This is a genomic window from Pseudomonas halotolerans, assembly GCF_039581215.1.
GTDB lineage: Bacteria > Pseudomonadota > Gammaproteobacteria > Pseudomonadales > Pseudomonadaceae > Aquipseudomonas > Aquipseudomonas tehranensis.
The window spans coordinates 1-226,702 of sequence record NZ_JBCNTJ010000001.1; the positions used below are offsets into that span (position 1 = coordinate 1).

Genomic DNA, 226,702 nt, shown 5'->3' on the forward strand with positions numbered 1-226,702 from the left:
GGTGGGTGATGACGGGATCGAACCGCCGACATTCTGCTTGTAAGGCAGACGCTCTCCCAGCTGAGCTAATCACCCTTCGCTTTCGGTGTGGCGCGCATTCTACGGAGCGTCCTCAAAGCTGGCAAGCACTTTTTACTTTAATTTTTTCAGGCCTTCCAAAGGCTTAGCGAAGGGTTGGCCTATGGCCCCGCGAAGAGAATAATGCCCCCCTTTGTATAAAGGAGAGACTCACCCCATGTGGTTCAAGAACCTGCTTATCTATCGCCTGACCCAAGATCTGCCTTTTGATGCCGAGGCGTTGGAAACTGCACTGGCCAGCAAACTGGCACGTCCATGTGCAAGCCAGGAGTTGACCACTTACGGTTTCGTCGCGCCGTTCGGTAAAGGTGAAGACGCGCCTTTGGTGCACATCAGCCAGGACTTCCTGCTGATCGCCGCACGCAAGGAAGAACGCATCCTGCCAGGCAGCGTCGTACGCGATGCCCTGAAGGAAAAAGTCGAAGAGATCGAAGCCGAGCAAATGCGCAAGGTCTATAAAAAGGAACGGGACCAGCTCAAGGATGAAATCATCCAGGCGTTCCTGCCTCGCGCGTTCATTCGTCGCTCGTCCACCTTCGCCGCTATCGCGCCGAAACAAGGTCTGATCCTGGTCAACTCCGCCAGCCCGAAACGCGCCGAAGACCTGCTCTCTACCCTGCGTGAAGTCCTCGGCTCGCTGCCGGTGCGGCCACTGACAGTGAAAACGGCCCCCACTGCCATCATGACCGACTGGGTCAAGACTCAGAAAGCTGCCGACGACTTCTTCGTGCTGGATGAATGCGAGCTGCGCGACACCCACGAAGATGGCGGCATTGTGCGCTGCAAGCGCCAGGACTTGACCAGCGACGAAATCCAGCTGCACTTGAACACTGGCAAGGTGGTGACCCAACTGTCCCTGGCCTGGCAAGACAAGTTGTCTTTCGTGCTCGACGACAAAATGGTGGTCAAGCGCCTGAAATTCGAAGACCTGCTGCAGGACCAGGCGGAACAGGACGGCGGCGACGAGGCCCTCGGCCAACTGGACGCCAGCTTCACGTTGATGATGTTGACGTTTGGTGAGTTCCTGCCGGCGCTGGTCGAGGCGCTGGGTGGTGAAGAGATGCCTCAGGGGATCTAACAAACCTTCCCACCTGTGGGAGCGGGCTTGCTCGCGAAGGCGGTGTATCAGATGGCCTATTTGTTAGCTGACACATCGCCTTCGCGAGCAAGCCCGCTCCCACAGGGGTTCTGTATGTTGCACTTAATAATAAGGATCAGGTCATGCGTGCACTGGCTGCATTGAGTCGTTTTGTCGGCAATACCTTCGCTTACTGGGTGCTGTTTTTTGCCGTGCTGGCATTCTTGCTGCCGCAGTGGTTCGTCGACCTGAAAGTCGCCATCGTCCCCTTGCTCGGGTTGGTGATGTTCGGCATGGGCCTGGCGCTCAAGCTGGAAGATTTTGCCGAAGTGGGCCGGCATCCAGGACGCGTGGTTCTGGGGGTGATTGCACAATTTGTAATCATGCCCGGTGTGGCGTGGTTACTTTGCCAAGTATTCAGCCTGCCACCGGAGATTGCCGTCGGGGTGATTCTGGTGGGTTGCTGCCCGAGCGGCACTTCCTCCAACGTCATGACCTGGTTGGCCCGTGGAGACCTGGCTTTGGCCGTGTCGCTTTCAGCCATCACCACCCTGCTCGCGCCTTTGCTGACGCCTGCGCTGATCTGGCTGCTGGCGTCGGCCTGGTTGCCGGTGTCGTTCTCGGCGCTTTTCTGGTCGATCCTGCAGATCGTACTGCTGCCTATCGTGCTGGGCATCGTTGCTCAGCGCCTGTTGGGTGATCGGGTTCGTCACGCGGTGGAAGTGCTGCCGCTGATCTCCGTCGTGAGCATCGTGATCATTGTTGCGGCGGTCGTGGCGGCCAGTCAGGCGAAAATCGCCGAGTCCGGCCTGCTGATCATGGCCATCGTGATGCTGCATAACAGCTTCGGTTACCTGCTGGGTTACTTCACCGGTCGCCTGTTCGGTTTGCCGCTGGCCCAGCGCAAGACTTTGTCGCTGGAGGTGGGCATGCAGAATTCCGGTCTGGGCGCGGCCTTGGCCAGTGCGCATTTCTCGCCGCTGGCGGCGGTGCCCAGCGCGCTGTTCAGCGTCTGGCACAATATTTCCGGGGCCCTGCTCTCGACATATTTCCGCCGTATGAGCGAAAAGCAGGACCGTGAACTGCTCGCCCGCCAAGCGGCGGACTGAAAGGCAGACTTGATCGAGTGGTCAATAATGGGCAATCTATAGGCCCATCGCGGGGACGACCCCGCCACTCGATCGACCTAAATCCGGGGACGACCCCATCCATCGATGGAGGTGTGTGATGTCCTGGATCATTCTGTTTTTTGCCGGCCTGTTCGAAGTCGGTTGGGCTGTCGGCCTGAAGTACACCGACGGCTTCAGCCGCCCGCTCCCTACCGCATTGACCGTTGCGGCCATGGCCATCAGCCTTGGCCTGCTGGGCCTTGCGATGAAGGAACTGCCCCTGGGCACGGCCTATGCCATCTGGACCGGTGTCGGGGCCGTGGGCACGGTGATTGCCGGGATCATTCTGTTTGGTGAATCCATGGCGCTGGTTCGGCTGGCCAGTGTGGCATTGATCGTTGCCGGGTTGATCGGACTTAAAGTCAGCACCTGAGTTCACCAGCAGGACTGGAATACCTGTGGGAGCTTTGCTCCCACAGGTGCTGCTCCCCACAAGGTTTTTGAGCCTACCTGACAGCCCCGCGCAACTCCCCCACCAACGCCTGCAACTTCGCCGGTTCCGCCACCTCAACGGCGACCGCCGGCCCCGCCACCAGCGTCACCCGCGACCACAACCGGCGAAAAAGTCCCTTGTTCGGGTCACGACTGAAGAAACTGCCCCACAATCCCTGCAACGCCAAGGGAATCACCGGCACCGGTGTTTCCTGAAGAATGCGCGTCAGTCCGCCCTTGAACTCATTGATCTCACCATCGGCCGTCAACTTTCCTTCGGGGAAGATGCACACCAACTCGCCGTTCTGCAGGTATTGAGCGATGCGTGTAAAGGCGCTTTCGTAGATATGGATATCTTCCTGGCGCCCGGCAATCGGAATCGTCCCGGCGGTGCGAAAGATGAAGTTGAGCACCGGCAGGTTGTAGATCTTGTAGTACATCACGAAGCGAATCGGCCGACGCACCGCGCCGCCGATCAGCAAGGCATCGACGAAGGACACGTGGTTGCAGACCAGCAACGCGGCGCCTTCATCGGGAATCGCATCCAGGTTGCGATGTTCCACGCGGTACATGGAATGGCTCAGCAGCCAGATCATGAAACGCATGCTGAATTCAGGGACGATTTTGAAGATGTAGGTGTTCACGCCAATGTTCAGCAGCGACACCACCAGGAACAGCTGGGGAATCGACAGCTCCAGCAGGCCCAGCAGGACAATGGAGACAATCGCCGAAACCACCATGAATAAGGCGTTGAGAATGTTGTTGGCAGCGATGACCCGCGCTCGCTCATTCTCGGCGGTGCGCGACTGAATCAGGGCATACAGCGGCACGATGTAGAAACCACCAAATACACCGAGCCCGAGGATGTCGATCAGCACCAGCCAGGCGTGGCCGAAACCGAGCACTTCAAGCCAGCCATAGCCGTCGACGCTGCCGGGAATTCCACCGGAATGCCACCACAACAGCAGCCCAAACACGGTCAGGCCGAACGAGCCGAACGGCACCAGGCCAATTTCGACTTTACGCCCGGATAACTTCTCGCACAGCATCGAACCCAGGGCGATCCCCACCGAGAACACCGTCAGGATCAAGGTCACCACGGTTTCATCACCGTGCATCCAGTCCTTGGCGTAGGCCGGGATCTGCGTCAGATAAATCGCTCCGACAAACCAGAACCACGAGTTGCCGACAATGGAGCGGGACACCGCCGGGGTTTGTCCCAGGCCCAGCTTGAGGGTGGCCCAGGACTGGCTGAAAATGTTCCAGTTCAGGCGCATCTGCGGCGAGGCCGCCGCCGCCCGCGGAATGCCGCGACTCGCCAGGTAACCAAGCACGGCGATAACGACAATCGAAGTCGCCACCACCGGCGCGTAATGCACCGAGGACATCATGATCCCGGCGCCGATGGTGCCGATGAGGATCGCCAGGAAGGTGCCCATCTCCACCAGGCCATTGCCGCCGACCAATTCGTCTTCGCGCAGGGCTTGCGGCAGGATCGAATATTTCACCGGCCCGAACAGCGCCGACTGAGTGCCCATGGCGAACAGCGCCGCCAGCATCAACCACAAGTGATCGAACAGAAACCCCACCGCGCCGATGGCCATGATGACGATTTCGCCAAGTTTGATCAGACGTATCAACGCATCCTTGGCGAATTTTTCCCCAAACTGCCCCGCCAGTGCCGAGAACAGGAAGAACGGCAAGATAAACAGCAGCGCACACAGATTGACCCAGATCGAACGGTCGCCCTCGATGGTCAGCCGATAGAGAATCGCCAGGATCAGCGATTGCTTGAACACGTTGTCGTTGAACGCGCCCAGGGACTGCGTGATGAAAAACGGCAGGAAACGCCGCGTGCGGAGCAAGGTGAACTGCGAGGGGTGACTCATCTTCCATGTTCCTGAGTGGCGTGGTCGCTTATTGGAATGAGGTTTTCCGATCCAGGCCACACATTACCTGTCTTTAACGATTATTTCGCCAGCCCGGCAATGCACGGCGACACGAACAGCTCACCGTGCCAGGCGCCGAGCACTGTGCGCCGGCCGACGATCAGCCACATCACTGCCAGCATCGCCACCAGCACACAACCGAACACGGTGAAAAAACCCAGGCTCAGCAAGCTCGCCAGCTTCAGGGTCGCCAGCGCATACACGCCCAAGGGGAAGGTAAAGCCCCACCACCCGAGGTTGAACGGGATGCCCGTGCGCAAATACCGTGCGGTGATCAACAGCGCCATCAGCATCCACCAGAACCCGAACCCCCACAGGGTGATACCGGCCACCACCCCCAAGGCGGCGGCGACTTCGCCCAGGCCCGGCAAGCCATTGGCGGCAAAAATCAGCGGCGCATCGCCTCCCAGCAACAACATGCCCAGGGCACCGGTCCCGATCGGGCCAAGGGCCAGCCAACTTGAGGCGGCCATGTTTTCGTGGGGCAGTTTGTGCAAGGCCATGCGCAGCAGCAGAATCGTCAGGATGCTGAACGCAACAGGTAGGGAAAATGCCCAGAGAATGTAGCTGGTGACCAGCATCACCAGTTGCGAATGGGCGTCTGCCAAGTGCGGTGCCAACAAGCCGCCACTGGCGGCAGCGACTTCGGCCGCCACCACCGGCAATAGCCACACGGCGGTCATCTGGTCGATCCGGTGTTCCTGACGGGTGAACATCAAAAACGGAATCAGCACGCCACAGGCCAGGGACATCGCCACGTCGATCCACCACAACGTTTCCGCCAACGGCACCACGCCCTCGCCCCAACGCGGCAGACCAAATACCAACAAGCCATTGATGAGGGTCGCCAGCCCCATGGGAATGGTGCCGAAAAACATCGATACCGTTGAATGACCGAAAATCCGCCGGGCCTCGTCGAAGAACAGCACCCAACGGGCGGTGTACAGCCCGGCAAACAACACGAACAACAGGATATTGAACAGCCACAACCCTTCAGCCAGGTTGCGCAGGCCCGGGACATCCCCCGGCCATTGCGCCAGGGCCAGGGCCAATACGCCGGTGCCCATGACGACAGCAAACCAGTTAGGCGTGAACTGGCGAATGACTTCCAATGGCCTGGGCAAATGACTGAGTGGACGCAAACGGTTTGGTGCAGCACAGCATGGCATGGCGAACTCCTGCTCTCGGATGAGATAGCGCCATGCTAGATTCAAATCGAATATCTATATAACGGGTAATATCTCTATACATTATCTATTCCACAAATATTTATCAGACGCTGCCCTCGGTCTCGATCACCAGAATTCTCGCCTCTCCCAATGGCTTGGCCACATGTTCGGTGCCCACCGAGGCATAGAAAATATCCCCCGCACTCAGCAACGTATCTTTTTCGACACCGTCTTGCCGATAGCACATCTGCACTTGCCCATCGAGCACCACGAACACTTCCTGCCCCTCGTTGATGTGCCATTTGTAGGGCTGATCGGTCCAGTGCAGGCGCGTGGTGATACCGTTCATGTTGGCGATATCCAGCGCCGCCCAGGCGCGGTCGCCGGTAAAGGATTTGCTGCGGATGATGTTCAACAGAGATCGCCCCAAAGAAAACGCAGAGGTGCCAAGACTAACTCAAACCAGGCGATGGCCGCGCCTGACGCGACAGACCCAGCAAGGCAACCGTCGCCAGCACAATCAACACCGCGCCAAAGCCATCGGTGGTCGGGATCAACCCGAACACCCGGGTCAGGCTCCCCGCCAGCAGCGACGGCAGGCTGAAAGCCAGGTAACTGAGGACATAAAACGCTGACATCAACCCAGCCCGCTCATGGGGCAAGGCCAACGGCATAATGCTGCGCAATGCCCCCAGAAAGCCTGCGCCAAACCCGCTGCCGGTGACCAGCGTACCGACGAAGAACAACGGCAAGCTGGCAGCGTGCACTGCGATCAATACCAGCGCCAGACCGACCAGCAACAGGCTGGCGGCCAGGCGCAGCATTTTGTCCGCCACCTGATTGCGCAGCGTGTAGATGCTCAACGCTCCGGTGAGCGTCAGCACCGCCACCAGCGCCCCGCCAATCAAGTTGGAGGTGGTTCCGGTTGCGGCCCGCACCAATGACGGCGCCAGTGACAAGTAGAAACCGCCCACTGCCCAGGCCACCAGGTTCAAGGGCAGTATCAGCCACAAGGCGCGCCGTGCCTGGATCGGCACATGCAAGGTAGGGCGCAAGGATTGCCAGGCACCTGGCTGCGGACTGACGCTCTCGGCCAAAAACCAGAGGTAAATGGCCTGGATCAGAAACAACCCCAGCAAAATCCAGTACGTCAGTTGCAGGGGCAACGGCGCGAACTCGGCCAACATGCCGCAGCCGAACGCTCCGCAAGCCATGCCCAGCAAGGGCGCGACGCTGGTGATCAGCGGGCCTTGCCGACGATCGAAGTCCAGCAAGGCCGCGCCAAGCACACTGGTGGCCATGCCGGTGGCGAAACCCTGAATCAACCGTGCACCGATCAACCAGGCAATACTGTTGGCGTTGATAAACAGCAGCATCGCCAGCATGTTGAGCAACAGCGCGACGAAAATCACTGGTTTGCGTCCCAGATAATCCGACAGCGAACCCACGGTCAGCAAAGCCGCTAACAGACTGAACGCGTACACGCCGAAAATCAGCGTCAGGACCCCAGAGGAGAACTGCAGTTGTTCCTGATAGAGGTGATACAGCGGGGTTGGCGCGCTGGACGCAGCGAGGAAACCGAGCAGGGTGATCGCCAGGAATATCAGACTGGCACGGGTCGAAGCTGAACGGGACATGGGCACACTCCACAGGGCGATCCACAAAAGCTAATTTTTTGCTTTTGCAGAGTGTGCTATCGACGCGCGCTTAAAGCAAATTCTTTGTGTTAAGGTCCGATCCATGGCTATTAAAGAAGGTTTACGCCCCGGCGGCAGAAGCGCCCGGGTACAAGAGTCGATTCATTCGGCGGTTCGCAGCCTGCTCCAGGAGCAAGACCGCGCCAGCCTGACCGTGCCGCAAATCGCGGCCCGCGCAGGCGTAACCCCGTCCACCATTTACCGGCGTTGGGGCGACCTGCCGGCATTGCTGGGCGACGTCGCGATTGCCCGTATGCGCCCGGACAGCGCACCGCTGGACACCGGCAGCCTGCGTGGGGATCTTCGCGCCTGGGCCGAACAGTACCTGGACGAAATGAGCTCCGAGCCCGGTCGCGACATGATGCGTGACATCCAGGCCTGCGCGACGCCGGGCTATTGCGTGGCAATCCTCAGTGGCCAGTTGCAGACCATCCTGGATCGCTATCCCGACGAGCCAAACCCAGGGGTCGAGCGACTGATCAATGTGGTGGTCGCGCCGACGGTGTTTCGCATCCTCTTTGCCACCGCGCCGTTGGCGGTTGAGGAGTTGTATCGGTTGGTGGATATCGCGTTGACCCAGTAATACCGCCATCGCGAGCAGGCTCGCTCCCACACTGGATTCTCGGTGAACACAAATGTTGGTTCACCACAGACCCAATGTGGGAGCGAGCCTGCTCGCGATGGCGGCCAGCCAGAACACTCCATGACCCAACGCTGGGCGCAAACCTCGACCCCTCGACACGCCTCGACCTTGGTCGACACTGACGAACCCGAGCGGGCATGCGAGACTGTTCTGCCGGGCCCTGCCCCCGGGGTCTTTCGTTCAGGAGCTTCCATGTCGTTGTCCAGCGGACTGATCGCCGTTGTTGCCCTGGCCTATATGGCCATCCTGTTCGCCATCGCCTTCTACGGCGACCGGCGCAGCACACCGTTGCCCCCTCGGGTGCGGGCGTGGGTCTACAGCCTGTCGCTGGCAGTGTACTGCACCAGCTGGACATTTTTTGGCGCGGTGGGCCAGGCTGCCGAACAACTCTGGTCATTCCTGCCGATTTACCTCGGGCCGATCCTGTTGCTGGTGCTGGCACCGTGGGTCCTGCAGAAGATGGTGATGATCAGCAAGCAGGAAAACATCACCTCCATCGCCGACTTCATCGCCGCACGCTATGGCAAATCCCAGTCCCTGGCGGTGGTGGTCGCCCTGATCTGCCTGGTGGGTGTGCTGCCGTACATTGCCTTGCAGCTCAAAGGCATCGTACTCGGGGTCAACCTGTTGATCGGCGCTGGTGCCGACGCCATGGGCACTCGCGCCCAGGACACTGCGTTGATCGTTTCGCTGATCCTGGCACTGTTCACCATCGTGTTTGGCACGCGCAACCTGGACGCCACCGAACACCACCGGGGCATGGTACTGGCCATTGCCTTTGAATCGCTGGTCAAGCTGTTCGCCTTCCTTGCCGTAGGCGCCTTTGTCACGTTCGGCCTTTACGACGGATTCGACGATCTGTTCAACCAGGCAATGCTCGCGCCGCGACTGGAACAATACTGGAAAGAAACCATCAACTGGCCGTCCATGGTGGTGCAGACTGGGGTAGCGATGATGGCGATCATCTGCTTGCCGCGGCAGTTCCACGTGACGGTGGTCGAGAACATCGAGCCCCAGGATCTGCGCCTGGCCAAATGGGTGTTCCCCGCCTACCTGGCCCTGGCTGCGTTGTTCGTGGTGCCTATCGCCCTGGCCGGGCAGATGCTGCTGCCCGACTCGGTGTTACCCGATTCGTTCGTCATCAGCCTGCCTTTGGCCCAGGCCCACCCGGCGCTAGCGGTGCTGGCGTTCATTGGCGGCGCTTCGGCGGCCACCGGCATGGTCATCGTGGCGAGTGTCGCGTTGTCCACCATGGTTTCCAACGACATGCTGCTGCCCTGGCTGTTGCGTCGCAACAACGCCGAGCGGCCCTTCGAAGTATTTCGTCAGTGGATGCTGTCGGTTCGCCGGGTGAGCATCGTGGTGATCCTGTTGCTGGCCTATGTCAGCTACCGCCTGCTGGGGTCGACGGCGAGCCTGGCAACCATCGGCCAGATCGCCTTCGCTGCCGTAACCCAACTGGCACCCGCCATGCTGGGCGCGCTGTACTGGAAACAGGCTAACCGCCGCGGGGTGTTCGCCGGCCTCGCCATGGGGATTTTCCTGTGGTTCTACACCTTGGTGTTGCCGATCGCGGCCCACAGCCTGGGCTGGTCGCTGAATAGTTTCCCGGGGCTTGCGTGGCTGCATGGCAACCCCTTGAACCTGCCGATTTCACCGCTGACCCAAGGGGTCGTGTTATCCCTGGCCGGTAACTTCACCCTGTTTGCCTGGATCTCCGTGCTGTCGCGCACCCGTGTGTCGGAACACTGGCAAGCCGGACGCTTCATCGGCCAGGAAATCAGCGCCCGCCCCAACCCGCGCTCGATGCTGGCGGTGCACATAGATGACCTGTTGCAACTGGCCGCGCGCTTCGTTGGCGAAGAGCGGGCGCGCCAGAGTTTCATTCGCTTCGCCTACCGCCAGGGCAAAGGCTTCAACCCAAACCAGAATGCCGACAGCGAATGGATCGCCCACACCGAACGGCTCCTGGCGGGTGTGCTGGGGGCTTCGTCGACGCGCGCGGTGGTAAAAGCCGCGATTGAAGGTCGGGAGATGCAGTTGGAGGATGTGGTCCGAATCGCGGATGAAGCCTCGGAAGTGCTGCAATTCAACCGCGCACTGCTGCAAGGTGCCATCGAAAACATCACCCAGGGCATCAGCGTGGTCGATCAGTCCCTCAGGCTGGTGGCCTGGAACCGCCGCTACCTAGAGCTGTTCAACTATCCGGACGGTTTGATCAGTGTTGGTCGACCGATCGCCGACATCATCCGCTACAACGCCGAGCGCGGCCTTTGTGGCCCAGGCGAAGCAGAGGTCCATGTCGCTCGACGCCTGCACTGGATGCGCCAGGGCCGTGCGCACACCTCTGAACGGCTGTTTCCCAATGGCCGGGTGATCGAGCTGATCGGCAACCCCATGCCCGGCGGCGGCTTTGTCATGAGTTTTACCGACATCACCGCGTTCCGCGAAGCCGAACAGGCCCTGACTGAAGCCAATGAAGGATTGGAACAACGGGTGGCAGAACGCACCCGGGAGCTGTCGCAACTGAACGTGGCCCTGACCGAAGCCAAGGGCACCGCCGAGTCGGCCTACCAATCCAAGACCCGATTCCTGGCGGCCGTCAGTCATGACCTGATGCAGCCGCTCAACGCCGCGCGCCTGTTCTCCGCCGCGCTGTCCCATCAGCACGACGGCTTGCCGGACGAAGCCCGGCAACTGGTACACCACTTGGACAGTTCGCTGCGCTCGGCCGAAGACCTGATCACCGACCTGCTGGACATTTCCCGCCTGGAAAACGGCAAGATCAACCCTGACCGCAATCCATTTGCCCTCAACGAACTGTTCGATACCCTGGGCGCCGAGTTCAAGGTACTGGCCCAGGAACAAGGCCTCAAATTCCGAGTGCGAGGCTCGCGACTGCGGGTCGACAGCGACATCAAGTTACTGCGACGCGTGCTGCAGAACTTCCTCACCAATGCCTTCCGTTACGCCAAGGGCCCCGTCCTGCTGGGCGTTCGCCGGCGCAATGGCGAATTGTGCCTGGAAGTGTGGGATCGCGGCCCAGGCATCGCCGAAGATAAACTGGAGATCATTTTCGAAGAGTTCAAACGTCTCGACAGCCATCAGACCCGTGCGGAAAAAGGCCTGGGCCTGGGCCTGGCGATCGCCGACGGACTGTGTCGCGTGCTGGGTCACACCTTGCGGGTGCGTTCCTGGCCGGGGCGCGGCAGTGTATTCAGCGTCAGCGTACCGCTGGCCCACGCGCAGACGGCCTTGCCCAAGCCCGCTGCCGAACCCAACGGTCATTTGCCAAAGGGCGCCCAGGTGCTCTGTATCGATAACGAAGACAGCATTCTGATCGGCATGAACAGCCTGCTCACTCGCTGGGGCTGCCAGGTGTGGACGGCGCGTAACCGCCAGGAGTGCGAACGTTTGCTCAACGAGGGTAGCCGACCGCAACTGGCCCTGGTGGATTTTCATCTGGATGATGGCGAGACTGGAACCGAGCTGATGGCCTGGTTACGCACCCGCATGGGTGAACCGATACCAGGCGTGGTGATCAGTGCCGATGGCCGCCCCGAGACGGTGGCGCAGGTGCATGCGGCGGGTCTGGATTATTTGGCCAAACCGGTGAAACCGGCCGCGTTGAGGGCATTGTTGAGTCGGCATTTACCGTTGTGATAAGCACGCGCCCTGCCATAGGCTTTGATCAAGCCAGGGCGGGCGTCACTCCTGGCTTTTTGCCGTCTCTTCTGGCAACTCTGGCAACCCATCGACATCCGTCATGGCCCGTTCGAGCAGTTCGGCTGGCAGACTTTTGCTGGCCCGGGCGCCAAGCAATTTGAGTTGTTCGCTGCGGCTGATCAGGTTGCCGCGCCCTTCTGTCAGTTTGTTGCGCGCAGCGCTGTAGGCTTTGTCCAGTTGCTGCAAACGGCTGCCAATTTCGTCCAGATCCTGGATGAACAGTACGAACTTGTCATACAGCCACCCTGCCCGCTCGGCGATTTCCCGGGCGTTCTGACTTTGACGTTCCTGTTTCCACAAACTGTCGATCACCCGCAACGTCGCCAATAGCGTCGTTGGGCTGACGATCACGATGTTGCGGTCGAAGGCTTCCTGGAACAGCGTCGGTTCGGCTTGCAGCGCGGCGGAAAATGCGGCCTCGATCGGTACGAACAACAACACGAAATCCAGGCTGTGCAAACCATCCAGGCGCTTGTAATCCTTGCCGGCCAGACCTTTGACGTGGGCCCGCAAGGACACCACGTGCTGCTTGAGAGCAAGTTGGCCGATGCTGTCGTCCTCGGCGGCCACGTATTGTTGATAGGCCGTGAGACTGACCTTGGAATCCACCACCACCTGCTTGTCGCCGGGCAGGTAAATCAGCACGTCTGGCTGGAACCGTTCGCCGTCGGGGCCCTTGAGGCTGACCTGGGTCTGATACTCGCGACCCTTCTCCAGGCCGGCGTGCTCGAGCACCCGCTCCAGAATCAGTTCGCCCCAGTTACCCTGGGTCTTCTGGCCTTTGAGGGCACGGGTCAGGTTGGTCGCTTCATCGCTCAGGCGCAGGTTCAGCTGTTGCAGCCGCTCCAACTCCTTGCCCAGGGAGAAGCGTTCCCGCGCCTCGGCTTGATAGCTTTCCTCGACACGTTTTTCAAAGGATTGGATGCGCTCCTTGAGCGGGTCGAGCAACTGTCCCAGCCGCTGCTGGCTGGTTTCCGCGAAGCGTTGCTCACGTTCATCGAAGATTTTTCCTGCAAGCTCGGCGAACTGTGCCCGCAACTCGTCTCGTGAGCCTTGCAGATCGTCCAGACGTTGCTGATGACTTTCCTGTTGCTCACGCAGTTCGGCATGCAACGAAGCCGCCTGGGCATCAAGACGCCGCAGTTCCGCTTCTTTTGCGGCGCGCTCCAGATTCCAGGCGTGGGCCGCGTCTCGAGCATTGTCGCGTTCGATCTGCAGCAATTCGACTTCGCGACAAGCGGCAGCAAGCTCGGCTTGCCGGGCGGCGTTGGCCTGACCCAGGTCGCTGATTTCATCGCGGCACGCATCGAGCTGGGCGTTCAAGCCGTCGTGGGCCATGTGGGCAGTGGCCAGACGCTCCTCCAGTAACGCGAGTTCGGTTTGCGCGGCGCTGGCCTGGCGTTGCAGATGCCAGGCCAGGGCGAGCAGCGGCACTGCAGCACCCGCCAGACCAAACAACAGGCTGGTCAAATCCATAGCCATGACAATTCCTGCCGATGAAATAAAGCCCGCAGGTTAACCAAGCGGCCAGGGGATGCCCAGCTCAGTCTTCGATTTCGCCCAGCGCCTGACGAGCACGATGATCCCCGGCCCTGGCAGCCTGGCGCAGCAAATCCTGGCCGATACGACGATCGCGCGCGTTTCCGCATTCACGGCACATCAGTTGACCGAGGCGACTTTGCGCAGCTACCACGCCTTCCCGGGCTGGCTGCTTGAGTAAACGGCCGGCCAAGTGTTTGACACTGGTGTTTTCCCCAAGGCGCGGGCTGTCGAGTAACCATTCGGCCACGCGCATGGAAATGCGTTTGGGTGGGGTAACACCGGAGGGCGTGGAGGTAACAGGATTTGATACTGAGCGAAACTTCATAAAGCACTGTGGGACAGATCAGGAAGGCGCGCCACTCTACTCCTTTTTTCGCACGGGTAAAGTCGAAAAAATCCGGCACGCCCGTGCTAGAGCAAGCGCTTGGGACAATCCACAGAAGCTGTGGATAACTCAGTGGACAACCCCCCCTGAAGTCGCCGTAAGCCCTGTGGAACGGGGCCTGCGCTTAAACTGACGATTTTTTCACCAGTAAAAAAAAGCGATGTTTTTCATTGACTTAAATTTTGGATACAGGCACCCACCCCAGATTGTTTCCACATGACAATACGGTGACAACCGCCGGATCGAGTGTGCACAAGTAACACGCCAACCGGTTATATCGCTGCGCCGTTTTGGCGCATTTTTGCGTTAAAACCTGAGGGCAACCTGACGACGTGCGGGCGGGTATTCGTCGGCTGAGCGCGCATCCGTTGATCGGTTCCTGTGCTATGGCCAACCACTTACCGGCAAATAAACAATCATGTCGCGACCCGGCAGGATCTTTTTTACCCAACGTCCTTCCCTTCGAAGACTCGATCCGTTACTATCTGCGGCGTTAGTACCAAGCTGAAAGTCAATTCCGGGTCGAACACCTCTCCACGGTCAGCCTTCTTCAAGAAGCCTCACCGACAAAAAGAGAGCGGCCCCCTCGATGGTTTCCAGGTAACTCTTGCGTCAGCACTGCCTTTGATCGATTGCAAAGGAAGTTGCCAGGCACGCTACTCTGACCGAACCACCCTGCAAAATTGATCAGGATCTTCACCCAGGGCCCAGAACCTTTGCCCTTGATGTGTTGCCTGCCCTCCTAAGTACCTACCTGCCAGCCCAAGCGCGCACTCTATATAGCGCTCAAACTGGCTGCTTTGTTCCAGTCGGGTTCTTCGTTCGACCAATGGTGGTCGACGTTACTGGAACGTTTTAACGTTGCACGGTTCTTAACCGTGTCATTTGTAGGAACACCCATAACATGTCTACTCAAATCCATACACAGGATGCCATCCGCACCCTAACCAACGCTTTTGCCCCAATGAACTGCCTGATCATGGCCGCTCGCAAAGGCTGCTTCAGCTTCACCCTGGTCAACGAACATGGCATCGCCCGTCACAGCGAACGCCTGTACCCCGATCAGTACTCCAGCGCCGAACCGCTGCAGGCCGTGATCGAGCGTACCCGTCAGGCACTGGTTGCCTGATACGCCGCAAAGGCTGAAACCCCAAGACCCCGCCCCAAAAGCGGGGTTTTTTATTGCCCAAAATTTCTCGATAAAGCACAACGGCTTAAGCACCGGGGGATATAACGGTTATAACCATTCGGCGAAGATGTTTTAAAAACAGTCCTTTACAGCGGGAATATGACACTACACTTCAAGTCAAGCGGCATGATCCGCTTCCGGCGGGGCCTGAACCGAACCACTGCTGCCAAGCCCACACCTATTCAGGCTCTGCCCACTTCACGTTTCGAGGGTTTTATGGGTATCGCTGCCAGCGAACTGTGTCGATATGTGATCCGCCCGACGCTGCTGTACCTGGAGTGCCACAGTGCAACGGCGGAATCCTTGTTGTTGGGGATTGCCGCCAGCCAGTCGGCCCTCGGGTCAGCCCTGCATGACCGGCGCGGGCACGGTCTGTACCGCATTCCCGAACCTCGCCACCGGGCGCTCTGGGACCATTACCTGGCGCTGGATCCGGAACGAGCCAGCCTGGTGCGAGGCCTGGCCAGCCAGCACGCCTTTCTCAGCGGCCCGCACCTGGAGTTGACCGTCAATCTGCGCTATGCCACCGCCATTGCCTGGCTTTTGGTGGAGGAACAGAACCTTGCGCTTCCCAAAGCCGATGACCTGTTAGGCATGGCCCGGATCTGGCGCCAGACATTTCACCCTCAAGGCCGCCTGCGAGATTTCACCTGCGCCTGGCAACGTTGTGTGTCGCCGCTGAATCAGGTCGCCTGCTAAGGTGATATCTGGAAAGTTCCTACAACAGTCGCGAATCTGGTCTGATTGTCCTACAAAACCGCTCTAAATCAAGCCTTACAGCCTATAGCGCTTACACGAAAATGTTGGTAATTTTCGCCCCGGTGATCACCTGGAGTTCTAACAATGAAAAAAATGATGCTCAAAACCACCCTTGGCCTTGCCGTTACCTTGGCATCCACGCAGATTTTCGCCAGTGGCTTTGCCTTGAACGAACAAAGCATCAGTGGCATGGGCACCGGTTTCGCTGGGCGTTCTTCCTCTGCCGATGATGCAAGCACTGTGTTCGGCAACCCCGCCGGCATGTCGCGCCTCAAGCGCCAGCAAGTGACTGGCGGTATGGCCGCTATCGACGCGTCAACCGACATCAACGACGCCAGCGGTAGCCAGTCCGGCACCAACAAGGGCGACATGGTGCCGTTCACTGCCGTTCCGATGGGCTACTACGTCAAGCCTATCGATGATCAGTGGGCTTTCGGCCTGGGTGTCTACGCACCGTTCGGCCTGATCACCGATTACGAAAGCAGCTTTCAGGGCCGTAACTTCGGCAGCAAGAGCGAAGTGAAAGTCGTCGCATTCCAGCCAACCGTCAGCTACGCCTTCAACGACAAGGTGTCGATCGGTTTCGGCCCGACCATCAACCATATTTCCGGCGCACTGGAATCGACTCTGACCACGCCGCTTTCACCGAACGATGGCGACGTGAAGATCAAGGGCGACGACATTGGCTATGGCTACAATATCGGCGTGCTGGTCCAGGCGACAGACACCACTCGTGTTGGCCTGACCTACCATTCCAAGGTCAAGTACAAGCTTGAAGGCCACACCAAGGTGAGCCCAGGGGCCGGTACTCCCGCCGGATTCCTGAATGGCGCGCGCTATGACGCTTCGCTGGACATCACGACACCAGAATCGGTGGACTTTTCGGTCACCCAGCAACTGAACGATGCCTGGACCCTTTATGCCGGCAGCACCTGGACTCGCTGGAGCCGCCTGAAAGAAATCACCGTGAACAACGAAGGCGTCACGCCTGCAACCGGTGGCGCGTTGGCCCCTGCGTTCCTTGGCACCATTACCGAGGAACAGAACTGGCACGACACCTGGGCCTACGCCATCGGTACGTCCTACCAGTTGAACAAGCAGTGGGTGCTGCGTACCGGCCTGACCTTCGACCAGTCGCCTACCAACAACATCGACCGCTCGCCACGCATTCCTACCGGCGACCGGACCATCTTCAGCCTGGGTGCCGGTTGGAGCCCGACCGAAGACCTGACCATCGACGTGGCGTATTCCTACCTCAAGGAAGAGAAAGTCAACGTCAATCACAGCAACGTTCTGGGCCAGTCCTACAACGCTGAATACGAAAATAGCGCAAACGGCTTCGGTGTTGGTGCAACCTACCGCTTCTGATGATTCACGGCGGGCCTGAACCCCTCGCCATCTGAAGCGAAAAAAGCCCCGCACTCTGCAAAAGAGGCGGGGCTTTTTTGTGACTGGCGATCAGGGTCGGGACGCAATGGCCGCTTCTACCGCCTTGATGAAATCAGGATCGTCCGGTTTGGTCCGACTGGAGAAACTGGCGACGACCTTGCCCTGGCGATCCACGACGTACTTATAGAAATTCCATTTCGGCGCACCGGACTGTTCGGCCAGATGCCTGAACAACGGGATGGCATCCGCACCGCGTACCGGCTGGGGCTCGGTCATGGTAAAGGTCACGCCGTAATTGACGTAGCAGACCTTGGCGGTCTCTTCGCCGTTCTTGGACTCCTGTTTGAAGTCATTGGACGGCACCCCCAGCACTTGCAGACCGTCGCCTTTGTAGCGCTGGTTAAGTGCCTCCAGACCTTTGAACTGCGGGGCGAAACCGCAAAAGCTGGCAGTGTTGACCACCACCAGCGGCTGGCCGGCGAAACGCTGGCACAGGTCGATGTTTTCCTTGGCGCGCAACTTGGGCAGCGAGCCCTCCAGCAGGGGCGGGCAGTCAGCGGCCCATGCGTGCCCGGTCAAAGCCAGCAGCAGTGCGGGTACAGCAAGCCTGCGCATCAGCATGTCGCAATCTCCTTGAAAGCACGTCAGACCACGACGTTACTCCCCCGTGCCCGGCGCCGTCCACCGCTCAGCAGGTGCCCATGCCCAGTTGCATCAACGCCAGCCCGCCCTGATGCCACCCCCACCAGGCGATCACCAGCAGCAGGCCGGCACCGGCGGCAATCAACCATGGGCCTACGCGGCTCATGCCACACCTGCCTGAACTTGCAGGCGTGCCACCGGACGCTCACGCACGGGCCAGTTCAACGCCGCCGCCAGCAGACTGAGCAGGATCGACACCTGCCAGATCAAGTCATAACTGCCGGTTCGGTCGTACACCACACCACCCAGCCAGCCCCCCAGGAACGAACCCAACTGGTGGAACAGGAACACGATCCCACCCAACATCGAGAGATTTCGTACACCAAACAAAGTCGCTACCGTGCCGTTGGTCAGAGGCACCGTCGACAACCACAAAAAGCCCATCGCCATCCCGAACAGGTAGGCCGTGGTTGTCGTCACCGGCAACCACAGGAACAAGCCGATCACCACCGCCCGCAACAGGTACAACCCGGTCAGCAAGCGCGGCTTGGACATCCGACCGCCCAACCAGCCTGCGGTGTAGGTGCCGAAGATATTGAACAGGCCAACCAAGGCCAGCACGGTCGTGCCGACGCTGGCCGCCAGGTGCTGGTCCACCAGATAGGCCGGCAAATGCACGCCAATGAATACCACTTGGAAGCCACAGACAAAAAAGCCCACCGCCAGCAACCAGAAACCGGAGTGGCTGCACGCCTCGCGCAATGCTTCGGACAAGGTTTGCTCATGACCGGTCAGCGGTGCAGGCGTGTCCTTGAGCATGCTCACCAGCGGCACGATCAGCGCCACCAACAGCCCCAGCGCCAACAGCGCGGCAGACCAGCCGAGCCAGCCAATGAGCCCCAGTGTGCCCGGCAACATGGCGAACTGACCGAACGAGCCGGCAGCACTGGCGATGCCCATGCCCATGCTGCGTTTTTCCGGCGGCACGGCACGCCCGACCACGCCGAGGATCACCGAAAACGATGTGCCGGACAGGCCGATACCAATCAACAGACCCGCGCTCAATGAGAGCGACCAGGGCGAGTCGGCCATGCCCATGAAGACCAGCCCGAGGGCGTACAGTACACCACCGATGAGGACGACTTTCGCGGCACCGAAGCGGTCGGCCAGCGCCCCGGTAAAAGGTTGCGCCAGGCCCCAGATCAAGTTCTGCAAGGCAATGGCGAAGGCAAACACCTCGCGGCCCCAACCAAACTCGGCGCTCATGGGCGCCAGAAACAGCCCGAAGCCGTGCCGCACACCCAGGGACAACGCCAGGATCAGCGCGCCGCCCACCAGAACCCAACCACAGGTACGCCACATCGATGTCATTTTATTCTCCGCTTGCGGGTATATACCCGCTTATCATCGAACGAACCGGCTTCACGCCAGTTCATCCAGCAAGGCCAGCAGTGTTGCGCGCTTTTCGGCGCCCAGCTTATCGATCAATCGTTGTTGCGCCGCTTCCCAGGCCGGCAACGCCGCCGCCAGCCGGGCATGCCCGGCTTCAGTGAGTTCGACGATGCGATTACGCAAGTCCTCACCCTCGGCCAGCGCCACCAGCCCCTCACCTTCCAGTACCCGCAGGTTACGCCCCAGGGTGCTGCGATCCAGGCCCATGGCCTCGGCCAGGGAAGAGATACTCGGTTGGTCCAGGCGCGCCAGGTTACTCAGCAAGGAATACTGGGCGACGTTGATCCCGAAGCCGTCGAGGGCGCCGTCGTAATACCTGCTGACGCCCCGAGCGGCACGACGCAGGTTGATGCACAAACATTGGGAGGCAAGCATAGTGCGTGTATATACCCGCGATTAAATGAATGCAAATTTTAATTCAGAAAATTTCAAGCTGAATTCCCAGCCAGACAGGTAGCGCTCAATTCCAGATCAGCACCAGCCCAACCAATACCCCCATTTCAAGCAGCTCCAGCAAGGCGCCTGCCGTATCCCCGGTGCAACCTCCCAGCCTGCGCAACATCATCTGGCGCACGCCGATAAAAACCGCCAGGGCGATCAGCAGCGACGCGACCCCGGTCCAGCCCGCCACCAGCACGCATCCCACCGCACAGGCCAGCAATACCTGCCAGCCCGCGTGGCGCGGCAGATGATCGGCGAGCGCCTGCCCCAACCCGCCGGCCCGCACATAAGGCGTGGTCAGGAACAACCCCAGCAATGCGCCACGGCCCAACACCGGCACAAGGATCAATGCCAGGGTTTGCCGTTGCTCGATCAGCGCCAGCAATGCGGCGAATTTGAGCAACAGCACCAACACCAGCGTAATCACCGCGATCGGCCCGCTGCGGGGGTCTTTCATGATCAGCAGCGTGCGCTCACGATCGCCAAAGCCGCCGAGCCAGGCATCGGCGCTGTCGGCCAGGCCATCCAGGTGCAGGCCGCCGCTAAGCAGCACCCACGCGCTCAGCAAGAGGGCGCCATGGAGCAGCAGCGGCGTGCCAAGCAACATGGCATCAAGCCCCCACAACAAGCCACCGAACAACAGCCCTACCAGCGGATAACACAGCAACGAACGTCCCAACTGCGCCGGCTCCGGCATACCGGGCAAGCGAACCGGCAGGCTGCTCAGGAACTGCAAGGCGATCCAGAACGGCAACATGGTCAGACCGCCTCTTTGAGCACTGGACCAGATTGGACGCGCAGTGAAAACAACGCACCATGGCCGACTTCGACATTGAGCAACTGTTCGCGCGGCAAACCCCGGGCCTGGGCCAGCAGCAAGCGCATAACGCCGCCATGACTGACCAGCAACACGCGCTGCCCAGCATACGCAACTGTCAGGCGTTCAACCGCCGCCAGGACCCGCTTCGAAAACGCCAGCACCGGCTCGCCGTCCGGTGGAGTGAATGCGTAGGGATCGGCCCAAAAGCGGCCCAGCGCCTCGGCGTCGGTGTCCATCAACGCCGCCGCGCTGCAGCCTTCCCAGGCGCCGAAATGCAGCTCCTGCAGATCCTTGTCCAGATGCACCGGCAAATCGAGCCGGACGCCGAGTTGCTCAGTGAAACGGGCGCAACGCTGCAACGGTGAACTCACCAGCCGATCCCAGGGCCCGCCCGCCGCCACAGCCGCGTGCATCTGTTCCCAGCCCCTGTCCGTCAAGGGATCGTCGAGGCTGCCACGCAGCCCGCCGCCCAGTTCGGTCTCGCCGTGGCGCAACAGGTCCAGGTGCAGCGTCATGCTGGGCGATCCGCCACAGCCGCTTCGGCAAAGGTCGCCATCTGCCCGTGAAGATCACACGCCAGGCGCAACAGCGGCACCGCCAACGCCGCACCACTGCCCTCACCCAGGCGCAGGCCCAAGTCGAGGAGCGGCTCAGCGCCGAGGGTTTCCAGAATGTGCCGATGCCCCGGCTCGGCACCGCGATGGCCGAACAACAGCCATTGCCTGCATTGAGGATTGAGACGCACCGCCACCAGTGCCGCGACGCTGCAGATGAAACCATCCACCAACACCGCAACGCCCTGCTGGGCGCAGGCCAGATACGCGCCAGCCAACGCTGCGATTTCAAACCCGCCCAGGTTGAACAGTGTTTGCAGTGGATCGTTGCGCTGTGCACCGTGCAACGCCAGGGCGCGCTCGATGACTTGAGCCTTGCGGCTGACACCCGCGGCGTCCAGCCCGGTGCCCGGCCCGACCAGGTGAGTCACCGGGCAGTCAAGCAAGGCACAGGCCAGGGCACTGGCCGCCGTGGTGTTGCCGATGCCCATTTCGCCGCCGATAAACAGCTGCGTGCCGACGGCGACAGCGCGCAGCACACTGTCACGTCCGGCCAGCAATGCCTGCTCGCCTTGGGTCACGGTCATCGCCGGCCCCTGCACGAAATTCGCGGTACCCGGCCCCACATTCAGATGCCGCACACCGGGTAGCGTCAGAGAAGGCGTCACCGTGCCCAGGTCAACCACTTCCAGGGAGGCGCCCAGTTGCCGCGCCAATACACTGATCGCCGCGCCGCCGCTGACGAAGTTGAGGAGCATCTGCCCGGTGACCTCCTGGGGATAGGCCGATACGCCTTCGGCCACCACACCATGATCACCGGCAAAGATCGCGATCCACAGGTGATCCAGCTCAGGTTTGGCCTGCCCTTGCAAACCCGCCAATTGCACCGCCACGGCTTCGAGCCGCCCCAGGGAGCCGGCCGGTTTGGTCAGCTGTTGCTGACGGGCCGCGGCCTGCTCCAGGGCCAGGGTGTCGAGGGGCTTGCACGGGTCCAGCCACCAGCGATGATTCATAACGCAGTACCTTTGAGAGTCAGGGGCAGGCCGGCAACGGTCAGTACGACGCGCTGGCAACGTTCGGCCAAAGCTTGATGCAGCCAACCGGCTTCATCGACATAACGGCGAGTCAACTCGCCCAGCGGCACGACACCCATTCCGGTCTCGTTGCTGACAAAAATGATTTCGCCCGGCAGAGCGCCAACGCACTCCAGTAGAGCATCACGCTCGGCGTTCAACTGCTCGGGGTTGTCGAGCATGAGCAGATTGGTCAGCCACAGGGTCAGGCAATCCACCAACAGGCATTGCCCTGAACCTGCGTTATCGCGCAGCACCCGCGCCAGGGCCAACGGCTCCTCCACCAGCGCCCATTCGGCCGGACGACGAGCGCGGTGTTGGGCGACCCGGTCGTTCATTTCGCCATCCAAGGGTTGGCTGGTGGCGATGTAGGTGACGGGTAATCGGGTGTCGGTGGCGAGCTTTTCGGCCAGGCGGCTCTTGCCAGAGCGGGCGCCGCCGAGGATCAGTTGCAGCATGTTTTTACCTTTCAAATAGGCGGTGTTGCTGCCGGCCTAATCGCGAGCAAGCTCGCTCCCACAAGGGTTTGTGAACGCCATAGATCCAGTGTGGGAGCGGGCTTGCTCGCGAAGGGGCCAGTAAAGCCACCTTAGATTCCACAGAGTTCACGCAACAACCCCGTATCCAAATGCCGCTCCACCAGATCCGCCAACCGCTCGATGTCCCGTTCGCGCAAGCCGTGGTAGTCCACCGCCTGCACATTCTGCAACCCGGCCCAACGCAACAAGGCGCTGCTGGCCGCCGGTGACTCGAACAGCCCATGCAGATAGGTGCCGAAAATCTGCCCATCCAGACTCTGGGCGCCGTCACAGCGACCGTCATCCAACTGCACCGCCGGGTTTTCCAATGCCGGGCCTGAGGTTACACCGGCATGGATTTCATACCCGCTGACCTCGGCCTCTTCCAGGGCCAGTCGCCCGCGCACATTGCGCAACTGTTTCTCGTGTTCCAGGGTCGTTTCGAAGGCCAGCAGGCCCAGTCCCGCGCTGGAACCCGCCGCTCCTTCCAGCCCGAGTGGATCGTGAACCTGTTGGCCGAGCATCTGTAAACCACCGCAGATGCCCAGCAACTTGCCGCCATAACGCAGGTGACGCTGGATGGCCGTCTGCCAACCGTTGGCGCGCAGGTAGGCCAGGTCACTGCGCACGCTCTTTGAACCCGGCAGGATGATCAAGTCAGCCGCAGGAATCGGCTGGCCTGGGCCGATGAATTGCAGGTCGACCTGCGGGTGCAGGCGCAGCGGGTCGAAATCGGTGTGGTTGCTGATGCGCGGCAATACCGGCACCACCACCTTGAGCACCTGCTCGGCCTTGTCGGCCTGACGTTGATCCAGACCGTCCTCGGCTTCCAGGTGCAGGTCCATCACGTACGGCAAGACGCCAACCACCGGTTTGCCGGTGCGCGCCTCAAGCCAGTCCAGGCCCGGTTGCAGCAAGGCGATGTCGCCGCGAAAACGGTTGATGATGAAGCCCTTGACTCGCGCCTGTTCGCTGGGCGAAAGCAGCTCCAGGGTGCCCACCAGGTGGGCGAACACGCCGCCGCGATTGATATCGGCAATCAGCAGTACCGGGCAGTCGACGGCCTCGGCAAAGCCCATGTTGGCAATGTCACCGGCGCGCAGATTGATCTCTGCCGGGGAGCCTGCGCCCTCCACCATCACCACCGGATAGGCCGCGCTCAGGCGTTCGTGGGAGGCCAGCACCGCTTGCATCGCGATGGCTTTGTAATCGTGATAGGCCACCGCGTTCATGGTGGTGACGGCGCGGCCATGGATAATGACCTGAGCGCCAGTGTCGCTGTTGGGCTTGAGCAACACCGGGTTCATGTCGGTATGCGGCTCGAGTCCGGCCGCCTGGGCCTGCACGGCCTGGGCACGGCCGATTTCGCCGCCGTCGGCCGTTACCGCGCTGTTGAGCGCCATGTTCTGTGGCTTGAACGGCACCACGCTCACACCCTGACGCCTGACCCAGCGGCACAACGCCGTGACGAGAGTGCTTTTGCCGGCATCGGACGTGGTGCCCTGCACCATTACAGTGGTCATTGGACGTCCTTGGCGTAAGCCTCGAAAGCCTGTTCGAGGCGCAGAAATTCGCCGTCATCGGCCGGTAGCCCAAAGCGCAGGCTGCTGGTGTGGGTAAACAAGCGCAGAAGAATGCCGCGATGGGCCATGAAATCGTAAAGTGCCTGGGCATGTTCAGTGACCAGCCATTGGAACAATCCGCAGCCGCCCTGAGGCCCGAAACCATAGCGTTCGAGCGTCAGCGCCAGGCGCTGACTGGCGTCTTGGCAGCGTTGGCGCTGGCGGGCGTGGGCGTCGGTGTCCAGCAGGCACGCCTGGCCCACCACTCGGGTCGGCCCGCTGACGGCCCACGGCCCGACTTGTTCGGCGAGCAACTTGAGCAAGTGCCGCTCGGCCAATACAAATCCCAGGCGAACCCCGGCCAGGCCAAAAAACTTGCCAAACGAACGCAGCACGATCAATCCGACCTGATGGGCATGGGCGGCCAGGCTCAGTTGTGGCGTGACATCCATGAACGCTTCATCCACCACCAGCCAGCCACCGCGCTGGGCCAGTCGGGCGTGCCAGTCCAGCAAGCGCTCGGGGCTCAACTGCAAGCCCGTGGGGTTGTTCGGATTGACCACCACCAGCACGTCCAGACTGTCGAGGAAGAAGTCCACTTCCGGCTCCAGCACTTCGCGCACGATGTAGCCACTGCGGCGCCAGGCTTCGGCGTGTTCGGCGTAACAGGGTGAGAGGACGCCGACCTTGCCGGCACGGCGCAGGCGCGGTAACAGTTGGATGGCCATCTGCGAACCCGCCACCGGCAGCACATGCATGGCGCCGTAATAATCGCAGGCGGCCTGTTCCAACCCGTCATCGGTCTCGGGCAGGCGTGCCCAGGCCCGCGGAGCAATCTGCGGCACGTCGAACGGCCAGGGCGCCAGGCCGCTGGACAGATCCAGCCAGTGCGCCTCGGCAATCCCGTATTGCAGGGCCGCATTGCGCAGGCGTCCACCGTGCTCAAGCATAAAACTCAGCTCCCAGGCAGAGAATCAGCAACCACAACCATACGCCACGCTGGACCAGTTGCCAGCCGCGATCAATGGCGTCAGCGTTCGCCGGGGCGCCTTCGCCCAAGGGCGGACGTTGATGCAATTGGCCGTGATACACCGCCGCGCCACCCAGCTCGACCCCCAGTGCACCCGCGCCAGCAGCCATCACGGGCCCGGCATTGGGACTGTCCCAGGTCGGGCCCTGAGTGCGCCAACACTTGAGCGCCAGGCGGGTTTTTCCAAGCACGGCGTAAGTCAGCGCCACCAGGCGCGCCGGAATATAGTTGAGCCCATCATCGATCTTGGCCGCCGCCCAACCGAAACGCTCGAAGCGCTCGTTGCGATAGCCCCACATGGCGTCGAGGGTATTGCTCAAGCGATACAACACCACGCCCGGCGCGCCCGCGACGGCGAACCAGAACAGCGCCGCGAATACCGCGTCACTGCCGTTCTCCAGCACCGACTCAGTGGCGGCACGAGCGACGGCCGTCTCATCCAATTCGGCGGTTTCGCGACTGACCAGGTAGCCGACCCGCCGCCGCGCTTCGTCCAGATCCCCACCGCGCAGTGCCCGGGCCACCGGCTCGACATGTTCCCCGAGGCTGCGCAGGCCGAGGGCGAGGTAGAGCGCCAGGATTTCCACCAGCCAGCCCACCAACGGCGCCCAGGACAGCGCCGTCACAAGCAAGGTCAGCGGCACCACGGCGATGATCCACGCCGTCACGCCATGGCTGCGCCAGCCACGCCCGCCGGAGTTGAAACGTTGTTCGATACGATCAGCAAAGCGACCGAAGGCCACCAGCGGATGCCCGCGTCGGGGTTCGCCCAACAGCGCATCCAGCGCCACCGCGGCGGCACTGAGCAACGCCACACTCATGGGCTGACTCCCCAATGGTTTTCGTAGAGCAACTCATCCAGCGCACGCGGCTGCGCCCAGCCTTCCAGGGCGAGCATCGGTGCCGGGTAAAAACCCTCGACCGGTCCAAGGCACAATATTGCCAGCGGTTTGGCGCCGGCGGGCAGGCCCAGCAGTTCGGCCAGCGCCTGGGGCTCGAACAGAGAAACCCAGCCCATCCCCAGCCCTTCGGCACGGGAGGCCAGCCACAGATTCTGGATCGCGCAGGACAACGAGGCCAGGTCCATTTCCGGCAGGGTTCGTCGACCGAAGACATAGCGCTCGCGATCATCCATCAACGCCGCCACCAGCACTTCGGCGCAGTCGTTAAGGCCTTCAACCTTGAGCTTCATGAATTCATCGCTGCGCTCACCCAGGGCCTCGGCGGTGCGGATGCGTTCCTGCTCCACCAGTTGACGGATTTGCCCACGCAAGGCGCGGTCGCTGATGCGAATGAACCGCCACGGCTGCATCAGCCCCACACTGGGCGCTTGATGCGCAGCTTCCAGCAGACGGCGCAGCAATGCTGGCTCAACCGTGCCGCCGGTGAAGTGGCGCATGTCGCGGCGTTCGGCGATGGCCCGGTAGACGGCATCGCGTTGGGCCTGGGGGAAGGCATTGTCGGTCATGGCCGCTTCGCGAGCAGGCTCGCTCCCACACTGGACTGCGTTGTACTTGAGATCACGCGATCCCCTGTGTGAGCGGGCTTGCTCGCGAAGACGGTTTCAGGGTCAGGCGCAAACAGCGCGGCAATCGCCCTCGGATTCGACGGAAAATAGAAGTGCACGTAGGAAGCTGTCATCCGTCCCTGCCGGAAAACCGCCTCCGCCCCGCGCCCGCCGTTAGGGCTATGGCCTCGGGCAATGGGTTCAAGCTCGGTGCTGGTCAGGGAATGATGATAGGTATGCCCACGCAGGGTGCCTTCGGGTAACTCCACCGATTGCAGCGCCAGGGCCGCCAGACGCTTTTGCATCTGCGCATCACCGGCCAGCAACCCAAGCAGCTCGGCGCGGGTGCCGTCCACATCCGTCAACGAGTCCAACAGATAAAGCATGCCGCCGCATTCAGCGAGCAAGGGCTTGCCTGCTTGATGATGCGCGCGGATCGCTGCCAGCATCGGCGCGTTTTGCGCCAGCGCCACATGGTGCAATTCCGGATAACCACCGGGTAGATACAGGCTGTCCGCCTCCGGCAGTTCGCTGTCATGGATAGGTGAAAAGAAGCTCAGTTGCGCCCCCATGGCTCGCAACAAATCAAGGCTGGCGCCATAGGTGAAGGCAAACGCTTCGTCCCGGGCCACAGCGATGCGCACACCTTCCAGCCACGGCTGCGCGGCAATCACTTCTGGCGCGACGAACTCCACGGCGGGCGGCAACGCCACTTCACAACTGCCAGCCAAGGCATCGGCGGCGGCGTCGAGGCGCAGGTCCAGATCATTCAATTCACTGGCCTGGACCAACCCAAGGTGGCGGCTTGGCAGTTCGATGCCGGTTTCCCGTGACAAGGCGCCGTACCAGCGCAGGCCTTCGGTGAGGCTGCCTTCGAGCAACTGCGCATGGCGCAAGGTGCCGACCCGATTGGCCAGTACCCCGGCGAAGGGCAAGTCCGGCTGATACCGCGCCAGGCCCAGGGCCAGGGCGCCGAAGGTCTGGGCCATGGCTGTGCCATCGATCACCGCCAGCACCGGCACGCCGAAGTGCCGCGCCAGATCGGCACTCGATGGCGTGCCATCGAACAACCCCATCACCCCTTCGATCAGAATCAAGTCGGCTTCTTCGGCGGCTTCCCACAACAATCGACGACTTTCCTGCTCGCCGACCATCCACATGTCCAGTTGGTAGACCGGTGCACCGCTGGCCCGCTCAAGGATCATCGGGTCGAGGAAATCAGGCCCGCACTTGAAGACCCGCACCCTGCGCCCCTGATTGCGATGCAAGCGGGCCAGGGCGGCGGTGACGGTGGTTTTGCCTTGCCCAGACGCTGGGGCGGCGATCAGCACCGCCGGGCAGTGACGACTCGCAATGGAAACGTCACTCACAGTTCGACGCCTTTCTGCGCCTTGATACCCGCCTGGAACGCATGCTTGATCATGCCCATCTCGGTGACGGTATCGGCCAGTTCGATCATCTCCGGCTTCGCGCCGCGACCGGTCACCACTACGTGCTGCATCGGCGGGCGGGCCTGCAGGTCACTCAGGACCTGATCAAGGTCGAGGTAACCGTGCTTGAGGGCGATGTTGAGTTCATCGAGCACCACTAGGCCTATGGACGGATCGCTCAGCAATTGACGCGAGATCGCCCAGGCTGCCTCGGCAGCGGCGATGTCACGTTGGCGATCCTGGGTTTCCCAGGTGAAACCTTCGCCCATGACATGAAAGCGCACCTGTTCCGGAAAGCGGCGGAAAAACAGCTCCTCACCGGTGCTGTTGCGGCCTTTGATGAATTGCACCACGCCGCATTGCATGCCATGGCCCATGGACCTGGCCAGCATGCCGAACGCCGAACTGCTCTTGCCCTTGCCGTTGCCGGTCAGCACCAGCAGCAAGCCGCATTCGTTGGGCGAGTTGGCAATGCGTTCGTCGATCACGGCTTTCTTGCGCAGCATGCGCGCCAGGTGGCGTTCGTCGCGATCGGGGGTCTGGGTCATGGGAGCTCTCCGTTGGGATTGGATAACGGCGGGCGGGCACAAAAAAAACGGCAGCAAGCCTGGCATCGCCCACCGTGATGCCGTTGGATGAATCAGGCCGGTCTCCGGGCTCATGAGCGGCGTGATGCCGGGCTGCGCGCCTTCCCATGTCTACCGACACAGTGGCTGATGGCCTGTGCAGAACCAGGCGCAGCGTTGACTCATTTACCGTTGCGGGGGCAGCGCCGGGTTCGTATGCACTCACCGGCTTCCCTGTTTCACTCTGTCGACCCAACGATCGCCTGGTCACAGAGCACCTGAAACAAGCGGCGAAGGTTAGAGGGTTGGGGGTGGAGCGTCAATTAAAGCCGCCACAGGTTCAGCAGCGGATATTGGCCCCAATCAATAAAATGACGCCAATCTTGTGCCATGCTGCGGCAAGTGATATCAAATAGGCATCACGACCCGATATCACAATAACAAGGGGGCAAAAGCATGCAAGGCATGATCATCAGCAATCCAAAACTGGAATTCCTGCGCCCGGTGCTGGAACGCTGGTTTGACTGTATCGACCGTTACAACGCCGTGCGCGGCGATAACGACACACCTTACTGGTTCGATGAAAAAGCCAATCTTGGCTTGCTGTCGGCCGCAGCCTGGATGGCCGAAATGGTCACGCTGCAGCACACGCCGACCCGCAAGCAGAATGAAGAAGGCGAACGCAACGTCAGCGCCGACCTGTTCATCGCCAGCACCGAGGAGCGCGCTTTCATCCAGGCCACTCAACGCTGGCCGAAGGTCAAGAGTCTCAACCTCACTCAGCCGCTGCTCGACATCACCAGCGACGCCAAACGTATCAGCTATTCCAGTGACCTGCGATTGGGTTGCCTGTTCGTCGCACCGCAAAAAGCCCAGCAAAGCACCACGCCAGAAGAGCTGCAGGACATGATCGACGAACTGCAGAAGGAAAATACCTGCGCCGTGGCCTGGTACTTCCCTTATGCCTATCGCAAATTGCGCAATGAGGCCGGGCATTATCATCCGGGCATCGCCGTGCTGCTCAAGCAGGCCAACGGCTGAACGGTTGAACCATCACGGGTCTAAGCTTCTCTATGAGTAACTACCATGCACTCATAGGGAAGCCCGCATGCTCAAGCCCCCACACCTTCTGATCGTCGCGTTGGCCGCAGGGCTTGTTGCTTGCGGCGAGTCTTCCACGCTGCAGGTTTCCGACGGCACTGGCCCCTCGCCAAAACTGCCGGAACCGAACAAGACCCTGATCCCCACCGTCAACATTGCTGAAGCGGTCGGCTGGCCGGATGGCGCCAAGCCCACCCCCGCCCAGGGACTGCAAGTGGGCGCATTCGCCGAGGGACTGGATCATCCACGCTGGCTCTACGTGCTACCCAACGGGGATGTGCTGGTGGCAGAAACCAACGCGCCGCCCAAGCCGGACGACGCCAAAGGCATTCGTGGCTGGGTCATGGAGAAAGTCATGGGCCGCGCCGGTGCGGGGGTGCCCAGCCCCAATCGCATTACCCTGTTGCGTGACGCCAATCATGATGGCATCGCCGAAACTCGTACGGTCTTTCTGGAAAACCTCAACTCGCCGTTTGGCATGACGCTGGTGGGCAATGATCTGTACGTGGCCGACACCGACCGCCTGATTCGTTTCCCCTATAACGAGGGCGATACGCAAATCAAAGCGCAGCCGACCAAGGTCGTCGACCTGCCGGGTGGCACGCTCAACCACCACTGGACCAAAAACGTGATCGCCAGCCAGGACGGCAGCAAGCTGTACGTCACTACCGGCTCCAACAGCAATGTCGGAGAAAATGGCATGGAGGCTGAAGAAGGCCGCGCAGCCATCTGGGAAGTGGACCGCGCCAGTGGCAATCACCGCATCTTCGCCTCGGGTTTGCGCAACCCCAACGGCCTGGCCTGGGAACCGCGCAGTGGCGCGCTATGGACCGCGGTGAATGAACGCGATGAGATCGGCAGCGACCTGGTCCCGGATTACATCACCTCAGTCAAGGACGGCGCCTTCTATGGCTGGCCCTACAGCTATTTCGGGCAGAACGTCGATAAGCGAGTCGAGCCACAAAAACCGGAATTGGTGGCCAAGGCCATCGCCCCGGATTACGCCGTCGGCCCCCACACTGCCTCACTGGGCCTGACGTTCGCCGAAGGCAGCACCTTGCCCGCGCCGTTTACCGAAGGCGCTTTTATCGGGCAGCACGGCTCATGGAACCGTAAACCCCACAGCGGCTATAAAGTGATTTTCGTACCCTTCAACGCCGGCAAGCCGGTGGGGCAACCGGTGGATGTGCTGACCGGCTTCCTGAATGCCGATGAAAAAGCCCAAGGCCGCCCGGTGGGCGTGGTGATCGACAAGCAAGGCGGGCTGTTGGTGGCTGATGATGTGGGGAACAAGATTTGGCGGGTGTCGGGTAAATAGTGCCGGTCACACCTTTATCCTTGTGGCGAGGGGATTTATCCCCGTTGGACTGCGCAGCAGTCCCAAAAATAGCGGTTTGGACGCGATCGGCCTGACACGTCGGGGTTTCAAGCTTTAGGGCTGCTTCGCAGCCCAGCGGGGATAAATCCCCTCGCCACAAACTCACGCTGAGCTGAGACTCCGCGTCAGGGATTACGCGCCAGATGCGCCGGTTGCAGCACCCTTTTGGCGCTCAGATAGGCTTTCTGCCAATAAGCCTTGGACAAACTGTCGAGCTTGACCGTACCACCAGTGGCCGGCGCATGGACAAAACGCCCCTCCCCGACATAGATCCCGGCATGGCTGACCTGGGAGCCGCCGTTAGTGGCGAAGAAAATCAAATCACCGGTCTGCAACGCGTCTTTACCGACACTCTGGGCGCGCATGCCAATCATCTCGCGAGTGGAACGCGGCAGGGAGATACCGGCCGCATCGCGATACACATAGCCGATCAAGCCGCTGCAATCAAAGCCTGAGTCCGGCGTATTACCGCCCCAGCGATAGGGCGTTCCCACCAACCCCAGCGCCCGGAACAGCACGTCTTCGGCAACCGGGGAAAAGCTTTGCGTAGGAGCGAATACCACCGGAGCCCGCACGGGTGCGGGGGGCGGAGTGCGGCTGGCGCAAGCGCTGAGCAGCGCGGCAAAGAACATGAGAGCGAGACGGGCCGACGTCGACATATGCAGAACAATCCTGATCTGGCTGCGGCTTTTCTGCCGTGGGCATGAAAACAATGCCGCCTGCGGAGTACGCAGGCGGATTGCCATCAATCAATGATCATGGATTCTAGCGGCTATGAGGCAAACTTCAAGTAAGACTTTAAGTTTGCCTTACAAACTGTGCGCTTACTTGCGAGCAGTGACCACGGTCGGTGCCATGGCGAGCGCGCGCTTGGCTTCGATGAAGGTCTTGCTCCAGTAACTGTCGCCCAGGTTGTCGATTCGCACGCCACCGCTGCGGCGGCTGCTGGAATGGATGAACTGGTTGTCACCCAGATAGATACCGGCGTGACTGACACGCCCTCGACGACCGTTGGTGGCGAAGAACAGCAGGTCACCCGGTTCGAGTTCGTTGCGAGCCACCAGCGGAGCCTTCACGTTGATCATTTCGCGAGTGGAACGCGGCAGGTTCATGCCCGCCTCTTCGCGAAACAGATAACCAATGAAACCACTGCAATCGAAGCCGGCTTCGGAGGAACCGCCAAAACGATAGCGGGTGCCGATCAAGGACATGCCACGCTCCAGGATGCTGTCAGCCAGCACTGGAAGCTGATAAGGCTTGCTGCCGGCAAAGTCTGCCAGCGCTTTGTCGGTGGCCATTTCTTCCTGGAGTACAACAGAGGAAGACTGGGCAGTAACGGAGTTTTGGACCTGTGGTTGTTGAGCTTGCTGGGACACTGGAGAGTGGGCAGCGCAACCGAACAACAGGGTAACGAGTGCGAGAGGCACCAGGGGTGCGAAGCGACTTAGCATGGGCACGACCGTGGCTGACGTTGTAAAGATGGCGAGACTATGCCCACTATCAAGCTCATTTGCAAATTCAATCGATGCAAATGTGACTTCTCGGTTTTGGGTTTACATCTAAGCGCCAAAACCGCTTCCACCCCTCTGCAGCCTACAGGCCAGAAGGGACGCGGGCTGTGCCGTGGCAGAAGCAGGCTATAAGCCACTATTGCTGCAAGTTCTACCAGCCGAGGGTTTCTTTCAAAAAAGGGATGGTCAGCTTGCGCTGGGCCTGAAGCGACGCCTGGTCGAGACGTTCGAGCAGTTCGAACAACGCGCTCATGCTGCGGGTGCCGCGGGTAAGGATAAAGTGCCCAACCTCATCGGTCAGGTGCAGGCCACGCCGGGAAGCGCGCAGCTGCAATGCACGAAGCTTGTCTTCGTCGGAGAGCGGGCGCATCTGGAAAATCAGCGCCAGGGTGAGACGGGACTTGAGATCGGCCAGCTTCACCGGCAGCTCCCGCGGCGACGTCGAGGCTGCAATCAGCAGACGCCGGCCGCTGTCGCGTAACCGGTTGAACAGATGAAACAGCGCTTCTTCCCAATCAGCCTTGCCGGCCACCGCCTGAAGATCATCCAGGCAGACCAGTTCGTACTGTTCAAGGTTGTCAAGGATCTCCACGCCGCGATCCAGCAACTCGGCCAGCGGCAGATACACCGCGGGCTCCCCCAATTGCTCGAACCGCAGGCAAGCGGCCTGCAACAGATGCGTGCGCCCTACCCCGTCCTTGCCCCACAGATAGATCAGGCTCTCGGTCCAGCCGGCGTCGGCTTCGCAAAGCCGCTCCACATAGCCGAGTGCAGCGGCATTGGCGCCTGGGTAGTAGTTGATAAAGGTGGCGTCATCACGCAGACGCACACCTAGGGGCAGCTGAATCGGTTTCATGCTGACTGAACAGTTCCAAAAGAACCGTTAGTGGCCTCTGTGTAAAGTGCGCAAAGTTTATACCCGTGACGCGGACCGCACAATGCGCCGGACCACGAGCAAAATCAAAGGTTTGCAGCGACAGAACAACGGCGCGACGGTTTCCCTGACGCTGGGACAACCGCCGCGCCCGCCATTGGCGTTATAGCTCTGGGTCTTCGACGCCACTGTAGATGTCTGAATCCTTGTACAGATCGTGCATATGACGCACCAGCACCATGATCACCGCCGCCACCGGCAGCGCCAACAGAACCCCGGTAAAACCGAACAACTCTCCCCCTGCCAGGATCGCAAAGATCACCGCTACTGGATGCAAACCGATGCGATCACCCACCAGCAACGGTGTCAGCACCATGCCTTCCAGGGCCTGCCCGACCATGAACACCGCCACGATGCCGACCATCGGGTACAGATCACCGCCAAACTGGAACAAGCCGGCAATCAACGCCGCACCGATACCGATGACGAAGCCCATGTACGGCACGATGGCGGCAAGCCCGGCGATCAAGCCGATCAATAGCCCCAGCTCCAGGCCCACCAGCATCAATCCCGCCGCATAGATGAAGCCCAGCGCCACCATCACCAACAATTGTCCACGCACAAACGCCCCCAACACTTCATGGCATTCGCCGGTCAGGGTCATGATGCGTTCTTCACGATGGCGTGGCAGCAGGCTGCGAATCTTGGCCATCATCAAGTCCCAGTCCCGCAGCAGATAGAAGGCCACCACCGGAATCAACACCAGGTTCGCCAACCAACCGATCAACGCCAGTCCCGAGGCCGTGGCCTGGCTCAATACCACACCGACGATGTCAGAAGTCTGGCCCATGTGCTCGCTGATGGCCGCCTTGACCTTGTCGAACTTCCAGAACCCTTCGGCCAACCCCAGCCTTGACTGCACCCACGGCACAGCGGTGTGCTGCAACCAGTCGAGCATCTGCGGTGCCAGTTCGTAAAGGCGCATCAGTTGCTTGGCCAGCATCGGGATCAGCACCAGCATCAGGGCGATGACCATCAAGGTGATCAGCGCAAACACCGACACCACACCCCAGGTTCTGGACAGGCCGAGTTTTTCCAGGCGATCTACCAGTGGGTCGAACAGATAGGCCAGGAGCAACGCAACCAGGAACGGCGTAAGGATCGGATGCAGCAAATAGATGAACACAAACAGCAGGGCGACCCCACCCAACCAGAACCAACGCCGCGTATCGCCCATGAACCACTCCTAGCTATATAAGAAAGAAAAACTACCAGCGAAACCGCAGGTTGGCCGTCGGCTCAGGGGGTGGCGCCGCGGCCGGGATCGAACCATCGGCGGCTGGCTGGGCCGCAGGCACCGGCGCGACGGCTTCTCCGGCAGGAATTTCCTGCAGTTTCGCCAGGGCCAATTGCGCCTTCAGCTGCTCGGCACTGCCATTGACCCGATAAATGATCCGGTCCCCTTCGACCCGCTGCAACTGCCCAGCGAACGGTTCGAGCAAACGCCCAAGCGCTGCGTAACGCTCCAGGTTCATGCCCTGCACTTCCAACAGTTGCTCGCTGGCCACGCCCGGCTTGGTGACGAAACGCGGCGCCAGGCGTTGACTCACCGCCAGCATCACCGCGTCAGCCAGGGCGGCAGGGTCGGCGCCCTGGGCATTGCCCTGCTCGCGCTGGTCCCCCTGCCACAAGCGCCAGGTCGCCTGCCATTGGCCACCCTCTTCCTTGGCATGGACCGCCAGCAAAGCGTCGGCGTCATAACGCTGCGACGCCTCGCGCAGCGGGGCCGGGTCACTGCCTTCCAGGTTTGGCGCGGTAGCAACGATCTGCTCGCTCAAGTCCGCCAGGGGCAGGTGCAGCGGCAGGCCACGGTGCTGGGCGGCACGGCGCAGTGGCTCGGCACTGCCCTGGCCATCGCCCACCAGGTTGGAACCTTCAGCCGAGTCGTTCAGCCACCAGCCCAGGATCGCAGGCCGATTAGCGCCCCACAGCGACAAGCCCGCCGAGCGCAGGGCCCGGTCAGTGCTCACCGGATCGAAATCCACCTTAAGGCTTTCCGGCGGCCCGGCGTCGTAACCGTATTGAAGAATGATCTGCTGAGGGTCCTTGCGGATCGCCGCCAGACCGGGATTCTGGGCGGCCTTGGCATCGCCGGTCAGGCGCAGCACCAGCGTGTCGAGGGCGCGCAAAGTCGCCTGGTCACGCTCTTGCGGGGCCTGGCTGCTGACCGGCTCGAGCACCTGATAGAGGTTATTGAGGTTTTCGGCATGGCTCGCCACGCTGATCAACGACAGGCAACCCACAGACAAGAGTTTGAAAAAACGCATGGAAGATTCCCGGACATAACGGCTGGAACAGGCCGTGTGAAGAAAATGAGCATGGCTGTGACCACAGCACCTGGCAAAACATTCACACGCCCGCTGGAAGTTTCGCACTGTCATCACCATAGCCGGTTACCGCTACACCTTATACAGACGCATCGCGCAGCACCAATAGGAGAAATATCGGTTTTTTTCCAAGGATATGTCCCTGCCCGTCGGCGCGAGGATGGCCGCTGCCCCTCAAGCCTGATAAAATCGCGCGCCTTCGCAGACCGGCAATGGCTGGGCACCCGGAATAATTCGTACAACGGTTATTCAATGGCCCCGGCGGTCGGTCGTTACCCAGAAATCCCCCCTAAAGGCCTGGATCATGAGCAAGCAACCCTCCCTGAGCTACAAGGACGCCGGTGTAGACATCGACGCCGGTGAAGCATTGGTCGAACGCATCAAGAGCGTCGCCAAGCGCACTGCGCGCCCGGAAGTCATGGGCGGCCTGGGCGGTTTCGGCGCCCTCTGCGAGATCCCGGCCGGCTACAAGCAACCGGTGCTGGTTTCGGGCACTGACGGCGTCGGCACCAAGCTGCGCCTGGCCCTGAACCTGAACAAGCACGACAGCATCGGCATCGACCTGGTGGCCATGTGCGTGAACGACCTGGTGGTTTGCGGCGCCGAGCCGCTGTTCTTCCTCGACTACTACGCCACCGGCAAACTCAACGTCGACACCGCTGCTCAGGTTGTCACCGGCATCGGTGCTGGCTGCGAGCTGTCCGGCTGCTCCCTGGTCGGCGGCGAAACCGCTGAAATGCCAGGCATGTACGAAGGCGAAGACTACGACTTGGCCGGCTTCTGCGTTGGCGTCGTGGAAAAATCCGAAATCATCGACGGTTCGAAAGTCGCCGCTGGCGATGCCCTGCTCGCCCTGCCATCGTCCGGCCCGCACTCCAACGGCTATTCGCTGATCCGCAAGATCATCGAAGTCTCGGGCGCCGACATCGAAAACACCCAACTCGACGGCAAGCCACTGGCCGACCTGCTGATGGCCCCAACCCGCATCTACGTCAAGCCGCTGCTCAAGCTGATCAAGGACACTGGCGCCGTCAAGGCCATGGCCCACATCACCGGTGGCGGCCTGCTGGACAACATCCCGCGCGTACTGCCAAAAGGCGCCCAGGCGGTGGTCGACGTGGCGAGCTGGACCCGTCCGGCCGTGTTCGACTGGCTGCAAGAGAAAGGCAATGTCGATGAAACCGAAATGCACCGTGTGCTGAACTGCGGCGTGGGCATGGTGATCTGCGTGGCCCAGGAGCACGTTGAAACGGCCCTGAATGTACTGCGTGAAGCCGGCGAGCAACCTTGGGTCATCGGCCAGATCAGTACCGCCGCCGAAGGCGCTGCCCAAGTCGAGCTGAAAAACCTTAAGGCTCACTGATGCAAAAACAGAAGCCTGCAACCTGTGATGTCGTGGTGCTGTTGTCCGGCACCGGCAGCAACTTGCAGGCCCTGATCGACAGCACGCGGACCGACGATAGCCCGGTCCGGATCCGCGCGGTGATTTCCAACCGCGCCGATGCCTACGGCCTGCAACGCGCCAGGGATGCGGGGATCGACACCCGCGTCCTGGATCACAAAGCGTTCGATGGCCGCGAAGCCTTCGATGCCGCGCTGATCGAACAGATCGACACGTTCAATCCGCAACTGGTGGTACTGGCCGGCTTCATGCGCATCCTCAGCGCCGGCTTCGTGCGTCACTACCAGGGCCGCCTGTTCAATATCCATCCATCGCTGCTGCCCAAATACAAAGGGTTACACACTCACCAGCGCGCGCTGGAGGCCGGAGACACGGAGCATGGCTGCTCGGTGCACTTCGTCACCGAGGAACTCGATGGCGGACCACTGGTCGTACAGGCAGTAATACCGGTAGAGTTGCACGACACGCCGCAAAGCCTGGCCCAACGGGTTCACGCCCGGGAACACCAGATCTACCCGATGGCCGTGCGTTGGTTTGCCGAAGGCCGGCTGACCCTCGACGATCGCGGTGCCTCACTGGACGGCCAGTTACTCGCCGCCAGCGGCCATTTGATTCGATACTAGGAGATTTTATGCGTCGCGCCCTGCTCTTCGCTTGCGCTCTGCTTGCCCTGCCCCTGGCACAGGCCGCAGACCTTCAACCGTTCTCCGCCAGCTACACCGCCGACTGGAAACAGCTGCCCATGAGCGGCACCGCCGAGCGTAGCCTGACCAAAGAGGCCAACGGCACCTGGAAGCTGAGCTTCAAGGCTTCGATGATGATCGCCAGCCTGACGGAAGAAAGTACCCTGACCCTGGACAAGGACACGCTGCTGCCGCAGTCCTACCACTTTGAGCGTGGCGGCTTGGGCAAGTCCAAGAAAGCCGACCTGGATTTCGACTGGAACACCAAGATGGTCACCGGCACCGATCGCGGCGATCCGGTCAAACTGCCACTCAACCGTGGCATGGTCGATAAATCCACGTATCAGTTGGCCCTGCAACACGATGTAGCAGCCGGCAAGAAAAGCATGAGCTATCAGGTTGTCGATGATGGCGAGATCGACACCTACGACTTCCGCGTATTGGGCGCCGAGAAGGTCGACACCAAGGCCGGCCAGATCGACGCGATCAAGGTCGAGCGCGTGCGCGACCCGACAAAAAGCAAACGCACCACTGTGCTCTGGTTCGCCAAGGATTGGGATTACCTGCTGGTACGCCTGCAACAGGTCGAGACCGACGGCAAGGAGTACAACATCATGCTCCAGGACGGTACGGTTAACGGCAAGGCTGTCAAAGGCAGCTGACCCTCGCCGATAAAAAGAAGCCCCGCAAATGCGGGGCTTTTTTTTGCCTGGATTCCATGAACACCCCATCAACCCCGTGGGAGCGGGCTTGCTCGCGAAAGCGGTGCATCAGTTAACCAGATATCGACTGGCCCACCGTATTCGCGAGCAAGCCCGCTCCCACAAGGGGTCTGCGTTCACTCCAGCAGCATGAAACCTTCTTCATGAAACCCACCCCTGCGACCAAGCGCCGCACAGTCCTTGGTCTACAGGATCGCTGAGTTTTTCATGAAATTTTCTTAACAGCCCCAGGCATTTACTTAGCCGGCTACCCAAATCTATAACAAAGTCCTGCACACGCCTTGCTGCAGATAACAGAGATTGGAGCTTGCAAGATGACTGTGAAAGTAAATGAACGCGACGATGCCCACATGTCCCACGAAGCCATTGCTGCCGGGATACGGATCTGGGATGTGCGCCAGCAGGATCTGCTGGTGGGGATGTTCCATTCCGAGACGGATGCCAACCGCTATAGAGACGAGCTGGAGTGCCAGGAACGGCAGCGCTCGGGTGAGGCGGCGGGATCGTAAGACCACCACAGCCCCTGTGGGAGCCGAGCTTGCTCGCGATGGCGGTATATCAGCCAGGTAATGCACTGACTGACACGCCGCCATCGCGAGCAAGCTCGGCTCCCACACAAGCTCGGCTCCCACAGGTTTTGTGTTTAGCTCACTGGCATTGCACCGGGCTTACCACATCAAATCATCAGGGATCTGATACGCCGCATACGGATCATCAGCGTCCACTTCTTCAGTCTGGGTATTGAGCTGCACAATGCGCTTGGGGTCGCGCTCCTGGATTTTCAGGGCCGCTTCGCGCGGGATCACTTCGTAGCCGCCGGCATGATGGACGATCGCCAGCGAGCCGCTGCTCAACTTGTTGCGCATCAACGTGTTGACCGAGATGCGCTTGACCTTCTTGTCGTCGACAAAGTTGTAATAGTCCTCGGTCGTCAGCTTCGGCAAACGCGAGACTTCGATCAGTTGCTTGATCTGCGCGGCCCGGGCTTTCTGCTCGGCTTTTTCCTGCTGTTGACGATTAAGTTCCTGATCGCGCTTGACCTTCTCGGCCATCGCCTCCTGAGCGGCGCGCTGCTGGGAGTCATCCAGTTCGATCTGACCCTTGTGGGCAAGGCGCTGCTGTTTCTGTTTCTCTTTGCCGACCTGCTTGGCCTGCTTTTGGTTGACCAGCCCTGCTTTGAGCAACTGGTCGCGAAGGGAAAGGCTCATGGTGCTTACTCACTTAGGCAACAGCCTCAGCCACAGCTGGGCAAATTCTTTTCCTGACGTTTGGCTTCGCCCCATAAGGCGTCCAACTCTTCGAGGGTGCAATCTTCCATGGGACGGTGGGTGTCGCGCAATGCCTGTTCGATAAATCGGAAACGTCGCTCGAATTTCCCATTGGCGTCACGCAGGGCCGTTTCCGGGTCGATTTTCAGGTGCCGGGCCAGGTTCACCACGCTGAATAGCAGATCGCCGATCTCATCACTGATGGCCACCGAATCGTTGTCAGCCATCGCTTCGAGGACTTCGTCCAACTCCTCCCGGACCTTGTCGAGCACCGGCAACGGGCCCGGCCAGTCGAAACCGACCTGCCCCGCACGCTTTTGCAGCTTCGCCGCACGGGACAGCGCGGGCAGCGCCACCGGCACATCGTCGAGCAGCGACAACTGCTCGGGCGCAGCGGCCTTCTCGGCCCGTTCCTCGGCCTTGATCTCTTCCCAGCGTTGCTTGACCTGCTCTTCGCTCAATCGCGGCAAGTCCATGGGCGCATACAGATCACCCGTTGGGAACACATGAGGGTGTCGACGGATCAGCTTGCGGGTGATGCTGTCGACCACTCCGGCGAATTCGAAGCGGTTTTCCTCCCGCGCCAGCTGGCTGTAATACACCACCTGAAACAACAGGTCACCCAGTTCACCCTGTAAGTGATCGAAGTCGCCACGCTCGATGGCATCGGCCACTTCATAGGCTTCTTCCAGGGTATGGGGAACGATGGTTTCGTAGGTTTGCTTGATGTCCCACGGGCAGCCGTACTGCGGGTCACGCAGGCGGTTCATCAGATGGAGCAGGTCTTCAAGGCTATGCATTAAATCGTCTCATCACACAAAACCCTGTGGGAGCGGGCTTGCTCGCGAAAGCGGTATATCAGACAACATTGATGTCGACTGACACATCGTCTTCGCGAGCAAGCCCGCTCACACAATTAGTTATGGGATCACCCCGGCGTACGATTACGCCGGGTCTCGATGATGTTCGGCAACTGGGAAATCCGCCCCAGCAACCGCCCCAGCGCATCCAACCCCGGAATCTCGATAGTCAGGGACATCAGCGCCGTGTTGTCCTCCTTGTTCGAACGGGTGTTGACCGCCAACACGTTGATCCGCTCGTTCAGCAACACCTGGGACACGTCCCGCAGCAGGCCGGAACGGTCGTAGGCGCGAATGATGATGTCCACCGGGTAGGTGAGCACCGGCACCGGGCCCCAACTGACCTGGATGATCCGCTCCGGCTCACGGCCGGCCAGTTGCAGCACCGAAGCACAGTCCTGGCGGTGAATGCTCACCCCACGGCCTTGGGTGATGTAGCCGACGATCGCATCCCCAGGCAACGGCTGGCAGCAGCCGGCCATCTGGGTCATCAGGTTGCCCACGCCTTGGATCTGGATGTCGCCGCGCTTGCCGGGCTTGTAGCCGGTGGCCTTGCGCGGGATCAGTTCCAACTGCTCGTTGCCGCGCTCCGGCTCCACCAGTTGCTGAGCCAGGTTGACCAGTTGCGCCAGGCGCAAGTCGCCGGCACCGAGGGCGGCGAACATGTCTTCGGCGGTTTTCATGTTGGCCTTTTCGGCCAGCTTGTCGAAATCCACCTGCGGCAGGCCCAGGCGACTGAGTTCGCGCTCGAGCAGGGTCTTGCCGGCGGCGACGTTCTGGTCGCGGGCCTGCAACTTGAACCAGTGGACGATTTTCGCCCGTGCTCGCGATGTGGTGATGTAGCCCAGGTTCGGGTTCAGCCAGTCGCGGCTCGGCGTACCGTGTTTACTGGTGATGATCTCAACCTGCTCACCGGTTTGCAGGCTGTAGTTGAGCGGCACGATCCGCCCGTTGATCTTGGCACCACGGCAGTTGTGGCCGATCTCGGTGTGGACCCGATAGGCAAAGTCCAGCGGCGTGGCACCCTTGGGCAGGTCGATGGCATGGCCGTCGGGGGTAAAGATATAGACCCGATCCGGTTCGATATCGACCCGCAGTTGTTCGGCCAGACCCCCGATGTCACCCAGTTCTTCATGCCACTCGAGCACCTGACGCAGCCAGGAGATTTTCTCTTCGTAGTGGTTGGAGCCCGACTTGACGTCGGTGCCCTTGTATTTCCAATGGGCGCAAACCCCAAGCTCGGCTTCCTCGTGCATGGCGTGGGTGCGAATCTGCACTTCCAATACCTTGCCCTCCGGGCCGATTACCGCCGTGTGTAGCGAGCGATAGCCGTTTTCCTTCGGGTTGGCGATGTAGTCGTCGAACTCCTTGGGAATGTGCCGCCACAAGGTGTGCACGATACCCAGCGCGGTGTAGCAGTCGCGCATTTCCGGGACCAGTACGCGAACGGCGCGAACGTCGTAGATCTGGCTGAACTCCAGGCCTTTGCGCTGCATTTTGCGCCAGATCGAATAGATGTGCTTGGCCCGGCCGCTGATGTCGGCCTCCACGCCGGTGGCCTGCAACTCTTCCCGCAACTGGGTCATCACATCCGTGATGAAACGTTCGCGATCCAGGCGCCGCTCGTGCAGCAATTTGGCGATCTGCTTGTACTGGTCGGGCTCCAGGTAGCGGAAGGACAGGTCCTCCAGCTCCCACTTGATGTGGCCGATGCCAAGGCGATGGGCCAGGGGCGCGTAGATATCGAACACTTCCCGGGCGACACGGTTGCGCTTTTCGTCGTCGGCGGACTTCACCGCACGGATCGCGCAGGTGCGTTCGGCCAGTTTGATCAGTGCGACGCGCACGTCGTCGACCATGGCCACCAGCATCTTGCGCAGGTTCTCCACCTGGCCCTGGGTGCCCAGGACCATGGACTGGCGCGGACTGAGACTGGCACTGATCGCGGCCATGCGCAGCACGCCGTCAATCAGCTTGGCGACCACCGTGCCGAAGCGCTGGCTGACCACCGGCAATTGGATCTGCCCTTCGCGCACACCGCGGTACAGCACCGCGGCCACCAGGGAATCCTGGTCGAGCTTGAGGTCGGCAAGGATTTCGGCGATCTCAAGGCCCGTCTGAAAACTCGAGGTGCCTTCGGACCAGAGGTTCTTCGCCGCGTTATGTTGCTGCTCCGCCTCGCGAGCGAACTCGCAGGCGGCCTTCAAGGCTTCGCGATCCAGTGCCGTGTCGATACTGACCGCGTGATCGAGCCAAGCCTCGAGATTGATACTGCCGTCGGTGTTGATCGGCTGGTGTGCTCTCACCTGTACCATCTTTACCTACCTTCCCTATGACGCAGATTCAATGCGTCAACAACGCTGACCTTCGTTGCCCGTGTCACCGCCCAGGGCTGTGGCGGTCGGCACGAACGGGTCAGTCGGACAAGCCATCCTGGCTCGCTTCAAATAACGCCATGGCCTCGACATGCGCCGTCTGAGGAAACATATCGAGAATCCCGGCACGTTTTAACCGGTAGCCCTGCTTGATCAATTCGACCGTGTCCCGGGCCAAAGTTGCCGGGTTGCACGATACATACACCAACCGCCTGGCGCCCAGGGATGCCAGTTTTCGCACCACCTCGAAAGCACCGTCGCGCGGTGGGTCCAAGAGTACCGCAGAAAAGCCTTCGCCGACCCATTCAGCACCCGACAACGGCTGGGATAAATCGGCCTGAAAAAAGACAGTGTTATTCAAATTGTTGCTGGCAGCATTGGCCGCCGCGCGGTCAACCATGGCCTGCACACCTTCCACCGCCACGACTTGGCGCACAGCCTTGGCCAGGGGCAAGGCAAAATTGCCCAGGCCGCAGAACAGGTCCAGCACCCGTTCCTCGGAACGCGGCGCCAACCATTGCAGGGCCTGGGCAATCATCGCCTCGTTGACCCCGGCGTTCACCTGGATGAAATCCCCGGGCCGGTACGCCAGCTCCAGGTCCCAGGCCTCAAGGCGATAACCCAGCGTCTGCCCCGGTTCGACCGGCTGCGGCTCGCCTTCACCTTGCAGCCACAACTGGGCTTGGTGGGCGGCGCAGAAATCCTTGAGGATCGTCAGGTCAGGTGCCGACAATGGCGACATGTGCCGCAGCAACACCGCCAGGGACGAGCCAGCGAACAATTCCACATGACCCAGCGCCTGGGGTTTGCTCAGGCGACGGAGCATGTCTGGCAATCGATTCATGATCGGCTGCAAGGGTTGTACCAGTACCGGGCAATCGCCTATGGCCACGATGTCCTGGCTGCCGACGGCACGGAAGCCCACCTCGAGTTTTTTTGCCTTCTGATCCCAGCGCACCGCCACGCGGGCGCGACGCCGGTAACCCAGTTCCGGCCCGCTCAATGGCGCCGCCCATTCGTCCGGCTGCACGCCGGCGACCCGCGACAACTGCTCGGCGAGCATGCGCTGTTTCAGGGCGAGCTGTTCGTTGTGGGGCAAATGCTGGACGCTGCAACCGCCGCAACGACCGGCATGGATGCACGGCGCCGAACGGCGCAGTTCACTGGACAGAAACACTCGCTCAGTGCGGGCCTCGACCACTTTGCCATGGGCCCCCAGCACCCGCGCCTCGACCTCTTCGCCGGCCAGGGCGCCGATCACGAACCAGGTGCGTCCGTCCAGAAAGGCAATGCCGCGCCCATCGTTGGCCAAGCGTTCAATGACCAAACGCTGTTTCTTTCCGGTGGGCACTTGCGGGGCCCGGCTTCCGCCGCTGGGCTGGAAGCGCAGACCTCTTTCTTGCTTGGCCATCAGTTGGGCGCGTCGAAAATGCCGGTCGACAGGTAACGGTCGCCACGGTCACAGATGATCGCCACGATCACAGCATTTTCCACTTCCTGGGACAGGCGCAGCATCCCCGCCACGGCACCGCCCGACGACACGCCGCAGAAGATGCCTTCTTCACGGGCCAGACGACGGGTGATGTCCTCCGCCTCACTCTGGGCCATGTCGATGATGCGGTCCACGCGGTCGGCCTGGTAGATCTTCGGCAGGTATTGCTCGGGCCAGCGCCGGATACCGGGAATGGCCGCGCCCTCCATCGGCTGCAGGCCGATGATCTGCACGTTCGGGTTCTGTTCTTTCAGGTAGCGCGAGGTGCCCATGATGGTACCGGTAGTGCCCATCGAGCTGACGAAATGGGTGATCGTGCCGTCGGTCTGGCGCCAGATCTCGGGGCCGGTGGTGGCGTAGTGGGCTTCGGGATTGTCGCCGTTGGCGAACTGGTCCAGCACCGTGCCGCGCCCCTCGGCTTGCATGCGCTCGGCCAGGTCCCGGGCGCCTTCCATGCCCTCTTCTTTGCTCACCAGGATCAGTTCGGCGCCGTAGGCGGTCATCGCGGCCTTGCGCTCGGCGCTGGAGTTGTCGGGCATGATCAGGATCATCTTGTAGCCCTTGATCGCCGCCGCCATGGCCAGGGCGATGCCGGTGTTCCCGGACGTCGCCTCGATCAGCGTATCGCCGGGCCGGATCTGCCCGCGCAATTCGCCACGGGTGAGCATCGACAGCGCCGGCCGGTCCTTGACCGAACCCGCCGGGTTATTCCCTTCGAGCTTGAGCAGAAGCGTGTTGCTGGTCACGCCGGGCAGGCGCTGCAAACGGACCAGCGGAGTGTTGCCGACGCAATCGGCGATGGTTGGGTACTGCACGGTCATGGCGTATTCGCAATCCGGACTGCGGGGGCGCCTATCATACCGGCAAACCCGGCGCGGCCATATCACGCAAAGTGTGGTGGTTATGGCTTATGGGAATAAGCAACGAAATGGGGCTGCAAGCTGCCGCTCAGCAATCGTGCGCACTTATGGCGAGTTGATTTGAATTGACGGTATCGCCGAGGCACGGCAACCCGCGAGATCGATGCACGGCGACATGAATTTTACGAAGATTGCCCGCCCGCAAATCGCTACACTGCGCAGGTATTGCGTGCCGGATGCGCGCAAAGCTCAAACAGACCGCTGGATGCAGGAGAACAAGCGTGCTCAAGAAACTGGGAATCAAAGGTCGCGTGCTGTTGCTGACCCTGTTGCCGACCAGCCTGATGGCACTGGTCCTGGGCGGCTACTTCACCTGGATGCAGCAATCGGACCTGCACGCCCAGTTGTTGCAACGTGGCGAAATGATTGCCGAACAGCTGGCGCCGCTGGTCGCCCCGGCCATGAGCCATCAGGACACCGACCTGCTGGAACGCATCGCCACTCAGTCCCTCGAACAAACGGACGTGCGCGCCGTAACCTTCCTGGCCCCCGATCGCACATCGCTGGCCCACGCCGGCCCGACCATGCTCAACCGCGCCCCGGAGGGCAACAGCACCCAGTTGCTGCAACGCACCGGCAACGACGCGACCCGCTACCTGCTGCCCGTGTTTGGCAAGCACCGCAACCTGGCCGGCGAACTGATCCCCGAAGAAGCCAATCGGCTGTTAGGTTGGGTCGAACTGGAGTTGTCCCACAGCGGCATGCTGCTGCGCGGTTATCGCAGCCTGTTTGCCAGCCTGTTGTTGATCGCCGCCGGCCTGTGCCTGACCGCCCTGCTGGCGTTGCGCATGGGGCGCACGATCAACCGGCCCTTGAGCCAGATCAAGCATGCCGTGGCGCAACTCAAGGACGGCCACCTGGAAACCCGCCTGCCACCGCTGGGCAGCCAGGAGCTGGATGAACTGGCCTCGGGCATCAATCGCATGGCCAGCACCTTGCAGAACGCTCAGGAAGAATTGCAGCACAGCATCGACCAGGCCACCGAAGACGTGCGCCAGAATCTGGAAACCATCGAGATCCAGAACATCGAACTGGACCTGGCCCGCAAGGAAGCCCTGGAGGCGAGCCGGATCAAGTCCGAATTCCTGGCGAACATGAGTCACGAAATCCGTACACCGCTCAACGGCATCCTCGGCTTCACCCATCTGCTGCAGAAAAGTGAACTGACCCCGCGCCAGCTCGACTACCTGGGCACCATTGAAAAATCCGCCGACAGCCTGCTGGGCATCATCAACGAAATCCTCGACTTCTCGAAGATCGAGGCCGGCAAACTGGTGCTCGACAACATTCCGTTCAACCTGCGGGACTTGTTGCAGGACACCCTGACCATCCTCGCTCCCGCCGCCCACGCCAAACAGCTGGAACTGGTGAGCCTGGTCTACAGGGACACGCCCCTGTCGCTGGTGGGCGATCCGCTGCGCCTCAAGCAGATCCTGACCAACCTGGTGAGCAATGCCATCAAGTTCACCCGCGAAGGCACTATCATCGCCCGCGCCATGATGGAAGACGAACACGAAGACAGCGTGCAACTGCGCATCAGCATTCAGGACACCGGTATCGGCCTGTCGAGCCAGGACGTGCGGGCCTTGTTCCAGGCGTTCAGCCAGGCCGACAACTCCTTGTCCCGGCAACCGGGCGGCACCGGTCTGGGCCTGGTGATTTCCAAGCGCCTGGTGGAGCAGATGGGGGGCGAAATCGGCGTGGACAGCACGCCGGGCGAAGGCTCGGAGTTCTGGATCAGCCTGCGCCTGCCCAAGACCCGTGACGACGCCGAGGATTTGCCTGGCCCGCCGTTATTGGGTCGGCGCGTAGCGGTGCTGGAAAACCATGAATTGGCCCGTCAGGCCCTGCAACACCAGCTTGAGGACTGCGGTCTGCTGGTGACGCCGTTCAACACCCTGGAAAACCTGACCAACGGTGTGACCGTCGCCCACCAGACCGATCAGGCGATCGATCTGGCCGTGCTGGGCATCACCAGCAACGACATGCCGCCAGAACGCCTCAGCCAGCACATCTGGGATCTGGAGCACCTGGGCTGCAAGGTACTCGTGCTGTGCCCCACCACTGAACAGACGCTGTACCACCTCTCCGTGCCCAACCCCCACAGCCAATTGCAGTCCAAGCCGGCCTGCACCCGCAAGCTGCGCCGCTCGCTTTCCGACCTGGTCAACCCGCGCCCACCTCGCAACGAACCCAACGAGCCGGTGGGCAGCCGCGCGCCCAAAGTGCTTTGCGTGGACGACAACCCGGCCAACCTGCTGCTGGTACAAACGTTGCTCGAAGACATGGGCGCCAAGGTGCTGGCGGTGGAAAGCGGTTATGCGGCGGTCAAGGCAGTGCAAAAGGAAACCTTCGACCTGGTGCTGATGGACGTTCAGATGCCGGGTATGGACGGCCGCCAGAGCACCGAGGCGATCCGCCAATGGGAAAGCGAGCGTCACTGTACGCCGCTGCCGATCGTCGCCCTCACCGCCCACGCCATGGCCAACGAAAAACGCGCCCTGCTGCAAAGCGGCATGGATGACTACCTGACCAAGCCCATCAGCGAACGGCAACTGGCCCAGGTGGTGCTTAAATGGACCGGCCTGGCCCTGCGCAACCAGGCGCCGGACCGGAGCACCGACGCTCAGGGCGGCAGCGACCTGTTGGTGCTCGATCACGAAGAAGGCTTGCGCCTGGCCGCCGGCAAGGCCGATCTGGCGGCGGACATGCTGGCAATGCTGCTGGCTTCGCTGGAAGCCGACCGCGAAGCGATTCGCCAGGCCAACGAGGCCAATGATCACAACGCCCTGATCGAACGGGTCCACCGCCTGCATGGCGCCACTCGTTACTGTGGCGTGCCGCAATTGCGCGCCGCCTGCCAGCGCAGCGAGACCCTGCTCAAGCAACAGGACCCCAAGGCCGAGGCCGCTCTGCAGGAACTGGAGCGTGCCATCGACCGCCTGGCCAACGAGGCACGCATCAGCGCCTGATCCAGGGCAATAGCCCAAAACCCAGGATCAAGGAAAATCCAGGCTCCTACCCCGACGGTAGGAGCTGCCGAGCGAAGCGAGGCTGCGATCTTGCCCCCATCATTGAGTCGCAAGCGAAAGATCAAAAGATCGCAGCCTCGCTTCGCTCGACAGCTCCTACGGGTTTATTTTTATGCCAGGAGGCCGCCATGCGCGTGATTCTTTTCAGCAGCCAGACCTACGACCGCGACAGTTTCAGTAAAGCCCAGGCACCTGCTGGCCTTGAACTGCAGTTTCAGCCAGCACGCCTGAACCTCGACACCGTGGCCCTGGCCGAACACCATGAAGTGGTGTGCGCCTTTATCAACGATGATCTGAGCGCCCCGGTGCTGGAGCGGCTGGCAAACGGTGGCACGCGGCTGATCGCCCTGCGCTCGGCCGGTTACAACCATGTCGACCTGCACGCCGCCAAACGGCTGGGGTTGAGCATCGTCCGGGTACCGGCCTACTCGCCCCATGCCGTGGCCGAGCATGCCGTGGCGCTGATCATGGCCCTCAATCGCTGCCTGCACCGCGCCTACAACCGCACCCGGGACGGCAATTTCAGCCTCCATGGGCTGACCGGTTTCGACTTGGTGGGCAAGACCGTCGGCGTGATCGGCACCGGGCAGATCGGCGCGACGTTCGCGCGGATCATGGCCGGCTTCGGCTGCCAGTTACTGGCCTTTGACCCGTACCCCAACCCGCAGGTCGAAGCCTTGGGGGCGCGCTATTTGCCCCTGGCCGAGCTGTTGGCGCAAGCGCAGATCATCAGCCTGCATTGCCCGCTCAACGAGCAGAGCCGACACTTGATCAACGCCGATTCATTGGCTGCCATGCAACGTGGCGCGATGCTGATCAACACCGGACGCGGCGGCCTGGTGGACACACCCGCCTTGATCGAGGCATTGAAAAGCGGTCAGTTGGGCTATTTGGGGCTGGATGTCTATGAGGAAGAAGCGCAACTGTTCTTCGAGGACCGCTCCGACCTGCCCCTGCAGGATGATGTGCTGGCCCGGTTGCTGACCTTCCCCAACGTGGTGGTCACCGCGCATCAGGCCTTCCTGACCCATGAAGCGTTGGCCGCCATCGCCGCGACGACCCTGGACAACATCGGCGCCTGGGCCGCCGGCACCCCACAGAACCTGGTGGACAGCTGACCCGCTCTATCAGCCCACACAAAATCTTTGTGGGAGCGGGCTTGCTCGCGAAGGCGGCGTGTCAGTTAGCCAATGTGTGACTGGACCACCGCTTTCGCGAGCAAGCCCGCTCCCACAGGTGACGTTTCGTCGGCAAAACGCGTGGCTGCCATCCCACCCCATGGCCCGTGCTAGCATATCGCGCCTATCTGGAGGACCCATGGCCGAACACGATTTCCGCTACACCCTGATGAACCCGCAACACACCCTGACCGAGGTCCGCGCCCTGGCGCCGGGCCGTTATCAGGTCACCGGCAACGGCGGTTCGATTCAGGCCAACGATGTGCTGCTCGTCACCCTCAAAGGCAGCAAGGACTTGTCCATGCGCCTGACCGTGGACACCGTTCGGCACTTGCTCAAGCCCATGGGCCAATGGACTGCCATGACCACCGGCCCGGTGTTCGGGGAGTTGGCGATCCACACCTGGCAGGTCAACTGCGACCGCTGCGCCAAGCAACTGAGCTTTGAATTTGCCGTCGACGCCAAGCTCGGCGTCAAGGCGCAGAAACCGGCCGCTAGCGCGCGCATTGCCGAGCTGGGCTGGACCACCGTCGGTGAAAAACACCTGTGCCCGACCTGCCAGGAAGCCGCCTGATGAAACGCCTGGCCCTGACCGCGCTGATCGGCGCCGGCCTGATGGGTTGCGCCACCGAGCCGGTGCAACTGCAGCAAAACCGCAGCTACATTCTGGAATGGATTGGCGAACGGCCATTGATGGACTACAGCAACCTGACCATTACCCTGGGGGACGACGGTCGGGCCTACGGCAACGGCGGCTGTAACCACTGGTTCGCGCCCTACACCCTGGAAGGCCACCGTTTGAGCTTCGGCAAGATCGGCAGCACCCGCAAACTCTGCGCCCCGGCGCTGATGGAGCAGGAAGCACGCTTTTTGCGGGCGCTGGAAAAGGTCGAACGCTGGGACGTGTCCCCCATCGAACAGATGCGCTTCTGGCCAGCTCAGGGCAAGCCACTGCGCTGGTGGTTGGAGGAAGGTTGATACTATTCCAAGCTTGATAAAGCACCTTGTGGCGAGGGGATTTATCCCCGCTGGGCTGCGCAGCAGCCCCTCTGCGTTCCGTCTGACACACCACGGTGGCATATAGATCTTGGGGCTGCTTCGCACCCCAGCGGGGATAAATCCCCTCGCCACAAGGGATCCCGCCTGTCAAAACAGGTGTTATTTGAACGCCTGCAACGCCTCAAGCTTGGCCATCACGCCCGCTGCCGTCTGTTCCCCCAGCATCTGCTCGCGCACCTTACCCTGGTTGTCGATGATGTAAGTCACCGGTAACCCTTCGCTGCGCGGGATATCAAAAAAGTCGGCCGGGTCCCGGGCCAGCACGGTGAAGCGGATGCCCATCTTCTCGCTGGCGCTCTTGAGCTCCTCGCCCTGCACCTGATCGAAATTGACGCCGAACACCCCCACGTTACGCCCCTTGAGCTGTTCGGCCAGGGTGTTGAACTCCGGGATTTCGGTGCGGCACGGCGCACACCATTCGGCCCAGTAGTTGAGCACCACCCACTGGTTGTCCAGCCGTTTTGAGGTGATAGCCTGGCCGTTCTGGTCAACTCCGTAGTCGTTTCCGCAGCCGGCGAGCAACAAAATCCCCATGAATGTCAGTGTCGTCGTCAATCGCCTTGCCATGTGCCAATCCTTGTATTGAATGTGAACGTCGACGCGGCCACCGTTTTCAAACGCACCTGTCTCAGGTGCCGGGTACCTCGCGACACAGTAGAATAGCCGCCACCTTACGCAAGATGCGACCCGCTCATGACCGATCTGACGCTTTATCACAACCCGCGCTGCTCCAAATCCCGCGGTGCGCTGGAACTGTTGGAGGCCCGTGGCCTGACGCCCACCGTGGTCCGCTACCTGGAAACCCCGCTCGACGCAGCGCAGTTGGAAGGCTTGTTGGCCAAGCTCGACATCACCGCCCGGCAACTGCTGCGCACCGGCGAGGACGAATACAAGACGCTGAACCTGGCTGATGAAAACCTGAGCCAGTCCCAATTGATCGCCGCCATCGCTGCCCACCCCAAACTCATGGAGCGACCGATTCTGGAAACCGTTGACAAGGCCGTGATCGGTCGCCCGCCGGAGAAGATCCTGGAGATCCTGCCGTGAGCACGCCGTACATTCTGGTGTTGTATTACAGCCGCAGTGGCTCCACCAACGAAATGGCCCGGCAGATCGCCCGCGGCATCGAGCAGGCCGGACTGGAAGCCCGGTTGCGTACAGTGCCGGCGATTTCCGCCGAGTGCGAAGCGGTATCACCGGACATCCCCGAGCAAGGCCCGCTGTACGCCAGCCTCGATGACCTGAAGAACTGCGCCGGCCTGGCCCTGGGCAGTCCGACCCGTTTCGGCAACATGGCCGCGCCGCTGAAATACTTTCTCGACGGCACCAGCAACCTGTGGCTGACCGGCGCACTGGTGGGCAAGCCGGCCGGTGTGTTCACTTCCACCGCGAGCCTGCATGGGGGGCAGGAAACCACCTTGCTGTCGATGATGCTGCCCCTGTTGCACCATGGCATGTTGATCACCGGCCTGCCCTACAGCGAGTCGGCCTTGATCGAAACCGAGGGTGGAGGCACGCCTTACGGTCCGAGCCATCACGCCGGGGCAGATGGTAAAAGCGGTTTGAACGAACATGAAGTCGCGCTGTGCCGGGCACTGGGTTTGCGCCTGGCAAAAACCGCCCTACTGCTGGAGAACGGCCGTGGCTAAGAAGCCGAAAATCCTGCCGCCCATTCAGTGGCTGGAACCACGGGTACGCATTGCCCGGGCCCTGAGCCTGCTGTGCTTTTTCGGGCTGGTGGGGTTGCTCTGTGTGTATTACCTGCTGATCGCCGACCTGCACGGCGCGCGCCCCTGGGTGATTCTGCTGATCGAGCTGGTGCCGCTGCTGATACTGGCGCCTGGCATGATCAGCGGCAGCCCCCGCGGGCATTCGTGGATGTGCTTTGTGGTGAACCTGTACTTCATCAAAGGCGCGCTGGCGGCCTATGACCCGAACCGACAGGTCTTCGGTTTGCTGGAAATGGCCGCGAGCGTGGCGGTGTTCTGCTCGGCCCTGCTGTATGTGCGCTGGCGGTTTCAGTTGAATCGGCGGTTGGCTGGGGAAGGCGAGATCTCCGTCGCCTGATAGATGGCTATCGCGAGCAAGCTCGCTCCCACCCTGGACTCTGTGAGTGCCACGGAGCCAGTGTGGGAGCGGGCTTGCTCGCGAAGGCAGCGACTCGATTTCAATGATTGACGGTATACGCCAGCATCATTGAAATCTGGCTCATCGGCCTTCCACCACTCTCTTCATGCCACTGGTTGAAGGCCCTTTGCACCGTCGCCAGATCCCGCAGGCTGGTGGGAACTTTGTCGATGATGTCCTGCGCATTGAGCGCGGCTACCACGTCATAACTGGGCACGAAGGTGTCCTTGCCCATCATCCGCAAAAAACGCGGCGCCGACAAACCGCCCAGTTGATGGCCGTGTTTTTTCAGGTAGGTCCACAGGCCCACGATATCGGTCACCGGCCAGTCGGCGATCAGCGCGCCGAAGCTGCCTTTTTCATGGGCCACGTCCAATATCAACTGCGCGTTGCGCGGCACGCTTTTGAGCTTGCCCAAGTGGCGGATGATCCGCGCGTCCTGCATCAGCCGTTCCAGGTGCTCGGCGCTCATCAGCACGACTTTTTCCGGGTCGAACTTGAAAAAAACCTCTTCGAAGGCCGGCCACTTGGCGTCCACCAGGCTGTGCTTGAGCCCGGCGCGGAACACTCGCAACGCCAGGGTCGAGAGGTAGCGGTCATCGCTGATCTTGCGCAGTTGGGCTGGGGTCTTGGGAACAGGCAGGTGGGCTTCCAGTTCAGCCGCCGAACCGAAGCGGTTCAGACAATATTCGTGCAGCCACTTGTAATCGCGCATGCCCTCTCCTGGGGTCGGAAATGAAAACGGCGCTCTAAGTGGCCTGGCCACGAGCGCCGTGAATAGGAGCCGTTGAGCTCCTCAGAGGTTCACCACGTTGACGAATCGCGGCGTGGCGCTTTCGTCGATGCGCAGGTTGGTGAAGTCGAACAGGTTGCGGTCCGCCAGTTGCGACGGAACGACGTTCTGCAGGCCGCGGAAAATGCTCTCGGTGCGGCCCGGGGTCTTGCGCTCCCACTCCTGCAGCATCTCCTTGACCACCTGGCGTTGCAGGTTTTCCTGGGAGCCACACAGGTTGCAAGGGATGATCGGGAATTGCTTGAAGTCCGAATAGGCCTGGATGTCTTTCTCGCTGCAGTAGGCCAGCGGGCGGATCACCACGTTGCGCCCGTCATCGGCGCGCAGCTTGGGCGGCATGGCTTTGAGCGAGCCGTTGTAGAACATGTTCAGGAAAAAGGTCTCGACGATATCGTCGCGGTGGTGCCCCAGGGCCATCTTGGTCGCGCCGATCTGGTCGGCAAAGGTGTAGAGCGTGCCGCGACGCAGGCGTGAGCACAGCGAACAGGTGGTCTTGCCTTCCGGGATCAGTTCCTTGACCACCGAATAGGTGTCCTTCTCGACGATGTGATAATCCACGCCCAGCGATTGAAGGTAGGCCGGTAACACATGCTCGGGGAAACCGGGCTGTTTCTGGTCCATGTTCACCGCGACAATGTCGAACTTGATCGGCGCAACCTTCTGCAAATGCATCAGCACATCGAGCAAGGTGTAGCTGTCCTTGCCGCCGGACAGGCAGACCATGACCTTGTCGCCGTCTTCAATCATATTGAAATCAGCGACCGCCTCACCGGCCTGGCGGCGCAGGCGCTTTTGCAGTTTGTTCTGGTTGACCGTAAGAGTGCCCATGACGCGAAATCCGTGAGGTGTGACGAAAGGCCGGCATTTTACGCAAAAAATCCCCTTTCGGCGAAAGCTCATGACGGACGCTATTGTGGCGAGGGGATTTATCCCCGTTGGGCTGCGCAGCAGCCCCCCCTTATCAGGGCTGACCTACTGAGGAATCAATGGATTGGGAGCGCTTCGCACCCCACGGGGATAAATCCCCTCGCCACAGGAGAGTTCCTGCCAGCCGGAGCGGTGCACAGACTCATCGGCGATTAACACACCTTCCTACAGCGCGATTTGCTCTAAGCCCCCCATCCCCCTGGCGAGAACTCCTTTCTATACTGCGACATAAGGTCGCACACACTTACAGACCTGTACTTACTCGGCCGTTTGGCCCGTAGGCGCTCCGTTGGGGGGCGATGGCAATAACAAAGGAGTGACTGACTATGATCCATCATGTCGTGGGGCTCTTTACCCACCCTGATCAAGAATGGAAAGAAATCCGTGGCGATCAGGAGGAAAGCATCAGCCACATGTACCTCACCCACACGCTGATCCTGGCGGCCATTCCGGCTGTTTCGGCGTTTATCGGCACCACGCAGGTGGGATGGGTCATCGGCAACCGGCCACCGGTGATGCTGACCATGGAAAGCGCACTGTGGATGACCATCATGTCGTACCTCGCCATGTTGGGCGGTGTGGCCGTGATGGGCGCCTTCGTGCACTGGATGGCCCGCACCTATGACGCCAATCCCAGCCTGGCGCGCTGCGTCGCATTCGCCACCTACACCGCGACCCCGTTGTTCATCGGCGGCTTGGCGGCGCTCTATCCGCACATGTGGCTGGGGATGATCGTCGGTACGGCGGCCATCTGCTACACCGTCTACCTGCTGTATGTGGGCCTGCCCACCTTCATGAATATTCCTCAGGACGAGGGTTTTCTGTTTTCCAGCTCGGTGCTCGCCGTGGGCCTGGTGGTGCTGGTGGCTATCATGGCGTTCACGGTGATCGTCTGGGGGCTGGGCGTCGGTCCGGTATACACCAACTGAAGTGTTCTAACCCGCTCAGGGTTCCCTCCTGAAAACAAAGCAGTATCTGCCAACACAGGCCGCCGCAAGGCGGCCTTCCTGTGTTTGGCGCGGTTGAAACGACCACTGGGCGTCTGGGCGATTCGCAACGGCCGGCGCTTGCGGCATACTCGAGCCTCTGGAGACCCGTACAGCATGCTTGAGCAACTCAATACCCGCGTCGAAGAGTGTTACCAACAAGCCGAAACCTTTTTCAAACGTCCTTTCAAACGCCCCGTGGTCAGCTTCAAATTGCGTGGCCAGAAGGCCGGTGTCGCGCACCTGCATGAGAATCTGCTGCGCTTCAATCCACAGTTGTACCGGGAAAACGCCGAAGACTTCCTCAAGCAGACCGTCGCCCACGAGGTCGCGCACCTGATTGCCCATCAGCTGTTTGGTGAACGCATTCAGCCCCACGGCGAAGAATGGCAACTGATCATGCGCGGCGTGTACGAACTGCCGCCCAACCGCTGCCATACCTACGAGATCAAGCGCCGCAGCGTGACCCGCTACATCTACAAGTGCCCCTGCGACGGCAGCGACTTCCCCTTCTCGGCCCAGCGTCACAGCCTGGTGCGCCAGGGACGGCGCTACTTGTGCCGCAGTTGCCGCAATACCTTGGTGTTCAGTGGGGAGACGCGGGTGGAGTAGCCGGTTCTTGTGGTGTTTGGGCTGGCCCTTTCGCGAGCAAGCCCGCTCCCACAGGAATTGTGAACGCCGAAGATCCAATGTGGGAGCGGGCTTGCTCGCGAAGAGGCCCTAAAGGGCACTACAAAATCACCTTGGCACTCCGTAAGTGAGCAATCCGCTCAACACTGAACCCCAACTCCCCCAACACCTGATCCGTGTGCGCTCCCAGTTCCGCGCCGATATGCCGAGGCTCGGGCAAGCCTTGGGAGAACTTCAACGGACAGGCCATCTGCGCCTGACTCGAACCATCGCCACGAGGCACTTGAATCACCACATCCCTGGCCTGCAGTTGCGGATGATTGAGCGCTTCTCCCAGGCTCAGCACCGGTTCTACGCAGGCATCGATTCCGGCAAACAAGCGGCACAACTCGGCAAAATCATGCTTCTCAAACTCCGTTTGCAGTGCCTGCTTGAGCGCCTGTTGCTGTTCCGGCTTGGGCGACAGCCCGTGGGCCGCCAATTCCGGTCGCCCCAACGCCCCGCACAACGCCTGCATGAAGGCCGGCTCCAGACTGCCCACCGACATCCAACGGCCATCCCGGGTGCGGTAATAGTCATAGAAGCTGCCACCGTTGAGCATCTGGTTTTCCCACTCAGGTTCCACGCCGCAGGCCAGGTAACCGGCACCGGCCAAAGCGTTGAGGCTGAACACACAGTCAGTCATGCTTACGTCCAGATGCTGGCCGTGCCCCGTTTGCTGACGGGCGATCACCGCCGCCAATAGCCCGATCACCCCGTGCAGTGAGCCACCGGCGATGTCCGCCGCCTGGATGCCCAGCGGCAATGGCCCGGCGTCGGCACGCCCAGTTTGGCTGGCCAGTCCCGCCAGGGCCAGGTAGTTGATGTCGTGGCCGGCGCGGTCCTGGTAGGGCCCGGTCTGGCCGTAGCCGGTGATGGACACGTAGATCAACCGGGGATTGATGGCTTTCAAGGCTTCGTATCCCAGGCCCAGCCGCTCCATCACGCCGGGGCGGAACTGTTCCAGCAGGATGTCGTGATCGCCCAGCAACTGCTTGATCACCTCCAGCGCCGCCGGCTGCTTGAGGTCCAGGGCCAGGCTGCGCTTGTTGCGGTTGAGGTAGGCATGGCTGGCCGAGACGCCCTGATCATGGGGCGGCAGTATCCGCAACAGGTCCGGGCGGGTCGGCGACTCGATGCGCAACACTTCGGCCCCCATGTCCGCCAGCAACAGCGAGGCGAACGGGCCGGGCAGCAGGGTCGAGAAGTCCAGAACCTTGAGCGATGCCAGTGGGCCTTGCATGGGCGATCTCCGAGGGATGATGGACTCAAGACTAGGCAGGGGTTGGCGGTGGGGCAATTACCGCAGGGGTCAGTCTGGCTGACCATTGCGCTCAAGGCTGGCGCAGATCCTTTGTGGCGAGGGGATTTATCCCCGCTGGGGCGCGAAGCGGCCCTCTGGCATTTGCCCGATACACCTGCGTGCATTTGTAGGGGCTGCTGCGCAGCCCAGCGGGGATAAATCCCCTCGCCACAAAAGTGTTCGCGCCTTGAGAACCCGGGCCCAATAAAAAACCCGCCGAAGCGGGTTTCTTATTGCTGCGAAAGGTTACTTCACGCCAGCTGGAGTTGGGCCTTCGGCCACGCCCAGGTCGTCTTCTTCACGGGTATCGGAGATACCGCGACCGCCGGAAGCCAGTTCGCTCTGCAACTGGTCTACGTCCAGTTCCTTGACCCACTTGGCAACCACGATGGTGGCGACAGCATTGCCCACCAGGTTGGTCAGGGCGCGGGCTTCGGACATGAAGCGGTCGATGCCCAGGATCAGCGCCAGGCCGGCCACCGGCAGGTGACCCACGGCCGACAGGGTGGCCGCCAGCACGATGAAGCCGCTACCGGTCACGCCGGCAGCACCTTTGGACGACAGCAACAGCACCAGCAACAGGGTGATCTGGTGAGTCAGGTCCATCGGCGTGTCGGTGGCCTGGGCAATGAACACCGCCGCCATGGTCAGGTAGATCGAAGTGCCGTCGAGGTTGAACGAGTAGCCGGTCGGGATCACCAGACCCACCACGGATTTCTGCGCGCCCAGACGCTCCATCTTGATCAGCATGCGTGGCAGGGCCGATTCCGACGAGGACGTGCCCAGCACGATCAACAACTCTTCACGGATGTAGCGGATCAGCTTGACGACGCTGAAGCCGTGGGCCCGGCAGATGGCGCCCAGTACCACCAGCACAAACACCACACAGGTGATGTAGAAGCAGATCATCAACTGGCCCAATTGCACCAGCGAACCGACCCCGTAGGCGCCGATGGTGAACGCCATGGCACCGAACGCACCGACGGGCGCCAGCTTCATGATCATGTTGATGATGTTGAACATCACGTGGGCGAAGCGATCGATGAAGTCCAGTACCGGTTTGCCGTAGGCACCCAGGCGATGCAGGGCGAAACCGAAGATCACCGAGAACATCAGCACTTGCAGGATATCGCCGTTGGCGAACGCGCCGACGATGGTGTTCGGGATCACGTTGAGGATGAAGGCCACGATGCTCTGGTCTTTACCGGCCGAGATGTAACCGGCGATCTTGCTGGTGTCCAGGGTCGTCACGTCGATGTGCATGCCGGCGCCCGGTTGCACGACGTTGACCACGACCAGGCCGATCAACAGGGCGATTGTGGAGACGATTTCGAAGTACAGCAGCGCGTAGCCACCGGTCTTGCCCACCGACTTCATGTTCTGCATGCCGGCGATACCGCTGACAACGGTACAGAAGATGATGGGGGCGATGACCATTTTGATCAGTTTGATGAATCCGTCACCCAGCGGTTTGAGGGCAACGCCGGTCTGCGGATAGAAGTGACCGAGCAAAATGCCGATGGCAATGGCTACGATCACCTGGAAATACAGGGATTTGTACAGTGGCTGACGAGTCGTCATGGCAAACCTTCCTCAAGCGTCCCGTGTGACAACATCCACCTGTCGTCCACGAAACCTCAATTGCGAACCCTCCTGCATTGGAGGGATTTGTTTTGGCGGCTGCACGGCGGCAGACCTGCGGATGCCTATCGCAAGGCCCATGCCATTTTCCGGAAAATGCCTACAGCCCTTGAGCCATAAGGGCTACACGTCGCTAAACACACCTGCCCCCCAAACGCAGATGGCGGATTTCCGCCCACAGAGCAGTTTCCGCTCCGGGATTTGGCGGATATCCGCCTTGTTGCGCTGAAGTCCCCTGCTACCATCGGCCGCTCAATAAACGGATTCCTGCCATGCGCCAACGCACCATCGCCAGCCACTTCGCCCGCGCCGCCCTGGGTGGCGCGCGCCGACAAGGTTTCGATTACGTTCCCTTGCTGCAACAGCTGGGCATCAGCCCCGAGCTGTTGGACGAGCCGCGAGCACGCTTGGCGCCCGCGCAGTTCGCCAGCCTGTTGCAGGCCTTGCGGCTGGCTCTGGAGGACGAATACTTGGGGTTTGGCCTGGCCCCGAGTAAACCCGGGACGTTTGCGATGATGTGCCACGCGTTGATCCACTGCCGAACCCTGGGCAAGGCGCTTCAGCGCGGGTTGTTGTTCTACAGCCTGTTCCCCGACGCCCCGAGCCTGACACTGGAGGCCGAAGGGGATCGGGTGCGCCTGAGCCTGGATGAGTCCACTCTGCGCGACCCCGACCATTTCCTGGCCGAAAGCCTGCTGGTGATCTGGCATCGCCTCGGCAGTTGGCTGATCGGCCAGCGAATCGGCCTGGAACAGGCGACCTTCAGTTATGCCAAGCCGGCCCATGGGGCCGAGTACGATTTGTTATTCCCCTGCCCGCTGGTGTTCCAGGCGCAACGGTGCAGCCTGTTGTTTCACAGTCGCTACCTGGATATGCCGTTGTTGCAGGACGAACGAACCCTCAAACACTTCCTCGAACACTCCCCCGCCGACCTGCTGTCACGCCCTGACGATGGCAACAGCCTGACCAGCCAGCTACGCCGCCTGCTCAGCCGCGACGCCGCACGTTGGCCGGATCTGGACACTGTCGCCGCGCATTTGCACATCAGTCCGCAGACGCTGCGTCGGCATCTGCGGGAGGAAGGCACCAGCTTCCAGGAACTCAAGGATCAGTTGCGGCGGGATATCGCCATCTACCATCTGGGACGCGCCGACCTGTCGTTGCAACAGATTGCCGAACAGCTGGGGTTCTCCGAGCCGTCGGCGTTTCACCGGGCTTTCAAGAAATGGACAGGGGTGACGCCGGGGGCTTATCGGGAGCAGGAGAATTGATGGAGGGGTTGCTGATTTTCAGTGGACACACAACCCGCGCGCGCCTCAGATCAAAATGTGGGAGCATGGCTTGCCCGCGATGGCGCCCTCGAGAGTGCCATCGCGGGCAAGCCATGCTCCCACAGGTCTGATTCCAGCAGGTATCCGTTAGAAGTCAAACCACCGAAAAAAGAATCCTGAAAGCCGCCCCGCCCAATTCTGAATCCCCCAGGGTCAACCGGGCGCCGTAGCTTTCGATGATGTCTTTGACCACCGCCAGTCCGATGCCCTGACCCGGATGCTGGCGATCCAGGCGCTCGCCACGCTGCAGGATCCGTGCGCGTTGATCCGGCGGCACACCCGGCCCGTCGTCCTCGACACACAGTTCAATGCCGCCGAGGGTCTGATGCACGCTGATGCGCACCTCGCCCAGGCACAGCCGATAGGCGTTTTCCAACAGATTGCCGAGCATTTCCAGCAAGGCGCCCTGCTCGATCGGCACATGGCACTGCTCCGGCAGATCGAAGCTGACGTTGACACGTTTGTCGCGATAGACCTTGTCCAGCGTATCGCACAGGCTTTGCAGCACCGGGCGCAAGCGCACCTGATGGCGCACCAGACCGCTTTTGCGCAGGCTGGCGCGCTGCAACTGATAGCCGATCTGCTGGCTCATGCGCTCGATCTGGCTTTGCAGCACCCAGGCCTGCCCACGGTCCTCGGCGCGCCGGGCCATGTCTTCACTGACGCCTTGCAGCACCGCCAGCGGGGTTTTCAGGCTGTGGGCCAAATCATCGAGGGAGTCACGATATCGGCTGCGCTGTTCCCGCTCGCCCTGCAACAGGCGGTTGAGGGAGCCGGTCAAGCGCAACAGTTCCCGCGGGTGCTCGGTGCTGAGACTTTCCCGGCTACCGCTTTCGATTTCGTCCAGTTCCTGGCTCAGGCGCCTCAACGCGCGAAGCCCCCAGCTCAGGCCAATCCACAACAGGGCCAACAACACTGCCAGTGCGGCACCGAAGCCCAGGTAGAGATTTTCCCGCAGGCCGTCGAGCGTCACTTCGTAATCGCGCACCGGTTGCAGGGTAACGAAACTGAACGCCGCGCTCTGGCCGCCGAGCAGTTTGACTTCGACGTCGTAGACGAAAAATTCCTGGCCGTTGTCTTCGCGGATACGCGCGAACTGATTGCCCTGGCCGTCGTAACGCGGCGCGTAATTGATGTTCTCTTCCCGAGTGGCCTTGGACCGCCACACAAGACGCCCATCACGATCATAGATGTAGCCCAGCAGACGGGCGTCGGCGAGGTTAAAGCGCTCATCGGGCAACTGCGCCGGCATCTTCAAGCGGTTGTTTTCCACGCGGGCAGCGGAAATGAGCGTGGTCACATCCGACGCCAGGCGTTGTTCGATGGACTCCTGCAAGGCCAGGCTGAACGCACCTTGCATGGCCGGCAGCAGTGCCAGCATGAACAATACCGCCAGGGTCATGGCGGCCAGCATCAACCGCAGCCGTAGCGAACGAATCACTGGCAACGCTCGTTGAACAGGTAACCCAGGCCCCGTACGGTTTCGATGGGCTTGAAGCCGGCCGGGGCTTCCAGTTTGCGCCGCAGGCGCCCCACCAGCACTTCGATGACATTGGGGTCACGCTCGTCGTCATCCGGATACAGCTGCTCCATCAAGCGGTCCTTGGCGACCACCTGCTGATGATGGCGCATCAGGTATTCCAGGATCCGATATTCATAAGCCGTCAGCGCCAGCGGTTCATCGCCAAGCGACGCCTGCTTGCGGTTGAGGTCCAGCAGCAACGGACCGGCGACGATGGTCGATTGGGTGAAACCACTGGAGCGGCGCAACAGCGCATTCAGGCGGGCCTCCAGTTCCTCGAACTGGAACGGTTTGACCACGTAGTCGTCGGCACCGGCCGCCAAGCCTTCGACCTTGTCCTGCCAGTTGCCGCGGGCGGTCAGGATCAGGATCGGGAACGTCTTGTCCTGAGAACGCAGCCGGCGGATCAGCTCCAGCCCGCTGATGCCCGGCAGGCCCAGGTCGATCACCGCCAGGTCGTGATTGAACTGCGCGACCTGATACAAGGCCTCTTCGGCATTGGCCACGGCCTGCACCACATGGCCGCTGTCGGTGAGACGGGTTTGCAGGTGATGACGCAGCAAGGCTTCGTCTTCGACGACCAGTAGTTTCATGGGCTCTCCCAGGCAAATCGAACAATCCAGTGATGCACATCGGTTCTCGTAAAGAGCGCCGGATCGTCTTGGGCCGATCCGGCTGACCACGCTCGCCCCCCAAGCTTAGAACGTGTAGTTGGCGGAGAGATAGGTTTGGGCACTGCTGGTCAGGTCCAGCGACCCGACCTTGGCGCCACCGTGGGGGCTCATCTCGGTGCTGGCGTTGCTGCGCAGGTAACGGTAACCCAGTTCCAGCGAGGTGTTCTGCGAGACTTTCTGCACGACGCCGGCCTGCAAGCCCACCGCGTAACCGATGTCACTGTCGCGGCTGAAGCCAGGGGAGTCCTGGGTCAGCTTGGTCAGGCCCGCCGTACCACCGCCGAACAGTTTGGTGGTGCCGGTGACCGGATAGAACACATCGTAGCTGCCCAGCAGGTTCTCCTGGCGCAATTTGATGCCATTGTGCGTGCCCGAGACGTTGTCGTACGTGGCGTAGTAGCGACCCTGGTCGTTTTGCCGGCCCAGCCGGACGCCATAAGTGGTGTCCTTGCCGATGATACCGTCGGCGTTGGGGTGATTCAGGTTGCTGTTCAGGGCATTGGACTTGTTGATCTTATCGCTGGTCTGGCCAAGGGTCAGGCTGGCGAAGTTGTCGTCGGCGTGGGCCATGGCGCTGGCGCCCAGCACGGTAAAGGCCAGCAGCAGTTTCTTCATTTGAGTCATGGTCAAGCTCCTTTGAAGCGTGGGTGAAGTGTGAAGACGACGCCACGTTAACCAACGGTCCCTGAATGCCCCTTGAACGTTCTCTGAACCTGCGCTGAATGAATCGGCTAATCTGTGCGGACCATTATTCAAGGAGCTCCGTCATGAGCAGGTTGCTTGCAGTTATTCTTCTGATCGTCAGCGGTGCGAGCCACGCCGCCATCCAGACTCAGGAGATCCCCTACACCAGTGCCGACGGCACGAAGCTGATCGGCTACTACGCTTACGATGACGCCGTCAAAGGCCCGCGCCCAGGCGTGGTGGTTGTGCATGAATGGTGGGGCCTGAACGACTACGCCAAGCGCCGCGCCCGTGACCTCGCGGGCCTGGGCTACAGCGCGCTGGCCATCGACATGTACGGCGACGGCAAGAACACCGAACATCCCAAGGACGCCATGGCGTTCATGCAGGCCGCCCTCAAGGACGGCAAGGCGGCCAGTGCGCGGTTCCAGGCCGGGCTCGACCTGCTGAAGAAACAACCCCACACCGACCCAGACAAAATCGCCGCCATCGGTTACTGCTTCGGCGGCAAGGTGGTGCTGGATGCGGCGCGCCAGGGCGTTCCGCTGGCCGGTGTGGTGAGTTTCCACGGCGCGCTGGTCACCAATACCCCGGCGACGCCTGGCAGCGTCAAGGCCAGGATCCTGGTCGAACATGGGGCGCTGGACAGCATGGTCACCCCGGACAACGTCACCGCGTTCAAGAGCGAAATGGACAAGGCCGGTGCCGACTACAAATTCGTCAACCTTGAAGGCGCCAAACACGGCTTCAGCAACCCGGATGCCGACCGCCTGAGTCACGGCGAACATGGCGGGCCGGACATTGGCTATAACAAAGAGGCCGATGAAAAATCCTGGGCGGACATGCAGAAGTTCTTCAAGAAGATTTTTGACTGACACATCACCCGTAGCAGAGAACTTTGTGTCCCCGGTAGGAGCTGACGAGTGCAACGAGGCTGCGATCTTGTCCCAGACCATTGAGTCGCGATCAAGGATCAAAAGATCGCCCGAACGCGGCCCGAGCCTTCGGCAGCTCCTACGGGGCCAATTGCGTCGCCACTATCCAGTTCCAAGGCAACCCGGCAAAATGCCGGCCATGAACGCACTCCCCGCCCTGCCCGCCTGCTGCACGCCTCTGGATGATCAATGGCTGTTGCCCGAAGGCTTGTCCGATACAGTGCTGCTGAGCACCTGCTTTGATCCACTGCTGCTGACCGGCAATGACTTCCCCAACAGCGCCATCGAACCGCCGGCAAGCATCCAGCGTTCGGTGGCCAAGCGTCAGGCGGAATTCCTGGCTGGACGGATCTGCGCTCGGGCGGCTCTCCATCAGTTGGACGGGCAGATCTGCGTGCCGGCCATCGCTGACGACCGCGCCCCGGTATGGCCGGCCCATGTCAGTGGCTCGATCACCCACAGCACCGGCCGGGCAGCGGCCATCGTCGCCAGAAAAGACCATTGGCAAGGGCTGGGCATGGACCTGGAAAACCTGCTCGACCCCGAGCGCGCCGAGCGCCTGGCCGGTGAAATCCTCACCCCGCCGGAACTGCTGCGCATGGCCGCGACCCCGCAAGGTGACCGGGCATTGCTGGTGACTTTGACCTTTTCTGTGAAAGAAAGCCTGTTCAAGGCGTTGTACCCGATCGTCAGGCAACGCTTTTATTTCGAGCATGCCGAAGTGCTGGAATGGACTCACGGCGGACAGGTTCGGTTGCGGTTGCTCACCGACCTGTCGGCCGAGTGGGGTCATGGCCATGAGCTGTCAGCGCAGTTTGGTGTGAAGGATGGGCAGTTGTTGAGTCTGGTGGGGATCAAGGCCTGAGATTTGTGGTGCTAATGAGGGCCCCATCGCGGGCAAGCCTTGCTCCCACAGGAGACCACATTTAGAGGGAAAACCATGCACTCTGTGGGAGCAAGGCTTGCCCGCGATAGCGTCCCACCCTTCACCACTGACCTCAAGACCTGTCCTGATGCCTCGGCCAGCTCAAACTGAAACACGCCCCACCCAGGCTTTTGCTCTTGCCGATCAACGCCCGGCCATCGTGCCAGTGGATGATCCGCCGCACGATCGACAGCCCCAATCCATGGCCACCTGAAGCTCGGGCCCGGCTGTCGTCCAGGCGCAGGAAGGGCTTGAAGATCCGCTCCCACGCCGCCTCCGGCACGCCGGGCCCGTCGTCCTCGACGTCGACCCGGCAACGTAACTGACCCACCTGGTAACTGACCGTCACCCGGGCACTGGCGTGACGCATCGCATTGCTCACCAGATTCTGCAGGGCCCGATGCAGGAAGCGCGGCTCGGCCTCGACCCAGGCGCCATCACAATCAGCGGCAGACAGGCACAGGCCGCGTTCGACCGTGATCCCGGCCCGAAGCGGCCCCAATTCTTCAATCACCTGATTGACCAGCGCATCCAGATCCACGCGCTGGAAGTTCAACGCCGGCGAACCCTGCTCCAGTCGCGCGTAGGTCAGCATCTCGTCCACCAGCCGATCCAGGTCTTCGATGTCGTGATCCATACCCGCCAGGTATTTGTCCCGGGCCTGGGGCGTGGTGGCGCTGCCGATCATCTCCAGACCAAAACGCAGGCGCGCCACCGGCGTGCGCAGCTCATGGGACACCGCGCGCACCAGCTCACGCTGGATCGCCAATAACTGCTGCAAGTGCTCAGCCATGCCGTTAAACGCGGCGGCCAGTCGCCCGACAGAGTCGGCACCGCGGGCCGGCACTCGGGTTTCCAGGCTGCCCTGGGCGATCCGGGTAGCCGCCGATTCCAGACCACGCAGGCGTCGCTCCAACTGGCGCACCAACAGGTAAACGATCAGCCCGATCAGGCTCAACCCAAGCGCCGCGATCAGCACCAGCCACTCAGGCGGGTAAGGGTTCATCTGGTACAACGGGCCGATTTCCAACACCCACGGCGTACCGACCATGCCGGCGAACACCCGGATCGAGTCACCGCCCTTGCCCAGCGCCATGACCGTGTCGCCCTCGGCCACGCGACGACGCTGGTCTTCGTCCATGTCCGCCTGCGCGAGGGTCATCAGCCGCAGGTCAAACCCGAAACCTTTTTCCTGCTTGAGTTGCGCCAGGCGTTCAGGCTGCTCGGCCACCGGGTAGCGCACCAACTCATCGGCCAGCAGGTAGATAGTTGCCCGGGCCAGTTGCTCGCTGATCTGGCGGACTTCCCCGACCAGCATCAGTTTTTCGCCGTCGCTGACCAGCCGATAGACTTTTGCCGCATGGGGCCCGGTCTGCTCCACCAGGGCCTGGCCGCGCAGGACACGGGTGCGCTGGCCGAGATCCAGATCGGTCTGGGCGTAAGTCTGCAACGCCAGGGGAATGCCCAGCAGGCGCTCCCACACCGCCAGGGCCCGGCGTCGCTCGGTGTCGTTCATGGGCCGCAGATTATCGGCCATCAAGGAAAACGTGCCGTGGGCCAGACGCTCGCGGTACTGCTCACTGCGAGTCTGGTTGAGCAAATGCAGGGCCAGCACACCGAGCACCGCCACCAGCACCAGGGCCGCGCACATGCCGCCGTAAATGCGCAGGAAGATCGAGTTCACGGTATCGGGTCTACGCAAGCTTCAGGAACGAACAGATACCCCTTGCTGCGAATGGTCTTGATCAGCCGTGGATGGTCCGGGTCGTCACCGATCTTGGGGCGGATACGCGAGATGCGCACGTCGATGGAGCGGTCCTGGCCGTCGTAACCGATGCCACGCAGGGCAGTGAAGATTTCTTCCCGGGAGAGGATGCGTCCGGCATTGGACACCAGCAGCCACAGCAGATCGAACTCGGCACTGGTCAGCTCGATGCCGTGGTCTTGCAGCCAGGCTTCGCGCAAGGCGTTGTCCACCACCAACGGACCGAATTGCAGGCGCCGTGGTTTTTGCGGCGTGGCCGGTTCCGGTTCGCTGCGTCGCAACAGGGCCTGGACGCGGGCCAGGAGCAGGCGTGGCCGCACCGGCTTGCAGACGTAATCGTCGGCGCCCAGGTCCAGGCCCTGAATCTGATCGGTGTCGTCGGTGCGGGCAGTGAGCATCAGGATCGGCCCGTCGTAATGCTCGCGCACCTTGCGGCAGATGCTCAGGCCGTCCTCGCCGGGCAGCATCAGGTCGAGGATCACCAGGTCCGGCTGCTCGGCAATGATCCGTGCCGCCGCCACCGCACCGTTGCCCTCGATGGCCACGCGCAGGCCGTTGCTTTCCAGGTACTCACGCGTCAGCTCGGCCAGCCGCTGGTCATCCTCGACGATCAATACTTGCCAGGCTTCTTGTTCCACGGGGGGGCCTCGTCTTGTTGTGAGAATAAAGGAAGGATCTGTATCTGGATGAGCACTATCGAATCAGCACTAACCTGTGGCGAGGGGATTTATCCCCGCTGGGTCGCGAAGCGGCCCCCGCATTCCGTCTGACACACCATAGTCGCCCGTTTCAGGGCTGCTCCGCAGCCCAGCGGGGATAAATCCCCTCGCCACCAGTAGCCGTTCGCTCCGGATATTCGAATCCTGGCCCCGCTCCTCTTTTTGTCATGTGAAAGGAGGATAAGCGGGCCCATGCACGGGCCGATTGTATAAACGTCGGCCCTGCATAAAACAAGCGGACAAATGCGTTCGGTCGCGCGGGATTTGTGTGGTAACGTCCGCGCCCGCAAAAAACACCGGGCTGTTTTCGGATCGTCAAAACGATGAAAAAAGGTCCACTCCAGCAAGGTCGCGGCCTACAGAGCGGTTCCACGTTTCGCACACAAATTACGCACAGGCTTATCCACAGGTAGCACGTTGCATTCATCCCCCAAAACGCATTATCTTGTAGCCCGTCGCGTAAAAAACCCTACATGTAGGGTTTTCAGCTAAAAACCAAACACAAGTCGGACAGAGAATTCAAGCGCTTTTCTTGCCTTTGTCCGACTGAAACACCGCATTCCCCCACGACCAGACCGCCCTCTGCGGATGGCCACTGTTTCAAGGTCGAAAATGACCAGAACGGTACGGGTGTTGCAGTCCATTGCAGGCACCTCTGCAATCCGGTTTCGAGCCCAGGCTCGAAGCCCAGAACTTCGGAAGGAAGCGGTATTCAGGCCTGCTTCCTACTGTCCCGAAGTTGTTATACCCGGCGCCAGTCGGTTGTAGTGCTTCAGGACGGAACGGTGGGCACCGTGATGGTGCCCAAACAAACATAGAGAATGTGGAGACACCCATGCACACCGACACAACTCGCGAGAACCCGCAGGGCAGCGCGCCGCTGGCCGCCGATTCGAACCCGGATCTGGCCGCCACCGCGCCTGGCCAACTGCGTGTGATCAAGCGTAACGGCACTGTCGTTCCTTACACCGATGACAAGATCACCGTCGCCATCACCAAAGCGTTTCTCGCAGTTGAGGGCGGCACCGCCGCCGCTTCGTCGCGCATCCACGACACCGTGGCCCGCCTGACCGAGCAGGTCACCGCGACCTTCAAGCGTCGCATGCCGTCGGGTGGCACCATCCACATCGAAGAAATCCAGGACCAGGTCGAACTGGCCCTGATGCGTGCCGGCGAGCAGAAAGTGGCGCGTGACTACGTGATCTACCGTGATTCCCGCGCCAAGGAGCGCGCCATCCGCACCCCGGCTGACGCCCCGGTGCTGGCTCACCCTTCGATCCGCATCGCACGTGCCGACGGCAGCCTCGCGCCGCTGGACATGGGCCGCCTGAACACCATCGTCACCGAAGCCTGCGAAGGCCTGGAAGAAGTCGACGGCGACCTGATCCAGCGCGAAACCCTGAAGAACCTCTATGACGGCGTCGCCCTCAAGGACGTCAACACCGCACTGGTGATGACCGCACGCACCCTGGTGGAACGCGAGCCGAACTACTCCTTCGTGACCGCCCGCCTGCTGATGGACACCCTGCGTGCCGAAGGCCTGAGCTTCCTGGAAGTCGCCGAGAGCGCGACCCACCACGAGATGGTCGACCTGTACGCCAAGGCCCTGCCGGCCTACGTCGCCAAGGGTATCGAATTCGAATTGCTGAACCCGGTTTTGGCCGAGTTCGACCTGGAAAAACTCGGCAAGGCGATCAACCACGAACGTGACCAGCAGTTCACTTACCTGGGCCTGCAAACCCTGTACGACCGTTACTTCATCCACAAGGACGGTATCCGTTTCGAACTGCCGCAGATTTTCTTCATGCGCGTGGCCATGGGCCTGGCGATCGAAGAGAAGCAGCGTGAAGACCGCGCCATCGAGTTCTACAACCTGTTGTCGTCCTTCGACTACATGGCCTCGACCCCGACGCTGTTCAACGCCGGCACCCTGCGTCCACAACTGTCGAGCTGCTACCTGACCACCGTGCCGGATGACCTGTCGGGCATCTACGGCGCCATCCACGACAATGCCATGCTGTCCAAATTTGCCGGCGGCCTGGGCAACGACTGGACCCCGGTTCGCGCATTGGGCTCCTACATCAAGGGCACCAATGGCAAATCCCAGGGCGTCGTGCCGTTCCTCAAAGTGGTCAACGACACCGCCGTCGCGGTCAACCAGGGCGGCAAGCGCAAAGGCGCGGTGTGTGCCTACCTGGAAACCTGGCACATGGACATCGAAGAGTTCATCGAGCTGCGCAAGAACACCGGTGATGACCGTCGTCGCACCCACGACATGAACACCGCCAACTGGATCCCTGACCTGTTCATGAAGCGCGTCTTCGACGACGGCAAGTGGACCCTGTTCTCGCCGTCCGAAGTCCCCGACCTGCACGACCTGACCGGCAAGGCTTTCGAAGAGCGCTACGAGTATTACGAAGCCCTGACCGAGTACAACAAGATCAAGCTGTTCAAAGTCGTCCAGGCCAAAGACCTGTGGCGCAAGATGCTGTCGATGCTGTTCGAAACCGGCCACCCATGGCTGACCTTCAAGGACCCGTGCAACCTGCGCAGCCCGCAGCAGCACGTGGGCGTGGTCCACAGCTCGAACCTGTGCACCGAGATCACCCTGAACACCAACAAGGACGAGATCGCCGTCTGCAACCTGGGCTCGATCAACCTGCCGAACCACATCGTCGATGGCAAGCTGGACACCGCCAAGCTGCAACGCACCGTGAACACCGCCGTGCGCATGCTCGACAACGTGATCGACATCAACTACTACTCGGTGCCGCAAGCGAAGAACTCCAACTTCAAGCACCGTCCGGTCGGCCTGGGCATCATGGGCTTCCAGGACGCCCTGTACCTGCAGCACATCCCGTACGGTTCGGACGCTGCGGTGGAGTTCGCCGACAAGTCCATGGAAGCGGTCAGCTACTACGCGATCCAGGCGTCCTGCGACCTGGCCGACGAGCGCGGCTCGTACGAGACGTTCCAGGGTTCGCTGTGGTCCAAAGGCATCCTGCCGCTGGACTCGCAACAGATTCTGATCGAGCAACGCGGCCAGAAATACATCGACGTTGACCTGAACGAATCCCTGGACTGGGCACCGGTTCGCGCCCGTGTACAGAAAGGCATCCGTAACTCCAACATCATGGCCATCGCACCGACCGCCACCATCGCCAACATCACTGGCGTGTCGCAGTCGATCGAACCGACCTACCAGAACCTGTATGTGAAATCGAACCTGTCGGGCGAATTCACCGTGATCAACCCGTATCTGGTTCGCGACCTCAAGGCTCGCGGTCTGTGGGACTCGGTCATGATCAACGACCTGAAGTACTACGACGGTTCGGTTCAGCAGATCGAGCGCATCCCGCAGGAGCTCAAGGAGCTCTACGCCACCGCGTTCGAAGTGGACACCAAGTGGATCGTCGACGCCGCCAGCCGTCGCCAGAAGTGGATCGACCAGGCTCAGTCGCTGAACCTGTACATCGCCGGCGCCTCGGGCAAGAAGCTGGACGTGACCTACCGCATGGCTTGGTACCGTGGCCTGAAAACCACCTACTACCTCCGTGCCTTGGCGGCCACCAGCACTGAGAAGTCGACCATCAACACCGGCAAGCTGAACGCGGTTTCCAGCGGCGGCAACCACGGTGACGATTCGGTCCTGGCAGCTCCTGCCGGCCCGGCCCCCGTGCCAAAGGCCTGCGCGATTGACGAGCCGGATTGCGAAGCTTGCCAATAAGCTGAGTGGGTGGGCGCCGCAAGGCGCTTGCTAAAAGGAACCCCCGATGAGTTCGCTGGACTGATCGGGGGTTTTCTTTTGCCTTGAGAAAAGTAGGGACTGGGCTGCCCCCATCGCGAGCAAGCTCGCTCCCACATTGGTTCCGGTTCGTTCGCAAGATTTGCGCTCACTGAAAATCCCTGTGGGAACGGGCTTGCTCGCGAAAGCGGGGGTTCAGCCAGTGACCCTATTGAATGTGCCGACGCCTTCGCGAGCAAGCCCGCTCCCACATTGGAATGCGTCCTCCTGTGAGAGCGGGCTTGCTTGCGAAAGCGGGGGTTCAGCCAGTCACCCTATTGAATGCGCCGACGCCTTCGCGAGCAAGCCCGCTCCCACATTGGAATGCGTTCTCCTGTGGGAGCGAGCTTGCTCGCGATGGCGCCGGGACGAGCACCACAAAAACCTGCACTCAAGAAAAAGCCCCTCGTGCGAGGGGCTCCTTGTGCAGCTTTCAAGCAACCATCGATATCACGCCATCTGAATGATGGTCTGCATGATGGTGCTTTGGGTGGAGATGGTCTTGGCGTTCGCCTGGTAGTTGCTCTGGGCCTTGATCAGCTCGACCAGTTCGTTGGTCAGGTTGACGTTGGACTCTTCCAGGGAGTTGGAGACGATCGAACCCAGGGTGCCGGTTTCCGGGGCATCGTAGCCCGGGATGCCCGACGCGAAGGTTTCTTTCCAGCTGCTGCCGCCTACCGGCTGCAGGCCTTGCTCGTTGGTGAAGCTGGCGAGGGCGAGCTGACCGATCGGCTTGGTCTGGTTGTTGCTGAAGTTGGCCAGCAGTACACCACTACCATCGATGGTCAGGTTGGTGATCTGGCCGGTGGCGTAGCCGTTCTGGGCAGGGATTGACCGAGCGGTGTCAGCGTTGAATTGGGTGGTGTTGGCCATGGAGACCGTAATCGTCGACGAACCGGCACCGTTGGCGGTCCACACGCCGTTGGTCACGGTGCCAGGCACCCAGCCAGTGAGTACCAGATCGTTGTTGATGGTCGCAGGCGGAGTGCTGACCTGAACCAACTTACCACTCGAATCAAAGGTCATCGTAGAAGGAACGGGAGCGTTCGGCGCAACCGGCGCGCTGCCATTGAGGTTACGACCATCGATCAGGGTGTAGACATCCCAGGTGTTGGCGCCCGTCTTGACCATGTACTGGTCCATGGAATGCTGGTTACCCTGGGTATCGTAGACAGGGGTGGTGAATTGCTTAGTGAACGTAGCGGTATCGGTTGGATCGAGTACGTAGGGCGCCGCCTGTGAAATCGGCGTTGCTGTCGAATTCAGGTTGATCGTCGACGAAACCAGGCTGGTCGCTTGCGGCGGCAAGTTGGAAGTGTCAATGCGCAAGTCGGTCAAAATACCGTTGAGGATGTTGCCATTGGCATCCACGCCATAGCCCTGCAAACGCGCAGTACCATCGCTGTTGGTGACGAAGCCATCCTTGTCGGTCTTGAACGTACCGGCACGGGTGTAGCTCAGGGAGCCGTCGTTGCTCAGGACAAAGAAACCGGAACCCTGGATGCCCATGTCCAGTACGTTGCCGGTGTTGTTGACGTCACCCTGGCTGAACTGCTGGGAGACGTTGGCCAGGCGCACGCCGTTGCCGACGGTCTTGCTGCCACTGCCCAGCCTGGTAGCTGAGTAGACGTCTTCGAATTCCGCACGGGACGATTTGAAACCGGTGGTCGCCACGTTGGCGATGTTGTTGCCGGTTACGTCCAGGTGCTTGTTGGCTGCATAGAGACCGCTAAGGCCGATGTTGAAAGACATGTTGCACTCCTTTTGCCGGTTTAGTCGGCTCTACATACCAATAGTTTGTACTTTGGACAGGGCGATGCTGCCCAGCCCGGCGAGATTGAGCATCAGCTCACCGCCCGTCTGGCTGATCGTCACGCTGCTGACGGTCGCCGGCAGGTTGGTGATCAGCGACACGGGTTTGTCATCGATAGTGGTCGAAGCGGTGAAGGTGTAAGTGCCCGACTCAACGGTGGTGCCCGCATCGTTCTTGCCATCCCAAATGAAGGCCGAGTTACCAGCATTCTGGCTACCCAGCTCGATCGTACGGACGGTCTTGCCGTCCTTGTCCGCGATCTTGATCGCGAGCGAGGACACCGAGGCCGGTACCACCACCGTGCCGTTAAGGCTCTTGGAGGTATCGACCACCGCCTTGTCACCCGGGGCGATGACCGAACGGCCCACCAGGGACGAGGCTTGCAGGGCCTGGGACGAGTTGTAGTTGCCGGCAATACCACTGACGGTCTCGTTAAGCGTGGTGATGCCTTCCAGGCTGCTGAACTGCGCCAACTGGGCAACGAACTCGCCGTTATCCTGCGGCTCCAACGGGTTCTGGTTTTTCAGCTGGGTGACCAGCAGTTGCAGGAACGCATCCTTGCCCAGCTCCTGGGAGCCGGTAGCTGCGTTCGTTGCCGCCCCCAGCCCATCGGTGGTGGTGTTGGTCTTGACCGAGGAGTTGGCCAGAATCTCGTTTAGGCTCAAACCACTGGTAGTGTTGGTGACGCTCATGTGACTCGCCCCTTATCACTGACCGAGGGTCAGGACCTTCTGCATCATGGTTTTGGCGGTGTTCATCATTTCGACGTTGGTCTGGAACGAACGACTGGCGGAAATCATGTCGGCCATTTCTTCAACGACGTTGACGTTCGGGTAATAGACGTAGCCCTTGGCGTCGGCGGCCGGATGGTTCGGCTCGTAGCGCGCGTCGAGGTTGCTCTGGTCTTCGACCACACCCAGCACCTGTACGCCCTGGCCCGCGGCATCCTGCTCCTGGAACAGCGAGTCGCTGCCGCCAGACTGGCCGCCCTGGAACATGGTGGCGAACACCGGGTGACGGGCACGGTAGGTCTGGTCGATGCTCGACGAAACGGTTTCGGCGTTGGCGATGTTACTGGCAACGGTGTTCAGACGCGTGGTCTGGGCACTCATGGCGCTGCCGGCAATGTTGAATACGCTCGCAATCGACATGACTTACTCTCCGCGCAGGGCCGATACCAGCCCTTTGAATTTGCTATTGAGCAGGGTGAAGCTGGCCTGGAAGTTCACGGAGTTTTCCGTGTAGTTGGACTGTTCCAGTTGGGCGTCCACGGTGTTCTGGTCGATCGAAGGCTGCATCGGCGTGCGGTACATCAGCGATTCATCGCCATTGCCCAGGCCTTCGGCTTCGATATGACGGCTGTTGGTCATGTTCAGGGCGAAGTGGCCGTTCTTGGTCTTCTCATTCTGCTCGGCGAGCACTTTGGAGAAGTCCAGGTCCCGAGCCTTGAAGTTCGGGGTATCGGCGTTGGCGATGTTGTTGGCCAGGACTTCGGCACGCTGGGCGCGGAAGCTCAAAGCCTTTTCGTGGATGCCGAGCGCTTTATCGAAACTGATGCTCATGTTGGAAACCTTCGGGTGACCAGAATTTACGTACGATGAACATAGCAAGCGTCGTGCCACTTTCAAAAACCCCATAAACCGGGGCTTTGCGGGCATCGGCAAGGCGGCAATGCCAGAAAAGCGGCAATCGGTTTCCGCTGGCTGCCGCTTTTCTGCCGCTTCTCAAGGGCAAATGACACTCAAATTGTGGGAGCGGGCTTGCTCGCGAAGGCGGTGTATCAGTCGAAATAAATGTCACTGTCACACCGCATTCGCGAGCAAGCCCGCTCCCACAGGGACAGTGGTGGTGGGGAGGAAATTGGCAGGTATAAAAAAGGGAGCCCCTGAGGACTCCCGTTTTTATGACAACCCGAGCGAATCACTTCGCCTGATAGATGATCCCCGGGCTGCACTGCACCATCTGGTAATGGTCCGGCAAACCGTTCAGTGCCTCGGAGGCGCCGAGGAACAGGTAGCCGCCCGGTTTGAGCGTGCTGTGGATGCGCAGCAGGATGTCTTTTTTCACTTCGGCAGAGAAGTAGATCAGCACGTTGCGGCAGAACACGATGTCGAACTTGCCCAGGCTGGCGTAGCTGTCCAGCAGGTTGAACGAACGGAACTCCACGCGGTTCTTGATCGGTGCCTTGACCACCCAGCGCCCCGGCCCTTTGGGGTCGAAGTAGCGTTGCAGGCGATCAGGCGACAGGCCGCGACCGATGGCCAGGCTGTCGTACTCACCGGTCTTGCAGTTATTGAGCATCGTCCCGGACAAATCGGTGGCAACGATTTGCACGCCTCCTTTCAACTGGCCGATGTTGGTCCGCTCGAACTCATCGATGGACATCGACAGCGAATAGGGTTCCTGACCCGACGAGCAGGCCGCCGACCAGATCCGCAAGCGTTGCCCCGGACTGGCCTTGATGGCCGCCGGCAGCACCCTGTTCTTCAACACCTCGAACGGATAGGTGTCGCGAAACCACAGGGTTTCGTTGGTGGTCATGGCATCCACCACCATCTCGCGCAACCCACTGCGTGGCTGGGTCTGGATGCGCTGGACCAGTTCGCCCAACGATTTCAGGCCCTGCTGTTCCATCAATTTATTGAGACGGCTCGACACCAGGTATTGCTTGTTTTCACCAAGCAAAATGCCACAGGCTTTTTCCAGGAAGACCCGGAACTGTTCGAAATCCAAATTACCCGTAGACAAAATACCGCCTCTTTCATCGTGTTGATTTGCCGGGCGCACAACGCGCCCGACCTTTATTCTGCTGCCTTGATGCGCTCGACCACCCGGGAAGCCAGGTCATCGGGCCGGAACTTGGCCAGGAAATCATCGGCCCCCACCTTCTTGACCATCGCCTGGTTGAAAACACCGGACAACGAGGTGTGCAAGACAATATGCAGCTTTTGCATGCGCGGGTCGTTACGGATTTCCGAGGTCAGGGTGTACCCGTCCATCTCCGGCATTTCAATGTCGGAGATCATCATCAGAAACTCCTCTTCCGGCTTCTTGCCCTCATCCACCAGCTTGCGCAGGTAATCCAGGGCCTGGCGTCCGTCGTTCAACGCTACCACTTCGACACCGACCGTTTGTAGACAACGGGTCACCTGCTTACGTGCCACCGAAGAATCATCGACCGTCAGGACACGCAGTGAAATCGCCTTGTGCTGGGTTTCGGCGTCGATCACCCCCACGGAAATCGTTTCCGGGGTCGGTGCCACTTCGGCGAGGATTTTCTCCACGTCGATGATTTCCACCAACTGGTTATCGACCCGGGTCACCGCCGTGAGGTAGTGATCGCGACCGGTGCCCTTGGGCGGCGGATGGATCTCCTCCCAGTTCATGTTGACGATGCGCTCCACCGAGCGCACCAGGAAACCCTGGGTCTTGGTGTTGTACTCGGTGATGATCACGAACGGATTGCTCTGATCCAGCAGCCGCCCCGAACCGGTGGCCATCGCCAGATCAAGAATCGGGATGGTTGCTCCGCGGATATTGGCCACACCGCACACGACGGGGCTGGACTTGGGCATCAGGGTCAGCTTCGGGCATTGGAGCACCTCGCGAACCTTGAATACGTTGATCCCGTACATCTGTTGCCCGTCGAGACGGAACAACAACAGCTCCAGGCGATTCTGACCGACCAGTTGAGTGCGCTGGTTTACCGAATCCATTACTCCCGCCATGCCCTGACTCCTACCTAACGCTAATGTGTCCGACGCGCATTCATCACTAAACGGCACGGGGCTTGCTATTGAACCGGCATGAACGCACAAACGACATTTTTTCGACGCCTGACCACTCACTGCCGCCACTGGCTCGGTGCACTGTTGGCTGCCTGCCTGCTCGCTTTGGGCGGCCCTGCCGTTGGTGCTGTTCCGGTTACCTTGCCTGATCTCCTTATCGGCGTCACTCAGGGCTTTCTTGAATTCACCGTAGAAGACTACCTGGCAACCAGTCAAACCGAAGGTCGCTACGAAATCGAAGTCAACCAGCTCGACCCGCGCCTGCGCATGCCCATGTGCGACAAGGAATTGACTGCGTCTCTGGAGAGCCCGGCCAGACCATTGGGTCGGGTCACGGTGAAGCTGCGTTGCGACAGCGCCGCGCCCTGGACGGTGTTCGTGCCCGCTCAAGTGCGCCTGTTTCGCGAAATCGTCACCACCACCCGTCCGCTCAAGCGGGCCGGGATCGTCGAGCCTCAGGACGTGACGCTGCGGGAACGGGATGTCAGCCAGATCAACCAAGGGTTCCTGACCTCCGTCGATCAGGCCATCGGCCAGAAACTTGTCCGACCAATGGTCGCCGACCAGGTCATTACCTTGGTCCACCTGGAACAGGCCGAAGTGGTCCGCAAGGGCGATCAGGTGGTCATCACCGCCCGCAGTGGGACCCTGGCCGTGCGGATGCCGGGCGAGGCGTTATCCAACGGTGGCATGCGTGAACAGATTCGAGTGAAAAACCTTAATTCCCAACGCGTTATCAAGGCGCAGGTAATGGCCCCCGGCCATGTGGAAGTGGCCATGTAACAATCGGCTGGAAATGGGTAGAGAGCTGGCGCTTGCCCACGGTGTTCCCTAGACTGTGCCTTACGCAAAGGCAAGCGCAGACGTGCGCACGTTCATTGAATAAATGAGCCTAAAGTTTTTTGGGGGGTGGCCGAAAACATGGCAAGCGTCCAAATACCCAGAGGTTTTTTACCATGGTCATCGATTTCAATCGTTTAAACAGCTCTTCACCGCTAACAGGCACCACGCGTCCTAATGCCAGCAAGGAAACCGTCGAAACCGACAAGTCCGCGCAGGCCGAAAAAGCCGCCACTGTCAGCAACGGGGAGTCGGTACACCTTAGCAATGAGGCTCAGCAGTTGCAGAAGGTCACTGACAAGCTGCGCGATCAACCTGTCGTCGACAACGCCCGCGTGGCCGAGTTGAAAGCAGCAATCGCCGATGGCAGCTATAAAGTCGACAGCAACCGTGTAGCCAGCAAACTGCTCAACTTCGAAGCCCAGCGCTAGGCCACCGCCAGCGCCAGGCTTTTGGACGCTTAAGAACCAAGGCCAGCCATGCACGACACGAATTTATTGCAACTGATCACCGACGACTTTGCCCCTGCGCAACAATTGCTGGCGTTACTGCAGGCCGAGTCCCTGGCATTGCATGGTCGCGACATGCCGTCGCTGGAGAATATTCTGGCGCAGAAACAGGCATTGATCATTCTGCTCGATCAGCATGGCCGCAAGCGCAGCGAAATCCTCGCCAGCCTCAACCTGCCCGCCAATCGCGACGGCCTTGAGCAACTGGCCAGCCATTCGTCGGTTGGCGATCAACTGTTGGCCCAAAGCGAGGTGCTCAACGACCTGCTCGCTCAATGCCAGGCTGCCAACGCTCGCAACGGCCAGTCAATCCAGGTTCAGCAGGCTGCCACCGCCAACCAGTTGCGCATCCTCAACGGCGGTGAAATCCCGACGCTCTATGACGCTCGCGGTTCGACCGCCAAGATGGTCAAGCACCGCCCGCTCAGCCAGGCATGAAACGAACAGTGCCGGCGCTCTATCAACGCGCGACACATGCTGGCAAAATGCTGGCTACTCGTCGTATTTTGCCTGGAGATTGACCCACCGTGTTCAATGCCTCAAACGCGGATGATGCTCCGCAGCCCCCCAAGGTCCTTACCACGCCCCTGGAAATTTCCGGCAACCTGCGGATGCTGCAAGAGAGCCACGACCCGCTGATCATCACCTTTCACGAACGCAGCCAGCGCTTCCAGAGCTATTTGGTCGATGTCGACCGGGAAAGCAACTCCATCGCCCTGGACGAAATGATCCCCCGGGACGGCGAACGCTTCCTGTTGGCGGGCGAGCCGTTTCGTGTCGAGGGTTTTCATGATGGCGTGCGCATCGCGTGGGACGGCAACGGCCCTTTGACCATCGATGAGTCCAGCGATGGTCGCTGCTATCGCGGCGCCTTGCCTGACGAAGTGGTTTACCACCAACGCCGCAACGCCTTCCGTGCCGCCCTCAAGCTGGCGCAACTTGTGAACGTCGAGCTGGGCGGCGACAAACTCAAGTCACCGGTGGACGGCAAGCTGCTGGACATTTCCGCCACAGGCTGCAAGTTGCGTTTCGAAGGTGACATTACTGCGCGTCTGCAATTGGGTCAGGTCTACGAGCGCTTTATCGCGGCTCTGCCCTTCGGCAACATGACCGCTCCGGTCGAACTTCGTTACCTGCATTTCGAGGAAAGGTTCAACACCACCTTCGCCGGCGTGCGTTTTCACAACATCAGCGGCCTGGTGCAACGGCAGGTTGAGCGTTTTGTGTATCAACTGCAGCGCGAAGCCCGTCGTTTCGACAAAGACGACCTCTGATTTTCGACACGTAAAAAAACGGGCAGTCCCTTGCGGTGACTGCCCGTTTTTTTATGGCTGGCTCAAGGCCTGGCCTGAGTGAAATCGGGGCTCGGCGGCTCGTCGTTCGCCTCTGCGGCGGCAGCTTCCTCCATGACGGGTTCTTCGTCGACTGGCTCTTCCGCCGGCACAGGCTCGACGTGCATCTGCTCCTGCACCACTTGTTCGTCCACCCGGGGATCGAGGCACGCCACCAGGGGCGAACTGGACATGCTGTCCGGCATCGCCACGTGATGCAGCGGTGCGTCGTCGACCTGATGCAGGTTGGTCACCGCCTTCGGCCGGATTCGCCACACCAGCACCAGGGCGAAGAAGGCAAAAAAGGCATAGAGCATCTGGCTGCCGAACATCTTCATCAGCACCCCTGCTACCAGCGGTCCGATACTGGCGCCAACCCCATAGGTCACCAGCAGCATGGCAGTCAGGGATACCCGTCGGTCAGCTTCTACGTGGTCGTTGGAAAACGCCACCGCCAGCGGATACAGGCAGAACTGCACCAGCGAACAGAAGAACCCCGCAACGAACAGCACCTCCAACGGCACCGTCGGCAGGATCGCCAGCGGCAGCGCACAGACCGTCAGGACCAGCGCAAAACAACGGATCAGCAGCGCCCGGTCATAGCGATCGGACAGCCAGCCCAAGGGCCACTGAACCAGCAATCCGGCAAAGATGCAGCTACCCATGAACAGACCCACCTGTTCGGTCGACAGCCCCTGCTGAGAGGCGTACAGCGGCGCCAGGCCATAGAACGAGCCGACAATCAGCCCCGAGCCCAGCACCGTACTCAACGACTGCGGCACACGCTTGATGAAAAAGCGTGGCTCCATCGGCGCCGGATGCAGCGCCGCCGGGTGAATTCGCCGGGTCAATGTCACTGGCACCAGGCACAAGGCAAAGCACAGCGCCACCAGCATCAGCAGCTCAAGCCCCAGGGACGGGTGCATGACCAGAATCAACTGGCCCAGCACCAGACCCAGGTAGGAGGCGATCATGTAGCCACTGAATACCACGCCACGCTGCTTGGCATCGGCCTGCTCGTTGAGCCAGCTCTCGATCACCATGTACTGACACATCATGCCCAGGCCGACGATCACCCGCAGCACGATCCAGGCCGGCAGCCAATCCACCAAACCATGGCCCAGCACCGCCGCACCGACGATCCCGGCGCAGGCCGAATAAGCCCGGATGTGCCCGACGCGGGCGATCAGTCGGTGGCCGATCTTGCCGCCCAGCACCAGGCCGAAGTAGTTGGCAGCCATCAGCGCACCGACCCACAGGCTGTCGACATTGTCGGCGGCCAGGCGCAGGGCCAGGTAGGTACTCAGCAGGCCCGAGCCGATCAACATCATCAGCGAGGCGAAATACAGCGCTCGAAAAGGTTTCCAGATTTGGCGCATCGGCGTTCCGAGCGGCTCCTTGAGATGAGTACGGGCTATTTTGAAGATAGCCCGAATGCGACGTTTGGTTAGGCCTGGGCCGCTAGAACACGCCGCTCCCAGGGAGTAATTTCATCAAAGAAGCTGGTCAGTTCCATAGTCTTCGAAGCGATGTAGCCTTCGATGAACTCCGTACCGAACAGTTCCTTCGCCAGATGACTACGCTTCAGACGTTCCAGGGCGGCATGCAAGGTACATGGCAGCGAAAGATTATCCGGCACCTGGAATTCGCCCTGGATCGCGGCGCTTGGCTCCAGGCGGTTTTCAATGCCATAAAGCCCCGCAGCCAGGCTGGCGGCAATCGCCAGATACGGGTTGGCATCGGCCCCCGGCAAGCGATTCTCGACCCGACGGGCCGCCGGCGAACTGGCAGGTATCCGTAACCCGGCCGAACGATTGTCATGGGACCAACAGGCATTGTTCGGTGACGCATAGGGGTGACACAGGCGCTGGTAGGAATTCACGTTCGGCGCAAACAGCGCCGTGAAATCCGCCATGCCGGCCTGTTGCCCGCCGATGAAATGCCGGAACGCCGCCGTTGGCTCGCCCGCTTCGTCGCTGAACACATTACGGCCGCTGTCCAGCTCGACGACGCTCTGGTGAATATGCATCGAACTGCCCGGCGTATGGGCCAGGGGCTTGGCCATGCAGACCACGGTCAGGCCGTGCTTGAGCGCCACTTCCTTGAGCAGGTGCTTGAACAGGAACGTCTGGTCGGCCAGTAACAAAGGGTCGCCGTGCAGCAGGTTGATCTCGAACTGGCTCACGCCCATTTCATGCATGAAGGTGTCGCGGGGCAAGCCCAGCGCCGCCATGCAGGCATAGACCTCTTTGAAGAACGGGCGCAGGCCATTATTGGAACTGATGCTGAACGCCGAATGACCGTCTTCACGCCGTCCGTCCAGGCCCACGGGCGGCTGGAAGGGTTGGGTCGGGTCCGGGTTGGGCGCAAACACAAAAAATTCCAGCTCGGTCGCCACCACGGGCGCCAGGCCAAGGGCTGCATAACGGGCAACAACGCGCTTGAGCTGGCCGCGCGTGGAGAGCCGCGAGCTTTCCCCGGTCAGCTCATCGGCGTCGCAAATCGCCAAGGCTCGCGGCTGTTCGCTCCAGGGCAGGCGGTGGATCTGTTTCGGGTCGGCCACCAGCGCCAGGTCGCCGTCGTCGCTGCCATAGAAACGCGCCGGCGGATAACCGCCCATGATGCATTGCAACAGCACACCCCGCGCCATCTGCAACCGTCGGCCCTCGAGGAAGCCCTCGGCGGTCATCACCTTGCCTCGTGGCACGCCATTCAAATCCGGGGTGACACACTCAATCTCATCAATGCCCGTCAGTCGCTGCGCGAGTGAACACTGGCCATCGGTCGTCATGACGCAATCCTTGTAATGTGCGAGCCGCGAACGGCAACCCGTACAAAATAGGCTTCGGGTGTTCGGAATATCAAGCGGCCCAAGACAATAAACAACAAGCCCTGGAATACTGGGTGGGAGCGAGCCTGCTCGCGATGGCGTCGGGTCAGCCAATGCTGAGTTGACTGATACACCGCTATCGCGAGCAGGCTCGCTCCCACAGGGGGTTGTGTCGACAGATTTATGAGTGCCGAGCAGGTTCAGGGCAGATAAATCCGGAACACGCCCCCACCCAACACACCACCATTGGCAATCTCCGTACGTCCGCACAGCCCACCACGCTGATGCAACCCGGCAATCCGCGCGGCGAAGTACAAGCCCAGCCCGGTGCTGCCGCTGCTGTGATTGATGCCCTGCACATACTCGGCCTGACGCTCGATCATCTCGGCCGGGTAGCCTTCGCCGTCGTCATTGATGGTAAGCACCAGTTGCCCGGCCTCGTCGCTCGCACTGATCAGCAACGCCTGGCGCGCGTGGCGGATGGCATTGTTGATGCTGTTGTCGAGCACGGAGGCAATCAGCTCACGATCGAAAAAACCCAAGGGGCTGAGGGGGTCGACGTCGTAAGTGACCATGATCCCGCGGCTGCGGAACACGTCCTGATGGCCGGCCAGTTGCGCCTCGATAAAGTCATCCAGCTCGTGATAGGCCGGATGCAGCGGCAACTGGTTGACCCCCAGCTTGTACAGCCCCAGCAACTGCACCAGCAGGCCATTGAGGTGAGCGAACTCGAACTCCATGACGCCCTGCTCCGACGTCTGCCGCTCAGGGTCGGGCAAACGCTCAAGCCATTGGGTATGAGCCTGCATGAGCAAGGTCAGGGAGTTTTTCATGTCGTGCACGGTAGATGCGATCACCGTGGAAAAATCGAGGGCCTGTTCGCTGTCATTCATCGCCAAATGCCTTGCTTCGCAGTTTCTGATAACGCGCAAAACGCGCATCGGTGTCGGGCATCATGCCCACCAGTTTCAGGCAGGCGCGGCATTCCTGCAGCAGTTCCGACTCCACGCTGGTATCGGTGCCATGCAACAGTGACTGCGCCATGTTCAAAGCAATACTGATGTTCTTCGGTTGCATCTTCAGGGCTCGCCGGAACAGCTCTCGCGCCTCGGGCAAGGCGCCGGTCTTGTAGACACGCACACCTTCGCGGTTCAACTCGGCGGCGGCATTGCCCTGATTGAGGATGTTCGGGTCGTCGGTGAGCTTGGCAATGCCTTGCATCACCGCCGGGTCATCACCGTAGATTTCCGCGCAGTTCTTGAGCATCGACTCCCCGGCGCTGGTCTGGCCAAGCATCTGCAACTGCTTGGCCACCAGCAACGCGGCCTCGGCGCTCATGAACTGCTCCATGCCATCGAGGCGCTGCAAGGCCTGTTCGGTGAGCTTCTCGGCGGTTTCGGCATCGTTGAGCAACAGGCTGGTGGCCTTCATCAGCCGCGCCCGGACCTGCAACCCCGGGTCGTTGAGGTTCTCCTTCGCCACGGCGCTGAGGGTAGTGTTGATCTCCAGCCGGGTGCGGGTATCGAGGCCTTTTTCGCTGCCCTTGCTGATCAGCGCGTGGGCCAGGCCCAGATTGGTCTCCGGGTCCTTGAAGCGCGATTGCGCGCCCTGCCCGACCGCCTGGCGATAAGCCCTGGACGCGGTGTCGTAGTCTTCGTTGGTCATTGCCAGCTTGCCCAACAGCGCCTGCCGACGGACCGCCAGCGGCGACAGGCGAACCGCTTCTTCCAGCACACTCTGGGCCTGTTTGGTGTCGCCTTCGGTCACCAGCACCTCGGCCATGCCGTCGTATAAGGCTGGCATCATAGGGAAGGTTTTCAAGGCCTTTTCATAGACCTCCTTGGCCTGCCCCACCTGACCGCGCTTGAACAGCAACTTGCCCAGCCCCGCGTAGGCCCACGGCAACGGGCGATCCGCCAGGATGGAGTTGTACAGCCGCTCAAGGGCCTCGTTCTGATTCAGGTCACGCAACGCATCGGCCCGATAACGCAGGCACAACGGCCCATAGCGCGGGTCCTGTTTGCACAAGGCGATGCAGGCATTGAGCACTTCCATCGGCTTGCCACGATCGAGGGCTTGCAGGATCGGCTTGAGCAGGGTCTTGCGCTGCTCGAGCCGCTCCAGCCGCTGGGCCAGGCCGGAGCGGTTGAACGGTTTGGTCAGGTAGGCATCCGGCTCATGCTCCAGGGCACTGAGCACCATCGCCTGGCTGGTCTCGGCGGTCACCATGAGAAACACACTTTCATGGCTGATCAGCTTCTCGACCATCAGGTCTTCCAGCACCTGCTGGCCATTCTTGCGCCCATCGCCCAGGTGATAATCCTGCAAGATGAAGTCATAACGCTTCTGCGAGCACATGCGCAGCGCCACTTCACCGGTGTCGGCGGTGTCCACGTCCTTGACGCCCAGCTCACGCAGCATGGACCGGATCGAACTGCGGAAATCCGAGAAATCATCGACGATCAGAAAACTTTTTTGGTGGTACGCCAGCATCGAGGATGTCCAGGCAAGTAAGAAAATAACCCAATGGCATAACAACGAAACGCCGTGTCACAACCCCGAGGCGCGCAGATGATAGCCACCAGCCAGCAACGTTCAAGGGATTTTAGCAATCGCTTGGTCTGGCTGTGTCGTGACGCACATTGCGAGCCAAACGCAGGAGACAACCGGGCTCATCGGGTTATCGGCAGCAGATGGCGTTCCGTTAAGGGGAAGGTGTGGGAGAAACCGAGTGCAGAGAATCAGACCGTGGCGAGGGAGCTTGCTCCCGCTGGGCCGCGCAGCGGACCCGTTTTTTGGCGACTGCTGCGCAACCGAGCGGGAGCAAGCTCCCTCGCCACAAAGGACGATGTCAGGCTTCATCCCTCAAACAATCAGCAAATAACTTCACCCTCACCATTCACCCCCTCCAATAGCATGCCTCTGAGACCCGCACGCTCCAGCCGAAGCTTCACGTCCTCGCTAACGATCAATGCCCCCAAGTGTTTCTTGATACGAAAAATATGTTTTCCCTGGACCTTGGCAGGATCAATGACGAGATTCAGAAAAATGCTGTATTCGCCAGCTCGATCAGGTCGTACGGGATCATGGACCTCATATTTTTTGAAAGCGGAGCGTGATTCGTCTACGCAATCCAATTGGGTCTCGACAATCATCACATAGTAACGATCATGAGCTTGCTCGCCTGCAACCGACACAGGCTCGAGCACGACATTCATATACGGTTCATCAACGTCGGGAACGCCCAACAATGCATCCCTGGCTTTTTCACTCAAGACCGGCACAGAGGCATAGCCAGCCAAGGAAAAATCCAGACTCACACCTTCCTCACGAACCTCAAGGGCGTAAGTACATGGCTCCATGTACTCAGAAGGGGGGTCGATGAAGAGCCAGTTGTTGCAGTGCTTTATATCTCCCAAATACCAGCGTTCAGGAAACTGCACATCTTCCCGCAACAAGTAATACTTCATGTGAGCTCACCGCGTGTCGTTGCTTCACTGAAAAAAGGGTCGCGCCTACGTTTAAAGCCCGAAGAAACGCTCGTAGGCCGTCTCCATCCGGACCGCAAGCTGATCAGAAATGATGACCAGGTGTTCTAGCGCAGCCGTCTCTGCGGACAATAAAGGGCTCGACACCGCTGGAACAGTTAAACCTAGCTGCTGTCGGACCTGGAAAATCGCGTGGATCTCCACAGGCAACAAATCGAAAGGCGCATATTTGAATTCAGGGTCCCACGCCCCACCGCGGTCTTCCGCATGGGTGAGGTGATATTGACATAGCTCTTCCAGAGCATGAGCCAGCCCTTGTTCATCTGTCCATTTGTCTATCACGTTTTGATAAATCCCCAGATCCATCGACTTGATTTCTGAAAGCGTCTCTCCTTGCGTATAGACTGAATAAAGCCAGAGCATGAAAGGCTCTAATCGACGCTGTTCAAGATAGCTGGAATCCACGGCGCCATTGATAGTCAGCATTCCAGCCAGCACATCGGCCACGGACGCGGCCAGATCTCGACGATCAGCCACTATCAATCCGGCCAGCAAGCATCCAGCAATGCTCAATTGGTTAGTCAAATTGGGGATGGTTTTGATGCCTTGAAGAAAACTCGTTTTTGAGAAAGTCTTGGCGTTGAGCATCAGCGCCCAATAACGGTACATCATCGAGCGCGAGACGTCTTCCCAGCCAGAAGCCTCTCCATCACTGACCGAGACTTCACCCCGAATGCCGTAATATGTCGCCAGCATCCCCAACGAGTCAGCCACATTGTTCAATCCGTTTAATGAGTCGCTGGCAAGATCCTCATCAATATAGCCAAGCTCTTGAGCCATCAGGCCTTCCGACTGGGAAAGCCAACGACGGTGCTGATCAAGCCGGACGTTGATTTCATCCATTTCGATACACTCCTTTTACACCAGCAGGACGTCCTTCCGCTTACCGTGCTCACTCAGGACCGCATCTGCCGAAGGATCGTTAAGTGAACCTCTAAATTGCACTTAACCAACTGATCCAGCGAAGCCGTCCCTCCAAAAAACAATGCAGGCTCAAAGCCATAGATCTCACGCTCGTCAAGTGCACCCAACTTCTCCAGCGCCCGCTCAAATAGAAACTCACCTTGATGATCCTCCAGATCATAACGTTCCTTATCAGACATAGCGAAAAATGTCTGAAGGGCGAGATCCGGATCTTTATTAGGCATTTTCAGCTTATTCATCAATGCGACGATAGACCCCGTCGGACATGAAACTAAAATTTTCTGATTGTATTTCTCCCCCCAAGCATAAAGAGTCCCAAACGCGCTTCTTGCAATAACGTGGTAATTATCTATCTGTGGAAATTCAGTACCCGCGAGCCACATATCGAGCAGATGTTTATAATCATCCGGGTTCACTGTCCAGAAAAGGCCATTGGCATATCCACACCAACCCTCCTCCTGCCAATAGTCGAGCAGCGCGTCAGGGAGCACTTTACGGTACTTCTCAATTTGGGAGTCAGACACCTGTCGATGAGATGTGGCCTCTCCCATCACGCTGATGAAATACTGGAAATCTTCATCCCTCAACTTGTCGTCGCTCCTCTGAGTAGCACTGAAAAGAAAGGGACGAATCTATCAAAGAGCAATTATATAATACCTGCCCCCTTTCCTATCAATGCAATATTCTCGGTCCCTATCTCCACAAAAAACCTAATCATCATAATTGTAGTCAATACTAATTTTCATCTTCTCTACATCCAACGTAACTGCACACGAAGACCAAGCCTTTCCATTTTGGCACAATCCATTTTCAACATAATAGCGCCGAAGCTCAACCAACAACTCTGTCAAGTCTCCCACAGCCCTGCTGTCTGGATCGAACCAGCTTGAGCGGTTTGTCTTATCGAAATAATCAAACTCATAACTTCCTCCATCGCCCTCGGCAAAAAGTCTAGCTCTAACAACTATTTTCTGGGCCTCCGAGGGACCAGCATCCAATAAAAGCTGGCCAATTTTTTGATACAGCCTCTGCTCACTCATCAGTTTCCACCTTTAGGTGCATTTTTAAAATCAACAATCACAGGACGTCCACCATCAATCGAGTACCTAACATTGAATCTATCCGGCCTGAGGCCAGCATCTGTATACACAGGCTCGATTTTTACGCTAACGCTCTTACCCTCCTTGAGTGCGGAAGCCCATGCATTCTCCATCACCTTCCACTCACCTTTGTTTAAATTCCCATTCATGGGAAGTAAATTTAACTTCTCACCAGGACCGTTAAAAATACTTGCAATCAGATGCCCTCCCTCATCACCAGCAACTCCGCACTTACCAGCGACACACTGCTGGTATGTGTTCCTATCATTTTTCACAAGCGAAAGTTCAGACTCAACCTTTTCAACGCGCCCCAAACTATCTGTTTGATAAACTTTATTTCCATCAACCTTATAAATTGTATTGGGTTCAGGCTTATTGAGCTCTTTGGACCATGCGCCCTTACCGCCAGAGTTAATTTCTACTTCGCGAAGCACTTTACTAGGTTTTTTTATCCCAGCACTATAATCCCCAGGATTCTCAACAACCTTCCCATTAACGGTCGTCGTGCCAGGGCCATACCCCCCCTCAAGCTTCCCGCTATACGCCCCCTCCACGCTGCTCCACTGCACCGGCTTACCAGCCGACGCTTCGGCTTTGGCAATTTTGGCCATATCGGCCATCTTTTCAAGCCCTTCCGCCCCCACTTTGATCCCGGTTTTTGCCAGCGCCACGCCGCCTTTGGCCGCCGTACCCACGCCCGTGGCAATACTGCCAACCTGCCAAACGAGCTCGCCAATATCCTGGCCCAGTTGCACAGCGCGGTCGTCGCCGCCGTTTTCCAGAGCGTCTTTCACGCGGTCGAGTTTGGCGTTGAGTTCGTTGACCACGCCATCGCCGAACTGCTTGCGGGCCTCGGGGTCGTTGATCAGGGCTTTGAGGCCGTTGATTCCGTCAACCGGATGGAGGAGGAATTGCGCCAGACCCTCGACGTCGCTCCAGCCCGCCTGCACCAGGCCCTTGCCCACGCCGAAGCGGGTCAGTACGTCTTGCTTCTGGTTGATGTACCCCCATTTGGCGATCACTTGCGCCTTCGCCAGCAGTCCATCGGCCTCGCTGTACTCCTTCTCCGCCTGAACCAATTGCTGAGTCGCCAGCCAGTTGTTGTCCACCGCTGCGCCCGCTGCGGTGTTGGCGGTGGTGGCGTCCACTGAAGCGCTGTTGGCCGCCAGCCCAGTGACGATGCTGACAATCAGGTTACGTTTGGCTTCGCGCTGGGCTTCGCTTTCATCGGGGCTGGCTTCGGAGAACAGGCCGGTGAGCAGGCTCGACGCCGCCGCGCCTGCTGCACCGCTGCCGCAGCTCTGGCTGCTGGCGGCGGCACCTGCGCAGGCGACGATGCCGTGCAGGGCGGCGTGCAGTGGCGAGCCTTCGGTGAGTTTGCCGTCTGCGACGAGATCGCCGATGTAGCCAGCGCCCCGCTGTTGCACGTAATTGACTACCAGCCCCTGAACGAAGGCGCCGTTGCTGCCGCTGATGTTGCCGCTGGCCGCGCCCACCAGCGCGGTGGTGATCTGCCGGTAGGTACCGCCCGCGCCCCAGTTGTCGGCGATGTCGCGGGCTTGCGCCTTCAACTGCCGGGAGCTGTTGAGCAGCGCCAAGCGTTCGGTGTCGGTCAGTGGGGCCTTGGGATCCAGCGCCTGGGTCTCGGCCGCCTCGGCCTGTTGGCGCTTGCGGTCGACTTCCTTGGCCTTGTTGGCGAGCAAGGTGCTGGCTTCATTGGCGAACGCCCCTACGATCTCGAAACCGGCACGGATTTCGTCTTCGTCGAAAATCGGCTTGAGCGCGTTGCTGGTGTCACGGTCGCTGGACACGTCGCGGTTGAGGCTGGCGACGGTTTGTTCGCCATTCTGGCCGGTGCGTTTCAGTTGCTCGGCGTCGTTGCTGATGACAATGGTGCCGCCACTGATGCCGCTGCGGGTGACGCTGCTGGCGTCATCGCTGGCGCTGATGGCGATAGGCATCGTGGCGCCGAACTCATTTTCATTCTTCGGCAGGTCGGTGCCTGGGGTTTGCTGAGCGCCGGTCTGGGCGTTGCCCTGCTGGTCCTTGCCGACTTCCCGATAACCGCCGCCGACGCTGACAGTGCTGGCGTCGTACTCGGCTTTGTTCTTGATGTCGCGGCTGGTGAGGCTGGCGGTGACCAGTCGATTTTTGCCGTCCTGCACGGCCTTGGCGCTGCTGGCGATGACGCCGCCGACCAGGTCGGTGTTGCCACCGACACGAATATCAAAACCATCGTCCCCGGCCTTGATGCCCGATTGCTCGGTGACGCTGGCGTAGTTGGAGTCGATATCCGTGGCGCCGAAGCTGCCGCTGGCGCCACTGATCGTACTCAGGCCATAGCAGAACGGCGGAATGCACAGGCTGATGCCAACGCCCAGGCTCTGTTCATCGACCTCGTAGGTGTTGGTGTCTTGCAGGCTTTCGATGTTCAGGTCGCCGCCGATATCGGCCAACACTTGTTTTCCGCTGGCCACCGCGCCTTTGAGATTAGTGTCGCCGCCGGATGACAACAGCAACTGGTTGCCCGCCTCGACGTGGGTGTTGGTGTGGGTGAGCCCATTGCCGTCCGCCTGGCCACGGCTGCCGGACGCGCCCAGGTCCAGCGTGAAGCCGTTGCGAGCGCCAAGGGAGAAGCCGATACCGATGCTGGCGCTGGTGCCTTTGCTGTCGGTGTCCTGTTTGTCCGTGTTGCGCGCCGCAAGCAGATTGATGTCACCGTCTGCCAGCAGGCTGGCGTTACGTCCGGCCTTGATATCGCTGCCTTGTATGGTGATGTCACTGGCGGCGCCGGCCCCCGTGGCCCTCAGGCGGATGTCATTACCGGCGAGCATGGTCGAACTGGCGGCGCTGTCGCTGACATAGGTGGTCGTGCTTTCGTTCTTCTTGGTGCCCAGCGACAGGCTGATGTTGATACCGCCCGCCGCGCCGGGATCCATCGCCACGGCGGTGGCGGCGTTGTGGGTTGCCAGCACGGCGGTGGCAGCGGCCAGCGCTTTCATGCGCCCGTCGTCGGTTTTTTCCGACGCCTGTTTCATCTGCTGGTTGGTCTGGATGGCGCTGATCACCGGGTTGGTCACGGTCAGGGTGAACCCGGTCTGTTTGAACAGCGTTTCATGTTCGCGCTGACGGGTGTTGCGCGCTTCGACGATGTCGAGGGTCTGCGCCGTGACGTCGATGTTGCCTTGCGGGGCCGATACCTGGCTGCCGACCTGACGATAGCCCTTGCCGGCTTCGATCAGTACATCGCCAGTGGTCGAACCGACGGTGCTCGCCACCGCCGTGTGTTGCGTGGTGAGGTCTTTGACGCTTTGTTGCTGGCTGCCCATGGTGACGGCGATGCCACCGCCGCTGAACAAACCGCTTTTCTTCACCGACTTGTCGTGGCGTTCGTTGCTGCTGTCGGTGGCCGCTTCAATGTTGACGTTGTTGTCCGCCACCAGAACGGTCTGGCTGGTGGACACTACATTGCTGCCCTTCAGATTGATGTCGCGACCGGCCTGTACATAGGTCTGCTCGCCACTCAGGGTGGTGCCTTCGGCCTGGGTCTGACTGACAGTGTCGCGGGTCGTGGTGGTTTTGCTGGAGAGCCACCCGCTGCTGCCTTTGACCTTGTGCGCTTCGTCGGCAAATTGGTAGTTCTGGCCAGCGCTCAGGTTGACGTCACGCTTGGCCTCGGCAAACACCGCTCCTTGTTCGCTGGTCACGCGAGCAACGCGCGCGTTGAGGTCCTGGCCCGCGCTCAGCCGCACGTCGCCCTGCCCCTGTATCAGCGAACCCGCTTCGGTCCGGCTTTCGTCCTTGCGCCAATTGCTGCTGTCCCAAGTCAACGACTGCTGGTGGGCCTCGCCAACGGTGGCAAGATTGATGTTATTGCCCGCCTCCAGCGATGTGCTGCCGCCCTTGCCGGCGTTGACGACTTGGGCGCCGGTGAGGTTCAGGTCCTTGCCGGCACTGACGCCCATCGTGCCCTGGGCGCCGCTGACAAACAGCCCGGCCACCCGTGACAGGTTGGTGCGGGTGCCTTGATCACTGCTGCTGTCTCGAGTGCTGGAGACGACGTTGATGTCTTGCCCGGCCTTGAGCGACAGGCTGTCCACGGCACCGATCAGGCCGCCGAGGTTGTTGAGGTTTTCCCGTGCAGTGAGCGAGGCCTTGTCGGCCTGGATCCGGCCACCGAGGTTTTCGATGTTCTGCGCCGTGATCGACATGACGCTGCGCCCGGCCAGGCTGCCGCTGTTGATCAGGTCGCCGGAGATGTTCAGGTTCAGTTGTTGCCCGGCAATCAGAGCGCCGGAGCCATTGAGGTCGCCTTCCTGAACCCGTACGTACACTTGCGGCACCAGCACGTTGCGGGTTTCACCGTTGGCTAGGGTGACCTGCTTTTGCACCAGCCAGACGATGTCGCTGGTCAACTGCGCCATCTGCTCGGAGGTCAGGGCCACACCGGGGACCAATTGCCACTGGCTGGCGACGGTGACGGCGTTGTCGATCAGCGCCCGGTACTGCATTTCGTCATTGGCGTAGCCATCGAGGAAGCGGCGACCGGTGAGTTGCGCGATCTGTTCACGAATCAGCTTCTGCTCGTAGAACCCGTCCCCCAAACGTTGCTGGGTCAGTGCCGGGTCGACTTGCAGGCGTTGCAGCATGTAGTCAGAAGACAACCAGGTGCGATAGCTGGCGAAACGCGGGTCGGTTTCGATCAGGTAGCCGTTGCTGTTCTGAGGCGTGGTGTTGAACAGGCTGTTGTTCGGCAGTTCAAGGGACGGCCCACCGCTGCGAATCTGCTCGGCGACGCCTTTGGTGTTCAGTGTGGTTTGCGCGGCGACCTGAACGATAGGCGCCACTTGATGGGTTCTGCCCACAGGGGCGCTGACTGCCCCCGTGCCAGTGATTTGATCACTGACACTCTGAGTCGCGCGGGCGCTGATCTGGGTGCCGCTCCCGTTGCCGGCGGTATTCTGGGCAAATACGGTGGGCTGCAGGGAGATGTCCTGAATCAAAGGTGCTGGCGTGTAGGCCGTGACGCTGGTTCCCTGCCTGTCGCGGCCCTTGCGCTGTATGCGATAGAAGTGGCTGGCGGTGCCGCTGTCGGAAGTGGTGCGCTGGCCGGACAATTCAGTGTTGGTCAGGCTGACGATGTCGGCCTGCAACAGTCCACCGGCAATGATGCGGCTCTTGTCGTTGAGCACATCACCTGCGCTGATCTGCATCGTCCCGCCAGACAGGATCTGTGCCGGCGCCGAGGTGGCGATCTGGGTTTCGCGCACCACGCGGGTGTAGTCGTAGCGGTTCCAGTTGTCCCGCCGACCCTCCGGGGTGTTCAGGTAAAGAACCTCGTCGTGGCTCAAGGATATCTGATCGCCCTGATAGCGGTTCGACGAACCGGTGAGCTGGAACTCTTGCAGGGCGGTGCGGCTGACCTCCACTTCCTGGGTACTGAAGTGTTCGTTGGTGTTGCGCACACTCTGCACGTTCAGCGACAGGTCGCCGAGGGCCTCGATGGTCGCACTGGCGTTGGTCAGCAACTGAGCGCGATTCTGGGCTTTGTCGTTGGCGTCCAGCGCACCGCCGATGGCCAGGTTGCCGGCGCTGAAGATCAGCGCCTGTTCGCGGTTGTCCAGGGTGCCAGCGCCGATGTCGAGCGACTCGCGGGCGGCGATGGTCGCGGCGAGGCCGTTTTCATCACGGTTGGTCAGCGTCGAGGTGGCAATCGCCAGTCGGTCACCGTAAAGGCGCCCGGTGCCCAGGTTATTGAGCGAAAGAGACTGCACACGCACTTGCTGACCGTCGATCAGGCCTCGGTTGGTCAGGCTGTCGTTGATGTTCAGGCGAACCTGACCGGCGCTGATCTCCCCGTTGGCGGCGTTGTCCAGCGTTTGCGAGTGCACCAACAGGAGATTGCCCGCCAGCAGTTTTCCGCTGTTGTTGAAAGCCCCCTCGGAGCTCAGGTCAACCGTGTTGTTGGCCTGAATCTGCCCGCTCAGCGCCAGGCCGTTTTGCAGCCTGAAGGTCAGGTCGCCCAGGCTCAGGGCCCGACCGGTGCCGCTGTAATAGGCCGCGTTGAGGGATAAAAGACTGCCAGCAAGCAAGGTGCCGTCGAGGTTGTGCACCGACTGGCGACGTTGCGCCGAGTCGCGATCGGTGATGGTCAGGCCGGCCCCTGACGAGATCAGTCCGCCCTGGTTGTCCAGCGTCTGGCTGACGCCAATGGACAGGCCTTGGTCCGCTCGCACAGCACCGCTCTGGTTGCCGAAGGTGTCGCCTGCCAGGCTGATTGCACGACCTTCAAGGCCCTGATTGACGCCTTGGGTGGCACTGTTGTCAAGCACGTTGGCGCTCACCTTCAGGGTTCCCGCGCTGCGTACCAAGCCGCCCTGATTATTGAGCGTATCACCCAGTATCAGGTCGACATCGCCGAGGCCTTGTAGCTGGCCGCCACGGTTATCCAGCCGGGCGCCTTCGACGCTTACGGTTTTCTCACCAATGATCTGGCCACCGCTGCTGTTGCCCAAGTCGGTGGTCTTCAGAACCAGAGCACCCTTGGCCCCGAGGAAGCCGCTACTGTTGTTGAAGTTGGCACTGTGGATCTGCACGTCACCCTGCCCGCTGATGCCTTGGGTGGTGCCCGATTGAATGTTGTTCAGCGCCTGGCTGCCAGTGTCGATGAACAGCTTGCCCTTGGCCTGGATCAGGCCCGCCGCGTTGCGCAGTTCACCGCTGCGCAGGTCAAGGGTCGCACCGGCATTCAACGTGCCTTGGCTGTTGTCCATCAGCAGGCCGTGGCTGTCCAGGTCCAAGGCCTGGCCACTGATGACCCCGCCCTGGTTATTCAGGCCCTGGGCCGACAGATCGATATCGCCCAGCGCTTCAAGGCGCCCGCCGCTGTTGTTCAATGCATCGGCCGAGACACTGACCAGCAAGCCGGACTTCACCGAGCCCAGCACGCCATTGGTGTTGTTCAACTGCCCAGCGATGATCTCCATGCGCTGGGTAGCAGCGAGCGTGCCGCCGATATTGTTCAACCGGTCGAGCTCGGCATGCAGTTCACCGCCGGCACTCACCGTGCCTTGGGTGTTATCCAGCGCCTCGCCGCTGACCTTTGTCGTACCGCTGGCGGCCAGCGTGCCGCCGCCGTTGTTGATCTCGTTGTCAGCCGTGACGGTCAAGGCACCGTTATTGGTGGCGAGGACTTTGCCGCCCTGGTTGTTCAATGTGCCGACCTTCAGGGCCACCGCTGCGGGCGCGCTGACTTGTCCGGCCTGATTGTCGAAACGTTCACGGGCAGTGACCTGTAAGGGCTGCGTGCCGGTCTGGATAATGCGTCCGCTCTGGTTGGACAAGGTCGTGGTGTCGAGCGTGATCTGTTGACCTTGGGTCAGGCCATCATCGACCACCACCTCGCGGGCCTTGACGGTCAGCTTGCCATTACTCGCCAAAGTGCCTTTGCTGCCAGCCAACTGGTCGGCCTGGATGTCCAGGATGCCTTTGCCGGCGTGCTCGACCTTGCCGTTGCTGTTGTCGAGGCGATGGGCTTCAAGCTTCAGGTTCCCGGCATTGGAAGCGATTCGCCCACGACTGTTGTCGAGCGTGGCGGCGGCCTTGATCGACGTGTCGGCGGTGCCGGTCTGCACCAGCTCACCGCCGACATTGAAAACATCACGGGCGCTCAATTGCAGATTACCGGCGTTGACCTTGGCCGCATCGGTGCGCAGGGTCTTGGTCGCTTTGGCGGTCAACACCTGGCTCGCATCGACTTGACTGCCACTGAGGTTGGCGTCACCGTCGCTGGCGGTCAGGGTGACATTGCGACCTCGGGTCTGGCTGCTGCTCAGGTCCAGATCAGCAGCCTCGACGCTCACATCGCCAGCGGCGACGTTCTGACCTTGCGCCTTGATCGTGGAAGCCTTGAGCGTGAGGTTGCCGCTGCTGCCCAGCTTGCCGTCCGCATCGACGCCCGCTGCCAGGCTCGAGGCCGTGGTGCTGCGAATGTTCTTGGCGGTCAGCGTCGTGTGGGTCTGGCTGGCAACGGTGCCGCTGTTGTCGATGTCACCGACGCTATCGAGGCCCAAGTCGCCCTTGGCGTAGAGCGTGCCGCTGTTTTCAACACTGCCGGCAGTGATTTGGGTCGCCGCTGCGCTGCTGATCGCGCCCTGGTTTTGCAGTTTACCGTCCGCGCTGATCACCACCTCACCGGCCATGGCGCCGATCTGCCCGGCGTTGCGCACGCCGACACCGGATTCGGTGCCCACCAGCATGATCTTCCCGGCATACATGCCGCCGAGCTTGGCAACGTCGATGGCAACGGTGGGTTTGTCTTCCTCGGTGCCTGGCAGCGGCGTGGCCTGGGTGTTGTCGGCATTGACCTGATTACGTCCGGCGGTGACTTTCAAGTCGCTGGCCCACACCCCGGCGTTGACCTGCACCGAGCGAGCAATCAGGTCGGTGTAGTCGGTCTCGCGGGCATCCAGGCCTTTGCCTTCAATGTTGATGGTCCCGCCCTGCACGGTATAACCGGTGATGCGACCATTCTCCAACTGCGCCCGCCCCGTGCTGAGGGTCGCACGATCGGCGTTGATAAAACCGCAACCGTTACAGGTGATGCCGGACGGGTTGGCGATCACCACTTCGGCGCGTTGCCCCGCGACTTCGACGTAGCCGCGCAACTGACTGGGATTGCTGGCGTTGACCTCGTTGAGGATCACCCGCGCACCACCATTGCCCAACATGGGATTGCCTTCAATCCAGCCACCCAGCTTCGTCTGACTGTTGGCTGCAGCGTTGTTGAGGATCACGCCACGGTTGTCGACGTCGAACTGGTTGTAGGTGTTACGCGAAACACCGGCGGCGCTGGGCGCGCGGATGTTCACCTGCGGGGCGCCGTTGGCGCTTTCGATCACCATAGGGCGTTGACCGGCCGGAGCACCGGGGTCGGCGACGATGGTGCCGGCCCAGGCCGGCGCTACGCTCAAGGACACCAGCCCGATCGCTGCCATCAGCGCAAAGCGCAATGCCCCGAGCGTCGCTGTGCACTGCGGCGCACCGGCGATCGGGCCGGAACGGGTGCCCGGTGCCTTGACCTGGCTCGTGACGTTTTCCGCCACCACCATCAGCAGTCCGCGGGCCTTGTTGAAAACGATTCGGTACAGATGCTTGTTCATTGCAATTCCATTTGCGGTGACTGTCCGCAAGTCCAGAGGTTGGGTTACGGTGCAGTTGCCAGCGGATGAGCGGCAAACCAGGCCTTGGCCTGTTCAGGGATGACGCCGATCCCTTGGAATGTCTTGACCCGCAGGCCGCGCTCGTCGCCACGGTGATAGAGGGCACGGGCGCAGCGATGGGTGAACAGGTGGCGCTGCAGCAAGCGGCTCAATGCCGCCGTGTGGCCAAAAGGCGCAACCCAGTCGTTGAACCAGAGACGCTCGCCACAGTTCCAGTCGGTGTCAGTGAGGGCCAGCGGCGATTGCTGCAAATAACGTCGCTCGGCGGCTTCGTCGAAGTTGAGCCAGGACAGGTAAAACACCGGTTTACCGTGCTCACTGCCAAGCACGAACTGACGATGCTTGAGAGCGGGCAACAACAGCGTCGGCAGGCTGTGCAGTGGTGCATCGCGATGGGCTTTGGAGTGCATCCACAACCACGTGGCGGAGCCCAACACGGCGGCTTCATTCCAGGGTTCGTCGATCAGGCCGGGGGCAATAATGTCTAGCGTTTCGAACTGCATGGATTCACCTCAGAATGACCAGATGACACTGAAGGCACTGGTCACGTTTGCCGTTTCGAAGCCATCGGGTTTCTTCAGCGGCGTGCCCAGCGACCAGTCATAAGACAGGCCTTTGTAGCCGCCACGTATGCCCACCACGGCACCCGCCAGACGCTGGCCGATCAGGAATTCACTGGCCTGGCCGCTGACTTCGCCATAATCGATACCGGTGTAGAGCTCTTGGCCGGTCTGGCCCAAAGACAGGCCGACTTCATTGCGCAAGGTCCAGCCACGGTCGGCGGAAAGAATGTTTTCACCATCGAAACCGCGCACGCTGTAGCGCCCCCCGATCGAGAAACGATCCTGAGGCACCAGGGGTGTACGGTTCCATTGCGCACGCCAGCTGCCGATGTAGCGCAGGCGCTGGTTGCCCGCCACAAACGGCACTTGCAATTGAGCGTCGGCAGTGATGATCTGCGAGCGTGAAGTGCCGGCGTCAAAATCTTCCTCGGGCGCTTTGAGCGAGTCATGAGCACCGGTGCCGCGACGATAGGCAGCGCCCAGGTCGAGGATCGAAGCGCCGATGAACTCGCGATGGTTCAGGCCGAACTGCCAACCGGCCATGCGTCGTTTCTGGTTGCCGATTTCGGTGTCGTCGATGAAGTTCTCCGACGAACGCGTCCACAAGCTGCCCCAGGCCGAGGTCTTGCGAACGGCATCGCGGTAAAGCAGACGTGACAGGCGCACCTCGTTGTTGCGACTCTCGCCACGGTACTGATAGGTCTGGGTGGCGCCGGCCACAGACTGTTCGTAGTCATATTCACTGCTGGTAAAACCCAGTTGCCAATAACCGAACGGCAGCGAGTAATGCAGGGTGCTGCCATCGGAGCCGCGCTGGCCGGACTCGCCACCGCCCAGGTCATGGTTGACGCTGGCGTAGAACAGGTCGTTAAGCGACAGCAGATTGTCGAGGGACAACGAGACGTTACCTTGGTATTTACCGGTGGTCTTGCTGCCGGAGTTGTCCACCGACAAGCTCACGCGAGCCGGAAACCGCTGACGCCAAGCGATCACTACGTCGCTTTCACCGGGCTTGGCGTCGGCAGCGCGGGCAGGCGCAATCTGGATGTCGGCCTCGGCGGTGGGTACGCGTTTGAAGTTCTCCAGCGCCTGTTCGATATCGCGCAGGTTGAGCAGATCACCGGGATTGGCGGGCATCGCATTCCAGGCATTGGCGCGGGAGCTGGTGCCCTCGTCGAAACGAATCTCGCGAATGCGCCCCGGCACCAGGGTCAGTACCAGAATCCCACTGTTCAGATCCTGGGCTTCGGCAAGGACGCGAGTCGTGACGTAACCGGCTTCGATGATCGCATTCTGCATGCGTTTCATTGTCAGGTTGATCCCGGCGCCGCCTAAACAACGACCTAGGGCGGGGTCATGCTTGGGGTTGGCGGCGCGCAACGCCCACTGAAATTGCTCCGCCGCCTCACCGATCAGGCGGATATCGTTGATGGCAAAACAGGGGCTTTCCTTGTCCGGCAACCGTTCGGCACCCTCGTTCACCGGCGCCGCCTGAAGGCGTACGTCCGGCCGCGACTCTAACTGGTCACGCAGAACGCGCTCGCGCTCACGCTGGCGCAGCAGCTCCTCTTCAGGCCCGGCCGCCTGTACAACGCCTCCAGCCATCACCGCCCACGTGGCCACTAAAAGAAGCGTGAGCCGCATGGCGTTCTGTGGAAGTGAACGGGGCCCGTCGACAAGAAGGCGAGCGCCGCTCGGTTTACGCGTTCGGCTGGGTGCGGCTGGGTGCATGTCACATCCTTGTGGCCTGAATCAAAGACACGGTGGGTCAGGCCGCCAGGGATGGCAGTGGCACCGACTCAGATAAATAAAGAGGTACGTGTCCGCTCGTAGCGAAGGAAAAGTCCTACAACGTACCGAGACGGTCAGATGGCAAAGGGGGGGATAAGTTTCACGCGACCGAATGAGTCGATACAGATTCGTCGAGAAATGGGGACTCAGTCACAGGTTTGAGGAAATGGAATTGTATTGGAAGGTGGTGTCCCAGGGCAGGTTCGAACTGCCAACCTTCCCCTTAGGAGGGTTAATTTAGACCCAATGGGTACAGCCACAAGCCCAGTATTATTGGGCCTTTTAGTCCCATTGAGTCCGTGAACATCGAGCGGTATAGTGCTTTTTGCTGCCACCCTGCTGTCACGGTCGAACCCTTGAAAACCAAAATCACTCAGAAGCTTATTGGCAGCCTAGCCGCCGAGGCGAAAGCATACCGCGTGCATGACACCGTGCAACCCGGTTTCTTTATTCGCGTACTGCCCAGCGGTCACAAGTCCTACATGGTCACTTGGGGCCGAAACAAGAACGCCACCCTCGGGCGTGTCGGCGTGCTTACCCTTGACCAAGCCCGAACTGAGGCCGCCCAGTACTTAGCCGATGCGCACGCCCACGGCGAGCCCCTGGCCATCGCTCAGGGCCGCAAGGGGTCAGCCCTGCCCTCGCTGCGCGATTTCATCGACGACACCTATATGCCGTGGTTCAAAGCTCATCACAAAGGCCACGAGAAGACGCAGCACACCCTAAGCAATAACTTTGACCCAATCATGTCCCAACGCCTAGACGCGATCACCGGGAGAGACTTGGAGCAGATCCGCACCGCCTGGATGCAAGCCGGCAACAAGGCATCGACGGTGAATCGAAAAATGGGCTCGATCAGTGGCGTTTTCAGTCGCGCCGTTGAGTGGGAGTACATCGACACACACCCGCTGGCCAAGCTGAAACAGCTCAAAGTCGATTCAAAGGGGGTGATTCGCTACCTGGCTGCTGACGAGACCAAGCGCCTGCGCGACGCCCTGGACGCTCGACAGGATGAGATGAGGGCCGAGCGTGAGAGTGCAAACACCTGGCGGACGGACCGCCACAGAGAGCCGATGCCAAGCCTGCTGGAACTGCCCTTCACCGATCACCTGAAGCCCATGGTGTTGGTATCGTTGAATACCGGCATGAGGCGCGGAGAATTGTTCGACCTGAAATGGTCAGCGGTGAACTTCGACACGAAGACAATCACAGTCGCCGGGGCCACCACCAAGACAAGCGATACGCGCCATATCCCGATGAACAAGGAGACCATTGGTGTGCTGGAAGCCTGGAAGAAGCAGGTGAGCAAGTCGCCGTATGTCTTCCCAGGTCAGGGCGGCGGTCGCTTTGAGGACGTCAAAAGCGCCTGGCTCAAATTGCTTGAGCGGGCGCAGATCGACGGATTCCGCTGGCATGATATGCGGCACGACTTCGCTTCACGTCTGGTAATGGCTGGCGTACCGCTCAACACGGTACGGGATCTGCTGGGGCACGCCGACATCAAGATGACTTTGCGCTACGCACATCTGGCGCCAGGAACAAAGGCCGCTGCTGTGGAGCTGATCTAGAACGGTATGTCGTTAGGCATGAAGTCGTGGTCGTACATGGGGACCACTGTCGGTGACGATTTGTGCTTTTCGACATGAGACTGTATCAGCGCCCAGTGAGACCTGATGAGATTCAGCTCTAGCCGATCGAAATTGTTTCCGAATGAGCCGTCTGAGTACACGTCCCAAAAATAAGCACTAGATCTGATTGTCTCCCACACTCTTAACTCATCATACGTGAGGGCTTCCGGCATATTTATCGCCAGGTTGACCATTCTGACCGCTTCATCTGTAGACCAAATTTTGTCTATCGAGCTAGCCAATGTCCCGCCATCAAGATCCGTCGCCTGGTTAGCGATTGCCTGAGAGATCGACCATTCAATAACGGCCGTCAGAGAGCGCTTTTGCAGCCGCCCCATGATGTCCAGAGCGAACTTGATTTTAGGATCGATCCGAATCCCAACGCTTACTGTCGTGCTCGATTCACCCGCGCGCTTACTCGTCTTAGTCGCCATACCCTTCCATCTACTCTGATGCGGCCAGCCTAACCGACCTAATTGCCACAGCTTGCGCGACACGCAAATCTCTGTCAATCCATGCAAGTACGAGACTGTTTAGCATTTGCTTGCAGTGATAGCTTTATGCAAGGTAAGCTAGCACCACACGACGCCTCTCTGGCTTCGTTTTTTGGGAGAAAACCATGGAACAAGCTCAGCAACAAATGGCGCCGCTGTCGGTGAGCGTCGAAGAATCTGCACGCATTCTGGGCATTTCGCGCTCGGCCACTTACGAGCTGATCGCTCAAGGCGAAATCAAGACTTTCAAGATCGGCCGCCGGCGCTTGGCTCTGGCATCCGAATTGAAGGCATTTATCGAGCGCGCAGCAAAGGTGGGCGCACGGTGAAGTGCGGAGAGAATAAGGAGTGGAAATTGCGCAAGGCCGCGCGGGGGATTGCTAAGGCGGTGTTGGAGCACCGCCTTAGCGAAAACACACTGGATAGCACCAACGTGAGAAGCAAACTATGACACGCCATTCTTCGACTGAGCAAGACCGCAAGATGATGGAGGCCCTGCGAAACGGGCCGGTATCGACAATCGAGGCCGCAAAGGAACTGGATATTGTCCAGCCTCCAAACACCATTCGTCGACTCAGGAAAAAGGGTCACGAAATCCGCACCTACTGGACGCACCAGTCCACCGAGCCAGGCCGGCCGCCTCACCGCGTGGCCAAGTACATCCTGATGCGCGAAGCGTCGTAATCCAGAGTACGCAGAGGTCTCCGCAGTTTTGCGGCGACCTCTTGCGCCTTCCTGCGAGATGCCGATGGGCTTCGGCCCGCTGGTAATCCAGCCGAATTACGCTGAGGTCGATTCAGTGGAATGCCTAGCGACAAAACTACTTAACCGCGGCGACGCGGTGAGCATTGAGCGTGGGCAGCTCGTCATTCAACCGGCGAGCGGCAAGCCTGTGCCCGCTGAATGGCTGGATCAAAAAGAACGGGAGATTTGCCGATCGGTACTGGTGGCAATTGGAGTCGATGCATTCAGGTATGAAGGCTATAGCGCGGGACGATACGGACAGCACAAATCGGCCGGCGTGACTCTGCGCTTCACATCGGTACTGACTGGCGAAACCGCCTACGCCATTTTCAATGTGGAACTGACCCGCAAACGCACAACGATAGGTGGCAAAGCTGGCGCACCTCTTCCGGCCGGCGAGTTCCGTGTCGGCGAGCGAAGCCAGTTCTACAAGTTCTGGCGGGGCACTGGTCTACCACTTCCTGAGCGGATGCAGAGGTTCCACAAATGCATGGGAAAGCTGTCCAGCATCTTGTTGGCCGGGGAGCTGAGAAAGGATCGGATTAATGTGCAGTCGCTCCACCCTGTGACCGTCACCGAAGACCAGGCGCGCCTCGCAGTTCTAGGGCACAACTTGGGCACAACTGAGGCACAACTTGGGCACAAGGAAGGCACAAAATCAGGGCACAAGGAAACAGCTACAGGCCAGGAAGCGCGTGGGCTACAGCCGACTTCAACTACGTGTGCTTCAAACTACGAAAACAAGTTAACAAGAAAGGACGATAACAAGGTAATCCCTTACTCCCCTATACACACCACTAAGCCACCACAGGACCAGAGCGTTGATGAGTGGTTGGAGGCATACAGCTCGACCTGATCCACCTTGCTGAGAATTCACCCACCGCCAACAAATGAAAAAAGGGCACCACCCTGTGACGGGGTAGTGCCCTTGATACCGCGAAAGTTTCGTTGTTTCAGGCTTGGTCCAGTGGAATTGCCCTGTAGGGTTGATCGCCGCCCAGGTCATCCGAACCGAAAATGGACCGATTGACAGCATTCCGGCTCTCCAGCATCAGATCGTGTTCATCATGCGTGCCGATGCCCGCCGCTACCCACTCTGACAGCTCCTTGCGGCGGCGCATCTCGTTTAGGTGCGTCCACCACCGGGTAGCGTGTGTGCGTTCGGCAGAAATTGCCTCGGCCGCCACTTCGTTCGCATCATCCAACTCGTTTTCCATGCACTCACACCACTGATAAACCTTAGTGTTCCAGTCGGCTACTTCGAGAGTACCCAACTGTGCGAAGGCATGAGGCGTGCTGTCTTCGGGGAAGGTCTCCAGCATCAGCGTGAAGATTGCGCGCACGCTTTCGAGCGCACTGGTCACTTCGTACAGATCCTGGACGGCGGTCTCGGCGATTGCCTTATAGGAGCGGCTCATTGGGCACCCCCGTCCAATTTAAAGCGCCGATAAAGAGCGTAGCTCGCATCATTCAGGCCGGGCCGGTACTTGGCTCTCACCAAATCGCGCACCTGATCTTCAAGCGTAGCGGTGATGCGCGCGATGTCGTCAGCCGAGGAATAGCGCATCATGACCCGCAGAAGCTCTGCGCAATAAGCCTTCTGGAACTCAAGAGGATGTCTCATTGGTCACCCCCGGCGCCCAGGGCAACACACCCAGCCAGCGCGGCCGTGATTTCCTCGCGGCTGCAGTCGGCGGTGTTGGCGCCGTCAGCGGCCAGGTTCCATGCGACGTCTACCAGGTTGCGGACGTGCTGACTGGTGCCCTTGTCTGCCAGTGCGGCCCAGAGCACGGCCTCAACCTTGCGCAGGGCGATCTGGGCGCTTTCGAGATCCTCAAGCGCGTCATGGGCGACTTCTTGGATGGTGCGGGCCTGGGCGCTCATAGGACACCCCCTACGCATACACCGCGGAATTGTGCGGCACCTGGCAAAACCTTGAAGCTGATGTCGCCCAGGATCTTTAACGGGGCCAGCTCAGTGAGCTTGATATTGGCCGGCAGCGCCATGGTGGCGATGATCTGACCGCGCGCATCCAGAATTTGGATGGTATTCTGTTTAAATTGCATGACGTTCACCTTCAAGTTGCGTCGTGTGATCGCCAGGCCGCTGTTAGCGCAGCGGCTTGGCACCTCTTTCTGAGATGGCTCAAATCTGAACCATCGACCTGATCGGCTATTTCCTAAGCCGATCAATCGGCGAAACATTCCGCCGGTTACTTCCAACCCTTCTCAATGATCCAGCCTGCCGCCCAGCTCAGTGGGTGCTCTGACTTCATCGGGTCGAGTGGCTTACCCTCTCTTGCTGCCTGCTTACCCTCCTGCTCTGTTGCGGTGTGTATCCACAGAGTCTGCTGCTTGAATCCTGCCTCCCGTTGCCGCTCTCTGAATTCACGCTGACGCTCAGTGGTGCTTTTTACTTTGTCTTCGTTGGTCATAATCACCTCGTTACCCGTAACGTGAAGCAATCATGACACCCCGTTACGGGTAACGCAATAGGGGGATGCAAGATAATTGCAGCCCCCAAATCTGGGGGATCTGCCGGCCGAGATAGCACGAGTTTGCGTGGCAACTACCGAGGAATTCTCGGTAGTTTCGCGAGAAGGTCGTAAAAGTGGGGGCGTTCCTGGAAACGACCCTCCCCATTGGGGGAAGTTACATCTGCATCTGCCGGATGACCTGGCGAGGATCGGCGCCGGCGGATATTGCTGAGATTGCGTCCTTGGTCAACTGATCCAGGGCCCGCTGTTCGAATGCCTCGGCCATGGATGCAGCCTTGCGCACGATCAGCAGCGCCAGTTCGGGCGGGAATGTGGTCTTTGCAGGGTCGGGCAGGTAATCGCAATCGATGACTGACATAGGGGTTCCTGGGAATGTCCTCAGTTTTGAGGATATCTCCAGAGAGCAGGCAAAACACCTGCAATATCTCGCTCCCACAGTGAAATATCGCGGCGGGTGACGTTGCGGTCTCACTGAGACGTTTTGGTCTCTCTGGCAGATCGAAGAGCGGGTCCCCATGAATGACGCAAGACAGGCCATATGAGCGGAATCGGATGGTGGTGCCGGCTTGAAGAGAGAAGGCCCATGTGGTCCACCTTGATTTCCGAGCGGTGGTATGGCTATTTGTCATCAAGCTCACACGGACGATCAAGCGATGGCTAAAAAACGTAAAATTACATACGCGTACTATCTACCCGGTTGGAAATTTGTCGGAGGTAATCGCGAAGCGCTAAAAGCAAGCAGACGGATAGCTCCAGACGAGTACGAAGAGGAGATGATCGGTAGCCTCTTCTGCCCGGGGTGCCATACGAACGTCGAGCGCACACCTAAGGAGAAGGAGCTATTCACGAATCAGCGTGACCCGTTTTATCGTCATCTAAAGCGGTGGAGCCACGTAGCCTGCGTGCTCAGAGCGAAGAAGCCGGTAGGAAAGCGTTACGACACATGGGAGGAAGCCAGGAGGGCCGTAGAACACGAGCACCTGGCGGTCGTGAAGGAATTCTTGCAAGAGAAGCCGGAGATCGACCTGGTTCCGGGCGAAGAGTATGACGAAACTCCTGTCGAGGACGTAGACGGGCCATTATCTGAGGTCCCTATTGGGCGTCATCAGGGCGAATCGTTTGAGCTCCCAAGCAAAATCAGCACAGTGGCGGGCATATGCCGAAACTTTGAAAAAAACAAAGACAAGTACTTTGTACTCCCCGGCGCAATACATGCAGTCAAGCTTGCTGAGCTGCTCACAGATGTCTCTGACGTCGATTACAGTATTTTGGACCGCACTCAATCCCCTCGCCTCTACTACGGGAAGATCCTCTCCAGCCGTAATGCAGGTAGCTCCGATCGCTCGATACGGATGACCAGTCTGATTTGTAATTCTGCAGTGAAGGACTTTTATTTGAAGCTTCCCAACGGCTTTTGCCGAGATAAGGGGATTACCGACGATTCTAAAGGCCGCATAGTGATGTTTTTCGGAACAATCACGAGTAGCGGCATTGGTCTAGCAACAACAGGCCTCGTATGGGGTGAAATTGCGTTGGTGCCCCAGAAGTACAACGAACTACTCATGCCTGAGTAAACCGGCTATCGCAACCTGACAGCAGGTCAGAACAGGCGCGCGCTGAGTTGATCCACCACTGGTGGAAGATGTGTCCAAACCCGGACGCATCAAATCCGCGCCACGTTTCCAAATCTCGCAAAACGTGGCGCGAGAACCTGACAAAACCTGCCATCCCAAAACGGTAGGTCAGCCCTCCCCGATCCATCCTCAATCTGAGGTCGGACTGAGCTTAAATCCCAGCCCTGTATCACTTTGCCTACCTTCGACTTACTGCAACAAAAACACCCTCTCCAATCCCGCCAAAACCAACTATTTCAGTCCCATTCAATCCCGTTCTGTGTAGCACCTGAGGTGCACCCATAAAACACTGGATATGCAGTCAGATCCTGCCTAATGTGAGCTTTGCGAAGGCTTTAAACAGCTCACCGAGGATTGATCATGCCAGCCACTCCCAAGCCACGCGGCCCACAAGCCAAACCAACGCGCGCGGAATTGAACTCCGCCTGGGCGCGCATCCGCTCCGCAGCCGACAAGGGCAGCGTCGAGGCGTCCGCGCTGCTCATTGCTCTCTGCGAAAACAAGCCAGTCATCGCCGTGGAGACGACCCTTGCCCGAGCCTAGGAATTTCGGCAGCAAGCGCAACCGCGCGAAGCGCTGGATCGCCGAGCGTGGCCTGACACTCACGGAGCTCCCCGGCGGCCGCTTTCACATCACAGGCTCGGGCGTGGATTTGCGAATCACTGACCTTGCTCTACTGCATCCGTCTGACCTTCTCACCCTTCATCGGAATGCCAAGCCATGACCGGTCGAGTGAAGGGCGGGCAGTGGGCTCCGGGGCACTCTGGAAACCCTGGTGGGCGATCCGGCCAGACCCAGGCGATTCGCGCGAAGCTGGCCGAGGGTGCCGAAGCGGTGACCAAGAAGGTGCTGGCGGCCGCCAAGAAGGGCGATATGCAAGCCTGCCGGCTCATCCTCGAGCGACTGGTGCCACCCATCAAGCCATCAGTCGAAGCGGTCACCTTCTATCTGGACGACACCGACCTTCCGAGTGCGGCCAGGTCCCTACTCAGGGCCATCGCTGAGGGAAAGCTCCCCCCCGATCAGGGCAAGAACCTAATCCTCGGCCTGGGGGCAGTGGCTCGCGTCATTGAGGTGGCTGAGTTGCAACAGGCAATGGAAGAGCTTCGCCAACAAGTTGAGGAAATGAAGCGATGAGCATCAAGTCTCTGAGATCCGAATTGCAGCGGCTGGCCCAAAAAATCGGCGCAGCCGATGAGTCAGTGCTGCTGATCGTGCTGGCCGTAATCCGCGCCAGCTCTGCCGAACTGAAACAAGAATCCGACTTTCCCAAGGCCGCGGGCCATCAGGTCGACTATCGAATCCTGGGTGAGAACGTCTGCCTGTTTTTTCCGTTCGCAGAAATGGATAGCGACCAGGGAGAGGAGCTTGCCAAGGCAATCATCCTACACACCAGGCAAGTCGAGCGACCGAGCCGCTTCAGCGCCCAGGTGGGCATCCTGGATATTCGTTGTGAGCCTCCAGAAAACGCCTGGGTCGTTACTTTGCCGCCCGAAGGCGTGACGGTCGAGCAACACGCTGCTGAGCAGTACCGCCAGATCATTGAGGCCCGCAATGAGGCCGCGTGAACAGTTGGCCAAGCTAAGGAGTGAGCTTGGAGCCGCCGCTACCAATGCTGATGTAAAGGCCATCAGCCAGCTCATGGACGAACTTAGCGCTACCGCCGCCGGTGGAGCTCCTGCCTGCAGCATGAGTCTGGACGAATACTTCAAGCCTGAAAATCAACCTCTCCCCATGAAAGGAACATCAAATGAATCTGAAAAAATCCGTCGGGACGCTGACGCGAGTGGGCACCACTTCCGCGTTTCTGCATAACTTCGCTCAATATCAATCCGAAAGCCTGCCCGGTACCACTTGGCCGCTCTGGCCAAATGTCGGCCCGCTACATCGCGTGCAAACGACCATGATCGACGCCCACTCAAAAGCGCTCGAAAAGATGCAGGTCATCCGTGAAAACGCGGACCTGACCGTTGAAGCGAAAGTGCGCCGCTCTACCGCAGTCTTCGACGCCTTCATTGATGCTGTGAAGCCTGGGCTGCCCGCCGTTCGGGAAACAGCCGGCAACTTGGCGGCATTCGCTATCGGTAAGCTACTCCCTGTGCTGACGCTGGCGCCGGCCGATGCGGTTGGAGCGTCCCTTGATGCTGAATGCAGAGCGTATGCCAGTGATCTGCCGAACAATGAGCGAATGAAGCTGTTGATGGATCTTAGCCGAGGACGTGACCCGCGCATTGCAGCAGCCATCCTCCGCGGGCCAGCTCGCATAAGCGGCTTCACAGATGATCAGGTAACTCGCTTGGCTGCGGCCGGTATTGCGGTTGCGTACCCGGAGGCGGTTATCACGCTGGGCCTGCTGGCTATTGGCGTGCGGGAGACGCTTATGAATGCCCGCAGTATGGCTCTGGACGTGATCACGAACGGCGTGCGCATAGATAAGAAGGCTCCAGAGGTCTCGAACTGGATTGACCCGGGTGAGGGATATGCACAGTTGGTCACCTGGCTGGAGCCCATCCCGCTTGAGCTTCCAGGTAGCGGGCCAACCGATGAAATGCTCAAGAACAATCCACCCGCTGACGATGACGAAGAAAGCGAAGACGCGGCCGCTTAAGGAGGCTTGCGCATGACCACTGCCAAGATCCGTCGAATGCTCCAGGTCATGCGCGACCAGCTCAAACCCAGCGAGCTGCTGATTATTACCATCCCGCCAGACAGCCAGGCTCCAGTCACTCATTGGAGCGTGAGCCTGGACCTGGCCGGGCGGTACAAGAGCATCGCTCTGAGCTGCGATGCGCAGATGGCCGCAGAGACAACGAAGCACCTCCACGGCCTCAGTAGGAGCTGTCAGAGAAACGCAATCATGTTTCCTGAACACTCCACCCCCCGGTCAGATTTTCTGATCACGCCAGCCCTGGGCAACACTGCTGAGCAGGCCGCGCGCGACGCGCACCAAGGCATGAGGAAAGCATCATGACGACCTATCAAGAGCGCTTCGCCGAAGCGTGCAAGACAAACCATTTCGAGTCCTACCCACTCAAACAAGGCCCAGATTCTGGCTACCTGGTGTGGGATGTCCAGCACGTCAGAGACGGCCAGAAGGTGACGATAGACGGACCGTTCTTCACCGAGGACGAGGCACGCGTCTCTGCCGATCTGCTGCGCGGTACCTTCCGCGGCGCTAGGGCCTACCAGGTGATCTACGACCGAATCTGGAACTATGACCCACGGCGCGAGCAGGTGACATTCGATCAGGCGCGTATGTCGCGATCCCTGCTCGCCATCCGCCTGGGTACAACCGTCCCGGCCATTGACCCACAGGAGAGCGATAATGTCCGCACTGGCAATTGAATACAGCCCCATGAGCACCATCAAGCTCTACGGCCAGCTCCGACAGTTCGGCAAGTCTTACCAACTATCGGTGCGTACGCCCGCCGAGGCGATTAAGGCGCTCTGTGTGCAAATTCCAGGTTTCGAGCGATTCCTTGCCAATGCCAAAAACCGTGGCCTGGTCTTCGCCGTCTTCCGGGGCAAGAAGAACATCAGCGAGGTGGAGCTGGGCTATCAAGGGAGGGGTGACATCATCATTGCGCCGGTAGTCGTCGGAAGTAAGCGTGCCGGGATATTGCAAACGATCATCGGTGTTGCATTGATCATCGCCAGCCCGGTCACAAACGGCGCAACTCTTGCCCCGGGCATCGCCCTGGTCGCTGGCGGGGTCATTCAAATGCTCAGCCCTCAAGCTAAAGGCCTGAAAACCAGCGCGGCGCCCGAAAACACGCCCGGATATGCATTCGGCTCCGCTCGAAACACGACCTCTTCCGGAAACCCTGTTCCCCTCTGCTACGGAAAGCGCCGGGTCGGCGGGGCAATTATCAGCGCGGCAATCTACGCGGAGGACCAGGCATGAGCGCGATAACCCATTCCCCCAGGACTGAAATTGAGCTGTTTGGGCAGCTGGGGAAAAAGCTCGGCAAGGTCCATCAGCGTGTTCTCGACGCGGGAAAGTTGTGGGAGGTTTTCAAGGCGCTGAACGTAACCCTGCCGGGGTTCAAAGATGAGGTGGAGCGCCTTCAAAGGCTGGGCATGAGGTTCGCTATTTACCGAAACGGCGAAAACGTCGGGGTTGATAAATTCGGCCTAGGCGGAGCTAAGACAATCAGGATCGTCCCGGTAATCAGCGGCAGCAAGCGCGCTGGGTTGCTGCAGACGATTCTTGGGGTAATTTTGATCGCTGCCAGTCCCTTCACAAATGGCGCAACACTTGCCCCCGGCATTGCTCTCGCCGCCGGCGGCGTCATCCAGATGCTCAGCCCCCAGGCCTCCGGCCTGAAGCAAAGCGCATCCCCCGAAAACTCGCCGAGCTACAGTTTTGGATCTGCGCGAAACACAACCGCCTCCGGTAACCCGGTACCGATCTGCATCGGCGAGCGCCGGTGGGGCGGGATGATCATCAGCGCGAGCATCTACGCGGAGGACAAGGCTTAGCCGACCTGGTGTAAAGTCAGCCAACCAACACTTGAGGACGCATCATGCACAGGATTTTGCTCGCCGTTGTCACCGCAGGATTGCTTGCTGGCTGTTCCAGCACGCCGGTTGAGCCTGGCTCAGCCAAAAAGGTACCGTCAGACCGAACCTTTGCCTATCAAGCCGATGTTCCAGGCGGCGCTACCCTGGTGATCAGTCGAGATAATGGGTTTTGGGCGTCCGGCGGCTGCTTCGCCACCGTGCTTATCGATGGCAAGAGAGCGGCCCGGGTAGACACTGGCGAGACGATCAAATTCAAGCTCAAGCCTGGCCGGCACGTAGTGGGTATTGCGGGGGATGAAGAGGGCGGTGGCCTGTGCGCTATGCAGATCGGCCAACCGGTGAAGGAAACGGCCACGGACCTGAGGGCCGGTGAGGTGCAAAAATTCAGGATATCCGGAACCCAGAATGGTACCGACATTCGGCCAAGCTCAATCTAACGCACTCAAGCGCTTGGAGCCCTCAGTCAAGGACTGGGGGCCATCCAAAGCGATGCGTTCTTATGCGCCGACCTTTTTGGCGATACGGTCCAGCATCGCGCCGGCGTTCATGAACTCAGTAACACCCACCACCCCGCCGCATCGCGAACACTGAATAAACATCATCCTGAAGTTGGAGCCGGTGATCTTTGCCTCCTTCATCTCGAATGAGGTGCTATCGCATTTGATGCATTTAGACGTTGCCATCGACTTCTTTCCCTAAAGACGGACTAATTTGAAAATCAACGATATCAGAGTGCCATGCTTTAGGGTATGCCTGAGCTGATACGCGCAAATTCGTCGTTATTCTCGCATTTCGCTTGATAAGTGACACTCAAAGTGCAACAGTATTAGTAGAACACCTTAACTGATACGGACAGCACATCATGTTCATCCGCGCATACCTTCGAGCATCGACACAAGAGCAGGACGCCGGCCGCGCCCGGGTATCGCTCGAGCAATTCGCCAGCGATCACAATAGGGTCATTGCAAGCGTGTACCTGGAGAACGCCAGCGGCGCGTCGGCAGATCGACCTGAGCTGCTGCGTCTGCTCAAAGATGCGCGCAAGGGTGACGTCCTGCTGGTTGAGTCGATAGATCGCCTCTCGCGCCTTCCTGTGGAGGATTGGCAGAAGCTCAAGGCTGCGATCGACTCCAAGGGCTTGCGCATCGTCGCACTCGACCTGCCGACCAGCCACCAGGGAATGCAGGACACCAAGGGCGACGAGTTCACCGGCAGGATGTTGGGAGCGATCAACTCAATGCTGGTGGAGATGATGGCCGCGATCGCGCGCAAGGATTACGAGCAGCGCCGCGAGCGTCAGGCCCAGGGCATCGAGAAGGCTAAAGCTGCTGGCAAGTACCAGGGCCGGCCGGTCGATGAGGATCTGCATAAGCGTGTGTCGGAGCTACTCAAAGCTGGTATCGGTATCCGTGCAACCGCCAGGCACGCCCAATGCTCCACCACTACAGTTTTGCGAATTCGAGACTCTGCAAACAGAGTTTGAAGAGGCCGAAACCAACTGAAGAGCGATCTAGCGATGACCGAGCGGCAACGTCCACTGGAACACAAGGCCTTAGATGTATTTTACAACGACGCCTTAAAAGCATTCGACGCAGCAACTTGTGAGGCGATCGCAGTTAGCCAATCGATTGGAGTTAGAGAGGCAGTGGCACACAAAGGCCACTCAACCTATGTTTTCCTTCGGTTATGCCGTCATGCCAAATCAATCATCTGCGCGGCTCCTCGCTCGCGGTGGACTCGAGCAGATTTCACTGACTGGGATTTTGGGAATGTTGCCGGCCATGGCAGAGCGATACTTGAAGGCTATCTTCTGCTTCTATACCTGATAGAGGAACCGGGGAGCCAATTCGAGTGGTCAGCCAAGATAAACGTCATGTTTCTCAACGACTGTACCCGCCGAATCAAAATGCTTACGAATGCTGGCGTTGTAGAGGATGTGAAGAAACTGGAAGTAGACGCTGAAGAGCTTCGAGGTCGCCTTCTCTCAAATAAATGGTTCACCGCGCTTCCCGCACCGACACAGAAGAGATGTCTGTCAGGTGATAATTTGACGATCCAAAGCAGAGACGAACTGCTTCAGAAGGCCGGCTGGGAGAAAAATAGCTTTTACGCGATTTGGGATCTCTTGTCGCAATATGCCCATGTGCTCCCGATATCCTTCATCAGGATGGAGGCAAATGGCAGGGGCTCCGGCTTGGAGAATGACACCGACAAAGGCTATACGTCGCAGTTAATGACCTGGTGCACTGAAACGCTGGTTGCTGCGACAGACTTGATGGCAGAGGCCTTTCCCGATACTGCAGCAGCGCGCCTCGGAATAAAGTCCAAATTTAACCCTGGCCCCCGAGCCAACCGCCCAGAGCGCAGAAAATAGGTTGTAAAAGCGTAGCTAGCAACAGCGTTTTTTTATGCTCAATGCTGCCACCCTGCTGTCACGGCTTGTTTCACCGGTAGACAATATTGGCTGAAAGCGTTGAATTATATGGTGTCCCAGGGCAGGTTCGAACTGCCAACCTTCCCCTTAGGAGGGGGATGCTCTATCCAATTGAGCTACTGAGACACAAGTCGACCACGAGAAACGCGGTGCGTTGGACGGCGTGCATGTTAACGGTCAGCCTGGCGTTTGTCATGTCGTCCATGGCTTTTTAAGTGTAGGCAGATGTACCGCTCGCCACGCATTCCATCGAAAATCCCGGACCGGACTGCCGCTTATCTGGCCCACCCTGCTCATTCTAGTAAATCGGCAAATTGCCACTATCCTATACAATACAAGGACAGCACACGCCTCTGCCCCCTCTGGGCTTATCCGCCGGACGGTATGGCACATAGACACGATGCAGTGGTCACAAGATGCGAACCTGGGAATTTTTCAAACCAGTCCGCATTTTTGACGAAGGGTACTGGCATAACGCCTTTACGCGGATCAATATTTGTCACAGAATTGGCGCCAATGATCTGGCAATTTTGAGGCATGATGCGGGCCTCTTAACAATTCAGGTTGAACATTTGGCTAAGGGGCTTGTCCTATCGACATCCTGCGGCCAATCCCGAGAACCGCTCCCCTGAACTAACCGGTTAAATAAATATGCGCCCAATGAAACAGGCAATTTATTCCAGCCGTACGGCTGACAAGTTCGTCGTACGTCTGCCAGACGGAATGCGGGAACGCATTGCCGAGGTGGCTCGCAATCATCACCGCAGCATGAACTCCGAAATCATCGCGCGCCTTGAGCAAAGCCTTATTCAGGAAGGTGCGTTGGGTGAAGAGCTGAGCATGCGGCTGGACAGCCCAGAGCTGTCATTGCATGAACGCGAGCTGCTTCAACGCTTCCGACAACTCTCTCATCGCCAGCAAAACGCCCTCGTTTCGCTGATTGCCCATGACGTAGAAATGACCGCAGACGCGTCCTGATCGCACCCAACATATTAAAGCCAGCCTTGCGCTGGCTTTTTTTTGCCTGGAATTTGGTCAGTGATATTTCTGGTGCCCTCAATAAAGCCCGCCAAATTGGCGGGCTTTATTGAGGCGCGAATCAGAGCAGGAAAATCGTTGCCAACCCCAAGAAAATGAAGAACCCGCCACTGTCGGTCATGGCGGTAATCATCACGCTGGCCCCCATGGCGGGGTCACGCCCCAATCGAGCCAGGGTCATGGGAATCAACACCCCCATCAAGGCCGCCAACAGCAAGTTGAGCGTCATCGCCGCGGTCATCACCACGCCCAGCGACCAACTGCCATACAGCAGATACGCCACCACGCCGATCACCCCACCCCAAACCAGACCGTTGATCAAGCCCACGGCCAGTTCCTTGCGCATCAGTCGCGACGTATTGCCGGTACTGACCTGGTCCAGCGCCATGGCGCGGACGATCATGGTAATGGTCTGGTTGCCGGAGTTGCCGCCAATCCCCGCAACGATAGGCATCAACGCCGCTAGGGCCACCAGTTTTTCGATAGAGCCCTCGAACAGACCGATGACCCGGGAGGCGATAAAAGCCGTGATCAAATTGACCGCCAGCCAGGCCCAACGGTTACGCAGGGACTTCCAGACCGAGGCGAAGATGTCTTCCTCTTCGCGTAGACCGGCCATGTTGAGGACTTCGCTTTCGCTCTCCTCACGAATCAGGTCGACCATTTCGTCGATGGTCAGACGGCCGATCAACTTGCCGTTCTTGTCGACAACGGGTGCGGAAATCAAATCGTAACGTTCGAACGCCTGGGCCGCATCGTAGGCATCCTCGTCCGGATGAAAACTCACCGGATCGCTGGCCATGACCTCGGCCACCTGCTTTTCCGGATCATTGACGAGCAATCGCTTGATAGGCAGCACGCCCTTAAGCACACCGTCGTAATCGACCACAAAGAGTTTGTCGGTATGCCCCGGCAGCTCCTTGAGACGGCGCAGGTAACGCAATACCACTTCAAGACTGACATCCTCACGGATGGTCACCATCTCGAAGTCCATCAGCGCACCGACCTGCTCCTCGTCATAGGACAACGCCGAACGCACGCGCTCGCGCTGTTGGCCGTCGAGGGTTTCCATCAGTTCGTGGATAACGTCCCGTGGCAATTCGGGCGCAAGGTCGGCGAGTTCGTCGGCGTCCATTTCCTTGGCCGCCGCCAGCAGCTCGTGATCATCCATGTCAGCGATCAGGGTTTCACGAACCGAGTCGGACACTTCAAGCAGGATGTCACCGTCACGATCCGCCTGGACCAACTGCCAGACCGTCAGACGCTCTTCCAGCGGCAAGGCTTCAAGAATGTAGGCAACGTCGGCGGAGTGCAGGTCATCGAGCTTGCGTTGCAGCTCGACGAGATTCTGCCGGTGGACCAGGTTCTCGACCAGATCGTGATGCGGGCCTTCCTGGCGATGCGTCAGGTCTTCGACTACCCGCTGACGATGCAGCAGCTCAACGACTTGAGCAAGGCGATCCTGAAGGCTTTCTTGCGTTTTCTTTACTTCTATTTCGGTCATAGGCGAACTCCACTCCCAGCAGTGGAGCACGCCGGAAGGATCAATCAGTCAGTTCATGATTGGTAAAACGGGATATTGAGTAACTACTGGGTAAGTCCATGGGATATTCCACAAGCCCCGGCGGGGCTGACGGGCGCAATCATACACCGCTTGACGCTTTAAAACGTTAAAAAATCATGGCAAGAACAAGCGCTTGCGAGACATACCTGAACGCAGATTGAACCTCTATGCCTACGACGACTTATCCTGAAAAGAAAACACACGCCCCGCTAAAAATGTAGCGGCTACCCTTCTGTTCTTCACCGTCAAGGAGGACGTCAGGATGCCCGTCAGTCGCTACCTGTTTTTACTCGCTGCCCTGCCCTGCCTGCCCTTGGGGGCTGCCGGGCAAAGCGTGCATCGCTGCGAAAGTACCGCTGGGCACGTAACCTTCACCACCCTGAGTTGCCGACCAGGAGAAACCCTGTCACTTCAGCAGGTCCATCCGACCAGCCCAGGGACGATCCAGCCGCTGGCAGAAGCACTGCTGCCCGAAGCAGAGGTTCGGCAAACATCTGGCAACAAAACCAACCGCAAGGAACCGACTGTGGTCGGCCAGCATGAAGACAACTGCGTAAATGTGCTCAACCCCAGGCAACGCCGCGAAGCGATCATAAACAGGCGAATCGTGAGCGGCATGAGCCAGCAGGACGTGGAAAGCGCTCTGGGCAGACCCGACTCGGTCAAAATCAGGAATTCCAGCACCCGATATACCTACAAAGCGAAAAAAGGTCGCAGCGCAGAGATCGTGTTCGATGAGAAGGGGTGTGTAAAAGGCAAACCGTAGACAGCAAAAAGCCCGCGTCAAACGCAGGCTTTTTGGTGTTTGGTGCACTCGACAGGATTCGAACCTGTGACCGCTCGGTTCGTAGCCGAGTACTCTATCCAGCTGAGCTACGAGTGCATATTGTGGTTTTATACCAGATCACAACTGGTTGAAGCCAAGTTATTTGCATCACTGCAAACAACTCTTAAATGGTGCACTCGACAGGATTCGAACCTGTGACCGCTCGGTTCGTAGCCGAGTACTCTATCCAGCTGAGCTACGAGTGCGTGCATTTGTTGCCGCGCATTATAGGTCGCCGAATCTATTTGTAAAGCGCTTTTTTTCAGTAATTTCAACAACTTACTGATAAAGCCAGATCACGTCGCACTAAATAAATAATGGCGGAGAACGGGGGATTCGAACCCCCGACACCCTTTTGAGGTGTACTCCCTTAGCAGGGGAGCGCCTTCGGCCACTCGGCCAGCTCTCCGCAACACGGGGCGTATATTAACCACCTTCATCCCCGTTTGCAAACATAAAAAACGATAAAAATTAATGGCTTGGTTCGTCGTCCTTCTCTTTCTTGATACGCAGGTAAATTTCCTCTCGGTGCACCGCGACCTCTTTCGGGGCGTTGACGCCAATACGCACTTGGTTTCCTTTGACGCCGAGCACGGTCACGGTGATTTCGCCATCGCCAATAATCAGGCTCTCTGCGCACCGACGAGTCAGAATCAGCATACCTTTCTCCTCACGCAATTCAGTTCAGGGACAACAGTCTGCAAAAAAAAGGCGTAGGCCCTACAACCGAAACGGTCGCAGCCTACAAGCCTAGTATTGACCAGCGCGAGCAAAAGAACAGTTTTGGAGCGCGCCTTTCAGGAAAACAAAGGGCGCGGTAAACCGCGCCCTCCAGACAACGCCTTATTCGCCCTGTCGAGCCGCAGCGTCGAGTTCGAAAGCCGTGTGCAGGGCGCGCACGGCCAGCTCCAGGTACTTCTCTTCGATAACCACCGAAACCTTGATTTCCGAAGTGGAGATCATCTGGATGTTGATGCTTTCCTTGGCCAGGGATTCGAACATACGGCTGGCCACGCCTGCGTGAGAACGCATGCCGACACCGACGATCGAGACCTTGGCGATCTTGGTATCACCCACCACTTCTCGGGCACCAATCTCGTCAGCCGTCTTTTTCAGCACAGCTTCCGCGGCCTGGTAGTCGTTGCGGTGCACGGTGAAGGTGAAGTCGGTGGTGTTATCGTGCGCGACGTTCTGCACGATCATGTCGACTTCGATGTTCGCGGCACTGATCGGGCCGAGAATCTTGAACGCCACGCCGGGGGTGTCTGGCACGCCACGGATGGTCAGCTTGGCTTCATCGCGGTTGAAAGCGATGCCGGAAATGATCGGCTGTTCCATGGATTCCTCTTCATCAATAGTAATGAGGGTGCCCGGACCCTCTTTGAAGCTGTGCAGAACGCGCAGCGGAACGTTGTACTTGCCGGCGAATTCGACGGCCCGGATCTGCAGCACCTTGGAACCGAGGCTGGCCATTTCCAGCATCTCTTCGAAGGTGATCTTGTCCAGGCGCTGAGCCACAGGCACTACCCGTGGGTCGGTGGTGTAGACACCATCCACGTCGGTGTAGATCTGGCATTCGTCAGCCTTGAGTGCCGCCGCCAGGGCCACGCCTGTGGTATCGGAACCGCCACGGCCGAGGGTGGTGATGTTGCCGTGCTCGTCCACGCCCTGAAAACCGGCGACCACCACCACGCGACCGGCCTTCAGGTCACCGCGAATTTTCTGATCGTCGATCTGCAGAATACGCGCTTTATTGTGCGCGCTGTCCGTCAGGATACGAACCTGATTGCCGGTGTAGGACACTGCCGGCACACCACGTTTGATCAGCGCCATGGCCAGCAAGGCGATGGTCACCTGCTCGCCGGTGGAAACGATCACGTCCAGTTCACGCGGAACCGGTTGCTGCTCGCCGCTGATTTGCTTGGCCAGATCGATCAGACGGTTGGTCTCGCCGCTCATTGCCGACAGCACAACCACCAGGTCATCGCCCGCTTCACGGAATTTCTTAACCTTGTCGGCGACTTGTTCGATTCTCTCGACAGTGCCGACCGAGGTGCCTCCAAATTTCTGTACGATCAAAGCCATTTCAAAGCCGCCTCTGCCCATGAAGGGCGCCCAATAATCACTCAACAGCGGCCGGGCCCGCGACTAGACCACGCACCCGGAACGCTGCCTTAAATACCCTGCTCTACAAATGCAACGGTCTGGGCCAGTGCCGCATCCAGGGCGCTGGCGTCGGTGCCGCCGCCTTGCGCCATGTCCGGACGACCACCGCCCTTGCCGCCCACTGCCGCAGCGGCCTGCTTCATCAAATCACCGGCTTTGAGTTGGCCAGTCAGGTCTTTGGTCACGCCTGCGACGAGAACGACCTTTTCCTCATGGACACTGCCGAGCAGGATCACTGCGCGGCCGAGTTTGTTTTTCAGCTGATCGACCAGCGCCAGCAGCGCTTTGCCATCCTGACCGTCAAGACGCACGGCCAGCACTTTCACGCCCTTGACGTCCACGGCTTGGGCCGACAGATCATCGCCCGCGGCGCTGGCAGCCTTGGCCTGCAACTGCTCGAGTTGCTTTTCCAGCAGACGGTTGCGCTCCAGCACAGCCGAGAGCTTGTCGATCAGGTTGTCACGGCTGCCCTTGATCAGGCTCGCCGCTTCCTTGAGTTGTTCTTCGGCGGCGTTGAGGTACGCCAGGGCCGCCGCACCGGTGACCGCTTCAATGCGACGCACGCCGGAAGCCACGCCACCTTCGCTGATGATTTTCAGCAAACCGATATCGCCGGTCCGGTTGGCGTGGATACCACCGCACAGCTCCACGGAGAAATCGCCGCCCATGCTCAGCACGCGCACACTGTCGCCGTACTTCTCGCCGAACAACGCCATGGCACCCTTGCGCTTGGCGGTCTCGATGTCGGTTTCTTCGGTCTCGACCGGCGAGTTCTTGCGGATCTCGGCGTTAACGATGTCTTCCAGCGCCTTGAGCTGCTCAGGCTTGATGGCTTCGAAATGGCTGAAGTCAAAGCGCAAGCGCTGACTGTCGACCAAAGAGCCCTTCTGCTGGACGTGCTCACCCAGTACCTGACGCAACGCGGCGTGCAGCAAGTGCGTAGCCGAGTGGTTCAGCGAGGTGGCGTGACGAACCTCAGCATCGACATGAGCGGCTACCGGAGCGGCAACCATCAGGCTGCCCGACGCCAATACGCCGTGGTGCAGGAACGCGCCACCGGTCTTGGTGGTGTCACGCACATCGAAACGCGAGTTGCCGGCCTGCAGGTAACCGCTGTCACCGATCTGCCCGCCGGATTCGGCGTAGAACGGCGTCTGGTCCAGTACGATCACCCCTTCCTGGCCTTCGCTCAGGATGTCGACCGACTGCCCGTCCTTATAGATAGCCACGATCTTGGCCGAGCCGGTAGTGGCGGCGTAGCCGGTGAATTCGGTGGCCACGTCTACCTTGACCAGGCTGTTGTAGTCCATGCCGAAGGAGCTGGCGGAACGCGCACGCACTCGCTGGGCTTCCATCTCGCGCTCGAAACCTTCCTCGTCGAGGGTCAGGTTGCGTTCGCGGGCGATGTCGCCCGTCAGGTCCATCGGGAAACCGTAGGTGTCGTACAGCTTGAACACCACATCGCCCGGTACCACGTTGCCCTTGAGCTCGGCCAGATCCTGCTCGAGGATCTTCAAACCCTGCTCCAGGGTTTTGGCAAACTGCTCTTCCTCACCCTTGAGCACACGTTCGATGTGCGCCTGCTGGGATTTGAGTTCCGGGAAGGCCTCGCCCATTTCGGCCACCAGGGCCGCGACGATCTGATAGAAGAAACTGCCCTTGGCGCCCAGCTTGTTGCCGTGACGGCAGGCGCGACGAATGATCCGGCGCAGCACATAGCCGCGGCCCTCGTTGGACGGCAACACGCCATCGGCAATCAGGAAGCCGCAGGACCGGATATGGTCGGCGACCACTTTGAGCGAGGCCTGATTGTCGTTGCTGCAACCGATGGCCTTGGCCGAAGCGCTCAGCAGGCTCTGGAACAGGTCGATTTCGTAGTTGGAGTGAACGTGCTGCAGCACCGCACTGATCCGCTCCAGGCCCATGCCGGTGTCGACCGACGGCGCTGGCAACGGATGCAACACGCCATCGGCGGTGCGGTTGAACTGCATGAAGACGTTGTTCCAGATTTCGATGTAGCGGTCGCCATCTTCTTCCGGCGAGCCGGGTGGGCCGCCCCAGATGTCGGCGCCGTGATCGTAGAAAATCTCGGTGCAAGGGCCGCACGGGCCGGTGTCGCCCATGGTCCAGAAGTTATCGGAGGCGTAAGGCGCGCCTTTGTTGTCGCCGATTCGCACCATGCGTTCGGCCGGGACACCGACCTCTTTGGTCCAGATGTCATAAGCCTCGTCATCGGTGGCGTAGACCGTTACCCAGAGCTTCTCCTTGGGCAGGTTCAACCACTTGTCGGAGGTCAGGAAGTTCCAGGCGAAGGTGATGGCGTCGCGCTTGAAATAATCACCGAAACTGAAGTTACCCAGCATTTCGAAGAAAGTGTGGTGACGAGCGGTATAGCCGACGTTTTCCAGGTCGTTGTGCTTGCCGCCGGCACGCACGCATTTCTGGCTGCTGACGGCACGGGTGTAGGCACGTTTTTCCTGGCCCAGGAAGCAGTCCTTGAACTGGTTCATCCCCGCGTTGGTGAACAGCAGGGTCGGGTCGTTGCCCGGAATCAAAGAGCTGGAGGCTACTCGGGTGTGGCCTTGCTCTTCGAAGAAGCGAAGGAAGGCTTCACGGATTTCTGCGCTTTTCATTAGGTTCTTCCACGGAGGCTGCGGCCAAAGGCCTGTGCAAAACGTCAACAGACGAAGCAACGGCAAAGGGCCGCATTATATCGGCCCTTTGCCTGGGGTACAGCGTGTTTATGCGATAGAAACGGTCAATTGGACCGCTTGGCGGGTCAGTGACGGGAAAAGTCGACGAAAGCGCAGATCACTTCGTCGATTTGCGCGCCACTGACATCCATATGGGTCACCATTCGCAGCCGTGGCGCGGCGCTGAGCTTGATGCCACGCTCGGCGGCAAACGTCTTCATCGCCTCGGCTCGCTCGCCCATCTGCACGTAAACCATGTTGGTCTGCACCGGCTCGACCTCGTAACCCGCCCCGCGCAAGCCCTCGGCAAGCCGCTGGGCATTGGCGTGGTCATCGGCCAGGCGCTGGACCTGATGATCCAGCGCATACAGCCCCGCCGCTGCCAGGATCCCGGCCTGACGCATGCCCCCGCCGACCATCTTGCGCAGCCGACGCGCCTTTCCGATCAGTTCGACGCTGCCGCAGAGGACCGAGCCAATCGGAGCGCCAAGGCCTTTGGACAGGCACACCGACACCGAATCGAAATGCTGGGTGATCTCTCGGGCGTCGACGTTCAGCTTGACGGCAGCGTTGTACAGCCGCGCGCCGTCCAGGTGCAGGGCCAAGCCATGCTCTTGGGTAAAGCGCCGGGCCCGGGCCAGGTAATCCAGCGGCAGGACCTTGCCCTGCATGGTGTTTTCCAGCGCCAGCAGGCGAGTACGGGCAAAGTGGAAGTCATCGGGTTTGATCGCGGCGGCCACTTGCTCCAGGTCCAGAGAGCCGTCCGCTTGCAGCTCAAGGGGTTGCGGCTGGATTGAACCGAGCACCGCCGCACCGCCGCCTTCGTATTTATAGGTGTGGGCCTGCTGGCCAACGATGTATTCGTCCCCACGCTCACAATGGGCCATCAACCCCAGCAGATTGCTCATGGTGCCCGACGGCACGAACAACGCCGCAGCAAAGCCCAGGCGCCCGGCCAGCTCGGCTTCGAGGCGATTGACGGTCGGGTCTTCGCCATACACATCGTCGCCGGTCGGCGCGCTGGCCATCGCCTCCAGCATGGCGGCGGAGGGCTGGGTGACCGTGTCGCTGCGAAGATCGATAACACTCATGAATCTGGCCTCGGTTCAGGTGAAGGGGAATCCTTTTCGAAGGGCAATTACTGCGGGCTTGGCGGTGAATAATCAAGTCTGATCGAAGGAATTTCCGTGGCGAGGGAGCTTGCTCCCGCTGGACTGCGAAGCAGGCCCAATCTCTGGCGGCTGCTTCGCACCCGAGCGGGAGCAAGCTCCCTCGCCACATTGTCCTCGGGCCATCCAGGTCATGCGCTGTGCTGAAATATGTGTTAAAAATCCTCCGCTGCCATAAACCATGGCGGCAAAAACGTTCTCAGGGCGGGGTGCAATTCCCCACCGGCGGTAATTGCACGCAAGGTGCATAGCCCGCGAGCGCTTGGCGGCACACGGCTTTTGCGGTGTAGCGCCAAGGTCAGCAGATCCGGTGTGATTCCGGGGCCGACGGTCATAGTCCGGATGAAGAGAGAACGGGATCGGCACCCAAGGGCCGTCTGCGACTGTCTGCGCGCGACGCACCCTCGAATCCCCTTCGATTCATGACGCCCTGTTTTTTACACAAACAGGAACCAGAACATGCAACCCACCGCAATCGACAGCAAAACCAAAAGTCATCCCGGCGAGCGCGTCGCGTTCATCCAGGCCTGCTGGCACAAGGAAATCGTCGACCAGAGCCGTAAAGGCTTCGTCGCCGAAATGATCAGCCAGGGTTACCAGGAAAGCGATATCGACTTCTTCGAAGTCGGCGGCGCCTTCGAGATCCCGCTGCATGCCAAACTGCTGGCCAAGTCTGGCCGCTACGCCGGCATCGTCGCCGCCGGGCTGGTGGTGGACGGCGGTATCTATCGTCACGAGTTCGTCGCTCAATCGGTCATCAGCGGCTTGATGCAGGTGCAGCTGGAAACCGAAGTACCGGTGTTTTCGGTCGTACTCACGCCGCATCACTTCCACGCAGGGGAAGAACATCAGAAATTCTTCTTTGAGCATTTCGTGCACAAGGGCCAGGAAGCGGCGAAGACCTGTGCCGATACGCTGCACAAGACCCGGGCGTTACGGCGCAGTGAGCAGCGGGCGGTAGCGGTCTAAGGCTAGACACAGATTCCCTTGTGGGAGCGAGCCTGCTCGCGATGACAGAGTGTCAGTCGCCATCAATGTCGGCCGATATACCGCTATCGCGAGCAGGCTCGCTCCCACAGGGGGCATGTATTGAGTCTACATTCGGGTCAGGCCAGGTTCTCATCCGTCGCCGGCACAATCAGGATCCCCGCCCGCAAACCATTCTTGACCTTGGGGTTGGGGAAGATGATCCGGGCGCCCTCTTCTTCGATCACCCAACGGGTCTGGGCGATGTCTTCGGCCAGCACATAACCTTTTCCAAGCTCCGAGAAGTTCTCGATGTCCGCTGGCAGGTTCAGGCGAAAGCTGTCGCTGTGCTTGATGATTTCCCGCGCGACGCTGAACAGTTGCAGGCCGTCCAGACTTTCGTCCGATTCGGGTTCGGTGCCTTCGATAATCTGTTGCAGGCGGGTTTCCAGCAGACTGACGTTGACGCCGTCGTTTTCCCCGAATGGCCGGGCCTTGCCCAGTTCCAGGGTGAAAGACTCGGCACCCAACTGGTCATAGGTGTAGGCGCTGAACACAATGGACGGTTTGTTCTGCAGCAGCACCGCTTCCATACCGGCGGCGCGCAGCCGCGCCAGCTCACGGCGTGAATGCTGGCGACCTTCCTTCCACGGATACAGGGCGAATTGCTCGATCTTCGAACCCCGGATGGCGGTGTGCAGGTCGTAATGCAAGCGACTGCGGTCCGGCACGCTGAAGAAACTGGCGGCCAACCGCTCCAATTCACAAGCCCGCAACGCCTCGGCGCCGCCGCTCAGCTCATGACGACCGTTGAACAACCGGTTGACGTCCTGCTCGACAAAACGCTCTCCGCGGCGGATGGCCTCGGGATTGCCAAACAGAAACAGAATGCGTGCCCGTGGCTTGAGATCCCCACGGGCGATGTCGTGCAGCAACCGATCAAGCAATTCGATCGGTGCGGTTTCGTTGCCGTGGATACCGGCTGACAGCAACAGATCCTGGCCATTGTCCCGGGCCTGGGGCGGCTTGACCTCCAGCGCGCCCTCGCTCAGCCAGCGCATCCGTACGCCTTCGACAGTCAGTTGAGTCTTCTCCGCCGGTTCGCGGCCGGCGAGGGTCAGTTCAAGCAATTTGCCGAGGGCGAGCATAGCGCGGCTCCTTAATGGTCGTGGCCGCAATCCGGGCCATGGACATGATCATCGTCGCCCATGTCGGCCGGTTCCATTTCCAGTTGCAGGCTCACCAGGTTGGTGGCCAATGGGCGCAGCAACAGGTTGGCGTATTCCTCATCCCCTTCCTCGACATCGACGCCGATCAGCAACTGACCGCGGCCGTCCTGCTGGATCCACACCTCTTTGCCCTGCCACATGACCGCCACGCGGGTGCAGGAGGTTTCCAGTTGGGTGCCATCGGTGTCTTCAAGGATCAGTTGCAAGGTATCGCTCATGTTTTTACGTTCTCGTCGGGGGAAAAGGCAACGCGCCCTGCTTTGACTGTAGTCAGGTCGCGCGTGCTTTCAATTGATCTGGAAAGGATAAACCGCGCCAAGTTTAAGGATTTGTGTCAGCTCATCCAGTGCCGCCCGGCATTCGAGCAGCAACTGCGGGTCCGCCAGGTCATTTTCGGTCATGCGATCGCGGTAGTGACGCTCGACCCATTGGGTCAGCGAATCGTACAACGGCGCGGTCATGATAACCCCTGGGTTGACGGCGGCCAGTTCGGTTTCATTGAGGGCCACGCGCAGCCTCAGGCAAGCCGGACCACCGCCGTTCTGCATGCTTTGCTTGAGGTCGAAGACCTTCACTTCGCCAATCACCCCGCCAGAGCCCGTCAGGCCTTGCAGGTACTGCCAGACGCGTTCGTTGCCGTGGCACTCTTGCGGCACGATCAACAGCATCGAGCCGTCGGGACGCGACAGCAACTGGCTATTGAACAGGTAGGAACGTACCGCGTCATCGACGGTAACCGCCGAACGCGGCACGCACACCGACTGAAATGTCCCACCGACCTTGGCGAGTTTGCTGCTCAGCTCGGCCAGCATCCGGTCGGTCTCGAGAAACGCATCTTCGTGATAGAACAGCACTTCGCCGTTGCCCACCGCGATCACGTCGTTGTGGAACACACCCTGGTCGATCACTGACGGGTTCTGTTGGGCGTACACAACGCCCTCCTCCCTCAGACCATGCAGACGAGCGACCGCCTGAGAAGCTTCCAGGGTCTGGCGGGCCGGGTACTTCTGCGGCGCTGGATAACGGGTGTCGAAGGCGCTGCGGCCGAACACGAAAAATTCGACGCCCGCCTCGCCGTAAGCCCGACAGAAACGCGTGTGGTTGGCCGCGCCTTCGTCGCCGAACTGCGCCACCGCCGGCAGCGCGGCGTGGTGGGCAAAGTGCTGCTGATCGGCAAACATCGCCCCCAGTACGCGACTGGTGGTCGGGTGTTCAATGCTGCGGTGGTATTTGCAGTTCAGATTGGCGGCGGTGAAATGCACGCGGCCATCAGCCGTGTCGGCGCTCGGGCTGACCGTAGCGGCATTGGCCACCCACATGCTGGAGGCCGAGCAACTGGCGACCAGCAGCGGCATCGCTTCTTTGGCAGCCTGCTGGATGACCTGAGCATCGCTGCCAGCAAAACCCAACCGACGCAGGGCCGCCACATCAGGACGCTCCTGGGGCGCCAACACGCCTTGCTGGAAGCCCATGTCCATCAACGCTTTCATTTTCGCCAGGCCCTGCAACGCCGCTTCCTTGGGGTTGGAGGACTGCTGGCTATTGCTCTGGGACGCGACGTTGCCGTACGAGAGCCCGCCGTAGTTGTGGGTCGGCCCCACTAGACCGTCAAAGTTGACTTCATAGGATTTCATCAGCGAGGCTCCACGAGAATCTGTTTTTTATAGGCATCAAGTAACACCGCGGTGCGGCTATCGCGAGCAAGCTCGCTCCCACAGGGTCTTGCACTGTCCTTGTGGGAGCGAGCTTGCTCGCGATCAGGGTTCACACCATTCTCACGCCGGGGGTCAGGGCAGCCGGCATGACAAGGCTTGGGGTTTCCAGTGACGCCACCGGGTACGCGCAATAATCAGCCGCATAATAGGCACTGGCGCGGTGGTTGCCCGAGGCCCCGACACCGCCGAATGGCGCGCTGCTGGCGGCGCCGGTCAGTTGTTTGTTCCAGTTGACGATGCCGGCACGGCTCTGCAGCCAAAACTGCTGGTAACGCGCTTCGGAATCCGACAACAGACCCGCAGCCAAACCATATTGGGTGTTGTTGGCCTCGGTGATTGCCGCGGCGAAATCCGTGTAGCGAATCACCTGCAGCAACGGCCCGAACAACTCTTCGTCAGGACGCTCGGCCACCGCCGTCACATCCAGGATGCCCGGTGTCAGCAACGCAGCCTGGGCCAGCGGCTGGGTCATGGCCAACAGCGGCACGGCACCCAGGCCCAGCAAATGGTTTTGCGCATCCATCAGCGCCTTCGCTGCGCCCAGGGAAATCACCGAGCCCATGAACGGCGCCGGTTGCTGATCAAAGGCACCAACTTCCAGCGTCGAGCTGACCGCCACCAGACGCGCCAGCAAGGCATCGCCCCACGCCCCTTCCGGCACCAGCAGGCGCCGTGCGCAGGTACAGCGCTGGCCGGCAGAAATGAAGGCCGACTGAATGATGGTGTAGACCGCCGCATCGACGTCCGCCACTTCATCCACCACCAGTGGATTATTACCGCCCATTTCCAGCGCCAGGATCTTGTCCGGGCGCCCGGAGAACTGTTGATGCAAGAGATTGCCAGTGCGGCTGGAGCCGGTGAAAAACAACCCGTCGATGCCCGGATTCGCCGCCAGGGCGATGCCGGTTTCCCGCGCGCCTTGCAGCAGGTTCAGCACGCCCGCCGGCAGACCGGCTTCGACCCAGCACTTGACCGTCAGCTCAGCGACTTTCGGGGTCAGCTCGCTGGGTTTGAACAACACCGTGTTGCCGGCCAACAAGGCCGGGACGATGTGCCCATTGGGCAAATGGCCGGGGAAGTTGTAAGGGCCGAACACCGCCACCACACCATGGGGTTTGTGGCGCAGCACGGCGGTGGCGTCGCCCAGGGGCCCGCTCTTCTCGCCAGTGCGCTCGCGGTAGCTCTGCACGGAAATGGCGACCTTGTTGACCATGCTGGTGACTTCGGTGGTCGCTTCCCACAACGGCTTGCCAGTTTCTTCACCGATGCAGTGGGCCAGTTCATCCGCGTGGTTCTTCAAGGCCGCGGCAAACGCCTCCAGCACCTGGATACGCTCATCCAGCGAACGGCGGGCCCAATCCGGGAAGGCCTGACGCGCGGCCTGCACCGCCGACTCCACCTGCGCCGCCGTGGCGCCATTGCCGGACCACAGCACCTGCTGGGTCACCGGGTTCAACGACTCAAAGAGATCACCCTGACCTTCCAGCCAGCTTCCAGCGATGTACAGCGACTTCATTATTTCGACTCCCGAGCAGCGGACAACGCAACGGCGCGCACCTGATCGCCGGCGTTGAGTTGAAGACGTTTGGCCGTCAGCGGATCCACCACCAAGGTGCCCGCGGCCAAGCGCGCCGGCGCAGCCGTGATGCGGCAGTCTTCGCGCTTGCGGTTATGCATGATGAACGGCGTGGCGTCGTCGCCCGGCGTGCCGATGGCCAATACCAGTGCCTGGCTGTCGCGAATCGCGCGGATCTTGCCGGTTTCGCATTCAACGGCCGGGCCGGCGTCGAAGATGTCGACGTAACCCTGGTAACTGAACCCTTCGCTCTTGAGCATCGACAGCGCAGGCTCCGTGTCGGGATGAACCTGGCCGATCACCGCCCGGGCATCCTCCGACAGGAAACAGGTGTACAGCGGGAACTTGGGCATCAGCTCAGCGATGAACGCCTTGTTGCCCACGCCGGTCAGGTAATCGGCCTGACTGAACTCCATCTTGAAAAAGTGTCGCCCCAGGCTTTCCCAGAACGGCGAGCGGCCTCTGTCATCGGACATGCCACGCATCTCGGCGATGATCTTGTTGCCAAACAGATTCGGGAACTCGGCGATGAACAGCAGCCGCGCCTTGGCCAACATGCGGCCATTGAGGCCACTGCGGTAGTCGGCGTGCAGGAACAGCGAACACAGCTCGGAATTGCCGGTCAGGTCATTGGCCAAAAACAGCGTCGGAATTTCCCGATAGATGTTCAGCTCCTGGGAGGCGCTGACCGTCAGGCCGACCCGGAAGTTGTACCAGGGCTCGCGCAGCCCAACAGCCCCGGCGATGGCGGAAATGCCCACCACGCGACCGTCGTCGTCTTCGAGCACGAACAGGTAGTCCGCATCGCCACGCCCGGCTTCGCCGCGAAAAGTCTTCTCGGCCCAGCCGACCCGATGAGCCAGGCGCTCCTCGTTGGCCGGCAAGGTGGTCAGGCCGGTGCCGGTGCTGCGGGCCAGGGCAATCAGAGCGGGTAAATCGCTGCTGCGTACGGGACGAACGATCATGCTATCTCCTCAAACGGGTCGCTCTCGGCCACCCGCGAAACTCAGCTGTAAGGCGTTAAACCGCCACCAGGCGCACGCTGGCACCCTCGCCGACGCCCAAGGCTTCGGCCGCTTCCATATCCAGGGTCACCGGCTTGCCGGGCGCGTAGTCGAGTTCCAACAAAACCGCGCGGTAATCCTGCAACTGGGCGTTGGCCACCAGGTATTGCCGGCCGGCGCCCTTGACGGGCTCACCGAGCTTGACCGGCACCACGCGGCTCTGGGCAATCGAGCGGATCCCCGAAACGCGGGCATGCAGTGTCGGGCCACCGTCAAAGATGTCGATGTAATGATCGGTCTCGAAACCTTCGCGCATGAGGATGTCGAAGGTGATCTGCGCACGCGGATGGACCTGCCCCATGGCTTCCTGAGCGGCGTCCGGCAACAGCGGCACGTAGATCGGATAGTGAGGCATCAGCTCGGCGAGGAAGGTGCGGCTCTTCAGCCCGCACAGGCGCTCGGCGGCAGCGTAGTTGAGGTCGAAGAAGTTGCGACCGATGGCGTCCCAGAACGGCGAGTCGCCATTTTCGTCGCTGTAGCCGACGATCTCGGTCACCACCGAGTCGGCAAAGCGCTCCGGATGGCTGGCGACAAACAGCAGGCGCCCACGCGAATTGAGCTCCGACCACGGCGAGCCGACCAATTCCGGCACCACATAGAAGCTGGTCAGCAGGCTGTTACCGGTCAGGTCGTGGCACTGAGAGAGCACGTGGATCTTGTTGTGGATCTTCAGCTCACGGGAAGCGTGAACGAACGTCTCGTTGCGAAAACTGTAGAACGGCTCGGAATAACCGGCCGAGGCCACGATGGCCGAACAGCCCGCCAGCTTGCCGGTCGCGGTGTCTTCAAGGACGAAGAAATAGCTTTCTTCGCCGTTGAAGCTGACTTCGGCGGCAAACGAGGCTTCGCTCGCGGCGATCTTGTCGCTCAGGCGTTCCACGTCATCCGGCAAGGAAGTGACACCGATCGGACTGTCCGCAGCCAGACGCTGTACCTCGCCCAGATCCGCCATTTGTGCGGGGCGCATCACCAGCATGGTGTCACTCCTTTACTTGAAATAAATGGTTCGACCATTAGGTCGATACACAGAGAAAAAATACGGACCGGCTACGCATCAATCCAAGCGCGAGAGTGGACTTCTTGTGGGAGCGAGCCTGCTCGCGATGCGGACACTTCGGTCTGCCTGGCGGGCCAAGGCGATTGCAATCGCGAGCAGGCTCGCTCCCACAAAAGCCCGGCTCCCATTGGAGCCGGTACAGTCTGTAAACAATCAGGCTTGCGTCAGCTTCGCCGCGGCCCGCTCGAAGCGGTCCAGGCCGGCATCGATGTCGGCATCCTCGACCACCAGGCTCGGGGCGAAACGGATCACGTCCGGGCCGGCCTGGAGGATCATCAGGCCTTCCTGTTCGGCGGCGTTGAAAATGTCCTTCGCCTTGCCTTTCCAGGCGTCGTTCAGCACACAGCCGATCAGCAGCCCCAAACCACGCACCTGAGTGAACAGGCCGTATTTCTCGCCGATCTGCTCCAGGCGGGCCTTGAACTTGTCATGCTTGGCTTTGACGCCGGCGAGCACCTCAGGCGTATTGACCACATCGATCACCGCTTCGGCCACCGCGCACGCCAGCGGGTTGCCGCCGTAGGTGGTGCCGTGGGTGCCGACCACCAGGTGCTTGGCCAACGCTTCGGTGGTGAGCATTGCCGCGATCGGGAAACCACCGCCCAGGCTCTTGGCGCTGGTGAGAATGTCCGGGACCACGCCGTAATGCATGTAGGCGAACAGGTGGCCGCTACGGCCCATGCCGGTCTGCACTTCGTCGAACACCAGCAGCGCGTCGTGGGCATCGCACAAATCACGGGCCCCTTGCAGATAACCCAGCTCGGCCGGCAATACGCCGCCCTCGCCCTGGATCGGCTCCAGCACCACGGCGCAGGTCTTGTCCGAAATGGCCGCTTTCAAAGCCGCCAGGTCGTTGTAGGGAACGTGGGTAATACCGGTGATTTTAGGCCCGAAACCGTCGGAGTACTTCGATTGCCCGCCCACGTTCACGGTGAACAGCGTACGGCCGTGGAAGCTGTTGAGCGCGGCGATGATTTCGTATTTTTCGCTACCGAAACGATCGAACGCGACGCGACGGGCCAGCTTGAAGGCGGCCTCGTTGGCTTCGGCGCCGGAGTTGCAGAAGAACGCCCGCTCGGCAAAAGTTGCATTGACCAGTTTATGGGCCAGGCGCAGGGCCGGCTCATTGGTAAAGACGTTGGACACATGCCACAGCTTGTTGGCTTGTTCGGTCAGGGCGGCGACCAGTGTCGGATGGGCGTGTCCCAATACGTTGACCGCGATACCGCCGGCGAAGTCGATCAGTTCGCGACCGGACTGGTCCCACACGTGGGAACCGGCGCCACGCACAGGGATGAAAGCAGCAGGCGCGTAGTTGGGGACCATAACCTGATCGAAATCGGCGCGTTGTACGGCGGCTTGCTCAACGGACATCGGAGTCTCCTGAAGAGGAACACCCGCCTGGAACTGGCGAGCGATGAGGGGATTGTAAGGACAGTTTTCAGCTCGGCCTTGTCGCCAAGCGACAACTTCTTATAGCGCCAACCCCCGTTTTTAGCGGGTTTATGGCAATGCGACAAATAGCGTCGCAAAGGCGCAGTTTAAACGTTGTCGCGGGATTTTAGGCGCTGGCTTCTACATTTCCCTGGCCATGCAAAACCTTGTGGCGAGGGGATTTATCCCCGCTGGGTTGCGAAGCAGCCTAAAGCCAGGCAATTCGGTGTGCCAGATAGATTGGGTTGACTGTCTTGGGGTTGCTTCGCAACCCAGCGGGGATAAATCCCCTCGCCACAGGGTTACATACCCCGGCCCTTACAGAGGAGGCGCCGGCCCTAGCCGCGCTCGGACGGCACCGACGACAGTTCGAAGGGGCTGCTGCTGCGCCGCTGGTTGCGGTCTTCCCGGGGCGTGGCGCCGAAAAAGTTGCGGTAGGCACTGGAAAAATGCGGCCCCGAGGAGAAGCCGCAGGACAGGCCGATCTGAATGATCGACTTGCTGGTCTGCATCAGCATCTGCCGGGCCTTGTTCAGGCGCAATTCCAGGTAGTACTGGCTCGGCACACGGTTGAGGTATTGCTTGAAGATCCGCTCCAGTTGCCGACGGGACACGCACACGTGCTGGGCAATTTCGTCGGTGGTCAGCGGCTCTTCGATGTTGGCTTCCATCAACAGCACGGCCTGGGTGAGCTTCGGATGGCTGGAGCCCAGACGGTTCTGCAAGGGGATGCGCTGACGCTCGCCGCCCTCGCGGATGCGCTCGACCACCAGCTCTTCCGAGACCGCGCCGGCCAGTTCCGCGCCGTGATCGCGTGCCAGCACCGCCAGCAGCAGATCGAGCACCGACATGCCACCGCAAGCGGTCAGGCGATCGCGGTCCCAGTCAAACAGATGGCTGGTGGCAATGACTTTGGGGAAACGCTCGGAAAAGTCATCCTGCCAGCGCCAATGCACGGCGGCGCGGAAACCGTCGAGCAAACCCAACTGGGCCAATGGGTAGACACCGGCGGATAAACCACCAATCACACAACCGGCACGCACCAGTTGTTTGAGCGCGCTACTCAGGGGCTGCGCAAGCGCCGCCGGTGGCTCGTCGGCCAGCAGGAACAGCTTATGCAAGCCTTCGAGCTTGCCAGCCCAAGGCTCGCCCGGTAGCTGCCAAGCGCCTTCGGGCTGTGGTTCGGCCTGCAGGAACGACAATTCGTAGACGACATCCGGATGCACCCGCTGAGCAACACGCAAGGCCTCCTCGGCCAGCGCCAGCGTCAAGGCTTTAGTGCTGGGCCAAATCAGGAAACCAATTCGATGGGCAGTCATGGTGGGCAATCCGAAGCGAAAACAGTGTTAAAGCCAAAAGCGGCTGCAACCAAATTAGACCATCTGGCGCACGGTGCGCAGCATGACCTGAATCAGGTGCGTAACGGGAGCGATTACTTGAGGCTGCCCGAAAGAAATTGTTGCAGCCGCTCCGATTGCGGATTGACCAGTACTTCGCGCGGGTTGCCGCTCTCTTCGACGATGCCTTTGTGCAGGAAGATCAGTTGGTTCGACACCTCACGGGCAAAGCCCATTTCGTGGGTCACCACCACCATGGTCCGGCCTTCCAGCGCCAGGGCCTGCATCACTTTGAGCACATCGCCCACCAGTTCCGGATCCAGGGCCGAAGTCGGCTCATCGAACAGCATGACTTCCGGCTCCATCGCCAACGCCCGGGCAATCGCCACGCGCTGCTGTTCGCCGCCGGACATGTGCCCTGGGTAGGCGTCCTTGCGATGCGCCACACCGACCTTGTTCAGGTAGTGCTCGGCCTTTTCGCGCGCCTCGGCCTTGGCCACGCCCAGCACATGCACCGGCGCTTCCATGATGTTTTCCAGCGCGGTCATGTGGGACCACAGGTTGAAATGCTGGAACACCATCGACAACCGCGAACGCATACGCTGCAGTTGCTTGGGATCGGCGGCCTTCAAGGCACCGTCCTTGCCCGCCACCAGGTTCAGCTCTTCGTTGTTGAGCAGAATCTTGCCGGCATGGGGTTGCTCAAGCAGGTTGATGCAACGCAGGAAGGTACTTTTGCCCGAGCCACTGGAACCGATGATGCTGATCACATCGCCGGCGGCGGCCTTGAGGGAGACACCCTTGAGCACCTCGTGACTGCCATAGCGTTTATGCAGGTCTTGGACTTCGAGCTTGTACATGCGGTCGGTTCTCACAAAACGTCAGTCGTTGAGCAGTCGATCGGATCGATGCGTTATCAGTGCTTGCGCGGGGCCAGGTAACCCAGCCAGCGGCGCTCGGCCAGCTTGAACAGGCGCACCAGGATAAAAGTCAGGCACAGGTAGAAAACGCCGGCCGTGATGTAAGCCTCGAACGGCAAGTAGTACTGCGCATTCACCGTGCGCGCGGCACCGGTGATGTCGATCAGGGTCACGATGGAGGCCAGGCTGGTGGTCTGCAACATCATGATCACTTCGTTGCTGTATTGCGGCAGCGCCCGGCGCAGCGCCGAGGGCAGCAGGATCCGGCGATACAGCTTGTAGCGCGACATGCCCATGGCCTTGGCCGCCTCGATCTCACCGTTAGGCGTGGCCCGCAGGCTGCCGGCGATGATTTCGGCGGTGTAGGCGCTGGTATTGATGGCAAACGCCAGGCACGCACAGAAGGTCGCGCTGGACAGCCATGGCCAGAGGAAGCTCTCGCGTACGGCTTCAAACTGCGCCAACCCGTAGTAGATCAAAAACAGCTGCACCAGCATCGGCGTGCCGCGGATCACATAGGTATAGAGCCAGGCGGTCATGTTGACGATCGGCTGCTTGGAGACCCGCATCAGGCCCAGGGGCAATGCCGCCAGCAAGCCAAAGAACAGCGACAGGGCCAACAGCTTCAAAGTGGTCAGCAGGCCACTGAAGTACAGCGGCAACGCTTCATAGATGACGTTGTAGTCGAAGATCATAGATCAGCCGCCCTTACGCCTACCGAGTAGCGCTTCTCAAGTTGACGCAATGCCAGCAACGAGACACTGGTAATCACCAGGTACATCGCCGCCACTGCCAGGAAGAAGGTGAAAGGCTCGCGGGTGGCATCCGCCGCCTGCTTGGCCTTGAACATCATGTCTTGCAGGCCCACCACCGAAATCAGCGCCGTGGCCTTGGTCAACACCAGCCAGTTGTTGGTGAACCCCGGAATCGCCAGACGAATCATCTGCGGCACCATCACCCGGAAAAACACCTGGAACCCACTCATGCCATACGCCACGCCCGCCTCGGCCTGCCCCTTCGTGATAGCCATGAACGCGCCGCGAAAGGTTTCCGACAGGTATGCACCGAAGATGAAGCCCAGGGTGCCGATACCGGCCGCCAACGGGTTCAGGTCGATGTAATCGTCATAACCGAGCATCGGCGCCACGCGATTGAGCAGGTCCTGGCCGCCATAGAAAATCAGCAGGATCAGCACAAGGTCGGGAATGCCGCGAATGACCGTGGAATACAGGTCGCCCAACCACGCCAGCCAGCGCACCGGCGAGAGGCGCAACGCGACGCCGATCAGCCCCAGGACAATGGCCAGGGCCATGGACGACAAGGCGAGCTGAAGCGTCAACCATGCGCCATCGAGGATGACAGCCCCGTAGCCTTTCAACATGATTCAGGTCCTCGAGAGTGGGATGAAAAAATGGCGCAAACCGCAGAGATCCTGTTGCTTGCGCCATTTCGCACGAGTGGCGGGACGTCGTTACTGGCCGTAGATATCGAAGGCGAAGTACTTGTCCTGGATTTGCTTGTATTTGCCGTTCTCGCGAATGGCGGCAATCGCGCCGTTGATCTTGTCCTTGAGAGCATCGCCCTTGCGCACCGCGATGCCTACGCCGTCGCCGAAGTATTTGACATCGGTGAAGGCCGGGCCCACGAACGCAAAGCCCTTGCCGGCGTCGGTCTTGAGGAAACCGTCATCCAACAGGGTAGCGTCTGCCACGGTGCCGTCGAGGCGGCCGGCGGACAGGTCCAGGTAGATTTCATTCTGCGAACTGTACGGTTTGATCTCGGCACCCAACGGGGCCAGGACTTCACGGGCAAAACGCTCGTGGATCGAACCGCGCTGCACGCCCACGTTCTTGCCTTTGAGCTCGGTCAGGCCGTCGCTGACCTGGGTACCGGCCTTCATCACCAGACGGGCCGGGGTGTTGTAGTACTTGTTGGTGAAATCAACAGACTTCTTGCGATCTTCGGTGATGGACATGGACGACAGGATCGCGTCGATCTTGCGCACCTTGAGCGCCGGGATCAGGCCGTCGAACTCCTGCTCGACCCACACGCACTTGACCTTCATCTCTTCGCACAGCGCATTGCCGATGTCGTAGTCGAAACCGACGATACTGCCGTCCGGGGCTTTCGAGGCGAACGGAGGGTAAGCCGCTTCAATACCGATTTTCAGGGGCTTTTCTGCGGCGAATGTCGACAGGGACAGCACGGACAGTGCCAGGGCGCCAAGCAGCACAAGTTTCTTCATCTTGGGACTCCATCGGGAAAGGGCAAAAACGGCAGAGTGAGCAACAGCCCAATATGCGAATGGGTGGAACGAACTTTAGTGCTGCGTCCTAAGAAAGCGTGCGTCTATTCAACGCAGCTCACGACGAGCGAGTGATCGGCATTCTAACGACAGGGCCGAAGCCGATATTTCTTCAATGCGACAACAAATTACAGAAGCATAGAAAACGCGACTCGAGCGCATTGACAGCTTTGCAAATTCATGCAAGAGAAAAAGAAAGGGAACCGATCCATGCTGCAAATAGCGGGCCCATTATTCGCAAACCCTTCTAATCCGGCAAGCACAGCGTGTCGCCTTCTTTCACGAACAGCGAGCAAAGGCCCTCAAACGGGGCATTGCGTTGCACATCGCCCCGTGATGGCGCCTTTGGTTACACATTTCGAAAGGTCGGTAACGTTCAGACCCCTCCTACTTTAAACGCCGATATTTATTCATCCATCGAACCCGTGGCGAGGGAGCTTGCTCCCGCTGGGCTGCGCAGCAGCCCCAAAGCCAGGCACCGCGTTCGTTCGAACACTCAACCTGTGGCGAGGGGATTTATCCCCGCTGGGTTGCGCAGCAGCCCCAAGATTCCCAATCCGATTCTACCTGATACACCGAGTTGCCTGGTTTCAGGGCCGCTTCGCAGCCCAGCGGGGATAAATCCCCTCGCCACAAGGGTGCGCGCCAGGCCCACAAAAAAGCCCCGCCCGGCAAATACCGGGCGGGGCTTTCGGTGTTACGGGCTACCGTCAGGCGACGTTCATGGTCTTGTGCGTCTCGATCAGGTGCGCCACTACGCCCGGATCAGCCAAGGTAGAGATGTCACCCAAGCCGTCGTACTCCGCCGTGGCGATCTTGCGCAGAATGCGGCGCATGATCTTGCCGGAGCGGGTTTTCGGCAGGCCCGGGGCCCACTGGATCACGTCCGGCGAAGCAATCGGACCGATCTCCTTGCGCACCCAGTTCTTCAGTTCCAGACGCAAAGCCTCGCTGGTTTCTTCGCCGGCATTGAGGGTCACGTAGACATAAATGCCCTGCCCCTTGATGTCGTGCGGCACACCCACCACCGCCGCTTCGGCGACTTTCGGGTGAGCGACCATGGCGCTTTCGATCTCGGCCGTGCCCATGCGGTGGCCGGACACGTTGAGCACGTCATCCACCCGACCGGTGATCCAGTAGTAGCCGTCTTCGTCGCGACGCGCGCCGTCACCGGTGAAGTACATGCCGCTGAAGGTCTTGAAGTAGGTGTCGACAAAACGGTCGTGGTCGCCGTACAGCGTGCGCGCCTGGCCTGGCCACGAATCGAGGATCACCAGGTTGCCTTCGGCCGCGCCCTCCACCAGGTTGCCGAGGTTGTCCACCAGCGCCGGCACCACGCCGAAGAACGGACGCGTGGCCGAACCCGGCTTCAACGCCGTGGCACCCGGCAACGGGCTGATCAGCACGCCACCGGTTTCGGTCTGCCACCAGGTGTCGACGATCGGGCAACGTTCCTTGCCGACATTCTTGTAGTACCAGTCCCAGGCTTCCGGGTTGATCGGCTCACCCACCGAGCCCAACAGACGCAGGCTGCTGCCATCGGCGCCTTCGACGGCGGCGGTGCCCGAGGCCATCATTGCGCGGATAGCGGTCGGCGCAGTGTAGAGAATATTGACCTTGTGCTTGTCGATAACCTGAGCCACCCGGGTGATGTCCGGGTAGTTCGGCACGCCTTCGAACAACAGCGTGGTCGCGCCGTTGGCCAACGGACCGTAGACGATATAGCTGTGGCCGGTGACCCAGCCGACGTCGGCGGTGCACCAGTAGACTTCGCCCGGCTTGTAGTCGAATACGCGCTCATGGGTCAGGGCCGCATAGAGCAGGTAGCCGGCGGTGGTGTGCTGCACGCCCTTGGGCTTGCCGGTGGAACCGGAGGTGTAGAGGATGAACAGCGCTTCTTCGGCGCCCATTTCTTTCGGCGCGCAAACGGTGCCGGCCACCTTCATCAGGTCTTCGTACCAGATGTCGCGGTGCTGGTTCCACTTGATGCCGCCACCGGTGCGCTTGCACACGATGACTTTCTGAATGCTGCTGGTTTCCGGGTTGGTCAGTGCGTCATCGACGTTGGCCTTGAGCGGGATCTTCTTGCCGGCACGAATACCTTCGTCGGCCGTAATCACCACTTTGGATTTGCAGTCGATGATCCGGCCGGCCAGTGCTTCGGGGGAGAAACCGCCGAACACCACCGAGTGAATCGCGCCGATCCGGGTGCAGGCCAGCATGGCGACCACGGCTTCGGGGATCATCGGCATGTAGATCGTCACCACGTCACCGCGATGCACGTCCTGGCCGCGCAGGGCGTTGGCGAACTTGCAGACTTCTTCATGCAGTTCGCGATAGGTGATGTTGCGGCTCTCGGCAGGGTCGTCGCCCTCCCAGATGATCGCAATCTGATCGCCGCGCTCGGCCAGATGACGGTCGAGGCAGTTGTAGGAAACGTTCAAGGTGCCATCGGCAAACCACTTGATGTCGACATGGTGATCGTCAAAGGACGTCTGCTTCACCGTGGTGAAAGGCTTGATCCAGTCGAGGCGCTTGGCCTGCTCGCGCCAGAAACCATCCGGGTTAACCACCGACTGCTGGTACATGGCCTTGTAGGTCGCCTCGTCAGTCAGCGTGTTAGCCGCTACCTCGGGACGAACGGGATACAGAGAAGCCGCACTCATCTTTCTTACCTCGGTGACATAGTTGTTTTTGTATGTACCCGTTGTAGCCGGGGCGAGCCTATAGAACCATTCGACGATGGTAGTAACAAGTCCCTACAAAATGTCGGTACTAACGTGCCAGCCCTTGCCAGCGGGCATTTCCCCGTGAGAGCGAGCCCGCTCCCACAGTTGAATTCAGTGAACGCCTATCTTCCGTCCAACACAGACCCTCTGTGGGAGCGGGCTTGCTCGCGAAGACGGTGGTCAATCCAACACCGACATAACTGCAAACAAGCGGTTGCAGCAACGATTATTACCAGATCAACCAACAGTGTTTATCAAAACCCGGTCTTTTTGCGATTAACCCCACCCCCTAAAATCAACCTCGCCAACCGGCAAACACGATTAACGCAACGCAGCCCCCACGAAGGCCGTTAATCAACCCTCAAAATCCTGCTCCACACGCAGCCCCAAAAAGGTTGCGTGACCCCACTCGACCTCAAAAAAGGTGAAACAGATGAAAGCTTTATGGGTTCTGGTCATCGCAGGCCTTAGCGCCACCGCGATGGCAGACGAGGCCCCGACCGACGTTGCACAGCAAACACCAGCCATTGAGGAGTACACCTACTCCACCCACCTGGACATCGCCAACGTCATCTCCATGAGCGAGATCCCGAACGTCTGCGAAGTGGTTCCGGCCAAGATTGAATACGACGACTCCAAAGGCCAGCGCCACATCCTGCGCTACAGCGTCATGGGCACTGGCTGCTCCAACGGCTGATCAACCTAAACCCACCAGGAGCAACCTCCATGAAAACCAAACTGATCCTCGCCCTGACCCTGTCCGTCCTGGCCGCCCATACCTTTGCCGCCGACGGTTATGACCGCACCGGTTCCGCTGTCGCTGAAGACGGCTATGACCGCACCGGCTCGGCGACAGTCGCTGAGGACGGCTACGACCGCACCGGCTCCGCCACTGTCGCTGAAGATGGTTACGACCACACCGGTTCGGCACACATCGGTTGATCATAAATGGCATTTTCCACAGCCCGGTTTCGATCGGGCTTGGTTGTGTCTGTAACCGTCAAAAAGCCTTTGCAAACACAACATGTAGTGCAAAACCGCAAAAAACGCTCGTTTTTTGATCAAAAAATACCGTCACCCGACCCATGCAAAAAAAATCTTCAGCGGCCAAAGCCTTGTAAACCCTTGCTCCCACGCGAATATGCCGCCCGCGACCTCCTCCGTGGGCTATTTCGCCGCAGCACGTAGGCAAAAAAGTCCTTATAATGCCGCCTTAAACGGGCCCGCAATATTCCCTTACAGGGAGTCAAACCAGCCTGAAGCCCACGCAGAGGCCTATCGCCTCCTCGCGCTCACAGCCGCTTCAGAACGACCCGTACATTTTTCTGTTTATTGCCTGCGTCAGCTGCTGCAACAAACGATTTTCCAAGATCCACCGCGGCCAGTAGGCCTTCAACGGGCATCTGGCCCTCACGCAGGAGACAACACGTCATGCTGAGCTGGGACGAATTCGACAAAGAAGACGGCGAAGTCGCTGTAAAAGGCGCCAACGCCGGCCACGCTTCTGAAGCCAACATGGACCGCCTCGACAGCGCCGGCGGTGCCGCCGCCCTCGAAGCCCGCGCCGTGACGGCCAGCGACTCGGCCGCGATCATTCGCGCCAAAGCCGCCCTCGACAAACTCGACGTGGCCGAAGGCCTCGCCGAACTCGAAGGCGCCTCCGCCCGTGTCGCCGTCGATGAAAAGCGCATGATCAACTGCCGCGCCGACCTCAACCAGCTGGTGCCTTTCAAATACGACTGGGCCTGGCAGAAGTACCTGGACGGCTGCGCAAACCACTGGATGCCGCAAGAAGTCAACATGACCGCCGACATCGCCCTCTGGAAAACCCCGGAAGGCCTGACCGACGACGAACGCCGCATCGTGATGCGCAACCTGGGCTTCTTCTCCACCGCCGACTCCCTGGTTGCCAACAACCTGGTCCTGGCCGTGTACCGCCTGATCACCAACCCCGAATGCCGCCAGTACATCCTGCGCCAGGCGTTCGAAGAGGCGATCCACACCCACGCCTACCAGTACTGCATCGAATCGCTGGCCATGGATGAAGGCGAGATCTTCAACATGTACCACGAGATCCCATCGGTCGCGAAAAAAGCCGCCTGGGGCCTGAAATACACCCGTTCGATCTCCGATCCGAAGTTCGAAACCGGCACCCCGGACACCGACAAAGAGTTGCTGCGCAACCTGATCGCTTACTACTGCGTTCTGGAAGGCATCTTCTTCTACTGCGGCTTCACCCAGATCCTCTCCATGGGCCGCCGCAACAAAATGACCGGCGTCGCCGAGCAGTTCCAATACATCCTGCGCGACGAATCCATGCACCTGAACTTCGGCATCGACGTGATCAACCAGATCAAAATCGAAAACCCGCACCTGTGGGATGCCGAAATGAAGGAAGAAGCGACCCAGATGATCCTGCAGGGTACGCAGCTGGAGATCGAATACGCCCGCGACACCATGCCTCGTGGGGTGTTGGGGATGAATGCGGCGATGATGGAGGACTATCTGAAGTTCATCGCTAACCGTCGTCTGTCGCAGATTGGTCTGAAGGAAGAGTATCCAGGGACGACTAACCCGTTCCCTTGGATGAGCGAGATCATGGACTTGAAGAAAGAGAAGAACTTCTTTGAGACTCGGGTGATTGAGTATCAGACGGGTGGTGCGCTTAGCTGGGATTGATTCGAAAGAATCCTAGGCTGCACGACTCACCAAGAACCCCGTGAAAACGGGGTTTTTTGTGCGCAACAGAAGCAAAGCCGCGTTTAATTTCATGGCCGGCAAGCGACTTCTGTCCTACGAAAAACTCAGAATCGTTCCGCGTTGACGCAGCATCTCCTCATCACCTAACTTAGTCGCAGGTGCCTAAGAAACGCCCAACGTAGTAGCTAATCGCCCAATATAAAGCCGCACACTGTCCGAGGACGTGTGCAACTCTGTATAGCGAAATAGCTTGTTGGGATTTCTCTTACACCCTCTACGTCGGGCTCGCGCCGCTAACTTCAATACGTAGAGGTCGTTATGCTCATAAAGAACCAGCCCGCTCTCCCTACACCTCGGAGATCGATCACGCCTGATGCTTACATGCCGACGGTATTCACTCGCCTAAACCTCCACCTCCACGCCCTCCTCCTGGAAAACCAACCCTGGTTCTGTGCCCGCGACCTCGGCCGATTGATGGGCGTGCACCTGAACGACCGTATGGTTAGCAAGCTGGATGAGGACCAACGGCACGTTCTGTTGATTCGTTATCACGGCCAGCCTGAAAAGCGGCTGATGCTCAGCGAATCTGGCGTGTACGCCCTGTTGATTTATCACTACGCGCCGGGGAATCGCTTGTTACGCGAGTGGCTGACGCATCAGGTGGTACCGGCATTGCGGGACGCCCAGGCCTCCAGCGATACCGAGCGGCCGATGTTAAGTGTGTTGGATTGGCCGGAGATGTCTTTGAGTTTGTTGCATTGGCAAAACGACGGGTGGATTCGGCTTCGGGACATGCCCTATCTGTTGCTCAATCGAACTCGAGGCCGGGCGGTGGCGGATAAACGTTGGTGGCGTAGGTTGCTGGAGGTTTTTCACGTATCTGGGCATTCAGTGTCGTAGGACGCCCTGAGTGAATGCGGTGCTTTTTCTGTAGGAATTTTCGTAGACAGCCATAATGGCCAGTCAGTATCGTCCGAGGGTTTTTAACCCTCGGCGATTGTATGGATACCCCAAAGGAAAAAAGCGGCTGGAGCGACGAAGAGCTTGAGGCGTCAGTTGATGCTTACTTGAAGATGCTCGATCGCGAGTTAAACGGCCAAATCTTTAGGAAGTCGGTGGAGAATCAACTTTTGCGTGATGGGCCATTGAGCAAGCGCAGCGCCTCGTCGGTTGAGTACCGCATGCAAAATATCTCGGCGGTGCTGGAGCAGATGGATTTGCCGCGAATCAGCGGCTACATGCCCGCCAAGAACATTGGCGCTGGTGTGGCTCAACGAATCCGCAAAGTGCTTGCTCATAAAGTGGTGCCTGGGGCGGGAGAATCTGCTCCGACCGCTGACCACGAGAAGTTGATCAGCCGAGCCGCCAAGCTGCAAAAGAAAGGGCTCAAGACCGAGCCATCAGGAAACCCGAACCCGCAACAAGTCAGTACGACCACGACGTCTTACGTTCGGGATCCGAAAATCCGGGCGTGGGTAGCTGAATTGGCTAAAGGTGTCTGCGAAGGTTGCGGTCAGCAAGCGCCTTTCGAGGTGGACGGGTTGCCGTTTCTTGAAGTGCATCATGTGAAGCATCTGGCTCAGAAAGGGTCGGATAGCATCACCAACGCGGTTGCGCTGTGCCCGAACTGTCATCGGCGTTGTCATCTTGCCAGTGATAAGGAAACCTTCACTTTGTCTTTGTATGAGAAGGTTGGTCGGTTGGTTGCTGAGTGATGAATCGTTAAGTTGGGGCCGCTGCGCAGCCCAGCGGGAGCAAGCTCCCTCGCCACGAGTGTCAGGCCACAGGTTGGTGCCGGGCTGGATTGCCGCGTTGTTTTTGGATGGTGGGAAAAGAATCTATGGAGATAGGCAGTGACCAAAGAAATCAAAAGTGAAGCCTTCGAGTCGATTCACAGCTCGGCTGAGGCGCTGCTGAAGATCGGCGCTATCGACACGGCCACTATGCGGGAGTTCGACGAGGGCTGCATGGCTGAAGCGCCTGCTGAAATCTCAGATCAGGAAAATTCGTCCGAACTCATGACCGCCCCTCAAAACCCTCGATGATGTCCCCGGGGGTGCGGTCAAAATCCGCCGACGTCCGAATCTTCCCCTTCAACCGACCAGGCTTGCGCGCCTGAAGCGTATCGAGATGGGGTAGCTGATCCAGATAAGGCTTACCGGCCTTGGTGATCACCACCCCGTCACCCTGCCATGCACGCGAATCTACAGATTTTGCGTCATCACTCATTCGGTCGCCCCTTGTCATCATCCTTGGCCTTTACAGTGCCCCGCAGAATAGCAACTACTGGGCTGGCCCGCGTGCATGCGCTGAAGATTGGCGCCGCGAGCAGGCGCTTCAGAAACAGGCTTGTCCGACCCAGTCGGAACTATAATGCCGATTATCGCGGCTCGACCCTTCACTTCCGGCAATATAATTCCGGTTATGCACGCGCGTGGTGAAGCGAGTTGTAATTGCGACGCTGCCGTCTGTGTTCGAGCGGCGTTTTTTTTGTTGGCTTTATGGATTGGGGGCTGCTGCGCAGCCCAGCGGGGATAAATCCCCTCACCACAGGATCGGCGTCGAGCTGGAGGTGCATCAATAACATCTCGGGCGCTGTCCATGGCCGGGACACTGCTACAGATTTTGCTCTGAGCTGAAAACATTCAGTGCAAGCCACCCCGCCTCCCGCTATTAATACGCATCCCCACTCAAGGACCCGAGCCCCTCATGAAATTCGACCTCGCCTACTGCCTCAGCCTCGACGACAAACTGTCGATCTATGACGTGCGCGATTTGAATTTTGACGAGACGGTGGCGTTCGATTCCGCGAAGGAACAGTTCCAGTGCCCCAACGATGCCTGTCGGGCGGCGTTTGATGCGGCGAATGTGTTGGGGACGTTCAATGCCAAGAACGTGAATTACGTGCGCACCCCGCACTTCAAGAACGTCCCCAGCACCCGGCATGTCGAGGGTTGTCCTTATGTCAGCCTGAAGACGCCGGCGTCGGGCGTGGAGGCGGATGGTGGGGAAACGGATGACAGTCGGGAAGAACATTTCCCGTCGGAGTTGTTGCTGACTCGGCGTGAGTATGTGCGCAAGCCCTCCAGTCCGGCGGTGGCGGCGGACGTGATGCGCGAAGAGCGTGTGCCTTCAGCCGCCAGTCATGACGAGCACCCGAGCCGTGATTCGGCGCCGGACAAGACCCATGTCTTCGCCCATCCGGTGGAGTGTTTTGTGTCGAACTTCGCGGACAAGGAGCTGCTCAAACGCACGCCGCTGAAGATTGGCGAGCACACCGCGCCCTACAGTTCGTTCTTCAAGAAAATCGAGTTTCTGCTGGACAACAAAGGGCTGATTTACTGGGGCAAGATTAAAAAGATCGAGGACTACCACAGCGCCAGTTTTCGCATCGATTTCGAACAAAAAGTCTGGTTCAAGCAACCGGGCGAGGCGAAGAAAAAGCCTTACTCGGTGAACGTTTACCTGAGCAAGAAGCTGATCGACAACTACCGCAAGCGCAAAGCATTTCTGGCAGAGATCAAGCACGCCATCGACAGTGACGCGCCGTTGTATTGCTTCTTTTATGGCGTGACGCCGGAGTTGAAACAGGTGCCGAGCAAGAAAAACCCCGAGCAGACGTTCGGGGTGTTCAGTGCCCATATCGAGAATCTGGACCACTTCATTATTCGGGAAGCGCCGGGGTTGGCGGGTCAATAGCGCCCCTACCCCAGCCACATCCCAACCATCACCACCATCAACAACCCCACATACACCCGCGCATGCAGCCGATCCGGTATCCGCCCGATCCATGGCGTTGCCAGGCGGATGCCCAGTAGCACGCCGAGTGTGAGCACGACAAAGGCCATCAAGTCGACATAACCGACAAACCACGGGCCGAAGTCGGCTCCGGCGAAGCTGGCCAAGGCCATGTAGGTGACGGTGCCGGCCAACGCGACGGGCACGCTCAGCGGATTGGCCATGGAGGTGGCCTGGGACATGTTCAGGCCACAACGGCGCAGCAGTGGGACGGTCATGACGCTGCCGCCGACGCCCAGGAACGTGGCGATGATTCCGATGGTTGTGCCGCCCAACGCGGTCTCCATGGGCGCCAAAGGTCGTAGGACGGCATCGCTGACGCGTGTCAGAAAACCTCGCCGCAGCAGGCAGTCCAGGATGGTCAGGCCCAGGTAAGCCATGAAGGCGTAACGGATAACCTCGCTGCTCATCCAGGTGGCAGCTGCTGCGCCGAGAATGGCACCCAGGGCAATGAAACCGCCGAACGGCCACAGGTAATGACGAATCAGCTGACCGGCACGGTGGTGTTTTCCGGCGGCGACCAAGGCGTTGACGATCATGACGCAGGTGGAGGTGGCGACGGCAATGTGCATCGCCGATTCACCGATGGCGTCACCCGAGTGATGGGCCATCAGCATGCGATACATCAAAGGCACCACGACGAAACCGCCGCCAAAGCCGAACAACACCGCCGTTAAGCCACTCAGGCAGCCGAAGCACGCAAGCAATACATAGAACATCGAGGCGAATCCGTGAAATGGGAGGCAACCCACGTTAGATAAGCGAAGCTTGGCCCGCTCTAGCAAACTGGCCAATAATATTTGCGTTTACGCCAATGATGAGCAGTCCCTCGATGCGCAACACTTCGATCGATTTATTGGATGCGATTCCCAGGACTGTCGTCGCCATTGGCACTGACTACCCACCGGGACATTTACTGCCCTCGCACCATCATCGCCGGGCGCAGTTGCTGTATGGCGCCACGGGGGTGATGCAGGTCCGCACCGAAGACGGTAATTGGGTGGTGCCGCCGCAACGGGCGGTATGGATCCCGCCCGGGGTGGCCCATGAGGTGTTGATGCTGGGGGTCAGTACACGCAGCTTGTACATCGAACCCGCCGCCGTGACGGCCATGGGCGCCCGTTGTCAGGTCATCAGCGTATCGCCCCTGATGCGCCAGTTGCTGCTGGAAGCCGTTGAGCTTGTGCCGGAATACGACGAGGCCGGACGCGACGGCGCGCTGATCAATCTGTTGCTGCACGAACTGACCCGCAGCGCGCATCTGCCGCTGCACCTTCCACTGCCCAAGGACCCACGCCTGCTCGGCCTGTGCCAAGGGTTTCTGGAGCACCCCGACGCCCACGCGTCACCCGCGCAGTGGGCGGCGCAATTGCCCATCAGCCTGCGCTCGTTCAATCGGCTGTTCAGCCGTCAAACCGGCCTGAGTTTCAGCCAATGGCGACAACAAGCGTGTGTGATGTCGGCATTGTCCCGGTTGGTCGTAGGCGATTCGGTAACCCGTATTGCCCTGGATCTGGGCTACGACAGCCCCGCAGCGTTCTCCACCATGTTTCGCCGGGTGCTGGGTCACGCACCGAGTGCCTGGCTGGAGAAGACCACTGGTCATTGATCAAAAAAATGAGATTGATCAGGATTCAAAACAACTGTACAAAAACACAGTATTTTTTGAATCCACCGCTTTGGAGAACTCCCATGGCCTCTCTCGCAATCAAAACCACCCTGGAACGCATCGCTGTCTATCAATTCACCCCTGCCCACAGTGCACAGGCCCGAGCCATGCTGGGCTGGAGTGTCGAAGAACTGTCCCGGCAGTCCGGCGTGTCGATCCGGGCAATCCGGCGTTTCGAAGCGGGGGGCGAGCTGCTCGATGTCACCCGCCTGGCCCTGGCCTTTCGGCTGGAAGCCGAAGGCCTGGTGTTCTTCCCTGGCTTTGCGCCGGGACGCGGCATGAATATCAAGGGTGCCACACCAGATCCGATGGAGCGGCCAGACTACGCAATGATCGAATGAACGATTCGTCGAGGATCAGGCCATGTCGGGCTGGTCCTGATAAGGCGAGGGTTCCACGTCCAGCCACCAGGCTCGACCACGTTGCGGCTGTGCGAGATTAAAGGCTTCACCCATTTGCGGGGTGGTGATAGACACGTTGCGTTCCCAGGCCAGGGCCAGGATGCGATCGAAGGGTTCGTACCAGGCATGCATCGACAAATCGAACGTGCCGTTGTGGATCGGCAGCAACCAACGGCCCTTGAGGTCGATATGCGCCTGGAGGGTTTGTTCCGGCTGCATGTGGATGTGCGGCCATTCGACGTTGTAGGCGCCGGTTTCCATCAGCGTCAGGTCGAATGGGCCGTATCGCTCGCCGATGCGCTTGAAGCCGTCGAAGTAACCGGTGTCGCCGCTGAAGAAGATCCGGGTGGCGCCGTCGATCATCACCCACGAAGCCCATAGCGTGCTGTTGGCGTCGAACAGGCCACGGCCGGAAAAATGTTGGGATGGCGTGGCGATAAACTCGATACCGTCCACTTCGGTACCCTGCCACCAGTCCAACTGACGCACCTTGCTGGCGTCGACGCCCCATTTGATCAGGGTGTCGCCTACGCCGAGAGGGGCCAGGAAATACTGTGTCTTTGCCGCGAGTTTGATGATGGCCTGATGATCGAGATGGTCGTAGTGATCATGGGAAAGAATCACTGCTTCGATGGGCGGCAGCTCTTCCAGGCTGATGGGCGGCTGATGGAAGCGCTTGGGGCCCGCCCATTGCACGGGGGAAGCGCGCTCGGAAAAAACCGGGTCGGTCAGCCAGAATTTGTCCCGCAGCTTGAGCAGCACCGTGGAATGACCGAGGCGGAAAACACTGTTGTTCGGCGCGGCCAGCAGGTGGGCGCGCGTCAGCGGTTGTACCTCGATGGTGCCCGCAGGACGGGTATTGCGCGGTTTGTGGAAGATCATGTTCCACATGATGCGCAGCATCTGGCCGAGCCCTTCGCGCGGTGTATGGGCGTGGTTACGGTACTTCCCTTGTTCCTGCTGGGATGAAGGAAGCACCGCAGGGCTGTCAGTCGAAGAAATAATGGTCATGATGCGAAAACTCCAAGGACGTCGTCGCAATTGCGCTTCGTCGTTGTGGGACGCTAATGGCCGTTGCATGCACGCTCAGCCGTACGTTTGATCACCAGAACTACACTACCCGGTGTAGTTTGTAGATTGCATGAATCCAGGGAGCAAGTAAACTGCCAAGTGTAATTTCCCTTCTTCCTATGACGACTTGCCATGACCGTACCGCTGCAGCGCCTCACCGAGCGAAAACGCGCATCCATCCTTCAGGCTGCGATTACCGAATTCCGTAGCAGCGGTTTCGAGATCACCAGCATGGACAAAATTGCGGCGACGGCCGGTGTGTCCAAGCGCACGGTGTATAACCACTTCCCCAGCAAGGAAGCCCTGTTTGCCGAAATTCTGAATCGGTTATGGGACAGCGTTACCGCAGAACAGGACACGGCCTACAGCCCGGAGCAGCCCTTACGCGAGCAGCTTCGAAAGCTGCTGCGAGCCAAACTGCACATGCTGGCGGACGATAATTTTCTCGACCTGGCGCGCATCGCCATCGCCGCCACGATTCACTCCCCCGAGCGGGCCCAGGACATGGTTGCGCGCATGGGACAACGCGAAGAAGGTTTGACCGTGTGGATTCGCCACGCCCAGGCCGATGGCCGGTTGAAAGCCGTGGAGCCGGCGTTTGCCGCGCAACAGATGCACGGGCTGATCAAGACATTCGCCTTCTGGCCCCAAATTTCCATGGGCCAGCCGTGCCTGACCGAGGATGAACAGGTTCAGGTGGTTGAATCGGCCCTCGACATGTTTCTGGCCCGCTATCAGCGCTGAATATCAGCGTAACCGCAGATTGCGCCCCAGTTCATCGAACAGCGTCACCACCGAACGCAGCGCACGGCAGTCGGGGCGCGTCAGCAGCCAAAGGGCCGTGTCATACCCCGCCAGCGGTTCGCCAATGGGCGTCAGCCCCTTGTTTTCACCGATTAGAAAGTCCGGCAACGCCGCGACCCCCAGGCCGGCTCGAACCAACTCGGTGACCGAGAGCATGCTGTTGCAGCGATAAGCCGGCACCACGCCAGGCAGATGCTGACGGCGCCAAGCCACCGTGGGGTGATCGGGAAGAAAGTCATCCGGCGCGATCCACGCCATCGCCGCCAGATCATCCCGTTCCAGTGATCGCAGGTAAGTTGCACTGGCACATAGCCGATAGACCACGGTGCCCAGTTGGCGCCCGACCAGATGTTCCGGCGGCGTACGGGTCAGGCGCAAGGCGATGTCGGCGTCACGGCGGCTCAGGTTGGCAAAGTCGTTGGAGGTGCTCAGCTCAAGGGACAGCGCCGGGTAGGCAGGCATGAACCGCGCCAGGGCCGGCAGCAATAGTGCTTGCAGGACCGAATCGGTGCAGGTCAGGCGCACCGTACCGCTGACGACCTCACCGCCCTGTTCCACCCCGATACGCGCTGCCTCCAACGCCTGCTCGGCGCGCTCGGCCTGCTCAGCCAGCGTCTGGGCCAGGCTCGTGGGCAAATACCCTGCACGGCTTTTTTCGAACAAGGGTTGGCCCAGGGCGGCCTCCAGCCGCCGTACCGAGCGGAAGACCGTGGACACATCCACGTTCAGCAAGCGCGCGGCCCGGGCCAGCGAGCCGCCACGGACCAGCGCGAGGATCAGGGACAGATCGGGATAGTCCAGACGATAGTGCGTCGGTGCATTGATCACTTGGGTAAACGCCAATATTGATTGCGTGAGCGCCAATCTATAGTGGCAACCAAGAATCAACAAGCGGCGAGCCTCTCATGGAAAATCAGCGTTCTTTGCACATCGCCCTGGTCGGCGACTATGACCCTCAAATAACGGCTCATCAGGCGATCCCCCTCGCACTTGAGCTGGTTGGCAAACAAACCGGTTATCCCATGGGTTTTCAATGGCTGGCCACCGACCTCATCACCGACAGCGCCGCCCTGAATGATTTCGACGGCATCTGGTGCGTACCCGGTAGCCCCTATCGAAACGAAGACAGCGCCCTGCAAGCCATACGTTTTGCCCGCGAACAGCGTCGCCCTTTCCTCGGCACCTGCGGCGGTTTTCAGCATGCCGTGCTGGAATACGCCCGCAACGTGATGGGCTGGACCGATGCCGCCCATGGCGAAACCGCTCCCGAGGCTGAACGGGCCCTGCTGACGCCGTTGAGCTGTGCGTTGATCGAAACCATCGACTGCCTTGAGCTTGACGCCGATTCGTTGATTGCCAAGGCTTATGGCCGCCTGACGGTTTTCGAAGGTTATCGCTGTAGCTTTGGGGTCAATCCACAATTTGAACGAGATTTGCTGAGCGGAGGCTTGCACGCCGCCGCACGAGATTCGGCGGGTGCCTTGCGGGCCGTGGAGCTGCGCGATCACCCCTTCTTTGTCGCCACCTTGTTCCAGCCTGAGCGAGCAGCGTTGGAAGAACGTGTACCGCCGCTAGTGAGTGCGTTTGTCGAAGCTTGCCGGAGGACAGCATTATGAGCCCCCCGTATTACGCGGTGATTTTTACCTCCCTGCGCACTGAGGGGGACCAGGGTTACGCCCAAGCCGCTGAACGCATGCTGACCCTGGCTCAAAAGCAGCCGGGCTTCCTGGGCGTCGAATCGGCCCGCGGCGAAGACGGTTTGGGCATCACCGTGTCCTACTGGAGCAGCGAAGCGGCGATCCTGGCCTGGAAGCAGCACCCCGAACACAGCGCAATCCGCGAACGCGGTCGCTCGACCTGGTACGCCCATTGCCACACGCGGGTGTGCAAGGTCGAACGGGACTATGCCTTTCAACGCCAAACCTGATGTCAGCCTGCAAAACCCGTGGGCTTGCTCGCGATAGTGCTAGATCAGCTTGCATCCATGCTGAATCTGCCGCCGCCATCGCGGGCAAGCCTTGCTCCCACAGGTTTTTCAGGGGTTCGCAGATGTCCGCCTTACCGCAGCCCCTTGTGGGAGCGAGCCTGCTCGCGAAAGCGCCGGATCAGCTTGCATTCATGCTGAATCTGCCGCCGTCATCGCGGGCAGGCCTTGCTCCCACAGGCGTTTTCAGGGGTTCACAGATACCCAGTCCACCGCAAAAACCTTGTGGGAGCGGGCTTGCTCGCGAAAGCGGTGGGTCAGCTTGCAGCAATACTGAAACTGCCGCCGCCATCGCGGGCAAGCCTTGCTCCCACAGGCGTTCTCAGGTGTTCAAAGATACCCAGTCCACCGCAAAAACCTTGTGGGAGCGAGCCTGCTCGCGAAAGCGCCGGATCAGCTTGCATTTCATGCTGAATCTGCCGCCGTCATCGCGGGCAGGCCTTGCTCCCACAGAGGGTTCTTATCCCATTCATGATCGGCGTGGCTTCAGCCTTCCACCAACTGCCGCACCGCGACGATTTCGGGCAAATCACGGCGGGCCATGTAAACCCGCAGCGGTTCGGTGAGGTTGATCCGGTCGTCGATGTTCTGGTCCAGCAGCAACTGGATGCGCTCGCGATTCAGGGTCATGGTGCCGTCCGCTACGGGCGTCCAGACAAATTCGGATGCCGCAATGATGCCGTCGTCGGCCACGTCCATGCCAAAGGCGTCTTCGCTGAAGCGCACGATGTATTGGCCGGTTTTGCGGTTCAGGCCGACAAAACCCTTGAGCTGGTCGGCGGCCTGGCAGATGAATGTCGAAGTGGTGCGCATGGTAAACCTCATGGATGCGTCCCGCAGGACGTCTGATCGATGGTTTACACGCAGGGCAAGTGGTTGCTGTCTTCGGGTTTCCCTCTGCCGGGGAAACTGGTGCGGCCAAGCGTACTGCAAAGCGGCCTGAAAAAGCGTGGGAAAAATCTGCTTTGCGCATTTTTATGTCGGTATAGCGATAGCGCCAGGAACGTTCAGTTGTTAAAAGATAGGTCTTTGCGAAACCTACGAAAGGATCTCGAGCATGCCTGTCACCTTCACCCGTAGCGCCCTGATGCTGAGTCTGCTGCTTGGCTTCGGCCAGACACAGGCCGGCGAAGTCCCATCCCCCAAGGCCCTCGCGGCCCTTCAAGGTATTCCTCACCCAGCGGTAATCGCCCACCGCGGCGCCTCGTTTGACGCGCCGGAGACCACCGCCGCGGCCTACAAACTGGCCCGCGACCTGGGCGCCGATTACCTGGAGCTGGACCTGCAACGCAGCAAGGACGGCGTCCTGTTCGTGCTGCACGACGACAGCCTGCTGCGCACCACGGATGTCGCGACCAAATTCCCTGAGCGCAAGGACAGCACCGCCAATGAATTCACCATGGCGGAACTCAAAACCCTGGATGCCGGAAGCTGGTTCAACGCCGCCTACCCGGACCGCGCTCGCCCGTCATTCGCGGGTCTGAAAATTCTGACCCTGGATGAAGTCATCAACATCGCCGAAGGCAACCCGCTGCACAAACCGGGGCTGTACATTGAAACCAAGGAGCCGAAGCTGTTCCCCGGCATCGAACGCGATCTGAAGGATAAATTGCAGGACCGCGGCTGGTTGAGCCCAGCGGGCTCCAAGCTCGCCAAACGTGCCACCGGTGTAGGCCAAGGCAAGGGCAAAGTGGTCTTGCAAACCTTCGAAAAGAGCAGCCTCGAACTGCTGCAAAAAGAAATGCCCAACGTGCCGAAGGTGCTGCTGTTGTGGGTGGGCGATGGCTACATAGAGGCCAAGTCGAAGGTGACGTTTGCCGAGTCCGGCGAAACGGACAAGGCGGCTTACTACGCCAAACAGCAGCCCAAGGACAAAGCCGAATTTGAACAATGGGTCCAGTTCGCCAAGGCACAAGGCGCCATCGGCACCGGGCCGTCTGCCGCGTTGGCTCAGGGTGGCAGCCAAAGTTATTCAGACCTGGTGCAGCCGTGGATGAACCAGTACACACATGACCAGGGTCTGCTGGTGCACGTCTACACCGTGGATGAAGCGGTGGACTTCAAGAACGTAATGGATGCCGGCGTGGACGGTATCTTCACCAACCGCGCCAGTGAACTGCTCAAGTACTTAAAGCGTCCCGAGGCTGGCAGCGTGGCACGGTTGCTGGAGAATAACGGGTACTAAACCCAGACAACGCCATAACGAAACTTGCACCGGTAGTCTGTAGGGGGAATCTGAATTCAAGGGAACTCTTTCCCTCCTCGCAGTCTATGCTTTCACAAGCCTTACTTCTGCAGTCCCGGAACCTTTCGAAAGTTTTTTCAAATTAAGGGTGAATTAAGTTACCACAGTTAATCTGAACTCACTTAAACGACACACCCCTTATCACACCAAGGAAAGAACCCATGAAAACTTTAACTGCCCTGTTCACCGCCGCAGCCCTGACCCTCACCGCGGGCCTGGCCCAGGCTGATGTTCGAGTGGACCAGATTCCACAACTGGTCAAGGAAGGCAAGATCAAGTCGCTGGAATCGATGAATGAAGAGGCCCTGAAGTTGCACCCGGGCGCCACTATCACCGACACCGACCTGGACAACCACTTCAACGGTTATGAATATGAAGTTGAACTGAAAACCGCCGATGGCAAAGAGTATGACGTTGACTTCGATGCCACTACCGGCAAAGTACTGTCCAACAAACAAGACACTTGATTGAACATCAAAAAATAGCCGCGCAGCCTTAGGGTTGCGCGGTTTTTTTACGTCTTCGAACAACTGACACTCACAATGATCAGGCACTCAACCGCGCCGTCACTTCATTCAACTGCCCCGACAAACCGTGCAGGTTTCGACTCGCGGCTTCGGTGCGCTGCACATTGTCCAGGTTAGTGCTGGCGATGCAGGTGATTTCGGTCAGGTTGCGCGAGATGTCTTCAGCCACCGAGGTCTGCTCTTCTGCGGCGGTGGCGATCTGACGGTTCATGTCGCGAATCGCTTCCACGGCCTGGGTAATGCGCTCGAGCATCGCACCGGCCTGAGTCACCTGCTCCACGCTTTCCTCACTGCGCGACTGGCCGCTCTCGATGGCCTGAGCCGCGTCCACCGCGCCGGTTTGCACGGTCTGAATAATCTGGTTGATCTCGATGATGGACGAGGCAGTGCGCTGGGCCAGACTGCGCACTTCATCGGCAACCACCGCGAAACCGCGCCCGGCCTCGCCAGCCCGGGCCGCTTCGATGGCAGCGTTGAGGGCCAACAGATTGGTCTGCTCGGCGATACCGCGGATCACTTCCAGAACCTTGCCAATGCGCCCGCTATCGGTTTCCAACTGGCGGATGACCGTGGCGGTATTGGCGATTTCACCGCGCATGCGGGTGATGGTGTGGATGGTCCCTTGCATGACCTTCTCGCCCTGCTGCGCCGATTGATCAGCATCGTCGGCCGCTCGCGCCGCGTCGGCGGCATGGCGGGCGACTTCCTGGGCGGTGGCGGACATTTCGTTCATCGCCGTCGCCACCTGATCGGTGCGTTCGAATTGCTCGCTGGTGCCTTGGCTCATCAGGCTGGCGATGGCATTAAGCTCGCCGCTGGCACTGTCCAGCTCGGTGGCACTGCGTTGCAGACGCGAGAAGGTTTCGGCGAGAAAATCGCGCAGGGTATTGGCGGCCAGCGCCAGATCGCCCAACTCGTCCTGCCGGTTGCTGACCACGCGCTCGGCGAAGCGGCCGCGACTCAGTTGGGTCACGTAATCGATCAGGTTGCGGATCGGCTGCACCAGGTTGCGATTGACCAGCCACAAACTGAACAAGCCGATCAGCAGGCCGGAAACCAGCATGACCACGGTGCCCAGCATAATCGTGTGGTCGGCGCCGGCACTGATTTGCGTCGATTGCTCACTGGCAAGCTTGCGTAATTCCACCACCAGCGCACTCATTTGCTCACTGGCGGCGCGGTCCACGCCCTTGACCGCCGCATCACCCGCCGCGGCATCGCCACCCGCCGCCACAAACGCCTCACGGCCCTTTTGGTAGGCCGCACCCAACTGCTTATGTTCGTCTCGCAGCCCCTCAATCCGGGTCTTGATGGGCGTCGCAACCCCTTCGAGGCCGACCAACTGGCCAAGAATGCTCTGGACATCGTTCTGGCGATCTTCGAACTGCTTCCAGTATTTAGCCAGGTCCGCCGGCTGCTTGCCGCGCAGTAGCACGTTCTTCCATTCCTGGACCTGCACCTTGAATTGCAGGTTGGCCTCATCGATCAACTGCGAAGCACGCAACGGGCCATCGATCAGGTTGCGATAATTCTGCACGCCATTGGAAAGGAAATGGAAAGACGCCAGGGCAATCAGCAGCATCGCCAGCAGGCTGCCACTGAGCAAAGCGAGAATCTGCGCTCTCAGGGATTTTTGTAGAAACATGGAGGGAAATCTCTTGAAAAGAAGAAAGAGCCAGGCTCACGAACGACACGTCCCGACCTCCATGTTCATGGTTTGCAGTGTCGCAACCGAATCCGGGGATATGTACTAGCCATCGACCCGCCGGGCTTATTCTTGAGGCTTCGCGACGGCCGGTAGCGGTCGTTTGACGATTGGACATGTCCTGTCCAGACAAGCCCTTTTGTCGCCGCAACGGAACTTAAAAGTCTTTTTGTCATTTCTTCTGCGGTATCCTGCCCAGGCTTTGTAAAAGCGCGGATCTACCAGATCTACCCACAGACTTTGCGAGGAGCGCGATATGCACGAGATTCCTAATCTCCCCTTCCCTAGCCTGCACGAAACTGAGCAGACGACCACGCTACAAGCCGGGGGGCAACCAGACGCCCAACAACCCGAGCCCAAAGAAGCCACTGAACGCCGCCAGGCCGACAGCGAAGACTGATTCACCCGCACGACCAGACCGTGTGGAAAGCGCTAAGATGCGCTTTCCACACTGCCTGAATCCTGAGCCCCCCCATGACCGATGACCCCACCTTCAGCGAAGCCCAAGCCAGCGTTCTAATCGGCACCGCCGAAAAAATGGTCGATATCTGGACGCGCCTTTCCCCGGAAAAACAGGCCGCCTTGCTGGCACGTTTCGGCACTGAAGAAAACGCCCTCGCCGCATTGGTCACCACGCATCTAGTGACCGGACAAGACGACAACCCAGCACCATCCGGCAAATAGTTTTACTTTTCCACGCTTCACGGTCGTGGGCACCGCTATCATAAGCAGCCTATCTATCCTGCTGCTCCGTGGACCCTTTACCCATGCCAGATACCCAGCGCCCCTTGGCGGTCACGCTGCAAGTCGTTTCCATCGTTCTGTTCACTTTCATTGGCTACTTGAATATCGGTATTCCCTTGCCGTGTTGCCCGGGTTCGTCCACAGCGAACTGGGCTTCGGCGCGGTGATCGCGGGGCTGGTGATCAGCGTCCAGTACCTGGCCACCCTCCTCAGCCGTCCGTATGCCGGCCGCATCATCGACAACCTGGGGAGCAAACGCGCGGTCATGTTCGGCCTCGCCGGTTGCGGACTAAGCGGGGTGTTCATGCTGGTCTCTGCCTGGACGTCAACCCTCCCGACGCTGAGCCTGATCAGCCTGCTGATTGGCCGCCTGGTGCTGGGCAGTGCCGAAAGCCTGGTCGGCTCGGGGTCGATCGGCTGGGGCATCGGTCGGGTCGGTGCGGCGAATACCGCCAAGGTGATTTCCTGGAACGGTATCGCCAGCTACGGCGCGCTGGCGATTGGCGCGCCGTTGGGCGTGTGGCTGGTGAAGTCCCTGGGGCTGTGGAGCATGGGCGTCAGCATTGTCTTGCTGGCGCTGCTGGGGCTGGCGCTGGCCTGGCCGAAAACAGCGGCGCCGATTGTCACGGGCGAACGGCTGCCGTTCATGCATGTGCTGGGGCGCGTCCTGCCCCACGGCTGCGGCCTGGCCCTGGGCTCCATCGGTTTTGGCACCATCGCCACATTCATCACCCTGTATTACGCCACGCAGCAGTGGGACAACGCGGTGCTGTGCCTGAGCCTGTTCGGCGCCAGTTTCATCGGCGCGCGTTTGCTGTTCGGTAATTTGATCAACCGCTTGGGCGGCTTTCGGGTGGCGATCGCCTGCCTGTCGGTGGAAACCCTGGGGTTGTTATTGCTGTGGTTGGCACCGGATGCGCAGTGGGCCTTGGCCGGCGCGGCATTGAGCGGCTTCGGTTTTTCCCTGGTGTTCCCGGCGCTGGGGGTGGAAGCGGTGAACCTGGTACCGGCCTCCAGCCGTGGCGCGGCGGTGGGCGCCTATTCGTTGTTCATTGACTTGTCACTGGGGATTACCGGGCCGTTGGCCGGTGCGATTGCCGCAGGTTTCGGTTTTGCTTCGATCTTTTTGTTCGCCGCGCTGGCGGCATTGGGCGGGTTGCTGCTGAGTCTCTACCTGTACCGCCAGGCGCCGAAGTATCGCCAGGAGCGGGAGAAAAACTAGAAATCCACCTTGCCGCGCCCGGCTTTGATCGAACCGCGCTTGGTCTTGGATTCCAGGCGACGTTTCTTCGAGCCCAGGGTCGGCTTGGTCGGACGGCGCTTCTTTTCGACCTTGGTGGCGCTGAGGATCAGTTCGGTCAGGCGTTCCAGGGCATCGGCCCGATTCTGTTCCTGAGTGCGATATTGCTGGGCCTTGATGATCAACACGCCGTCGCTGGTGATGCGACTGTCGCGCAGCGCCAGCAGCCGCTCCTTGTAGAAGTCGGGCAAGGACGAGGCCGCGATGTCGAAGCGCAAATGCACGGCGCTGGAGACCTTATTGACATTCTGCCCCCCGGCGCCCTGGGCGCGGATGGCCGTCAGCTCGATCTCGGCATCCGGGATGTGCACAGTGTTGGAAATTGCCAGCATGAAAAAAGAGGTCCGGTATCAGGACCCACAGGATACCGCGAATCCCCAAGACAACACCTGCCCCTGTGGGAGCGAGCCTGCTCGCGATGGTGGCGGCACAGTCAATACAGATATCGCCGGTGATGGCCTCTTCGCGAGCAAGCCCGCTCCCACACTGGATCTTCAGTGGTCACAGAGTGTGTGTTCACCGCAGAGTCTCGTGGGAGCGGGCTTGCTCGCGAAGGGGCCGTCACATCCGGCCTAGGTTTCACCTACCAGACCGCCATCGCGAGCAAGCTCGCTCCCACACTGGATCTTCAGTGGTCACAGAATGTGTGTTCACCGCGGAGTCTCGTGGGAGCGGGCTTGCTCGCGAAGGGGCCGTCACATCCGGCATAGGTTTCACCTACCAGACCGCCATCGCGAGCAAGCTCGCTCCCACATTGGATCTTCAGTGGTCACAGAATGTGTGTTCACCGCGGAGTCTCGTGGGAGCGAGCTTGCTCGCGAAGGGGCCGTCACATCCGGCATAGGTTTCACCTACCAGACCGCCATCGCGAGCAGGCTCGCTCCCACAGGTTTCGTGCTTACTTGGCTGCCACCACCGCCATGTCCTGCCGGGCACTGCGCTTGTTCTTGATCACGTAGCAGCCCCACATGAACACCACCCACACCGGAATCGCGTAGACCGATATCTGGATGCCGGGAATCAGCAGCATCACGCCAAGGATGAACACCACGAACGCCAGGCAGACGTAGTTGCCGTACGGATACCACAGTGCCTTGAACAGCGGCGTCTGGCGGGTCTGGTTCATGTGCTGGCGGAACTTGAAGTGCGAATAGCTGATCATCGCCCAGTTGATCACCAGGGTCGCGACCACCAGCGACATCAGCAACTCCAACGCATGCTGCGGGATCAGGTAGTTCAGCAACACCGCCACCAGCGTGACCGCAGCCGAAGCCAGGATCGAACGCACCGGCACGCCACGCTTGTCGATCTTGGCCAGGGCCTTGGGCGCATCGCCCTGTTCGGCCATGCCCAGCAACATGCGGCTGTTGCAGTAAGTGCCGCTGTTGTACACCGACAACGCGGCGGTCAGCACCACGAAGTTGAGAATGTGCGCGGCTGTATTACTGCCCAGCATCGAGAACACCTGAACGAACGGGCTGCCGCTGTAGGCATCACCGGAGGCATTGAGCGTACTCAGCAGGCTGTCCCATGGAGTCAGGGACAACAGCACCACCAGGGCACCGATGTAGAAAATCAGGATCCGGTAGATCACCTGGTTGATGGCCTTGGGGATCACGGTTTTCGGTTTGTCGGCCTCGGCCGCGGTGAAGCCAAGCATTTCCAGGCCACCGAAGGAGAACATGATGATCGCCATCGCCATCACCAGGCCACTTACGCCGTTGGGGAAAAATCCGCCGTGAGCCCACAGATTGGTCACCGAAGCTTGCGGACCACCATTGCCGCTGACCAGCAGATAGCTACCCAGGGCGATCATGCCGACAATTGCCACGACCTTGATGATCGCGAACCAGAACTCGGCCTCACCAAACACTTTGACGTTGGCCAGGTTGATGACGTTGATCAGGACGAAAAACGCTGCCGCCGAAGCCCAGGTAGGAATGTCCGGCGCCCAGTAGTGGATGTACTTGCCGACCGCGGTCAGTTCCGACATGCCCACCAGGATATAAAGAATCCAGCAGTTCCAGCCCGACAGGAAACCGGCGAAACCGCCCCAATACTTATGGGCAAAGTGACTGAAGGAGCCGGCCACCGGCTCTTCGACAATCATCTCGCCCAACTGGCGCATGATCATGAAGGCGATGAAGCCGCAAATGGCGTAACCGAGGATCATCGACGGGCCGGCTGACTTCAGCACACCCGCCGAGCCGAGGAACAGGCCTGTGCCGATCGCGCCGCCGAGGGCGATCAGTTGAATGTGTCGATTTTTCAGGCCGCGTTTCAGCTCGCCTGAATGCGTATTTTCTACAACGGTCATGCGTCACCTGTTTGTTTTTATCTGTGACGAAATCGAACCCGACACGCTTGTGACGTGGCGGAGTGAACAAGGCGGATAACCTTGAAAGTGCGTGGGTACGCGAAGGGTCACAGTAAAACGCGGCGCATTGTACACCGCCGCCCCACTGCGACCAGACCCCCGCGCACCCCGTCCTTCAGGTCTGCCGCGCATCTGACCCGTCCCGCTGATTTGAAACAAGCGCTGCGAGGTGTCGGAAAACCCTACGAACCGACCTCTTCGGCAGCTTTTTCTTACAGCGCAGCCAAACACCGGTACCGACCCGCTCGATAGGCAAAAATCGTCAGCATTTCTTTACGAACCGTAACGCAAGCTTTCCATGTGGGAACTTTCTGAAAGCTGACTGCAAATTGACGGTAGCTAGCTACCTAAGCAAAAAACCACACAGCCAATTGTTTTTGAATGAGTAATTTCCTCGAAAAAAATAGAACAAAAAGTTCAAACGAAAAAAATAATTTATTTTTTTGCATTCCAAAAAACCCTCGACTAGGTTTTCAGCGACTTGCCAAGGCGTCGTGCCGGCAAGTTGTGCGGAGCCGATTCCGGTCAGTTTTCATTCGCGGAATCGACCCCGCCACTTTCCGTAAAAGTCATCTAGGAGATTCACTATGCAAGCACTGGACAAAGACTTGGAAACCGAACTGCAACTGGACGAATGGTTTGAGGCACCGACCCATGAGGCCGCGGTTGAAATGATGCAAGCCGACGCCGTCGTTCCGTTCGGCACGGCGATGTGGCCCCTGTAAACACTACCCGGCGGAGCTGATCCGGCCGGTCGGCTCCGCCACTTTGCAGATTCTCAGGGAAGCCAACACCACTGTCAGGGAAGAATAAGCATGGACACACAACGAGCCATCTCACATTTCCTTTACTACCTCGAACACCATCCCGCCCTGGTCGGCATTCAGCCTGCCAAGGTGTTGCTCGGCCATACCGCCGATTACGAAGCGCTGACCGGGGCCATTGCCGAACAGGCTGGCAGCGGCTCGCCCTTCCGGTTCAGCGCCATGCGCCTGGACCTTGAATCCACGGAACGACTGTCCAAGGCCATTGCCGACAGCGATCTGTACATCTTCTTCTACGACTCTTCCACCCTGCCCAACCCGCGCCCCGACGGCCCGGACTTTGTTCGCGCGTTGCAAGGCGTGATGGCGGACAACTGGAAAAAATCGCTGCTGTTCAAGGATTACGGCGATTATTTCTACGACACCTTCAGCGTGATTCCCCAGCGCATCGCCGGGCTCAACAGCCACCTGATCCGGCGCATGTCCCAAGCGACGACCTTGAGCTTCCAGGATGACCTGGGTTCGTATTTCGACACCGACCTCAACAGCGTCAAGAAATGGACCGACATCAACGGCCTCGGCAACCATGACCTGGCCCCCGGTGAAATCGCCACCCACAGTGACACCATTAACGGCCAGGTGAAGTTTGTCGGCACGTTCCTGAGCACCATCCCGTTCGCCCGCAAGTACGGTGTGCTGCAGTCACCGCTGGAGCTGTGGATTGAAGACTCCACCATTCAGAAAATCGCCACCGACGTGCCGGGGCTGGAACACGATTTCAACAAGTACCTGGACGCCAACCCGTCCAACCGACGCATCGAGGAACTGGGCATCGGCACCAACGAAGGGGTCAAGAGCCTCTACGCCCGCAATGCCGGTTTCGAGGAGCGCCATTGCGGCCTGCACCTGGGGCTGGGGGGCGGGGCCAAGGGCAGCCATCACCTGGATCTGATTTTTGAGAGCGGTGTGCTGGCGCTGGATAATGAGCGGATGTTTGATGGGCGGTTTGTGCTTTAGGGGCAGCGGCAAGCTGTGAGCTTCAAGCGGCAAGAAAGAGCAAGTAGCCTCTAGAGGGTGGTGGAGCTGCTGGCCTCTTCGCGAGCAAGCCCGCTCCCACAATGAAGCGGGGCCGACCCAAATCTTCTATTCACTGAAGATCAAGTGTGGGAGCGGGCTTGCTCGCGAAGACGACCGCACCGGCACCGCATCAATAACGCCAGACACAAAAACGGCAACCCAGTGGTTGCCGTTTTTTCTTGCAGCTTGCCGCTAGAAACTCAAAGCCGCCTCACTCCGGCTTACGACGCCCAAACCCCGGACGCTGTCCGGAACCGGCCGGAGCACCACGGCGTTTACCCGATGGCGTGTCGCGGTCGACCAGCACAATACCCGGGCGCTTCTTCGGCGCCGGCTTGGCCGGGCGCTTGGTGTCGGCCGGGCGATCGGCGACTGGCGTACCGCGACCCGCCGGAGCACCGCGACCTTCACCGCGCTCGGTCCGACCATTGGCCGGACGCGGCGTACGTGGGCCGCGCTCACCGTCCTGACGAGGCGCAGGCTTGCGGGCTGGGCGTTCACCTTCGATCTGCGGCTCACGGGACGGACGCGGCCCCGCAGCCGGACCATCAGCGGCCGGACGCAGCGTGCGCACGCGCTCGGTCTTGCCCATCGGACGCGAGGATTTACGCTGCATGCGCTCCAGCTTGTCCTTGCTCTTGGCGGTCATCTGCGGCATCGCCACCGGCTTGAGGCCGACTTCGGCGGCCAGGATGTCCACTTCGTACTGGCTCATTTCGCGCCAGCGGCCCATCGGCAGGTCGGAGTTAAGGAACACCGGACCGAAACGCACGCGCTTCAGACGGCTGACCACCAGCCCCTGGGACTCCCACAGGCGCCGCACTTCACGGTTGCGGCCTTCCATCACCACGCAGTGGTACCAATGGTTGAAGCCTTCGCCGCCCGGTGCCTGCTTGATGTCGGTGAAACGCGCCGGGCCGTCTTCCAGCACGACGCCGGCCTTCAAGCGCTCGATCATTTCGTCATCGACTTCGCCACGTACACGCACGGCGTATTCGCGGTCCATTTCGTAGGACGGGTGCATCAGGCGGTTGGCCAGCTCACCGTCGGTGGTGAACATCAGCAAACCGGTGGTGTTGATGTCCAGGCGACCGATGTTGATCCAGCGGCCTTCTTTGGGCCGCGGCATCTTGTCGAAAACGGTCGGACGGCCTTCCGGGTCGTCACGGGTGCAGATCTCGCCGTCAGGTTTGTTGTACATGATCACGCGGCGCACCGTTTCGGCGGCCTCTTCGCGCTTGATCACCTTGCCATCAATGGTGATGGCGTCGTGCATGTCGACACGCAGGCCCAAGGTGGCATCTTTGCCGTTGACCTTGATCCGGCCCTGGGTGATCCAGGTTTCCACGTCGCGGCGCGAGCCGACGCCGATGCGCGCGAGGACTTTTTGCAGTTTCTCGCCTGCTGGGCCGATTTCCTGGCTGTCGTTCTGGTCTTGGTCTTTCATTCTGGGCACCTCCCGGTGTGGTCGGGTCAGGCCTGGCCTGACACGTTGAAAACAGGTCTATGACGAAGGGATCGCCAAAGGGTCGCGAATCATACGCTCGTTAAGGCGTTTGCGCATCAGAGACTAGCTGATCGACGAACCTTCAGCGCTTTTTCCGCCGACCGGTGGCGCCCAGTTTGATCAGGCGCAGGGCCGCTTCGGCCAACACCGTGCGCTTGTCATCCTTGTCGAGTTTCTTCCAGGCCTTGATCTCACGCTTGCTGCGGCCACAGCCGATGCAGATGTCGTCGTCGAACTTGCAGAGGCTGATGCAGGGGTCTTTGGTGGAACTCATGAACATTTCCTGCCGCGCTGCATTAGCAATGTGGGAGCGGGCTTGCTCGCGAAGAGGGAGTGTCAGGTTAATCAATGTTGACTGACCCACCGCCTTCGCGAGCAAGCCCGCTCCCACTGAGGGTTGAGGTGTGTCAGTAATCTCTGCGACACCCGTCGGATCAATCCTCGAACTGGCGTCGTTCGTTTTCGATCGCTTCGGCCAGGGCGCGGGCCTCGGCTTCTTCGTCGCTCAATTCAGGTTCGGGTTCGCGTGGTTCGAGCGCGGCGACGGCGGCCAGCAGTTTTTCCCGGGCCGCTGCGACGCCAAGAATATCTTCTTCTGGTTCGGGGTCAGGTTCGGCCTGAAGTTCAACTTCGCTGCCCGGTTGTGCGTGCTCATCCGTTTCGCCGTCAAGATCCGCTGCCTCGCGAGGCAGATCGTTGAAATCGGTCTTGAGCCCCTCCTCCATGGTGTCCAGTTCCAGCAACAACGAATGGAAGCTGGTTTCTTCCTTGGGCTCCTCCGGCTCGGCACTGGCGTCGGCCAGTTCTTGCAAGCTTTGAGGCACCGGCGCGTCGTCGAACTCCAGCATCGGCTCCGGTTCCAGCTCCCGCAGTTCGGCCAGCGGCGGCAGGTCGTCCAGGTTCTTGAGGTTGAAGTGATCGAGAAAAGCCTTGGTGGTGGCAAACATCGCCGGTTTACCCGGTACGTCGCGATAACCGACGACCCGGATCCACTCGCGCTCCAGCAGCGTCTTGACGATGTGGCTGTTGACCGCCACGCCCCGCACATCTTCGATTTCGCCCCGGGTGATCGGTTGACGATAAGCGATCAATGCCATGGTTTCGAGCATGGCGCGGGAATAGCGCTGAGGCCGCTCTTCCCACAGACGCCCGACCCAGGGCGAAAACTTCTCGCGGATCTGCAGGCGGTAGCCGGAGGCCACTTCCTTGAGTTCGAACGCCCGCCCCTCGCAGGACTTACCCAGCAGCGCCAGGGCTTTCTTGAACACGGCAGGCTCGGGCCGCTCGCCTTCTTCGAAGAGTTCGAACAAGCGCTCCATCGATTGCGGTTTTCCCGAGGCCAAGAGGAAAGCTTCAAGCAACGGTGCCAGCTCGCGGGGTTCAGTCAGATTCATTGATTTGCTCGTTATTCGGCTCGTGCCCGCACGTGGATCGCTGCGAACGGCTCATTCTGCACCAGCTCGACCAAGGATTCCTTGACCAATTCCAGGACCGCCATAAACGTCACCACCACTCCCAGGCGCCCTTCCTCAGCGGTGAACAGCTCGACGAAGGGCACAAAACCACCGCCCTTGAGCCGCTCCAGTACATCGCTCATGCGCTCGCGGGTGGACAACGCTTCACGGCTGACCTGGTGACTTTCAAACATGTCGCCCCGGCGCAGCACCTCAGCCATGGACATCAGCAACTCTTCGAGGCTGACATCCGGGAGCAGTTTGCGCGCTCGCGCCTCGGGCGCATCGAGCTTGGGCACCACCACGTCGCGCCCGACCCGGCTCAAGCCGTCGATGCCTTCGGCCGCCACTTTGAAGCGTTCGTATTCCTGCAGGCGGCGGATCAGCTCGGCGCGCGGATCGTCTTCCTCCTCTTCGACCTGCGTCGAGCGCGGCAGCAACATTCGCGACTTGATCTCGGCGAGCATGGCCGCCATCACCAGGTATTCGGCCGCCAACTCCAGGCGCACCGACTGCATCAACTCGACATAGCCCATGTACTGGCGGGTGATTTCCGCCACGGGGATGTCGAGGATGTTGATGTTCTGTTTGCGGATCAGGTACAGCAGCAGGTCCAGCGGGCCTTCGAAAGCTTCAAGAAACACCTCCAGCGCATCCGGCGGAATGTACAGGTCCAGGGGCATTTCCATGACCGCCTGGCCATAGACCATGGCGAACGGCAGCTCTTGCTGAGCGCCGGCCTGGCTGTCGGCACTCTCAACGGCGGTTTCCACTGCGGACACTCAGGCCTCGACCAGAAACGGGGCTGGATCGCCGCAACCGATACGCACCACTTGCGGCTCGCCATCGGCCAGATTGATCACCGTGGACGCCTTCATCCCGCCGAAACCGCCGTCGATGATCAGGTCGACCTGATGCTCGAGCAATTGGCGCATCTCGTAAGGGTCATTCATCGGCTCCGTCTCGCCGGGCATGATCAAGGTCACGCTCATCAGCGGCTCCCCCAGCTCGGCCAGCAACGCCAGGGCAATGGGGTGGCTGGGCACCCGCAGGCCGATGGTGCGTTTTTTCGGATGCAGCAACAGCCGCGGGACTTCCCGGGTAGCGTTGAGAATAAAGGTGTACGGCCCAGGGAGGTGGGCTTTGAGCAGGCGGAAGGTGCCGGTGTCGATCTTGGCGAACAGGCCCAACTGCGACAGGTCGCTGCAGATGAGCGCAAAGTTGTGCTTGTCATCCAGTTGACGCAGGCGTCTGACCCGCTCTACAGCGTTCTTGTCGCCGATCTGGCAACCGATGGCGTAGGACGAGTCGGTGGGATAAACCACCACACCACCGCCCCGAATGATTTCCACCGCCTGTTTGATCAGGCGCGCTTGCGGGTTTTCCGGATGAATCTGGAAAAATTGACTCACATGTTCTACCTGTTCAGACGGTGGCGGTAACGGGATCATGTTTGAATCTACACCATAGTGGTGGCAGATCTTCCGGCAACGGGCGATATTCGCCGATCTCGGACCAGCCTCCAGGGCCATGAAAATCACTGCCGGCGGTGACCAGCAGGCCGAACTCACGGGCCAGAATCGCCAGGCTGCCGACCTGCTCGGCCGGCTGATGGCCATTGACCACCTCAATGGCGTGGCCCCCTGCTTGAATATAGTCGGCCACCAGGCGACGGCGCTTGCTGCGGGTGAAATCATAGTGCCACGGATGCGCCAGGCTGACCCAGGCTCCGGCGGCTCGCAGGGTCTGGACAGTCTCTTCCAGCGTCGGCCAGTGTTGCTTGACGTCCCCCAGTTTGCCGGCCCCCAGCCATTTGCGAAACGCTTCGGCGCGGTCCTTGACGAAACCTTCGCGCACCATCCAGTCCGCGAAGTGCGGGCGGGCCGGGGCGTTACCACTGTCGCCCAGCGCCTGCTGGATTTGCCGGGCGCCCTCAAGCGCACCGGGCATGCCTTTGAGGGCAAGCTTGCGGCTGATCTCTTCGGCACGCAGCCAGCGACCGTCGTGCAGTTGCGCAATGGCCTGGACCAGGGAAGGCGCATTTACATCAAAACCGTAACCCAATACATGAATGGTCGCGCCGCCCCAGGTGCAGGACAACTCCACCCCGTTGACCAGTTGCATGCCCAGCGCCGTCGCCGCGCCACGGGCCTCGTCAAGGCCTTCGAGGGTGTCGTGATCGGTCAGGGCCAGGACTCGCACGCCGTGCTCGAACGCCCGCGCAACCAGAACCGCAGGCGCCAGGGCGCCATCGGAGGCCGTGCTATGGCAGTGCAAATCAACATTCACGAGAGTTTGTTACCTCAAATCAGCTGGCCCTATCGCGGCCAAGGATGTTTGTTATTATGCCGCCACATCCTGCTTCTGGCTGCCACTGTGAAACAATTCATCGACTTCATCCCGCTTCTGCTGTTTTTCATCGTCTACAAACTTGACCCACGGACCGTCGACATTGCCGGTCACTCCTTGACTGTAGGCGGTATCTACAGCGCCACCGCGATGCTGATCATCAGTTCGCTGGTGGTCTATGGCGCACTGTTCGTGGCCCAACGCAAGCTGGAGAAAAGCCAGTGGCTGACCCTGATCGCCTGCCTCGTCTTCGGCAGCCTGACCCTGGCCTTCCACAGCGAAACCTTCCTTAAGTGGAAAGCCCCGGTGGTCAACTGGCTGTTCGCCCTGGCGTTCATCGGCAGTCACTTCGTCGGCGATCGCCTGCTGATCAAGCGCATCATGGGCCACGCCTTGAACCTGCCGGACGTCATCTGGACCCGGCTCAACATCGCCTGGATCGGTTTTTTCCTGTTCTGCGGCGCCGCCAACCTGTTCGTCGCGTTCACTTTCCAGAGCTACTGGGTCGACTTCAAGGTCTTCGGCAGCCTGGGCATGACGCTGTTGTTCCTGATCGCCCAGGGCATCTACCTGTCCCGTCATCTGCACGATGCCGACACCACCACGCCAAAAACCGAGGACTGACATGCTCTACGCAATCATTGCCACCGACGTCGCCAATTCCCTGGAAAAACGCCTGGCCGCTCGCCCTGAACACCTTGAGCGCCTGCAACAGCTCAAGGCCCAAGGCCGCGTCGTGCTGGCGGGCCCGCACCCGGCGGTGGACAGCAACGACCCCGGCGCGGCGGGTTTCTCCGGCAGCCTGATCGTCGCCGAGTTCGATTCCCTGGCCGCGGCGCAAGCCTGGGCCGAAGCCGATCCGTTCGTTGCCGCCGGTGTCTACGCCAATGTCGTGGTCAAGCCGTTCAAGCAAGTCCTGCCTTAACATCCCGATGGGTGATGAGCCTTCGCGGCTCATTGCGCTCAATCGCTCATTGTTCTCGTTTACCTGCCGACAACCTGTCTAATCTCGATTGGAATTCAGGAGCTGCAATGCGCAAAGGTCCGCTGTGCCTGTTAGGGGTCATGTTGGTGATCGGGGCTCCCGCCCATGGGGAAGAGAACACCGACGGCAGCCATTCGACGCCCTTGTCCTTGAGCGCAGGCAGTCAGATCACCGAATTGCAGCAACGCTTGAAAAACAGCGAACGCATGCGCGAGGAACTGACCCAGCAACTGCAAAACGCCAACAGCGAACGCGAGAGCGCACTGGTGAGTCGATTGCGCCAGGAGAACCAGCGCTTGAAGCTGCAACTCAAGGAAGCCCAGGCCAGCCCCCTGCCACGCCTGCTGACCGATCAGCAGCAGTGGTTCGTCATTGGTGCCGGGGTAGCGCTATTGGCCCTGCTCTGCGGTATCTTTGCCAGCGGTGGACGTAGACAACGTCGGCAATGGCTAAATTGAGTGAGTCATGAGCGAGCTGTTACTGATTGATGATGACCAGGAGCTGTGTGAGCTCCTCGGCAGTTGGCTGGGCCAGGAAGGGTTTCTGGTCCGGGCCTGCCACGATGGCCAAAGCGCCCGCAAGGCCTTGGCCGAAACGGCCCCGGCGGCGGTAGTGCTGGATGTGATGCTGCCTGACGGCAGCGGCCTGGAACTGCTCAAGCAGTTGCGCAACGATCACCCGGAGCTGCCGGTGCTGATGCTCTCGGCCCGTGGCGAACCGCTGGATCGCATCCTGGGCCTGGAACTGGGGGCCGACGATTACCTGGCCAAACCTTGCGACCCGCGGGAACTGACCGCCCGCCTGCGCGCGGTCTTGCGCCGCAGCCATCCGACGGCGGTGTCCAGCCAGATCGAACTCGGCGACCTGACCTTCAGCCCGGTGCGTGGCGTGGTCAGCATCGATGAGCAGGAGCAGACCCTGACCGTTTCCGAAAGCCGCCTGCTCGAAGCGCTGCTCAAGCAGCCGGGCGAGCCACTGGACAAGCAGGATCTGGCGCAGATCGCCTTGGGCCGCAAGCTGACCCTGTACGACCGTAGCCTCGATATGCACGTCAGCAACCTGCGCAAGAAAATCGGCCCTCACGCCGACGGTCGCCCGCGCATCGTGGCGTTGCGTAGCCGTGGTTATTACTACAGCCTCTGAACGCTGCAACGATTCCTTGCATGAACCGGGTAAATGATCCCTTTGTGGCGAGGGGATTTATCCCCGCTGGGGTGCGAAGCGCCCCCCAGATGTGTCTGCCACCACGGAGCATCAGATAAAACCAAGAGGGCCGCTGCGCGGCCCAGCGGGGATAAATCCCCTCGCCACAAATAATCTCCTCGCCGCAGTTTTTGCGTCCACTGTTTTGTAAGCTCGTCACCAAACCGTCTTTACTCAAGCTTTACGCCCCCCTGACCGCCGCTGACCTTGATCTCCGTAATCTGAACACATCCGGAACTGACCGGGAACGAGACAAGGAGATACACCATGCGCAAGACCCTTATCGCTCTGATGTTCGCTGCTGCCCTGCCTACTGTCGCGATGGCCATGCCGGAAGGCGCCGGCCCGATGGGACCGATGGACGGCCCGCGTCATGGCGGCCAGATGCACGGCAAAGGTCCGTACAGCCAACTGGACCTGAGCCGCGAACAACGCCAGCAGATCCGCAAGATCATGGGCGAACAGCGCCACGAGCGCCGCGAACTGGTAGAAAAGTACCTGGCCAAACTGTCGCCTGCCGATCAGAAAGCCATGAAAGATGAAATGGCGGCCCGACACGAAAAAGTCGACGCCCAGATCCGTGGGTTGTTGAAGCCTGAGCAGCAAAAAGAGTTTGACGCGATTCAGAAAAAGCAGGCCGAGCGTCGGGCCGAGTGGGCCGAGTTCAAGGCCTGGAAAGCGCAACAGCCGCAAAAGGCGCAATAATGCGCTGACGTTTCCCAGCCCAACAGCCAATCGCCGTTGGGCTTTCTTTGTTTTCGAGGATTTATCGTGCGTTCACTGTTCTGGCGCATCCTGGCCAGTTTCTGGCTGGCCATCGCCCTGGTTGCAGGGCTTTCGATTCTGCTGGGGCACATGCTGAACCAGGATGCCTGGATCCTCAGTCGCCATCCGGGCCTCAATACCCTGGCCGAAGAGTGGACGCAAACCTTCGAAAGCCAGGGCGAAGACGCCGCCGAGCAGATCCTGCAACAGCGCAAGCACCAGTATCACATCAACGTTCAGGTGCTCAACGAAAGCGGCGACCCGGTGGTACGCGGCACTTTCCCGCGTCGCGCCGCGGCCTTCGAGGCGCGACAGAACAACGACGACCGACGCTTGCCCTGGCGGCGCTTGACCGACGAGTTCACCAGTCCCAAAACCGGCGACACTTACCTGTTCATCTACCGCATACCCCACCCCGAACTGGATGCCTGGCACCGCGGCAGTCTGCTCTGGCCCCTCAGCGCGTTGGGTATCGCCTTGGTGGTGCTGACGTTGTTCAGCCTGTTGGTGACCCTATCCATTACCCGGCCGTTGAGCCGCCTGCGCGGTGCGGTGCATGATTTGGGGCAGACCACCTACCAGCAAAACAGCCTCGCCAAACTGGCCAATCGCCGAGATGAATTTGGTGTGCTGGCCACCGATTTCAATCGCATGGGCGCTCGCCTGCAAAGCCTGATCGCCAGCCAGCGCCAATTACTGCGCGATGTGTCCCACGAATTGCGCTCGCCCCTGGCACGACTGCGCATCGCCCTGGCGCTGGCGGAACGGGCCAGTCCCCAGGAGCGTGAAAAGCTCTGGCCGCGCCTGACCCGCGAATGCGATCGCCTGGAAGCGCTGATCAGCGAAATCCTGGTATTGGCCCGGGTCGACGCCGACAACGCCAGCGCTGAAGAAGTGGACCTCAACGGTCTGCTGATGACCCTGCAAAAAGACATGCAGCTGGCGTCACCGGAACAAAGCGTGCAATTGGATGTTGAACCGAACCTGACTCTAAAAGGCTGGCCGACCATGATCGAACGTGCCTTGGATAACCTGCTGCGCAACGCTCAGCGCTTCAATCCGACCGGGCGACCGATCGAAATGGGCGCAGTGCGCCAGGGCGAACGGATCCTGATCAGCGTGCGCGACCACGGGCCCGGCGTGGAGGCCGAACACCTGGGGCAATTGGGCGAGCCGTTCTACCGCGCCCCCGGCCAGACCGCCGCCGGCCATGGCCTGGGCCTGGCCATCGCCCGTCGCGCCGCCGAACGTCACGGGGGTGCGCTGGTGCTGGGCAACCATCCTGACGGTGGGTTCGTCGCGACCCTGGAACTGCCGCTGGTCCCGGGGGCCGTTGTCCAGCCTTGAGCATTGCAAGATATCCCTATGGGGGCTGTCACACCGCCTTGATCATCCATCCCGTCGCATAGTCGGCATCCTGGGACAGCGTTTCTATCTCCCCTGTTAAAGGTTGAATCGCATATTCTTGCCTATCACCCGCAGCGGGGTTTGAAGTCCAAGAACGCAAGTTGCCCAAACCTGGATCGCCGTCATGGGTGGTTCGAATGGCTCCCCATGTCTGCAGGTCAGGAATATTACCTCCAAAATTCACCGCAGCACCCCAGCAGTTCCAGTAGGTGTGCCATCTGTAGGCCTCCCCCATGCCCATCAGCAGCCAGACATTGGAAGTAGTAACTGTGTAGGAAACACTTCCACCCATTTGATCACGAATGGTGATCGTGGCAGTCCCTGAGAACTTCGATACAACCCGTGGTTGATCTGCTGAAAAAAGCTCAGCCACATTTGGATCGCTGGAGGTATAGCTATAAGGAGGCACACCTCCGGACGGTATCCGCTCCACGTATGCGCCAACTGGCGGGCGCACTGGGAATTTCTCGGTTCTGTACATTGGCGTGCTGAGAGTGGCGTGGCTGGTGTCGACAGTCAGACGCTCCACCACCGTAATCCTCCAGGGCGGCGACACTGGATTACTACGGAGGATCGCCCGGGCGGTGAAACTATGCCCCCCTATGGCAAGCCCGCTCAGAGTGTCACCCCATAAGCCATTGGTATCGACCTCGACCGTCTTTTTGTATTCATCATTGTCGAAAATTTCGACTTTCGTGTTGGGCGTTGCTTCGCCGGTCAGCATCACGGTGGTCGCGAGGGTGTAGCCGTTATCGGAGATCGGCGTGTCGCTGGGATCCTTGACCGAGGTAATGAGCGGTGTGTCCAGCACCACGGACCTGATCGAGTAAGTGCGCAGGGGAAAGCTGATGGCCTCGGTGATCTCCGGGGCTTTATTGAACGTCACCTGCAGCACGACGTTCAGGTCAGAGCGGTCGCGCAATAGTTGCAGTTGACCTTGGGGAACCGGTCTGGACAGTCCGATCCTCACTTCATCCGCCGTCAGGCTTGTGGCGGTTTGCAAGGTGATCGTATGCCTCGTCCCGTCAGTCTTGGTGCCTTCGCAGTAAAGCCATACCTTCTGGTCAATGGCAATGAGCGGCCAGGGCACCACCGTCACAGTGGCGTCACCCGCGTAACTGGCCAGGTCAAGCTCAGGTCCGGCGCCGCCATTGGCCGCTTCGGGAATCAGCGGCGTCGGCAGATCGCTCTGGGCGATGTCGCGCACGTTGAGCAGGAGCGGATCGGAGGGAGTGGTGGTCGCTCGGTTATTACGGGTGACGGTGTAGGTTACCGTCACCGTCTTGCCCACATTGAAGGCCAGGACCGCGACCGGGATCGGCACCTCCCTGTCCCCAACGGTGCCGACCTCCTCTGCGTCAGTGGTGTAGGAACCGGCGCCGGGCGTACCTGCCCAAGTCACGCTCAGCAGGTCGGTGGGCAACATGTCGTCATAGCGCACCACCACGGTCAGCGTGTCTTTTGCATCAACCGGGTCGAGGCTGTTGCCAAGCGTTTCCTTGATCCAGGGCGGGGGCAGATTCAACTGCCGGTCAAGATGAATATCCAGGCGCTTGGTGGGCGACTGGTTGGAGTTGCCCAATTGGTCTGTCACCCGATACTCGATGAGTGTATTGGGGTTGTCACCTGCCTGTTGGAACGTGGCGGTGAACAGAGTCCTGGTCACCGGTATCGAGGTGTCGGCCACCTCAAAGGGAATAGTTACATTCCCCACTAAAAAGTTAATGCGGTCGTAATTTTGCGGGTTGGTGTAGGCGAAACCGAACTCCACCCCCTGCGCCGCCCGCTCGGTGCTGACCCCATTGGCGACAACATCGGACGGGATCAGTAGATCCAGGCCCTCTGGCGCAGGGTCACCCGGTGCCCGCAGGTGATACAGGACATGTAAGTCCCTGGAGGATGCGGCGTTTTCACCGGGACGGGTCACTTTGTAATGCAGTCTGTTGACCCCATGAATTAACTGCCCGTGGGGGATACGCAAGGGTATGCGATCCTGCTCTTCCCCCGGATATACAGTCTTGCCGGCGACGGGAGTGGGATCATCATTGACGTACAGGTCAGCGCGATCATAGGCCGCCATTGTCCAGGATTGACGCTCGAGTTCCGTCCACGGATCAATCACGCAGAGAAGCCCCTGAGGCTCGCCGTCGTAAAGGCTTTTAGGGATGCCTCCATCAGCGAGACCGGCAGGTTTCACCGGAGTGACCCAACCCGGAATGATCACAGGGTACAGGACGAATAATTCGTCCAAGATGGAGGATTGGATATCCATTGGTTTCTCCTGGCAGGTGACGGGCGTGAGCCGCTTTGGCACGGCTATCACACGCCAGGGTGAGGAAACTGGCTACTGTCAGAGCTAACAGGTGAGGGCAGGTTTAAGACGAGCGGTCGGTGGTCGGTGTGAGGCTGGCTGATGGACACCCTGATGGACTGGGAGCACAGGCGCCCGTGGCGAGGGAGCTTGCTCCCGCTCGGCGGCGCAGCCGTCGTAAAACCAGCCGGCGCGGTCTACCTGCAAGACGGCGTCGGCCCATTTGGGGCGGCTGCGCCACCCAGCGGGAGCAAGCTCCCTCGCCACGAGCGAATGCATAGCTCACCCTGACATGTTGTTCCATATTGATCATGACGAACTCGCACCTACCGCGAAACGCAGCGGGTGAGGGGGAGTCAGGATTGGCTGGTCTTTGGCTTTGCGAAGGCCATGGAGCGCTGCCTGATTATTCGAAGGGGGCGGATGAAGCAGGGAGACAATTTCCGATATATCGGCCTGCACCCTGGTCTCGGTGTCGCCATCTTCACAACGATGGCGACCCAAGGCATCAACGTGCGATCAAGACAATTCCCATTGCTCAATGAACGGAACTTCATGTCTCCACGACCATAAGTGCACTTGCATGATCATATTCGTACACCGCGATTTGATCGTTGAACTTGTCAGGTATAACGCACCACCGCCGCCCGGCATCCACAATATCGGCAGACCAGGCCCGATCCCCGCCAAAACCAGCATTGCCGTTATAAGCCAGCAAAAGCATGCCCCACACCGATAACATGGGAAGGGTCCCACCCTGAAGCTGTGCGTAGTACCAACTATCCCCAAACGTTCCTCGAGTAGGATTGACCCTGCTGACTATCCAGACATTGGCAACGATGACTCGATAGGAGGCACTTTGGCCGGATGAGTCGCGCACAGTTATCGTAGCGGTGCCCCGCCCCCTCGATATGACCCGCGGATGCGCTTCTGAAGCAACCTCGGCAACAGCGGGATTGCTGGATGTGTAGTAGTAGGGCGCGAGACCACCTGACGGTACTCGTTCCACGAACGCGTTAGTGGGTGGATTGGGCGGTATAGCAGTAGTTCTGACATGCAGCCCGTTGAGAAGACCGTCCGCGGGGTCGACAGTCAGACGCTCCACCACCGTAATCCTCCAGGGCGGCGACACTGGATTACTACGGAGGATCGCCCGGGCGGTGAAACTATGCCCCCCTATGGCAAGCCCGCTCAGAGTGTCACCCCATAAGCCATTGGTATCGACCTCGATCGTCTTTTTGTATTCATCATTGTCGAAAATTTCGACCTTCGTGTTGGGCGTTGCTTCGCCGGTCAGCGTCACGGTGGTCGCGAGGGTGTAGCCGTTATCGGAGATCGGCGTGTCGCTGGGATCCTTGACCGAGGTAATGAGCGGTGTGTCCAGCACCACGGACCTGATCGAGTAAGTGCGCAGGGGAAAGCTGATGGCCTCGGTGATCTCCGGGGCTTTATTGAACGTCACCTGCAGCACGACGTTCAGGTCAGAGCGGTCGCGCAACAGTTGCAGTTGACCTTGGGGAACCGGTCTGGACAGTCCGATCCTCACTTCATCCGCCGTCAGGCTTGTGGCGGTTTGCAAGGTGATCGTATGCCTCGTCCCGTCAGTCTTGGTGCCTTCGCAGTAAAGCCATACCTTCTGGTCAATGGCAATGAGCGGCCAGGGCACCACCGTCACAGTGGCGTCACCCGCGTAACTGGCCAGGTCAAGCTCAGGTCCGGCGCCGCCATTGGCCGCTTCGGGAATCAGCGGCGTCGGCAGATCGCTCTGGGCGATGTCGCGCACGTTGATCAGGAACGGATCGGAGGGGGTGGTGGTCGCTCGGTTCTTACGGGTGACGGTGTAGGTTACCGTCACCGTCTTGCCCAAATTGAAGGCCAGGACCGCGACCGGGATCGGCACCTCTCTGTCGCCGACGGTGCCGACCTCCTCTGCGTCGGAGGTGTAGGAGCCGGCGCCGGGCGTACCTGCCCAAGTCACGCTCAGCAGGTCGGTGGGCAACATGTCGTCATAGCGCACCACCACGGTCAACGTGTCTTTTGCATCAACCGGGTCAAGGCTGTTGCCAAGCGTTTCCTTGATCCAGGGCGGGGGCAGGTCCAGCCCTCCCTCCCCGATGACGGTGGCCCTGGCGGTTTTTGAGGTGCCTACCAGCACCGTGTTTCTGAGCAACCTATAGGACGCTTGCACCGTACTGCCCGGGATGACCTTGTCATTTGGAATCGTCAGGACACAGGCTTTTTTCTGCCCGAATTCATCCGTTTCAACCGTGCCCGTGGCCAGGACCACGACATCCGGCTGGCCCGCGACCTTCGCGACATAGGTCGCCTCCACCGTGTCCCCAGGCAGGAAACGCGATTCACCGGTCAGGACGATCAACAACAACGGGTTGGTCCCCAGCTTGTCGAGATCAATAGTGTTTGGATCGTCGCCGGCATCACTGGCAATTTCACGTGGGATCGGCTGCGGCAATCGGGCACCGGCCTGGTCCACGTCCACCGTCTGCACCGCCGACCAAGGGGCGTCTGGGTCCGGGGAATTGTTGAGCTGGTCGTTGACGGTGAAGGAAAACCTGAATTCAGGATCGTCTCTCAGGTCGGCGCTGGTGACGTCGAAGCACACACGGGTGGGTGTCGCCGAGCCATGCGCGGGCGGCGCCGGGGCCTGGGTGACATCGACGGTGTGATACACGTCGCGGCCATTGCAATTGAGCCGGATACGATCATAGGCCCGGCAATACGGGTAAGCCACGCACACCGTCGCCCGAGTGAAACCTGGCCCCACGCCATTCTTGATTTCGTCCGGCAGTATCAGCTCCAGTTCGGAATGCGCATTATCGCCGGGCGTCACGTCCTCGATGCCGGGTCGGATACTGTTGTATAGAATCTCCAGTGGTGGCTCTGAGGTGCCAAAATTCTCACCGGCACGTGTCACGGTATAGGTCAGCCGATTGACGATCCCCGGGAGCAATTTGCCGAGTGGGATGTACAGCGTGACCGTGTCATCGATGCCTTGAGTCTGATCGCTATCCAGGGCCAGCTCGCCATTCAGGTTGATAGAGACAGTATCGCCTGCGTCCTGCCCCAGATAAGGCCCCACCTCCACCGCGCATCCCATGGGTTCCAGGTCATAGATATGCTTGGGCACGCCGTAATCGGCGCCTTGCACGGGCATCGTCGCGCGAGGCAGTCTGGGCGGGTACAGCACCAACACGGTTTGGTCGGCGGTGGTCGATGAGTCGGTCATGAGACATGCCCCGTTAACTTTGAGGTGATATCACACCTCGGATACGGGGGACTGACTACTGTCAGAACTTACAGGTAAGAACAGACTTTAGACGAACGGTTGAGACGGAGAATGACTGGACACTGGAATCAAGCCTTGAGCAAAGCAACGCTTGCCTCACCGAGATTAAAGCGACACCCCCCAACCAAACGATAATTCCTCTTATTCAATCTCCCCGGCCCTGTTAGACTTTGCGCCCTCGTTTCACTCGTCCTCCAGGAAGTCCGATGCCGTCGTTGCCTCTTCGCTTATGCGCTCTGTTCATGGCCCTGGGCCTGAGTGCCTGCGATGATGCCCCGCGCTTTACTCAGGCCGAACCCGGCGAAGCCCGGTCTGCCGGCGCGGCGACGGTGCGCAAGAGTGATCAGAACGCCTTTTCCCTGCCCTCGGCCAACCTGCCACCTTCGCGGCGGGTGGATTTCGCCGTGGGTAACAGTTTTTTCCGCAGCCCTTGGGTGATCGCGCCATCGACCACCACCGCGCGGGACGGTCTGGGGCCGTTGTTCAATACCAACGCCTGCCAGAACTGCCACATCAAGGACGGTCGCGGCCATCCGCCGGCACCGGACGCGGCCAGCGCGGTGTCGATGCTGGTGCGCCTGTCAATTCCCGATACCCCGCCCTACGCCAAGGTCATCGAACAACTGGGGGTGGTGCCGGAGCCGACCTATGGCGGGCAATTGCAGGACATGTCCGTGCCCGGTGTCGTCCCCGAAGGCAAGGTGCGGGTCGATTACACGCCTGTCCCGGTGCGCTTCGACGACGGCACCGTCGTAGAACTGCGCAAGCCGCATCTGCAGATCACCCAACTGGGCTATGGCCCGATGCACCCCGATACACGCTTTTCGGCCCGCGTCGCCCCGCCGATGATCGGCCTGGGGCTGCTTGAAGCCATTCCTGAAGAAGCTATCCTGGCCAACGCCCAAGCCCAGGCACGGGAAAACAAGGGCATCCTCGGCCGGCCGAACCAGGTCTGGGACGATGTCCAGCAAAAGACCGTATTGGGGCGTTTCGGCTGGAAGGCCGGACAGCCGAACCTCAATCAGCAGAACGTCCACGCCTTTTCCGGTGACATGGGGCTTACGACAAGCCTGCGGCCCTTCGATGACTGCACTGATGCCCAGGTCGACTGCAAGCACGCGCCGAACGGCAACGGCGCCGATGGCGAGCCGGAAGTCAGCGACAACATTCTGCGACTGGTGCTGTTCTACAGCCGCAACGTCGCGGTACCGGCCCGGCGCGAGGTGGACTCGCCCCAGGTGCTGGCCGGCAAGAATCTGTTTTTCCAGGCCGGCTGCCAGTCCTGCCACACCCCGAAATACACCACGTCCACCAACGCCGCCGAACCGGAACTGGCGAACCAAGTCATTCGCCCCTACACCGATCTGCTGTTGCACGACATGGGCGAAGGCCTGGCCGACAACCGCAGCGAATTCAAGGCCAGCGGCCGTGACTGGCGGACCCCGCCACTGTGGGGCATCGGTCTGACCGAAGCCGTCGGTGGTCACACCCAGTTCTTGCACGACGGTCGCGCGCGCAACCTGCTCGAAGCCGTCCTGTGGCATGGCGGCGAAGCGCAAGCGGCGCAGCAACAGGTTTTAGCGTTCACTGCCGAGCAACGCGCGGCGTTGCTGGCGTTCCTGAATTCCCTTTAAACGCATTTTCCGAAAAACGGGAGTCCGACATGTTCCGTCCCAAGCTGTTGTTCACCAGCCTCGCCGCCATCGTCCTCGGCGCCTGCTCGCCCCAGGATCCGCAAGCGGTCACTTCGGCGGCGATCGCCAAGCAGGTGATCCTGCCGACCTACAGCCGCTGGGTAGAGGCCGACCGGCAACTGGCAACCAGCGCCCTGGCGTTCTGCCAGGGCAAGGAAAACCTGGAGACCGCCCGCGCCGACTTCCTCAAGGCACAAAAAGCCTGGGCGGAGTTGCAACCGCTGCTGATCGGTCCACTGGCCGAAGGCAACCGCGCCTGGCAGGTACAGTTCTGGCCGGACAAGAAAAACCTGGTGGGCCGCCAGGTCGAGCAACTGGTCAACAGCCAGCCGCAGATCGACGTTGCCGGCCTGGCCAAGTCCAGCGTGGTGGTCCAGGGCCTCTCGGCCTATGAATACCTGCTGTTCGACGCCAAAATCGACATGGCCGACAGCGCGCAAAAAGCCAAGTATTGCCCGCTGCTGATCGCCATCGGCGAACGTCAGAAACAACTGGCCGAAGATATCCTGTCACGCTGGAACACCCACGACGGCATGCTTGCCCAGATGAGCAAGTTTCCGAACCAGCGCTACGCCGATTCCCACGAAGCGATCGCCGATTTGCTGAGGGTCCAGGTCACCGCCTTGGACACCTTGAAGAAGAAACTCGGCACGCCGATGGGCCGCCAGAGCAAGGGCGTACCACAACCTTTCCAAGCCGATGCCTGGCGCAGCCAGTCGTCGTTGCAAGGTCTGCAAGCCAGCCTGAGCGCAGCCAGGACCGTTTGGGTCGGCGTGGACAACAAAGGCCTGCGCAGCCTGCTGCCAAGCGAGCAGAAACCCCTGGCCGACAAGATCGACGCGGCCTACGACACCTCGTTGAAGCTGTTCGCCAGCAGCCAGCGCTCGCTGGTCGAAATGCTCGGCGATGACGCCGGACGCCAGCAGCTCAACGAACTGTACGACAGCCTCAACGTGGTCCATCGCCTGCACGAAGGCGAACTGGCCAAGGCGTTGGGTATTCAATTGGGCTTCAATGCCAACGACGGTGACTGATCATGTTTCGACGTCAGGCTCTGGCACTGGGCAGCCTGCTGCTCGGCGCCGTTACCCTGGGCGGCTGGACGCTGTTCAAGCAAAAGGACAAGAGTCCGCTGCTGCTTTCGGCACGGGACGACAGCGACGGCAAGCACTACGCCGTGGGCTATCGACTGGACGGCAGCCGGGTGTTCGCCACCCAGGTCAAGCAGCGATGCCATGACATCATTGACCATCCGACACAACCGATTGCGCTGTTCGTCGCCCGTCGCCCAGGTACCGAAAGCTACCTGATCGACCTGCGCGACGGTACGCTGCTACAGACCCTCACCTCGTTGCCGAACCGGCACTTCTATGGCCACGCGGTGATTCACAAAAGCGGCGAATGGCTGTACGCCACCGAGAACGACACGACCGATCCGGGCCGCGGCCTGCTGGGTGTGTACCGTTTCGAAGGCGAACGCTTGGTGCACAGCGGCGAACTGTCCACGCACGGCATCGGCCCTCACCAAGTGTCGTGGATGCCCGACGGCGAAACGCTGGTGGTCGCCAACGGCGGCATCCGCACCGAGGCCGAAAGCCGGGTCGAGATGAACCTCAATGCCATGGAGCCGAGCCTGGTACTGATGCAGCGCGATGGCACCCTGCTGAGCAAGGAAACTCTCGCGCAGTCGATGAACAGCGTGCGCCACATGGGCATCGCCAGCGATGGCACCATCGTTTGCGGCCAGCAATTCATGGGCGATGCCCACGAATCCTCCGAGCTGCTGGCGATCAAGCGTCCGGGCCAGCCGTTCCAGGCATTCCCTGTGGCCGAGCATCAATTGCAGGCCATGGGTCATTACACCGCCAGCGTTGCCGTACACAGCGACCTGCGCCTGGTGGCCCTGACAGCGCCCCGTGGCAATCGCTTTTTTATCTGGGACCTGGACAACGGCGAAGTACGCCTCGATGCGCCTCTGCCGGACTGCGCCGGTGTAGGTGCGGTGGCCGACGGTTTCGTCGTGACCTCGGGTCAGGGCCGTTGCCGTTTCTACGATTGTCGCCAGTCACAACTGGTCGCAAAGCCACTGGATCTGCCGGCGGGGCTCTGGGACAACCATTTGCATTTGGTTTGATCGAGGGAGAGAAGCCTCTTAGGCGCCGAGTTCCCTGAATTTTCGGAACATTCCCACACAACCCAGGCCCGCCAGCATCTGGAATACCCCGAAAACTCAGAGTAATGTGCCCGCCTGTCTGTCCTTTTCTCTCAGCTTTTTTCCAAGGAAGTGGAACATGCTGCGACGCCGCATGCTGATCATGTTGGGTGTTGTCCTGCTGGTGGTACTGCTGCTGGCCGGCTACAAGGCCTTCTCCGTTTACCAGCAGATCCAGATGTTTTCTGCCCCCAAACCGCCGGTCAGCGTCGCCGTGGCCACGGCCGTCGAGCAGCCTTGGCAAACTCGGCTGTCCACCGTTGGCAGCCTCACCGCATTGCAAGGCGTAGACCTGAGCCTGGAAATTGCCGGGACGGTGCAGAAGGTGCAGTTCCAGTCGGGGCAAAAGGTCAAGGCTGGCCAGCCACTGGTGCAACTGGACAGTGACGTCGAAAGCGCGCTGCTGGAAACCGCCGTGGCCGACCTTGGTCTGTCGCAACTGGATTTTGGCCGGGGTCGACAACTGGTGGGCAGCCAGGCGATTTCCAAGGGCGAGTTCGACCGGCTCGCGGCGCAGTTGAAAAAGAACCAGGCCACGGTCAACCAACTCAAGGCTTCGCTGGCCAAGAAACACATCGTCGCGCCTTTCAGTGGCACCATCGGCATTCGTCAGGTGGACGTTGGCGACTACCTGGCCAGCGGCACGGTGATCGCCACCCTGCAGGACCTGAGCAGCCTGTATGTGGATTTCTACCTCCCCGAGCAAGCGGTCCCCCTGCTCGCGGTTGGCCAGATCGTCAACGTCAGTGTCTCGGCCTATCCCGGCCAGACCTTCGTCGGCGCCATCAGCGCGATCAACCCCAAAATCGAAGACAGCACACGCAACGTGCTGGTACGCGCCACCTTGGGCAACCCCGACGGCAGGCTGTTTCCCGGCATGTTCGCCAGCCTGCAGGTGATCCTGCCGGACAAGGCCAAGGCCATCGTCGTGCCGGAAAGCGCCGTGACCTACACCCTCTACGGCAATTCCGTGTACGTCGTGACGCAGAAGAAAACCGACGACGGCAACGTCGAGAAAGATGACAAGGGCCAACCGATCCTGATCGCCGAACGGCGCTTCGTCGAAACCGGTGAGCGACGTGATGGGCAGGTGCTGGTTTCCAAAGGGGTGCAGAGCGGCGAACAGGTCGTGATCGCCGGCCAGATCAAACTGGATAACGGCACGCCCATCGCTGTCAGCGACGACAAGACCCTGACCGAACAGAACAGCCCGCCCCCGGCGGACTGATCAAGGAACCCTCATGGCTTTTACTGATCCGTTCATCCGCCGTCCGGTGCTCGCCACCGTGGTCAGCCTGCTGATCGTGCTGCTGGGTTTCCAGGCCTGGAGCAAGCTGCCCCTGCGCCAGTACCCGCAGATGGAGAACGCCCTGATCACGGTGACCACCGCCTACCCCGGGGCCAACGCCGAGACCATCCAGGGCTATATCACCCAACCGATGCAACAGAGCCTGGCCAGCGCCGAGGGCATCGACTACATGACCTCGGTCAGCCGTCAGAATTTTTCGGTGATATCGGTCTACGCCCGCATCGGCGCCAACAGCGACCGGCTTTTTACCGAGCTGCTGGCCAAGGCCAACGAGGTCAAGAACCAACTGCCCCAGGACGCTGAAGACCCGGTGCTCAGCCGCGAGGCCGCCGATGCCTCGGCACTGATGTACATCAGTTTTTTCAGTAAGGAACTGAACAACCCGCAAATCACCGACTACCTGTCACGGGTGGTCCAGCCCAAACTCGCAACGTTGCCGGGCATGGCCGAAGCGGAGATCCTGGGCAATCAGGTCTTCGCCATGCGCCTTTGGCTGGATCCGGTCAAGCTTGCCGGTTTCGGCCTCACCGCCGCCGACGTGACCGATGCCGTACGCCAGTACAACTTCCTCTCGGCCGCCGGTGAGGTGAAGGGCGAATACGTGGTTACCAGTATCAATGCCAACACCGAGCTCAAGTCCGCCGAGGCCTTCGCGGCGATCCCGCTCAAGACCGACGGCGACAGCCGCGTGCTGCTGCGGGATGTGGCCCGGGTGGAGATGGGCGCCGAAAACTACGACACCATCAGTTCCTTCGGTGGCACGCCCTCGGTGTACATCGGCATCAAGGCCACCCCCGGCGCGAACCCGCTGGACGTGATCAAGGAAGTGCGCAGGATCATGCCGGAGCTGGAGGCCCAGTTGCCCGCCAACCTCAAGGCCGAGATCGCCTACGACGCCACCTTGTTCATCCAGGCATCCATCGACGAGGTGGTCAAAACCCTCTTCGAGGCGGTACTGATCGTCATCGTCGTGGTGTTCCTGTTCCTCGGCGCCTTTCGCTCAGTGCTCATCCCGGTGGTCACCATCCCGTTGTCGATGATCGGCGTGATGTTCTTCATGCAGTTGATGGGCTACTCGATGAATCTGCTGACCCTGCTCGCCATGGTTCTGGCCATTGGCCTGGTGGTGGACGATGCCATCGTCGTAGTGGAAAACATTCACCGGCACATCGAGGAAGGCAAGAGCCCGTTCGATGCCGCAATAGAAGGTGCCCGGGAGATCGCCATGCCGGTGGTCTCGATGACCATCACGCTGACCGCGGTGTACGCACCGATCGGTCTGCTCGAGGGCCTTACCGGGGCTTTGTTCAAGGAGTTCGCCCTGACCCTCGCTGGCGCGGTGGTGATCTCCGGGATCGTCGCCCTGACCCTGTCGCCCATGATGTGCGCCATGCTGCTGCGCCATGACGAAAACCCCTCGGGACTGGCCCATCGGCTGGACATGGTGTTCGAACGTTTGAAGGACCGCTACCAGCGCATGCTGCACGGCACGCTCAACACCCGGCCGGTGGTGCTGGTGTTTGCAGTGATCGTGCTGTTGCTGATTCCGGTGCTGGTCATGTTCACCAAAACCGAGCTGGCCCCCGACGAAGACCAAGGCATCATTTTCATGATGGCCAATGCTCCGCAGACGACCAACCTCGACTACCTGAACGCCTACACCGATCACTTCGTCACCATGTTCAAGGAGTTCCCCGAGTACTACTCCTCGTTCCAGATCAACGGCTACAACGGTGTGCAGTCCGGCATCGGCGGCTTCCTGCTCAAGCCCTGGAACGAACGCAGCCGCACCCAGATGGAAATCCTGCCTGACGTCCAGGCCAGGCTGGAGAGCATCCCCGGCCTGCAAATATTCGGTTTCAACCTGCCCTCCCTGCCTGGCACCGGTGAAGGCTTGCCATTCGCCTTCGTCATCAACTCACCCAAGGACTATGCGACGCTGTTGCAGATTGCCGATCGGGTCAAGAAGCGCGCGCTGGAGTCCGGCAAGTTCGCCTTCATGGACATTGACCTGGCTTTCGACAAACCCGAAGTCGTCGTGGACATCGATCGCGCCAAGGCCGCCCAGATGGGCGTCTCGATGCAGGACCTGGGGGGCACCCTCGCCACCTTGCTCGGGGAGGCCGAGATCAACCGCTTTACCATCGAAGGGCGCAGCTACAAGGTCATTGCCCAGGTCGAACGGCCGTTCCGGGATAACCCGGACTGGCTGAACAACTACTACGTGAAGAATACCCAGGGTGAGCTGCTGCCGCTGTCGACGTTGATCAAGGTCAGCGACCGGGCGCGACCACGGCAGTTGAACCAGTTCCAGCAACTCAACGCAGTCACGATTTCGGGCTTTCCCGTGGTGAGCATGGGCGAGGCGATCGAGACGGTGCGTCAGATTGCACAGGAAGAGGCGCCAGCAGGGTTCGCCTTCGATTATGCAGGAGCTTCGCGTCAGTTCGTTCAGGAAGGCAGTGCCCTTTGGGTCACTTTTTCCCTGGCCCTGGCGATCATCTTCCTGGTGCTGGCCGCCCAGTTCGAAAGCTTCCGGGATCCACTGGTGATCCTGGTCACGGTGCCGCTGTCGATTTGCGGGGCCCTGATTCCGCTGTTTCTTGGCTGGTCGAGCATGAACATCTATACCCAGGTAGGACTGGTCACGCTGATCGGCCTGATCAGCAAGCACGGGATCCTGATCGTCGAATTTGCCAACCAGTTGCGCAAGGAACAAGGCCTGACACCACGGGAAGCCGTGGAGCAAGCTGCGTCGATTCGTCTGCGACCGGTGCTGATGACCACGGCGGCGACGGTATTCGGCATGGTGCCGCTGATCCTGGCGACCGGGGCCGGGGCGGTGAGCCGCTTCGACATCGGCATGGTCATCGCCACCGGCATGTCGATTGGCACCTTGTTCACACTGTTCGTGTTGCCCTGCGTCTATACACTGCTGGCCAAGCCGGACAAACCCTAGCTTGCGGCCACTGGCCCTGTAGGCGCTGCCGAAGGCTGCGATCTTTTGATCTTATGATCTTTCGCTTGAGACTCAAGTGCCCACGGAAAGATCGCAGCCTCGCTTCGCTCGACAGCTCCTACGCAGCTCCTGCGGCCCGGCGGGGATAAATTCCCTCGCCACGGTGATTTACTACAGGTCCAACAATAAAGGCCTCGCATACGCGAGGCCTTCTAGGGGTTTGCTGCCCATCAACTCTGGGGCCTCATGCCTTGGGAAAGACTGAACATGAACAACAACAGATCATCGTCCGGCCGGATCGCCTCGCTGGCCTTGGCCACACGTGGCAAAGGGCAGTGCGCGTCCGGGTGGGAAGCACTGAGGATCTGCGAACGGGGCTGCTCCCATACCGCCACCGCCATTGAGGTAACTGCCAGGGCTCCTACGAGAAACAAACCTCTAGCAATTTCTAATTTCATTGCTATAAACCTTTGATAGCGCTGCCAAACGCCGCTCTGTAAAAGTAGACGAGTTTTTCCCATTCTGAATCGCTGAACGACGAATGGCGTCGCAGTTGCTTCATGTCGTGGGACGCTGCGGTCCGGGAAGTCAGGCGTTGACGGGACTTTTCCAAATCCAGCAGGGCCACTTCGGCCCGAGCGGACTCACCCTCTCCGGTCACGCGCACAAATACATGCTTGATATAGAGGCAACCATGCTGCCAACGCCCCTTATGCATGCGAGCCAGGTTCTCTGCCAATGCCTGGAGAATTCGGTCATGCCCCGCTTCGCCATGACGCTCGCGCCCGCCGGCGGCATACCAGTGCTCCAGCTCCATGAAACCATCCAGCGCATGAGTCACAAGCAACGCACGCCACTTGTGAATCGGGTCCCGCTGTGCACCACAGAAGATGACCTTTGGAACGCTGACGTCGAGCCGGGTCAATGCCAGCAGGGCATCTTGCTCACGTAGCACGGTTGGGCGGCCAAACGGATGCAACAAGCTACGGTAAATATGCCCTGTCTGACGCTTGGCATAGAGCAGATCGCCGCCGTTGTTGATCCGCTGCACTCCGCTTTCACCACCACGACGCACATTGGGTTGTTCCACCCATTCACCCTGCTGATTCCAGAAGTGTTCGAAGCCACAGCGGGGGGCCGCTGTTTTCTCTACTGCCACAACCATGCTGTTACCTCTTGCGTAATACATAAACTCGCCACATGGCATAGAGTGGCAGGAAGTCCAGTCGTTCCTGAATGCGGAAACCAGCCTGTCGAAATTCACCTTCGACTGTAGCGGCTGGTAACACAAACCGATTCTGGTAGCCTTTCTGCCCACGCGTGTGCTCCAGACGCTTACGTTTCCAGGCCTTGAAATTGCCATCGACCCACAATGAAACGATCACGCTATCACGAGTGACGCGCTCGAATTCCCGCAGAATCGCCAGTCGATGCGCAGGTTCACCGATGTGGTGGAGCAGGCGCATGCAAAAAATGCTGTCGACGGCGTTATCAGGCAAGGCAATGTCGAACGCAGAAGCGTGCAAGGGTTGTACCCGTTTTACGACATCGGCGGGTTGAGCGTTCAACGCGGTCTGGAGCATGGCTGTGGAATTGTCCGCACCGATGATCACCCGGTTCGGCTTTTCGGCCAGCACAGGCCATAAACGCCCGGCACCACACGGCAAGTCCAGCACCAGTCCTGGGTCACCTGCCAACGTCAAGGCCGTGCGTGCCAGTTGTTCATCACGGCGGTGGGAAAGGCGACGACTCAGACCGGTCTGGTGTTTATGCAGGTATTGGTGGGCGTGCTTTTCGTCATATTTTTCGGAAAAGTCGAGCTTGATAGGATTGGACATTGGCGGGGGCCTCCATGACGGAATGGCTCCCACGTTAATGGCCGACATGTTCGCACCAGGTCATCCCTTTGTGAAAACTTCGTCGTGCACGCGCTCGATGGTTTTCGGAATATTTCAGACGGGCAGACTTGAGTGCGATCCTCAGTCCTGGGGATTCAATTGAACCTCGAAATGGCAGCCGTTGGGCTCCATGGTGTTGAGACTCACCCTCCAGCCCTGGTTCTCGCAGATCCGTTGGACCAATGAAAGCCCCAACCCAAGCCCCTCGCCGCGCTTTTCATTGCCACGCACGAATGGCTCGAACATCGCCTCACGTTTCTCCTCGGGGATGCCCACGCCACTGTCCTCAACCACGAACCCGGTCGCAGACAGCGTGAGGCGAATGAAGCCCTGGTCGGTGTAGTGCAAGGCGTTGCGCAGCAAGTTGCCCATGACGGCGGTCAGGAACGTAGCGTTGTACGGAGTGTCGGCGGTTTGCCCCGGCTCGAAGATCAAGGTCAGCCCTTTGGCTTCGATCGGAGCACGCCACAATCCAACGAGGTCCTCGGCCACCTGGCCTAACGTCAATCGGGGCGACATGCCGCTGTCTTCGCGCTGGGTCCTGGCGAGCATCAGGAACGTTTGCACCAACTCGCGCATTTCTTCGCTGGCCCGACTGATCCGCTCGACCTGTTTGCGACCGCGTTGATCCAGGGCCGGGTTCTCCAGCAAAAGCTCACAGGAGCTGGCCAGGACCATCAGCGGCGTGCGCAACTCATGGCTCACGTCGCTGGTAAACAACCGCTCACGCGTCAGGGCCTGGCGCAGTCGCCCCAGCGTAGCGTCGAATGCCACGGCCAGCTCACCCACTTCATCGGCGGCATAGTCAGGGGCCAGCGGCGGGGCCAGCCCGAGGAGCTGGTCGCGATGGCGCACCTGCCGGGCCAGGCGCACGACCGGTGCCATCACCCGACGAGCCAGGACCCAACCCAGGAATACCGCCAGTGCCAAGCTGAGCACGAAGCCCACCAGCACCACGGCGAACAGCAACCGCTCGCGCTCTTCGAAGTCGCTCTGGTCCTGCAGTAACACGTAGTGTCGACCGTCAACAATCTCGACCATGGCGTGATACGACAATTGCGCACGAAAGACCTCGTGGAAACCGCGATCCAGGTGACGCAGATCCTTGGGCAAATCGAAGTCACCCGGGCCGCCGCTGAAATAGAACAACTGGTCAGGTTCTGGACGGTGACTCCAGTCCGAAACACTGTCCATCAGCAGCAGGCGTTGCAGGTCTCCGCCGAGCCCGGCGGAAATCAGTCTTTCTTCCACCAAGTGAACCGTCGCCACGATGCCCATGGCGAATGCCCCGGCGACCAACGCGCTCATCAGCGCAAAGGCGATGATGATCCGTTGGGCAAGGCTCTGCTTAAACTCCATCTCGGCCCTCGGCCAGGCGGTAACCAACGCCATGCACGGTGTGCAACAGCGGTTTGTCGAACGGTTTGTCGATCACCTGACGCAGTTGATGGACATGGCTGCGCAGGCTGTCACTGTCCGGGCAATCATCACCCCACAAGGCTTCTTCGAGGATTTCCCGCCGCAGCACGTGAGGGCTTTTCTGCATCAAGACCGCCAGCAGTTTCAGGCCGACGGGGTTGAGCTTCAGCAGTTTGCCTTCGCGGGTGACTTCCAGGGTATCGAGGTCGTAACTCAGGTCACCGACCTGCAAGGCACGCCGCCCGCCGCCCTGGGCCCGACGCATGACCGCTTCGATCCGCGCCGCCAGTTCCGACAAGGCAAAAGGTTTGACCAGGTAATCATCGGCGCCGGACTTGAAACCCTGCAGGCGATCATCCAGTTGATCCCGGGCCGTGAGCATGATCACCGGCGTATCACGTCGCGCGTCCTCGCGCAGGCGCTTGCACAAGGTGTAGCCGTCGATGCCCGGCAGCATGATGTCGAGCACGATCAGGTCGTAGTGCTCAGTAGCGGCCAGGTGTAACCCCGACAGGCCGTCCTGGGCACAGTCGACGGTATAGCCTTTGAGCCCCAGGTAATCGGCCAGATTGGCCAGGATGTCACGGTTGTCTTCAACCAACAGAATTCGCATGGGCATCTCCTCTGCGCACGTGGACGGTCATCGTGGCCCGCGCAGCTTAAGGCCAAGTGTGAATCACGGCTAGGGGTGTATCGGCGGCCCTGGCGAGTAACCCCATGTGGGAGCAACTGTCTTGGCGGGTTTATTTAGCCCTAGACTTCCCGGCCACCCCAAACTCCTCTGTGGTGGTTTCCGGTTTCCCTGCTCCCACCACTGTCGTGCGGCCCATAGAGTGGGTTGCCCGGCATTGACGAGTTTTTCACCCGGCATTCACGCTTCGCCCACGGCACCCGGACCAGACTGCGCGCAACGTGCTGTTCAAGAACACTCCAGCAAAGGTACTGCCATGGTTTCCACCGCCACCCGCCCCGTTTCCAGGCCGTTGAATTTCTGGATCGCCCTGGGCCTGCCCATCGCTATCGCGGTCATCCTGGTACTGCTGGAACTGACCACGCTGGACATGGACCTGGCCAGGCTGTTTTACGACCCGGTCGACGGGTTCATCGGTCGGCACAGTTTTTTTCTGGAAGACATCCTGCATGATCGGGCCAAACAGGTGGTCATCGTGTTTTCCGTCTTGTCGATCCTGGGGTTCATCGCCGCGTTTTTCTCCACCCGGCTCAAACCGTTCAAACGCGAACTAGGCTGCCTGGTGCTCTCCCTGGCGCTGGCAACTTCGTTCGTCACGCCGATGAAAGCCGTGACGGCAGTGCAATGCCCCTGGAGCCTGAAGGAGTTCGGTGGCAAGCAGACCTACAGCGAGCTGTTAAGTCCGCGCCCGGCCACTGACAAGCCCGGCCGATGCTGGCCCGGCGGTCACGCCGCTGCGGGGTTTACGCTGTTTGCGTTGTTCTTCGTACTGCGCGACCGTCGTCCGCGCCTGGCCCGCCAAGCCTTCATATTCGCCTTCGCCCTGGGCACGTTGTTCTCCGTGGGCCGCATGATGCAAGGGGCGCACTTCTTTTCCCATAATGTGTGGACGGCGGTGTTCTGTTGGTTGATTTGCCTGGGGTGTTACTACTACATCCTTTACAGACCGGCCGTTGGAGCTGACCCAGTGGCCGAGGGGCATCCTGTTAGCGCCTAAACCCCGTGGGAGCAAAGCTTGCTCGCGATTGCGGTGGTTCAGCTCGCCAGATGCCGGAGCAACCCTCGCAATCGCGAGCAAGCTTTGCTCCCACAGGGACCGCTGGTCCCCTGCCAATGCTGGGACAAACCCGAGGCATTAAAAAACCCCGCCTGCTTTCGCAGACGGGGTTTTTCAGTACAGGGTAAGGCTGGCTTACATCATGCCGCCCATGCCACCCATGCCGCCCATGTCTGGCATGCCGCCGCCAGCTGGAGCGTCTTCCTTGATTTCAGCGATCATCGCCTCGGTGGTGATCATCAGGCTGGCAATCGACGAAGCCGCTTGCAGAGCCGAACGAGTCACTTTGGCCGGGTCCAGGATACCCATTTCGATCATGTCGCCGTATTCGCCGGTAGCCGCGTTGTAACCGTAGTTACCCGAACCCTGCTTGACCTTGTCGACCACAACGCTTGGCTCGTCGCCGGAGTTGGCAACGATCTGGCGCAGCGGTGCTTCAACAGCACGACGCAGCAACTGGATGCCCACGTTCTGGTCATCGTTGTCGCCTTTGAGCTCGCTGATGGCCTGCAGGGCACGAACCAGTGCCACGCCGCCGCCAGGTACCACGCCTTCTTCGACGGCTGCGCGGGTTGCGTGCAGGGCGTCTTCAACGCGGGCTTTCTTCTCTTTCATTTCAACTTCGGAGCCGGCGCCAACCTTGATTACTGCAACGCCGCCAGACAGCTTGGCCAGACGCTCTTGCAGTTTTTCACGGTCGTAGTCGGAGGAAGTGTCGGCCACTTGTGCACGGATCTGAGTGACGCGGGCCTGGATATCAGCCTCGACGCCGGCACCGTCGATCACGGTGGTGTTTTCCTTGGACAGGATCACGCGCTTGGCGTTACCCAGGTGCTCCAGGGTGGTGCTTTCCAGGCTCAGGCCGATCTCTTCGGAGATAACGGTACCGCCGGTCAGTACGGCGATGTCCTGCAGCATGGCCTTGCGACGATCACCAAAGCCCGGTGCCTTGACGGCAGCGACTTTAACGATACCGCGCATGTTGTTCACAACCAGGGTCGCCAAGGCTTCGCCTTCAACGTCTTCAGCCACGATCAGCAGTGGGCGGCCGGCTTTGGCAACGGCTTCCAGCACTGGCAGCATTTCGCGGATGTTGGAGATTTTCTTGTCGACCAGCAGGATCAGCGGGCTATCCAGCTCGGCAACCATGGTGTCCGGCTTGTTGACGAAGTACGGCGACAGGTAGCCACGGTCGAACTGCATGCCTTCTACAACCGACAGTTCGTTTTCCAGGCCCGAGCCTTCTTCAACGGTGATCACGCCTTCTTTACCGACTTTTTCCATGGCTTCGGCAATGATGTCGCCGATGGAGTTGTCGGAGTTGGCCGAGATGGTGCCGACCTGAGCGATGGCCTTGGTGTCGGCGCATGGCTTGGACAGGGCTTTAAGCTCTTTGACGATGGCGATGGTCGCCTTGTCGATACCGCGCTTGAGGTCCATCGGGTTCATGCCGGCAGCGACAGCCTTGAGGCCTTCGTTGACGATGGACTGAGCCAGAACGGTGGCGGTGGTGGTGCCGTCACCGGCGTCGTCGTTGGCACGGGAGGCAACGTCTTTGACCAGCTGCGCGCCCATGTTTTCGAAGCGATCTTTCAGCTCGATTTCTTTGGCGACGGAAACGCCGTCCTTGGTGATGGTCGGAGCGCCGAAGCTCTTCTCGATGATCACGTTACGGCCTTTCGGGCCCAGGGTCGCTTTTACTGCGTCAGCCAGGACGTTGACACCGGCGAGCATTTTCTTGCGGGCGGAATCGCCGAATTTAACTTCTTTAGCAGCCATGATCGATATTCCTTAAATACTTTGTAGTAACGGGAAAATGAGCGGGAGAATCAGCCTTCCAGGACAGCGAGGATTTCGTTCTCGCTCATCACCAGCAGGTCTTCGCCGTCGACTTTCACTGTGTTGCTGCCGGAGTAAGGGCCGAACACAACCTTGTCACCCACTTTCACGGCCAGCGCACGTACTTCACCGTTTTCCAGTGCCTTGCCTGGACCTACAGCGAGAACTTCACCGTGGTTGGCTTTTTCAGCAGCCGAACCTGGCAGGACGATACCGCCAGCGGTTTTCTTCTCTTCTTCGCTGCGACGGATGACGACGCGGTCATGCAGAGGACGAAGCTTCATTGTCGATCTCTCCTAATTTTGGTTTTCATCGGCCGGTGTAATCCCGGCGGGTTTAACAAAAGCCGGCGGAGCCGGATGCGGTTCGTCAAGCGAACCGCGGAAGTCTGTCCAGTGTCGCCACCGGAAACCTTGCGGTGACCCATACATAAGGGCGTACAAGCCGATTTCAAGGGTCGGGTAGAAAATTTTTTACTTCACGAAGCCGCAAACGAACACGGCACCCGAAGGTGCCGTGTCGCTGGTTTTACTTGGGATCGCGGTGCTCGAACTCGCCTTCGATCACATCGGGTTCGCGCCCCACAGGCTGTCGTGGCGTCGGCCCGCCGCGGGGCTGAAGGTCGTCGGCGAAGGCTCGCTGGCGAATAGCCTGTTCTTCGGCACGCTGGCGCATTTTATTGGCCAGCAACCGACGGGTGAACGGCAGCAGCATGACCAGGCCCAGCACATCGCTGATGAAGCCAGGCAGGATCAACAGACCGCCACCCAAGGCCAGCATCAGGCCTTCGAGCATGGTCTGGGCAGGCAGCTCGCCACGGTTCAGGCTTTCACGGGCCCGCAATGCCGTGGCGAGGCCGGCGATGCGCAGCACGAACACGCCGAGCATCGAGCCGAGAATGACCAGCAGCAACGCCGGGAAAAACCCGATCGCACCGCTGACCTTGACGAATACGAACAGCTCCAACACCGGGAACAGCAGAAAGAGCAACAAAAAAGGGCGCATCAAAAGGTTCCTCAACGCAAGAATGCCTTGCTATCAAACCCTAAATGACGTCGCCCTTTCGTGAATTCAAGCGTCAGCCTCAGCATTTTTTGGCCATTGCTCGGCGTGAGCCAGATAAACCAAGGCTTCGCGCACTTGTGTCGGCGTATTGCAAGGCGCTGGAAACGCCAGCCAGTGCAGGGCCTGACCGATACGCAGGTGTATGCCTTCGCCGTCGATACCGACCAGTTGCGCCGGTTCGGTTGCGGGCAAACTGGCCAGCTCGACGTAATGCGCGATGGCCTTGGCATGGTCGGCATTCATGTGGTCGATCATGCTGGCTTCGGCCTTGCCGGCGAAAGGGTTGGCCAGGGTGATCTGGTCGATCCAGTGAATGGCACCGAAACCACCGATGTAACGATGGCGCACGGGGTTGAGCACCCAGAAATCGAAATCATGGGCCTTGTGGTAGTTCTGCGACTCAGGGAAATAACGGTAGTAACGTTCAGCGGCGGCGTCGATGGCGACGTTGTCTTCCAGCTTGCGCGCCTCGGCCAGATAAGTCAGGCGCCCGACGGCCTGCACATCCTCGGCCCCCCGCTCACCGACGAGTATTGAACACTTGGGGTCTTTTTGCAGGTTGTGGGTGTGTTGGGCGATGCGGCTGATCAGGATCAGTGGACGACCTTGGTCATCCAGGCAATACGGCACCACGGAGCCGAACGGGAAACCGGGCATGGATTTGGAATGGGTGGAGAGCATTCCACGGTATTCCTTGAGCAGCAATTCTCGTGCATGCTTGGCAGCTTCAACGCTCAAATTATGACTCCTTTAATAAAATCCGTCTGGAAACGGTCAGGCGACTGGAGCAATGTACCAGCGCGCCTTTGGGCAGTTCTCGTGTGCAGCCGGGCTACGCCGTCGCAGATCGAGAGGCCAGTAATAAAGGACATCCTCCAACCGCTCTGCAATCTGGACATGCGCATGCAACTCACCGACAAAGTAATCATTATCACCGGCGGTTGCCAGGGTCTGGGCCGCTCCATGGCCGAGTATCTCGCTGGCAAAGGCGCGAAGCTGGCCCTGGTGGACCTCAATCAGGAAAAACTCGACCAGGCGGTTGCCGCCTGCGCGGCCAAGGGCGTCGAGGCCCGGGCTTATCTGTGCAACGTCGCCAACGAGGAGCAGGTGAGCGACATGGTCGCCCGGGTCGCTGAGGACTTCGGCGCGATTCACGGCTTGATCAACAACGCCGGGATTCTGCGCGACGGCTTGCTGCTCAAGGTCAAGGACGGCGAAATGAGCAAAATGAGCCTGGCCCAGTGGCAGGCAGTGATCGACGTCAACCTCACGGGCGTGTTCCTGTGCACCCGCGAAGTGGCAGCGAAAATGGTCGAGCTGAAGAACAGCGGCGCGATCATCAATATTTCGTCGATCTCGCGCGCTGGGAACGTCGGCCAGACCAACTATTCGGCGGCCAAGGCCGGTGTTGCGGCCGCCACCGTGACCTGGGCCAAGGAGTTGGCACGCTACGGCATCCGCGTCGCCGGCATCGCGCCGGGCTTCATCGAAACCGAAATGACCCTGGGCATGAAACCCGAAGCCCTGGAAAAAATGACGTCCGGCATCCCGCTCAAACGCATGGGCAAACCCGAAGAGATCGCCCATTCAGCGGCGTACATCTTCGAGAACGACTATTACACCGGCCGGATCCTGGAGATGGATGGCGGGTTGCGGATCTAAAAGCACCGCAAGCCCGCTCCCACAGGGATTGTGTTTCAAACCATCAATCGTCGCTGACGGTAATGTTTGGCATCGCCGGCATGGCCGCTTCCTGCAACACGATCCGCGCGCCCACGTGACGGGCCAGTTCCTGATAGACCATGGCGATCTGGCTGTCCGGCTCGGCAATGACGGTCGGCTTGCCACCGTCAGCCTGTTCGCGAATCAGCATCGACAAGGGCAGCGAGGCCAGCAGCTCGACGCCGTACTGGCTCGCCAGTTTCTCCCCACCGCCTTCACCAAACAGGTGCTCGGCATGTCCGCAGTTCGAGCAGATGTGCACGGCCATGTTTTCCACCACACCCAGCACCGGGATGTTCACTTTGCGGAACATCTCCACGCCCTTGCGGGCGTCCAGCAGGGCCAGATCCTGCGGGGTGGTGACGATCACCGCGCCAGCCACCGGGACTTTCTGCGCCAGGGTCAGTTGGATATCCCCGGTGCCCGGCGGCATGTCGATCACCAGGTAATCCAGATCACCCCAGGCGGTCTGCGTCACCAGTTGCAGCAAGGCACCGGAAACCATCGGCCCGCGCCAGACCATTGGCGTGTTGTCATCGGTCAGGAAAGCCATGGACATGACTTCCACGCCATGGGACTGGATCGGCACGAACCACTTCTGATCCTTGACCTGCGGCCGGGTGCCCTCGGGCACGCCGAACATGATCCCCTGGCTCGGACCATAGATATCCGCATCGAGAATCCCGACCTTCGCGCCTTCACGGGCCAGGGCCAGGGCCAGGTTGGCGGCGGTGGTGGACTTACCCACGCCGCCCTTGCCCGAGGCCACGGCGATCACGTTCTTGACGTTCGCCAGCCCCGGCACTTGCGCCTGGGCCTTGTGGGCAGCGATCACGCTGATGACGTCGACTTTGGCGGCGACCACACCGTCCAAGGCCTCGATCGCCATCTGCAGCATCTGCGCCCAACCGTTCTTGAACAGATCGGCGGCGTAGCCGATTTCCAGTTGAACGCTGACGCGATCCCCCTGGATGTCGATGGCGCGCACGCATCCGGCGCTGACCGGGTCCAGGTTCAGGTAAGGGTCGGTGTACTGGCGAAGAACGGCTTCCACCGCTGCGCGATTGACGGCGCTCATGGGCAACTCCGATAGCAAGACTTGAAAAACAGGCCGCTATCCTACGCCCCACGCTCCTGCGTGGCGACCCGATTACAGCAGAGCGAACACCTTTTGTGGCGAGGGGATTTATCCCCGCTGGACTGCGCAGCAGTCCCAAAACATTCGAATCTGACCAGCCTGCGTCACCGAGGTGCCAGGTTTTGGGGTTGCTTCGCAACCCAGCGGGGATAAATCCCCTCGCCACAGATTGAGCCGGGCTCAGGCCCCCCAACCGATGCATGCGGAAACAGGCCGGTGGGGTGAAATATATTTCCCAGCGCTTTATAGTGGCCGACCTCCGTTTCATCAAGTAGCCGAGCCCCATGTCCGAGCCACGCAAGATCCTCGTCACCAGCGCCCTGCCCTATGCCAATGGTTCGATTCACCTCGGCCATATGCTGGAATACATCCAGACCGATATGTGGACGCGCTTCCAGAAACATCGCGGCAACCAGTGCATCTATGTCTGCGCCGACGACGCCCACGGTTCGGCCATCATGCTGCGTGCGGAAAAGGAAGGCATCACCCCGGAACAACTGATCGCCAACGTCCAGGCTGAACACAGTGCCGACTTTGCCGACTTCCTGGTGGACTTCGACAACTTCCACTCCACCCACTCCGAAGAAAACCGTGCGCTGTCGAGCCAAATCTACCTGAAGCTGCGTGACGCCGGGCACATCGCGACCCGTTCGGTCACCCAGTATTTCGACCCGGAAAAGAACATGTTCCTGGCCGACCGCTTCATCAAGGGCACCTGCCCGAAATGCGGCACCGAGGATCAGTACGGCGACAACTGCGAAAAATGCGGCGCCACCTACGCACCGACCGACCTGAAAGACCCGAAATCGGCGATTTCCGGCGCCACCCCGGTGCTCAGGGACTCCCAGCACTTCTTCTTCAAGCTGCCGGATTTCCAGCAGATGCTGCAAACCTGGACTCGCAGCGGCACGTTGCATGACGCGGTGGCCAACAAACTCGCCGAATGGCTCGACTCCGGCCTGCAAGAGTGGGACATTTCCCGCGATGCGCCGTACTTCGGCTTCGAAATCCCCGGCGAGCCCGGCAAGTATTTCTACGTATGGCTGGATGCGCCCATCGGCTACATGGCGAGCTTCAAGAACCTTTGCGACCGCACCCCTGAGCTGGACTTCGACGCGTTCTGGGGAAAGGACTCCACGGCCGAGGTGTATCACTTCATCGGCAAGGACATCGTCAACTTCCATGCGCTGTTCTGGCCCGCCATGCTCGAGGGCGCCGGTTTCCGCAAGCCGACCGGCATCAACGTCCACGGCTACCTGACCGTCAACGGCCAGAAAATGTCCAAGTCCCGTGGCACCTTCATCAAGGCCCGCACCTATCTGGATCACCTGTCGCCGGAATACCTGCGCTACTACTACGCGGCCAAGCTCGGCCGTGGCGTGGACGACCTGGACCTGAACCTTGAAGATTTCGTGCAGAAGGTCAACTCCGACCTGGTGGGCAAGGTGGTCAATATCGCCAGCCGTTGCGCGGGCTTCATCCACAAAGGCAACGCCGGTGTACTGGTGGCCGGTAACGCCGCGCCGGAGCTGACCGACGCCTTCCTGGCGGCGGCCCCGGGCATCGCCGAAGCCTACGAGGCCCGTGACTTTGCCCGTGCGATGCGCGAAATCATGGCCCTGGCCGACCGCGCCAATGCCTGGATCGCCGACAAGGCACCGTGGTCACTGAACAAACAGGAAGGCAAGCAGGACGAAGTCCAGGCGATCTGTGCCCTGGGTATCAATCTGTTCCGCCAACTGGTGATCTTCCTCAAACCGGTGCTGCCGCTGCTGGCCGCCGATGCCGAGGCATTCCTGAACGTCGCGCCGCTGACCTGGGACGACCACCGGACGCTGCTGAGCGACCATCAACTGAACGAGTTCAAGCCGCTGATGACTCGCATTGATGCCACCAAGGTGCAAGCCATGACCGACGCTTCGAAAGAAGACCTGACCGCCAGCCAGACCGACACCGGCGCCCCTGCCGGCAATGGCGAACTGGCCAAGGACCCGCTGTCGCCGGAGATCGATTTCGACGCCTTTGCCGCCATCGACCTGCGCGTGGCGCTGATTCTCAAGGCTGAAGCCGTGGAAGGCGCCGATAAGCTGCTGCGCCTGACGCTGGACATCGGCGATGAGCAACGCAACGTCTTCTCCGGCATCAAGAGCGCCTATCCGGACCCGGCCAAGCTCGAAGGCCGGCTGACGATGATGATCGCCAACCTCAAGCCCCGCAAAATGCGTTTCGGCATTTCCGAAGGCATGGTGATGGCGGCAGGTCCCGGCGGTGAAGAAATCTACCTGCTGAGCCCCGATAGCGGTGCCAAGCCGGGTCAGCGGATCAAATAACGCAACCCCATGCTGTACCGATCCCACAGTCGCCCGGCAGGCGGCTGTGGGATTTTCATATCTGGCCCACCCTGACGGTGTGCCGGATAATGCCTAACCTCTAAAGACAGGTTCTTGTTCCAGCACCCCATGACCGAAATCGTCCTTACGCTGTTCAGCGCCGCCTTGATCAACAACCTCGTGTTGCATTGGCCGCTGGGCGTCAATCCGCTGCTGGCGGCCAATGGAAGAAGGCAAGTCCACGCCCTGGGCCTGGCGACGACATGCCTGATGCTGATGGTCGGTACCCTGGGTTATCTGATCGATCACTGGCTGCTGGCTCCGGCCAATCTGACCTCGCTGCGCCTGTTTGCATGGCTGTCCTTGAGCGTGTTGCTGATTGCACCGTTGCTTCACTGGCTGGGGCGCTGGCTGCCGACGCTGCCGTTCGAGGGTTTGTGGCCACTGCTGCTGGGCAATGCCGGCATACTGGGCATCACGCTGCTCAACAGCCGGGATGATCATGGACTAGGTCTCACCGTGGCCGCGAGCCTGGGCGCCGGCCTGGGTTTCTGGCTGGTGTTGAGCCTGTTCGATGATTTGCGTCAGCGCACCTTCGATAACGATATCCCCTGGCCCTTTCGTGGCCTGCCGATCCAGTTGATCGGCGCAGGGCTCATGGCGGTGGCATTTCTTGGATTGCGCGGGCTGGTCAAAGCATGAGTCTGATTCAACGTATCGACGCCCTGCTGCCGCAGACCCAATGCGGCAAGTGCGGCCACCCGGGGTGCAAGCCCTACGCCGAAGGCATCGCCCAGGGCGAACCGATCAACAAGTGTCCGCCCGGTGGCCGCGAAACCATTGCCGCCCTGGCCGAACTGATGAAAGTGCCTGTGCTTGAGCTCGATACCAGCCGTGGCTCAGCCCCGGCGCAGATTGCTTTTATTCGCGAAGCCGAATGCATCGGTTGTACCAAGTGCATCCAGGCCTGCCCGGTAGACGCGATTGTTGGCGCGGCGAAGCTGATGCACACCGTCCTGATCGACGAATGCACAGGCTGCGATCTATGCGTGGCGCCCTGCCCGGTCGACTGCATCGAAATGCACCCATTGCCCACGGCAACCGTGGTCCCGGTGGTCGGCGGCCTGGCCTCCAGCGTCGAAGAGCAGCAGGCGCGCAGCGCCAAGCGCGATCATGCCCGGCGGCGCTTCGAACAGCGCAACGCACGGCTGCGCCGGGAAGAAGAGCAGCGTCTGGCCGAGCGCCTGGCCCGTACACAGCGCGCCTCCCAGGCTCAAATCCAGTCCGTCGATCCGGTGCAAGCGGCACTGGAGCGGGTACGGGCGCAAAAAGCCGCCAACGCCGATGCGGCGTTGAAAAAAGCCAAGATCGACCTGGCGATGAGCCGGGCGCAGTTGAACAAATCATTGAAAGCATTCGGCCACCCGCCGACCTTCGAACAACAGTCGCAGTTGATCGTGCTACAGCGCCAGTTCGAAGCGGCACAATACGCCTTGACGCAGCTGGAGGGTGCTGCGCAGCCCACAGTGTCTTCCCCCGCCCCCGCTCCAAGTGCCGAGTTGAAACGGGCCAAGATCCAATTGGCCATGCGTCGCGCCGAACTCAGCAAGGCCAGGGCCGCTGGGGCGCCGGATAAACAAGTCGAGGCCCTGGAGCACGCGGTGCAAGACGCCGAACGCCAGGTGGATGCTCATGTCGCCCCCTGAGCCCATGGACGAACGACTGCGACAGGCAATGCTGCGGGTGCTACTGGCGACATTGCCCGGCATTCTGGCGTTGACGTGGTTTTATGGCTGGGGCGTGCTTCTCAACCTGCTGCTGGCGGGCCTTAGCGCACTGGCCGTCGAAGCACTGGTGTTGCGCTTGCGGCGTCGGCCGCTCAAACCCGCACTCAACGATGGCAGCGCGCTGGTGAGCGCCACGCTGTTGGCGCTGGCCTTGCCGGCGTATTGCCCCTGGTGGCTGACCGTCATAGCGACGGCGTGCGCCTTGCTGTTCGGCAAGCACCTGTGGGGCGGTGTCGGCAATAACCCATTCAACCCGGCGATGCTCGGCTACGCCTTGGTGCTGATTGCGTTTCCCCAGCAACTGAATCAGTGGCCAGCGCTCCACGGCATGAGCCTGTCCGACGGCCTGCAACAGGTGTTCGGTGTTCACTCGGGGCCTGATGGCTGGGCAGGAGCAACGGCGCTGGACAGCCTGCGAATCAACAAAAGCCTGACCATCGATGAACTGTTCGCCGCCCACCCGGCATTCGGTCGCTGGGGTGGACGCGGCGTCGAGTGGATCAACCTGGCGTTTCTGGCCGGCGGACTGTTCCTGCTGCAACAACGGGTGTTCAGTTGGCACGCGCCGGTGGGCATGCTCGCCGGCTTGTTCGTCATCAGCCTGTTGTGCTGGAACGGGTCGGGCTCCGACTCCCATGGCTCGCCGTTGTTTCATCTGCTCACGGGCGCCACCCTGCTGGGTGCGTTTTTTATCGTGACCGAACCGGTCTCGGGCGCCAAAGCGCCCCTGGCTCGCCTGCTGTTTGGCGCAGGCGTGGGACTGCTGACTTACCTGATCCGGACCTGGGGTGGCTACCCGGACGGCGTGGCGTTTGCGGTGCTGCTGATGAACCTCGGCGTGCCCGCACTGGAGCGCTTCGCCGAGGCACGACACAGGCCTGAGCTCGTATGAAAAACTACCGCGGCGTTGCCATTCTGAGCCTGCTGATCGGTCTTGGCATCGGGGCCACGTACCTGACTCAGCTCATCACCGCAGAGCGTATCAAGAGCCAGCAACAAGACCTTGCGAACAGAACCTTGCTCGACGTACTGCCGACCGAGCGATACGACAATCAACCGTTGGCGCAACCTGTCGTAACGGTCCCCGTGACCTTGGCCCATAGCACGCTGTTGGGCGGATACCTGGCGACTCGCGCCGGCCAGCCCAGCGCGGTGTTGCTACACAGCCAGGCACTGGGCTATGAAGGCAGCATCCAATTGTTGGTCGCTATCGACCCACAGGGGCGGTTGCTGGGGGTGAAAACCCTGCGCCAGTCGGAAACGCCCGGCCTGGGCGCGGCCATCGCTGATTGGCCAAACCCCTGGCTGCAAACCTTCAACGGTAAGTCGCTCCAGGCTCCCGCCGACAGCGGCTGGGCGTTGAAAAAGGATCAGGGGCAGTTCGATCAACTGGCGGGCGCGACCGTCACCTCCCGATCAGTCCTGCAGGCCGTTCACGATGCACTGCGTTACTTCGACGAGCATAAGGCTCAACTGACCGGGAGTGATCATTGATGAATAAGCCATTGGTCCTGACCCGCGGCCTCCTGCTCGTCCCCTTGGTCGGCGCCAGCGATTCGCTGGTAAACGCGCTGGGCTTATGGCTGGCCTGGGCACTGATCAGTGCCGGCCATGGCTTGGCCATGGGGCTGTTACGGTCCCACCTGACAGCGCCTCAGCGACTGCTCGCCTCCATTGTGTTGGCCGCCACCCTGACGGCTTGCGCAGGCCTGGTGGCGCAAGCCTGGATGCTGGAAATGTATCAGCCGCTGAGCCTTTACATTGGCTGGATCGCTGTGAGCTGCGTGGCGCTGGAGCATGACGATATCTCCGTCGGCTCACGCCTGCCCGAGCATCTCCGGCTGACGGGTCTGTTCGGCCTGCTGATGATTGCCTTGGGCGCCCTGCGCGAGCTGATTGGCAACACACTATCACTGGCCTTGCTCGCCCCTGGCGGATTCATTCTGCTCGGCCTGCTGCTGGCAGCGCGCCAAGCCTGGACGGGCGCCAGCCCCCCTTCAACGATCGAGGAAACGCCGCGCCCATGAACGCCGCAAAACGCCTGGAAATATTCCGTCGCTTGCACGAAGACAACCCGGAACCGAAGACTGAATTGGCCTACAGCTCGCCGTTCGAACTGTTGATCGCGGTGATTCTGTCGGCCCAATCCACCGACGTCGGCGTCAACAAGGCCACGGCCAAGCTGTTCCCGGTGGCCAACACGCCGCAGGCGATCCACGCGCTCGGCATCGAAGGGCTGTCCGAGTACATCAAGACCATCGGCCTGTTCAACAGCAAGGCAAAAAACGTGATCGAGACCTGCCGCCTGCTGATCGAACGCCACGATGGCGAAGTCCCACAGACTCGCGAGGCGCTGGAAGCCCTTCCAGGGGTCGGTCGCAAAACCGCCAATGTGGTGCTCAATACCGCGTTTCGCCAACTGACCATGGCGGTCGACACGCACATTTTCCGCGTCAGTAACCGCACCGGGCTGGCACCGGGAAAAAATGTGGTGGAAGTGGAGAAAAAACTGATGAAATTCGTGCCCAAGGAATTTCTACTCGATTCCCATCACTGGCTCATCCTTCACGGACGTTACGTCTGCCTGGCGCGCAAGCCCCGCTGTGGCAGCTGCCGGATCGAGGATTTATGCGAATACAAGCACAAGACCTCCGACGATTGAGGCGCTATTGCTTTTATTGATTTGTCGATTGAAAAAATCTTTTTTACCCGCCCGTGGTTTATCGATATAAGGAGCGCCAACGGCAGTTTAAGCCTGGAGTCGATCCCATGAGTGCTGACAAAGAACAACTGGATGTAGAAGACGATTTCATCGCCGTTGAGGCCGACGATGTGGAACCCGTAGTCGTCGAAACCGCGAAAACCAATCTGAGCAAACGTCGCACGATTGATAATCTGCTGGAAGAGCGCCGCTTGCAGAAACAACTGGCCGATTACGACTTTGACCTCTGACACGTAAAAGCCTCCCTGATGGAGGCTTTTTACTGAGTACGCGCGGCCAGGAAATTCACACTAACCCGTTACGCTGCGCCAATTCGATCAGATCCACCAGCGAGCGGGCATTGAGCTTCAGCAACAAACGTGTCTTGTAGGTACTGACGGTCTTGTTGCTCAAGAACATCCCATCGGCAATTTCCTTGTTGGTTTTTCCGCGAGCCAGTTGCTGCAAGACCATCATCTCTCGTCCGGACAGACGATCAACCATATCGGACTCGCTTGCGTTACCCAGACTCGAACGAACCGTATGCAGCGCCTGATTAGGGAAATAACTGTACCCCGACAGTACCGCCTTGATTGCACTGAGCAATTCGGTGAGATCCTGCTGTTTGCACACATAACCGGCGGCACCCGTCTGCATGCAGCGCATCGAAAAATGCCCCGGCGCCTGGGAGGTCAGCACCAGGACTTTCAAAGGTGAAGGGTTGGCGGTCAGTCGTGCGATGACCTCCAGCCCATCCAGTTTCGGAATGCCGATATCCAGAATAACGATATCAGGCATAAGTTCACGGGAAAGTTGCAACGCATCGACGCCATTATCGGTTTCAGCAATAACTTCATATCCATGACGCTCCATTAGCAAACGTACAGCAAGACGAATGACGGGATGATCATCCACGATCAGCACTTTATTCATGGGCAAATCCAACTTCGCTGTTCGAATTTTTAGAGCACGCACAATAGCCTAGTCAATTCTACCTTGGCATGCTGCCCCCCCTGACCGCTCGCACCGAGAGACGCAACCTACAAGCTATACAGAAAAATCCTACAAATTTCTTTGAAAATAACGTGCCATGAATTTCTTTACAGAGAGGAGAGGGTCCGTCCAGCGCCCCGCCCTCCCTCTGAATCGGGCACTTTCTAGTGCCCCCCGCCGTCACTGCACTCATAAAAAGTAACTGAATTATTTACCGACAAAACAACATCATCTCCATTTAAATGGATTTGAATTAACATAAAAAATAAGCGAAATTAATTCAATCACTCCTTCCAGGAACCGCTGCCCTTATTAGCCCCAATACACCGAATTTAGCAACTATCCACTCCACCCAACTTTAATCACCGAGCCCAAATAATCGATGAGCACTCACCATGAACAAACCCTTGAAAGCCATCACCAACCCCATGACACTGATCGCTATATTCGCAACTTTATCCGAGACTTCCGCCGCTATTTCCCTGCCCTTCCTGGACGATCAGGACCGTGAATATTACCTCTGGTTTTTGATCAGCTTTCCGTTCTATCTATTGCTTCTTTTCTTCATCACACTCAACTTCAACTATCGCTCGTTATATTCACCTTCCGATTTTCGCAAGAGCAAACATTTCATGAAGACCCTGGATGATTCGGGCTGTCGGCGCGAACGGGTTTCCCGCCGGGCGATGACGGGCAAGGGATGGCTGATCACAGCTCCCCCCCATAAAAAACAGCAACGGCTGGTCATTTGGCTCGTCCCCTGGCAACCAGAAGGCGTGGCCGAGGCCAATCGATCCAAACGCGCAAAACCGGTCGCAGAACGCCCGCAAATCATCGTCTACCTCATTGGCAGCCGCCACAGCACGGAAGTTTTATCGGACAGACAGGATGGATGAGCGCTCAGGTGACAGGACCACAGCGAAAGCGCAGCACATGGGAAAGGGAGCCGAAAAAAAACGGCCTGCACAGGGCAGGCCGCTTTCATGGAGCAAGGATCAGAACAGCTTGCGACCCTTGTTCGCCGCGATGCGCATGCGCAGGGCGTTAAGCTTGATGAAGCCAGCGGCATCGGCCTGGTTGTAAGCACCACCATCTTCTTCGAATGTCGCGATGTTGGCATCGAACAGAGAGTCGTCGGACTTGCGCCCGGTGACGATGACATTGCCCTTGTACAGCTTCAGGCGCACGACGCCATTCACGTTGACCTGGGAGGCATCGATCATCTGTTGCAGCATCAGACGCTCCGGGCTCCACCAGTAACCGGTGTAGATCAGGCTGGCGTACTTGGGCATCAACTCGTCTTTGAGGTGAGCCACTTCGCGGTCCAGGGTGATCGACTCGATGGCGCGGTGAGCACGCAGCATGATGGTGCCGCCCGGAGTCTCATAGCAGCCGCGGGACTTCATGCCGACATAACGGTTCTCGACGATGTCCAGACGACCGATGCCGTGCTCGCCACCGATACGGTTCAGGGTCGCCAGCACGGTGGCCGGGCTCATTTCCACGCCGTCCAACGCGACGATATCGCCGTTGCGATAGGTCAGTTCCAGGTATTGCGGGGTGTCAGGAGCCTTCTCCGGGGAGACGGTCCAGCGCCACATGTCTTCTTCGTGCTCGGTCCAGGTGTCTTCCAGCACGCCGCCTTCATAGGAGATGTGCAGCAGGTTGGCATCCATCGAGTACGGGGATTTTTTCTTGCCGTGACGCTCGATCGGGATGGCGTGCTTCTCGGCGTAGTCCATCAGCTTTTCACGGGACAGCAAATCCCACTCGCGCCACGGAGCGATGACTTTCACGCCGGGCTTGAGGGCATAGGCACCGAGTTCGAAACGCACCTGATCGTTACCCTTGCCGGTGGCACCGTGGGAAATGGCGTCGGCACCGGTTTCGTTGGCGATTTCGATCAGGCGCTTGGCGATCAACGGGCGGGCGATGGACGTACCCAGCAGGTACTCGCCTTCGTAAACAGTGTTGGCGCGGAACATCGGGAACACGAAGTCACGGACGAACTCTTCGCGCAGGTCATCGATGTAGATCTCTTTGACGCCCATGGCTTGTGCCTTGGCGCGTGCAGGTTCGACTTCTTCGCCCTGCCCCAGGTCAGCGGTGAAGGTCACCACTTCACAGTTATAAGTGTCCTGCAGCCACTTGAGGATCACCGAAGTGTCCAGGCCGCCGGAATACGCCAGAACGACCTTGTTTACGTCCGCCATGCCATCACTCCACGGGTTGTACGGAAAGCCGGGAAGTTTAACGTCCAGCGCGGATAATTTACAGGGGCGCGACAGCTTATGACGACGAAGCGACAGATTATGTCGACCGCGCGACGATCCTTACAGGTCAGGATGTCCGCGCGGTCGTGGCTGCAGTGGGCTTGGCCGGTGTCGCGGTCGGCGCTGGAGTCTTGGCAGGAGGCGCGGCGGGTGCAGCCTGCGGTGCCGGCGCTTCAGGCACCGCCACCCGCTCCAGGCGCACAGCCACACGACGGTTCTTGGCCCGGTTGGCGGCATTGGTGTTGGGCACCAAGGGATAACGTTCGCCGTGGAACCGCACAGTGATCTGCGACTCCTGAAAACCGTTGGCCTTGAAAAAGTCCTGGACCGCCAAGGCCCGGCGACGCGACAGCTCACGGTTGGTCAATCGATTGCCACTATTGTCGGAGTGACCATCGAGTTCGACATGATTGACGGTCGGGTCGGCTTTGATGAAGTCGATCATCACCTGCAACTGAGCCTTGGCCCGGGCATCGAGTTCGACGCCTTCGCCGGGGAAGCCGATCTGGGATTGCCGCACTTGCTCGAAATTCTTCGGCAACAGTTTTGCCACGCAGCCTTGGTAATCACTGAAGGCCTTGTTGAAGCGCACGGGTAGCAGCCGGACTTCCGAAACCCGCCCATCCCCAGTATTACGCCGTACCACCGGGCTACGACCTTCCATCAGCCCGCTGATCAAGCGGCCCGCCTGGACCTGAGAGCTGTTGAACAGCACATCGCCGCTGCCGAGCCTGACCGAGCCCAGGTTGATGTCACCCCGTCCCGGCTGCCAAGGCGCGGCGGCCGCCAGCAAGATGGCCGAACCGCCACCGAGCATCGGGTTATGGGATTTGAGCCGGAAGATCGCCTGCTCGCCGGCCCGGCGCACAAATTCACCACTGCCGAAATCGGTGACCGGCTGACTCAGCCGGCACTCGAACTTGTCGCCTTCGACCGTCCACTCAATGCTCTCCAGACGGGTCTGGAAAGTGAGCGCCATCGCGGGAAGGCTGGCAAACACACTGAGCAAGGCTAGATAACGCTGGCGCACGGGAGGCTCCACTGGCTTTTATACGAAGATCGACACACGTTGAGAGTATGACGCCTGTCCGGGGGCACCCCACTGATTCGTGGCACACCTGTACGAGCTATCGGTAACTTGCGCCAGAACTTGATAGCGAGTGCCTGAATCGGTCTTTTCCGGTAGCATTCCCCAGAGTTTGACCCGCCTGGAAGCCCCCCAATGTCCGACCGCCTGACCCTGCTGCGTCCCGACGACTGGCATATTCATCTTCGCGATGGTGCTGTGTTGACCCATACCGTCGCCGATGTCGCGCGCACCTTCGGGCGCGCCATCATCATGCCGAACCTGGTTCCGCCCGTGCGCAACGCCGTCGAGGCCGACGGCTATCGCCAGCGAATCCTGGCCGCGCGCCCGACCGGCAGCCGTTTCGAACCGCTGATGGTGCTTTACCTCACCGACCGTACGCAGCCCGAAGAAATACGCGATGCCAAGGCCAGCGGCTTTGTCCATGCCGCCAAGCTGTACCCCGCTGGCGCCACCACCAACTCGGACTCCGGCGTCACCAGCATCGATAAGATTTTCCCGGCGCTGGAGGCCATGGCCGAAGTCGGCATGCCGTTGCTGATCCACGGTGAAGTCACGCGTGGCGATGTCGACGTGTTCGACCGCGAAAAAATCTTCATCGATGAGCACATGCGTCGCGTCGTGGAGCGTTTCCCGACGCTCAAGGTGGTGTTCGAACACATCACCACCGGCGATGCCGTGCAGTTCGTCAACGAGGCCCCGGCCAACGTGGGCGCGACCATTACCGCGCATCACCTGCTGTACAACCGCAACCACATGCTGGTGGGCGGGATCCGGCCGCACTTCTATTGCCTGCCGATCCTCAAGCGCAACACCCATCAAGAAGCCTTGCTCGACGCCGCCACCAGCGGCAGCGCCAAGTTTTTCCTCGGCACGGACTCAGCACCCCATGCCCGGCACGCCAAGGAAGCGGCCTGCGGTTGCGCCGGTTGCTACACCGCCTATGCCGCCATCGAGATGTATGCCGAAGCGTTCGAACAACGCAATGCACTGGACAAACTCGAAGGCTTCGCCAGCCTCCACGGTCCGCGCTTCTATGGTCTGCCGGTAAACACCGATCGTATTACCCTGGTTCGCGACGAGTGGACCGCCCCCGCCAGCCTGCCTTTTGGCGAGCTGACTGTTATCCCGCTGCGCGCCGGTGAAAAACTGCGCTGGCGCCTGCTGGAGGAAACTGTGTGAGTGAAGATCATTTCGACGACGAGCTGGACGGCAACGGCGGTTCGGGCGCAGCCCGTCACCCCATGGCAGCCCGTTTCCGGGGCTACCTGCCGGTCGTGGTCGACGTAGAAACCGGCGGTTTCAACTCCGCCACCGATGCGCTGCTGGAAATCGCCGCGACCACCATTGGCATGGACGAAAAAGGTTTTGTGTTCCCTGATCACACCTATTTCTTCCGTGTCGAACCGTTCGAAGGCGCCAACATCGAGGCGGCAGCCCTGGAATTCACCGGGATCAAGCTCGATCACCCATTGCGCATGGCGGTGAGTGAAGAGACGGCCCTGACCGACATTTTCCGAGGCGTGCGCAAAGCATTGAAGGCCAACGGCTGCAAACGGGCGATCCTGGTCGGCCACAACAGCAGCTTCGACCTGGGCTTTCTCAATGCCGCCGTTGCGCGCCTGGACATGAAGCGCAACCCGTTCCATCCGTTCTCCAGCTTCGACACCGCGACCCTTGCCGGCCTGGCATACGGCCAGACCGTGTTGGCCAAGGCCTGCCAGGCGGCCGACATCGACTTTGATGGACGTGAAGCCCACTCGGCCCGCTACGACACCGAGAAGACCGCCGAGCTGTTCTGCGGCATCGTCAATCGCTGGAAAGAAATGGGTGGTTGGCAGGATTTCGACGACTGATGTGCTGAGTAAGCATCAGGACTGTGGGAGCAAGGCTTGCCCGCGATGAACACGACACGGTATCCCAGAGATACCGAGGCGTCTGTATCGCGAGCAAGCTTTGCTCCCACAGCTGTTTCTGGTGTTTTCAACAATTGGGATAAATCCTTCCCCATAAAAAAACCGGCCCATCGAGGGCCGGTTTTTTTGTGCCTGTTGCGCTTACAGCTTGTCGCTGTGCTCGCCCAGGTAGGCGGCAACGCCTTCAGGGGATGCGGTCATGCCCTTGTCGCCTTTCTTCCAGTTGGCCGGGCAAACTTCGCCGTGCTCTTCGTGGAACTGCAGCGCGTCGACCAGACGGATCAGCTCTTCCATGTTACGGCCCAGCGGCAGGTCGTTGATGATCTGCGAACGGACAACGCCCTTGTCGTCGATCAGGAACGCGCCGCGGAAGGCCACGCCGCCTTCGGACTCAACGTCATAGGCCTTGGCGATTTCGTGCTTCATGTCGGCAGCCATGGTGTATTTCACCTGGCCGATGCCACCACCGTTGATAGGGGTGTTGCGCCAGGCGTTGTGGGTGAAGTGCGAGTCGATCGAAACGGCAACCACTTCAACGTTACGGGCCTTGAAGTCGTCCATACGGTGATCCAGCGCGATCAGCTCGGATGGGCAGACGAAGGTGAAGTCCAGCGGATAGAAGAACACCAGGCCGTATTTGCCTTTGATGGCCGAGGACAGGGTGAAGCTGTCGACGATTTCGCCGTTGCCGAGAACGGCTGGGACGGTGAAGTCAGGGGCTTGTTTGCCTACGAGTACGCTCATTGGATATCTCCTGGTGTAATAACGTGAAAACAAGGTCCGGGCCAGCCTGCCACCCTCAAGCGACAGCCCTGTGACACGAACCCACTGCGTAAGGACCGACCATCATACACTGCGAATTTGGCCTGTCTTCAACGGTTTTACGGCGAGTCCAAAAAATCCTTTCCCTTTCCCTGCTCCCTCATTTGCCTTGGATAAAAAACCGTTCGTCAGCTCTGGCGCAAGGGTTTCAGAAACCACTTTGACAATCATTCTCGTTAACATTAAGATCCGTCTCAATTGAGTCACAACCAGCGACGGTTCTTACTTATGTATGTTTGCCTCTGCACTGGCGTCACCGACGGACAAATCCGCGAAGCGATCTACGAAGGCTGCTGCAGCTACCGCGAAGTCCGCCAGGCCACCGGCGTAGCCAGCCAATGCGGCAAATGTGCGTGCCTGGCCAAGGAAGTGGTTCGCGAAACCCTCGCCAAGGTGCAAACGGCCCAGGCCTCGATTCCCTATCCGGTAGAATTTACTGCCGCTTAAATCCAGCTTCTTGAAGAACCGGGCTCAATGCCCGGTTTTTTTATGCCTTTAAATCAAATGCTTAGCCTCTAGACGCGGAACACAAACATTCTTATTCCGATTAATTTTCATTTATTATTCAATAACTTAGGTTTGACACTCGTCGGTGCGCGGCTCAAACTCAGCCTTATACACAGCTATTACAGGGCAGGCCCTCACCATGAAAGGCGACGTTACAGTCATCCAGCATCTCAACAAGATCCTCGCCAATGAGCTGGTGGCGATCAACCAATACTTCCTGCATGCGCGCATGTATGAGGATTGGGGCCTGAACAAGCTGGGCAAGCACGAGTACCACGAATCCATCGACGAGATGAAGCACGCGGACAAGCTGATCAAGCGCATCCTGTTTCTCGAAGGGCTGCCCAATGTCCAGGACCTGGGCAAGCTGCACATCGGCGAACACACACAGGAAATGCTCGAGTGCGACCTGACCATCGAGCGCGCCGGCCACGCCGACCTGAAAGTCGCCATTGCCCATTGCGAAGCCGTGGGTGACTTTGGCAGCCGTGAACTGCTTGAGGACATTCTCGAATCCGAAGAAGAACACATCGATTGGCTGGAGACCCAACTGGGCCTGATCGATAAAGTGGGTCTTGAGAACTATCTGCAATCGCAGATGGGCGAAGAGTAACCTTCCCCAAAAGCGAGCCAGTAAAAAGCCCCGCCCTCTTTCCAGAGGCGGGGCTTTTTATTGCCTGGATTCCCAGGCCACCGAAAATCCACTGTGGGAGCGGGCTTGCTCGCGAATGCGGTGGGTCAGGTAAAGAAGTGCTATCTGACCCACCGCATTCGCGAGCAAGCCCGCTCCCACATGTCCGTGTTCAACTCATCATGTGGTGAACACAGATCATCATGGATCAGGCTTCAGTCTTGTTCGCCGCCGCTTTCTCGGCAGCAGCCTTGATCGTGGCCTGCAAAGAGCCGTCGGCCGCCATCTCGGTCATGATATCGCTACCACCGATCAGCTCACCGCCAACCCACAGTTGCGGGAACGTTGGCCAGTTGGCGTACTTGGGCAGGTTGGCGCGGATTTCCGGGTTCTGCAGGATGTCCACGTAGGCAAACTTCTCACCACACGCCATCACCGCCTGAGCAGCCTTGGCCGAGAAGCCGCACTGTGGCGCATTCGGCGAGCCTTTCATGTAAAGCAGGATGGTGTTGTTGGCAATCTGGTCTTTAATCGTTTCGATGATATCCACGGAGCACCTCGGCTTAAACTTTGCGACTTCAGTTGTCGACACGGTGGCGCATTGTAACGGAAAGCCGAGCACGCTGCTCGGTCTCCCCGAGAGACAAATTCACGCAGCCACCACCTTCACCGGAACCCCATTGAGCGCTGCATTGCCAGACAACTCATCCAGCTGACAGTCATCGGTCAGGTCATTGGCGCTCGAACCGGGCTGGGCGCTGGCAATGGTCATCTGCACGCCCGGCCGGGCATGGCCCCAACCGTGGGGCAGGCTGACCACGCCTTTCATCATGTCCAGGCTACCCTGCACCTCGACTTCAAGCATACCCACCCGCGAACTGACTCTCACCCGCTGCCCGTCGCTCAACCCGCGACTGCTCAGATCCTCCGGGTGCATCAGCAATTGATGACGCGGCTTGCCCTTCACCAAGCGGTGGAAATTGTGCATCCAGGAATTATTGCTGCGCACATGACGACGGCCAATCATTAGCAACTCATCCGCTTGGGGTGCCTGCAACTGGGCAAAGCGCGTGAGGTCGGCAAGAATGACCGCCGGTGCAGCCTGCACTCGCTGGTTTTCGGTTTTCAACCGTGGGGCCAGATTGGGCTTGAGGGCGCCCAGGTCGAGGCCATGGGGATGATCGAACAGGGTCGCCAGTGACAACTTATGCGGTGAGGCATCGCCATAGGCGCCGGCACGAAGGCCGAAATCGATCATTTGCGCCGGCGGCATGGTCGGCTTGAGTTCCTTGCCGGTTCGGGCAGCGAAAGCCTTGGCCAGACCGACGAAAATCTCCCAGTCGTGCAGTGCCCCTTCGGGCTTGGGCAGGATCGCCCGGTTGAAACGGGTCACATTGCGCACCGCGAACAGGTTGAACGTGGTGTCGTAATGGTCGTTTTCCAGGGCCGAAGTGGAGGGCAGGATCAGGTCGGCGTAGCGCGTGGTTTCGTTGATGTACAGATCGACGCTGACCATGAACTCCAACCCGTCGAGCGCCTGCTCCAGTTGCCGTCCGTTGGGGGTGGACAGCACCGGGTTGCCCGCCACGGTGACCAGCGCACGAATCTGGCCTTCGCCCTCGGTGAGCATTTCCTCGGCCAGAGCCGAAACCGGCAACTCGCCCGCGTATTCGGGACGCCCGGAGACTCGGCTTTGCCAGCGATTGAAATGCCCTCCCGAGGTGCTGGCAACCAGATCCACCGCCGGCTCGGTACACAGGGCCCCGCCGACCCGATCAAGATTGCCGGTCACCAGGTTGATCACCTGAATCAGCCAGTGGCACAGCGTGCCGAACGCCTGGGTCGAAACGCCCATCCGGCCATAACAGACCGCTGAAGGCGCGGCGGCGAAGTCCCGGGCCAACTGCCGGATCTGCGTAGCCGGCACGGCACAGAGCGGGCTCATCGCTTCGGCGGTAAAAGTCGCAACGGCCTGGCGCACCTCTTCCAGGCCATCCACCGGCAGGTGGCTGTCACGGGTCAAGCCTTCGCTGAAGAGGGTATTGAGCACACCAAACAGCAACGCGGCATCGCCACCCGGGCGCACGAAAACATGCTGGTCGGCCATCGCCGCCGTTTCGCTGCGACGCGGATCGACCACCACCACTTTACCGCCACGCGCCTGGATCGCCTTGAGGCGCTTTTCCACGTCCGGCACGGTCATGATGCTGCCATTGGAGGCCAGCGGGTTGCCGCCCAGGATCAACATGAAGTCGGTGTGATCGATGTCCGGTATCGGCAACAACAGGCCGTGACCGTACATCAGGTGGCTGGTCAGGTGGTGAGGCAGTTGGTCCACCGAAGTCGCCGAGAACCGGCTGCGGGTCTTGAGCAAGCCCAAAAAATAGTTGCTGTGGGTCATCAGCCCATAGTTATGCACGCTGGGGTTGCCCTGATAGACCGCCACCGCGTTCTGACCGTGGCGCTCCTGAATCCCCGCCAGCCGCTCGGCCACCAGCGCGAAGGCATCGTCCCAGGCAATCGGCTGCCACTCGCTACCGACCCGCTGCATGGGCTGGCGCAGGCGATCCGGGTCGTTCTGGATATCTTGCAGGGCTACCGCCTTGGGGCAGATGTGGCCGCGACTGAAGCTGTCCAGGGGATCGCCCTTGATCGAGGTGATCGTCAGGCCCTGGCCTTCGGTCTCGGTGGTTTCGAGGGTCAAGCCACAAATGGCTTCGCACAGATGGCACGCACGGTGGTGGAGAGTCTTGGTCATGGCCAGCCTCTGTTTTATTCGTAACGGGCCCTTTCGGCCACGGAAACAAAACTATGGCGCGTGATCCACCCCCGCGCCAGCGACGTTCGTCCTGTGAATTGCCGGGCATCAGGCCCGCCGATGCAGGGACCTCAAGGCTGTTCGGGAGGTGGCGCCAACAACTGGATTTCCTCGATGGTTTCCACCTGTTCGTGAGCGATGGGCACGCCCGTCAACTCTCCGATCAACCGCCAATGCTCGTCGAGCCCGCTGCTGATGGTGGCCATGCGATCGATCATGCGTCGACCTGCGGCCTTGGTCACTTCGTCGTCGCTGCGCAGCAACTCGAATGACATGGACGTCACCGAGGCGGTCAGGTGAGTCAGGGAGCGCGCGGTCAGCCCCAGTAGTTCCATCAGTTGTTGCTCTTTCGAATCCATTTCGGGGCTCCTGCATTTAAGGTTCATTTATAACCCAGGCCCTGGAATTAGGAAATATTCCCGCCCCGGGGCAGGCCCGGCCAGATCCCTCGACAACCCACCACAAACCACCCCGGCGCCGTGGCGTGTCGGCCCGGTCTGATTGCCAAGCTGCGCAAGGGCGGTGTACAAATGGGTCGCTGCTGTCTGGAAACCGGCTTCATACATGTCTTCACCCGCTTGCTATGACCTCGCTGAAATCCCCTAAAACTGTAGCCCTATTGGTAAGACGCGACATTTCCTTATAAGATCGCGCCTTCCCCTATTTCGTCGCCCCGTGCGGCTTTTGCCCGCAGGTCTCGCCCGTTTTCATGAAACAAGGCTTTGAGCATCTGCGATTTGTGACAAAAGGTAGTCAATCATGAACGCAAGGCACTTTCTCTCCCTGATGGATTTCACGCCCGATGAGTTGCTCGGCGTGATCCGTCGAGGCGTGGAGCTCAAGGACCTGCGTAATCGCGGCGTACTGTTCGAGCCCCTGAAAAACCGTGTGCTGGGGATGATCTTCGAGAAATCATCGACCCGCACGCGTATTTCTTTCGAAGCCGGCATGATCCAGCTCGGCGGCCAGGCAATCTTCCTGTCGCCCCGTGACACCCAACTGGGCCGTGGCGAGCCGATCGGCGACTGCGCCATTGTCATGTCGAGCATGCTCGATGCGGTGATGATCCGTACCTTCGCCCACAGCACACTGACCGAGTTTGCGGCGCACTCGCGCGTACCGGTAATCAATGGCCTGTCCGATGACCTGCACCCCTGCCAGTTGCTGGCCGACATGCAGACGTTCCTCGAACACCGCGGCGCCATTCAGGGCAAGACCGTGGCCTGGGTCGGCGATGGCAACAACATGTGCAACAGCTATATAGAAGCCGCGATCCAGTTCGACTTCCAGTTGCGCATCGCGTGCCCGGAAGGCTACGACCCCAGTGCCGAACTGGTGGCCAAGGCCGGGAGCCGAGTGACCATCGTCCGCGATCCGAAACAGGCCGTGGCCGGCGCGCATCTGGTGAGCACTGATGTCTGGACCTCCATGGGCCAGGAAGAAGAAACCGCCAAGCGTCTGAAACTGTTCGCACCGCTTCAGGTGAACCGCGCGCTGCTCGATCTGGCGGACGCCGACGTGCTGTTCATGCATTGCCTGCCGGCCCATCGCGGCGAGGAGATCAGCGTCGATCTGCTGGACGACCCACGCTCCGTGGCATGGGACCAGGCAGAAAATCGCCTTCACGCCCAAAAGGCCCTGCTCGAGTTTCTTGTCGAGCCGGCGTACCACCACGCATGAGCCATACGTTATTACTGAACCTGCAGAACCTGACTTGCGGCTATCAAAACCAGCGCGTCGTGCAGAACCTCAACCTGCACCTCAACGCCGGGGACATCGGTTGCCTGCTCGGCTCGTCCGGGTGTGGCAAGACCACGACGCTGCGAGCCATCGCCGGTTTCGAGCCGGTGCAGGAAGGTGAGATCCAGCTGGCGGGGAAAACCATCTCCCGCGCCGGCTTCACCCTCGCCCCGGAAAAACGCCGGATCGGCATGGTATTTCAGGACTATGCGCTGTTCCCCCACCTGAGCGTGGCCGAGAACATGGCGTTTGGCATTCGCAAGCATCCGAACAAAGACCGCGTGGTCGAGGAACTGCTGGAACTGGTCAACTTGAAGAGTCTGGGCAAGCGCTTGCCCCATGAACTGTCCGGGGGCCAGCAACAACGTGTGGCCCTGGCTCGCGCCCTGGCGCCAGAACCGCAGTTGCTGTTGCTCGACGAGCCCTTCTCCAACCTCGATGGAGAACTCAGGCGCAAGCTCAGCCATGAAGTGCGGGACATTCTCAAGGCCCGCGGCACCAGCGCGATTCTGGTCACCCACGATCAGGAAGAAGCCTTCGCGGTGAGCGACCATGTCGGGGTATTCAAGGAGGGTCGGCTGGAACAGTGGGATACGCCCTACAATCTGTACCATGAACCGCTGACGCCCTTTGTCGCCAGCTTCATTGGCCAGGGTTATTTCATTCGCGGCCGGCTAGACAGCCCGGAATCGGTGCAAACCGAGCTGGGTATCCTGCGCGGCAACCGCGCCTACACCTGGCCCATCGGTGGTGCGGTGGATGTGCTGCTGCGCCCGGACGATATCGTCTACGCACCGGACAGTCCGCTCACAGGCAGGATTGTCGGCAAGACGTTCCTGGGGGCGTCAACCCTGTACCGCCTGCAATTGCCCACCGGAGCCCAGCTGGAATCGATTTTCCCGAGCCATGCCGACCATCTGGTGGGGGACGATGTCGGCATTCGCGTAGCGGCTGAACACCTGGTGCTGTTCCAGGCGTCAGGGAGCACGGCAGCCCAAATCCCTCCCGTGGAAAGCGGCGTGCGACGCTACAGTACTGCCAGCTAGAGAAGCAATTGTGGGAGCGAGCCTGCTCGCGATGACGTAGGCATATTCAGCATCGATGCAAGCTGAACCACCGCTATCGCGAGCAGGCTCGCTCCCACAGTTTGACCTCAGAGACTTGAGATGAGGCTACCTGCTCACCCCAACATCAACATCCCACTGGCCACCAACCTCGCATTTCCCCCAATCTTCACTCGATCGCCTTCCAGTCGGCAGAACAGTTCGCCGCCCCTGGCCGAGCACTGATAAGCCGTCAGCCCCAACTTGCCCAGGCGCCTGGACCAATACGGGATGAGGCTGCAATGGGTCGAGCCAGTGACTGGATCTTCGTTGATGCCAATCGCCGGGGCGAAATAGCGCGAGACAAAATCATGCCGGCTGCCCGGCGCCGTCACGATTGCGCCCGGCCACGGCAGCTTCGCCAGGGCCGCCATGTCCGGCTTGCAATCGAGCACCGCTTGTTCCGACTCCAGCACGACGAACAGTTCGTTGGCGCTCAACACATCCACCGCCTCAACACCCAGGGCCGCCTGGACGACCAGGGATGCCCCCAACTCGCTGGGGACCATGGCGGGAAAATCCAGCCATAGCCGATTACCTTCGCGAGTGACGCTCAACGCACCGGATCGACAGATGAAGTCCAGTCGCTCGACGGTTTCGTGATAGACCTCGAACAGCACATGGGCGCTGGCCAAGGTGGCATGCCCGCACAACGGTACCTCGGTGGTGGGCGTGAACCAGCGGATATGCCAATGCTGGCCTTCACGCACCAGAAAAGCCGTTTCAGCCAGGTTATGTTCGGCGGCGATCCTTTGCATCAAGTCATCGGCCAGCCAGGCGTCGAGCCGATAGACCATCGCCGGATTGCCGCCAAACGGCCGGTCACTGAACGCATCGACTTGATGAAACGCAAGCTGCATGGCACTTCTCCTCGTTATCGATGCGTGAGCATGAGGTAACGGATTCTGCTTTTCCAGTGACAGATTCGACGAACTTTCACCCTACAGCCCAGGATGACCTATCCGACAATAACGCATGCCCAATCGTGGTGAGAGAGCTTGCTCCCGCTGGATCGCGTAGCGGCCACCCCCAGACTCAAGCACGCCCGATATCCGCAAACGCCGCCCCGGTATGCTCGGCCAGTACCGCGGGCGCCAGCTCTACCTCCAGCCCGCGCCTTCCGGCACTGACAAAGATGCTGGCAAACGGCTGGGCAGAACTGTCGATAAAAGTGCGAAGACGTTTTTTCTGCCCCAACGGACTGATACCACCGAGCAGATAACCGGTCGAACGCTGGGCGGCCGCGGGGTCGGCCATCTCGACTTTCTTTACGCCGGCAGCATGGGCCAGGGCTTTCAAATCCAGGCTGCCAACCACGGGCACCACCGCCACCAACAACTCGTTTTTTTCGCTGGCCGCCAACAACGTCTTGAAGACCTGCGCCGGATCCAGTCCAAGCTTTTCTGCCGCTTCCAAACCATAGGAGGCTGCCTTGGGATCGTGTTCATAACTGTGAATGCGATGTTCGGCGCGCACCTTTTTCAGCAAATCCAATGCAGGGGTCATGACCGCTCCTGAGGCGAATCGACGTAGAGAGTGCCCGAATTCTAAGGCATCGCTGACCAAAAGGCGCTGGGCCGCAGTGGCTTACCCGGCAAAACCATGGTGGCGAAACAGTCATTCACGCCACGAATAGTTTAAATATGACCGACGGTTCACTTTCGACCTTTGACACCAGCGTTTCTTGTCTATATTTTTTCGAAACTGAAAACACAAACGCAGGTCTCAACCAACACCCCGAGTTCAGGATGAGGATCCTGCCTCGGCGCTGAACGCGCGATCGGGCTTTACCGGACGCGCCAGACAACAACAAAAACCGAGGTTTGAATGACAATTGCTTTACAACCGCCACCCCTTTCCAGCCAATGCCTGGCCGAATTCCTGGGCACGGCCCTGCTGATCTTCTTCGGCACCGGCTGCGTTGCAGCGCTCAAGGTCGCGGGTGCGAGTTTCGGCCTGTGGGAAATCAGTCTCATCTGGGGGGTCGGTGTCAGCATGGCGATCTACCTCAGCGCCGGCGTTTCCGGCGCACACCTGAACCCCGCCGTCAGCATCGCCCTGTGTATTTTCACCGACTTTGAAAAGCGTAAATTACCCTTCTATATTATTTGCCAGGTGGCTGGCGCCTTTTGTGGCGCGCTACTGGTCTACACGCTATACAGCAATCTATTCTTCGATTTCGAACAGTCCCGGCACATGATTCGGGGTACCGAAGCCAGCCTTGAACTGGCCTCGGTGTTTTCCACTTACCCACACCCGGCACTGTCCACCGGCCAGGCCTTTCTGGTGGAGGTGATCATCACCGCCATTCTGATGGGCGTGATCATGTCCCTGACCGATGACAACAATGGCCTGCCTCGCGGCCCGCTGGCGCCGCTGTTGATCGGCCTGCTGATCGCGGTGATCGGCAGCTCGATGGGCCCATTGACAGGCTTTGCGATGAACCCGGCACGGGACTTCGGCCCTAAACTGATGACTTTCTTCACCGGTTGGGGTGAAATTTCCCTCACAGGTGGACGCGACATCCCGTACTTCCTGGTTCCGATTTTTGCACCGATCGTCGGTGCATGCCTGGGCGCTGCCGCCTATCGCGGGTTGATTGCCCGCCATCTGCCCAGCGCCACGGCTGTTACAAAGGATGCAGAACCGGCCATTGACGGCAAGCCCAGAACTTCCTGAAACAATCGGCGCACACTTCTGCCCACTCAAGCGTGCGCCAAGCCTCACCCCTTATTCACGTCCCAAGGCAATCGACATGACCGATATCCAGAACAAGAACTACATCATTGCCCTCGACCAGGGTACGACCAGCTCGCGGGCGATCATCTTCGACCGTGATGCCAATGTGGTCTGCACCGCCCAACGCGAATTCGCCCAGCACTACCCCCAGCCCGGCTGGGTCGAACACGACCCGATGGAAATCTTCGCGACCCAGAGCGCGGTCATGGTGGAAGCCCTGGCCCAGGCCGGCCTGCATCATGACCAGGTGGCCGCGATCGGCATCACCAATCAACGGGAAACCACCGTGGTCTGGGACAAGACCACCGGCCGGCCGATCTATAACGCCATTGTCTGGCAGTGCCGACGCAGCACCGAGATCTGCCAGCAACTCAAGCGTGACGGCCACGAACCGTACATCAGCGAAACCACCGGCCTGGTCACCGACCCGTATTTCTCCGGCACCAAGCTCAAGTGGATCCTGGACAACGTCGAAGGCAGCCGCGAACGCGCGCGAAACGGTGAACTGTTGTTCGGCACCGTGGACAGCTGGCTGATCTGGAAATTTACCGGCGGCAAGGTCCACGTCACCGACTACACCAACGCCTCGCGCACCATGCTCTTCAATATTCACTCGCTGGAATGGGACGCGAAGATGCTCGAGATCCTCGACATCCCTCGCGAAATGTTGCCGCAAGTGAAGTCATCCTCGGAAATTTATGGCCACACCAAGAGCGGTATCGCCATCGGTGGCATCGCCGGCGACCAGCAGGCCGCCCTCTTCGGCCAGATGTGCGTCGAGCCGGGCCAGGCGAAAAACACCTATGGCACCGGCTGCTTCCTGCTGATGAACACCGGCGACAAAGCCGTCAAATCCAATCATGGCATGCTCACCACCATCGCCTGCGGCCCCCGCGGCGAAGTGGCCTACGCCCTGGAAGGCGCGGTATTCAACGGCGGCTCCACCGTGCAGTGGCTGCGCGATGAGTTGAAAATCATCAATGATGCCTTCGACACCGAATACTTCGCCAACAAGGTCAAGGACAGCAATGGCGTGTACCTGGTGCCCGCCTTCACCGGCCTGGGCGCCCCCTACTGGGACCCCTATGCCCGTGGCGCGCTGTTCGGCCTGACCCGCGGCGTGCGGGTCGACCACATCATTCGTGCCGCCCTGGAGTCGATTGCCTACCAGACCCGCGATGTACTCGATGCCATGCAACAGGACTCGGGCGAACGTCTCAAGGCCCTGCGCGTGGACGGCGGCGCGGTCGCGAACAACTTTCTGATGCAGTTTCAGGCGGACATCCTGGGCACCTGTGTCGAACGCCCGAAAATGCGGGAAACCACGGCGTTGGGCGCCGCGTATCTGGCCGGCCTGGCGTGTGGTTTCTGGGGCAGCCTGGATGAACTGCGCGGCAAGGCGGTGATCGAGCGCGAATTCGAACCGCAACTGGACGAGCCGGCCAAGGAAAAACTCTACGCTGGCTGGCAGAAAGCGGTCAGCCGCACCCGCGACTGGGAACCTCACGAAGACGCTGAATAAGCCGAAGCTGAGTACGACAAGGGTGTGAAACTGGTCGGGAGGGGATTCCTGCGGCATCATGGGCAAATTTTGTATGGCAGCCCAAAGGAAGCCCCATGAATCTGCCTCCCCGTCAGCAGCAAATCCTCGAGCTGGTCCGCGAACGCGGCTACGTCAGCATCGAGGAAATGGCGCAGCTCTTCGTCGTCACCCCGCAAACCATCCGTCGCGACATCAATCAATTGGCGGAGTTGAACCTGCTGCGTCGCTACCACGGCGGCGCGGCCTATGATTCGAGCGTTGAAAACACAGCCTACGCCATGCGCGCCGATCAGATGCGCGACGAGAAACAACGCATCGCCGAAGCCATTGCCGCCCAGATCCCTGATCACGCCTCGCTGTTCATCAACATCGGCACCACCACCGAATCCATCGCCCGGGCGCTGCTCAATCACAACCATCTAAAGGTCATCACCAACAACTTGCATGTGGCCTCGATCCTCAGCGCCAAGGACGACTTCGAAGTTCTGATCGCCGGTGGAAATGTGCGACGCGACGGAGGCGTGGTGGGGCAGGCCAGCGTCGACTTCATCAACCAATTCAAGGTCGACTTCGCCTTGGTGGGCATCAGCGGGATCGACGAGGACGGCAGCCTGCTGGATTTCGATTACCAGGAAGTGCGCGTCTCCCAGGCGATCATCGCCAACGCCCGGCAAGTGCTGCTCGCCGCGGACTCCAGCAAATTCGGGCGCAATGCCATGGTCAGACTGGGGCCCATCAGCCTGATCGACTGCCTGGTGACCGATCAGCAACCCGTGCCGGCCCTGGCGCACTTGCTGACCCAGCACAAGATTCGGTTGGAAGTGGTGTAGGCAGCAGCTTCAAGCTTCAAGCTTCAAGCTTCAAGCTTCAAGCTTCAAGCTTCAAGAGATCGCAGCCTTCGGCAGCTCCTACGCCTATTCCTGTAGGAGCTGCCGAAGGCTGCGATCTTTTTTGTGTTCGAAAATTTTCCTTTCAGTTTCCTTTGATCAGTATTTTCAATCGAAGACGACTGGCTGTTGCTGAGTTTATGGGCTAGTATTTTCGCAAATGAACATTAATGTTCGAATTCAAATATTGCGAAAAGAACCCGAGGCCAGCCGATGCCCACTTCTACCTTGCCTACGCCCCCTCTCGCTGAGGTTTACGACGTCGCCGTCATTGGCGGTGGGATCAACGGCGTGGGGATTGCCGCAGACGCAGCAGGTCGCGGCCTTTCGGTGTTCCTTTGCGAAAAGGACGACCTGGCCAGCCACACCTCTTCGGCCAGCAGCAAGCTGATCCATGGCGGCCTGCGTTACCTCGAACACTACGAATTCCGCCTGGTACGCGAAGCACTGGCCGAGCGCGAAGTGCTGTTGACCAAGGCGCCGCACATCGTCAAGCAGATGCGCTTCGTCTTGCCCCACCGCCCGCACTTGCGCCCCGCCTGGATGATTCGCGCCGGCCTGTTCCTCTACGATCATCTGGGCAAGCGCGAGCAACTTGCCGGTTCCAAAAGCCTGAAATTCGGCGCCGACAGCGCGCTGAAAAGCGAGATCACCAAAGGCTTTGAATACTCCGACTGCTGGGTCGACGATGCGCGACTGGTGGTGCTCAACGCCATGGCGGCCCGGGAAAAAGGCGCCCATGTCCACACGCGCACCCGCTGCGTTAATGCCCGCCGCAGCAAAGGCCTGTGGCATTTGCATCTGGAACGCGCCGACGGCAGCCTGTTTTCGATCCGCGCCAAGGCGCTGGTCAACGCGGCCGGCCCGTGGGTCGCCAAATTCATTCGCGACGACCTGAAGCTGGAGTCGCCCTACGGCATCCGCCTGATCCAAGGCAGCCATCTGATCGTGCCGAAACTCTACGAAGGCGAGCATGCGCACATTCTTCAGAACGAAGACCAGCGCATCGTATTCACCATTCCGTATCTGAACCGGTTCACCTTGATCGGCACGACCGACCGCGAATACACCGGCGACCCGGCCAACGTGGCGATCACCGAGGGCGAAACCGATTATTTGCTCAAAGTGGTCAACGCTCACTTCAAGAAGCAGATCAGCCGCGACGATATCCTGCATAGCTATTCCGGCGTTCGTCCGTTGTGCAACGACGAATCCGACAACCCGTCAGCCGTCACCCGGGACTACACCCTGGCGCTTTCGGGCAGCAGCGAAGAAGCGCCGCTGCTGTCGGTGTTCGGCGGCAAGCTGACCACGTATCGCAAACTGGCCGAATCGGCCATGACGCAGTTGGCCCCGTACTTCACTCAGATGCGCCCGAGCTGGACCGCCGTCGCCACCCTCCCCGGCGGCGAAAACATGACCACCCCACAAGCGCTGTGCTCGGCGATCCGCGACAAATTCGACTGGGTACCGACCGACCTCGCCCGCCGCTGGGCCACCACCTATGGCAGCCGCACCTGGCGCATGCTTGAAGGCGTGCACAACCTCGGTGACATGGGCGAACACATCGGTGCGGGCCTCTACACCCGGGAAGTCGACTACCTGTGCAGCGATGAATGGGCCATCGATACCCAAGACATCCTGTGGCGCCGCAGCAAACTGGGCTTGTTCACTACTGCGGCGGAACAGGAAAAGCTGCAGCAGTACCTCAACGAGGTCGAACACAATCGCCGCAAGATCGAAGCGGCCTAACCGATCGACGGCTAAACCCGAAGCCCCTGAATCCAGCGATTCAGGGGCTTTTTGCTATCTGGACTCCGCCACAGACCCTGTGGGAGCGGGCTTGCTCGCGAAGGCGGCGGCACATTCAACATCGTCGACTCAGGTAGACCGCTTTCGCGAGCAAGCCCGCTCCCACAGGGGATTGGTGCAGGCTCAAGCCATTCGGTTTTCCGAACACGACCGGCCAGTCAATTCGGCCAACCGGATAAACAGCCTGTGGGAAAAATCAAAAAAACCATTAATTACGTTTAAAAACAAACAGTTAATCTGAGCCAACTGGCCTGGCACGACTCATGCTCTACACTCCTTCGAGACGAATGCCTGCATGCCAACACACAGGAGCTGTCAGGTACTTCGAAGCACTCAGGGCCGACGAACCGGCTGAATAAGAAAAACAATGTCGAGGAAATATCGATGCGCATCGTTCCCCATCTCCTGGGCGCAGCCATTGCTGCCGCTCTGATCAGCACCCCGGTTTTCGCTGCCGAACTGACCGGCACGCTGAAAAAGATCAAAGAGTCCGGCGTCATCACGCTCGGGCATCGCGACGCTTCCATTCCGTTTTCCTACATCGCGGACGCGTCCGGCAAACCGGTCGGCTACTCCCACGACATTCAATTGAAAGTCGTCGAAGCCCTGAAAAAAGAACTGGACGTGCCGAACCTGCAGGTCAAGTACAACCTGGTGACCTCGCAAACCCGTATCCCGCTGGTGCAAAACGGCACCGTGGACCTGGAATGCGGTTCCACCACCAACAACGTCGAGCGTCAACAGCAGGTTGATTTCTCCGTGGGCATCTTCGAGATCGGCACCAAGCTGCTGGCCAAGAAAGATTCCAAGTACAAGGACTTCGACGACCTCAAGGGCAAGAACGTCGTGACCACCGCCGGCACCACGTCCGAGCGCATCCTCAAGTCCATGAACGCCGACAAGCAAATGGGCATGAACGTGATCTCGGCCAAGGACCACGGCGAATCGTTCAACATGCTCGAAGGCGGCCGCGCCGTTGCCTTCATGATGGACGACGCCTTGCTGGCTGGTGAAATGGCCAAGGCCAAGAAACCCGCCGACTGGGCCGTGACCGGTACTCCGCAGTCCTTCGAAATCTACGGCTGCATGATGCGCAAGGGTGACGAGCCGTTCAAAAAGGCGGTCGATGACGCCATCAAGGCCACCTACGCTTCTGGCGAAATCAACAAGATCTACGAAAAGTGGTTCATGCAGCCAATCCCGCCAAAAGGCCTGAACCTGAACTTCCCGATGAGCGAAGAGCTCAAGAAACTGATCGCCGAACCGACCGACAAAGCGGCCGACGAAAAGAAATCCTGATTCCTGACTAACCTTGTCCCCTGAAGGTGCTTTTGCACCTTCAGGGGATGGTCACTCCCTGCTGGCATATCTGGAAACACTCGAACCGGTGGCTGTCGAGCCGATCGTGTGTGCCTGCCCCTCAAGGGTCAGGTGGGAATGGAGCTTCCCCAGGCGGGTATTTGCATATCGATCGATCTGAGGGGAGACCCTAATGAATTACAACTGGGACTGGGGCGTGTTCTTCAAGTCCACCGGCATCGGCAGCGAGATTTATCTCGACTGGTACGTGGCCGGCCTGGGCTGGACCATCGCCATCGCCGTCGCGGCCTGGATCATCGCCCTACTGCTGGGGTCGGTTCTGGGCGTGATGCGCACCGTGCCGAACCGGCTGGTGTCGGGTATCGCCACTGGCTACGTGGAATTGTTCCGCAACGTGCCGCTGCTGGTTCA

At 60.0% G+C, this 226,702-nt stretch carries 217 protein-coding genes, 5 tRNA genes, 2 pseudogenes and 2 riboswitches (1 of these 226 cut by a window edge); of the genes and pseudogenes, 102 read left to right on the forward strand and 122 right to left on the reverse strand.

Annotation, left to right across the window (positions count from 1 at the left end; genetic code table 11):
• Positions 1-2: 2 nt before the first annotated feature.
• Positions 3-75, reverse strand: a tRNA-Val gene (locus AAIS01_RS00005).
• A gap of 160 nt (positions 76-235) precedes the next feature.
• On the opposite strand from AAIS01_RS00005, the gene rdgC reads away from it, so the two are divergent.
• The 3 genes from rdgC to sugE all read left to right on the forward strand — a co-directional run bounded on the left by rdgC (position 236) and on the right by sugE (position 2,698).
• Positions 236-1,156, forward strand: a complete 921-nt coding sequence (gene rdgC, locus AAIS01_RS00010) for a recombination-associated protein RdgC (protein ID WP_047228694.1) — start codon at positions 236-238, stop codon at positions 1,154-1,156.
• A gap of 143 nt (positions 1,157-1,299) precedes the next feature.
• Positions 1,300-2,265, forward strand: coding sequence for a bile acid:sodium symporter family protein (locus AAIS01_RS00015; RefSeq protein ID WP_092402804.1), 966 nt, complete (start codon positions 1,300-1,302; stop codon positions 2,263-2,265).
• Positions 2,266-2,383: 118 nt separating this feature from the next.
• Positions 2,384-2,698 (forward strand): quaternary ammonium compound efflux SMR transporter SugE, encoded by a 315-nt coding sequence (gene sugE / locus AAIS01_RS00020; RefSeq protein ID WP_092457158.1) that lies wholly within the window; start codon positions 2,384-2,386, stop codon positions 2,696-2,698.
• A 73-nt stretch (positions 2,699-2,771) separates the two neighbouring features.
• Here sugE and AAIS01_RS00025 read toward each other — a convergent pair whose 3' ends face one another.
• The 4 genes from AAIS01_RS00025 to AAIS01_RS00040 form a co-directional block, all read right to left on the reverse strand.
• Positions 2,772-4,646 carry an MFS transporter gene (locus tag AAIS01_RS00025; RefSeq protein ID WP_343467305.1) on the reverse strand — a complete coding sequence of 625 codons (1,875 nt, stop codon included), beginning with the start codon at positions 4,644-4,646 and terminating at the stop codon, positions 2,772-2,774.
• A gap of 80 nt (positions 4,647-4,726) precedes the next feature.
• Positions 4,727-5,875 (reverse strand): TDT family transporter, encoded by a 1,149-nt coding sequence (locus AAIS01_RS00030; protein ID WP_343467306.1) that lies wholly within the window; start codon positions 5,873-5,875, stop codon positions 4,727-4,729.
• A gap of 103 nt (positions 5,876-5,978) precedes the next feature.
• A complete protein-coding gene (locus AAIS01_RS00035) occupies positions 5,979-6,290 on the reverse strand; it encodes a cupin domain-containing protein (RefSeq protein ID WP_343467307.1) in 312 nt (103 codons plus the stop codon).
• 37 nt (positions 6,291-6,327) lie between these two features.
• Complete coding sequence (locus tag AAIS01_RS00040; protein ID WP_343467308.1) at positions 6,328-7,512, reverse strand: MFS transporter; 1,185 nt, start codon at positions 7,510-7,512, stop codon at positions 6,328-6,330.
• Between the two features lie 103 nt (positions 7,513-7,615).
• Between AAIS01_RS00040 and AAIS01_RS00045 the strand changes: the two genes are divergently transcribed.
• Entirely contained in the window at positions 7,616-8,155 is a 540-nt protein-coding gene (locus AAIS01_RS00045) for a TetR/AcrR family transcriptional regulator (RefSeq protein ID WP_343467309.1), read from the forward strand.
• A gap of 252 nt (positions 8,156-8,407) precedes the next feature.
• A complete protein-coding gene (locus AAIS01_RS00050) occupies positions 8,408-11,878 on the forward strand; it encodes a hybrid sensor histidine kinase/response regulator (protein WP_343467310.1) in 3,471 nt (1,156 codons plus the stop codon).
• Between the two features lie 45 nt (positions 11,879-11,923).
• Here AAIS01_RS00050 and AAIS01_RS00055 read toward each other — a convergent pair whose 3' ends face one another.
• Together AAIS01_RS00055 and AAIS01_RS00060 are read right to left on the reverse strand one after the other, a co-directional pair.
• Positions 11,924-13,279 (reverse strand): DNA recombination protein RmuC, encoded by a 1,356-nt coding sequence (locus AAIS01_RS00055; protein WP_177193390.1) that lies wholly within the window; start codon positions 13,277-13,279, stop codon positions 11,924-11,926.
• 205 nt (positions 13,280-13,484) lie between these two features.
• A complete protein-coding gene (locus tag AAIS01_RS00060; protein WP_186656323.1) occupies positions 13,485-13,808 on the reverse strand; it encodes an SEL1-like repeat protein in 324 nt (107 codons plus the stop codon).
• A 964-nt stretch (positions 13,809-14,772) separates the two neighbouring features.
• Here AAIS01_RS00060 and AAIS01_RS00065 point away from each other — a divergent pair.
• The 3 genes from AAIS01_RS00065 (at position 14,773) to AAIS01_RS00075 (ending at position 17,184) form a co-directional block, all read left to right on the forward strand.
• Complete coding sequence (locus tag AAIS01_RS00065; RefSeq protein ID WP_007898912.1) at positions 14,773-14,997, forward strand: hypothetical protein; 225 nt, start codon at positions 14,773-14,775, stop codon at positions 14,995-14,997.
• A gap of 276 nt (positions 14,998-15,273) precedes the next feature.
• A complete protein-coding gene (locus AAIS01_RS00070; RefSeq protein ID WP_343467311.1) occupies positions 15,274-15,756 on the forward strand; it encodes a hypothetical protein in 483 nt (160 codons plus the stop codon).
• Positions 15,757-15,900: 144 nt separating this feature from the next.
• A complete protein-coding gene (locus AAIS01_RS00075) occupies positions 15,901-17,184 on the forward strand; it encodes an OmpP1/FadL family transporter (RefSeq protein ID WP_343467312.1) in 1,284 nt (427 codons plus the stop codon).
• A gap of 90 nt (positions 17,185-17,274) precedes the next feature.
• Here AAIS01_RS00075 and AAIS01_RS00080 read toward each other — a convergent pair whose 3' ends face one another.
• From AAIS01_RS00080 to cobO, 13 genes are all read right to left on the reverse strand, one after another.
• Positions 17,275-17,826 carry a glutathione peroxidase gene (locus AAIS01_RS00080; protein ID WP_343467313.1) on the reverse strand — a complete coding sequence of 184 codons (552 nt, stop codon included), beginning with the start codon at positions 17,824-17,826 and terminating at the stop codon, positions 17,275-17,277.
• Positions 17,827-18,009: 183 nt separating this feature from the next.
• Positions 18,010-19,218, reverse strand: a complete 1,209-nt coding sequence (locus AAIS01_RS00085; RefSeq protein ID WP_343467314.1) for an MFS transporter — start codon at positions 19,216-19,218, stop codon at positions 18,010-18,012.
• A 51-nt stretch (positions 19,219-19,269) separates the two neighbouring features.
• On the reverse strand, positions 19,270-19,674 hold the full coding sequence (locus tag AAIS01_RS00090; RefSeq protein WP_047228709.1) for a MarR family winged helix-turn-helix transcriptional regulator: 405 nt from the start codon (positions 19,672-19,674) through the stop codon (positions 19,270-19,272).
• Positions 19,675-19,759: 85 nt separating this feature from the next.
• A complete protein-coding gene (locus tag AAIS01_RS00095) occupies positions 19,760-20,497 on the reverse strand; it encodes an adenosylcobinamide-GDP ribazoletransferase (RefSeq protein ID WP_343467315.1) in 738 nt (245 codons plus the stop codon).
• A 2-nt stretch (positions 20,498-20,499) separates the two neighbouring features.
• Positions 20,500-21,075 (reverse strand): alpha-ribazole phosphatase family protein, encoded by a 576-nt coding sequence (gene cobC / locus AAIS01_RS00100; protein ID WP_343467316.1) that lies wholly within the window; start codon positions 21,073-21,075, stop codon positions 20,500-20,502.
• A complete protein-coding gene (cobT, locus tag AAIS01_RS00105) occupies positions 21,072-22,127 on the reverse strand; it encodes a nicotinate-nucleotide--dimethylbenzimidazole phosphoribosyltransferase (protein WP_343467317.1) in 1,056 nt (351 codons plus the stop codon). Before cobT ends, cobC begins: the two co-directional genes overlap by 4 nt.
• A complete protein-coding gene (cobU, locus tag AAIS01_RS00110) occupies positions 22,124-22,645 on the reverse strand; it encodes a bifunctional adenosylcobinamide kinase/adenosylcobinamide-phosphate guanylyltransferase (protein ID WP_343467318.1) in 522 nt (173 codons plus the stop codon). The genes cobT and cobU overlap by 4 nt, the downstream gene beginning before the upstream one ends.
• Before the next feature lie 131 nt (positions 22,646-22,776).
• Positions 22,777-24,228 (reverse strand): cobyric acid synthase, encoded by a 1,452-nt coding sequence (locus AAIS01_RS00115; protein ID WP_343467319.1) that lies wholly within the window; start codon positions 24,226-24,228, stop codon positions 22,777-22,779.
• Entirely contained in the window at positions 24,225-25,217 is a 993-nt protein-coding gene (gene cobD / locus AAIS01_RS00120; RefSeq protein ID WP_343467320.1) for a threonine-phosphate decarboxylase CobD, read from the reverse strand. The genes AAIS01_RS00115 and cobD overlap by 4 nt, the downstream gene beginning before the upstream one ends.
• A complete protein-coding gene (cbiB, locus tag AAIS01_RS00125; RefSeq protein WP_092402764.1) occupies positions 25,210-26,118 on the reverse strand; it encodes an adenosylcobinamide-phosphate synthase CbiB in 909 nt (302 codons plus the stop codon). Before cbiB ends, cobD begins: the two co-directional genes overlap by 8 nt.
• The gene (bluB, locus tag AAIS01_RS00130; protein ID WP_343467321.1) at positions 26,115-26,765 is read right to left on the reverse strand and encodes a 5,6-dimethylbenzimidazole synthase; all 651 of its coding nucleotides are present in this window, start codon (positions 26,763-26,765) and stop codon (positions 26,115-26,117) included. The genes cbiB and bluB overlap by 4 nt, the downstream gene beginning before the upstream one ends.
• Positions 26,762-28,174, reverse strand: a complete 1,413-nt coding sequence (locus tag AAIS01_RS00135; protein ID WP_343467322.1) for a cobyrinic acid a,c-diamide synthase CobB — start codon at positions 28,172-28,174, stop codon at positions 26,762-26,764. Before AAIS01_RS00135 ends, bluB begins: the two co-directional genes overlap by 4 nt.
• The gene (gene cobO, locus AAIS01_RS00140) at positions 28,171-28,782 is read right to left on the reverse strand and encodes a cob(I)yrinic acid a,c-diamide adenosyltransferase (protein ID WP_343467323.1); all 612 of its coding nucleotides are present in this window, start codon (positions 28,780-28,782) and stop codon (positions 28,171-28,173) included. Before cobO ends, AAIS01_RS00135 begins: the two co-directional genes overlap by 4 nt.
• Before the next feature lie 78 nt (positions 28,783-28,860).
• Positions 28,861-29,097: riboswitch (cobalamin riboswitch) on the reverse strand.
• A gap of 159 nt (positions 29,098-29,256) precedes the next feature.
• On the opposite strand from cobO, the gene AAIS01_RS00145 reads away from it, so the two are divergent.
• The gene (locus AAIS01_RS00145; protein WP_214915415.1) at positions 29,257-29,841 is read left to right on the forward strand and encodes a hypothetical protein; all 585 of its coding nucleotides are present in this window, start codon (positions 29,257-29,259) and stop codon (positions 29,839-29,841) included.
• A gap of 67 nt (positions 29,842-29,908) precedes the next feature.
• The gene (locus AAIS01_RS00150) at positions 29,909-31,219 is read left to right on the forward strand and encodes a PQQ-dependent sugar dehydrogenase (RefSeq protein ID WP_343467324.1); all 1,311 of its coding nucleotides are present in this window, start codon (positions 29,909-29,911) and stop codon (positions 31,217-31,219) included.
• 185 nt (positions 31,220-31,404) lie between these two features.
• On the opposite strand, the gene AAIS01_RS00155 is transcribed toward AAIS01_RS00150, so the two are convergent.
• From AAIS01_RS00155 to AAIS01_RS00175, 5 genes are all read right to left on the reverse strand, one after another.
• Positions 31,405-31,938, reverse strand: coding sequence for a C40 family peptidase (locus AAIS01_RS00155; protein ID WP_343467325.1), 534 nt, complete (start codon positions 31,936-31,938; stop codon positions 31,405-31,407).
• Between the two features lie 165 nt (positions 31,939-32,103).
• A complete protein-coding gene (locus AAIS01_RS00160; protein ID WP_343467326.1) occupies positions 32,104-32,730 on the reverse strand; it encodes a C40 family peptidase in 627 nt (208 codons plus the stop codon).
• A gap of 211 nt (positions 32,731-32,941) precedes the next feature.
• Entirely contained in the window at positions 32,942-33,646 is a 705-nt protein-coding gene (gene hda / locus AAIS01_RS00165; RefSeq protein ID WP_003178999.1) for a DnaA regulatory inactivator Hda, read from the reverse strand.
• A 181-nt stretch (positions 33,647-33,827) separates the two neighbouring features.
• Positions 33,828-34,901, reverse strand: coding sequence for an AI-2E family transporter (locus AAIS01_RS00170; RefSeq protein WP_343467327.1), 1,074 nt, complete (start codon positions 34,899-34,901; stop codon positions 33,828-33,830).
• A 31-nt stretch (positions 34,902-34,932) separates the two neighbouring features.
• On the reverse strand, positions 34,933-35,991 hold the full coding sequence (locus AAIS01_RS00175; RefSeq protein ID WP_343467328.1) for a DUF2066 domain-containing protein: 1,059 nt from the start codon (positions 35,989-35,991) through the stop codon (positions 34,933-34,935).
• 364 nt (positions 35,992-36,355) lie between these two features.
• Between AAIS01_RS00175 and purM the strand changes: the two genes are divergently transcribed.
• From purM to AAIS01_RS00195, 4 genes are all read left to right on the forward strand, one after another.
• Positions 36,356-37,414 carry a phosphoribosylformylglycinamidine cyclo-ligase gene (gene purM, locus AAIS01_RS00180; RefSeq protein WP_092402746.1) on the forward strand — a complete coding sequence of 353 codons (1,059 nt, stop codon included), beginning with the start codon at positions 36,356-36,358 and terminating at the stop codon, positions 37,412-37,414.
• On the forward strand, positions 37,414-38,076 hold the full coding sequence (gene purN, locus AAIS01_RS00185; protein ID WP_343467329.1) for a phosphoribosylglycinamide formyltransferase: 663 nt from the start codon (positions 37,414-37,416) through the stop codon (positions 38,074-38,076). Before purM ends, purN begins: the two co-directional genes overlap by 1 nt.
• A gap of 8 nt (positions 38,077-38,084) precedes the next feature.
• Positions 38,085-38,798, forward strand: a complete 714-nt coding sequence (locus tag AAIS01_RS00190) for a DUF3108 domain-containing protein (RefSeq protein ID WP_343467330.1) — start codon at positions 38,085-38,087, stop codon at positions 38,796-38,798.
• Positions 38,799-39,172: 374 nt separating this feature from the next.
• Complete coding sequence (locus tag AAIS01_RS00195; protein ID WP_343467331.1) at positions 39,173-39,367, forward strand: hypothetical protein; 195 nt, start codon at positions 39,173-39,175, stop codon at positions 39,365-39,367.
• Between the two features lie 159 nt (positions 39,368-39,526).
• On the opposite strand, the gene AAIS01_RS00200 is transcribed toward AAIS01_RS00195, so the two are convergent.
• From AAIS01_RS00200 to cysM, 5 genes are all read right to left on the reverse strand, one after another.
• On the reverse strand, positions 39,527-40,066 hold the full coding sequence (locus AAIS01_RS00200; RefSeq protein ID WP_030142404.1) for a DUF2058 domain-containing protein: 540 nt from the start codon (positions 40,064-40,066) through the stop codon (positions 39,527-39,529).
• Between the two features lie 26 nt (positions 40,067-40,092).
• The gene (gene mazG / locus AAIS01_RS00205) at positions 40,093-40,926 is read right to left on the reverse strand and encodes a nucleoside triphosphate pyrophosphohydrolase (protein ID WP_092402740.1); all 834 of its coding nucleotides are present in this window, start codon (positions 40,924-40,926) and stop codon (positions 40,093-40,095) included.
• Positions 40,927-41,054: 128 nt separating this feature from the next.
• The gene (relA, locus tag AAIS01_RS00210) at positions 41,055-43,301 is read right to left on the reverse strand and encodes a GTP diphosphokinase (RefSeq protein ID WP_181288509.1); all 2,247 of its coding nucleotides are present in this window, start codon (positions 43,299-43,301) and stop codon (positions 41,055-41,057) included.
• A gap of 100 nt (positions 43,302-43,401) precedes the next feature.
• Entirely contained in the window at positions 43,402-44,772 is a 1,371-nt protein-coding gene (gene rlmD, locus AAIS01_RS00215) for a 23S rRNA (uracil(1939)-C(5))-methyltransferase RlmD (RefSeq protein WP_343467332.1), read from the reverse strand.
• Positions 44,772-45,674, reverse strand: a complete 903-nt coding sequence (cysM, locus tag AAIS01_RS00220; protein WP_343467333.1) for a cysteine synthase CysM — start codon at positions 45,672-45,674, stop codon at positions 44,772-44,774. Before cysM ends, rlmD begins: the two co-directional genes overlap by 1 nt.
• Positions 45,675-45,994: 320 nt before the next feature.
• Here cysM and AAIS01_RS00225 point away from each other — a divergent pair, with 320 nt between their 5' ends.
• From AAIS01_RS00225 to AAIS01_RS00240, 4 genes are all read left to right on the forward strand, one after another.
• A complete protein-coding gene (locus tag AAIS01_RS00225; protein WP_343467334.1) occupies positions 45,995-48,745 on the forward strand; it encodes a response regulator in 2,751 nt (916 codons plus the stop codon).
• A gap of 188 nt (positions 48,746-48,933) precedes the next feature.
• Positions 48,934-49,923, forward strand: a complete 990-nt coding sequence (locus tag AAIS01_RS00230) for a 2-hydroxyacid dehydrogenase (protein ID WP_343467335.1) — start codon at positions 48,934-48,936, stop codon at positions 49,921-49,923.
• A 199-nt stretch (positions 49,924-50,122) separates the two neighbouring features.
• Positions 50,123-50,557, forward strand: coding sequence for a hypothetical protein (locus tag AAIS01_RS00235; protein ID WP_343467336.1), 435 nt, complete (start codon positions 50,123-50,125; stop codon positions 50,555-50,557).
• Positions 50,557-50,961: an META domain-containing protein gene (locus AAIS01_RS00240; protein ID WP_343467337.1), complete on the forward strand. Its 405-nt coding sequence runs from the start codon at positions 50,557-50,559 to the stop codon at positions 50,959-50,961. The genes AAIS01_RS00235 and AAIS01_RS00240 overlap by 1 nt, the downstream gene beginning before the upstream one ends.
• A gap of 180 nt (positions 50,962-51,141) precedes the next feature.
• Here the strand turns inward: AAIS01_RS00240 and AAIS01_RS00245 are convergent, their stop codons facing one another.
• Entirely contained in the window at positions 51,142-51,609 is a 468-nt protein-coding gene (locus AAIS01_RS00245) for a TlpA disulfide reductase family protein (RefSeq protein WP_343467338.1), read from the reverse strand.
• A 126-nt stretch (positions 51,610-51,735) separates the two neighbouring features.
• Here AAIS01_RS00245 and arsC point away from each other — a divergent pair, with 126 nt between their 5' ends.
• Genes arsC through AAIS01_RS00260 form a run of 3 tightly spaced genes read left to right on the forward strand, consistent with a single transcriptional unit; the run spans position 51,736 to position 53,109 of the window.
• Positions 51,736-52,089 (forward strand): arsenate reductase (glutaredoxin), encoded by a 354-nt coding sequence (gene arsC / locus AAIS01_RS00250; protein WP_343467339.1) that lies wholly within the window; start codon positions 51,736-51,738, stop codon positions 52,087-52,089.
• Positions 52,086-52,691 carry an NAD(P)H:quinone oxidoreductase gene (gene wrbA / locus AAIS01_RS00255; RefSeq protein ID WP_047228739.1) on the forward strand — a complete coding sequence of 202 codons (606 nt, stop codon included), beginning with the start codon at positions 52,086-52,088 and terminating at the stop codon, positions 52,689-52,691. Before arsC ends, wrbA begins: the two co-directional genes overlap by 4 nt.
• Positions 52,684-53,109 carry a DUF2069 domain-containing protein gene (locus AAIS01_RS00260; RefSeq protein ID WP_139049364.1) on the forward strand — a complete coding sequence of 142 codons (426 nt, stop codon included), beginning with the start codon at positions 52,684-52,686 and terminating at the stop codon, positions 53,107-53,109. The genes wrbA and AAIS01_RS00260 overlap by 8 nt, the downstream gene beginning before the upstream one ends.
• A gap of 100 nt (positions 53,110-53,209) precedes the next feature.
• On the opposite strand, the gene AAIS01_RS00265 is transcribed toward AAIS01_RS00260, so the two are convergent.
• Both AAIS01_RS00265 and ttcA read right to left on the reverse strand, forming a co-directional pair.
• On the reverse strand, positions 53,210-53,884 hold the full coding sequence (locus tag AAIS01_RS00265; protein WP_343467340.1) for a DNA-3-methyladenine glycosylase I: 675 nt from the start codon (positions 53,882-53,884) through the stop codon (positions 53,210-53,212).
• Between the two features lie 81 nt (positions 53,885-53,965).
• Positions 53,966-54,790 (reverse strand): tRNA 2-thiocytidine(32) synthetase TtcA, encoded by an 825-nt coding sequence (ttcA, locus tag AAIS01_RS00270; protein ID WP_343467341.1) that lies wholly within the window; start codon positions 54,788-54,790, stop codon positions 53,966-53,968.
• A 425-nt stretch (positions 54,791-55,215) separates the two neighbouring features.
• On the opposite strand from ttcA, the gene AAIS01_RS00275 reads away from it, so the two are divergent.
• Positions 55,216-55,818, forward strand: coding sequence for a Yip1 family protein (locus AAIS01_RS00275; protein WP_343467342.1), 603 nt, complete (start codon positions 55,216-55,218; stop codon positions 55,816-55,818).
• 174 nt (positions 55,819-55,992) lie between these two features.
• Complete coding sequence (locus AAIS01_RS00280) at positions 55,993-56,487, forward strand: SprT family zinc-dependent metalloprotease (RefSeq protein ID WP_047228744.1); 495 nt, start codon at positions 55,993-55,995, stop codon at positions 56,485-56,487.
• A gap of 118 nt (positions 56,488-56,605) precedes the next feature.
• On the opposite strand, the gene AAIS01_RS00285 is transcribed toward AAIS01_RS00280, so the two are convergent.
• Both AAIS01_RS00285 and AAIS01_RS00290 read right to left on the reverse strand, forming a co-directional pair.
• Complete coding sequence (locus AAIS01_RS00285) at positions 56,606-57,787, reverse strand: CaiB/BaiF CoA transferase family protein (RefSeq protein ID WP_343467343.1); 1,182 nt, start codon at positions 57,785-57,787, stop codon at positions 56,606-56,608.
• 306 nt (positions 57,788-58,093) lie between these two features.
• Complete coding sequence (locus AAIS01_RS00290) at positions 58,094-59,428, reverse strand: dicarboxylate/amino acid:cation symporter (protein ID WP_092402712.1); 1,335 nt, start codon at positions 59,426-59,428, stop codon at positions 58,094-58,096.
• A 332-nt stretch (positions 59,429-59,760) separates the two neighbouring features.
• Here AAIS01_RS00290 and AAIS01_RS00295 point away from each other — a divergent pair, with 332 nt between their 5' ends.
• The gene (locus AAIS01_RS00295) at positions 59,761-60,759 is read left to right on the forward strand and encodes an AraC family transcriptional regulator (protein WP_343467344.1); all 999 of its coding nucleotides are present in this window, start codon (positions 59,761-59,763) and stop codon (positions 60,757-60,759) included.
• Between the two features lie 154 nt (positions 60,760-60,913).
• On the opposite strand, the gene AAIS01_RS00300 is transcribed toward AAIS01_RS00295, so the two are convergent.
• The 3 genes from AAIS01_RS00300 to AAIS01_RS00310 all read right to left on the reverse strand — a co-directional run bounded on the left by AAIS01_RS00300 (position 60,914) and on the right by AAIS01_RS00310 (position 63,639).
• Entirely contained in the window at positions 60,914-62,260 is a 1,347-nt protein-coding gene (locus tag AAIS01_RS00300) for an ATP-binding protein (protein ID WP_092457241.1), read from the reverse strand.
• On the reverse strand, positions 62,257-62,934 hold the full coding sequence (locus AAIS01_RS00305) for a response regulator (RefSeq protein ID WP_092457244.1): 678 nt from the start codon (positions 62,932-62,934) through the stop codon (positions 62,257-62,259). The genes AAIS01_RS00300 and AAIS01_RS00305 overlap by 4 nt, the downstream gene beginning before the upstream one ends.
• A 105-nt stretch (positions 62,935-63,039) precedes the next feature.
• Positions 63,040-63,639 carry a hypothetical protein gene (locus tag AAIS01_RS00310; RefSeq protein ID WP_343467345.1) on the reverse strand — a complete coding sequence of 200 codons (600 nt, stop codon included), beginning with the start codon at positions 63,637-63,639 and terminating at the stop codon, positions 63,040-63,042.
• A gap of 143 nt (positions 63,640-63,782) precedes the next feature.
• On the opposite strand from AAIS01_RS00310, the gene AAIS01_RS00315 reads away from it, so the two are divergent.
• Both AAIS01_RS00315 and AAIS01_RS00320 read left to right on the forward strand, forming a co-directional pair.
• Positions 63,783-64,574 (forward strand): dienelactone hydrolase family protein, encoded by a 792-nt coding sequence (locus tag AAIS01_RS00315; protein ID WP_343467346.1) that lies wholly within the window; start codon positions 63,783-63,785, stop codon positions 64,572-64,574.
• A 199-nt stretch (positions 64,575-64,773) separates the two neighbouring features.
• The gene (locus AAIS01_RS00320) at positions 64,774-65,499 is read left to right on the forward strand and encodes a 4'-phosphopantetheinyl transferase family protein (protein WP_343467347.1); all 726 of its coding nucleotides are present in this window, start codon (positions 64,774-64,776) and stop codon (positions 65,497-65,499) included.
• Positions 65,500-65,632: 133 nt separating this feature from the next.
• On the opposite strand, the gene AAIS01_RS00325 is transcribed toward AAIS01_RS00320, so the two are convergent.
• Positions 65,633-67,243 carry an ATP-binding protein gene (locus AAIS01_RS00325; RefSeq protein ID WP_343467348.1) on the reverse strand — a complete coding sequence of 537 codons (1,611 nt, stop codon included), beginning with the start codon at positions 67,241-67,243 and terminating at the stop codon, positions 65,633-65,635.
• The gene (locus tag AAIS01_RS00330) at positions 67,240-67,962 is read right to left on the reverse strand and encodes a response regulator (protein ID WP_214915359.1); all 723 of its coding nucleotides are present in this window, start codon (positions 67,960-67,962) and stop codon (positions 67,240-67,242) included. Before AAIS01_RS00330 ends, AAIS01_RS00325 begins: the two co-directional genes overlap by 4 nt.
• A 916-nt stretch (positions 67,963-68,878) precedes the next feature.
• Between AAIS01_RS00330 and AAIS01_RS00335 the strand changes: the two genes are divergently transcribed.
• Entirely contained in the window at positions 68,879-71,770 is a 2,892-nt protein-coding gene (locus AAIS01_RS00335; RefSeq protein WP_214915357.1) for a ribonucleoside-diphosphate reductase subunit alpha, read from the forward strand.
• 507 nt (positions 71,771-72,277) lie between these two features.
• Here the strand turns inward: AAIS01_RS00335 and flgE are convergent.
• The 6 genes from flgE to AAIS01_RS00365 form a co-directional block, all read right to left on the reverse strand.
• On the reverse strand, positions 72,278-73,579 hold the full coding sequence (gene flgE / locus AAIS01_RS00340; RefSeq protein WP_343467349.1) for a flagellar hook protein FlgE: 1,302 nt from the start codon (positions 73,577-73,579) through the stop codon (positions 72,278-72,280).
• Positions 73,580-73,609: 30 nt separating this feature from the next.
• Positions 73,610-74,332: a flagellar hook assembly protein FlgD gene (flgD, locus tag AAIS01_RS00345; protein WP_343467350.1), complete on the reverse strand. Its 723-nt coding sequence runs from the start codon at positions 74,330-74,332 to the stop codon at positions 73,610-73,612.
• Positions 74,333-74,347: 15 nt separating this feature from the next.
• Positions 74,348-74,791: a flagellar basal body rod protein FlgC gene (flgC, locus tag AAIS01_RS00350; protein WP_014339780.1), complete on the reverse strand. Its 444-nt coding sequence runs from the start codon at positions 74,789-74,791 to the stop codon at positions 74,348-74,350.
• A gap of 3 nt (positions 74,792-74,794) precedes the next feature.
• The gene (flgB, locus tag AAIS01_RS00355) at positions 74,795-75,202 is read right to left on the reverse strand and encodes a flagellar basal body rod protein FlgB (protein ID WP_092392904.1); all 408 of its coding nucleotides are present in this window, start codon (positions 75,200-75,202) and stop codon (positions 74,795-74,797) included.
• A 358-nt stretch (positions 75,203-75,560) separates the two neighbouring features.
• Positions 75,561-76,388, reverse strand: coding sequence for a protein-glutamate O-methyltransferase CheR (cheR, locus tag AAIS01_RS00360; RefSeq protein ID WP_210640156.1), 828 nt, complete (start codon positions 76,386-76,388; stop codon positions 75,561-75,563).
• A gap of 53 nt (positions 76,389-76,441) precedes the next feature.
• Complete coding sequence (locus AAIS01_RS00365; protein ID WP_214915347.1) at positions 76,442-77,368, reverse strand: chemotaxis protein CheV; 927 nt, start codon at positions 77,366-77,368, stop codon at positions 76,442-76,444.
• Positions 77,369-77,446: 78 nt separating this feature from the next.
• On the opposite strand from AAIS01_RS00365, the gene flgA reads away from it, so the two are divergent.
• The 4 genes from flgA to AAIS01_RS00385 all read left to right on the forward strand — a co-directional run bounded on the left by flgA (position 77,447) and on the right by AAIS01_RS00385 (position 80,051).
• On the forward strand, positions 77,447-78,211 hold the full coding sequence (flgA, locus tag AAIS01_RS00370; RefSeq protein ID WP_343467351.1) for a flagellar basal body P-ring formation chaperone FlgA: 765 nt from the start codon (positions 77,447-77,449) through the stop codon (positions 78,209-78,211).
• 173 nt (positions 78,212-78,384) lie between these two features.
• A complete protein-coding gene (gene flgM, locus AAIS01_RS00375; RefSeq protein ID WP_343467352.1) occupies positions 78,385-78,699 on the forward strand; it encodes a flagellar biosynthesis anti-sigma factor FlgM in 315 nt (104 codons plus the stop codon).
• Between the two features lie 48 nt (positions 78,700-78,747).
• Positions 78,748-79,215 carry a flagella synthesis protein FlgN gene (locus AAIS01_RS00380; RefSeq protein ID WP_343467353.1) on the forward strand — a complete coding sequence of 156 codons (468 nt, stop codon included), beginning with the start codon at positions 78,748-78,750 and terminating at the stop codon, positions 79,213-79,215.
• 89 nt (positions 79,216-79,304) lie between these two features.
• Positions 79,305-80,051, forward strand: a complete 747-nt coding sequence (locus tag AAIS01_RS00385; RefSeq protein ID WP_214915344.1) for a flagellar brake protein — start codon at positions 79,305-79,307, stop codon at positions 80,049-80,051.
• A gap of 62 nt (positions 80,052-80,113) precedes the next feature.
• Here the strand turns inward: AAIS01_RS00385 and AAIS01_RS00390 are convergent, their stop codons facing one another.
• From AAIS01_RS00390 to AAIS01_RS00440, 11 genes are all read right to left on the reverse strand, one after another.
• Complete coding sequence (locus tag AAIS01_RS00390) at positions 80,114-81,487, reverse strand: MFS transporter (protein WP_092392922.1); 1,374 nt, start codon at positions 81,485-81,487, stop codon at positions 80,114-80,116.
• A gap of 68 nt (positions 81,488-81,555) precedes the next feature.
• Positions 81,556-82,797 (reverse strand): glutamine synthetase family protein, encoded by a 1,242-nt coding sequence (locus AAIS01_RS00395; RefSeq protein WP_343467610.1) that lies wholly within the window; start codon positions 82,795-82,797, stop codon positions 81,556-81,558.
• A gap of 341 nt (positions 82,798-83,138) precedes the next feature.
• Positions 83,139-83,831, reverse strand: coding sequence for a sensor histidine kinase (locus AAIS01_RS00400; protein WP_186655038.1), 693 nt, complete (start codon positions 83,829-83,831; stop codon positions 83,139-83,141).
• The gene (locus AAIS01_RS00405) at positions 83,824-85,431 is read right to left on the reverse strand and encodes a response regulator (protein WP_343467354.1); all 1,608 of its coding nucleotides are present in this window, start codon (positions 85,429-85,431) and stop codon (positions 83,824-83,826) included. The genes AAIS01_RS00400 and AAIS01_RS00405 overlap by 8 nt, the downstream gene beginning before the upstream one ends.
• Before the next feature lie 380 nt (positions 85,432-85,811).
• Positions 85,812-86,408 carry an imm11 family protein gene (locus AAIS01_RS00410; protein ID WP_343467355.1) on the reverse strand — a complete coding sequence of 199 codons (597 nt, stop codon included), beginning with the start codon at positions 86,406-86,408 and terminating at the stop codon, positions 85,812-85,814.
• A 51-nt stretch (positions 86,409-86,459) separates the two neighbouring features.
• Positions 86,460-87,329: a hypothetical protein gene (locus AAIS01_RS00415; protein WP_343467356.1), complete on the reverse strand. Its 870-nt coding sequence runs from the start codon at positions 87,327-87,329 to the stop codon at positions 86,460-86,462.
• 53 nt (positions 87,330-87,382) lie between these two features.
• On the reverse strand, positions 87,383-87,997 hold the full coding sequence (locus tag AAIS01_RS00420; protein WP_343467357.1) for a GAD-like domain-containing protein: 615 nt from the start codon (positions 87,995-87,997) through the stop codon (positions 87,383-87,385).
• 123 nt (positions 87,998-88,120) lie between these two features.
• Positions 88,121-88,450 carry an immunity protein YezG family protein gene (locus AAIS01_RS00425; RefSeq protein WP_343467358.1) on the reverse strand — a complete coding sequence of 110 codons (330 nt, stop codon included), beginning with the start codon at positions 88,448-88,450 and terminating at the stop codon, positions 88,121-88,123.
• The gene (locus AAIS01_RS00430; protein WP_343467359.1) at positions 88,450-97,671 is read right to left on the reverse strand and encodes a two-partner secretion domain-containing protein; all 9,222 of its coding nucleotides are present in this window, start codon (positions 97,669-97,671) and stop codon (positions 88,450-88,452) included. The genes AAIS01_RS00425 and AAIS01_RS00430 overlap by 1 nt, the downstream gene beginning before the upstream one ends.
• 44 nt (positions 97,672-97,715) lie before the next feature.
• Positions 97,716-98,234: a toxin-activating lysine-acyltransferase gene (locus tag AAIS01_RS00435; RefSeq protein ID WP_343467360.1), complete on the reverse strand. Its 519-nt coding sequence runs from the start codon at positions 98,232-98,234 to the stop codon at positions 97,716-97,718.
• A 9-nt stretch (positions 98,235-98,243) separates the two neighbouring features.
• Positions 98,244-99,899 (reverse strand): ShlB/FhaC/HecB family hemolysin secretion/activation protein, encoded by a 1,656-nt coding sequence (locus AAIS01_RS00440; RefSeq protein WP_343467361.1) that lies wholly within the window; start codon positions 99,897-99,899, stop codon positions 98,244-98,246.
• 542 nt (positions 99,900-100,441) lie between these two features.
• Between AAIS01_RS00440 and AAIS01_RS00445 the strand changes: the two genes are divergently transcribed.
• Positions 100,442-101,653: a site-specific integrase gene (locus AAIS01_RS00445; protein WP_343467362.1), complete on the forward strand. Its 1,212-nt coding sequence runs from the start codon at positions 100,442-100,444 to the stop codon at positions 101,651-101,653.
• Here AAIS01_RS00445 and AAIS01_RS00450 read toward each other — a convergent pair.
• Positions 101,650-102,147 (reverse strand): hypothetical protein, encoded by a 498-nt coding sequence (locus AAIS01_RS00450; RefSeq protein ID WP_092359511.1) that lies wholly within the window; start codon positions 102,145-102,147, stop codon positions 101,650-101,652. The genes AAIS01_RS00445 and AAIS01_RS00450 overlap by 4 nt on opposite strands.
• A gap of 185 nt (positions 102,148-102,332) precedes the next feature.
• Between AAIS01_RS00450 and AAIS01_RS00455 the strand changes: the two genes are divergently transcribed.
• The 3 genes from AAIS01_RS00455 (at position 102,333) to AAIS01_RS00465 (ending at position 103,807) form a co-directional block, all read left to right on the forward strand.
• The gene (locus AAIS01_RS00455) at positions 102,333-102,536 is read left to right on the forward strand and encodes a helix-turn-helix domain-containing protein (protein ID WP_058410861.1); all 204 of its coding nucleotides are present in this window, start codon (positions 102,333-102,335) and stop codon (positions 102,534-102,536) included.
• 118 nt (positions 102,537-102,654) lie between these two features.
• Complete coding sequence (locus AAIS01_RS00460) at positions 102,655-102,891, forward strand: helix-turn-helix domain-containing protein (RefSeq protein WP_092359513.1); 237 nt, start codon at positions 102,655-102,657, stop codon at positions 102,889-102,891.
• 64 nt (positions 102,892-102,955) lie between these two features.
• Positions 102,956-103,807, forward strand: coding sequence for a hypothetical protein (locus AAIS01_RS00465; RefSeq protein WP_343467363.1), 852 nt, complete (start codon positions 102,956-102,958; stop codon positions 103,805-103,807).
• A 97-nt stretch (positions 103,808-103,904) separates the two neighbouring features.
• Here AAIS01_RS00465 and AAIS01_RS00470 read toward each other — a convergent pair whose 3' ends face one another.
• The 6 genes from AAIS01_RS00470 to AAIS01_RS00495 all read right to left on the reverse strand — a co-directional run bounded on the left by AAIS01_RS00470 (position 103,905) and on the right by AAIS01_RS00495 (position 105,806).
• Complete coding sequence (locus AAIS01_RS00470) at positions 103,905-104,369, reverse strand: hypothetical protein (RefSeq protein ID WP_343467364.1); 465 nt, start codon at positions 104,367-104,369, stop codon at positions 103,905-103,907.
• A complete protein-coding gene (locus tag AAIS01_RS00475; RefSeq protein WP_343467365.1) occupies positions 104,366-104,575 on the reverse strand; it encodes a hypothetical protein in 210 nt (69 codons plus the stop codon). Before AAIS01_RS00475 ends, AAIS01_RS00470 begins: the two co-directional genes overlap by 4 nt.
• Positions 104,572-104,835: a hypothetical protein gene (locus AAIS01_RS00480; protein ID WP_343467366.1), complete on the reverse strand. Its 264-nt coding sequence runs from the start codon at positions 104,833-104,835 to the stop codon at positions 104,572-104,574. The genes AAIS01_RS00475 and AAIS01_RS00480 overlap by 4 nt, the downstream gene beginning before the upstream one ends.
• The gene (locus tag AAIS01_RS00485; RefSeq protein WP_248749042.1) at positions 104,832-105,017 is read right to left on the reverse strand and encodes a hypothetical protein; all 186 of its coding nucleotides are present in this window, start codon (positions 105,015-105,017) and stop codon (positions 104,832-104,834) included. Before AAIS01_RS00485 ends, AAIS01_RS00480 begins: the two co-directional genes overlap by 4 nt.
• A 146-nt stretch (positions 105,018-105,163) precedes the next feature.
• Entirely contained in the window at positions 105,164-105,385 is a 222-nt protein-coding gene (locus AAIS01_RS00490; protein WP_343467367.1) for a hypothetical protein, read from the reverse strand.
• Positions 105,386-105,602: 217 nt separating this feature from the next.
• A complete protein-coding gene (locus AAIS01_RS00495; RefSeq protein WP_343467368.1) occupies positions 105,603-105,806 on the reverse strand; it encodes a hypothetical protein in 204 nt (67 codons plus the stop codon).
• Positions 105,807-106,101: 295 nt separating this feature from the next.
• On the opposite strand from AAIS01_RS00495, the gene AAIS01_RS00500 reads away from it, so the two are divergent.
• From AAIS01_RS00500 to AAIS01_RS00540, 9 genes are all read left to right on the forward strand, one after another.
• Positions 106,102-107,022, forward strand: coding sequence for a hypothetical protein (locus AAIS01_RS00500; protein ID WP_343467369.1), 921 nt, complete (start codon positions 106,102-106,104; stop codon positions 107,020-107,022).
• A gap of 780 nt (positions 107,023-107,802) precedes the next feature.
• Positions 107,803-108,219, forward strand: coding sequence for a DUF5681 domain-containing protein (locus AAIS01_RS00505; protein ID WP_343467370.1), 417 nt, complete (start codon positions 107,803-107,805; stop codon positions 108,217-108,219).
• Positions 108,216-108,650, forward strand: coding sequence for a hypothetical protein (locus AAIS01_RS00510; protein ID WP_343467371.1), 435 nt, complete (start codon positions 108,216-108,218; stop codon positions 108,648-108,650). The genes AAIS01_RS00505 and AAIS01_RS00510 overlap by 4 nt, the downstream gene beginning before the upstream one ends.
• A 182-nt stretch (positions 108,651-108,832) precedes the next feature.
• On the forward strand, positions 108,833-109,690 hold the full coding sequence (locus AAIS01_RS00515) for a hypothetical protein (RefSeq protein ID WP_343467372.1): 858 nt from the start codon (positions 108,833-108,835) through the stop codon (positions 109,688-109,690).
• A 12-nt stretch (positions 109,691-109,702) separates the two neighbouring features.
• Positions 109,703-110,053 (forward strand): hypothetical protein, encoded by a 351-nt coding sequence (locus AAIS01_RS00520; RefSeq protein ID WP_343467373.1) that lies wholly within the window; start codon positions 109,703-109,705, stop codon positions 110,051-110,053.
• On the forward strand, positions 110,050-110,427 hold the full coding sequence (locus AAIS01_RS00525) for a hypothetical protein (protein WP_343467374.1): 378 nt from the start codon (positions 110,050-110,052) through the stop codon (positions 110,425-110,427). The genes AAIS01_RS00520 and AAIS01_RS00525 overlap by 4 nt, the downstream gene beginning before the upstream one ends.
• On the forward strand, positions 110,408-110,986 hold the full coding sequence (locus tag AAIS01_RS00530) for a tail assembly protein (protein ID WP_343467375.1): 579 nt from the start codon (positions 110,408-110,410) through the stop codon (positions 110,984-110,986). The genes AAIS01_RS00525 and AAIS01_RS00530 overlap by 20 nt, the downstream gene beginning before the upstream one ends.
• On the forward strand, positions 110,983-111,564 hold the full coding sequence (locus tag AAIS01_RS00535) for a tail assembly protein (RefSeq protein WP_343467376.1): 582 nt from the start codon (positions 110,983-110,985) through the stop codon (positions 111,562-111,564). The genes AAIS01_RS00530 and AAIS01_RS00535 overlap by 4 nt, the downstream gene beginning before the upstream one ends.
• 44 nt (positions 111,565-111,608) lie before the next feature.
• A complete protein-coding gene (locus AAIS01_RS00540; protein ID WP_343467377.1) occupies positions 111,609-112,043 on the forward strand; it encodes a hypothetical protein in 435 nt (144 codons plus the stop codon).
• Between the two features lie 60 nt (positions 112,044-112,103).
• On the opposite strand, the gene AAIS01_RS00545 is transcribed toward AAIS01_RS00540, so the two are convergent.
• Complete coding sequence (locus AAIS01_RS00545; RefSeq protein ID WP_343467378.1) at positions 112,104-112,289, reverse strand: zinc ribbon domain-containing protein; 186 nt, start codon at positions 112,287-112,289, stop codon at positions 112,104-112,106.
• 179 nt (positions 112,290-112,468) lie between these two features.
• Between AAIS01_RS00545 and AAIS01_RS00550 the strand changes: the two genes are divergently transcribed.
• Both AAIS01_RS00550 and AAIS01_RS00555 read left to right on the forward strand, forming a co-directional pair.
• The gene (locus AAIS01_RS00550; RefSeq protein WP_343467379.1) at positions 112,469-113,089 is read left to right on the forward strand and encodes a recombinase family protein; all 621 of its coding nucleotides are present in this window, start codon (positions 112,469-112,471) and stop codon (positions 113,087-113,089) included.
• 33 nt (positions 113,090-113,122) lie between these two features.
• A complete protein-coding gene (locus AAIS01_RS00555; RefSeq protein ID WP_343467380.1) occupies positions 113,123-113,980 on the forward strand; it encodes a hypothetical protein in 858 nt (285 codons plus the stop codon).
• Between the two features lie 109 nt (positions 113,981-114,089).
• On the opposite strand, the gene AAIS01_RS00560 is transcribed toward AAIS01_RS00555, so the two are convergent.
• Positions 114,090-114,166 (reverse strand) — tRNA-Arg (locus AAIS01_RS00560).
• A gap of 525 nt (positions 114,167-114,691) precedes the next feature.
• On the opposite strand from AAIS01_RS00560, the gene AAIS01_RS00565 reads away from it, so the two are divergent.
• Positions 114,692-115,018 (forward strand): Arc family DNA-binding protein, encoded by a 327-nt coding sequence (locus AAIS01_RS00565; protein WP_047228772.1) that lies wholly within the window; start codon positions 114,692-114,694, stop codon positions 115,016-115,018.
• Between the two features lie 121 nt (positions 115,019-115,139).
• Here AAIS01_RS00565 and mgtE read toward each other — a convergent pair whose 3' ends face one another.
• Positions 115,140-116,582 (reverse strand): magnesium transporter, encoded by a 1,443-nt coding sequence (gene mgtE, locus AAIS01_RS00570; RefSeq protein WP_092392955.1) that lies wholly within the window; start codon positions 116,580-116,582, stop codon positions 115,140-115,142.
• Between the two features lie 322 nt (positions 116,583-116,904).
• Here mgtE and AAIS01_RS00575 point away from each other — a divergent pair, with 322 nt between their 5' ends.
• Positions 116,905-117,408 carry a cell envelope protein SmpA gene (locus tag AAIS01_RS00575; protein ID WP_343467381.1) on the forward strand — a complete coding sequence of 168 codons (504 nt, stop codon included), beginning with the start codon at positions 116,905-116,907 and terminating at the stop codon, positions 117,406-117,408.
• Positions 117,409-117,448: 40 nt separating this feature from the next.
• Here the strand turns inward: AAIS01_RS00575 and AAIS01_RS00580 are convergent.
• The 7 genes from AAIS01_RS00580 to ltaE form a co-directional block, all read right to left on the reverse strand.
• Positions 117,449-117,525 (reverse strand) — tRNA-Arg (locus tag AAIS01_RS00580).
• Between the two features lie 72 nt (positions 117,526-117,597).
• A tRNA-Arg gene (locus tag AAIS01_RS00585) sits at positions 117,598-117,674 on the reverse strand.
• Between the two features lie 112 nt (positions 117,675-117,786).
• Positions 117,787-117,877 (reverse strand) — tRNA-Ser (locus AAIS01_RS00590).
• A gap of 62 nt (positions 117,878-117,939) precedes the next feature.
• Positions 117,940-118,128 (reverse strand): carbon storage regulator CsrA, encoded by a 189-nt coding sequence (gene csrA, locus AAIS01_RS00595; protein ID WP_003178872.1) that lies wholly within the window; start codon positions 118,126-118,128, stop codon positions 117,940-117,942.
• Positions 118,129-118,311: 183 nt separating this feature from the next.
• Positions 118,312-119,553, reverse strand: coding sequence for an aspartate kinase (locus AAIS01_RS00600; RefSeq protein ID WP_092392961.1), 1,242 nt, complete (start codon positions 119,551-119,553; stop codon positions 118,312-118,314).
• Between the two features lie 89 nt (positions 119,554-119,642).
• A complete protein-coding gene (alaS, locus tag AAIS01_RS00605; RefSeq protein WP_343467382.1) occupies positions 119,643-122,267 on the reverse strand; it encodes an alanine--tRNA ligase in 2,625 nt (874 codons plus the stop codon).
• Between the two features lie 146 nt (positions 122,268-122,413).
• Positions 122,414-123,418: a low-specificity L-threonine aldolase gene (ltaE, locus tag AAIS01_RS00610; RefSeq protein ID WP_343467383.1), complete on the reverse strand. Its 1,005-nt coding sequence runs from the start codon at positions 123,416-123,418 to the stop codon at positions 122,414-122,416.
• Positions 123,419-123,687: 269 nt separating this feature from the next.
• Positions 123,688-123,855, forward strand: a riboswitch (FMN riboswitch).
• 100 nt (positions 123,856-123,955) lie between these two features.
• Between ltaE and AAIS01_RS00615 the strand changes: the two genes are divergently transcribed.
• The gene (locus AAIS01_RS00615) at positions 123,956-124,465 is read left to right on the forward strand and encodes a 6,7-dimethyl-8-ribityllumazine synthase (RefSeq protein WP_092457313.1); all 510 of its coding nucleotides are present in this window, start codon (positions 123,956-123,958) and stop codon (positions 124,463-124,465) included.
• Between the two features lie 137 nt (positions 124,466-124,602).
• Here the strand turns inward: AAIS01_RS00615 and astE are convergent, their stop codons facing one another.
• The 13 genes from astE to acs form a co-directional block, all read right to left on the reverse strand.
• Entirely contained in the window at positions 124,603-125,610 is a 1,008-nt protein-coding gene (astE, locus tag AAIS01_RS00620; protein ID WP_076383740.1) for a succinylglutamate desuccinylase, read from the reverse strand.
• A gap of 11 nt (positions 125,611-125,621) precedes the next feature.
• Positions 125,622-125,909 (reverse strand): topoisomerase II, encoded by a 288-nt coding sequence (locus AAIS01_RS00625; protein WP_092392973.1) that lies wholly within the window; start codon positions 125,907-125,909, stop codon positions 125,622-125,624.
• Positions 125,910-125,978: 69 nt separating this feature from the next.
• On the reverse strand, positions 125,979-127,325 hold the full coding sequence (gene astB, locus AAIS01_RS00630) for an N-succinylarginine dihydrolase (RefSeq protein WP_343467384.1): 1,347 nt from the start codon (positions 127,323-127,325) through the stop codon (positions 125,979-125,981).
• Positions 127,326-127,455: 130 nt separating this feature from the next.
• On the reverse strand, positions 127,456-128,925 hold the full coding sequence (astD, locus tag AAIS01_RS00635; RefSeq protein WP_343467611.1) for a succinylglutamate-semialdehyde dehydrogenase: 1,470 nt from the start codon (positions 128,923-128,925) through the stop codon (positions 127,456-127,458).
• Positions 128,922-129,947 (reverse strand): arginine N-succinyltransferase, encoded by a 1,026-nt coding sequence (astA, locus tag AAIS01_RS00640; protein ID WP_092392983.1) that lies wholly within the window; start codon positions 129,945-129,947, stop codon positions 128,922-128,924. Before astA ends, astD begins: the two co-directional genes overlap by 4 nt.
• A gap of 55 nt (positions 129,948-130,002) precedes the next feature.
• A complete protein-coding gene (gene aruF, locus AAIS01_RS00645; RefSeq protein WP_047228784.1) occupies positions 130,003-131,022 on the reverse strand; it encodes an arginine/ornithine succinyltransferase subunit alpha in 1,020 nt (339 codons plus the stop codon).
• A gap of 234 nt (positions 131,023-131,256) precedes the next feature.
• Positions 131,257-132,477, reverse strand: a complete 1,221-nt coding sequence (locus AAIS01_RS00650) for an aspartate aminotransferase family protein (protein ID WP_343467385.1) — start codon at positions 132,475-132,477, stop codon at positions 131,257-131,259.
• A 398-nt stretch (positions 132,478-132,875) separates the two neighbouring features.
• Positions 132,876-133,856 (reverse strand): transcriptional regulator ArgR, encoded by a 981-nt coding sequence (argR, locus tag AAIS01_RS00655; RefSeq protein WP_343467386.1) that lies wholly within the window; start codon positions 133,854-133,856, stop codon positions 132,876-132,878.
• 113 nt (positions 133,857-133,969) lie between these two features.
• Positions 133,970-134,734: an ABC transporter ATP-binding protein gene (locus AAIS01_RS00660; protein WP_256231232.1), complete on the reverse strand. Its 765-nt coding sequence runs from the start codon at positions 134,732-134,734 to the stop codon at positions 133,970-133,972.
• A gap of 56 nt (positions 134,735-134,790) precedes the next feature.
• A complete protein-coding gene (locus AAIS01_RS00665) occupies positions 134,791-135,489 on the reverse strand; it encodes an ABC transporter permease (RefSeq protein ID WP_186635882.1) in 699 nt (232 codons plus the stop codon).
• Positions 135,486-136,175, reverse strand: coding sequence for an ABC transporter permease (locus AAIS01_RS00670; RefSeq protein ID WP_343467387.1), 690 nt, complete (start codon positions 136,173-136,175; stop codon positions 135,486-135,488). The genes AAIS01_RS00665 and AAIS01_RS00670 overlap by 4 nt, the downstream gene beginning before the upstream one ends.
• Positions 136,176-136,265: 90 nt before the next feature.
• A complete protein-coding gene (locus AAIS01_RS00675; protein WP_343467388.1) occupies positions 136,266-137,039 on the reverse strand; it encodes an ABC transporter substrate-binding protein in 774 nt (257 codons plus the stop codon).
• 770 nt (positions 137,040-137,809) lie between these two features.
• Positions 137,810-139,765, reverse strand: a complete 1,956-nt coding sequence (gene acs / locus AAIS01_RS00680) for an acetate--CoA ligase (RefSeq protein ID WP_256231236.1) — start codon at positions 139,763-139,765, stop codon at positions 137,810-137,812.
• Positions 139,766-140,261: 496 nt separating this feature from the next.
• On the opposite strand from acs, the gene AAIS01_RS00685 reads away from it, so the two are divergent.
• From AAIS01_RS00685 to AAIS01_RS00710, 6 genes are all read left to right on the forward strand, one after another.
• Positions 140,262-140,525, forward strand: a complete 264-nt coding sequence (locus AAIS01_RS00685; protein WP_343467389.1) for a DUF2790 domain-containing protein — start codon at positions 140,262-140,264, stop codon at positions 140,523-140,525.
• A 29-nt stretch (positions 140,526-140,554) separates the two neighbouring features.
• Positions 140,555-140,770: a hypothetical protein gene (locus tag AAIS01_RS00690; protein ID WP_092393010.1), complete on the forward strand. Its 216-nt coding sequence runs from the start codon at positions 140,555-140,557 to the stop codon at positions 140,768-140,770.
• 489 nt (positions 140,771-141,259) lie between these two features.
• The gene (locus tag AAIS01_RS00695) at positions 141,260-142,507 is read left to right on the forward strand and encodes a ribonucleotide-diphosphate reductase subunit beta (protein WP_025215114.1); all 1,248 of its coding nucleotides are present in this window, start codon (positions 141,260-141,262) and stop codon (positions 142,505-142,507) included.
• 402 nt (positions 142,508-142,909) lie between these two features.
• The gene (locus AAIS01_RS00700; protein ID WP_214915308.1) at positions 142,910-143,428 is read left to right on the forward strand and encodes a BRO-N domain-containing protein; all 519 of its coding nucleotides are present in this window, start codon (positions 142,910-142,912) and stop codon (positions 143,426-143,428) included.
• A gap of 101 nt (positions 143,429-143,529) precedes the next feature.
• Positions 143,530-144,243, forward strand: a complete 714-nt coding sequence (locus tag AAIS01_RS00705) for an HNH endonuclease (protein ID WP_343467390.1) — start codon at positions 143,530-143,532, stop codon at positions 144,241-144,243.
• Between the two features lie 138 nt (positions 144,244-144,381).
• On the forward strand, positions 144,382-144,573 hold the full coding sequence (locus AAIS01_RS00710) for a DNA-binding protein (RefSeq protein ID WP_343467391.1): 192 nt from the start codon (positions 144,382-144,384) through the stop codon (positions 144,571-144,573).
• On the opposite strand, the gene AAIS01_RS00715 is transcribed toward AAIS01_RS00710, so the two are convergent.
• Positions 144,545-144,757, reverse strand: a complete 213-nt coding sequence (locus tag AAIS01_RS00715; RefSeq protein ID WP_343467392.1) for a type II toxin-antitoxin system Phd/YefM family antitoxin — start codon at positions 144,755-144,757, stop codon at positions 144,545-144,547. The two genes, AAIS01_RS00710 and AAIS01_RS00715, sit on opposite strands and share 29 nt — an antisense overlap.
• Positions 144,758-145,237: 480 nt before the next feature.
• Here AAIS01_RS00715 and AAIS01_RS00720 point away from each other — a divergent pair, with 480 nt between their 5' ends.
• Positions 145,238-146,227, forward strand: a complete 990-nt coding sequence (locus AAIS01_RS00720) for a hypothetical protein (RefSeq protein WP_343467393.1) — start codon at positions 145,238-145,240, stop codon at positions 146,225-146,227.
• A gap of 5 nt (positions 146,228-146,232) precedes the next feature.
• Here AAIS01_RS00720 and AAIS01_RS00725 read toward each other — a convergent pair whose 3' ends face one another.
• The gene (locus tag AAIS01_RS00725; protein WP_343467394.1) at positions 146,233-147,045 is read right to left on the reverse strand and encodes a sulfite exporter TauE/SafE family protein; all 813 of its coding nucleotides are present in this window, start codon (positions 147,043-147,045) and stop codon (positions 146,233-146,235) included.
• Positions 147,046-147,158: 113 nt separating this feature from the next.
• Here AAIS01_RS00725 and AAIS01_RS00730 point away from each other — a divergent pair, with 113 nt between their 5' ends.
• Together AAIS01_RS00730 and AAIS01_RS00735 are read left to right on the forward strand one after the other, a co-directional pair.
• Entirely contained in the window at positions 147,159-147,935 is a 777-nt protein-coding gene (locus AAIS01_RS00730) for an AraC family transcriptional regulator (protein ID WP_343467395.1), read from the forward strand.
• Positions 147,936-148,018: 83 nt separating this feature from the next.
• Positions 148,019-148,336 (forward strand): helix-turn-helix domain-containing protein, encoded by a 318-nt coding sequence (locus AAIS01_RS00735; RefSeq protein WP_343467396.1) that lies wholly within the window; start codon positions 148,019-148,021, stop codon positions 148,334-148,336.
• A 15-nt stretch (positions 148,337-148,351) separates the two neighbouring features.
• Here AAIS01_RS00735 and AAIS01_RS00740 read toward each other — a convergent pair whose 3' ends face one another.
• Positions 148,352-149,407 (reverse strand): MBL fold metallo-hydrolase, encoded by a 1,056-nt coding sequence (locus AAIS01_RS00740; protein WP_343467612.1) that lies wholly within the window; start codon positions 149,405-149,407, stop codon positions 148,352-148,354.
• Positions 149,408-149,599: 192 nt separating this feature from the next.
• On the opposite strand from AAIS01_RS00740, the gene AAIS01_RS00745 reads away from it, so the two are divergent.
• A complete protein-coding gene (locus tag AAIS01_RS00745; RefSeq protein WP_343467397.1) occupies positions 149,600-150,211 on the forward strand; it encodes a TetR/AcrR family transcriptional regulator in 612 nt (203 codons plus the stop codon).
• Between the two features lie 3 nt (positions 150,212-150,214).
• Here the strand turns inward: AAIS01_RS00745 and AAIS01_RS00750 are convergent, their stop codons facing one another.
• Positions 150,215-151,162: a LysR family transcriptional regulator gene (locus tag AAIS01_RS00750; RefSeq protein ID WP_343467398.1), complete on the reverse strand. Its 948-nt coding sequence runs from the start codon at positions 151,160-151,162 to the stop codon at positions 150,215-150,217.
• Between the two features lie 14 nt (positions 151,163-151,176).
• Between AAIS01_RS00750 and AAIS01_RS00755 the strand changes: the two genes are divergently transcribed.
• The gene (locus tag AAIS01_RS00755; protein WP_343467399.1) at positions 151,177-151,887 is read left to right on the forward strand and encodes a CTP synthase C-terminal region-related (seleno)protein; all 711 of its coding nucleotides are present in this window, start codon (positions 151,177-151,179) and stop codon (positions 151,885-151,887) included.
• On the forward strand, positions 151,884-152,198 hold the full coding sequence (locus AAIS01_RS00760; RefSeq protein ID WP_092457363.1) for an antibiotic biosynthesis monooxygenase family protein: 315 nt from the start codon (positions 151,884-151,886) through the stop codon (positions 152,196-152,198). Before AAIS01_RS00755 ends, AAIS01_RS00760 begins: the two co-directional genes overlap by 4 nt.
• A gap of 543 nt (positions 152,199-152,741) precedes the next feature.
• On the opposite strand, the gene AAIS01_RS00765 is transcribed toward AAIS01_RS00760, so the two are convergent.
• Positions 152,742-153,068: a DUF2025 family protein gene (locus AAIS01_RS00765; protein WP_092393063.1), complete on the reverse strand. Its 327-nt coding sequence runs from the start codon at positions 153,066-153,068 to the stop codon at positions 152,742-152,744.
• 244 nt (positions 153,069-153,312) lie between these two features.
• Here AAIS01_RS00765 and AAIS01_RS00770 point away from each other — a divergent pair, with 244 nt between their 5' ends.
• A complete protein-coding gene (locus tag AAIS01_RS00770) occupies positions 153,313-154,440 on the forward strand; it encodes a glycerophosphodiester phosphodiesterase (protein ID WP_343467400.1) in 1,128 nt (375 codons plus the stop codon).
• Positions 154,441-154,661: 221 nt separating this feature from the next.
• Complete coding sequence (locus tag AAIS01_RS00775; RefSeq protein ID WP_092393069.1) at positions 154,662-154,967, forward strand: PepSY domain-containing protein; 306 nt, start codon at positions 154,662-154,664, stop codon at positions 154,965-154,967.
• A 79-nt stretch (positions 154,968-155,046) separates the two neighbouring features.
• On the opposite strand, the gene AAIS01_RS00780 is transcribed toward AAIS01_RS00775, so the two are convergent.
• Positions 155,047-156,672, reverse strand: a complete 1,626-nt coding sequence (locus AAIS01_RS00780) for a methyl-accepting chemotaxis protein (protein WP_343467401.1) — start codon at positions 156,670-156,672, stop codon at positions 155,047-155,049.
• 316 nt (positions 156,673-156,988) lie between these two features.
• On the opposite strand from AAIS01_RS00780, the gene AAIS01_RS00785 reads away from it, so the two are divergent.
• The 3 genes and pseudogenes from AAIS01_RS00785 (at position 156,989) to AAIS01_RS00795 (ending at position 158,698) form a co-directional block, all read left to right on the forward strand.
• A complete protein-coding gene (locus AAIS01_RS00785; RefSeq protein WP_172833788.1) occupies positions 156,989-157,132 on the forward strand; it encodes a hypothetical protein in 144 nt (47 codons plus the stop codon).
• A 74-nt stretch (positions 157,133-157,206) separates the two neighbouring features.
• Complete coding sequence (locus AAIS01_RS00790; RefSeq protein ID WP_343467402.1) at positions 157,207-157,416, forward strand: hypothetical protein; 210 nt, start codon at positions 157,207-157,209, stop codon at positions 157,414-157,416.
• 83 nt (positions 157,417-157,499) lie between these two features.
• Positions 157,500-158,698 (forward strand): annotated as a pseudogene (locus tag AAIS01_RS00795) (MFS transporter).
• On the opposite strand, the gene arfB reads toward AAIS01_RS00795, so the two are convergent.
• Entirely contained in the window at positions 158,695-159,108 is a 414-nt protein-coding gene (gene arfB, locus AAIS01_RS00800; RefSeq protein WP_343467403.1) for an alternative ribosome rescue aminoacyl-tRNA hydrolase ArfB, read from the reverse strand. The pseudogene AAIS01_RS00795 and the gene arfB sit on opposite strands and share 4 nt — an antisense overlap.
• A gap of 566 nt (positions 159,109-159,674) precedes the next feature.
• On the reverse strand, positions 159,675-161,093 hold the full coding sequence (locus tag AAIS01_RS00805; protein ID WP_343467404.1) for an amino acid permease: 1,419 nt from the start codon (positions 161,091-161,093) through the stop codon (positions 159,675-159,677).
• A gap of 647 nt (positions 161,094-161,740) precedes the next feature.
• On the opposite strand from AAIS01_RS00805, the gene AAIS01_RS00810 reads away from it, so the two are divergent.
• Positions 161,741-161,878 (forward strand): hypothetical protein, encoded by a 138-nt coding sequence (locus AAIS01_RS00810; protein ID WP_003178782.1) that lies wholly within the window; start codon positions 161,741-161,743, stop codon positions 161,876-161,878.
• Positions 161,879-161,968: 90 nt separating this feature from the next.
• Complete coding sequence (locus tag AAIS01_RS00815; RefSeq protein WP_343467405.1) at positions 161,969-162,934, forward strand: M29 family metallopeptidase; 966 nt, start codon at positions 161,969-161,971, stop codon at positions 162,932-162,934.
• Positions 162,935-163,205: 271 nt separating this feature from the next.
• Here AAIS01_RS00815 and rluB read toward each other — a convergent pair whose 3' ends face one another.
• The 6 genes from rluB to AAIS01_RS00845 all read right to left on the reverse strand — a co-directional run bounded on the left by rluB (position 163,206) and on the right by AAIS01_RS00845 (position 168,244).
• Entirely contained in the window at positions 163,206-164,441 is a 1,236-nt protein-coding gene (gene rluB, locus AAIS01_RS00820; protein ID WP_256231265.1) for a 23S rRNA pseudouridine(2605) synthase RluB, read from the reverse strand.
• Positions 164,442-164,583: 142 nt separating this feature from the next.
• A complete protein-coding gene (locus AAIS01_RS00825; protein WP_047226978.1) occupies positions 164,584-164,775 on the reverse strand; it encodes a DUF1289 domain-containing protein in 192 nt (63 codons plus the stop codon).
• Between the two features lie 160 nt (positions 164,776-164,935).
• Entirely contained in the window at positions 164,936-165,895 is a 960-nt protein-coding gene (gene scpB / locus AAIS01_RS00830; RefSeq protein ID WP_343467406.1) for an SMC-Scp complex subunit ScpB, read from the reverse strand.
• Positions 165,896-165,906: 11 nt separating this feature from the next.
• Complete coding sequence (locus AAIS01_RS00835; RefSeq protein ID WP_489685655.1) at positions 165,907-166,665, reverse strand: segregation and condensation protein A; 759 nt, start codon at positions 166,663-166,665, stop codon at positions 165,907-165,909.
• Between the two features lie 72 nt (positions 166,666-166,737).
• Positions 166,738-167,367, reverse strand: a complete 630-nt coding sequence (locus tag AAIS01_RS00840) for an L-threonylcarbamoyladenylate synthase (RefSeq protein WP_047226981.1) — start codon at positions 167,365-167,367, stop codon at positions 166,738-166,740.
• A gap of 13 nt (positions 167,368-167,380) precedes the next feature.
• A complete protein-coding gene (locus AAIS01_RS00845) occupies positions 167,381-168,244 on the reverse strand; it encodes a PHP domain-containing protein (RefSeq protein ID WP_343467407.1) in 864 nt (287 codons plus the stop codon).
• Between the two features lie 87 nt (positions 168,245-168,331).
• Here AAIS01_RS00845 and AAIS01_RS00850 point away from each other — a divergent pair, with 87 nt between their 5' ends.
• From AAIS01_RS00850 to AAIS01_RS00875, 6 genes are all read left to right on the forward strand, one after another.
• Entirely contained in the window at positions 168,332-168,928 is a 597-nt protein-coding gene (locus AAIS01_RS00850) for a septation protein A (protein ID WP_076383722.1), read from the forward strand.
• 1 nt (position 168,929) lies between these two features.
• On the forward strand, positions 168,930-169,229 hold the full coding sequence (locus AAIS01_RS00855; RefSeq protein ID WP_092393095.1) for a YciI family protein: 300 nt from the start codon (positions 168,930-168,932) through the stop codon (positions 169,227-169,229).
• A 107-nt stretch (positions 169,230-169,336) separates the two neighbouring features.
• Entirely contained in the window at positions 169,337-169,747 is a 411-nt protein-coding gene (locus tag AAIS01_RS00860) for an SH3 domain-containing protein (RefSeq protein WP_343467408.1), read from the forward strand.
• A 7-nt stretch (positions 169,748-169,754) separates the two neighbouring features.
• Positions 169,755-170,432 carry a response regulator transcription factor gene (locus tag AAIS01_RS00865; RefSeq protein WP_343467409.1) on the forward strand — a complete coding sequence of 226 codons (678 nt, stop codon included), beginning with the start codon at positions 169,755-169,757 and terminating at the stop codon, positions 170,430-170,432.
• A gap of 327 nt (positions 170,433-170,759) precedes the next feature.
• The gene (locus AAIS01_RS00870; protein ID WP_343467410.1) at positions 170,760-171,197 is read left to right on the forward strand and encodes a Spy/CpxP family protein refolding chaperone; all 438 of its coding nucleotides are present in this window, start codon (positions 170,760-170,762) and stop codon (positions 171,195-171,197) included.
• Positions 171,198-171,263: 66 nt separating this feature from the next.
• A complete protein-coding gene (locus AAIS01_RS00875) occupies positions 171,264-172,604 on the forward strand; it encodes a sensor histidine kinase (protein WP_343467411.1) in 1,341 nt (446 codons plus the stop codon).
• Between the two features lie 28 nt (positions 172,605-172,632).
• On the opposite strand, the gene AAIS01_RS00880 is transcribed toward AAIS01_RS00875, so the two are convergent.
• Both AAIS01_RS00880 and AAIS01_RS00885 read right to left on the reverse strand, forming a co-directional pair.
• Positions 172,633-174,936 (reverse strand): hypothetical protein, encoded by a 2,304-nt coding sequence (locus tag AAIS01_RS00880; protein ID WP_343467412.1) that lies wholly within the window; start codon positions 174,934-174,936, stop codon positions 172,633-172,635.
• Positions 174,937-175,528: 592 nt separating this feature from the next.
• The gene (locus tag AAIS01_RS00885; RefSeq protein ID WP_343467413.1) at positions 175,529-178,219 is read right to left on the reverse strand and encodes an immunoglobulin-like domain-containing protein; all 2,691 of its coding nucleotides are present in this window, start codon (positions 178,217-178,219) and stop codon (positions 175,529-175,531) included.
• A gap of 266 nt (positions 178,220-178,485) precedes the next feature.
• Between AAIS01_RS00885 and AAIS01_RS00890 the strand changes: the two genes are divergently transcribed.
• The 5 genes from AAIS01_RS00890 (at position 178,486) to AAIS01_RS00910 (ending at position 186,453) form a co-directional block, all read left to right on the forward strand.
• Positions 178,486-179,913 carry a di-heme oxidoreductase family protein gene (locus tag AAIS01_RS00890; protein ID WP_343467414.1) on the forward strand — a complete coding sequence of 476 codons (1,428 nt, stop codon included), beginning with the start codon at positions 178,486-178,488 and terminating at the stop codon, positions 179,911-179,913.
• 29 nt (positions 179,914-179,942) lie between these two features.
• Entirely contained in the window at positions 179,943-181,007 is a 1,065-nt protein-coding gene (locus AAIS01_RS00895) for an imelysin family protein (protein WP_343467415.1), read from the forward strand.
• 2 nt (positions 181,008-181,009) lie between these two features.
• Positions 181,010-182,107: a DUF1513 domain-containing protein gene (locus AAIS01_RS00900; protein WP_343467416.1), complete on the forward strand. Its 1,098-nt coding sequence runs from the start codon at positions 181,010-181,012 to the stop codon at positions 182,105-182,107.
• A 157-nt stretch (positions 182,108-182,264) separates the two neighbouring features.
• A complete protein-coding gene (locus tag AAIS01_RS00905) occupies positions 182,265-183,413 on the forward strand; it encodes an efflux RND transporter periplasmic adaptor subunit (RefSeq protein ID WP_343467417.1) in 1,149 nt (382 codons plus the stop codon).
• A 13-nt stretch (positions 183,414-183,426) separates the two neighbouring features.
• On the forward strand, positions 183,427-186,453 hold the full coding sequence (locus AAIS01_RS00910; RefSeq protein WP_343467418.1) for a multidrug efflux RND transporter permease subunit: 3,027 nt from the start codon (positions 183,427-183,429) through the stop codon (positions 186,451-186,453).
• A 230-nt stretch (positions 186,454-186,683) separates the two neighbouring features.
• Here AAIS01_RS00910 and AAIS01_RS00915 read toward each other — a convergent pair whose 3' ends face one another.
• The 5 genes from AAIS01_RS00915 to colR all read right to left on the reverse strand — a co-directional run bounded on the left by AAIS01_RS00915 (position 186,684) and on the right by colR (position 190,383).
• Positions 186,684-186,911 (reverse strand): hypothetical protein, encoded by a 228-nt coding sequence (locus AAIS01_RS00915; protein ID WP_076383717.1) that lies wholly within the window; start codon positions 186,909-186,911, stop codon positions 186,684-186,686.
• Between the two features lie 2 nt (positions 186,912-186,913).
• A complete protein-coding gene (locus AAIS01_RS00920; protein WP_343467419.1) occupies positions 186,914-187,618 on the reverse strand; it encodes a lipopolysaccharide kinase InaA family protein in 705 nt (234 codons plus the stop codon).
• 4 nt (positions 187,619-187,622) lie between these two features.
• The gene (locus AAIS01_RS00925) at positions 187,623-188,291 is read right to left on the reverse strand and encodes a class I SAM-dependent methyltransferase (RefSeq protein WP_343467420.1); all 669 of its coding nucleotides are present in this window, start codon (positions 188,289-188,291) and stop codon (positions 187,623-187,625) included.
• Positions 188,292-188,432: 141 nt separating this feature from the next.
• The gene (locus tag AAIS01_RS00930; RefSeq protein ID WP_343467421.1) at positions 188,433-189,710 is read right to left on the reverse strand and encodes a sensor histidine kinase; all 1,278 of its coding nucleotides are present in this window, start codon (positions 189,708-189,710) and stop codon (positions 188,433-188,435) included.
• Positions 189,700-190,383 carry a two-component system response regulator ColR gene (gene colR, locus AAIS01_RS00935; RefSeq protein ID WP_047226998.1) on the reverse strand — a complete coding sequence of 228 codons (684 nt, stop codon included), beginning with the start codon at positions 190,381-190,383 and terminating at the stop codon, positions 189,700-189,702. Before colR ends, AAIS01_RS00930 begins: the two co-directional genes overlap by 11 nt.
• Positions 190,384-190,717: 334 nt before the next feature.
• On the opposite strand from colR, the gene AAIS01_RS00940 reads away from it, so the two are divergent.
• On the forward strand, positions 190,718-191,458 hold the full coding sequence (locus tag AAIS01_RS00940; RefSeq protein WP_343467422.1) for a phosphatase PAP2 family protein: 741 nt from the start codon (positions 190,718-190,720) through the stop codon (positions 191,456-191,458).
• 195 nt (positions 191,459-191,653) lie between these two features.
• Here the strand turns inward: AAIS01_RS00940 and groL are convergent, their stop codons facing one another.
• From groL to AAIS01_RS00960, 4 genes are all read right to left on the reverse strand, one after another.
• Positions 191,654-193,297, reverse strand: a complete 1,644-nt coding sequence (groL, locus tag AAIS01_RS00945; protein WP_092393133.1) for a chaperonin GroEL — start codon at positions 193,295-193,297, stop codon at positions 191,654-191,656.
• 50 nt (positions 193,298-193,347) lie between these two features.
• Positions 193,348-193,641, reverse strand: coding sequence for a co-chaperone GroES (locus tag AAIS01_RS00950; RefSeq protein ID WP_003204913.1), 294 nt, complete (start codon positions 193,639-193,641; stop codon positions 193,348-193,350).
• Between the two features lie 244 nt (positions 193,642-193,885).
• On the reverse strand, positions 193,886-194,362 hold the full coding sequence (locus tag AAIS01_RS00955) for an FxsA family protein (RefSeq protein WP_092457430.1): 477 nt from the start codon (positions 194,360-194,362) through the stop codon (positions 193,886-193,888).
• A 66-nt stretch (positions 194,363-194,428) separates the two neighbouring features.
• Positions 194,429-195,160: a HugZ family pyridoxamine 5'-phosphate oxidase gene (locus AAIS01_RS00960; protein WP_343467423.1), complete on the reverse strand. Its 732-nt coding sequence runs from the start codon at positions 195,158-195,160 to the stop codon at positions 194,429-194,431.
• Between the two features lie 165 nt (positions 195,161-195,325).
• Here AAIS01_RS00960 and AAIS01_RS00965 point away from each other — a divergent pair, with 165 nt between their 5' ends.
• Entirely contained in the window at positions 195,326-196,084 is a 759-nt protein-coding gene (locus AAIS01_RS00965; RefSeq protein WP_092457624.1) for an SDR family oxidoreductase, read from the forward strand.
• 43 nt (positions 196,085-196,127) lie between these two features.
• On the opposite strand, the gene apbC is transcribed toward AAIS01_RS00965, so the two are convergent.
• Positions 196,128-197,222: an iron-sulfur cluster carrier protein ApbC gene (gene apbC, locus AAIS01_RS00970; protein WP_343467424.1), complete on the reverse strand. Its 1,095-nt coding sequence runs from the start codon at positions 197,220-197,222 to the stop codon at positions 196,128-196,130.
• 344 nt (positions 197,223-197,566) lie between these two features.
• On the opposite strand from apbC, the gene metG reads away from it, so the two are divergent.
• From metG to AAIS01_RS01010, 8 genes are all read left to right on the forward strand, one after another.
• A complete protein-coding gene (gene metG, locus AAIS01_RS00975; RefSeq protein ID WP_343467425.1) occupies positions 197,567-199,612 on the forward strand; it encodes a methionine--tRNA ligase in 2,046 nt (681 codons plus the stop codon).
• 129 nt (positions 199,613-199,741) lie between these two features.
• Positions 199,742-200,314: an Rnf-Nqr domain containing protein gene (locus AAIS01_RS00980; protein ID WP_343467613.1), complete on the forward strand. Its 573-nt coding sequence runs from the start codon at positions 199,742-199,744 to the stop codon at positions 200,312-200,314.
• Complete coding sequence (gene rsxB / locus AAIS01_RS00985) at positions 200,311-201,318, forward strand: electron transport complex subunit RsxB (protein WP_343467426.1); 1,008 nt, start codon at positions 200,311-200,313, stop codon at positions 201,316-201,318. The genes AAIS01_RS00980 and rsxB overlap by 4 nt, the downstream gene beginning before the upstream one ends.
• Positions 201,305-202,291, forward strand: a complete 987-nt coding sequence (locus tag AAIS01_RS00990; RefSeq protein ID WP_343467427.1) for an RnfABCDGE type electron transport complex subunit D — start codon at positions 201,305-201,307, stop codon at positions 202,289-202,291. The genes rsxB and AAIS01_RS00990 overlap by 14 nt, the downstream gene beginning before the upstream one ends.
• Positions 202,288-202,893, forward strand: coding sequence for an RnfABCDGE type electron transport complex subunit G (locus tag AAIS01_RS00995; protein ID WP_343467428.1), 606 nt, complete (start codon positions 202,288-202,290; stop codon positions 202,891-202,893). Before AAIS01_RS00990 ends, AAIS01_RS00995 begins: the two co-directional genes overlap by 4 nt.
• A complete protein-coding gene (locus AAIS01_RS01000; protein WP_343467429.1) occupies positions 202,893-203,426 on the forward strand; it encodes an Rnf-Nqr domain containing protein in 534 nt (177 codons plus the stop codon). Before AAIS01_RS00995 ends, AAIS01_RS01000 begins: the two co-directional genes overlap by 1 nt.
• The gene (nth, locus tag AAIS01_RS01005) at positions 203,423-204,061 is read left to right on the forward strand and encodes an endonuclease III (RefSeq protein WP_343467430.1); all 639 of its coding nucleotides are present in this window, start codon (positions 203,423-203,425) and stop codon (positions 204,059-204,061) included. Before AAIS01_RS01000 ends, nth begins: the two co-directional genes overlap by 4 nt.
• A 107-nt stretch (positions 204,062-204,168) precedes the next feature.
• On the forward strand, positions 204,169-204,351 hold the full coding sequence (locus AAIS01_RS01010) for a PA3496 family putative envelope integrity protein (RefSeq protein ID WP_047227013.1): 183 nt from the start codon (positions 204,169-204,171) through the stop codon (positions 204,349-204,351).
• Between the two features lie 55 nt (positions 204,352-204,406).
• On the opposite strand, the gene AAIS01_RS01015 is transcribed toward AAIS01_RS01010, so the two are convergent.
• Positions 204,407-205,033: a response regulator transcription factor gene (locus AAIS01_RS01015; RefSeq protein WP_047227014.1), complete on the reverse strand. Its 627-nt coding sequence runs from the start codon at positions 205,031-205,033 to the stop codon at positions 204,407-204,409.
• 455 nt (positions 205,034-205,488) lie between these two features.
• Between AAIS01_RS01015 and AAIS01_RS01020 the strand changes: the two are divergent.
• A pseudogene (locus AAIS01_RS01020) lies at positions 205,489-205,770 on the forward strand (hypothetical protein); the annotation flags it as partial.
• Positions 205,771-206,088: 318 nt separating this feature from the next.
• Here AAIS01_RS01020 and AAIS01_RS01025 read toward each other — a convergent pair.
• Positions 206,089-207,306 carry an argininosuccinate synthase gene (locus tag AAIS01_RS01025; RefSeq protein WP_024779511.1) on the reverse strand — a complete coding sequence of 406 codons (1,218 nt, stop codon included), beginning with the start codon at positions 207,304-207,306 and terminating at the stop codon, positions 206,089-206,091.
• A 127-nt stretch (positions 207,307-207,433) separates the two neighbouring features.
• Positions 207,434-208,396: a flagellar protein MotY gene (locus AAIS01_RS01030; protein ID WP_343467431.1), complete on the reverse strand. Its 963-nt coding sequence runs from the start codon at positions 208,394-208,396 to the stop codon at positions 207,434-207,436.
• A 192-nt stretch (positions 208,397-208,588) separates the two neighbouring features.
• Between AAIS01_RS01030 and pyrC the strand changes: the two genes are divergently transcribed.
• Positions 208,589-209,635: a dihydroorotase gene (pyrC, locus tag AAIS01_RS01035; RefSeq protein WP_343467432.1), complete on the forward strand. Its 1,047-nt coding sequence runs from the start codon at positions 208,589-208,591 to the stop codon at positions 209,633-209,635.
• A complete protein-coding gene (rnt, locus tag AAIS01_RS01040; protein WP_047227017.1) occupies positions 209,632-210,309 on the forward strand; it encodes a ribonuclease T in 678 nt (225 codons plus the stop codon). Before pyrC ends, rnt begins: the two co-directional genes overlap by 4 nt.
• 201 nt (positions 210,310-210,510) lie before the next feature.
• On the opposite strand, the gene AAIS01_RS01045 is transcribed toward rnt, so the two are convergent.
• Positions 210,511-211,113, reverse strand: coding sequence for a peroxiredoxin (locus AAIS01_RS01045; protein WP_092393176.1), 603 nt, complete (start codon positions 211,111-211,113; stop codon positions 210,511-210,513).
• 306 nt (positions 211,114-211,419) lie between these two features.
• On the opposite strand from AAIS01_RS01045, the gene AAIS01_RS01050 reads away from it, so the two are divergent.
• Together AAIS01_RS01050 and bfr are read left to right on the forward strand one after the other, a co-directional pair.
• The gene (locus AAIS01_RS01050; RefSeq protein ID WP_003178704.1) at positions 211,420-211,638 is read left to right on the forward strand and encodes a bacterioferritin-associated ferredoxin; all 219 of its coding nucleotides are present in this window, start codon (positions 211,420-211,422) and stop codon (positions 211,636-211,638) included.
• A gap of 199 nt (positions 211,639-211,837) precedes the next feature.
• On the forward strand, positions 211,838-212,311 hold the full coding sequence (bfr, locus tag AAIS01_RS01055; RefSeq protein ID WP_256231302.1) for a bacterioferritin: 474 nt from the start codon (positions 211,838-211,840) through the stop codon (positions 212,309-212,311).
• Positions 212,312-212,537: 226 nt separating this feature from the next.
• Here the strand turns inward: bfr and grxD are convergent, their stop codons facing one another.
• The 3 genes from grxD to AAIS01_RS01070 all read right to left on the reverse strand — a co-directional run bounded on the left by grxD (position 212,538) and on the right by AAIS01_RS01070 (position 215,506).
• Positions 212,538-212,879, reverse strand: a complete 342-nt coding sequence (gene grxD / locus AAIS01_RS01060) for a Grx4 family monothiol glutaredoxin (protein ID WP_186657642.1) — start codon at positions 212,877-212,879, stop codon at positions 212,538-212,540.
• Between the two features lie 99 nt (positions 212,880-212,978).
• The gene (locus AAIS01_RS01065) at positions 212,979-215,087 is read right to left on the reverse strand and encodes a molybdopterin oxidoreductase family protein (protein ID WP_343467433.1); all 2,109 of its coding nucleotides are present in this window, start codon (positions 215,085-215,087) and stop codon (positions 212,979-212,981) included.
• 131 nt (positions 215,088-215,218) lie between these two features.
• Positions 215,219-215,506, reverse strand: a complete 288-nt coding sequence (locus AAIS01_RS01070) for a hypothetical protein (protein WP_214915208.1) — start codon at positions 215,504-215,506, stop codon at positions 215,219-215,221.
• Positions 215,507-215,906: 400 nt separating this feature from the next.
• Between AAIS01_RS01070 and argF the strand changes: the two genes are divergently transcribed.
• Together argF and AAIS01_RS01080 are read left to right on the forward strand one after the other, a co-directional pair.
• The gene (argF, locus tag AAIS01_RS01075; protein ID WP_343467434.1) at positions 215,907-216,827 is read left to right on the forward strand and encodes an ornithine carbamoyltransferase; all 921 of its coding nucleotides are present in this window, start codon (positions 215,907-215,909) and stop codon (positions 216,825-216,827) included.
• Positions 216,824-217,933 (forward strand): ABC transporter ATP-binding protein, encoded by a 1,110-nt coding sequence (locus AAIS01_RS01080; protein ID WP_343467435.1) that lies wholly within the window; start codon positions 216,824-216,826, stop codon positions 217,931-217,933. The genes argF and AAIS01_RS01080 overlap by 4 nt, the downstream gene beginning before the upstream one ends.
• A gap of 134 nt (positions 217,934-218,067) precedes the next feature.
• Here AAIS01_RS01080 and AAIS01_RS01085 read toward each other — a convergent pair whose 3' ends face one another.
• Positions 218,068-218,850: a PhzF family phenazine biosynthesis protein gene (locus AAIS01_RS01085; RefSeq protein WP_343467436.1), complete on the reverse strand. Its 783-nt coding sequence runs from the start codon at positions 218,848-218,850 to the stop codon at positions 218,068-218,070.
• Between the two features lie 175 nt (positions 218,851-219,025).
• Positions 219,026-219,496 carry a Cys-tRNA(Pro) deacylase gene (gene ybaK, locus AAIS01_RS01090; protein ID WP_047227027.1) on the reverse strand — a complete coding sequence of 157 codons (471 nt, stop codon included), beginning with the start codon at positions 219,494-219,496 and terminating at the stop codon, positions 219,026-219,028.
• Positions 219,497-219,817: 321 nt separating this feature from the next.
• Here ybaK and AAIS01_RS01095 point away from each other — a divergent pair, with 321 nt between their 5' ends.
• The 6 genes from AAIS01_RS01095 to AAIS01_RS01120 form a co-directional block, all read left to right on the forward strand.
• Entirely contained in the window at positions 219,818-220,669 is an 852-nt protein-coding gene (locus AAIS01_RS01095; protein WP_343467437.1) for an MIP/aquaporin family protein, read from the forward strand.
• 76 nt (positions 220,670-220,745) lie between these two features.
• Positions 220,746-222,251: a glycerol kinase GlpK gene (gene glpK, locus AAIS01_RS01100; RefSeq protein WP_343467438.1), complete on the forward strand. Its 1,506-nt coding sequence runs from the start codon at positions 220,746-220,748 to the stop codon at positions 222,249-222,251.
• A gap of 95 nt (positions 222,252-222,346) precedes the next feature.
• Positions 222,347-223,102, forward strand: a complete 756-nt coding sequence (locus AAIS01_RS01105; RefSeq protein ID WP_343467439.1) for a DeoR/GlpR family transcriptional regulator — start codon at positions 222,347-222,349, stop codon at positions 223,100-223,102.
• 270 nt (positions 223,103-223,372) lie between these two features.
• Complete coding sequence (gene glpD / locus AAIS01_RS01110) at positions 223,373-224,911, forward strand: glycerol-3-phosphate dehydrogenase (RefSeq protein WP_343467440.1); 1,539 nt, start codon at positions 223,373-223,375, stop codon at positions 224,909-224,911.
• 444 nt (positions 224,912-225,355) lie between these two features.
• Positions 225,356-226,270 carry a glutamate/aspartate ABC transporter substrate-binding protein gene (locus tag AAIS01_RS01115; RefSeq protein ID WP_256231313.1) on the forward strand — a complete coding sequence of 305 codons (915 nt, stop codon included), beginning with the start codon at positions 225,356-225,358 and terminating at the stop codon, positions 226,268-226,270.
• A gap of 193 nt (positions 226,271-226,463) precedes the next feature.
• On the forward strand, positions 226,464-226,702 hold the 5' end (the start) of the coding sequence (locus AAIS01_RS01120) for an amino acid ABC transporter permease (RefSeq protein ID WP_343467441.1). 508 nt of this gene lie beyond the right edge of the window; the window shows 239 of its 747 coding nt (coding positions 1-239); the start codon lies at positions 226,464-226,466; its stop codon lies off the right edge, out of view.

Excerpts from the sequence above, each read along its gene's own strand:
- AAIS01_RS00540 (WP_343467377.1), top strand. The coding sequence starts at position 111,609 with ATGCACAGGATTTTGCTCGCCGTTGTCACCGCAGGATTGCTTGCTGGC.
- AAIS01_RS01065 (WP_343467433.1), bottom strand. The coding sequence starts at position 215,087 with ATGACCAAGACTCTCCACCACCGTGCGTGCCATCTGTGCGAAGCCATT.
- nth (WP_343467430.1), top strand. The coding sequence starts at position 203,423 with ATGAACGCCGCAAAACGCCTGGAAATATTCCGTCGCTTGCACGAAGAC.
- AAIS01_RS00150 (WP_343467324.1), top strand. The coding sequence starts at position 29,909 with ATGCTCAAGCCCCCACACCTTCTGATCGTCGCGTTGGCCGCAGGGCTT.
- AAIS01_RS00740 (WP_343467612.1), bottom strand. The coding sequence starts at position 149,407 with ATGACCATTATTTCTTCGACTGACAGCCCTGCGGTGCTTCCTTCATCC.
- AAIS01_RS00530 (WP_343467375.1), top strand. The coding sequence starts at position 110,408 with ATGTCCGCACTGGCAATTGAATACAGCCCCATGAGCACCATCAAGCTC.
- AAIS01_RS00480 (WP_343467366.1), bottom strand. The coding sequence starts at position 104,835 with ATGAGCGCCCAGGCCCGCACCATCCAAGAAGTCGCCCATGACGCGCTT.
- AAIS01_RS00675 (WP_343467388.1), bottom strand. The coding sequence starts at position 137,039 with ATGAAGAAACTTGTGCTGCTTGGCGCCCTGGCACTGTCCGTGCTGTCC.
- apbC (WP_343467424.1), bottom strand. The coding sequence starts at position 197,222 with ATGAGCGCCGTCAATCGCGCAGCGGTGGAAGCCGTTCTTCGCCAGTAC.
- AAIS01_RS00045 (WP_343467309.1), top strand. The coding sequence starts at position 7,616 with ATGGCTATTAAAGAAGGTTTACGCCCCGGCGGCAGAAGCGCCCGGGTA.
- colR (WP_047226998.1), bottom strand. The coding sequence starts at position 190,383 with ATGCGAATTCTGTTGGTTGAAGACAACCGTGACATCCTGGCCAATCTG.
- AAIS01_RS00870 (WP_343467410.1), top strand. The coding sequence starts at position 170,760 with ATGCGCAAGACCCTTATCGCTCTGATGTTCGCTGCTGCCCTGCCTACT.
- AAIS01_RS00995 (WP_343467428.1), top strand. The coding sequence starts at position 202,288 with ATGAAAAACTACCGCGGCGTTGCCATTCTGAGCCTGCTGATCGGTCTT.
- AAIS01_RS00810 (WP_003178782.1), top strand. The coding sequence starts at position 161,741 with ATGCAAGCACTGGACAAAGACTTGGAAACCGAACTGCAACTGGACGAA.
- AAIS01_RS00805 (WP_343467404.1), bottom strand. The coding sequence starts at position 161,093 with ATGACCGTTGTAGAAAATACGCATTCAGGCGAGCTGAAACGCGGCCTG.
- AAIS01_RS00715 (WP_343467392.1), bottom strand. The coding sequence starts at position 144,757 with ATGAGTGATGACGCAAAATCTGTAGATTCGCGTGCATGGCAGGGTGAC.
- AAIS01_RS00855 (WP_092393095.1), top strand. The coding sequence starts at position 168,930 with ATGCTCTACGCAATCATTGCCACCGACGTCGCCAATTCCCTGGAAAAA.
- AAIS01_RS00160 (WP_343467326.1), bottom strand. The coding sequence starts at position 32,730 with ATGCTAAGTCGCTTCGCACCCCTGGTGCCTCTCGCACTCGTTACCCTG.
- AAIS01_RS00725 (WP_343467394.1), bottom strand. The coding sequence starts at position 147,045 with ATGTTCTATGTATTGCTTGCGTGCTTCGGCTGCCTGAGTGGCTTAACG.
- AAIS01_RS00265 (WP_343467340.1), bottom strand. The coding sequence starts at position 53,884 with ATGCGCGATTACAAGTGGCTGCACGAATATTGTCTGAACCGCTTCGGT.
- AAIS01_RS01000 (WP_343467429.1), top strand. The coding sequence starts at position 202,893 with ATGAATAAGCCATTGGTCCTGACCCGCGGCCTCCTGCTCGTCCCCTTG.
- flgE (WP_343467349.1), bottom strand. The coding sequence starts at position 73,579 with ATGTCTTTCAACATCGGCCTTAGCGGTCTCTATGCAGCCAACAAGCAC.
- AAIS01_RS00770 (WP_343467400.1), top strand. The coding sequence starts at position 153,313 with ATGCCTGTCACCTTCACCCGTAGCGCCCTGATGCTGAGTCTGCTGCTT.
- AAIS01_RS00745 (WP_343467397.1), top strand. The coding sequence starts at position 149,600 with ATGACCGTACCGCTGCAGCGCCTCACCGAGCGAAAACGCGCATCCATC.
- AAIS01_RS00575 (WP_343467381.1), top strand. The coding sequence starts at position 116,905 with ATGCCCGTCAGTCGCTACCTGTTTTTACTCGCTGCCCTGCCCTGCCTG.
- AAIS01_RS00895 (WP_343467415.1), top strand. The coding sequence starts at position 179,943 with ATGTTCCGTCCCAAGCTGTTGTTCACCAGCCTCGCCGCCATCGTCCTC.
- AAIS01_RS00660 (WP_256231232.1), bottom strand. The coding sequence starts at position 134,734 with ATGTACAAGCTCGAAGTCCAAGACCTGCATAAACGCTATGGCAGTCAC.
- astB (WP_343467384.1), bottom strand. The coding sequence starts at position 127,325 with ATGAAATCCTATGAAGTCAACTTTGACGGTCTAGTGGGGCCGACCCAC.
- AAIS01_RS00280 (WP_047228744.1), top strand. The coding sequence starts at position 55,993 with ATGCTTGAGCAACTCAATACCCGCGTCGAAGAGTGTTACCAACAAGCC.
- AAIS01_RS00380 (WP_343467353.1), top strand. The coding sequence starts at position 78,748 with ATGCACGACACGAATTTATTGCAACTGATCACCGACGACTTTGCCCCT.
- cobD (WP_343467320.1), bottom strand. The coding sequence starts at position 25,217 with ATGCTTGAGCACGGTGGACGCCTGCGCAATGCGGCCCTGCAATACGGG.
- AAIS01_RS00070 (WP_343467311.1), top strand. The coding sequence starts at position 15,274 with ATGGGTATCGCTGCCAGCGAACTGTGTCGATATGTGATCCGCCCGACG.
- AAIS01_RS00395 (WP_343467610.1), bottom strand. The coding sequence starts at position 82,797 with ATGACCGCCGAGGGCTTCCTCGAGGGCCGACGGTTGCAGATGGCGCGG.
- rdgC (WP_047228694.1), top strand. The coding sequence starts at position 236 with ATGTGGTTCAAGAACCTGCTTATCTATCGCCTGACCCAAGATCTGCCT.
- arsC (WP_343467339.1), top strand. The coding sequence starts at position 51,736 with ATGACCGATCTGACGCTTTATCACAACCCGCGCTGCTCCAAATCCCGC.
- flgD (WP_343467350.1), bottom strand. The coding sequence starts at position 74,332 with ATGAGCGTCACCAACACTACCAGTGGTTTGAGCCTAAACGAGATTCTG.
- AAIS01_RS00230 (WP_343467335.1), top strand. The coding sequence starts at position 48,934 with ATGCGCGTGATTCTTTTCAGCAGCCAGACCTACGACCGCGACAGTTTC.
- AAIS01_RS00775 (WP_092393069.1), top strand. The coding sequence starts at position 154,662 with ATGAAAACTTTAACTGCCCTGTTCACCGCCGCAGCCCTGACCCTCACC.
- AAIS01_RS00275 (WP_343467342.1), top strand. The coding sequence starts at position 55,216 with ATGATCCATCATGTCGTGGGGCTCTTTACCCACCCTGATCAAGAATGG.
- AAIS01_RS00505 (WP_343467370.1), top strand. The coding sequence starts at position 107,803 with ATGACCGGTCGAGTGAAGGGCGGGCAGTGGGCTCCGGGGCACTCTGGA.
- bluB (WP_343467321.1), bottom strand. The coding sequence starts at position 26,765 with ATGACCGACAATGCCTTCCCCCAGGCCCAACGCGATGCCGTCTACCGG.
- AAIS01_RS00650 (WP_343467385.1), bottom strand. The coding sequence starts at position 132,477 with ATGTCCGTTGAGCAAGCCGCCGTACAACGCGCCGATTTCGATCAGGTT.
- sugE (WP_092457158.1), top strand. The coding sequence starts at position 2,384 with ATGTCCTGGATCATTCTGTTTTTTGCCGGCCTGTTCGAAGTCGGTTGG.
- argF (WP_343467434.1), top strand. The coding sequence starts at position 215,907 with ATGAACGCAAGGCACTTTCTCTCCCTGATGGATTTCACGCCCGATGAG.
- groL (WP_092393133.1), bottom strand. The coding sequence starts at position 193,297 with ATGGCTGCTAAAGAAGTTAAATTCGGCGATTCCGCCCGCAAGAAAATG.
- metG (WP_343467425.1), top strand. The coding sequence starts at position 197,567 with ATGTCCGAGCCACGCAAGATCCTCGTCACCAGCGCCCTGCCCTATGCC.
- glpD (WP_343467440.1), top strand. The coding sequence starts at position 223,373 with ATGCCCACTTCTACCTTGCCTACGCCCCCTCTCGCTGAGGTTTACGAC.
- AAIS01_RS00040 (WP_343467308.1), bottom strand. The coding sequence starts at position 7,512 with ATGTCCCGTTCAGCTTCGACCCGTGCCAGTCTGATATTCCTGGCGATC.
- AAIS01_RS00030 (WP_343467306.1), bottom strand. The coding sequence starts at position 5,875 with ATGCCATGCTGTGCTGCACCAAACCGTTTGCGTCCACTCAGTCATTTG.
- AAIS01_RS00075 (WP_343467312.1), top strand. The coding sequence starts at position 15,901 with ATGAAAAAAATGATGCTCAAAACCACCCTTGGCCTTGCCGTTACCTTG.
- AAIS01_RS00885 (WP_343467413.1), bottom strand. The coding sequence starts at position 178,219 with ATGACCGACTCATCGACCACCGCCGACCAAACCGTGTTGGTGCTGTAC.
- AAIS01_RS00980 (WP_343467613.1), top strand. The coding sequence starts at position 199,742 with ATGACCGAAATCGTCCTTACGCTGTTCAGCGCCGCCTTGATCAACAAC.
- AAIS01_RS00240 (WP_343467337.1), top strand. The coding sequence starts at position 50,557 with ATGAAACGCCTGGCCCTGACCGCGCTGATCGGCGCCGGCCTGATGGGT.
- AAIS01_RS00365 (WP_214915347.1), bottom strand. The coding sequence starts at position 77,368 with ATGGCGGGAGTAATGGATTCGGTAAACCAGCGCACTCAACTGGTCGGT.
- AAIS01_RS00500 (WP_343467369.1), top strand. The coding sequence starts at position 106,102 with ATGGCTAAAAAACGTAAAATTACATACGCGTACTATCTACCCGGTTGG.
- AAIS01_RS00310 (WP_343467345.1), bottom strand. The coding sequence starts at position 63,639 with ATGACTCAAATGAAGAAACTGCTGCTGGCCTTTACCGTGCTGGGCGCC.
- purN (WP_343467329.1), top strand. The coding sequence starts at position 37,414 with ATGCAAAAACAGAAGCCTGCAACCTGTGATGTCGTGGTGCTGTTGTCC.
- cysM (WP_343467333.1), bottom strand. The coding sequence starts at position 45,674 with ATGACCGTGCAGTACCCAACCATCGCCGATTGCGTCGGCAACACTCCG.
- AAIS01_RS00425 (WP_343467358.1), bottom strand. The coding sequence starts at position 88,450 with ATGAGTGAGCAGAGGCTGTATCAAAAAATTGGCCAGCTTTTATTGGAT.
- ltaE (WP_343467383.1), bottom strand. The coding sequence starts at position 123,418 with ATGAGTGTTATCGATCTTCGCAGCGACACGGTCACCCAGCCCTCCGCC.
- AAIS01_RS00450 (WP_092359511.1), bottom strand. The coding sequence starts at position 102,147 with ATGGCGACTAAGACGAGTAAGCGCGCGGGTGAATCGAGCACGACAGTA.
- AAIS01_RS00685 (WP_343467389.1), top strand. The coding sequence starts at position 140,262 with ATGAAAGCTTTATGGGTTCTGGTCATCGCAGGCCTTAGCGCCACCGCG.
- AAIS01_RS00145 (WP_214915415.1), top strand. The coding sequence starts at position 29,257 with ATGCAAGGCATGATCATCAGCAATCCAAAACTGGAATTCCTGCGCCCG.
- AAIS01_RS00700 (WP_214915308.1), top strand. The coding sequence starts at position 142,910 with ATGCCGACGGTATTCACTCGCCTAAACCTCCACCTCCACGCCCTCCTC.
- AAIS01_RS00765 (WP_092393063.1), bottom strand. The coding sequence starts at position 153,068 with ATGCGCACCACTTCGACATTCATCTGCCAGGCCGCCGACCAGCTCAAG.
- scpB (WP_343467406.1), bottom strand. The coding sequence starts at position 165,895 with ATGAATCTGACTGAACCCCGCGAGCTGGCACCGTTGCTTGAAGCTTTC.
- AAIS01_RS01115 (WP_256231313.1), top strand. The coding sequence starts at position 225,356 with ATGCGCATCGTTCCCCATCTCCTGGGCGCAGCCATTGCTGCCGCTCTG.
- AAIS01_RS00670 (WP_343467387.1), bottom strand. The coding sequence starts at position 136,175 with ATGTTGAAAGGCTACGGGGCTGTCATCCTCGATGGCGCATGGTTGACG.
- AAIS01_RS00050 (WP_343467310.1), top strand. The coding sequence starts at position 8,408 with ATGTCGTTGTCCAGCGGACTGATCGCCGTTGTTGCCCTGGCCTATATG.
- AAIS01_RS00990 (WP_343467427.1), top strand. The coding sequence starts at position 201,305 with ATGTCGCCCCCTGAGCCCATGGACGAACGACTGCGACAGGCAATGCTG.
- AAIS01_RS00785 (WP_172833788.1), top strand. The coding sequence starts at position 156,989 with ATGCACGAGATTCCTAATCTCCCCTTCCCTAGCCTGCACGAAACTGAG.
- AAIS01_RS00440 (WP_343467361.1), bottom strand. The coding sequence starts at position 99,899 with ATGGCTGGAGGCGTTGTACAGGCGGCCGGGCCTGAAGAGGAGCTGCTG.
- flgC (WP_014339780.1), bottom strand. The coding sequence starts at position 74,791 with ATGTCGATTGCGAGCGTATTCAACATTGCCGGCAGCGCCATGAGTGCC.
- AAIS01_RS00235 (WP_343467336.1), top strand. The coding sequence starts at position 50,123 with ATGGCCGAACACGATTTCCGCTACACCCTGATGAACCCGCAACACACC.
- AAIS01_RS00790 (WP_343467402.1), top strand. The coding sequence starts at position 157,207 with ATGACCGATGACCCCACCTTCAGCGAAGCCCAAGCCAGCGTTCTAATC.
- AAIS01_RS01105 (WP_343467439.1), top strand. The coding sequence starts at position 222,347 with ATGAATCTGCCTCCCCGTCAGCAGCAAATCCTCGAGCTGGTCCGCGAA.
- AAIS01_RS00950 (WP_003204913.1), bottom strand. The coding sequence starts at position 193,641 with ATGAAGCTTCGTCCTCTGCATGACCGCGTCGTCATCCGTCGCAGCGAA.
- AAIS01_RS00510 (WP_343467371.1), top strand. The coding sequence starts at position 108,216 with ATGAGCATCAAGTCTCTGAGATCCGAATTGCAGCGGCTGGCCCAAAAA.
- AAIS01_RS00410 (WP_343467355.1), bottom strand. The coding sequence starts at position 86,408 with ATGAAGTATTACTTGTTGCGGGAAGATGTGCAGTTTCCTGAACGCTGG.
- AAIS01_RS00720 (WP_343467393.1), top strand. The coding sequence starts at position 145,238 with ATGAAATTCGACCTCGCCTACTGCCTCAGCCTCGACGACAAACTGTCG.
- AAIS01_RS00815 (WP_343467405.1), top strand. The coding sequence starts at position 161,969 with ATGGACACACAACGAGCCATCTCACATTTCCTTTACTACCTCGAACAC.
- AAIS01_RS00825 (WP_047226978.1), bottom strand. The coding sequence starts at position 164,775 with ATGAGTTCCACCAAAGACCCCTGCATCAGCCTCTGCAAGTTCGACGAC.
- AAIS01_RS00295 (WP_343467344.1), top strand. The coding sequence starts at position 59,761 with ATGCGCCAACGCACCATCGCCAGCCACTTCGCCCGCGCCGCCCTGGGT.
- aruF (WP_047228784.1), bottom strand. The coding sequence starts at position 131,022 with ATGCTGGTGATGCGCCCCGCACAAATGGCGGATCTGGGCGAGGTACAG.
- AAIS01_RS00515 (WP_343467372.1), top strand. The coding sequence starts at position 108,833 with ATGAATCTGAAAAAATCCGTCGGGACGCTGACGCGAGTGGGCACCACT.
- AAIS01_RS00335 (WP_214915357.1), top strand. The coding sequence starts at position 68,879 with ATGCACACCGACACAACTCGCGAGAACCCGCAGGGCAGCGCGCCGCTG.
- glpK (WP_343467438.1), top strand. The coding sequence starts at position 220,746 with ATGACCGATATCCAGAACAAGAACTACATCATTGCCCTCGACCAGGGT.
- flgB (WP_092392904.1), bottom strand. The coding sequence starts at position 75,202 with ATGAGCATCAGTTTCGATAAAGCGCTCGGCATCCACGAAAAGGCTTTG.
- AAIS01_RS00755 (WP_343467399.1), top strand. The coding sequence starts at position 151,177 with ATGGAAAATCAGCGTTCTTTGCACATCGCCCTGGTCGGCGACTATGAC.
- mazG (WP_092402740.1), bottom strand. The coding sequence starts at position 40,926 with ATGCATAGCCTTGAAGACCTGCTCCATCTGATGAACCGCCTGCGTGAC.
- AAIS01_RS00880 (WP_343467412.1), bottom strand. The coding sequence starts at position 174,936 with ATGGATATCCAATCCTCCATCTTGGACGAATTATTCGTCCTGTACCCT.
- AAIS01_RS01045 (WP_092393176.1), bottom strand. The coding sequence starts at position 211,113 with ATGAGCGTACTCGTAGGCAAACAAGCCCCTGACTTCACCGTCCCAGCC.
- AAIS01_RS00940 (WP_343467422.1), top strand. The coding sequence starts at position 190,718 with ATGGTTTCCACCGCCACCCGCCCCGTTTCCAGGCCGTTGAATTTCTGG.
- rlmD (WP_343467332.1), bottom strand. The coding sequence starts at position 44,772 with ATGGCCAAGCAAGAAAGAGGTCTGCGCTTCCAGCCCAGCGGCGGAAGC.
- AAIS01_RS00060 (WP_186656323.1), bottom strand. The coding sequence starts at position 13,808 with ATGAAGTTTCGCTCAGTATCAAATCCTGTTACCTCCACGCCCTCCGGT.
- AAIS01_RS00925 (WP_343467420.1), bottom strand. The coding sequence starts at position 188,291 with ATGTCCAATCCTATCAAGCTCGACTTTTCCGAAAAATATGACGAAAAG.
- AAIS01_RS00025 (WP_343467305.1), bottom strand. The coding sequence starts at position 4,646 with ATGAGTCACCCCTCGCAGTTCACCTTGCTCCGCACGCGGCGTTTCCTG.
- AAIS01_RS00525 (WP_343467374.1), top strand. The coding sequence starts at position 110,050 with ATGACGACCTATCAAGAGCGCTTCGCCGAAGCGTGCAAGACAAACCAT.
- AAIS01_RS00055 (WP_177193390.1), bottom strand. The coding sequence starts at position 13,279 with ATGGCCCACGACGGCTTGAACGCCCAGCTCGATGCGTGCCGCGATGAA.
- hda (WP_003178999.1), bottom strand. The coding sequence starts at position 33,646 with ATGAAACCGATTCAGCTGCCCCTAGGTGTGCGTCTGCGTGATGACGCC.
- relA (WP_181288509.1), bottom strand. The coding sequence starts at position 43,301 with ATGGTACAGGTGAGAGCACACCAGCCGATCAACACCGACGGCAGTATC.
- AAIS01_RS00460 (WP_092359513.1), top strand. The coding sequence starts at position 102,655 with ATGACACGCCATTCTTCGACTGAGCAAGACCGCAAGATGATGGAGGCC.
- alaS (WP_343467382.1), bottom strand. The coding sequence starts at position 122,267 with ATGAAAAGCGCAGAAATCCGTGAAGCCTTCCTTCGCTTCTTCGAAGAG.
- AAIS01_RS00930 (WP_343467421.1), bottom strand. The coding sequence starts at position 189,710 with ATGGAGTTTAAGCAGAGCCTTGCCCAACGGATCATCATCGCCTTTGCG.
- AAIS01_RS00115 (WP_343467319.1), bottom strand. The coding sequence starts at position 24,228 with ATGACCACTGTAATGGTGCAGGGCACCACGTCCGATGCCGGCAAAAGC.
- AAIS01_RS00695 (WP_025215114.1), top strand. The coding sequence starts at position 141,260 with ATGCTGAGCTGGGACGAATTCGACAAAGAAGACGGCGAAGTCGCTGTA.
- AAIS01_RS01095 (WP_343467437.1), top strand. The coding sequence starts at position 219,818 with ATGACAATTGCTTTACAACCGCCACCCCTTTCCAGCCAATGCCTGGCC.
- AAIS01_RS00625 (WP_092392973.1), bottom strand. The coding sequence starts at position 125,909 with ATGAGCGATACCTTGCAACTGATCCTTGAAGACACCGATGGCACCCAA.
- AAIS01_RS00290 (WP_092402712.1), bottom strand. The coding sequence starts at position 59,428 with ATGACGACTCGTCAGCCACTGTACAAATCCCTGTATTTCCAGGTGATC.
- bfr (WP_256231302.1), top strand. The coding sequence starts at position 211,838 with ATGAAAGGCGACGTTACAGTCATCCAGCATCTCAACAAGATCCTCGCC.
- AAIS01_RS00955 (WP_092457430.1), bottom strand. The coding sequence starts at position 194,362 with ATGCGCCCTTTTTTGTTGCTCTTTCTGCTGTTCCCGGTGTTGGAGCTG.
- pyrC (WP_343467432.1), top strand. The coding sequence starts at position 208,589 with ATGTCCGACCGCCTGACCCTGCTGCGTCCCGACGACTGGCATATTCAT.
- rsxB (WP_343467426.1), top strand. The coding sequence starts at position 200,311 with ATGAGTCTGATTCAACGTATCGACGCCCTGCTGCCGCAGACCCAATGC.
- AAIS01_RS00565 (WP_047228772.1), top strand. The coding sequence starts at position 114,692 with ATGCGCCCAATGAAACAGGCAATTTATTCCAGCCGTACGGCTGACAAG.
- astA (WP_092392983.1), bottom strand. The coding sequence starts at position 129,947 with ATGATCGTTCGTCCCGTACGCAGCAGCGATTTACCCGCTCTGATTGCC.
- AAIS01_RS00550 (WP_343467379.1), top strand. The coding sequence starts at position 112,469 with ATGTTCATCCGCGCATACCTTCGAGCATCGACACAAGAGCAGGACGCC.
- AAIS01_RS00555 (WP_343467380.1), top strand. The coding sequence starts at position 113,123 with ATGACCGAGCGGCAACGTCCACTGGAACACAAGGCCTTAGATGTATTT.
- flgM (WP_343467352.1), top strand. The coding sequence starts at position 78,385 with ATGGTCATCGATTTCAATCGTTTAAACAGCTCTTCACCGCTAACAGGC.
- AAIS01_RS00615 (WP_092457313.1), top strand. The coding sequence starts at position 123,956 with ATGCAACCCACCGCAATCGACAGCAAAACCAAAAGTCATCCCGGCGAG.
- AAIS01_RS00090 (WP_047228709.1), bottom strand. The coding sequence starts at position 19,674 with ATGCTTGCCTCCCAATGTTTGTGCATCAACCTGCGTCGTGCCGCTCGG.
- AAIS01_RS00285 (WP_343467343.1), bottom strand. The coding sequence starts at position 57,787 with ATGCAAGGCCCACTGGCATCGCTCAAGGTTCTGGACTTCTCGACCCTG.
- AAIS01_RS00865 (WP_343467409.1), top strand. The coding sequence starts at position 169,755 with ATGAGCGAGCTGTTACTGATTGATGATGACCAGGAGCTGTGTGAGCTC.
- AAIS01_RS00465 (WP_343467363.1), top strand. The coding sequence starts at position 102,956 with ATGGGCTTCGGCCCGCTGGTAATCCAGCCGAATTACGCTGAGGTCGAT.
- AAIS01_RS00095 (WP_343467315.1), bottom strand. The coding sequence starts at position 20,497 with ATGTTGCCGTTCTGGATCGCCTTGCAGTTCCTGAGCAGCCTGCCGGTT.
- AAIS01_RS00190 (WP_343467330.1), top strand. The coding sequence starts at position 38,085 with ATGCGTCGCGCCCTGCTCTTCGCTTGCGCTCTGCTTGCCCTGCCCCTG.
- AAIS01_RS00015 (WP_092402804.1), top strand. The coding sequence starts at position 1,300 with ATGCGTGCACTGGCTGCATTGAGTCGTTTTGTCGGCAATACCTTCGCT.
- AAIS01_RS00900 (WP_343467416.1), top strand. The coding sequence starts at position 181,010 with ATGTTTCGACGTCAGGCTCTGGCACTGGGCAGCCTGCTGCTCGGCGCC.
- csrA (WP_003178872.1), bottom strand. The coding sequence starts at position 118,128 with ATGCTGATTCTGACTCGTCGGTGCGCAGAGAGCCTGATTATTGGCGAT.
- AAIS01_RS00195 (WP_343467331.1), top strand. The coding sequence starts at position 39,173 with ATGACTGTGAAAGTAAATGAACGCGACGATGCCCACATGTCCCACGAA.
- AAIS01_RS00860 (WP_343467408.1), top strand. The coding sequence starts at position 169,337 with ATGCGCAAAGGTCCGCTGTGCCTGTTAGGGGTCATGTTGGTGATCGGG.
- arfB (WP_343467403.1), bottom strand. The coding sequence starts at position 159,108 with ATGCTGGCAATTTCCAACACTGTGCACATCCCGGATGCCGAGATCGAG.
- AAIS01_RS01015 (WP_047227014.1), bottom strand. The coding sequence starts at position 205,033 with ATGAATAAAGTGCTGATCGTGGATGATCATCCCGTCATTCGTCTTGCT.
- AAIS01_RS00835 (WP_489685655.1), bottom strand. The coding sequence starts at position 166,665 with ATGGTCTATGGCCAGGCGGTCATGGAAATGCCCCTGGACCTGTACATT.
- AAIS01_RS00085 (WP_343467314.1), bottom strand. The coding sequence starts at position 19,218 with ATGACATCGATGTGGCGTACCTGTGGTTGGGTTCTGGTGGGCGGCGCG.
- cobU (WP_343467318.1), bottom strand. The coding sequence starts at position 22,645 with ATGCTGCAACTGATCCTCGGCGGCGCCCGCTCTGGCAAGAGCCGCCTG.
- cbiB (WP_092402764.1), bottom strand. The coding sequence starts at position 26,118 with ATGAGTGTGGCGTTGCTCAGTGCCGCCGCGGTGGCGCTGGATGCGCTG.
- AAIS01_RS00915 (WP_076383717.1), bottom strand. The coding sequence starts at position 186,911 with ATGAAATTAGAAATTGCTAGAGGTTTGTTTCTCGTAGGAGCCCTGGCA.
- AAIS01_RS01080 (WP_343467435.1), top strand. The coding sequence starts at position 216,824 with ATGAGCCATACGTTATTACTGAACCTGCAGAACCTGACTTGCGGCTAT.
- ybaK (WP_047227027.1), bottom strand. The coding sequence starts at position 219,496 with ATGACCCCTGCATTGGATTTGCTGAAAAAGGTGCGCGCCGAACATCGC.
- AAIS01_RS00455 (WP_058410861.1), top strand. The coding sequence starts at position 102,333 with ATGGAACAAGCTCAGCAACAAATGGCGCCGCTGTCGGTGAGCGTCGAA.
- AAIS01_RS00690 (WP_092393010.1), top strand. The coding sequence starts at position 140,555 with ATGAAAACCAAACTGATCCTCGCCCTGACCCTGTCCGTCCTGGCCGCC.
- AAIS01_RS00535 (WP_343467376.1), top strand. The coding sequence starts at position 110,983 with ATGAGCGCGATAACCCATTCCCCCAGGACTGAAATTGAGCTGTTTGGG.
- AAIS01_RS00735 (WP_343467396.1), top strand. The coding sequence starts at position 148,019 with ATGGCCTCTCTCGCAATCAAAACCACCCTGGAACGCATCGCTGTCTAT.
- AAIS01_RS00470 (WP_343467364.1), bottom strand. The coding sequence starts at position 104,369 with ATGAGCCGCTCCTATAAGGCAATCGCCGAGACCGCCGTCCAGGATCTG.
- AAIS01_RS00780 (WP_343467401.1), bottom strand. The coding sequence starts at position 156,672 with ATGTTTCTACAAAAATCCCTGAGAGCGCAGATTCTCGCTTTGCTCAGT.
- AAIS01_RS00435 (WP_343467360.1), bottom strand. The coding sequence starts at position 98,234 with ATGCAGTTCGAAACGCTAGACATTATTGCCCCCGGCCTGATCGACGAA.
- AAIS01_RS00490 (WP_343467367.1), bottom strand. The coding sequence starts at position 105,385 with ATGACCAACGAAGACAAAGTAAAAAGCACCACTGAGCGTCAGCGTGAA.
- AAIS01_RS00175 (WP_343467328.1), bottom strand. The coding sequence starts at position 35,991 with ATGCGTTTTTTCAAACTCTTGTCTGTGGGTTGCCTGTCGTTGATCAGC.
- AAIS01_RS00430 (WP_343467359.1), bottom strand. The coding sequence starts at position 97,671 with ATGAACAAGCATCTGTACCGAATCGTTTTCAACAAGGCCCGCGGACTG.
- AAIS01_RS01050 (WP_003178704.1), top strand. The coding sequence starts at position 211,420 with ATGTATGTTTGCCTCTGCACTGGCGTCACCGACGGACAAATCCGCGAA.
- AAIS01_RS00705 (WP_343467390.1), top strand. The coding sequence starts at position 143,530 with ATGGATACCCCAAAGGAAAAAAGCGGCTGGAGCGACGAAGAGCTTGAG.
- AAIS01_RS00315 (WP_343467346.1), top strand. The coding sequence starts at position 63,783 with ATGAGCAGGTTGCTTGCAGTTATTCTTCTGATCGTCAGCGGTGCGAGC.
- acs (WP_256231236.1), bottom strand. The coding sequence starts at position 139,765 with ATGAGTGCGGCTTCTCTGTATCCCGTTCGTCCCGAGGTAGCGGCTAAC.
- AAIS01_RS01010 (WP_047227013.1), top strand. The coding sequence starts at position 204,169 with ATGAGTGCTGACAAAGAACAACTGGATGTAGAAGACGATTTCATCGCC.
- AAIS01_RS00760 (WP_092457363.1), top strand. The coding sequence starts at position 151,884 with ATGAGCCCCCCGTATTACGCGGTGATTTTTACCTCCCTGCGCACTGAG.
- AAIS01_RS00600 (WP_092392961.1), bottom strand. The coding sequence starts at position 119,553 with ATGGCTTTGATCGTACAGAAATTTGGAGGCACCTCGGTCGGCACTGTC.
- AAIS01_RS00415 (WP_343467356.1), bottom strand. The coding sequence starts at position 87,329 with ATGGATGAAATCAACGTCCGGCTTGATCAGCACCGTCGTTGGCTTTCC.
- AAIS01_RS00400 (WP_186655038.1), bottom strand. The coding sequence starts at position 83,831 with ATGAATGACAGCGAACAGGCCCTCGATTTTTCCACGGTGATCGCATCT.
- AAIS01_RS00890 (WP_343467414.1), top strand. The coding sequence starts at position 178,486 with ATGCCGTCGTTGCCTCTTCGCTTATGCGCTCTGTTCATGGCCCTGGGC.
- AAIS01_RS01070 (WP_214915208.1), bottom strand. The coding sequence starts at position 215,506 with ATGGATTCGAAAGAGCAACAACTGATGGAACTACTGGGGCTGACCGCG.
- AAIS01_RS00485 (WP_248749042.1), bottom strand. The coding sequence starts at position 105,017 with ATGCAATTTAAACAGAATACCATCCAAATTCTGGATGCGCGCGGTCAG.
- AAIS01_RS01025 (WP_024779511.1), bottom strand. The coding sequence starts at position 207,306 with ATGGCGGACGTAAACAAGGTCGTTCTGGCGTATTCCGGCGGCCTGGAC.
- AAIS01_RS00155 (WP_343467325.1), bottom strand. The coding sequence starts at position 31,938 with ATGTCGACGTCGGCCCGTCTCGCTCTCATGTTCTTTGCCGCGCTGCTC.
- AAIS01_RS00390 (WP_092392922.1), bottom strand. The coding sequence starts at position 81,487 with ATGCGCCAAATCTGGAAACCTTTTCGAGCGCTGTATTTCGCCTCGCTG.
- AAIS01_RS00965 (WP_092457624.1), top strand. The coding sequence starts at position 195,326 with ATGCAACTCACCGACAAAGTAATCATTATCACCGGCGGTTGCCAGGGT.
- rluB (WP_256231265.1), bottom strand. The coding sequence starts at position 164,441 with ATGAAAGACCAAGACCAGAACGACAGCCAGGAAATCGGCCCAGCAGGC.
- flgA (WP_343467351.1), top strand. The coding sequence starts at position 77,447 with ATGAACGCACAAACGACATTTTTTCGACGCCTGACCACTCACTGCCGC.
- AAIS01_RS00910 (WP_343467418.1), top strand. The coding sequence starts at position 183,427 with ATGGCTTTTACTGATCCGTTCATCCGCCGTCCGGTGCTCGCCACCGTG.
- AAIS01_RS00495 (WP_343467368.1), bottom strand. The coding sequence starts at position 105,806 with ATGTCAGTCATCGATTGCGATTACCTGCCCGACCCTGCAAAGACCACA.
- purM (WP_092402746.1), top strand. The coding sequence starts at position 36,356 with ATGAGCAAGCAACCCTCCCTGAGCTACAAGGACGCCGGTGTAGACATC.
- AAIS01_RS00405 (WP_343467354.1), bottom strand. The coding sequence starts at position 85,431 with ATGCTGGCGTACCACCAAAAAAGTTTTCTGATCGTCGATGATTTCTCG.
- AAIS01_RS00065 (WP_007898912.1), top strand. The coding sequence starts at position 14,773 with ATGTCTACTCAAATCCATACACAGGATGCCATCCGCACCCTAACCAAC.
- ttcA (WP_343467341.1), bottom strand. The coding sequence starts at position 54,790 with ATGGGCACTCTTACGGTCAACCAGAACAAACTGCAAAAGCGCCTGCGC.
- AAIS01_RS00665 (WP_186635882.1), bottom strand. The coding sequence starts at position 135,489 with ATGATCTTCGACTACAACGTCATCTATGAAGCGTTGCCGCTGTACTTC.
- cobO (WP_343467323.1), bottom strand. The coding sequence starts at position 28,782 with ATGACCCAGACCCCCGATCGCGACGAACGCCACCTGGCGCGCATGCTG.
- AAIS01_RS00080 (WP_343467313.1), bottom strand. The coding sequence starts at position 17,826 with ATGCTGATGCGCAGGCTTGCTGTACCCGCACTGCTGCTGGCTTTGACC.
- AAIS01_RS00520 (WP_343467373.1), top strand. The coding sequence starts at position 109,703 with ATGACCACTGCCAAGATCCGTCGAATGCTCCAGGTCATGCGCGACCAG.
- AAIS01_RS00320 (WP_343467347.1), top strand. The coding sequence starts at position 64,774 with ATGAACGCACTCCCCGCCCTGCCCGCCTGCTGCACGCCTCTGGATGAT.
- AAIS01_RS00245 (WP_343467338.1), bottom strand. The coding sequence starts at position 51,609 with ATGGCAAGGCGATTGACGACGACACTGACATTCATGGGGATTTTGTTG.
- AAIS01_RS00170 (WP_343467327.1), bottom strand. The coding sequence starts at position 34,901 with ATGGGCGATACGCGGCGTTGGTTCTGGTTGGGTGGGGTCGCCCTGCTG.
- AAIS01_RS00305 (WP_092457244.1), bottom strand. The coding sequence starts at position 62,934 with ATGAAACTACTGGTCGTCGAAGACGAAGCCTTGCTGCGTCATCACCTG.
- AAIS01_RS01085 (WP_343467436.1), bottom strand. The coding sequence starts at position 218,850 with ATGCAGCTTGCGTTTCATCAAGTCGATGCGTTCAGTGACCGGCCGTTT.
- argR (WP_343467386.1), bottom strand. The coding sequence starts at position 133,856 with ATGACTGCCCATCGAATTGGTTTCCTGATTTGGCCCAGCACTAAAGCC.
- AAIS01_RS00545 (WP_343467378.1), bottom strand. The coding sequence starts at position 112,289 with ATGGCAACGTCTAAATGCATCAAATGCGATAGCACCTCATTCGAGATG.
- mgtE (WP_092392955.1), bottom strand. The coding sequence starts at position 116,582 with ATGACCGAAATAGAAGTAAAGAAAACGCAAGAAAGCCTTCAGGATCGC.
- AAIS01_RS00200 (WP_030142404.1), bottom strand. The coding sequence starts at position 40,066 with ATGAGCCTTTCCCTTCGCGACCAGTTGCTCAAAGCAGGGCTGGTCAAC.
- AAIS01_RS00730 (WP_343467395.1), top strand. The coding sequence starts at position 147,159 with ATGCGCAACACTTCGATCGATTTATTGGATGCGATTCCCAGGACTGTC.
- AAIS01_RS00475 (WP_343467365.1), bottom strand. The coding sequence starts at position 104,575 with ATGAGACATCCTCTTGAGTTCCAGAAGGCTTATTGCGCAGAGCTTCTG.
- cobT (WP_343467317.1), bottom strand. The coding sequence starts at position 22,127 with ATGAATCATCGCTGGTGGCTGGACCCGTGCAAGCCCCTCGACACCCTG.
- AAIS01_RS00905 (WP_343467417.1), top strand. The coding sequence starts at position 182,265 with ATGCTGCGACGCCGCATGCTGATCATGTTGGGTGTTGTCCTGCTGGTG.
- astE (WP_076383740.1), bottom strand. The coding sequence starts at position 125,610 with ATGCTCGCCCTCGGCAAATTGCTTGAACTGACCCTCGCCGGCCGCGAA.
- cobC (WP_343467316.1), bottom strand. The coding sequence starts at position 21,075 with ATGACGCTGCACCTGGACCTGTTGCGCCACGGCGAGACCGAACTGGGC.
- AAIS01_RS00920 (WP_343467419.1), bottom strand. The coding sequence starts at position 187,618 with ATGGTTGTGGCAGTAGAGAAAACAGCGGCCCCCCGCTGTGGCTTCGAA.